This window comes from Inquilinus limosus, assembly GCF_002195995.1.
GTDB classification, from domain to species: Bacteria; Pseudomonadota; Alphaproteobacteria; order DSM-16000; family Inquilinaceae; genus Inquilinus; species Inquilinus limosus_C.
Window position 1 is genome coordinate 1 of sequence record NZ_NHON01000001.1, and the last position, 227,251, is coordinate 227,251.

A 227,251-nucleotide genomic window follows, 5' to 3' on the forward strand; every position below is an offset into this window, starting at 1 on the left:
CCCCCTCCCCGCCTCCCGGGAAGACGATCGACGCGTGGATCCGATGCGCCGCCGCGCCGCTCAGCGTCCGCGACGTGCGGTCCGGCTTCTGAAAAGCCGGGGCCACGAAGGACTGGAGGAACAATCATGACCATGATCACCCGCCGCACAGCCCTCGGCACCATGGCCGCGGGCGGCCTTGCCGTCGCCGCCACCGGCGCCAACGCGCAGACCACGGATACCCTGCAGCCGAAGACCCCCGGCCGCGGCGGCACCGATCCCGGCCCGCGCGACCTGCTGCGCGACCAGGAGAATCCGAGCTTCCTGAACCCGCCGCGGACCGACAGCGGCACATTCCAGAACCTGCGCTATTCCTTCTCCGACGCGCATGTGCGCCAGGAGGAGGGCGGCTGGACCCGCCAGGTCACGATCCGCGAGCTCAGCGTCTCCAAGAACATCGCGGGCGTGAACATGCGCCTGAACGCCGGCGGCACGCGTGAACTGCACTGGCACAAGCAGGCCGAGTGGGCCTACATGCTGTACGGCGAGGCCCGGATCACCGCGGTCGATGCCATGGGCAACAACTTCGTCGACGATGTCGGCGTCGGCGACCTCTGGTACTTCCCCTCCGGCATCCCGCATTCGATCCAGGGCCTGGGCAAGGACGGCTGCGAATTCCTGCTGGTCTTCGACGACGGCGAATTCGACGAGGACGGCACCTTCCTGCTGAGTGACTGGTTCAAGCATGTGCCGACGGACGTGCTGGGCAAGAATTTCGGTGTCGACCCGAAATATTTCGGCCACACGCCGGACCCGCGCGAGCGCTACATCTTCAACCTGCCGGTTCCGGGCCCGCTGGCCGGCGACAAGATCGCCGGTGCGAAGCAGGTGCCGCAGGTCTTCAGCCACCGGATGCTGAAGCAGGATCCGATCAGGACCAAGGGCGGCACCGTCCGCATCACCGATTCCTCGGTGTTTCCGGTCTCCACCACGATCGCGGCGGCGCTGGTCGAGATCGAGCCCGGCGGGATGCGGGAGCTGCATTGGCACCCGAACACCGATGAGTGGCAGTACTACATCGAGGGCCAGGCCCGGATGGGTGTGTTCGGCGCGGTCGGTGCCGCCCGCACCATTGACTTCAAGGCCGGCGATGTCGGCTACGTGCCCTTCGCCATGGGCCACTATATCGAGAACACCGGCACCACCACGCTGCGCTTCCTCGAGATGTTCAAGAGCAGCTACTACGCCGACGTCTCGCTGAACCAGTGGCTGGCCCTGACCCCGCCGGAGCTGGTGCAGGGCCATCTGAACCTCGACAAGGCGGTGATGGACGCGCTGCGCAAGGACAAGTGGCCGGTCGTCGCCGGCTGACCGGCGGGCCCGACCGCCAGGCCCCTGTGCCTCCGGTACAGGGGCCTGGCGGAGGACGGGCAGAGGCTGCCGTCCGGGCGTCCGGATCCCCCCGGCGCCGCAGAGGAGATGATCGGCAATGTATCGCGACACGATTGCCAGATATGCCGAGGCCGGGGCGCACAAGGCCGGCATGGTCAGGGCCCATCTGATGGCCTTCCTGATCGGTTCGGCCCTGGCCGGGGCCTATATCGGCTTCGGCGACATCTTCATGTTCACCGTGGGCGCCCATGCCGACCCCTCATGGTCGCATCTGGCGATGGGCGCCGTCTTCGCCTCGGCCCTGACCATCGTGGTCTTCGCCGGGTCGGAGCTGTTCACCGGCACCGCCATGTACATGCCCTTCGCCGTGCTGCGCGGCGACAGCGGCGTGGGCGACATGCTGCGGGTCTGGATCGCCTGCTGGGTCGGCAACCTGGTCGGCGCGGTGGTGCTGGCGGCGCTGCTGCACATGGCCGGCGGCGGCGTGCTGCTGACCGATGGCAGCAGCGAGTTCTTCGCCGTCGTCGCCGCCAAGATCGCGGCGCCCGGCTATGAGTTGTTCGCCCGCGGCCTGTTGTGCAATTGGCTGGTCTGCCTGGCGATCTGGATGTGCGGCCGCACCGAGAACGACGCCGCCAAGATCGCGCTGATCTTCTGGCCGATCGCGATCTTCGTCGCCTGCGGCTTCGAGCATTCGGTCGCCAACATGTTCGTCTTCGCCCTGGCCCTGCTGGGCGAGCACCCGGAGACGATCACCCTCGAAGGCGCCGCGCACAACCTGGCGTGGGTGACGCTGGGCAACCTCGCCGGCGGCGGGCTGATGGTCGGGCTGGGCTACTGGCTGCAGGAGCGTGGCGTCGATCGGCAGGCCGAGGCCGCGATTCCCGCCCCGGCTGCCCGGCCGTCCAACGCCCTGCCGCGTATATGATACCGGTCCGCTTCCAAGGAGCTCCCCGATGCCGAAAGATACCGTTCCCGGCGTGAAGCCCTATGGCGGCCCGGCCGGCGGCTGGGGTGCCCTCGGCGCCGTGGCGCGGGCGATCAAGGACCAGATGGCGATCGCCGAGGACACCCGCGCCCTGAGGCGGATGAACCAGCCCTCGGGCTTCGACTGCCCCGGCTGCGCCTGGCCCGACCCGAAGCACACCTCGTCCTTCGAGTTCTGCGAGAACGGCGCCAAGGCGGTGTCGTGGGAGACCACGAGCCGTCGCGTTACGCCGGACTTCTTCGCCGCGCACCCGGTGTCGGAGCTGTGGACCTGGTCCGACCACGCGCTGGAGGATGAGGGCCGGCTGACCCATCCGATGGCCTATGACCGCGCCACCGACCGCTATGTGGAGATCGGCTGGGACGAGGCGTTCCGCCGCATCGGCGAGCGATTGCGCGGCTATGCCGACCCCGACATGGTCGAGTTCTACACCTCGGGCCGGGCCTCGAACGAGGCCGCCTTCCTGTACCAGCTGTTCGTCCGGGAATACGGCACCAACAACTTCCCCGACTGCTCGAACATGTGCCACGAGGCCACGAGCGTCGGGCTGCCGCAATCGATCGGCGTCGGCAAGGGCACGGTGACGCTGGAGGATTTCGACCTCTGCGACGCCATCTTCTGCATCGGCCACAACCCCGGCACCAACCATCCGCGCATGCTGACGACGTTGCGCGAGGCGGCGAAGCGCGGCGTGCCGATCGTGGTGTTCAACCCGCTGCGCGAGCGCGGGCTGGAGCGCTTCGCCGCGCCGCAGAGCCCGCTGGAGATGCTGACCCTCGGCTCGACCCCGATCGCCTCGGCCTACCACCAGGTCAAGGTCGGCGGCGACGTCGCCGTGCTGAAGGGCATGATGAAGGCGCTGCTGGCGGCCGACGCCGCGGACCTCGCCGCCGGCGGCCCGGGGCTGCTGGACCGGGCCTTCATCGCCGCGCACACTGCCGGCTTCGAGGCGCTGGCCGCGGATCTGGAGACGGTGTCCTGGGATCTGATCGAGGCCCAGTCCGGCCTGCCGCGCGCCACCATCGAATCCGCCGCGTCGGTCTATGCCAAGGCGCAGAACGTCATCGTCTGCTACGGCATGGGCCTGACCCAGCACCGGCACGGCACCTCGAATGTGCAGCAGCTGGCCAACCTGATGCTGCTGCGCGGCAATATCGGCCGGCCGGGCGCCGGCATCTGTCCGCTGCGCGGCCATTCCAACGTCCAGGGCGACCGCACCGTCGGCATCACCGAGATCCCGTCCAAGCCGTTCCTCGACGCCATCGAGCGCGTCTTCGGCTTCGAGCCGCCGCGCGAGAAGGGCCACAGCGCGGTGGAATCGGTGCAGGCGATCATCGACGGCCGGTCCAAGGCGATCATCTGCCTCGGCGGCAACCTGGCCGTCGCCATGTCCGACCCCGAGGCGGTGTTCGCCGGCATGCGCAAGCTGGACCTGGCGGTGCACATCGCCACCAAGCTGAACCGGTCGCACCTGCTGCTGGCGCAGGACTCGATCATCCTGCCCTGCCTCGGCCGGACCGAGCGCGACCTGCAGGAGACCGGCGTGCAGTCGGTCACGGTCGAGGATTCGATGTCGATGGTGCACGCCTCGCGCGGCACCCTGCCCCCGGCCTCGGACCAGCTGCGGTCGGAGCCGGCGATCATCGCCGGGCTGGCGCTGGCGACGCTGCCGGACACCAGGGTCGACTGGGCCTGGCTGGTCGCCGACTACGCCCGCATCCGCGACAAGATCGAGGCGGTGTTCCCCGACTTCTTCGACTTCAACGCCCGCGTCGCCGAGCCGGGCGGCTTCCGGCTGAACGTGCCGGCGTCGCAGCGCGAATGGCGGACGCCGTCGGGCAAGGCCCATTTCCTGGTCTGCGACGGGGTCGAGGAGGATCCGCGCGTGGCCCGGGCCGACGCGCTGCGCCTGACCACCATCCGCAGCCACGACCAGTACAACACCACCATCTACGGGCTGAACGACCGCTATCGCGGCATCACCGGCCGGCGCGACGTGGTGTTCCTGAACGGCGACGACCTGGCGGCGCTGGGCCTCGGCCATGGCGACGTGGTCGATGTCGAGGCGGTGGCCAACGACCCCGGCCAGCCGCCGCGGGTGCTGCGCGGCGTCACCGCCGTGGCCTATGACATCGCCCGCGGCTCCGCCGCCGCCTACTACCCGGAGGCCAACAACCTGGTCGCGCTCGATAGCTTCGACGAGCGCAGCGGCACGCCGACCTACAAATCGATCCCGGTGGTGATCCGCCGCGCGGGGTAGGATCCGGCCTGGCCGCGGGCTGAGGCCAGGGCGGCGAATCCAAGTTTCAGGGACCGGAGCGTTCTCCCCCTTTCTGTCATTGCCGGGCTTGACCCGGCAATCCAGGGGCCACCTGGAGCGGCTTCGCCATCGCTCCCGACACCGTCATTGCGAGCGCAGCGAAGCAATCCAGGGCCAGTGCGAACCGGCCTCTGGATTGCTTCGTCGGCTTCGCCTCCTCGCAATGACGAGGACGCAAGGTCTTGACTATTTGTTCCTGTTATGTTCCAATTCAAGAATGGTCGATGCCGACATCAGGACCGAGACTGCGCCCGCCGCCCCGCCGGATCAGACCGACGAGGCGATCCTGTCCGGTCTGATCCAGCTCAGCGCGGCTATGGCCCGGGCGTTCCAGGCCGAGGCCATCGCCGCCCTGCAGGCCGATGACCTCGACCGGGCCGGCAAGGCCGAAGCCCGTTTCAGCCGCCTCTTCCTCGGCATCCGCCGCGCCATCGCGCTGCAGGCCAAGCTGCGCCAGCAGCGGGAGGCCGCCCGGATCGCCGCCGACCAGGACCGGGACGACCAGGTGGCGCAGGCGGCCGACCGCCGCCGCCGCGTCGCCCAGGGCGTCACCGGCGCCATCGCGGCCGCGACCCCCACGCCCGCCGATACCGAAACGCGGGAGCGGCTGACAGTCGATCTCTGGGACCGGCTGGCCGGCGACCATGCCGGCCGTCTCGACACCGCCGACAGGGCCCTGCCGATCGAGGCCCTGATCCGCAGCCTGTGCCGTGCCCTCGGCATCCCGCCCGACCGCACCGCGATCGCCGCGGCCGTCGCCGGGACAGCGGAGGCTCCCGGCACGGACACGGGTCCTGCGAGGCGACCCGAGGCCGAGGACCGCTGGCGCGACGCCGACGAGGCCGTCGCGACGCCGCCGCCCTGGCCCGCGCCGTCCGATCCCGGCGGTACCAGCCCGCCCGATCCGCGGCGTCCTCCGATGGCCGCCCGGTCGCCGCCGAAATCCCCCGGCCAGGACTGAACCGGCAAGCGCGCCCGGACGTCGACGCCTGTCCTGCCAATCTACGCCGGATCGGCGCGCCCGACGTCCAGCGCATCCGCGAGGCGGACGAGGTCGGTGATCGACCGGACCTCCAGCTTCCGCATCACCTGGCCGCGGTGGATCTTGATGGTGATTTCGCTGAGGCCGAGCCGGCCGGCGATCTCCTTGTTCATCAGCCCGTCCGCGACCAGGGCCATGATCTGCCGCTCGCGCGGGGTCAGGGTCGCGTAGCGCCCCGCGATCCCGGCCACGCGCTGCTCGGCCGCCCGCCGCTCACGGTCGCGCTCGATCGCCGCCGCGACGGCGTCGAGCATGTCCTGGTCGCGGAACGGCTTGGACAGGAAGTCGACCGCGCCGGCCTTCATCGCCCGCACGCTCATCGGGATGTCGCCATGGCCGGTCATGAACACGACCGGGATGCGGATCCCGGCCTCGGCCAGCTGCGCCTGGACATCCAGGCCGCTGGCGACCTGCAACCGGATGTCGAGCACCAGGCAGCCGGCCGCTTGCGCCAGGCCGCTGTCCAGGAAGTCCTGCGGCGCGCCGAAGCAGGCGACGCGGAAGCCGACCGAGCGCAGCAGGCTATCCAAAGCGGTGCGGACCGGCGCCTCGTCATCCAGCACCAGGACCAGCGGCGCCTCGGCCATGGCTGCGGTCATGCCTCCCCCCGATCTGCCGCCTGCAGGGCCGCCGCCTGCTGGGCCGCCGGCAGGGCGACCTGCAGGGTCAGCCCGGCCCCGGCGTTGCGCACGGCCCGGATCCGCCCGCCATGGGATTCGACGATCGACCGGCAGATCGACAGGCCGAGGCCCATGCCGCCGGGCTTGGTGGTGCGGAACGGGGTGAACAGGCGGGGCAGCTCCTCCGCCGCCAGCCCGACGCCGCTGTCCTCGACCAGCACCAGCACCTCGCCCGCCTCGCCCGCCCGGGTCTCGATCGTCAGCGCGCGCCGGGGCGTCGCCGCCATCGCCTGGACGGCGTTGACCATCAGGTTGATCAGCACCTGCTGCAACTGGATACGGTCGCCCGACACCGGCGGCAGGCCGGGAGCCAGCCGCAGATACAGCGCCACGCCATGATCGGCGATTTCCTGCCGCATCAGCTCCGCCGCCTCGCCGATCACGGCGTCTAGGGCCACCGTCGCCCGCTCCGGCTCGGCCTTGCGGGTCAGGTCGCGCAGCCGCTGCACCACCTGGTCGGCACGGTTGGCCTGGCCGGCGATGCGGCCGGCGCAGGCCCGCGCCTCGTCCAGCGCCGGCACCGGCCGGTCGAGCCAGCGCAGGCAGGCCTGGGCGTCGGTGACGATCGCGGCCAAAGGCTGCTTCACCTCATGCGCGATCGACGCCGTCAGCTCGCCCAGCGTGACCACGCGGGAGACATGCGCCAGCTCGGCCCGCGCCTCGGCCAGGGCCCGCTCGGCCAGGGCCCGCTCGATGATGATGCCGCTCCACCGCCGCTCGGTGTCACGCAGCACCGCCATCGCCGTCTGGCTGCGATGGGCCAGCGCCGTGGCGATGGCGATGGAACACAGGCTGATCACGCCGCGCAGAAGATGCGCCTCGAAGCCGGTGTGACGCAGCCCGACCAGGAACCCGACCACCGTCAGCCCGCCGCAGCCCAGCGCCGCCAGCAGCACGCCGCGGCGGTCGAGGAAGCCGGCCGACATCAGGATGACGACGGCGTAGAGCACCGCCACCGCGATCTTCATCGGACTGAAGGTGTCGAACAGGAAGATGGCGAGGGCCAGCGCCGCGGTCAGCAGCGCCAGCACCCGGCCATGCCCGGGCCAGACCCATGGGGAAAAGCCCGGCCGGAATCCCGGATCCGGGGACGGGACGGCGGTCATCGGCGTCACTCGCCGGCCGGCGCGCCTTCGGCGGCGAGATGCGGCGTCATCGCGCGGCCCTCCCGCCGGCGGCGGCTGGCCAGCCACACCCGCAGCTTGTCGAGATACAGGTACACCACCGGCGTCGTGTACAGGGTCAGGGCCTGGCTGAGGAGCAGGCCGCCGACCATGGCGTAGCCCAGCGGCTGCCGCAGCTCCGACCCCGTGCCGGAGCCGAGCATCAGCGGCAGGCCGCCCAGGAGGGCTGCCATCGTCGTCATCATGATCGGGCGGAAGCGCAGCAGGCAGGCCTCGCGGATCGCCTCGAACGGGCTCAGGCCGCGGTCGCGCTCCGCCTGGATGGCGAAGTCGACCATCATGATGCCGTTCTTCTTGACGATGCCGATCAGCAGGATGACGCCGATCAGCGCGATGACGCTGAAGTCGAAGCCGAACAGCATCAGCATCACCAGCGCGCCGGCGCCGGCCGAAGGCAGGGTCGACAGGATCGTCAGCGGGTGGATGTAGCTTTCGTACAGCACGCCGAGGATGATGTAGATCACGATCAGGGCGGCCGCGACCAGATAGGGCTCGCTGGCCAGCGACGACTGGAAGGCCTGGGCGTTGCCCTGGAAGGCGCCGGTCAGGGACGGCGGCACGCCCAGCTCCCGCTCCGCCTGCTGGATCACGTTCACCGCGTCGCCCAGCGCCACGCCCGGCGCCAGGTTGAAGCTGAGCGTCACCGCCGGGAACTGGCCCTGGTGGTTGATCGACAGGAAGGCCGTCGGTCGCGTGGTCCAGTGCGCCAGGGCGCTGAGCGGCACCTGCTCCCCGGTCAGCGGCGACTTGATGTAGATCCGGTCGATCGCCGAGGGCTTGTCCTGCAGCTGGGGCAGCACCTCCATCACCACATGGTAGCTGTTGACCTGGGTGAAGTACTGCGCCACCTGGCGCTGGCCGAAAGCGTCATACAGCGTGTCGTCGATCAGCTGCGGCTGGATGCCGTAGCGGGCAGCGGCGTCGCGGTCGATGTCGAGTGTCAGCGTGGTGCCGCCGGTCTGCTCGTCGGTGGCGACGTCGCGCAGCTGCGGCAGCGTCTTCAGCTTCTCATAGATCCTGGGCGCCCACTGGTTCAGCTCGTCGATATTCGCGTCCTGCAGCGTGTACTGGTAGAGGGTGCGGGACGCCCGGCCGCCGATATTGATGTCCTGCGCCGGCTGCAGGAACAAGGCCGCGCCCTCGACCTGGGCCAGCTTCGGCCGCAGCCGGTCGATGATCTGGCTGGCCGAAGCCTGGCGCTCGTCGCGCGGCTTCAGGGTGATGAACAGGCGGCCGTTGTTCAGCGTCTGGCCGCCGCTGGAGCCGAGCGCCATGCCGACCGTGTCGACATCCGGGTCGGCAGCGACGATCTTGCCGAGCTCGACCTGCTTGCGGCTCATCTCGGCGAAGGAGATGTCCTGCGCCGCCTCCGACGTGCCGAGGATCAGGCCGGTGTCCTGCTGCGGGAAGAAGCCCTTGGGGATGACGACGAAGAGGTAGCCGGTGGCGGCGATCGTCGCCAGGAACACCATCAGCGTGATGCGGTGGTGCTTCAGCGCCGCGTCGAGCGACCGGCGATAACCGGCCAGCATCAGGTCGAAGCCGCGCTCCGACAGCCGGTACAGCCGGCCATGCCTGCCGGTGTCGTGCTTCATGAATTTCGAGCACATCACCGGGGTCAGGGTCAGCGACACGATGGCCGAGACCAGGATGGTCATGGTCACGGTGACGGCGAATTCGCGGAACACCCGGCCGACGATGCCGCCCATCAGCAAGAGCGGGATGAAGACGGCGACCAGCGACAGGCTGATCGAGAAGATGGTGAAGCCGATCTCGCCGGCGCCCTTCAGCGCCGCCTGCACCGGCGACAGCCCCGCCTCGATATGGCGGTGGATGTTCTCCAGCATGACGATGGCGTCGTCGACGACGAAGCCGACGGCGATGCTGAGGCCCATCAGCGACAGGTTGTCGAGGCTGTAGCCGAAGGCATACATCAGCGCCAGGGTGCCGACCAGCGCCAGCGGCACGGTCACGCTGGGGATCGCCGTGGCCCAGAAGTTGCGCAGGAATACGAAGATCACCATCACCACCAGGCAGATGGTCAGCAGCAGCGTGAACTGCACGTCGGCGACCGAGGCGCGGATGGTGGTGGTGCGGTCGCTGAGGATGTCGACCTTGACCGCCGGCGGGATAGCCGCCTGCAGCTGCGGCAGCAGCGACTTGACGTGGTCGACCACGTCGATGACGTTGGCGCCCGGCTGCTTGAACACGATCAGCAGCACCGCGCGCCCGCCGTCGGACCAGGCCGCCAGCTTGTCGTTCTCCGGCCCTTCCACCGCCTGGCCGATGTCGCGGATGCGTACCGGCGCGCCGTTCTTGTAGGCGATGATGACGTTGTTCCAGGGCTCGGCCTTCAGCTCCTGGTCGTTGTCATAGATGGTGAAGGTGCGCGTCGCGCCGTCGATGCTGCCTTTGGGGCTGTCGGCGGTGGCGTTGGCGATGACGCCGCGCACATCCTCCAGCCCGATGCCCAGCGCCGCCAGCTTCTGCGGGTCGACCTGCACCCGCACCGCCGGCTTCTGCTGGCCGCCGATGGTGACCTGGGCGACGCCCGGCACCTGGCTGATGTTCTGGCTCAGCACGTTCTCGGCATAGTCGTCGACCGTGGTCAACGGCAGCGTGTCGGAATGCACCGCGAACACCAGGATCGGCGAGTCCGCCGGGTTGACCTTGCGGTAGGTCGGCGGCGAGGGGAGGTTCTTCGGCAGCTGCCCGCCGGCGGCGTTGATCGCGGTCTGCACGTCGCCCGCCGCCGCGTCGATGTTGCGGTCGAGGTCGAACTGCAGGGTGATCGCGCTGTTGCCGAGCGTGCTGCTGGAGGTCATCTGCGACACGCCGGGGATCTCGGCGAATTGCCGCTCCAAGGGCGCCGTGACCGATGAGGCCATGGTGGTGGGGTCGGCACCGGGCAGCTGGGCCGAGACCTGGATGGTCGGGAAATCGACCTGCGGCAGCGGCGCCACCGGCAGCAGCGGATAGGCGACCAGACCGACCAGCAGCACCCCGGCCATGATGAGCGAGGTGGCGATCGGCTTGCGGATGAAGGGGGCCGAGATGCTCATGATCAGGCGTTCGGCTGCTTGGCGGCGGGGGTGGCGGCGGCCTCGCGGACCTGCACCCGGGTGCCGGGCTGCAGCCGGTACTGGCCGGCGGTGACGATGCTGTCGCCGGCCTCAAGGCCGGATTCGATCACGGCCGCGCCGTCGGTGATCTGGCCGACGCCGACCGGGCGAACCTCGGCCGTGCCGTCCGGCTTGACCGCATAGACATAGAGGCCGTCGGGCCCGCGCTGGATCGCGGCGGAGGGCACGGTGACCACGTTCTGCTCGGTGCGCAGCAGCAGCCGGACATCGACGAACTGGCCCGGCCACAGCTGGTCGGCCTTGTTCGGGAAGGTCGCCTTCAGCCGGATGGTGCCGGTGGCCTGGTCGATCTGGTTGTCGACCAGCTCCAGCGTGCCCTGGTCCAGCGGCTTGTCGTCGCCGCGGGTGTCGGCGAAGACCGTCATCGGTCCCTTGGCCATCTGCGCCGAAATCTGCGGCAGGTCCTCCTCCGGCAGGGTGAAGATCACCGTGATCGGGTGCAGCTGGGTGATGACCACCAGCCCCCCGGCGTCGGTGGCGTGGACGATGTTGCCCTGGTCCACCAGCCGGATGCCGGTACGGCCGTTCAGCGGCGAGGTGATGGTGGTGTAGCTGAGCTGGGTGGCGGCGTTGTCGATCGCCGCCTGGTCGCCCTCGATCTGCGCCTGGATCTGCGCGATCAGCGCCTTCTGGGTGTCGACGCTCTGCGCCGTCGCGTACTGCTTCAGGTTCTGGAAGCGCGTCAGGTCCAGCTGGGCGTTGGCCAGTTGCGCCTCGTCCTTGGCCTTGGTCGCCTTGGCCTGGTCCAGCGCCGCCTGGAACGGCCGCGGGTCGATCTGCGCCAGGGTCTGGCCGGCGGTGACGTGCTGGCCTTCCTTGTAGGCGACGGTCTGCAGCTGGCCGTCGACCCGGCTCTTCACCGTCACCGTGTTCAGCGCCTGCACGGTGCCGAGGCCGGTCAGGTAGACCGGCACGTCGCCGCGCCGGGCCGCCGCCGCCTCGACCGGCACGGCCGGCGGCGGTGCGGCCTGGGGCGCGGCCGCGGCGGCGCTGCCGCGCAGCTCGCGCCCCACCAGCACGGCGGCGCAGATCGCGACGAGGGCGACGGGGGCACCGATCCGAAGCATCGTCCGGCGGGCGATCACGGGCATCTGCGGCTCTCCAGCGGGACAATCGACAGGACAATCGGGACTGGTGCGGGCGGGACCGGCGCGGGSGCCGGCGGCCCTCCGGCCGKGGCGCCCGCGCGCGACGTCTCCTCCCGATCACCTGGCCGATCCGATGCATGCCCCCGATCGCCGGCCGTGACAGGCCGGGACAGGTCCGCGGATCGATGCCGGGTCAGGTGGGGGGCCGGGACCGGGGCCGCCAATGCAACCTCTTCACGGCGCCATGCAGCGTGCGAATGGGCAAAGCGGGTCATAGCGCCTGCGCCACCCCCGCCACGAGTTGCCGCAGCCAGTGATGGGCAGCCAGCCCGTCGACCCGGCGTTGCCAGTGCATGGCGATCTCGACCCGCGGCGAGGCCAGGGGCAGCGGCCGGACCTCCAGCCCATGGTCCCGCGCCAGGCGCTCGGCCAGGTGGCGGCGCAGCACCGCCACCATCGGCGCCCCGGCCAGCACCGGCCCGGCCGACAGCAGCGGGACGCGCAGCGCGATCCGGCGCTTCAGGCCGAGTCCGGCCAGGGTGCGGTCCAGGAAGTCCAGCTCCTCCGACAGGGACGAGACCTCGACATGCGGCAGCGCCGCGAAATCGCCGGCGGCCAGCGCCCGGCCGGCGCCGGCCAGGCCACGGCCCAGCAGGGCAACGAAATCGTCGCGCAGCAGGCGGTGCCGGGCGAAGCGCTCGCCGTCCGGCTCTGCGGCGCCGATCGCCAGGTCGAGATCGCCGCGGTCGAGCCGCTCCGGCACGTTCAGCATGCCGCTGGCGCGGATGTCGAGCACCATGCCGGGCGCCAGCGCGGCGCAGCGGGCCACGACTGCCGGCGCCAGCACCATCGCGCTGTAGGTGTCGACCGCGATGCGGAAGCTGTTCGTCGCCGCCGCGGGGTCGAAGGCGGGGGCGTGCAGCGACTGCTGCAGGTCGCCCAGCGCGCGGCGGACCGGGGCCGCGATCTCCTCGGCCCGGGCGGTCGGCATCATGCCGTGCGGGCTGCGGATGAACAGCTCGTCCTTCAGCAGATGGCGCAGCCGCGCCAGGGCATGGCTCATCGCCGGCTGGCTCAGGCCGATGCGGGCGCCCGCGCGGGTCACGCTGCGCTCGTTCATCACCGCGTCGAACACGACCAGCAAATTGAGGTCGAAGACGCCCCAGTTCAGCTCCGCCATCGGCAGGGATCCCCACGAGACACGGCACCGGAACGAGCCCGGCGCCGCCCCCTGGAGATTTTGTCGGAAGCGAAAGATTCAATGAGCGAAGCGGCAACAAGGACAGGATGCCGCAGCGTCAGAAAGAAAAGAACTGCTCCTAATATTCTATATCCTGAATTCTTTATTAACTTTCCGTAAGACCAATTCCACTTCCGATCGATCGTGACTAGATGTTGCGATGCGGAATCGCCCGGCGCCACCGCTCCCGGTGCAGAGGGCTCAGCCCCATCGCCGCCCGATCCGCAGCACTCAGACACGCATCACGTCACGCAGCGATCCGGCATGCCCGGAGGGCCGTCCGGATCCCGTCGAGAGGATCGATCATGTCCCTGCTGAAGCATCCCCGCCCCGCGGGGGTCGCGGCCCTGCTCGCCCTGGGCCTCGCCGCCGCCGGGCCGGCCTTCGCCCGCACCGGGCTGCAATCCGAGCACGACCAGTTCCCGCTGCAGACGGCGCAGACGCTCTCCTCCGATTCCGAGAGCGATGCCATGGCGTCCTTCGAACACGGCGAGAACGGCGACAATCACGACAGCGCCCGGGCAGCCGCCGGCCATGACCATGGCGATCACGGTCGTGGCGGGGGTCATGGCGGAGGGCGGGGCCGCTAGGATCGGCTGATCGGGGCCCAGTGGAAGCCGCCGGCGGAGAGCCGGCGGCCTTTCCGCATGGCGGGGAGATGAAAGGACGACCGGCTACCCTCGGGTGTCGAGATCGATCAGCTCGATCTTGTAGCCATCGGGATCCTCGATGAAGGCGATATGGGTGGTGCCGTGCTTCATCGGGCCGGGCTTGCGCGGGATCCTCGCGCCCGCCTCCTCCAGCGCTGCGCAGACGCCGTAGATGTCGCGCACGCCGAGCGCCAGGTGGCCGAAGCCGGTGCCGATCTCGTAGGGCGTCGCCTGGTCCCAGTTGTGGGTCAGCTCCACCACCGTGCTGCTGTCTTCCGGACCATAGCCGACAAAGGCCAGGGTGAAGCGCCCTTCCGGGAAATCCTCGCGGCGCAGCAGTTCCATGCCAAGCAGGCCGGTGTAGAAGGCGATCGACTTCTCCAGGTCGAACACACGGATCATCGTGTGCATCATCTGAAAGCGGCTCATCAGGTCATCTCCAGGCATGGGTTCAGCGTTCGGCGCCAGGCTGTGCCGGCACCTGGCGGCCATCATAAGGCGTAATCACGGCTTGATGGCTGCGTTCACTTGTATGATAACAGGACGACAGTGTTTCTTGTCCAGCCCACAAGATCAGGGACCGCAATTGACCACATCCCTCTCCCAGACGCACGCCGACGCGATCGCTGCGCTGCGGGCCGTCCTGCCCGGCGACGCCCTGCTGACCGGGGAGGAGGAGATGGCGCGCTACGGCCGCGACGTCACCGGCGACCATGTCGGCCGGCCGCTGGCGGTGGCCCGGCCGCGCACGGTCGAGGAGGTCTCGACCATCATGCGCCATTGCTGGCAGGCGGGGCTGCGGGTGGTGCCGCAGGGCGGTCTGACCGGTCTGGTCGGGGCCGCGGTGCCGGCGCCGGAAGGCGAGGTCGTGGTCAGCCTGGAGCGGATGACCGCGGTGCGCCGGATCAGCCCGATCGACTTCGCCATGGTGGTCGAGGCCGGCTGCATCCTGGAGGAGGCGAAGAAAGCGGCCGACGCGGTCGACTGCCTGCTGCCGATCACCTTCGGGGCGCAGGGCAGCTGCCGGGTCGGCGGCAACGTCTCGACCAATGCCGGCGGCTTCAACGTGCTGCGCTACGGCATGACCCGGGACCTGGTGCTGGGGCTGGAGGTGGTGCTGCCCGACGGCCGCGTCTGGAACGGGCTGAAGGTGCTGCGCAAGGACAATCGCGGCTATGACCTGAAGCAGCTGTTCATCGGCGCCGAAGGCACGCTGGGCATCGTCACCGCCATCGCCTTCAAGCTGTTCCCGAAGCCGACCCAGGTCGAGACCGCGCTGGTCGGCCTGGCCTCGGTCGAGGACGCGATGGAGCTGTATGCCCGCGCCCGGCGGGCCTGCAGCGACCTGCTGACCGCCTTCGAGCTGATCCTGCGCGACGGCATCGAGGTGACCTTGCGCGCCCGGCCGGACCTGCCCGATCCGCTGTCGGAGCCCTACCCTGCCTATGTGCTGATCGAGGCCTCGGCCGGCGGCGCAGTCGACCTGCGTGGGCTGATGGAGAGCTTCCTGGGCGGCGCCGACGACATCGTCCGCGACGGCGTCCTCGCCTCCAGCCGCGCCCAGGGCGAGCGGCTGTGGCTGTACCGCGAGACCATGGTCGAATCCCAGGGCCGCGGCGGCCGCTACCTGCGCACCGACGTGTCGGTGCCGATCTCGGACATCGCCGGCTTCATCGCCCGGGCGCTGGCGGCGGTGCGCGCGAAGCATCCGGAGGCCATGCCGCTGGCCTATGGCCATGTCGGCGACGGCAATGTCCATTTCAACGTCATCCCGCCGCGGGGCCAGGACCCGGCGGCGATGGAAACCCTGTTCCACAGCGCCGAGGAGCTGATCTTCGACGTGGTCGACCGGCTGGGCGGCAGCATCAGCGCCGAGCACGGCATCGGCCGGGTGAAGCAGCACGCCTTCCTGGAGCGGATCGACCCCGTGTCGCTGGACCTGGCCACCCGGCTGAAGCTGGCGCTGGACCCCACGCGCATTCTCAGCAACGGGCGTATTCTCCCGGAAGACCCGGTGGTCTAGAACGGATGGCACCATGACGCTGAAGCTCGACAAGGTCAGCCGCGGACCGCACCTGCCGACGCTGGTCGCCAGCTCGATCTCGCGCGAGATCGCCCGCGGCCGGCTGAAGCCGGGCGACCAGCTGCCGACCGTGCAGGCGCTGGCGGAGACCTTCGGGGTCAGCCGCAACGTGGTGCGCGAGGCGATCGCCCGGCTGGGGTCGGAAGGGCTGGTCTGGTCGCAGCAGGGCCGCGGCGCCTTCGTCTCCGAGGCGCCGAAATCGACCGTGCTGAAGATCGACCATGCCGCGCCGCAGGATGGCGACGCCTTTCGCAGCCTGTTCGAGCTGCGCGGCGCGCTGGAGGTGCGCGCGGTATCCCTGGCCGCCGATCGGCGCACGGCCAAGGACTTCGAGACCATGCGCCGGGCGCTGGCGACGATGACCGCCTCCCCCTATGGCAGCGTCGCCTGGCTAGACGCCGACCTGGACTTCCACCGCGCCATCGCCGCGGCGACCCGCAACGACTACCTGGTGCAGTTCATCGGCTTCGTCGCCGAACGGGTGCGCGAGAGCATCCTGGCGGCCGGCGACCAGCACCCGTCGGAGGACATGGCCCAGGCGACCTTGAGCGAGCACGGCCGCATCCTGGCGGCGATCGAGGCGCAGGACGGGGTCGAGGCACAATGGGCGATGCAGGCACATCTGAACGGCGCGGCCGAGCGCGTCGGCCTGCCCCCGGACGACACCGCCCTGCCCGCCCGGGCCCGGGCGACGGCTGCTCCGCGCCGGCCTCGGAAGGCCGCTCTCGCCGAGCGCCGTTGAACCGGCGGCGGGAAACTCAGGCGGGGGCCGCCGCCGGCGCCCCGCCGAGATAGAGGTCCCGCATCAGATCCGCGTTCCTCAGCTCGGCGATCGGCCCCGAGGCGACGACGCGGCCCTGCTGCATCAGATATCCATGCGTGGCCACGCCGAGCGCAAGCCCCGCATTCTGCTCGACCAGCAGGATCGAGGCCCCGAACCGCTCGCCGATCGCCAGGATGATGGCCTTGATCTCCTTCACCATCAATGGCGACAGGCCCAGCGACGGCTCGTCCAGCAGCAGCACGCGCGGCCGCGCCATCAGGCCGCGGGCGATCGCCAGCATCTGCTGCTGCCCGCCGCTGAGCGACCCGCCCTTGTCCCGCCGCTTGGCGGCGAGGATCGGGAAGAATTCCTCCATCAGCCTGACATCGGCGTCGACCGCCGCCTGGTCGCGCCGGGCATAGGCGCCGAGGCGCAGATTCTCCTCCACGCTCATGTCGGCGAAGATGCGTCGCCCCTCCGGCACCAGCACGACGCCTTGCTTGGCCATGGCGTCGGGCGGCTGGCCGGTGACGTCGCGGCCGTCGAAGACGACGCTGCCGCCGCGCGGCTTCACCAGCCCGGCGATCATGCGCAGCAGCGTGGTCTTGCCGGCGCCGTTGGGGCCGAGGATGGTGGCGATCTCGCCCTGGCCCAGCGCCAGCGAGACGTTGCGGTTGACCGTGGTCGGGCCGTAGCCGGTGGTGACGCCGGAAACCTCGAGCAGCGTCACAGCGCGCCTCCCAGATACACTTCGAGCACCTTGGGGTCGGCCAGCACCTCGGCGGTCGGCCCGTCGGCGATCTTGCTGCCGAAATCCAGCACCACCAGGCGGCGGCACAGGCGCTGCATCAGGCTCATATCGTGGTCGATGACGCAGACGCTGATGCCGTGGCCGGGCAGTTGCCGCACCAGATCGACCAGCGCCGTCGTCTCCTTGTCGTTCAGCCCGGCCGCCGGCTCGTCCAGCAGCAGCAGCGCCGGCCGCGACGCCAGCGCCAGGGCGATGCCGAGCAGGCGCAGGCTGCCGAAGGGCAGGATGCCGGCGGTCTCGTGCCGCAGCGCCTGCAGGCCGACGAAGCCGATCAGGTCGTCCGGCGTCGGCCACGGAAACGCCCCTGCCGACCGGCAATGCTCGGCGGCGATCTGCACGTTCTCGAACACGCTGAGGCCGGGGAAGGCCATGGCCTGCTGGAAGGTGTGGGCGATGCCGGCATGCGACACGGCATGGGCCGGCACGCCGGTCATGTCGCGGCCGCGCCAGGTCACGTGGCCCGCGGTCGGCTTGTGCACGCCGGTGATGACGTTGAACAGCGTCGTCTTGCCCGACCCGTTCGGGCCGACGATGCCGAGGATCTCGCCCTCGACGATGGTCAGGTCGACCCCGGCCAAAGCGGTGACGCCGCCGAACTGCTTGCGCAGGCCGCGGATCTCGATCGCGCCCATGCCTCAACCCTCCCGCCCGGCGCGGGCCGGGCTGCTGGAAGCCGGCCGCTCGGCCGGGTCGCGCTGCGGCACCAGCCGGCGCCACAGGTCGAGCAGCCCGCCGATCACGCCGTTGGGCAGCAAGAGGATCACCGCGATCAGGCAGATGCCGTAGAGAATGCGGGACTGCACCGGGTCGAGCGCGAACAGCTCCGGCAGGAAGGCCACCAGGATGCCGCCGGCCAGCGGCCCGAGCAGCAGCCGGGCGCCGCCGATCATCACCATCAGAGCGAGATAGATGCTGGGGAAGGAGGCGAACTGGCTGGGCGAGATGTGGCGCAGGAAATAGGCCAGCAGCACGCCGGAGATGCCGGCGAAGATGCCGCTGACGACGAAGGCGCCGATCTTGTGCCGCCCGACATTGATGCCGAGCGAGGCGGCCAGCTTCTCGTTCTCGCGGATCGCCCGCAGCGTGCGGCCGTAGCGGGAATGGACGATGGCCCAGCTGGCGATGGCGGCCAGCGCCACGAAGCCGAGGGTCAGCAGGTAGAATTGCGGCAGCGGGTCGAGGCCCAGGCCGAACAGCTGCACCGGCTGCCCGAGATCCAGCCCGGTGGCCCGGCCGGTGAAGTCGCCGCCATTGGTCAGGACGATGGTCAGCAGTTGGCCGAAGGCGAAGGTCAGGATCACGAAGTGGTGGCCGCTGACCCGGAGAGACGGGAAACCCACCACCGCCGCCAGCAGCGCCGTGGTCGCCGCGGCGCAGGGCAGCGCCACCCAGAAGTCGAGGCCGAGGTCGCGGGCCAGGATGGCGGCGGTGTAGGCGCCGACGCCGACCAGCGCGGCATGGCCCATCGACAGGATGCCGGTCTGGCCGAACAGCACCGACAGGCCGTACAGCGCCACGATGTTGATGCCGGCGGTGATGGCCAGCGACAGGAGCCGGTTGCTGGGCCCCAGCGCCGGCACCAGCGCCAGCAGCGCGAACAGGACCAGCGCCAGCACCAGTCCCCTGAGGGGCGATCGGGAATTCGTCATGTCACTCGGGGGCCGGAGGTGCCGCCGAACAGGCCGTGCGGCCGGACCAGGAGCACGATGATCATCAGGGCGAAGGAATAGGCGTCGGTCCATTCCGACAGGCCGTAGCCGGCGCTGAAGCCCTCGACCAGGCCGAGGATCAGCCCGGCAACCACGGCGCCGGTGAGGTTGCCCAGGCCGCCGATCAGCGCCACGGCGAAGCCCTTCATCACGATGGTGCCGCCGGTGAAGGGGGTGATCGGGAACAGCGCGATCAGCAGGCCGCCGCCGAGGCCCGCGAGGGCGCTGCCGAAGACGAAGACGCCGGTGATGTAGCGCCGCACCGGGATGCCCATCAGCGCCGCGGTGTCGCGGTCCTCGACGCTGGCGCGCAGCGCCCTTCCGTAGCGGCTGCGGGTGATCATGAAGAAGGTCAGCGCCACCACCGCGGCGGTCACCGCGATCACCATCACCCGCACCGCGGCGATGCGCACGCCTCCGACGTCCCAGATCGTGTTCAAAGGCCGCGGGATGCTCTTCTGGTTGGCGTTCCAGAACAGGATGACGATGTGCTGCAGCACCACGATCAGCCCCAGCGACACGATGAAGCCGTTGGTCGGCCGGTCGAGGGTGAAGCGGAACAGCCCGCGCTCCAGCACCAGGCCGAGCAGCGCGACGGTGGCGACGCCGGCGACCAGCGCCAGCGGGAAGCCCCAGCCGGCGCCGACCGCCAGCCAGGTGACGATGCTGCCGACCATCAGGAACTCGCCATGGGCGAAGTTGATGATGCCGGTCAGGCCGAAGATCAGGGTGACGCCGACCGCGATCAGCGTGATCACGCTGGCGATCGACAGCCCGTTCAGGATCTGCTGCAGGAGGATGTCCAAGGCGGGTCCCGTGGCGAGGAGAGGGCCGGCCTGCCGGAAGGCGTCGGGGAGGGTGGAGGAACCCTCCGGCAGGCCGGGGCCGGCGGCACAGGGGCGCCGCCGGGGTCGGGCGACGTCACATCGGCGCGTCGGCCGGCGGCTGCTGCATGGCGCAGGAGATCTTGCCCTCCGGGTCGGCGACGCAGACCTCGGTGGCGTGCGTCACCTGGTGGTGGGCGTTGAAGGCGAGGTCATCCGACACCACGCCCTTGTGGCGCAGGGTCAGCAGCGCCTCGACCGTCTTGTCCGGGTCGAAGCTGCCGGCCTTGGTCCAGGCCTCCGCCAGCATGTGGACGTAGTCATAGTAGAGCAGCGAGACCGAGGAGGTGACGCCCTTCGGCGCGCCGGCCGCGAAATAGGCGTCGAAATAGGCCTTGGCCTTGGCGTTGGAGGATTCGCCCCAGCACACCGGCACGCAGCTCATCGCCACCGGCACATCGGCCGACAGGCCCCGCTCCTTCCAGATGCCCGGGTCGACGCCGAACAGGAAGTAGCTCGGGGCCACCGCCAGCTCCAGCGCCTGCGGCAGCGCCGTCAGCGTCGAGTCGCCGTTGTACCAGAAGTGCACCACATCCGGATTCAGGCTCTTGGCCCGCGTCAGGATCGGCGAGAAGTCGGTGGTGTCGGGCGGGTAGAAGATGATGTCCGGCACCTCCTGCCCCTCCGCCTTCAGCGCCTTGATGTAGTAGGAAGACAGGAACTGCCCGGTGGCGTCGTTGCCGGCGATGATCACCGACTTCTTGATCGGATGGTCGACCAGCGGCTGCAGCAGGCTGAGCACGCCGCGGGCGGTGCTGCCGCTGCGCTGGAACTCGCGCGGCTCGGACTGGAACAGGTAGTGGTCCTCGCCGCCCGGGGCGACCGAGGCGTCGGTCAGCACGGTGTCGAGCGTGCTGTTGCCGGCGAAGTGCAGGATCTTGGCCGGCTGGGTGATCTTGGCCATGGCCAGGGTGAAGTCGTGCGATTCCGACCCGAAGATCGCCTTCACCCCGACATCGCGCACCAGCTCCTGCGTCGCCGCCACGGCGGTGCCGATATCGGTGCGGTCATCGCGGCGCACCAACTCGATCTTGTAGGTCTTGTCGCCGACCTTCACGCCGCCGGCATCGTTGATCTCCTTCACCGCCAGGCTGACGCCGGCCGGCAGGGTGTGGCCGGCCGAGACGAAGGAGCCGGATTCCGCCGCCACCACGCCGATCTTGACCGTGTCCTCGGCCATGGCCGGCCCGGCCAGCGCACAGGCGGCCAGGGCGAGAAGGAGATGTCCTCTGGAGAATGTCGTCATTGCGCGAAGCCTCCCGGAAAGCCTCTGTTGATTACATGGTTATCATACAACCATACGACCTGATTTGTCCGATCTGTCAAGCGCGGCGATCGGTGGACGGATAGGCAGACCTATGCCGGTCCCGCAGAGAGACTCTGACCACACCCCAAGACCGTCATGGCGAGCCCCGCAGGGGCGTGGCCATCCAGGGCAGCTCGCACGGCCCCTGGATGGCCACGGCGCTATGCGCCTCGCCATGACGGTGACTGTGACGGCTATCGACACGAGCTGGCATCAGCAGGCGCCTTCCGCTGGCTGGTCCCGAGATCGCACTTGCCAGGGCATGGACGGTTGTATGATAACCCTGCGACCTGATCGAATCAAGGCAACGGACCCGGCAGAGAGGAAGGCGAGGATGCGCAGCAGGGACTTCGGACGGACCGGCCGCAAGGTCAGCGAGATCGGCTTCGGCGCCTGGGCCATCGGCGCCAGCTGGGGCCATGTCGACGATGCCGACGCGCTGGCGGCGCTGCACGAGACGCTGGATGCCGGCGTCACCTTCCTCGACACCGCCGATGTCTATGGCGACGGAAGGTCGGAGCAGCTGATCGCCCGGGTGCTGAAGGAGCGCGGCGGCGACCGCCCCTTCGTCGCCACCAAGACCGGCCGCCGCCTGCCGAAGCAGGAGGTCGCGGGCTACAGCCTGGAGACCATGTCCGGCTTCATCGACCGCAGCCTGAAGAACCTGCAGGTCGACACGCTGGACCTGGTGCAGCTGCACTGCCCGCCGACCGACCTGTACTACCACCCCGAGGTGTTCGGGTCGCTGGACCGGCTGGTCGAGCAGGGCAAGATCCGCAACTACGGCGTCAGCGTCGAGCGGGTCGAGGAGGCGCTGAAGGCGATCGAGTATCCGGGCGTGCAGAGCATCCAGATCATCTTCAACATCTTCCGCCAGCGCCCGGCCGAGCGGCTGTTCGCCCTGGCGCAGGAGAAGCAGGTCGCGATCATCGCCCGGGTGCCGCTGGCCAGCGGCCTCCTCTCCGGCAAGTTCCGCGCCGACACCAAGTTCGAATCCACCGATCACCGCCAGTTCAACCGCAACGGCGAGGCCTTCGACGTCGGCGAGACCTTCTCCGGCGTGCCCTACGACAAGGGTCTGGCGGCGGTGGAGCGGGTGCGGCCGCTGGTCGGCGGCGACACCACCATGGCCAAGTTCGCGCTGCGCTGGATCCTGATGTTCGACGCCGTCACGGTCGCCATCCCCGGCGCCCGCAACGGGGCCCAGGCCCGGTCGAACGCCGAGGCCACCGCCCTGCCCGCGCTGCCGCCGGCCGCGATGGCGGAGCTGCGCGCCATCTACGACCAGGACATCAAGCCCTTCGTGCATCAGCGCTGGTGAGCGGAGCCCGGCCATGGCCACGCCGATCATCATCGACGCGCACCAGCATTTCTGGGACCCGGACAAGGGCGACTATGGCTGGCTGAGCGGCCCCTTCGCCCCGATCCGCCGGGTGTTCGCGCCCGACGATTTGCGGCCGGCGCTGCAATGCCACAGCGTCACCGGCACCGTGCTGGTGCAGACCTGGAATGACCTGGGCGAGACCCGGGACTTCCTCCGCGCCGCCGCGGCGACCGACTTCGTCGCCGGGGTGGTCGGCTGGGTCGACCTGACCGATCCGAAGGTCGGCGACACCCTGGCCGAACTGAAGGCGGCGCCGGAGGGGCGCTGGCTGGTCGGCATCCGCCACCTGATCCATGAGGAGGCGGATCCGAACTGGCTGCTGCGCGACGATGTCCGCCGCGGCCTGCGCGCGGTGGCCGATGCCGGGCTGGTCTACGACCTGGTGCCGAAGCTGCCGCATCTGCCGGCGGCGCTGCGCACGGTGGCGGATTTCCCGGATCTGCGCTTCGTCCTCGACCACATCGCCAAGCCGGACATCAAGGGCGGCGGCTTCGAGCCCTGGGCGGCACTGATGCGCGGCTTCGCCCAGCACCGCGACCATGTCTGGTGCAAGCTGTCGGGCATGATCACCGAGGCCGACTGGGAGCGCTGGTCGCCGGAGGACCTGAAACCCTATGTCGCCGAGGCGCTGCGCATCTTCGGTGTCAATCGCTGCATGTTCGGCACCGACTGGCCGGTCTGCCTGATCGCCGGCAGCTACGGCCAAGTGGTCCGGGCGCTACGGTCCTGCCTGGAGCCCCTGACCGAGGCCGAGCAGACCCAGATCTTCGGCCGCTCGGCGATCGAGGCGTACCGGCTGCCCAGCCTGTACGACTGAGGCTTTCCTTCTCCGTCATTGCGAGCGCAGCGAAGCAATCCAGGGCCATTTGACGTGGCCCCTGGATTGCTTCGTCGCTCCGCTCCTCGCCATGACGGTGGGGAAGACCAGCCCCTTGCAAGCTCCTCAGGCGGCTGGGGTTCCTGAAGCGAACTCAACGTCCCACCGCCGATACCTGCATTACCTGCATCGGCTCAGGATCGCGTCGACGACGCGCGCGACCGGTGCCGTGGCGTCGATGACGACGCCCCCCTTCGGCAGGTCTTCCTTCGTGGCGTGGAGGCGCGCGACGAACTCCCGTTCGACCGCGCGTCCGCCGAACTCGTCTTCCGGCCTCGCGGCCAGCCGCCGGTTCAGCGTGCCGAGATCGACCTCGAGCACGAAGACCCCATCGAACAGATGGATGAAGCGGGAAAAATTCCGGGAGCCGCCGCAGAAGAACGACATCGCGTGGGTTCGGTCGGCCGCCAGGGCCCTGACCTTGTCGACGTCCCAGATGTGATGCTCATGGGCGAAGCCGGCCAGCCGTTCGCCGGTATCCGGATCGCCCTGATACGACAGCTCCCGGTCGCCATGGATCGCATGGTGGCCGCGCCGCTGCAGCTCGTCGCAGACCGAGGTCTTGCCCGTGCCGGATACGCCTTCGATCAGATAGTTCCTGACACCCATCTCCGCCCCCGCCGACTACAGCGTCTTCAGCATCCCGCCATCGACGAAATAGGTCGACCCGACGCTGTAGCTGGCCTTGTCCGAGCACAGGAAGACGAAGAAATGCGCGAGCTCCTCGGGCGTGCCGAAGCGCTTGATCGCCGCATGCTCGTCGGCCACGCCCTGCAGGTAGCCTTCCCAATTGCCGCCGCTGTCGGCGGTCAGCTGCTTGGCGGTCTTGATCCAGTCCGGCGTCAGGATCAGGCCGGGGTTGACGCAGTTCACCCGGATATTGTCCTTCACCACCTCGGTGGCGAGGGTCTTGGAGAACATCATCAGCGCCGATTTGGTGACGTTGTAGATCGGCTCGTACCACAAGGGCTGCACCGCGCAGATCGAGGCGTTGTGCAGGATCACGCCGCCGCCGCGCCGCTTCATGCCTGGCACCAGGCCACGCGCCAGCCGCACCGCCGCCATGACATGCAGGTCCCAATAGGCCTGCCACTTCTCGTCCGGCGCCTCCAGGATCGTCTCGTTCGACCCGGTGCCGGCATTGTTGATCAGGATGTCGGCGCCGCCGAATTCCGTTTCCGCCGCCGCGATCAGCGCATCCGTGCCGGCGCTGGTGGCGACGTCGCAGGCCACCGCCAAAGTTCGCACGCCGTGCCGCTCCGCCAGCGCCTTGGCCTCGGCCTCCAGCCTTTCGGCCTGGCGCGCCGCCAGCACGATATGGGCGCCTTCCGCCGCCAGCCCGTCGGCCACCGCGAGGCCGATGCCGACGCTGGCGCCGGTGATCACGGCGACCTTGCCGCCCAGTCCGAGATCCATGGCTGCTCCCCCGCCCCTCCCCGGGGCCTACTTCGCGATCAGGATCTTGCCGCGATCGAGCGTGATCGCCACGGCAAGGATGAGGACGGCGCCGAACACCATCTGCTGGGCGAAGATGTTGACGCCGAGGAAGGTCATGCCGATGCGGACGACCGAGACGGTCAGCGCCCCCACCAGGGTGCGGCCGATGCCGCCGATGCCGCCGGTGATGGCGGTGCCGCCGACCAGCACCGCCGAGATCGCCGGCAGCAGCAGCTGGTTGGCGACGGTGGGCGACCCGCTGGCCAGCCGCGCCGACAGCAGGATGCCGGCCAGGGCGGCGAAGGCGCCGGACAGGACGAAGGCCAGGATCTTGTGCCGGTTGACGCGGATGCCGGCCGCCCAGGCCGCCGGCTCCCCCGCCCCGATCGCCAGGCTGTAGCGGCCGAAGCGGCTGTAGCGCTGCAGGTAGACACCGATCGCCAGAGCGACCATGCCGATGCCGATGATGTTCGGCACCCCGGCGGTGCTGTCGGTGATCCAGTCCAGCAGGTCGCGCGTGTCGGCGGCGATGGCGATGTTGCGGGCGTCGGAGATGTAGAGCGCGACGCCGCCGACCACGCCGCCGGTGGCCAAAGTGGCGATGAAGGACGGCACCCGCAGCCGGACATGGACGAAGCCGCTGACCAGCCCGGCGATGGCGCCCGCCGCCAGGGCCACGGCGAAGGCGCCGATGCCGATCCGCGGCAGCAGCAGCGCCACGATGACGGTGGAGAGCGAGCACACCGACGGGATCGAGAGGTCGATGCTGCCGAGCAGGATGACGAAGGTCACGCCCGCCGCCAGGGTGAACAGGGTGGTGGTGTCGGCCAGGATCACCAGCAGCGTGTCGGGCGACCCGAAGCCCGGCGCGGCGATGGCGATCGCCACCACCAGCAGCAGCAGGAACAGCGCCGGCGCCGCGCTGCGCAGGGACGCGGGATCGAGCAGGCGGGTCATGGCGTGGTCTCCGCCTGACGTGAAGAAAAACGCGTTGCTTCTTCCGCTTCTTTCTTGTCCCCCCTCCCCTTGCGGGAGGGGGTTAGGGGGAGGGGGTTGTCGAGGACAAGCTCCGCGCGTGCATGAGCCAGGGATCCACCGTGCCGGGCGTTCCGATCCGTCAGACTCCGGGCCGGCTCGGGCGGATAAAATCCCCTCCCCCTACCCCCCTCCCGCAAGGGGAGGGGGGACTCGTTTGGCTTGGGCTTGCGGCCGCCCAGCCTCTGTCCCACCACGCTCATACCATGTGTCCGATCAGATCGACCTGGGCCGGCTTGCGGCCGGGTTCGGCGGTCAGCCGGGCGGTGATGGCGCCGTCGCGCATCGCCAGCACGGTGTGGCTGAGGCCGATCGTCTCCTCCAGCGTGTCGGCGATCAGGATCACCGACACGCCCTCGGCGCAGAGCGACCGGATCAGGCGGAACACCTCCTCCTTGGCGCCGACATCGATGCCGCGGGTCGGGTGGTCGAGGATCAGGATCCGCGACTGCGCCGTCAGCCACTTGGCCAGCACCACCTTCTGCTGGGTGCCGCCCGACAGCGACAGGCAGGCCGCATCCGGCCCGGATGCCCGGATCGCCAGCCTCTGCGTCCAGTCCTGCGCCAAGGCGCGCTCGCGGGCGCGGCTCAGCCCCACCGGGCCTTCCGCCACCTCCAGCCGCGCCAAGGTCATGTTGGCGGCCACCGACAGCATCATCACCAGCCCCTCGACCCGGCGCTCGCTGGGGATGAAGCCGATGCCGTGGCCGACCGCGTCAGCCGGGGAGGCGAAGCGCACCGCCTGGCCGCCGACCTCCAGCGTCCCGGAAGTGGGCTGGACGAAGCCGAAGAAGCTGCGCACCAGCTCCTCCCGCCCCGAGCCGATGACGCCGGCGATGCCCAGCACCTCGCCGCGGCGGAGCGTCAGGTCGATGTCGCGGTACTTGCCCTCGCAGCACAGGCCCTTCGCCTGCAGCACGATCTCGTCCTGCGGCGGCCGCTGCTCCGACTCCCGGTAGTATTCGGCATGGACCTCGCGCCCGACCATGATCCGGTGCAGGGTCGGGATGTCGGCCTCGGCCGCCGGCATCTCGGCGACCACGCCGCCATCCTTCATCACATAGATGCGGTCGCTGATCGCCAGCACCTCGTCCAGCCGGTGCGAGACGAAGACGAAGCTGGCCCGGCTCTTCAGCGCCCGGACGCGGGCGAACAGGAGGTCGATCTCGGCCTGCTCCAGCACCGAGGTCGGCTCGTCCAGGAGGATCACCAGGTCGCCCTCGACCCGGTCCTCCAGCGCCAGCGCCTTGGCCAGCTCGACCATCTGCCGGGCGGCGAAGCTGAGATCCTGCGCCCGGGTGGAGGGATCGATGTCGAGCCCGACCTTCTCCAGCTGCCGGCGCGCCGCGGCGTTCAGCCGGCGCCAGTCGATCAGGCCGAGGCGGATGAAGTCCTGCTCCTGACCCAGGAAGATGTTTTCGGCTACGCTCAGGTTCAGCAGCAGCGACTGCTCCTGGAACACCATGGCGATGCCGCGGGCATTGGCCTGGCGCGGATCGGCCAGGTGCAGCGCGTTGCCGTCGCGGCGCAGCTCGCCGCCCGAGGGCTGCTGCACCCCGGCCAGGATGCGCATCAGCGTCGACTTGCCGGCGCCGTTCTCGCCGACCAGCCCGACCACCTCGCGCGGCCGGATCTCGACATCGACGCCCTTCAGCGCCTGGACGCTGCCGAAGGATTTCTGGAGGGCGATGGCCTGCAGCATGGCGTCACTTCACGATGCGGAGCTGCGACCGGTCGAGCGACAGCGCGACCGCGACGATGATCATCAGGCCCTGGGCGGCCTGCTGCAGATAGGGCGGGATGCCCAGCAGCACCATGCCGTTGGCCAGGACGGCGACGATCAGCACGCCGATCAGCGCGTTCAGCACGCCGCCCTGCCCGCCCATCAGCGAGGTGCCGCCGACCACCACGGCGGTGATCGTGGTGAACAGCCGGCCGGTGCCGATCTCGGCATTGGCCAGGCCCAACTGCGCCGCCGCCAGCACGCTGGCCAGGCCGTAGAAGGTGCCGGCCAAAGCGAAGGCGATGACCTTGGTGCGCCGGATCGGCACGCCGGACAGGGCCGCCAGATCCTCGCCGCCGCCGATGGCGTAGACGTGGCGGCCGAAGCGGGTCTGGGTCTGGATCACCCAGGCCACGCCCAGCGCCGCCAGCGCGATCCAGACCGACAGCGGCATCCCGGCCAGCCGTGTCAGCGCCAGCGCCCGGATGTCGGGGTCGAGGATCCGGACCGAGCCGCCGCCGAGCAGGATGGTGGCGGTGCCGAGGCCGATGAACCAGCTGCCGATCGTCGCCATGAAGGACGGGATCCTGAGGCCGACATGCAGCGCGCCGTTGAACAACCCCATGGCCGTGCCGGCGGCGACGGCGACCGGCACGGCGGCCAGGCCGATGTCGAAGCCGCCGCCGCTATCGTTGGCCACCAGCAGGGTCAGCACGATCGCCGCCACCGCCATCATGCCCTCGATCGACAGGTCGATGCTGCCGAGCAGGATGATGAAGGTGGCGCCGAGCGTCAGCACCAGCGGGATCGAGGCGGCGGTGGCCACCCGGACGAAGTTGCCGGTGCTGAGGAAGTTCGGGTTGGCCACGCCGAGCAGCAGGCACAGCGCGACCAGCACGATCAGCGGCGCCGCCAGGCGCAGACGCCGCTCCAGCTTCGCCCGGCCGGCGGCGCTGCGCGGACGCGCCGCCGCCGGTGCGGTGTGGGACTGCACGGACACGCGGCCCCCGTCAGCCCGGGCGGACCTGGCCGGTGACCCGGCCCCACAGGTCGCCATAGTCGATCTTCGGCTCGGATTCGATGTTCGACTTGTAGAAGGCCTCGACGTTGTCCTTCGTCACCACGATGCCCTGGCCGTAGAACTCGCGATGCTCTTTCGGCTCCTTGGCCGGGTCGAACTTGCCGAGCGAGGCGGCATAGGGGATGGCCAGGCCCATGCTGCCCTGCCAGTAAGGGTCGGAGGAGACGGTGGCCGCGAACTCGCCGGACTTCACGCCCTCGACCGCCGCCTTGATGCCGTCGATGCCGGTGACCGGCACCTTGCCGGCCAGCCCTTCGGCCCGCAGCGCCTCGAGCGCGCCGACGGCCATGTCGTCATTGGCGGCCCAGATGCCCTTGATCTCGTCGCCGAACCGGGTCAGCCAGGCGGCGACCACGTCATAGGCCTTGGTCGACTGCCAGTCGGCCACCTGGAAGTCGAGCAGCTTCACGTCGGGATGGGCCGCCACCACCTTGTCCAGCCCGGCCTTGCGGGCGATTGCCACGGTGTTGGAGATGATCCCGCCCAGGGCGACGATGCCGCCCTTGCCGCCGATCGACTTGACCAGCGCCTCCGCCGTCTCGCCGCCATAGCGCTCGCCGTCGAAGGTGACGAAGGCGGTGTAGTACGGGTTGTGGTCCCAGGGGTGCAGGTCGGCCGGCTTGTTCCACTGCGACATGACATAGACCTTGGCGGCGGCGCAGGCCTCGACGATCGGCGTGGCGTCGGCCGAATCGTTCGGGTCCAGGTTCAGCACCATGTTGCCGCCGGTCTTGGCCAGGATGGCGCGGATATCGGCCAGCCCCTTCTCGCTGTCGCCCTCGGTCACCAGCGTGACCAGCTCGAGCCCGACCGACTTGGCGTAGGTCTCGGCGCCCTGCTTCCAGGCGGCGTGATAGGGGTTGGAAAGGGACCGGATCGACGTCACCAGCGTCGGCTTGTCGGCGGCGAAGCCGCGGCGGACGAAGCCGGCAGGCGCGGCCAGGCCGACGCCGAGCGCCGCGGCGCCCTTCAGCGCGCCGCGCCGGGTCAGGGACATGGAAAACGGAATGCGTCCATCCTTCATGATCGTCTCTCCCTGAAATATTTTTGCGTTGACTAGCTATGCACTAGGTGTGACTAGCTATGCATCGACCGCTTCCGCCGTCAATCGGAAAACGTCGTATCTATGGAGCCGGGATGACGCGATCGAAGAAATACGCCTCCTCCACCGACGTGGCGCGGCTGGCGGGGGTGTCGCAATCGGCGGTGTCGCGCACCTACAAGCCCGGCGCCAGCGTGTCGGAGGAGACGCGGGCCAAGGTGCTGGCGGCGGCCGAGCAGCTGGACTACCGGCCCAGCATGATCCCGCGGATCATGCTGACCCAGCGCTCGCACCTGGTCGCGATCGTCATCGGCGGCATGTACAACCCGTTCTACGCGACGGTGCTGGAGCGGTTCACCAGCCGGCTGCAGGCCGGCGGCTGGCAGGTGCTGCTGCTGCATGTCGACAGCGGCCATTCCTTCGACGCGGCGATCCCGCGCCTGGCCGGCTACCGGGTCGACGCCATCGTCAGCGCGCTCGCGGTGCTGGGGCCGGACACGGCCGAGGCGCTGGCCCGGTTCCGGATCCCGGTGATCTCGTTCAACACCCCGGCGCAGAACGACTTCCTGTCCTCGGTGTGCTGCGACAACACCGGCGCGGCGCGGGCGGCGGCGGACCTGTTCGCGGCCCGCGGCGCCCGCCGCTTCGGCTACATCGCCGGCCCGGCCGACAGCCCGGCCAACCAGGACCGGCTGGGCGGCTTCCGCGACCGGCTGCGCGAGCTGGGGCTGCCGGAGCCTGCCGTGCTGGGCGGCCATTTCCGCTACGAGGGCGGCTACGCCTCGGCGCTGCAGATGTGCGCCGGGCCGGACCGGCCGGACGCGATCTTCTGCGCCAACGACCTGGTGGCGATCGGCGCCATCGACGCGCTGCGGCGGGAGCTGCGGCTGAAGGTGCCGGACGACGTCATGATCGCCGGTTTCGACGACATCCCGGCCGCCGGCTATGCCGGCTACGACCTGACCACCTTCGTCCATGACGCCGCGCGCATGGTCGACGAGTCGCTGAAGATCCTGCGCGCCGCCACCGCCGCCCCGCCCGAGCCGCATGAGCACCGGGTGGTGGTGCCGGCGATGCTGATCGAGCGCGGCACCACGGCGCGGCGCGCCTGACCGGACAGGAGACGACCATGATCATCGGCGCCCGCTTTCCCGGCCGCTACCTGCAGGGCCCCGGCATCATCGCCCGGCTGGGGCCGGAGCTGGCCGGCTTCGGTGACCGGGCCGTCATCGTGCTGGACCGCGGCGTGCATGACCTGCTGGCCGGCCCGCTGCGCGAGGCCTGCGCCGGTCATCTCGCCATCGAGCTGATCCGCCATGGCGGCGAATGCTCGAAGGAGGAGATCGCGTCCGTGGCCGCGTCCGCCCGTGCCGCCGGGGCCCGGGTGGTGCTCGGCGTCGGCGGCGGCAAGGCGCTGGACACCGCCAAGGCGGCGGCGCATGAGGCCGGCGCCGCCTGCGTGGTGATGCCGACCATCGCCGCCTCCGACGCGCCCTGCAGCGCCCTGGCCGTGGTCTACAAGCCCGACGGGTCGGTCGACCATGACTACTTCCTGCCGCGCAACCCGGACCTGGTGATCGTCGACACCGAGATCGTCGCCAGGGCCCCGGCCCGTTTCCTGGCCGCCGGCATCGGCGACGCGCTGGCGACGTATTACGAAGCAGAGGCCTGCCGCCGCAGCGGCGCCCTGAACTGCCTCGGCGTGCGCGGCGTCCCACTGGCCTACGAGATCGCCCGGCTGTGCCGCGACACCGTGTTCGAGTTCGGCGTCGCCGCCCTGGCGGAGTGCGACGCCAAGGTGCCAGGCCCGGCCTTCGAGCGGATCATCGAGGCCAACATCCTGCTGAGCGGCCTGGGCTTCGAATCGGGCGGCGTCGCCGGCGCCCACGCCATCCATCACGGCCTGTCGGAGCTGGAGGAGGTGCACCACCATCTGCATGGCGAGAAGGTCGCGATCGGCGTGCTGGCCGAACTCAAGCTGCAAGGGGTGCCGGAGGACGAATACCGCCGGGTGCGCGACTTCTGCACCGCGGTGCGGCTGCCGACCCGGCTGCGCGACATCGGCATCACCGACGCCACCGAGGCGAAGCTGCGGATCGTCGCCGAGCGCGCCTGCCGCCCGGGCGAGATCATGCACAACGAAGAGATGCCGGTGACCGCCGAGATGGTGGTCCGCGTTTTGCGCGAGCTGGTGTGAGAGGAAGGAAGGGAATCCTTCCCCCATCGTCATGGCGAGCCCCGCAGGGGCGTGGCCATCCAGGGGCCGCTCGCACTGGCCCCTGGATGGCCTCAACGCAACCTTCCGGCCCGACCTGTTCGCCGGCCGACGCGTGCTGGTGTCCGGCGCGTCCAGCGGCATCGGCCTGGCCGTGGCCCGCGGCTTCCGCGATGTCGGGGCCGAGGTCGTCGCCACCGGCAGCTCCGAGGGCAAGCTCACCGCGGCGCGGGCCGACACCCGCAACGACGGCATCCGCTTCGCCACACTGGACGTGCGCGACCCGGCGGTGATCATCGGCTTCGTCGGCGCCCTGCCCGGGCTGGACATCCTGGTCAACGCCGCCGGCATCGCCCGGCCGGAGGCGGAGTTCACCGAGGTCACCTATCTCGAGGTGATCGAGGTCAACCTGAACAGCGTCATGCGCCTCTCGATGGCGGCGCGGCCGCATCTGGCGGCCAGTCGTGGCAGCATCATCAACTTCGCCTCGATGCTGAGCTACCTGGCCGATCCCAGCGTCCCGGCCTATGGCGCCAGCAAGACCGGCGTGGTCGGGCTGACCCGGCACCTGGCCCATGCCTTCGGGCCGGAGGGAATCCGAGTCAACGCCATCTCGCCCGGCTATCACCGCACCGACATGACGAAGCCGTTGTGGTCGGAGCCGGACGCGGCGGCGCGGATCGCCGCACGCTCGGCCCTGAAGCGCTGGGGCGAGGCCGAGGACCTGGTGGGCACCGCCCTGTTCCTCGCCGCCCCCGCCGCCGCCTTCCTGACCGGTGCGGATATCATCGTTGATGGCGGTTACGTGACCGGCTGACCCAAGTCTCTTCCGGTACGGGAACTTCTCGGCCGCGCCGGGGCGCGGCGAGACGCCGATCCCCGGCTCGTCACCGATGGTCAGGAATCCTTCGCCGCCATGCCGCGCCCCGCCAGCCGGATCTCCTGGACGAATGGACACGTGATCCGGACTTTGGCGCCATCGTGTCGCGCTAGCCTGTTGGCAGATCCGCGCGACCGACGGCGTCGACCGGCCAATGGACGTGTCGCCGCGGCATGACCAGATAACCGAGGTGAGGCCATGAGGACTGCCAGGGCTGCTTCCGCCCTATTTCTGCTTGCTTTGGCCTGCGGCACCGTCGCAGTCGTGGCAGCCTGGGCCGAAGACCCATGGGCCGGAGGGGCTGTCGACGCGACAGGCAACCTTCGTGTCCCCACCGACTACCGGACTACCTATGAATTCATGGGCAGCTGGGCCGTGGCAGCCGACCAGGACCCGGGCGCGAAGGAGTTCCACACGGTCTACGCCTCTCCCGGCACCACGGCAGCCTTTCGCCGCGACGGGCATTTCCCCGATGGCGCGGTGCTTGTGAAGGAGGTCTACAGCGGTGCGACCGGAGACATGACGACCGGAACGGTAAGCCACGCGGACAAGCTGTCAGGCTGGTTCGTCATGACGAAAGACAGCAAGGGCAGATTTCCGGGCAACAAACTTTGGGGCGACGGCTGGGGCTGGTCCTGGTTCGATGCCGGCAACCCGCTGAAGACGACATCGACCGACTATACGGCGGATTGCCAGTCCTGCCACATCCCGGCCCAGTCGACGGACTGGATCTATATCCAAGGATATCCGCCGCTTGGGAAATGATGATGTCACGCGACCATGCCGCAACGACCGCCGCCATCGCCAGGTTATGGGCGTAGCCGTATCCGCCAATGGCACCGCGGATCGCTCGGTAGACGACCGTGATGGAACAAGCTGGTCGCGCGGAAGGCAGAATGCGGAAAGGAATTCCCTGTTCCTTCTTTGGCTGGCTTGGCGTGCTTTGGTAAAATCGCCTTGCGAAGATTCCCTGAGGGCCTGATTCACCTGGGGACTCACAGTTTGATCGCGTAAGCAGGTTGCTATGCAAAGCACGGCCAAATCACGGGCCGGAATCGGACAGGGGGCGCGGACCGATTCGTTGATCGCCGGCTCTGCCTCGAAGCTCTCCGCCACCGACCTCGACAGCCTCATGCGGGCGCTCGAGATCGATGTCATCGCGCTCACCGAAATGCTGATCCCCCCGGACCATCGCGCCGAGATGGGGACGATCGACGCGCCGGCGATCCATTACACGGTCAGCGGCCGGGGGCGGATCTCGATCGGTGACGGGCCTGCGATGCCGCTCGAGCCCCATATGCTCATCATCAAGCCTCCGAACACACCGTTCGCGATCGAAGTCGACGGCGCCGGCGGCCCGAAACGGCTCATCACCCGCGATTGCTGGAAGCGGCATGACGGGGTGCTGCGCATCGCGATGCCGGCCGAGCCGCCCGAGATCATCCAGATCTGCGGCTTCTTCAACGCATCCTTCGGCCAGTCCGTCGGGTTGTTTCGCGAATTGCGGGAGGCCGTGGTCGAGACATTCGAGCCGACCGACAGGATCGGCCTGAAACTTCGCGAAGCGGTCGAGGAGCTTCGCACGCAGGAACTCGGCATGGGCGCCATGACGGCGTCCCTGCTCAAGCAGGTCATCGTCGCCCTGGTGCGGCGGTCGATGAAGTCCTCCCGCAGCTGGACCGATCGGTTCTCGATCCTCGCGGACCGGCAGATCACGCGCGCCTTCGCCGACATGGTGGCCCGTCCCGGGGCCGCCCATACGGTCCAGAGCCTGGCGCAGAGCGCGGGCCTGAGTCGGTCGGCCTTCATGGCCCGGTTCTCCGAGATCTTCGGCCGTTCGCCGATGGCCGTCCTCCGGGACCTCAGGATGCGGCAGGCGGCGCTCGACCTCACGACGACGTCGGCTCCGGTCGACCTCGTGGCCTACAACGCCGGCTACGAAAGCCGCTCAAGCTTCGTGCGGGCATTCCGCAAAGCCTACAATGTCGATCCCAGCGAGTACCGGCAGAGCGTGAAGAGCGACCAGGCCGACAAGGGCGTTTGAACCGCCTGGCGCACTGATCCTCGGTGCCGGCCGGCTCTGGATTCCGGAATGCGTGTCCGTTCGTCCGGGGAGGCCCGACGCGGGTTTCATCGCGCCGGCACCGGTGGCAGCGTAGCTTCGTCTTCAAAGGAATCCTGAAGTTGACGACCGACCACACACAGGCAGAGGGACGATGAAGGCAATCATCGTGACGGACCAGGCGGCGGGAACGGCCGGCATGACGCTGGCCGAGCGGCCCGAGCCGCAACCGGCGATCAACGACGTCATCGTCGAGATTCATGCGTCGGGATTCGTCCCGACCGAGCTGGAATGGCCCTCGACCTGGACCGATCGCCTCGACCGTGACCGGACACCGTCGATCCCTGGGCACGAGCTGGCCGGGGTGGTCACCGCCCTCGGCTACGGCACGACCGGGCTGTCGGTGGGACAGCGGGTGTTCGGCCTCGCCGACTGGTATCGCGACGGCACCCTGGCGGAGTTCGTGGCCATCGAGGCGCGCAACCTCGCTGCCCTGCCGGGCGATGTCGACTTCACGGTGGGCGCCAGCCTGCCGATCTCGGGCCTGACCGCGTGGCAGGGGCTGTTCGAGCATGGCCGGCTCCGGGCGGGGCAGAGCGTCCTCGTGCACGGCGCGGCCGGTGCCGTCGGGTCGACGGTCGCTCAGCTCGCGCGAGAGGCCGGCGCCTACGTCATCGGCACCGGACGCGCCGCCGACCGCCAGGCGGCGCTCGGTTTCGGCGCGCAGGAGTTTGTCGACCTCGCCAACGACGTCCTGGAAGACGTCGGCGCGGTCGATCTGGTGTTCGACGTCATCGGCGGCGACATCGGAAAGCGGTCCGCCGGCCTGGTTCACGCCGGGGGAACGCTGGTGTCCGTCGTCGGCCCGGTCGAGGCGCGGCCCGCCGACGGCCTGGCGGTGGATTTCGTCGTCGAGGCCGATCGCGCCCAGCTGGGTGAGATCGTCCAGCGGGTGCGGGACGGACGCCTGCGGACGCATATCGGCACCGTCGCGACCCTCGACGATGCTGTCGCCGCCTTCAACCCGGGCGAGCGACGCCCGGGCAAGACGATCATCCGCATCCGTCCCTAAGCGACACGCGCCCATCGAGCACGCGGCCGGCCGGCGCTGCCGGAACGGCCGGCCGCGCCCTCTTGGACGCGCCCGGGCGCCCGGGGCGCGATCCATGGCTCCTGGCATGAGATGCCGAAGGGCCCCATCCCAGCAGCTTTTCCGGAGGAGGGGGCGGAGCCGCCCTCCGGCTTCAGCCCATCCCCTGACCTGCAGAAATCATCAAGACCAACGGAACCGCCATGACCAACGCCGTCATCGAATGCATCCTGAGCCGAACTGCCGCCAAGTATTACGACCCTTCCGCCATCCTGAGCGACGGCCAGATCCGCGAACTGGTGCGGATCGGCACCACCGCGCCGACATCCTTCCACCTGCAGAACTGGCGCTTCATCGCCGTACGCACGCCTGAAGCCAAGGCTCGGCTCCGTCCGATCGCTTGGAACCAGCCCGCGATCACCGAAGCGGCCGTGACCTTCATCGTCTGCGGCCAGCTGGCCGATTCCGGCGTGATACCGGAGCGCCTGGCCCCAGTGGTGGAAGCGGGCATCATGCCGGCGAACTTGGTGCCGGATTGGGAAATCCCCGCACGCGGCCTGTACCAGGATTTCCCGCAGCGCCAGCGCGATGAAGCCGTGCGCACCGCCACCTTCGGCGCGGCGGCGATGATCTATGTGGCCCGCTCATGGGGCCTGGGTTCGACGCCGATGATCGGTTTCGATGCCGAAGCGGTGCACCGCGAGTTCGGACTGGCCGAGGACGAAGTGCCGGTGATGCTGCTGTCCGTGGGCGCGGAGCGTCCGGGCAACTGGCCGCAGAAGCCGCGCCGTCCGGTGGGCGAAGTGCTGGATCTCGTATAGTTCCCCGTTCAATCAGAGACTTGCGGAGAATATGATGGCAAGAGCCACGGCTCTAAAGCCGGACCATGTGCCGGCCGATTCAAAGCCGACTCTCGATGCGTTCACCAGGAACATCGGGTTCACCCCGAACATGATGGCGACCTTCGCGCAGAGCCCGATCGCGTTCAACGCCTGGGCCGCCCTGCTCGGCTCCCTGAGCAAGGCGCTCGACGTGAAGACGCGGGACAGCATCGGCCTCGCCGTCTCCGAGGTGAATGGCTGCAACTACTGCCTGACGGTCCACAGCTTTACGGCCGAGCATATGGCCAAGCTGCCGGCCGATGACATCATTCTCGCCCGAAAAGGCCATGCCAGCGACCCGAAGCGGGATGCCGCCGTCCGGTTCGCGCGCAAGGTCATCGAGACCCGGGGCCATGTCAGCGACGCCGATCTGAAAGCCGTCCGCGATGCCGGCCACACGGATGCGAATATCATGGAGATCGTCGCGCTGGTGGCCATGTACTCCCTGACGAACTTCTTCAACAACGTGTTCGATCCCGAGAAGGACTTTCCCGCCGTGGCACCAGCCGGTTCGATCTGAACTCCCTTTAGTCGCATCGACCATCGGCAAGAGTGCTTGATGGTCGATGCGACGTGACTGTAATGCAAAAGCCCGGACGCAACTGCGAAAGGTCGTTGGGCACGCGTCTGGGCTTTTCATATATGCCGATACTGCGCGAACGCCCCGTCCCTCGGCTTCATCCTTCGCCAAGATACCTGCAATGTCTGCCTCCGGCTCAGAGCTCCTGCGCCGTCGGCCGGAACAGGATCTCGTTGATGTCGACCTCCTCCGGCTGGCCGATGGCGAACGCCACGACGCGGGCGAAGGAATCGGCGGGGATCGCGACCTTCTCGTAAAAGGCGCGGATCCGCTCCGCCGCCTGCGGGTCGGTGACGCTGCCCGGCAACTCCGTCGCCACCGCGCCCGGCGAGATCACCGTGGTGCGGATGTTGTACGGCTTCACCTCCTGGCGCAGCCCCTCTGACAGCGCGCGCACCGCATGCTTGGTGGCGGCATAGACCGTGAAGCCGGGCCCAACCTTGTGGCCGGCGACCGAGGACACGTTGATGACGTGCCCGGCCTTCTGCCGCTGCATGACCGGCAGCACCGCGGCGATGCCGTACAGCACGCCCTTGAGGTTGACGTCGATCATCCGGTCCCAGTCGTCGACCGCCAGCCGCTCCAGCGGCGCCTGCGGCATCAGCCCGGCATTGTTGATCATCACGTCGACCCGGCCATAGGCCTGGACCGCCGCGTCGACCAGAGCCTGGACCTGCGCCCGGTCGGTGACGTCTGTGACGACGGCGAGCGTCTTGCCGCCGCGCCAGGCCAGCTCATCGGCCAGGGCTTTCAGCCGGTCGGCGCGCCGGGCGCCCAGCACGACGCTGGCGCCCTGCTCGGAAAGCAGCCTGGCCGTGGCCTCGCCCAGCCCGCTGCTGGCGCCGGTGATGACGACGACCTTGCCTTCGATGTTGGTGCTCATGGGATGCGTCCTGTGTGAACGGCGTCAGGATCCGGTCTCGCGCGGCGCGATCCGGACGGTGGCGGACCGGGCGCGGGCGCCGGTCATCGCGGCGAGATAGGGGCTGCCGGCGTATTTCGCCCGGTAGGCCTCATCGATCCGGTCCTGGACCGGGCCGTCGACCGGCTCGAAGGCGACCTCCCGGGTCAGGCCGGCGGCGATGACCCGCCCGGCCTTCTGCCGCAGCGCCGCCCGGTGCCAGCGCGACGCCGGGCCGTGATAGGCGCGGACATAGAGGTCGCCCCCGACCGCGACCGACCAGATCCAGGTCGGGGTGCCATAAGTCCGGCCATCCTCGCGGAACGGCGCAATGTGCAGGTCATCAGCCGCCGCGATCCGGCGCAGCTCGTCCGCGGGCCATGCCGTGGCGCTCATCGGCGATACTCCGCGTCGCTGATCTGCTCCAGCCGGTCGACATTCCTCTCGCCCAGCGGCTCCTGGATGGCGATGTGAGTCAGCGCCGTGGTCGGCGTCGTATCGTGCCGATGCATCGTGTCGTCCCGCGCGGTCGTCGGTTTCGGGACCTGGAATCTGGGGCGTGGCTCTCTTCCGATTAAGCGCTAGGATCCGCATGGACTTATAAGCAGGGCCGATCAATGCAGCGTGGAAGCCTGGATGACCTGGCGGCCCTGGTCGCGGTGGCGCGGGAGCGGAGCTTCACCCGGGCGGCGGCGAAGCTCGGCGTGTCGCAATCGGCGCTGAGCCAGACCATCCGCCAGCTCGAAACCCGGCTCGGCATCCGGCTCCTGACCCGGACGACGCGCAGCGTCGGGCTGACCGAGGCGGGCGAACGCCTGCTGGGCACCGTGGCGCCGCGGCTGGAGGAGATCCAGGCCGAGCTGGCAGCGGTGAGCGAGCTCGGGGAGCGGCCGTCTGGCACCATCCGGATCACGGCCGGCGACCATGCCATCCGCTCGATCCTGTGGCCGAAGCTGGAGACCTTCCTGCCCCGCTATCCCGATATCCGGGTCGAGCTGGCCATCGACTACGAGCTGACGGACATCGTCGCCGGGCGCTACGACGCGGGCGTGCGCCTGGGTGAGCAGGTGGCGAAGGACATGATCGCGGTGCGGATCGGGCCCGACATCCGCTTCGCCGTGGTCGGGGCGCCCTCCTACCTCTCCGGTCGGCCGCGGCCGCAGGCGCCGCAGGACCTGGTCGCCCATCGCTGCATCAATCTGCGCCTGCCGACCTATGGCGGGCTCTATGCCTGGGAATTCGAGAGGGACGGGCGCGAGGTGAAGGTGCGGGTCGAGGGCCAGCTGGTCTTCAACGGCATCTTCCAGGTGCTGGACGCCGCCCTGGCCGGCTTCGGCCTGGCCTATGTGCCGGAAGACCTGGCGCGGCCCCATCTCGCGCAAGGACGCCTGGAGCAGGTGCTCGAGGGCTGGTCCCCGCCCTGGTCGGGCTATCGCCTGTACTATCCCAGCCGCCACCAGACCTCCGCCGCCTTCGCCCTGCTGGTGGATGCGCTGCGCCACCGCGGCTGAGGCTTAGGGCATGGCGGAGGGTGACATGACCCGACCGGCATGCGCCTGACCGGGCATGGTGCCCACATGTCCGAACCGGACATCAGTCGAAGCGCCGCGACCGGTCTCGATCGCCAGGCGTCTCAGGCCCTCGGGATGGCAGCGATGAGCCTGCGCGTGTAGGGATGCCGGGGCCCATCCATTATCTCCGCCGTGTCCCCCTGCTCCACGATGTCGCCGCGATAGAGGACATAGACCCAGCTCGGCCCGCGAACACGGTCAGCGCCGCGCAATGGGCGAACAGGGCCATCTGGTTGTCGTGATCGAGGGCGACGATGAAGCCCCACAAACCGGCCACATCCAAAGCCGCCGGCAGGCCCGCCGAGGGAGGCGGCCCGCATCCGGTCGGGGCGGTCGCGAAGGCCGTGCCATTCGCCTCCTCGCGGAAAGCGCGCCCGAACGAGCCACTCCGGGCTCATCGATCGCCCGCAGGCGCAAATCCCGGACCTGCAACCAACCACGCTCATGCCCAACGATGCACGATCATCGGACCGCCAGTCCGGCCACAGCGACGGAGAGCTCGTCGATACAAGCTGACCAGCGGGGATTGATGGTGTCAGCGTCGGCCCCAGGGCGGAGTCTCCGATCAGGGGGTGAGGAGGGGTTGGACGGCGCGCACGGCGGCGCGGATGATCCGGATCGCCTCGGCCACCCGGTCGGCATGGGCGCGGTGCACGACGATGCAGAGTCGCAGCGTCACCCGGCCGCCGACGGTGGTGCCGGACAGGCGCACCCGGCCGCCGGCGTTGATGCGGTCGAGCAGCGCCTGGCTCGCCTGGTCGGCCCGCCGCGCGGCCTCCGGGCCCGGCCCGTCCGGCCGCATGCGGAAGGCGACGATGCTGAGCGGCGGCTGCCAGGGCAGCTCCAGCGCCGGCTCGTCGAGCAGCTGGCGATACGCGAACTGGGCCAGGTCCAGCTTCTCGTCCAGCGCGTCGCGGAAGGCGCCGACGCCGTGCAGATGCAGCGGCAGCCACATCCGCAGCCCGCGCATGCCGCGGGTCAGCTCCGGCCCCAGGTCGGAGAAATCGGGCAGGCCCCGGCCGCCATCCATGCCGGCCAGATAGGCGGCGTCGGCCTGATAGGCGGCGGCCAGCCGATGCGGCTCGCGCACCACCAGGGTGCTGGCGCCGAAGGGCAGGAACATCGTCTTGTGCTGGTCGAGGGTGATGGAATCCGCCTGCTCCATGCCGCGCAGCCGGGTCTGGCCGCGCCGGGTGAGGCGGAACATGCCGCCATAGGCGCCGTCGATGTGGAACCACAGCCCCTCGCGCCGGGCGATCGCCGCCATCTCCGGCAGCGGGTCGATCGCGCCGGTGTTGGTGGTGCCGGCGGTGCCGACCACCAGGAAGGGTCGCTTCCCGGCCGCGCGGTCATCGGCGATCATGCCGGCCAGCGCGTCCGGGTCGAGGCCCAGCGCCGCGTCACAGGGAACGATGCGCACCGCCTCGGCCGCCAGGCCGGCCAGCCGCGCCGCCTTGGCCACCGAATGATGCGTCTCGGCACTCGCATAGAGCGTGCCGCCGGCCAGGTCGTCGCCCAGCCCGGCATGGCGGGCGGCGATCACGGCGCACAGCGTGGCCATCGATCCGCCGGTCAGCAGCAGGCCGCCGCTGCCCTCCGGCAGGCCGCAGATCCCGGCCAGCCAGCGCACCATCCCCTGCTCCAGCGCCACCATCGCCGGGGCGGCGAAGGCATGGCCGACATAGCGGTTGGTGGCGCCGCTGTAGAGATCCGCCACCGCCGAGGTGAACAGGCCGCCGCCCGGGATGTAGGCGTAGAAGCCGGGGCTGCCCGCCTCATAGGCATAGGATGAGGCCTGGTCGAGCCGGTCGAGCAGCGGCTCCAGCTCGCCCGGCCCTTCGGGCGGCGGCGCCAGCATCGCCCGGATCAGCTCCGGCGGCGCGTCGCCGGCGGAGGCGGCCGGCCGGTCCGGCAGGCTCTCGACGAAGGCAATGGCGCGGCGCAGCACCGCCTGCCCCATCGCGGCCATGGCGTCGCGGCCGAGCTCCAGCGGATGGCTGGCCCGGCGCGGCGGCGCGGCAGCCACAGCGGGATCGGCCGCGGCCAGCAGGCTGGTGTCACAGGGATGGTCCGTGTCGGCCATGATGGCTCCTGGTTGAGAAATGAGGCCGATGCGCGGCTACAGCACGAAATCCGACGCCTGCAGGGCGATCTGGCCGGAAAGCTGGATGTGGAAGTCCGAGACGCCGTCTCCGGTCACGTCGCCGGCGACGGTGGTCACGCCGGGGGCGGTGAAGGCGAAGCGCAGCTGGCCGGCGACGCCGGTGAACAGGCCGTTGCCGATGAAGGTGAAGTCCTGGTCGCCGGACACCTTGAGGTTGGCGTCGATCCCATCCAGGTCGATCCGGTCGCCCTGGGCGCGGCTGAAATCGGCGATCCGGTCGGCATTCGCCCCGACGGCGCTGTCGCCGGCCGCGGCGAAGATGAAGCGGTCGGCGCCGAGGCCGCCAGAGAGCGTATCCTTGCCGCCCGCGCCCGCGAGCAGGTCGTTGCCGCCGAAGCCGTTGAGGACATTGGCGGCGCCGTTGCCGGTGAGGGTATCGCCAGCGTCGCCGCCATTGACGTTCTCGATGCCGATAAGCTTGTCCTGGCCCGCCTCGCCGCCGCTTTCGAGCCTGGTGTCGCCGAGATTGACCTTCACCCCGGCGGTGGAGCCGAAATAGGTGGCGAGGTCGGTGCCGTCGCCGCCATCCAGCGTGTCGCCGCCATTGCCGCCGCGGAGGATGTCGTTGCCGGCGAGCCCCTGCAGGACATTCACCCCGCCGGAGCCGGTCAGCCGGTCGTTGCCGAGGCTGCCGGCGAGATTCTCGATGCCCGTCAGCGTGTCGCCGGCCGCATGGCCACCGCTCGCCGTCCCGACCGCGAGGTCGACCGCCACCCCAACGCTGCCATCCTCGTAGCTGGCGGTGTCGATGCCGAGGCCGCCGATCAGCTGGTCGGCGCCGGCGCCGCCGACCAGCGTGTCGTCGCGCACGCCGCCATCGAGCTTGTCGCTGCCGGCCTCGCCGCGCAGGAGGTTGTTGGTGTCCGTCCCGGTCAGGGTGTCGGCGAAGGCGCTGCCCTGGAGGTTCTCGATCAGGGTCAAGGTGTCGCCGGCCGCGTCGCCGCCGCTGTTGACGGCGCCGGAGAGGAGGCTGACCGTCACCCCGGAGCTGCTGGTGCTGTAGCTGGCGGTGTCGATGCCCTGGCCACCATCGAGATCGTCCGCGCCGGCACCGCCGCGTAGCAGGTCGTCGAAGGAATTTCCGTCCAGCGTGTCGTTGCCGGCCCCTCCGGAGAGGGAGTCGTTGCCGCCCCCGCCATCCAGCAGGTTGCCGGTGCCGGACCCGACCAGCGTGTCGTCACTGCCGGTGCCGAGGACATTCTCGAAGCCGGTGATCGTGTCGCCGGTGCCGTCGCCGCCGGTCACGGCGTTGGTGGTCAGATTGACCGACACCCCGGCGGTGCTGCCGCCATATTGCAGCGTGTCGATGCCGGCCCCGCCGTCCAGGGCATCGGCCCCGGCACCGCCGCGCAGGATGTCATCGCCATCCCCGCCGCCGAGCGCGTCGGCGCCGATGTCACCATCCAGCGTATCATTGCCGGAAAGGCCCGAGAGCGTGTCGTTGCCGCTCAGGCCGAACAGCTGGTTGTCCACGGCCGATCCGGTCAGCGTGTCGCCGCCGGCGCTGCCCTGGATGTCCTCGATGTCGCCGGTCAGGGTATCGCCCTGGGCCTCGCCGCCCGATGCCTGCAGGCTGGTCAGATTGACCGTCACGCCGGCGCTGCCGTCGAACTGGATGATGTCGCGGCCGGCGCCGCCGCTGAGCCTGTCCGCCCCGGCGCCGCCGACCAGCCTGTCGTTGAGATCGCCGCCGTTGAGGATGTCGTCGCCGACCTCGCCGTTCAGGATATCATTGCCGGCGAGGCCATTCAGGGTGTCGCGGCCGCCGCCGGCGAAGACGATATCACCGCCCCCTGCCGCGTTGATGGTATCGTCGCCGTTGGTGGCATCGCCGAACACAGTGAAGATGGCGCTCGGGGGCGTCCTGCCGTCGCCGGCGACATGGACGAAGTCCGGATTATCGGTCGTGGTGAAATTGGCCATGATCGGAATTGCCCTGCTGGTTGCGCGTCGCCCCGGTCTACGGCATCCGCCCACGCCCGGCTGTCACCCGGGGAACAGCGCGGTCAGGACGGTTTCAGCCCCGGCGGACGGCGCAGATGGGCCAGGTCGCCCTGCGCCAGCCACGCCGCCTCCTCCGCCGTCGAGGCGCGGCCGAGGATCGGGTTGCGGTGCGGGAACCGGCCGAAGCGGGAGACGATCTCGAGATGGGCCCGCGCCTGGCCGACATGGAACCGGTACAGCGGCCGCAGCCGTTCCGGCGCCTCGGCCGCCACCAGCGCGGCCATCGCCACCACCTGCTTCAGCCGGGCGCGGTGGTCCGGCCCCTCGGCATGGGCCAGGGGCAGCAGGAAGAAGATCTGCTCCCACGGCCGGGACAGCGCGTCGTAATGGCCGATCGCCAGCCCTTCCCGGGCGATCCGCAGCGCGGCCTCGTCGCCGGCATAGGCCTCGCGCCGGCCGGCGAACAGCCCGCGCGGGAACTGGTCCAGCACCACGATCAGCGACAGCCGCCCGAGCGGCGTGTCGAGCCAGGGGTCGAGGCCGCCGGCATGGGCCGTCGCCAGCAGCGGCGCCAGCGGCATCAGCTCGGCATTGGCGCCGCCGCCGAACCACCAGCCATGCAGCCGCAGATGCGCTTCCAGATCGGCCTCGTCGAGGCCGTCCGGGAACCAGAAGTGATAGACCCTGCGCCAGTCCTGGGTCATGGGCGCCTCCCCGGACGCATGCCGATGGCCGAAGGCCGGCCCCGGCTTCCCGGAGCCGGCCGGAGCTCCGTCAGAGCACGAAATCGGCGGCGACCAGCGCCACCGCGCCGGCCAGCTGGATGTGGAAGTCGGAGACCTTGTCGCCGTTGACGTCGCCGGCGATGGTGGTGACGCCGCCGCTGACGGCGAAGCGGAGCTGCCCGGCGACGCCGGTGTAGAGGCCGGAGCCGATGAAGGCGAAGGCCTGGTTGCCGGCCGCCGGCGTGCTGGCGTCGATCGCCGACAGGTCGATCCTGTCCCCCTGGGCGTGGCTGAAATCGGTGATCCGGTCGGCATTGGCGCCGACCACGCTCTGCGCCGCATTGCCGTAGATGAAGCGGTCGGCGCCGAGGCCGCCGGCGAGCGTGTCCTTGCCGCCGGCCCCGGTGAGCGCGTCGTTGCCGTCGAAGCCTTGCAGCACATTGGCGCCGGTGTTGCCGACCAGGCTGTCGCCGCCCCGGCTGCCGTTGACGTTCTCGATCCCGGCCAGGGTGTCGCCCAGGGCGTCACCGGCGCTGCCCTTGCCGGTGACCAGGCTGACCACGACGCCGGCCGAGCCGGTGAAGTAGCTGGCGGTGTCGATGCCGGCGCCGCCGTCGAGCGTGTCCGCCCCGGTCCCACCACGCAGCACGTCGTTGCCCTCGAAGCCGCGCAGCACATTGGCCCCGGCATCGCCAATGATGATGTCGCCGCCCTTGCCACCATTGACGTTCTCGATGGCGACGTAGCTGTCGCCCTCGGCATCGCCGCGGGTGCCGAGGCCGGCCTGGAGATCGACCGTTACCGCGGCGGTGGCGCCGAAGAAGCTGACGAGGTCAGCGGCACCGGGAGCATCGGCGCCGCGGCCATCCAGGAAATCCGCCCCGGCCCCGCCGCGAAGCACGTCATTGCCGCCCCCACCGAACAGGAAGTCATCGCCGCCCAGGCCGCTGAGCGTGTCGTCGCCCAGGCTTCCGACGAGCTCGTTGTCCAGGGCTGACCCGGTCAGATGGTCGGCGCCGTCGCTGCCGCCGATGTTCTCGATGCCGTGATTGGCGGCCAGAACGTCCCCCTGAGCTTCGCCGTCCCTGGCAATCCGGTCCGTCAGGTCGACCGTGACGCCGACCAGGCCGCCGAACACGATGGTGTCCTTGCCGGAGCCGCCGCTGAGCCGGTCCGCCCCGGCGCCGCCCCCCAGAATATCATCGCCGCTTCCGCCGTTCAGGCTGTCGTCCCCCGCCCCGCCGAAAAGCAAGTCGCCATCGCCGTTGCCGGACAGGACGTTGTTCACGTCGGAGCCAACCAGGACGTCCCTGCCCTCGCTACCGTCGACATCCTCGATGTCGCCCTCGATCACGTCGCTGTCAGCCTCGCCGCCGACGGCGGTGCGGTCGGCCAGGTTGATCGAGACTCCGACGGTGCCGCCGTAGTGGATCTCGTCGATCCCGGCGCCGCCGACCAGATGGTCACCCCCTGCTCCGCCAATCAGGTCGTCATTGCCGTCACCACCGGTGAGGGTGTCGTTGCCGTCCCGGCCGGAGAGATCGTCATTGCCGTCGCCACCGTCGAGCCGGTTGTCGAAGGCCGATCCGACGAGATCGTCGCCCTGCACCGTCCCGATGACGTTCTCGATGTCATCCTTGATCGTGTCGCCCAGGGCCTCGCCGAAGGTGCCGGTGCCGCCGATGGTCATGTTCACGCCTTCGAGATCGCCGTCGCTGTCGACGTCGCTGGCGAAGTAGCGGATGGTGTCGATGCCGAGGCCGCCGCTGAGCTCGTCCGCCCCGGCGCCGCCCTGGAGCTCGTCATCGCCAGCGGCGCCCACCAGGACATCGTCGCCGCCCAACCCCTTCAGGACGTCATTGCCGCCGAGACCCTTGAGCTGATTGGTTCCGCTGTGGCCGACGAGGGTATCGTCGAATGACGAGCCGTCGACATTCTCGATCGACGCGAAGCCATCGCCCTGGGCGTCGCCGAATCGCGCGGTGCCTTCGGCCAGGTTGATATCCACCGCCGCCGCGCTGGTGGAGTAGGACGCGGTGTCGATCCCGGTCCCGCCGTTCAGATTATCTCCCCCGATACCGCCGCGCAGGATATCATCCCCACCTCCGCCGATCAGGCGGTCGTCGCCGCCCATGCCGTTGATGACGTCGGCATCGTCGGTGGCCGCCGCGATCTCGTTGAAGCCGGGAGGAATGCTGGTGTTGTCGAACGCCACGTGGACGACGTCGTTCCCGTCGCTGCCGGTGATGCTGGCCATGAATATTCTCCTGATTGTCTTGAGGATGGACCGGTCGCGACCGGCCCATGCGTCGGGTCAGCGGCCGATGTGACCTTCGACGAAGTCGTTGACGGACAGGCGCATCGGGCGGGTGCGGCCGTCCCGATAGTGGCGCTTGAAATAGACCAGCCGCTTGTCGCGGATCGCCAGTCGTGCTGCGGCCAGGACGGCGCGGTTGACCGTGGGGCCGTCCGCCGACCAGGCGTTGATGACGATGCAGTCGCCGTCGCGGGCGTCGAAATCCGAGACGTCGCCGCGGCCTTGCAGCCAGGCCTCGGCCTTCGCCTCGCCGGTCACGGCCCAGCCGAGGAAACCGACCACCCGGCCGGCCTCGTCGACGACGAAGTGGCAGTGGCCGCGGTTGACCTGCCCGACCAGCACGCGCGACCAGCTGCCGAAGGGCAGCGCCGCGAAGGCCGGCTTGGTCATCAGATGGCTGACCGCCAAGCCCAGCGCCGCTGCCGCGCTGCGCGGTCGCGCCAGGCGCAGCCGGCGCCGCGGTGCCGGGCCATCCCTGCCGGAAGAGGCCTCGGGTTCAGCGGCAGCGAAGGCCATGGTCTCCTCCCGGCTCAGAGCACGAAATCGGCGGCGACCGGAGCGGTCGTGCCGGCGAGCTGGATGTGGAAGTCGGAGACCCTGTCGCCGTCGATATCGCCGGCGATGGTGATGACCCCGGGAGCAGTGACAGCGAAGCGCAGCTGCCCGGCCACGCCGGTGTAGAGTCCACCGCCGATGAAGCTGAAGGCTTGATTGCCGGTGGTGTTCATATCGGCGTCGATCGCCGACAGGTCGATGCGATCGCCCTCGCCGCGGCTGAAATCGGTGATCCGGTCGGCCTTGGCCCCGATCCCGCTGTCGCCAGCCACGGCATAGACGAAGCGGTCGGCCCCAGCGCCGCCGGAGAGCATATCCTGGCCCACGCCGCCGACCAGGGTGTCGGCCCCGCCGCCGCCGCTCAGCGTGTCGCCGCCCTCGAAGCCGTTCAGCAGGTTGGCCTGGCCGTCGCCGGCGAGGCTGTCGCCGCCCCGGCCGCCATGCACGTTCTCGATCGACAGGTAGCGGTCGCCATTGGCGTCGCCGCGGCTGCCCAGCCCGGCCACGAGGTCGACCGTCACCGCGTCGACGGCGCCGAAATAGGTGGCGAGGTCGGTGCCGGCGCCGCCGTCGAGCGTGTCGCCGCCTGCCGCGCCGGCCAGAACATCGTTTCCGCCTAGGCCTTCCAGCCGGTTGGCGCCGGACACGCCGGTCAGCCGGTCGGCGAAGGCACTGCCGGTGATGTTCTCGACCAGGGAGAAGCGGTCGCCCTCGGCAAAGCCGCCGGAGCCCTGGCCGGTGCCCAGGCTGACCACCACCCCGGCATTGCTGTTGGCATAGGACAGGGTGTCGGTGCCGAGATCGCCGTCCATCAGGTCGCCGCCGGCGCCGCCGATCAGGATGTCGTCGCCGACGCTGCCGTTCAGTGTGTCACCGCCGGCCATGCCCCGGAGCGTGTCGTTGCCGATGCCGCCGGACAGCAGATTGGCGATGCCGGACCCGGTCAGGTCGTCGTCGCCGGCACCGCCGGCCAGGTTCTCGATATCGGCGCCGATCACGTCGCCCTGGGCCTGGCCGTCCCGGGCGGTCAGCGCCGTCAGGTCGACCGTCACGCCCTCGGTGCCGTCATAGGCCAGGGTATCGATGCCGGAGCCGCCGATGAATGTGTCGGCCCCGTCGCCGCCGACCAGCAGGTCGTTGCCGTCGCTGCCATCGAGCGTGTCGTCGCCCGCCCGGCCGGCGAGCTCGTCGTCGCCGCCGCCACCAGCCAGGGCGTTGCCGAGGCCGGAGCCGAACAGGACGTCGCGCACGCCGCTGCCGGAGATGTTCTCGATGTCGCCGGCCAGCACGTCGCCTGCAGCGGCGCCGCTGTTGGTGATCAGGCCGGCGAGGTCGACCAACACCCCGGCGGCGCCGTCGTACCGGATCGTGTCGATGCCGGCGCCGCCGCTCAGATGGTCCGCGCCGGCGCCGCCGGACAGGATGTCGCTTCCGCTGCCGCCGAACAGCCGGTCGTCGCCGCCGGCGCCATCGATTGTGTCGTCTTCATCCGTCGCCAGGGCGATGTCGAGGAAGCCGGAGGGGATCTCCACGCCGTCGGACGCGGCGTGGATCACCTCCCGGACGTCGGTGCCTGCAATAACAGCCATGATGGTCGTTCCCGGTTGAAAGGGTTGATGATGGGCGTTGCTATCGTCCTATCAGCTTCCTCGCGGGGCCGATGTCACCGGGGGAACAGACCGAACAGCCTGGCTTGCCCGGGCTGGCGCCGGGCGGAGCAGCTCGACGAGGCGCCAGGCGTTGATCGGCAGCAGGATGACCTCCATCAGCGCCAGCGGGGCGCTGCCGATCAGCCCGGCATAGACCAGGAAGCTGGCGCTGCTGAGGATGGCGACGATGCGCAGCGGGATCAGCCGGCGCATCGAATAGGCCAGGATGGTGAAGCCGGTTCCGGCATAGCCGACAGCCTCGATCCACAGCACCGCGTCCTCCCGCATCAGCCGATGGTTCGGACCCGGTTTAGCAGCAGCCGGCGGCCGCGCCTGTCTCCAGGGGAACAGCCGGTCAGACCTGGATCAGGCCGAGCTGCAGTGCCGTGGCCACCGCCTCGCTGCGGCTGCCGGCCTTCAGCTTGCGCCGGGCCGAGGCGAGATAGGCGTTGACCGTGTGCATCGACAGGCCGAGCTGCCGTGCGATCTGTTTGCTCGACGCGCCGCGGGCCACCCAGGCCAGGCAGTCGAGCTCGCGCGGCGCCACGGGATCGACGACGATGGCCGCCGCCGGCCGGGGCTGCGCCTGGGCGGCGAGACGCCGCGCGATCACCAGCGCCCGGCGCAGATGCGGGCCGAGATGGTGCAGCAGCCGCATCTCCGCCTCGCCCCAGTCCGGCCGGCGCCGCGTCCGCCACACGGAGAGATGGGCGCCCAGGCCCTCCCGGCCGCCCTCGATCCAGTACAGGCCGCTGTGCCGGCCTTGCGGCCGGGCATAGTCGGCGTAGAACTCGCTGCGCTGGAACGTGGCCTCCGGCACCACCATGCGGTCGGCGAAGACCGCCGGCAGCCGCGGCAGCGCCGGCAGCACCGGCCAGGTGGCGTGGTAATGCGCGTTGTAGAGCGGCACGCAGGCCGGGTCGACGCGGATGCGGATCGCCTCGTCCCGCGGCAGCGGCGTGCCGGTCGGATGCAGCGCCACGGCAGAATCGCCGCCGAGCAGATCCGCCAGCCGCGCCAGCAATGCCGGCCAACTCTCGCGGCCGAGCGCAGCGTCATAGGCGTGGGCCACCAAGGCTGCGATCCCCTCCTCGCCCGACGCCGCGATGACGTCAGCCATCGAGCAGCCCCGCGGACAAGGCGATGGCCACCGCCTCGCTACGGCTGGCGGCCTTCAGCTTGCGCCGGGCCGAGGCGAGATAGGCGTCGACCGTGTGCATCGACAGGCCGAGCCGCCGCCCGATCAGCTTGCTGGAAGCGCCGCGGGCGACACCGGCCAGACAATCCCGCTCGCGCGGCGCCAGCAGGCCGGACAGGGACGCCGGGGCATGGCCCGGCGCGGATGCGGCCAGACGGCGCTGGATCTCCAGCGCCCGGCCGAGATGCGGGCCGACCGTGCCCAGCACCCGCAGCGCCGCCGGCTCCCAGGCCGGCTGCCAGCGCTGGCGCCACAGACAAAAGTAGCCGCGCCGGCCGCCGACGGGGGCGTCGAACCAGGACAGGTTGGTGTACTTGCCCTGCGGCCGGATGTGGTCGTTGTAGTATTCCGACCGGACATAGTCCTGCTCCGCCACCACCATGTGGTTGGCGAACACCGATCCGGCCGGCAGGTGCGGCACCACCGGGACCAGCGGCGAGATCCGGCAGTAGTAGTCGTTGTAGGGCGCGATGAAGGCCGGGTCGCAGCCGACATGAATCGCGGTGTCGGACGGCACCCCGTAGCCGGCCGGGAACAGCGCCCCGGATTCGGCGTCCAGCAGATCGCGCATCCCGGTCACCACCGTCACCCACGCCTCGCTGCCGAGCGCGGCGTCGTAGATCTGGCCGACCAGGCGGGAGACGTCGTCCTCACCGGGCGGGGATGAGGACGGGATGCGTGGATCGGCGCGGCGCCCGCGGCCGCCCCAGGCGGCCGTCACGGAGGCGCCGCCATGCTCAGCCATCAAGCAGCCCCGCGGACAAGGCGATGGCCACCGCCTCGCTGCGGCTGGCCGCCTTCAGCTTGCGCCGGGCGGAGGCGAGATAGGCGTCGACCGTGTGCATCGACAGGCCGAGCCGCCGCCCGATCAGCTTGCTCGATGCGCCGCCGGCGACGCCGGCCAGGCAGGCGCGCTCCTGCGGCGCCAGCAGGCAGTGGTCGACCGCAGCGGTCGGCCGTCGCGCGGCTTCGGCGAGGCGGCGCTGGATCTCCAGCGCCCGGCCAAGATGGGCCCCGACCGCGCCGAGCACCCGCAGCTCAGGCTCCGCCCAGTCGGCCCGCCGGCGCGACCGCCAGACCGAGAGGTGCGAACGCAGCCCGCGGCTGTCGGCGTCGATCCAGAACATGAAGCTGCGCTTGCCTTGGGGCCGCACATAGTCGTTGTAGAACTCGCTGCGCAGGAACGCGTCCTCCGCCATCGCCGCGCCGCCCATGAACACGCAGGCGCGGCGCAGCCGGGGCGCCAGCGGCGCCAGCGGAATGATCCGGTGGTAGTAGTCGTTGTAGAGCGGCGTGAAATCGGGGTCGCAGCCGACCCGGACCGACCCGTCCCGGAGGGAGGGCGAAAGCGTCGGGTGCAGCGCCGTTGATTCGCCGCCGAGCAGCCGCAGCATCCGCTGCAGCACGACCGGCCACGCCTCCTCCTCCAGCGCCGCGTCATAGACCCCTCCGACCAGCCGGCCGACCTCGCGCTCGCCCGGCAGGGCGGTCGGCGGGATGCGCGGGTCCGCCCGCAGCCGGCATCCGCCGGGCGCCAGGGCCGGGACGGCAATCGAAGATGTCTGGTCGACCATCAGCTCCGTCGGGTTGCGGCGCCGTCGGACTGCGCCTGGAGTGGTGCCGGCATCGGCATCCCGGTTCGCGCATCATCGCGTGTGGGACCCGACGCCTATGTTACGCTCGTCACATCCGGGGCAAGGCGAAGCCCATAGGGTCGGTCCCGGCCCGCGGCATCCCCCATGCAGACCGGTGCCGCCATAGACCGCTATGACTTGGCACGCGGTGCCGGACAAGCGATCATTTCCACATCAATGCGTGAGGCGGGCTCATCCATGGGGCTGGCGACGCTCGCGATCCGACCGGAATACCGGCTATGAGACGGCTGCCGCCGCTCGAATCCCTGCGCGCCTTCGAGGCCGTGGCCCGGCTCGGCAGCTTCAAGCGCGCGGGCGAGGAGTTGGCGGTCACCGCCAGCGCCGTCAGCCACCGGGTGTCCGATCTCGAGGCCGAGCTCGGCGTGGCCCCGCTGGTGCGGCATGTCCGCCGGGTCGAGCTGACCGCCGAGGGCGAGGGGCTGGCCGCCGGCATGGGTCGGGCGCTGCAGGAGATCCGCCGCACCGTGGCCGGGGTCGACCGGCGGAGCCGGCCGCGGCTGCGGGTCAGCGTGATCCCGTCGCATGCCGTGCGCTGGCTGGCGCCACGGCTGCACCGGTTCCGCGCGCTGCATCCCGAGGTCGACATCGACATCATCGCCGACCTGGCGCTGGCCGACCTGTCGCAGCGGGCGGTCGACATCGCCCTGCGCTTCGGCGGCGGCGCCTATCCGAACCTGCGTGTCGAACGGCTGATGGCCGACGCGATCTTCCCGGTCGCCAGCCCGGGCTATCTGGCGAGCCACGGGCCGGTGGCAGCGCCGGCCGATCTCCTGCGCCTGGCCCGGCTGATCGACACCACCGCCCGCGACGACCAGAGTGGCGCCCATTGGCAGCACTGGTTCGAGACCCACGGCCTGCCGCCCGACGCAGTCAATGACGGCATGAACCTGACCGGCACGCTGCTGGCGCTGGAGGCTGCGGTGAACGGCCTGGGCGTCGCCATCGCCCGCCGGACGCTGGTCGAGGATGACCTGCGCAGCGGTCGCCTGCTGCGCCTGCTGGATGACGAGACCCCGACCAACTGGAACCACTATGCCGTCACCCTGCCCGCCCTGGCCGACTGGGAACCGGTGCGGCAGTTCGTCGGCTGGCTGAAGGCGGAGTGCGGCGGCTGAACGGCAGCTGACCAGGCCCCGTCCGCCGATACCTCAATTCTGGTGTATTGAGCCGGCCCGCCCGGTTGCGGACAATTCCAGCATCACGGAGCGCCGGTGCGGCAAGGCGAACGCCACCGCAGCCGAGCCCTCCGATGGAGGGCCGAGACCCAGTCTCAGCCGGACCCCGAGGACCGCCGGCCGGGAGCGCCGGGGCGCAGGCTGTGCGGAGCCTGCGCCCCGGGCCGCGGCAGCGGCCGCCATCTCTGGAGCTGACCGTGAACTATGTCATGTCATGGGCCTCGGCCCGACCCTCAGGCGGCGCGCGCCCTTCGGCCGGCGGCCTGCCAGCCATCCAGGACGCCCTTCCCATGCGGCTGATCGAGCGGCGCTACGACGACGGCGACACCATCTTCCTGCGCGGCGACCCGGGCGACAGCATCCTGATCATCCAGTCCGGCCGCGTGGCCCTGCGCCTGATCTCGCGCCAGGGGCGGGAGATCCTGCTCGGCATCCTGCACCCCGGCGAGATGTTCGGCGAAGTCTCGGCCCTGGACGGCCGGGGCCGCAGCGCCGACGCGGTGGCACTGAGCGAATGCCGGCTGCAGATCGTCGACGGGCGCGACCTGCGGCGGATGCTGAAGCAGTCGCCCGAGGCCTGCCTGCAGATGATGGAGCTGCTGACCACCCGGCTGCGCCGCACCAGCGACCAGCTGGAGGGTGTGGCGCTGCTGAACCTGCCGGCGCGGCTGGCCCGGCTGCTCCTGACCCTGGCCGAGACCGAGGCCAGCCAGACGCCATCGGGCCAGACGCCATCAGGCCGGACCACGCCGGGCCGCACGATGCGGCTGCCGCGCCGGCTGTCGCAGCGCGACCTGGGTCTGCTGATCGGCGCCAGCCGGTCGAAGGTCAATGTCCAGATCAATCGCTGGATCGGCGAAGGCATCCTGGGCCGCGAGGGGAGCGCCCTGATGGTGCGTGATCGCGAGACGCTGGCCGACATCGCCGAGACCGAGGAGTTTTGATGAGGCGCCAGCTCGGAAGATAACCTGACGTCGCACGGGTCCGGAGAGATCGAGCTGTTCCGGCGGAAGGTGGAGCGGCTGGCGGAGGCGGAGGACCATCCGGAGGACCGCCACGAAGCGGCGGAGGCCCTGCGGACGGTGATCGCCGGGATCACTCTGCGGAAAGCAAACAAGCCCCCGTCGGAGACGAGGGCTTGCATGACATCGTTGGTTGCGGGAACCCGCAACCATCTGCGCTCGTGCATGCCGGCGCGCGATCATCGGAGCAGCATCCGCGACACAAAACTGCCGGGGTCGACGCGATCCGCCGGATGCAGCATCGTCACTCCGGTCGATAGCTCTCGGCCAGCTTCCGATGCACGTCGATCCCTTCGGAGCGGCGATTGGAGACCGCGGCGATGATGCCCTCGGCGATCGCCACCGCCGCCGTGGCCGAATTCGGCAGCAGCGCCCGTTCGGCCTGGGCGTAGAAGACGACATCGGCGTATTTCGTCAACGGGCTGGTCGGCCGGTCGGTGAGGCAGATGATCATGGCCCCGTTCTCGCGGCCGATCCTCGCGATATCCAGCGTCTCGGCCGAGTAGCGCGGAAAGGACGCCAGGATCAACAGGTCCCTCGGCCCGCAATGCACCACCCGCCGCATGGCCGAATTGGCCCCGCCGCCGGCCCCCATCTCCGTCGCATTGCCCCGGCAGAACGGCTCCAGCCCATGGATCAGCAGCCCCGCCACATGCCGGCTCAACCCCATGCCGAAGGCGAAGATCCGCTCCGCGGTTAGGATCAGCTCGATCGCCCGGGCACAGCTCTCCTCGTCGATGCCGGCCAGGGTCCGGTTCAGATTCGCCAGGTCCTGCCGCAGCCCGTCCTGGATCACGTCGAACGGACCCGCGGTCTCGTCGATCTCCTCCCGCAGCTTGGTCGCCGGCGACAGATCGGTGCGCAGCGCGTCGCGTTGGGAGCTCCGGAATTCGGCAAAGCCCGAGAAGCCGATCGCCTTGGGGAAACGGTTGGCGGTCGCGTTGGAGACCTCGCAGCGGGCCGCCAGCTCGACATTGTTCAGCGTCGCGGCTTCGGTCGGATGCCTGAGGATGAAATCGGCGATGCGGCGATGGCCGGGGCTGAGCCGGTCATAGGCCTTCGCGACCAGCTGCGCGACCTCGGAGTAATAAACCCTGCCCATCCCGCGTGCTCGCTCTTGACTCCCAGATTTTTCACGCTTTTCATTGCGACGAAAAAAATTGTTCGTCAATGCAAGACGCACACAGTCAGAGGGGGCTTCCCGTGGAGCATTGGGCAACCTGCGCTGCAGCGCTTCTGCTGCTCGCAACCAGCGCGGCTTCGGCCAAGGACCTGACGATCGGCCAGGCGGCCGAGCCGTCCGCCGCCGACCCGCATTATCACGATGTCTCGTCGAACAATGCCCTGGCGCTGCACATCTTTTCCGCGCTCGGCGTCTCCGATGCGAACAACGCCACCAAGCCGGACCTCGCCAAATCCTGGAAGGCGGAAGACGACCACAGCTGGGTCTTCAAGCTGCGCGACGACGTGAAGTTCTCGGACGGCTCGGACTTCAACGCCGACGACGTGATCTTCACCTTCTGCCGGGTGATGAACAACGAGGGCAGCGTCAACGCGTCGTTCTCGGACGAGGTCCGCAACTTCGCCTCGGTCGAGGCGCCGGATCCCTACACGCTGCGCATCACCACCAAGGCGGTGGAACCGCTGCTGCCCGAGCTGGTGGCCGAGATCGCGATCCTGAGCGAGGGCATCGTCCAGCACGGCAAGATCACCTTCGACCTCGCCAACAAATGCGGCGTCACCGGCCCCTGGCCGACCGTCGACGACTTCAATTCCGGCAAGGACGCGATCGGCACCGGACCGTTCCTGCTGGACAAGTACGAGCATGGCAGCGGCATCACCCTCAGCCGCAACCCGCACTATTTCGGCAAGGCGCCGGAATGGGACCATGTGAAATTCGTGCCGGTGCCGTCCGACGGCCCGCGCCTCGCCGGGCTGCTGTCGGGCGACTACGACTTCATCGACGCGCCGGCCGCGCGTGACATCGCGCAGATCAAGCAGCGCGACGACCTGGCCTATGCCTCGAAGGAATCGAGCCGGGTGATCTTCCTGCAGATGGATATCGGGCGCGACAAGAGCCCGTTCATCGAGACCAAGACCGGCGCCAACCCGTTCCAGGACGAGCGGGTGCGCAAGGCCATGTCGATGGCGATTGACCGCAAGGCCATCGTCAGCCGGATCATGGACGGCTTCGCCGAGCCCGCCTACCAGTTCGTGCCGAGCACGATGTTCGGCGCCCTCCCCGACCCGCAGCCGCTGCCCTACGACCCCGCCCGGGCCAAGGCGCTGCTGGCCGAGGCCGGCTATCCCGACGGCTTCGACATCACGCTGCACGCGACCAACAACCGCTATATCAACGATTCCCAGGTCGCCCAGGCGGTGGCGCAGTTCCTGACCCGCGTCGGCATCCGGACCAAGCTCGACGCCATGACCAGCTCGATCTTCTTCACCCGGCGCGCCAAGCGGGAGTTCAGCTTCGCGATGGGCGGCTGGGGCTCGACCAGCGGCGGCGCCGCGTCGTTCCTGCGGCAATATGTGACGACGGACAATGACTCGCTCGGCATCGGTGCCTCGAATTACGGCGCCTGGTCCGACCCGGATTTCGACAAGGTGCTGATCCAGGCCATCGGGACGGTCGACGAGGCCAAGCGGGCCGAGCTGCTGCGCCAGGCCACGCAGATGGCAATGGACAAGCTCGGCTTCATCCCGCTGCACTTCGAAAGCTCGCTCTGGGCCTTCCGCAAGGGGCTGCACTACGAGGGGCGCATGGACCAGTACACGCTGGCCCAGGACATCACCACGGCCGCGTCGGACTGACCACCATCCCGTTCCGAGGCCGGCGCGCCTGGCGCGCCGGCATCCCCTCCACCGGTCCCGGCAGACATGACGCTCTACGCCTTCCAGCGCCTTCTGCAGAGCATCGCGGTGCTCTTCGCCGTGTCCGTGGCCGTGTTCCTCGCGGTCTATGCCATCGGCAACCCCGCCGACCTGCTGATCAGCCCCGACGCCACCCAGCTGGAGCGGCAGGAGCTGATCGCGCGGCTGGGCCTCGACCAGCCGATCTGGATGCAATACGCCACCTTCCTGTGGAACGGGCTGCATGGCGACATGGGCACATCCTTCGTCCATGGCGAACCGGCGCTGCGCCTGATCCTGACCCGGCTGCCCGCGACCTTCGAGCTGGTGACGCTGTCGCTGCTGGTCGCCAGCCTGGTCGGCATCCCGATCGGGCTGTGGGTCGGGCTGAACGACGGCAGCCGCCTCTCCAGCGCGGTGATGACGGGCTCGATCTTCGGCTATTCGATCCCGAGCTTCTGGAAGGGGCTGGTGCTGATCCTGGTCTTCGCCGTCTGGCTGCGCCTCCTGCCCGCTTCCGGCCGCGGCGACACGGTCGCGGTCCTCGGCATTCCCTTCAGCTTCCTCACTCTCGACGGGTGGCGGCACCTGGCGATGCCCGTGCTGAACCTGTCGATCCCCAACATCGCGCTGATGATCCGGCTGACCGCCGCCGGCGCGGCCGAAGCCCGCAACCAGGACTACGTCAAATTCGCCCGCGCCAAGGGTGTCGGCAGCCGGCGCATCGTCCGCCGCCACATCCTGCGCAATATCCTGAGCCCGATCGTGACCATCCTGGGCATGGAGTTCGGCTCGCTGCTGGCCTTCTCGACCATCACCGAGACGGTCTTCGCCTGGCCCGGCATGGGCAAGCTGCTGATCACCAGCATCTACCAGCTCGATCGCCCGGTCATCGTCTCGTACGTGATGCTGGTGACCTTCATCTTCGTCGTGATCAATCTGCTGGTCGACTTCGCCTATGCGGCGCTCGACCCGCGCGTGAAGCTGGTGGAGCGCCTGTCGTGACCGCCGCCGGCTCCGACGGCGAAGCGTTGCGCCCGCCGCTGACCGACACGCCCGCGCGCCGGGCGATCCTGGCCGGGCTGAAGCGACGCCCGCGGATCCGCGGCGCGCTGACCGCGCTGGGCGCGATCGTCCTCATCGTCCTGCTGCTGCCCCTGCTGGCATCGCAGGATCCCTACGACCTCGCCTCCTTCAGCGTCATGGACAGCCGCCTGCCGCCGGGGTCCGAGGGCATGGACGGCATGACCTTCTGGCTCGGCACCGACAGCCAAGGCCGCGACATGCTGTCGGCGATCCTCTACGGCATGCGCATCAGCCTGCTGGTCGGCCTGGCCTCGACCGCGCTGTCGCTGGCGATCGGCGTCACGGTCGGGCTGGTCGCGGCCGTGCTGGGCGGGCGGGTCGAGGCCCTGCTGATGCGGCTGGTCGACTTCATCCTGGGCTTCCCCACCATCCTGGTGGCGCTGGTCATGCTGGCGGTGATCGGGCGGGGGGTCGACAAGGTCATCATCGCCATCGTCGTGGTGCAATGGGCCAACTATGCCCGCATCATGCGCTCCGCCGCGCTGGGCGAGCGCGCCAAGGAGTATGTCGAGGCCGCGTACAACCTGGCCTATCCCCAGCTTCGGGTGATGTTCCGCCACATCATGCCGAACAGCCTGAACGCGGTGCTGGTGATCGCGACCGTGCATGTCGCCTCCGCCATCACCCTGGAGGCGACGCTGTCCTTCCTCGGCGTCGGCGTGCCGGTGACCGAGCCGTCGCTCGGCCTGCTCGTCGCCAGCGGCTTCGACTATCTGATGAGCGGCGACTACTGGATCAGCTTCTATCCCGGCATCGCGCTGCTGGCGCTGATCTTCTCCCTCAACCTCGTGGGCGACCGGCTGCGGACGGCGCTCGACCCGAAACGCGCATGACCCGGGACCGTGCCCCCGTGCTGGAGGTGAGGAACCTGCAGACGGTCTTCCACGACCTCCGCGGCGCGTGGCCTGCCCTGAACGGCCTCAGCCTCACGCTCCATGCCGGCGAGGTCCTCGGCCTGGTGGGCGAATCCGGCTCCGGCAAATCCGTGGCCGGCTTCTCGATCCTCGGCCTGGTCGACCGGCCGGGAGAGATCACCCGGGGCGAGGTGATCTTCAAGGGCCGGGACCTGCTGGCCCTGCCGCCCGAGGCGCAGCGCCGGCTCCGCGGCTCGGCGCTGGCGATGATCTTCCAGGATCCGCTGACGACGCTGAACCCCGTGCTGACAATCGGCGAGCAGATGGCCGAGGCGATCCTGGAGCATGCCCGCGTCGCCCCGGCGGAGGTCCGCCGCCGCTGCATCGACAGCCTGCGCAGGGTCGGCATCACCTCGCCCGAGACCCGGCTCTCGCAGTATCCGCATGAATTCTCGGGCGGCATGCGCCAGCGGGTGGCGATCGCCATCGCCCTGCTCAACAGCCCCGACCTGATCATCGCCGACGAGCCGACCACCGCCCTCGACGTGACGATCCAGGGCCAGATCATCGCCGAGATGCAGGCGCTGCAGCGCGAGACCGGCACGGCGATGATCTGGATCACCCATGATCTCGGCGTGGTGGCGGAGCTCGCGGACCGGATCGCGGTCATGTATGCCGGCGACATCGTCGAGATCGGCGCGACCGACGACGTGCTCGACCGGCCGCGCCACCCCTACACGCGCGGCCTGCTGAACTCCGTGCCCGGCGACACGGCGCGGGGCGAGAGGCTGCGCCAGATCGAGGGCACCGCGCCGCCCTTGTCCGCGCGCCCGGTGGGCTGCGCCTTCCACCCGCGCTGCGACCGAGCGACCGACATCTGCCACCGGGCCGAGCCGCCGGACACCGCCGGCCCGGCCGGCCGGCGCTGGCGCTGCCACCACCCGCTGCCGGAGGCCGCGGCATGACCGACGACGCGATCCTCGATATCGAGGGCCTGGGCCGCAGCTTCACCCGGCAGCCGCTTCTGGCCGAGCGCCTGCTGGGCCTGGCGGGACGCCGGCCGGAGATTCCGGTGGCGCGCGCCGTGCGGTCGGTCGACCTCAGCATCCGGCGCGGCGAGGTGCTGGGCCTGGTCGGCGAATCCGGCTGCGGCAAGTCCACGTTGGGGCGGATGATCACCGGCATCACCCGGCCGACCGCCGGCCGCATCCGCTACAAGGGCGCCGGGATCGACGAGATGCCGCCCGCGGACCGGCGCGGCTTCACGCTCGGCGTCCAGATGATCTTCCAGGATCCCTATGCCTCGCTGAACCCGCGGCAGCGCATCGGCGACATCCTGGCCGAGCCGCTGCGGGTGCACCGCCTGGCGCGAGGCGAGCCGGCGATCCGGGCGCGGGTCGACGCGGCGCTGGCGGAGGTGGGGCTGGACCCGTCCTACCGCCAGCGCTATCCGCACCAGTTCTCCGGCGGGCAACGGCAGCGCATCGGCATCGCGCGGGCGCTGATCGTCGAGCCGGAGCTGCTGGTCTGCGACGAGCCGATCGCGGCGCTCGACGTCTCGATCCAGGCGCAGGTCATCAACCTGTTCCTCGACCTCCGGGCGCGGCGCGCGCTGACCTACCTGTTCATCAGCCACGACCTGTCGGTGGTGCATCACGTGGCCGACCGCGTCGCCATCATGTATCTGGGCCAGATCGTCGAGCTCGCGCCCGCCGCCGCGCTGTTCGCCGATCCGGCCCACCCCTACACCCGCATGCTGCTGGCCGAGATCCCGTCGGTCCGCAACCGCAAGCGCCGCTTCCATGCCGTGAAGGGCGAGCTGCCCTCGCCGCTGCGCCCGCCGCCGGGCTGCGCCTTCCATCCGCGCTGCCCCTCCGCCATGGCCCGCTGCCGCACCGAGGCGCCGACGCTGCGCGCGATCGGCCCCGGCCGCACGGTGTCCTGCCATCTCTTCGCCGATGAACGAGGCCCCCGATGACGCTTCAGTCCCTTCTCGAGAGCAGCGGGACCAGCGCGATCCCCTTCCCGTTCGCGGGGCAGCCCGGCCGCGGGATCGTGCTTCACACCTACCGCGCCGCCGGCTACCGGCCGGGCAAGGACGTGGTCTTCGTCCAGCACGGCATGCTGCGCAACGGCGACGAGTATCGCGACTTCTGGATCCCGGCGGCGGACCGGCACGGCCTGCTGATCGTGGCGCCGACCTTCCCCAATGAGGGCTTCAAGGGCGCCGAGAACTACAATGACGGCATGGTCCGCGACGAGGCCGGGCAGGTCACGCCGGCCGAGACCTGGATCTACCGCGTGCCGGCGCTGGTCGCCGCCGCCCTGGTCGATGCCGGGGTGATGGCGCCGGGCCGCGCCCGGATCTTCGGCCATTCCGCGGGCGCGCAGTTCCTGCACCGGATGGTGTCCCTGCTCGGCTTCGGCCCGTTCGCGGCCGTGGCCACCGGCAATGCCGGCTGGTATTCCCTGCCGACGTTGGACGCCCCCTTTCCCGCCGGCCTGGCCGGCACCGGCGTCGACGAGGCCGGACTGAGGCGGCTGCTGGAAAGCCCGCTCCATGTCATGGCCGGGCTCTTGGATTGCGAGGCCGGCGCCGACAACCTGCCGTCGCAGCCGGAGGCCCTGGCCCAGGGGCCGGGCCGGCTGCACCGCGCGCGCCACTACTACGCCGCGGGCAAGGCGATGGCCGGGACCCTGGGCTGCGGCTTCGATTGGCGGTTCACCGAGGTGCCCGGCGTGGCCCATGATGGCCGCGCCATGTCGGTCGCGGCCGCCGGGCTCTGGTTCGACGGCCGGCTGCCCGACGCCGCGGCGCTCGGCGCCGGCCCCGAGACCGTCAACGCCTGAGTTCCCCGCCAAGCCCGCAAGAGTCCCATGACCACCGAGATCCCGCAGATCATCGCCTCGCCGCAGTTCCAGGCGGCCGTCGCCACGCTCCGCCGCCAGCATGACCGGCTGGTCGAGGAGATCATCACCCTGACCGAGATCCCCTCCCCTCCGTTCAAGGAGGAGCGCCGCGCGCTGGCCTATGAGGCGATGTTCCGCGAGCACGGGCTCGAGGCGGTGGGCCGCGACGCCATCGGCAACGTCACCGGGCTGCGCCGCGGCCGGGCCAACGGCCAGATGGTCGTCGTCGCCGCCCATCTCGACACCGTCTTCCCCGAGGGGACGGACTGCACCGTCCGGCGCGAGGGCACGAAGCTGTTCGCCCCCGGCGTGGGCGATGACACCCGCGGCCTGGCCGTGCTGCTGGCCTTCATCCGCGCGCTCGACGCGGCCGGAATCGAGACCGAGCAGGACCTGCTGTTCGTCGGCGATGTCGGGGAAGAGGGCAAGGGCGACCTGCGCGGCGTCCGCCACCTGTTCACCGAAGGGCCGATGCGCGACCGGATCACGGCCTTCTTCACCATCGACGGGCTGGAGCTCGACACGATCACGACCGGCGCCGTCGGATCCTACCGCTACCGCGCGACCTTCCGCGGCCCGGGCGGGCATTCGCTGAACGCCTTCGGCACCGTCAATCCGGCCTATGCGATGGCCGCGGCGGTGCAGGGCCTGTCGCGGATCGAAGTGCCGGCCGAGCCGCGCACGACCCATTGCGCCTCGGTCTTCGGCGGCGGCACGTCGATCAATGCGATCCCGAACGAGGTCTGGGTGGAGATCGACCTCCGCTCCGAAAGCCAGGCGGAGCTCGACCGGCTCGACGCCCGGCTGCATGCCCTGGTCGAGGAGGCCGTGGCCGCCGAGAATGCCCGCGGCGACACCGCCGCCGGCCGGATCACGGCGGAGATGAAGCGCATCGGCAACCGCCCCGCGGGCCGCACCGACCACGGCACGCGGATCGTCCAGGCCGCGCTGGCGGCGCTGCCGGCCTTCGGTTTCGCCCCGACGACCAGGGCCAGCTCCACCGACGCCAACATCCCGATGAGCCTCGGCGTGCCGGCGATCTGCCTCGGCTCCGGCGGCACCGGCGGCCGGGCGCATTCGCTGGAAGAGTGGATCGACGTCGAGCCGGAGCTTTCGCTGCGCGGCCTGTCCGCCGGGTTGGCGGCAATCCTGGGAACCGTCGGCTTGCGGCTGGACTGATTGGCCGCTGCCTTCGCCGATCAGCCGAATTCCGCTGAAGGGCGCCAAAAGCGGCCGTCACGTCGGCTCCTCGACACCGGACGTTGCCCGATCAGCGTCGCGAGCTCTCAGAATTCGATCAGCACGCTCTTGTGGCGCAGATTGGCCTCAACCGCCTGGCGCCCGAGATCCTTGCCGATGCCGGAGCGCTTGTAGCCGCCGGTCGGCAGGATGAAATCGGCCGTGCGGCCGTAGCGGTTGACCCAGACCGTGCCGGCCTGCAGCCGGCGCACCGCCCGCATGGCCCGGCCGAGATCCGCGGTGTGGACCCCGGCGGCGAGGCCAAAATCGGGATGGTCGGCCAGGGCCAGCCCCTCCTCCTCCTCGTCGAAGGCCTGGACCGTCAGCACCGGGCCGAAGATCTCCTCGCGCACCGCCGGCATGTCGTCGGTGACGTCGGTCAGGATCGTCGGCTCGTAGAAGGCGCCGTCCTGGATCGCCGCCATCCGCCGGCCGCCGATCACCGCCTTGGCGCCGGCGGCGAGGGAGCGGCGGACGATGCCGTCGATCCGGTCGGCCTGCGGCGTCGAGATGATCGGCGGGAAGCTGGTGTCCCCGTGCCAGGTCGGGCCCGGCCGGACCTCGGCGAACAGGGCCGCCAGCCGCTCCACCATCTCGTCGCGCAGCCGGCGCTGCACGATCAGGCGCGAGCCGGCGACGCAGACTTGGCCGGCATTGCCAAGGATCGAGGCGGCAACCTGGCGGGCCGTCTTGTCCGCGCTCGGCGTGTCGGCGAAGACCAGCTGCGGGCTCTTGCCGCCGAGCTCCAGCGTCACCGGCTTGGCCCCGCTGGCGGCGCTGGCCGCCATGATCGCCGCACCGGTGCGGGTCGAGCCGGTGAAGGAGATCTTGCCGACCAGCGGATGGCGGCAGAGGGCATCGCCGGTGACGGCGCCGGTGCCCTGGACCACGTTGAAGATGCCGGGCGGCACCCCGGCCTCGACCGCCAGCTGCGCCAGCCGCACGGTGGAGAACGGCGTCAGCTCCGACGGCTTCAGCACCACGGCATTGCCGGCGGCCAGCGCCGGTCCGGCTTTCCACGACGCCATGCTGAGCGGGAAGTTCCAGGGCGTGATCGCGGCGACCACGCCATAGGGCTCCGAGATGACGAGGCCGAGGCTGTCGCTGCGCGTCGCCGCGACCTCGCCGCCGAGCTTGTCGGCATATTCGGCGAAGAAGCGGAAGCCCTCGGCGGTCGAGGCGACGTCGACGGCCAAAGCCTGGGCGATCGGCCGGGTGGAGCCGAGCGCCTCGAGCCGCCCCAGCTCCTCCGCCCTTGCGTCGATCAGGTCGGCGAAGCGGCGCAGCACCCGGGCGCGCTCGCGCGGCGCGCGGCTGGCCCAGTCGGTCCGGCGCTGCGCCTCGGCCGCGTTGCTCACCGCCCGGTCGACCAGATCGGCGGAGGCGATGGGGAGATCGGCATAGAGCGCGCTGTCGGAGGGACGGCGGACGCCGATCGCCTCGCCCTCGCCCGGCACGAGGCGCCCGCCGATGAAGTGGCCGGCGGGGATGGCGACGGCGGCGGGATCGAAATCCAGCATGGTCAGTACCCCGCGGCCCAGCGGGCAAGATCGGCCGCGCTTTCGGCGCCGTCGAACATGGCGACGATGCGTTCGCCCAGCAGCGGGCCGAACTTGAACATCTGCCCGTCGCAATGGGTGACCACGAGGCCGCGCCCGGCCGTGTCGAGCCGGAAGCGGCGCGACGGGTCGAGGACGTAGTAGCCGACCTGGATCCGGGTCGGGCGGTAGTCGCCGGCGTCGCGCAGATAGGGCCGGAACGGCGCCAGGATCGCCTCGCCCTCGGTGGCGAGGTCGGAGCCGAAGCCGTCGATCTCCGGCCGGGCGCGGCGGCGATGCGGGCCATGGCCGAGCTTGAGGCCGGCGCCGCGGCGGTCCGGCAGGGTGTAGCCGGCATGGTCGCCGAGGGTGACGATGGCCGGTGCATCCCGCCAGGACTGGGCGAAGCGCGCCGGCGGCTCGACATAGCACAGGCCCTGGCGCCAGGTGGTGGCGTCGCCGTAGCGCTCCGGCATCAGCGCCGGCAGCCAGGCGCCGGCGGCGACCACCAGCAGGTCGCCCTCGACCGTGCTGCCGTCGGCCCGGACGGCGACGCCCCGCTCCTGGTCCACCCGGGCGATGCGGCAGCCGCCTTCGACCACCGCCCCGTGCGCCGCCACCCAGCGCGCCAGCTCGGTGACGATGCGGCCGGCGAAGAGCGGCCCGCCGGGCAAGGCGACGACACCCCAGGCGCCCTCGGGCAGCTGGAGATGCGGGCACAGCCGCTCCACCCCTGCTCGGTCCAGCACCTCATGCGGCACGCCGACCTCGCGGAAGGCCTGCAGCGTCTGGGCGGCGTAGTCGCCGGCCTCCAGCGAGATCGCGATCGCGCCGGTGTCCTCGAACTGCTCGCTGCCGATGTCGTCCCACACCCGCGACCACGCCTCGAAGGCGGGCGCCACCATGCGGGTGTAGCCGATGGCCGAGCCGTAGTGATAGCGGATCATCCGGTGCTGGTCGTAGGAGGCGCCGTGCGGGTTCGGCACCTCGCTTTGCTCCAGCAGATGCACCTCGTGCCCGCGCTGCAGCGCCGCCCGCGCCACGGACAGACCGACGATACCGGCACCGATGATGACGACACGAGCCATGGGATGCGCCCTGTTTTCGCTGAGACTGGTTGAGGGGCGATCAGGTGACGAAGCCCACCCCACCTTGTCATGCCCGGGCTTGACCCGGGCATCCAGAAGGTCTCGACACCTCCTGGATTGCCGGGTCGAGCCCGGCAATGACAGAAAGGGGGTGACCCGGTCCTCACCCGACCGCTCCTGCTGCCTCAGGCTAGACCGGCCGGCGCGGCAGATGCTGCCATGGATGCGTGCCGCTTTGGCGCATCCGCATGGCGGGCCGCCGGGTTTTCGGCCGATCGTGCCAGGCCGGGCGACGCAAGCTGAGGCACCGGCCCGACCAGAGAGTGTGGCGATGACCCAGGACCCCCCTCCCCCGACCTTGCGCCCGATGACGGAGCAGGACCTGCCGGCGCTGCATGCCCTGACCGTGGAGGTCGGCTGGGCGCACCGGCCGGAGGATTGGCGCTTCGTCTTCGAGGTCGGCGACGGCGTGGTGGCCTGCGACGGCGCCGGCCGGGTGATCGGTTCGGCCCTGTGGTGGCCGTTCGGTCCGGATTTCGGCACGGTCGGCATGATCATCGTCTCGCCGCGGCTGCAGGCGAAGGGCACCGGGCGGCGGCTGATGCGCTGGCTGTTCGATCGGGCCGGCGACCGCGTGCTGCAGCTGAACGCCACCCCGGCGGGGCTGCGGCTCTACCGCTCCGAAGGGTTCCAGGAGATCGGCCGGATCCACCAGCATCAGGGGCCGGTGCAGCCGGTACCGGCCGTCGCCGCGGCCGGGCGGGTGCGGCCGATCGCGGCCGGGGACTGGCCGCGGATCCATGCCCTCGACACGGGGGCCTATGGCGCGGAGCGGTCAGCGGCGCTGGATGCCCTCGCTGCCCGTTCGGTCGGATATGGCTACGAGGTGGATGCCGAGTTGCAGGGCTTCAGCCTGTGCCGGCCGTTCGGCCGCGGCCATGTCGTCGGCCCGATCGTGGCGCCGGACGAGGCCGCCGCCATCGCCCTGCTGCAGCCGCATCTGCAGGAGCATGCCGGCCGCTTCCTGCGAGTCGACACGCCGGATGACGGCGCCTTCGCCGGCCGCCTTGCGGCCGCGGGCCTGGCGCGGGTCGACACGGTCGCGACCATGCGGCGCGGCGACCGGCCGGAGCGGCCGGGTTCCGCGAGGATCTTCGGGCTGATCAACCAGGCCTTGGGCTGACCATGACCCGGGCGACGCTGCTGTACAAATCCGACCCGGTCCGCGGCGCGGTCTGGGACCGGGTGTTCCGGGAGGAGGCGCCGGACATCGCGCTGGAGGTCTGGTCGGCCGACGCACCGCCGTCCGACGCCGCCTATCTGGTGGCCTGGATTCCGCCCGAGGATCTGGCGCGGTCGGCGCCGAAGCTGGAGGTCCTGTTCGGCCTCGGCGCCGGGGTCGACCATCTGAACCTCAGCAGCCTGCCGCCGGGTGTCCAGTTGGTCCGCATGGTCGATCCGGACCTCACCCGGTCCATGGTCGAATACGTGCTCTACGCCGTGCTGGCGCTGCACCGGGACATCCCGGCCTATCTCGCCGATCAGCGCGAGGGCCGCTGGGCCCCGCGCGCGGTCCGTCGCAGTGCCGATCGCACGGTCGGGGTGATGGGTCTCGGCGTGCTCGGCCGGGCCGCGGCCGAGGCGCTGCGCGACCTCGGCTTCGCCGTGCGCGGCTGGAGCGCGTCGGAAAAGGCGATCCCGGGTGTCGCCTGCTTCGCCGGGCCGCAGGCGCTGCCGGACTTCCTCGGGGCCTGCGAAACCCTGGTCTGCCTGCTGCCGCTGACCGGCACGACCCGCGGTCTCCTGAACGCTGAGCTCTTTGCGGCCCTGCCGGAAGGCGCCGGGCTGGTCAATGTCGGCCGCGGCGGGCATGTGGTCGAGGCCGACCTGCTGGCGGCGCTGGGGAGCGGCCAGGTTTCGGCGGCGATACTCGACGTGCTGGCGACCGAGCCGCCCGCCCCCGACCATCCGCTGCTGCGGCACCCGCGCGTGATGCTGACGCCGCACGTCGCCAGCGCCACCCATCCGGACTCCGCCGCCCGTCAGGTGATCCGCGCCATCCGCCGACACCGGGAGGGGTTGCCGCTGGAGAACACCGTCGACCGCCGGCAGGCGTATTGACGGCCCACTGGCTCCTGCCCCTCCGCCATGACGGTTCAATGTTCGACGGACTGATCCGTCACCCAAACAGGCTCATCAGCGGCTGCTCGGTCTTCCGGATCGGGGTCTTGATCACGATGTAGCTGAAGTATTTCGAGATCCCGACCGGGCGCTCCAGCAACCCCTCCATCACCTCCTGGTAATGCGACAGGCTGCGGGTGACGAACTTCACCAGATAGTCGTACCCGCCGCTGACCAGGTGGCATTCCATCACCTCGTCCAGGCCGCGCATCGCCGCCTCGAAGCGGGTGAAATAGGGCAGAGTCTGGTCTGCCAGCGTGATCTCGGTGAAGACCGTGACGGTCTCGCCCAGCCTGGCCAGGTTGAGATGGGCGCCGTAGCCGGTGATGTAGCCCGCCTGCTCCAGCCGCTTGACCCGCAGCAGGCAGGGGCTGGTGGACAACCCGACCGCATCCGCCAGGTGGACATTGGTCATCCGGCCCTGACGCTGCAGCTGCACCAGGATCCGCATGTCGATCTGATCGAGCCTGTTGCCTGATGGATGCACGACCTGCTCCTACTCGGCGGCGACGTCGGTCTTGCCCTGCCGCAGGGCGTTGGCCTTGTGCAGCGTCCGCACCGGGTCGCCGAAATGACGGTCCAGCTCCCTCAGCGCCGCCTCGACATCGTCGCCGCCGACCAGATCGGCCAGCAGCTGATGCTCCTCGATCAGCGCCTTGTTGGTGCGATAGCCGCCCATCAGCTTGTGCAGGCACAGCATGGTCTCGGCCTGCAGCGTGGCGAAGCCGCGGGACAGGCGGTGGCTGCCGGCCGCGTCGACCATCTCGCGGTGGAACTCCAGGTCCAGCTCGGCGGTGCGCGGCCAGTCCTCACGCCGGACCGCGGCCTCCATCTGCCGGGCGATCGCCTTCAGCTTCTTCGCCAGGACGGCGCGGCCGGGCAGGCCCATCACCCGCCGCATCGCGATCAACTCGAGCGACTTGCGGACGAAGTAGATGTCCTGCAGATCCTCGTCGCTCAACTCCGGCACGAACACGCCGTAATGCGGTTCGCTGCGCAGCAGCCCTTCCTGGATCAGCCGCTGCAACGCTTCGCGCACCGGCCCGCGGCTGACGCCGAAGCTGGCCGCCAGCTCCATCTCATTGAGCTGGGAGCCGAGCGGGAAGGTGCCGTCGAGGATCGAGGCGCGGATCTGCTCGCTGATCTGGCCGGAGAGGGTGGTGCGTTTCAACTGCTTCACCTTCCCCCCGCCGTCATTCGCCCGTGCCATGCGCTCGCCCCTTCCGCGTTCGTCGCTCCCGCCGCTCAATTCAGGACATCCCTCAGCCGATAGTAGGCGCCTACCAGGGGCAGGAACCAGGGGGGGCCGAAATGGCCAGGGACAGCCGGCCAGTCGAGGTCGCGGAAGACGTTCACCTCCGGCCGGCCGCTCATCACCTCGGCCATCACCGCGCCCATATGCGTGGACATCTGGGTGCCATGGCCGCTGTAGCCCATCGAGTAGTAGAGGCCGTCATGCACGCCGGCCCGGGGCAGCCGGTCGGCGGTCATGTCGACGATCCCGCCCCAGCAATAGTCGATGCGCACGTCGCCGAGCTGCGGGAAGACCGCGCGCAGCGTCCGCTGCAGCACGCGGCCGCTCTTGGCGTCGGACAGCGGGCTGGACACGGCGAAGCGCGCCCGGCCGCCGAACAGCAGCCGGTTGTCGCCGAGGATGCGGAAATAGGTGCCGACATTCTTCGAATCCGTCGCCATCCGGCGGGTCGGCATCAGCTCGTCCACCACCGCCTGCGGCAGCTTCTCGGTGACGATGACGAAGCTGCCGATCGGGATGACGCGGCGCCGGAACCAGGCGAAGGGGCCGGCGCGCGACGGGCCGGTCGCCAGCAGCACCTGCGACGCCGTCAGCCGGCCGCGGGCGGTCACCACCTCATGGGCGTGGCCATTGCGCCGCTCCAGCGCCGACACCGGCGCGTCCTCGAAGATCGTCGCACCCCGCGCCACCGCCGCCTCGGCCAGGCCCTTGGAGAACCGGCCCATATGCATGCCCGCGCTCTTCCGGTAGACGAGCCCGCCATGGAACCGGTCGGAGCCGATCTCGGCCCGCAGGTCGCCCGCGGCGACCAGCGCGGTGTCGGCGTCGACCTCGCGCGCCAACACCTCCTGCGCCCGCTTGAGCTTGTCGAAATGCTCCGGCTTGGCGGCCAGCTTGATCTTGCCGGTGCGGCGGAAATCGCAGTCGATCCCCTCCTCCCGCACCAGCCGCTCGACCGTGTCCACCGCGGCGTCATAGGCGCGGTACAGCAGCCGGGCGCGGTCCAAGCCGTGCCGGGCCGCGACGCCCTGGAAATCGACCGCGAGGCCGTTGTTGCACTGGCCGCCGTTGCGGCCGGAGGCGCCGGCGCCGACCCGCCCGGCCTCCAGCACCGCCACCCGGGCGCCGCGCTTCGCCAACGCCAGCGCCGCCGACAGGCCGGTGAAGCCGGCGCCGATCACGGCGACATCCACCTTGCCCTCGACCGGGCCGGCGGCGGCGCCCTGGAACGGCGTCACGGAATCCATCCAATAGGAAGCCAGCTTCATGATCGATCCTGGATCGCGCGCCCCGCCTGATCGAACGCCCGGTCAGCGCCCGTCGCGGCGGCGACCCACTAGCTTGATCACGTCATTCGTAGGATTGTCAACAATCATAACGAGAGATGGGACAGCAGTCGTCCCAGCATGGCGACGCCCGAGGCCAGCTCGGCCCGGGTGATGAACTCGTCCGGCTTGTGCGCCCGGTCGATGTCGCCCGGGCCGCAGACGATCGTCGGCACGCCGGCCTGCTGATACAGGCCGGCCTCGGTGCCGAAGCTGACCGCGGCCTGGCGCTTCTGCTGCGCGATCGCCTCGGCCAGCGCCGCGAGCGGCTGGTCGTCGGCGAGATCGAGCGCCGGGTAGAGGCTGAGGGTCTCGCTGTCGACCGCGACCGACCGCCCTTCGGCCTGCAGCGCCGCCACCCGGTCCTCGGCGAATCGCGCGATCGGCCGCCACAGCCCGGCCGGGTCGGTGCCCGGGATGGCGCGGGCCTCGAGGTCGAACACGCATTCGGCCGGCACGATGTTGACGCCGGTGCCGCCGGACACCACGCCGACCTGCAGGGTCGAGACCGGCGGCGCGAAGCGGTCGTCGAACGGGCCTTCGGCTTCGATCCGCCGGGCCTCGTCCCGCACCTTCAGCATCAGTTCCGCCGCGAGGTGGATGGCGTTGTCCGCCAGGTCGGGGCGGGAGGAATGGCCGGCGCGGCCGCGCACGCGGACCCGCTGGGCGACCTTGCCCTTGTGCCGCAGCACGGGCCGAAGCCCGGTCGGCTCGCCGACGATGCAGCCGGAGGGCGGGGCGCAGAGCTGCGGCAGCCGCTCGATCAGGTGGCGCACGCCGACGCAGCCGACCTCCTCGTCATAGGACAGCGCGATGTGCACTGGCCGCGCCAGCCGGGCCGCGACCAGGGCCGGCACCGAAGCCAGGATGCAGGCGACGAAGCCCTTCATGTCGACCGCGCCGCGCCCGAACAGCCGATCGCCGTCGCGACGCAGGGCGAAGGGATCGCCGGTCCAGCCCTCCGGCGCCGCCGGCACCACGTCGAGATGGGCCGAGAGGACGATGCCGGGCACATCCGCCGGGCCGATGGTGGCAAACAGGTTGGCGCGGTCGCCCTCCGGCCCCGGCAGCACCACGGCGGGCACGCCGTGTTCGGCGAGATACGAACGGACATAGTCGATGATGGCCCCGTTCGGGGTGCGGCAGACGGATGGGATCCCCACCAGATCCGCCAAAAGCTCCTCGACCGACTTCATTCCGTGCCTCCTGTGCTTGTACCGGCATCCTGCCCCGCCGCGCCCTGGCGGTCGCGCCGAAGGAGCACGGCGGTTCGGCATGTCATGCCATCGGGCCGGCCGCAAACGGCACGATCGCCCGGCGATGCGGCGCGGGAGGGGGCTGGCCGTGCGGTCCGCCGCTTCTAGGATGGCCCGATCGCAGATCCGATGAGAGCGACCGACATGGCCCTGAGACCGAAATACGTCACCTTCGACTGCTACGGCACCCTGATCTATTTCGAGATGGCGCCGGCCGCCCGCCGGATCTATGCCGACCGGGTCGACGCGGCGCGGCTGGACGCCTTCTGCGCCGATTTCTCGGCCTACCGCCTGGACGAGGTGCTCGGCGCCTGGAAGCCGTATTTCGAGGTCGTGCGCAACGCGCTGGAACGGACCTGCCGGCTGTGGCGGGTGCCGTTCCGGGAGGAGGATGCGCAGGCGATCTACGACGCCATCCCGAGCTGGGGCCCGCATCCGGACGTGCCGGAGGCGCTGGCCAGGGTCGCCACCCGCATCCCGCTGGTGATCCTGTCCAATTCGATGACCGACCTGATCCCGCACAGCGTGGCCAAGCTGGGCGCCCCGTTCCACGCCGCCTACACGGCGCAGGAGGCGCAGGCCTACAAGCCGCGGATGCGCGCCTTCGAATACATGTTCGACCAGCTCGGCTGCGGGCCGGAGGATGTGCTGCACTGCTCCTCCAGCTTCCGCTACGACCTGATGACCGCGCATGACCTGCGGATCACCAACAAGGTGTTCGTCAACCGCGGGCACGAACCGCCCAACCCCTATTACGGCTATCACGAGATCCAGGACATCCGCGGCCTGCCCGGGCTGCTCGGGCTGTAGCTGCGGCCGAAGGCAGCGTCGTCTTCATTAAGATTGTTGACAATCCTACGACGACCGCCATCATATCCCGAACAGCGACAAGGCGGCGGCCCGAGCGGCCGCCCCCGGCGACGCGGAACACCGTGCGCCGCAACGGCCAGCCAAAAATCAGGGAGCTCGGGATCCTCGATCCCGCACAACAGAGGGACGGCGGCATGACGAAGATCAGCGATTTCGAAGCGATGCGCCCCGCCGAGCGCCGGCGGATCCTCGACGCGCTGCGCGGCGGCGCCACGCGGCGCGAGGTGCTGGGCATGCTGGGGATGGCCGGCATGGGCCTGGCCGCCGGCGGGTCGGTGTTCGCCCAGGCATCACGGGCGCTGGCCGACACGCCGAAGCGCGGCGGCAGCATCCGCGTCGCCGGCTACACCAGCTCGACCGCCGACACGCTCGACCCGGCCAAGCAGACGGCATCGACCGACTATGTCCGCTGCAACCTGTTCTACAACAAGCTGACCCGGATCGACGAAGCCGGCGAGCCGCAGCCGGAGCTGGCCGAGGCGATCGACAACGACAAGGCCACCGTCTGGACCATCAGGCTGCGCAAGGGCGTCACCTTCCACGACGGCAAGGCCCTCACGGCCGAGGACGTGGTCTATTCGCTGAAGCGCCATCTCGACCCGGAGGTCGGCAGCAAGGCCAAGGCCCTGGCCTCGGCGATGGAGGAGATCAGCGCGACCGGCCCGGACGAGGTCCGCATCAGGCTGTCGGGCCCGAATGCCGACTTCCCGGTGATCCTGGGCACGGCCCATTTCCACATCGTCAAGGACGGCACCAGGGATTTCGCCACCGCGGTCGGCACCGGCCCGTTCAAGTGCCAGGAGTTCACGCCGGGCGTCCGCTCGGTCGCCATCCGCAACGACGGCTACTGGCGCGACGGCCCGTATCTCGACCAGATCGAGTTCTTCGGCCTGGCCGATGAGAGCGCCCGGGTCAACGCCCTCTTGTCCGGCGACGTGCAGCTGGCCTCGACCATCAATCCGCGATCGGTCAAGCAGTTGCAGGACACCGGCGCCTTCGGCGTGCTGGACACCCGTGCCGGCAACTACACCAACCTGATCATGCGGCTGGACGCGGTGCCGGGCAGCAGCCCAGATTTCGTCCTGGGCATGAAGAGCCTGATCAACCGGGAGCAGATCAAGTCGGCGATCTATCGCGGCTATGCCGAGGTCGCCAACGACCATCCGATCCCGTCCTCGAATCGGTTCTACGCCAAGGACATCCCGCAGCGCCCCTTCGACCCGGACCAGGCCAAGTTCCACTTCCAGAAGGCCGGCGTGCTGGGCTCGACCATCCCGGTCGTCGCCTCGCCCGCCGCCGACAACTCGGTGGAGATGGCGGTGCTGCTGCAGCAGGAGGCGCAGAAGATCGGGCTGACGCTGGACGTGCAGCGGGTGCCGTCGGACGGCTTCTGGTCGAACTACTGGATGAAGTCGCCGGTCGGCTTCGGCAACATCAACCCGCGGCCGACCGCCGACCTGCTGCTGACGCTGTTCTACAAGTCGGACGCGGCCTGGAACGAATCCGGCTGGAAGGACGCGAAGTTCGACCAGCTGCTGGTCGCCGCCCGCGCCGAGACCGACGAGGACAAGCGCCGGCAGATGTATCACGACCTGCAGGTGATGGTGCGCGACGGGTCCGGCGTGGCGATCCCGACCTTCATCAGCAACCTCGACGCCTACACCAGCAGCCTGAAGGGGCTGAAGCCGATGCCGACCGGCGCCCTGATGGGCTACGGCTTCGGCGAGTATGTCTGGCTGGACAGCTAGCGCCGGACGATGAAGGACGGATCCCTGGGGCACAGGTGGAAGCTCAACGAGTCCCCCCTCCCCTCGCGGGAGGGGGGCAGGGGGAGGGGGTTTTCTCCGCTCAATCCGGCCCGGATCCTGGCAGATCGGTCCGACCGTCGGGGTATGCCCTGCGCCCATTCGCGCGCGGACGCGCGCAGACCCCTCCCCCTACCCCCCTCCCGCAAGGGGAGGGGGGACAAAGAGGATCAGTCGCTCCCGAGTCCGGGGGCCTGGCGATGAACGGCCAGATCGCGAAGCTGATCGGGGGGCGGCTGGTCGTCGCGGCGCTGACCCTGGTCTTCGTCGCCGTGGTGGTGTTCGTCGCCACCCAGCTGCTGCCGGGCGACGTGGCGCAGGCGATCCTGGGCCAGAGCGCGACGCCGGAGGCGGTGGCCGGGCTGCGCACCGCGCTGGGCCTCGACCAGCCGGCGGCGCAGCGCTTCCTGGCCTGGCTCGGCGGGATGCTGACCGGCGACCCGGGCGTGTCGCTGGTCAGCCGCCAGCCGATCGGCCCGCTGATCGGCACCCGCCTGGCCAGCTCGCTGCTGCTGGCCGCCATCGTCGCGGCCGTGGCGGTGCCGCTGGCGCTCGCCATCGGCATCACCTCCGCCGTCTGGCGCGGCTCGCTCTACGACCGGGCGGTGGCCACCGCCACCATCTCCGTCGTGGCGGTGCCGGAGTTCCTGGTCGCCACCCTGGCGGTGCTGGTCTTCGCGGTGCATCTACACTGGCTGCCGGCGCTGTCCTTCATCCCGGCCAACGCCTCGCCGCTGCAGGTCCTGCGCGCCGTGGCCATGCCGGTGCTGAGCCTGACCTTCGTGGTGGTGGCGCAGATGGCGCGCATGACCCGGGCGGCGGTGATCGAGACGCTGCGGTCGCCCTATGTCGAGATGGCGGCGCTGAAGGGCGCCAGCCCGGCGCGCATCGTGCTGCGCCACGCCTTGCCGAATGCTGTCGGCGCCATCGCCAACGCCGTGGCGCTGAGCCTGTCCTACCTGCTGGGCGGCGTGATCATCGTCGAGACCATCTTCAACTATCCGGGCATCGCCAAGCTGATGGTCGACAGCGTCGCCATGCGCGACATGCCGGTGGTGCAATCCTGCGCCATGGTGTTCTGCGCGGTCTATCTGCTGCTGGTCACCGCGGCCGACATCGCGGCGATCCTGTCCAACCCGAAGCTGCGCCACCGATGACCCAGCCCGCTTTCGAGGATATCGAGCTGCCCCGGCGCAAGCCGCGACGGCTGCGCCCGTCCGCAGCCGGCGTGATCGGCGCCGCGATCGTGCTGACGGCGATCGCCGTCGCGGCCTTCGGCTGGGCCTTCGCCCCCTATGACGCCGGGGCGGTGATCGACTACGAGGTGTTTAGGCCGGTCAGCGCCGCCTTCCCGCTGGGCACCGACTATCTCGGCCGCGACATGCTGAGCCGGGTCCTGCTCGGCGCCCGCTACACGGTCGGCATCGCCGGCCTCGCCACCCTGCTGGCCTGCGGCGCCGGCGTCTGCCTGGGCCTGTTCGCCGCCGCGGTCGGCGGCTGGCCCGATGCCATCCTCAGCCGGACGCTCGACGCCCTGACCTCGATCCCGAGCAAGATGCTGGCGCTGGTGCTGGTGGCCGGCCTCGGCTCCTCCACCCCGATCCTGGTGCTGACGCTGGCCTTCATCTATCTGCCGGGCTGCTTCCGCATCACCCGGGCGCTCGGGGTCAACATCGCGGCGGAGGATTTCGTCCTGGCCGCCCGCGCCCGCGGCGAGCGCACGGGATACGTGATGCTGCAGGAGGTGCTGCCGAACATGGTCGGGCCGATCCTGGCGGATTTCGGCCTGCGCTTCGTCTTCGTCGTGCTGCTGCTGAGCAGCCTGAGCTTCCTCGGCCTCGGCGTGCAGCCGCCGAATGCCGATTGGGGGTCGCTGGTGCGCGAGAACATCTCCGGGCTGAGCGAAGGGGCGCCGGCCGTGATCATGCCGGCGATCGCCATCGCCGTGCTGACCATCGGCGTCAACCTGCTGATCGACAGCCTGCCCGGCCGCCGCCGCGAGGGGCATTGAGATGAGCGCGACCGTCCAGGTCTCCGGCCTCCGCGTCACCGCCCGCACCGAGGAGGGCGGCAAGGCCGTGATCGTCGACGATGTCGGCTTCACCATCCGCCAGGGCGAGGTGCTGGCGCTGATCGGCGAATCCGGCTCGGGCAAGACCACGATCGCGCTGGCGACGATGGGCTATTGCCGCGGCGGGTGCCGCATCGCCGGCGGCTCGGTCAATGTCTTCGGCCGCGAGATCCTGGCGCTCGACCGCAAGACCCTGCGCGGCCTGCGCGGCCGGCAGATCGCCTATATCGCCCAGAGCGCCGCGGCCGCCTTCAACCCGTCGCGCAGCATCATGGCGCAGGTGATCGAGAGCGCGCTGATCCACGGCACCATGACCGCCGATGCCGCGCGCACCAAGGCGCGCCAGCTGTTCCGTGAGCTGGCCCTGCCCGACCCCGACCGGATCGGCGACCGCTACCCGCACCAGGTCTCCGGCGGCCAGTTGCAGCGGCTGATGGCGGCGATGGCGCTGATCAACGACCCCGAGCTGGTGATCTTCGACGAGCCGACCACGGCGCTGGACGTCACCACCCAGATCGAGGTGCTGCGCGCCTTCAAGGCGGTGGTGCGGACCCGCGGGACGACCGGCATCTACGTCTCGCACGACCTCGCCGTGGTGGCCCAGATCGCCGACCGGATCGCGGTGCTGCGCCACGGCCGGCTGCAGGAGACGGGCCCGACCGAGCGCCTGGTGACCGCGCCGGAGGACGGCTACACCCGCCAGCTGATCGCCGCCGCCACCCCGGCGCTGCGGACCATCGTCGAGACGACGGCGGCGGCCGGGGCCGCGCCCCTGCTGCGGGTCGAGGAGCTGCTGGCCGGCTTCGGCGCGCTGCGGCCCGGCACTGTGCCGCCGGTGATCGCGCTGCAGGACATCGACCTGTCGATCCGGCGCGGCCGCACGCTCGGCGTGATCGGCGAATCCGGCAGCGGCAAGAGCACGCTGGCGCGGGTGATCGCCGGGCTGCTGCCGGCGGCGCGCGGCCGCATCCTGCTGGACGGCAAGGCCCTGCCGGCCACGATCCAGGGCCGCAGCCGCGGCCAGCTGCGCCGCATCCAGATCGTGTTCCAGAACGCCGACACCGCGCTGAACCCGGCCCGCAGCGTCGAGCAGATCATCGCCCGCCCACTGGCCTTCTACCATGGCCAGGGCGACCGCCAGCGCCGGCAGCGGCTGCACCGCCTGCTCGACCTGGTGCGGCTGCCCACGGCGGTGGCCGACAGGCTGCCGGGCGAGCTGTCGGGCGGGCAGAAGCAGCGCGTCAACCTGGCCCGGGCGCTGGCCGCCGACCCAGAGCTGATCCTGTGCGACGAGGTCACCTCCGCCCTCGACACCGTGGTCGGGGAAGCGGTGCTGGACCTGCTGACCGAGCTGCAGCGCGAGCTCGGCGTGGCACTCATGTTCATCAGCCACGACCTCGGCGTGGTCCGGTCGATCAGCCACGAGGTGCTGGTGCTGCGCCACGGCCGGACCGTCGAGGCAGGGCCGACCGAGCAGGTGTTGCGCGCGCCGCAGGCGGGCTATACGAGGCTTCTGCTCGCCTCCGTGCCGGAACTGCGTGCCGGCTGGCTGGAGGACATGACGCAAGGGGCTCGAACCGCCGAGCAGGCCGCCGCGGTCTGAGTTCGAACAGGCGATCGTCCCAAATTCTGTTCCAGAACTTCGATCTGTGCTGCCACGATCTGGCCCACCGCTCTGCCCGCTTCTCGGCAAAGGGCATGGCCGCCGCCCCCGAGGGCTCCCCGCACCTGATCGGATGCGGGTTGCGCCAGCCGACGCCATGGAGTCTCGGGCTCGTGTCCATCGGGATCGCGGAATTCGGGCAAGGTCCCTTCGGTCTCATTCCGGCGCCGGAGCACGATGCCGGGACTCGCCATGCGCCCGGAACAAGCCGGGTCAGGCCCGCACCCATCCGGAGGCGTCGCCCGGCATGCGACGCGATCGTGTCGGGCCGAGGAATGCCGCGGCCCGGGGGTCAGGTCGCCGTGCCGACCGGCGCTTGATGCATGACGCCCCCGTCCGGGATGTCGTCGAACGACGCGTAGTTCATGGTGTAGAGCCGGGCGTAGAGACCCTTGGCCGCCATCAGCTGGTCATGCGTGCCCGACTCGATCTTCTCGCCGTTCTGCAGCACGATGATGCGGTCGGCGTGGCGGATCGTCGCCAGGCGATGGGCAATGACCAGGCCCGTGCGTCCTTCCAGCAGGGTGACCAGGGCCTTCTGGATCAGCATCTCGGTGTAGCTGTCGATATTCGCCGTCGCCTCGTCCAGCACCAGGATCCGGGCGTCCGCCACCAGCGCCCGGGCGAAGCTGATGAGCTGGCGCTGGCCGATCGAGAGATTGCCGCCGCGCTGGTCCAGCACCGTCTCGTAGCCGTCGGGCAAGCGCGCGATGAAGTCGTGGGCCCCCACCGCCTTCGCGGCGCGGATCACCGTGTCGAGGGTTGCATCGGTCTTGTGATAGCGGATGTTCTCGAAGACCGAGCCCGAGAACAGGAACGGCTCCTGCAGCACCATGGCCACCTGCTGCCCGAGCGAATCCTGGGTCAGGTCCCGCACGTCGTGGCCGCCCACCGTCACCTGGCCGTCCCAGACATCGTAGAAGCGATGCACCAGCGCCATGGCGCTGGATTTCCCCGAGCCCGTGGGACCGACCAGGGCAACGGTCTCGCCCGGATTGACGCGGAAGCTCACATTCTTCAGCACCGGCTGCCCGGACCTGTAGCCGAAGGTCACGTTCCTGAATTCAACGGACCCGTCCGTCGCCGGCGACAGGTCGACCGCGCCCGGCCGGTCCCGGATGTCCACCGGGATGTCGAGCACCTCCGCGATGCGGTGGCCGGAGGCCATGGCCCGCTGCATGACGCTGTATTGCAGGGTCAGCGACCGGATCGGGTCGAAGAAGCGCTGAATGTAGAACAGGAAGGCGACCATGATGCCGATGTCCAGGGTGTTGCCCAGGACCATCGAGCCGCCGATGACGATGACCACCGCCATGGCGGCACCGGTCAGCGTGTCCACGATCGGCACCATCACCTGCGCATATTTCGCGGCGCGGAGATGGGTGCGCAGATTGCCGTGGGCCTTGTCGTCATAGAGACGCAGGTTGAGCTGCTGCCGGCCCATGCTCTGGACCGTGCGCACGCCGTGGATCCCCTCGGCCAGCGCGCCATTCGCGACCGAGTTCGTCTCATGGGCGGCCATGAAGGCATCGCGGGCCCGCGGCAGCCACCACAGGCGCACGATGAACAGCACCGGCATCACCGACAGGGTGAGAAGGGCCAGCCGGACGTCCAGCAGCAGCATCACCGTGATGATGCCGACCAGCAGCGCGATGTCGCCGACCGACAGCACCGACGTCTCCATGAATTCCTGCATGGAGTTGACGTCGCCCTGCAGCCGCGACATCAGCCGGCCGACCTCCGTCTTGTCCATGAAGGACAGGGACACGCGCTGCAGATGCGCGAACATGGCCCGCCGCATGTCGAACAGGACGTCCTCCGCCGCCTTGCCGACCACCGTCTCCTGTACCCGGCTGGCGCCGTAGTTGATCAGGATCGCCACGGCGAAGGCGATCGCGGCCCCCGCCAGGGCGGCGCGGCTGCCGGTCGCCATGCCGTGGTCGATGGCGAAGCGGATGATGAGCGGGATGGCGACCTGGCTCAGGGTGAACAGCAGCACCGCCGCGACCGCGATCACCATCTTCCGGCGGTACGGGTACACGAACTGCCAGATGCGGCGGACGATGCGCCCGTCGAAGGCCGCGCCGAACACCTCCTCCTCCGGGCGATGGGATCCGACGACGGCCCGCGGACGGCCGCGCCGGTCCTCGACCTCGTCCCGGTCATCAGGCTTTTCGGACATCAGGGCACCACCGGCTGCGCGGCGTCGTCGCCGGGCCGCATCTGAAGGTCGTAAAGCGCGCGGTATCGGCCGCCCTTGGCCAGCAGCTCCTCATGGGTGCCGCTTTCGACGATGCGGCCCTCCTCGAGGAACAGGATCCGGTCGGCATGCATCAGGGAGCTCAGCCGGTGGGCGATGACCAGGGTCACGCGGCCCTTGGCGAAGCGCCGCATGGCGCTGCGGATCCGCTGCTCGGTGCCGGCGTCGATCGCGGCGGTGGAATCGTCGAACACCATGATGGCGGGCTTCAGCATCAGGCTGCGCGCGATCGACAGCCGCTGGCGCTGCCCGCCGGAGAGGGAGACGCCGCGCTCGCCGACCACGGTGCCGTAGCCCGCCGGCAGCCCGAGGATGTAGTTGTGCAGCTGGGCCGATTCGCTGGCGCGCGCGATCTGGTCGTCCTTCGCCCAGGGACTGCCATAGACGATGTTGTTCTCGATCGAGGTGGTGAACAGGAAGGAATCCTGCTGCACGATGCCGACCGCCTGCCGCAGGGAGTTGAGGGTGACCTTGCTGATGTCCTGCCCGTCGATCGTGATCCGGCCGCCGGCGACGTCGTAGAAGCGCGGGATGAGATGTACCAGGCTCGACTTGCCGGCCCCGGGGGATCCGACGATGCCGATGGTCTCGCCACGCCGCGCCTCGAAGCTGACGCCGGACAGGACGTTGCGCTCCCCGGCTCCCGGATAGCGGAAATCCACGTTCTCGAAGCGCAGGACGCCGTCGCTGACGACCAGGTCCTGGGCGCCGGGCTCGTCCTTGATGCCGAGATCGAGATCGAGCAGGTCGAACAGGCGCGTGCCGCAGGTCGAGGCGCGGGCGAAGGAGTTGACCAGCAGGCCCAGCTGGCGCACCGGCATCTGCAGGATGGTCATGAAGGTCAGGAACGTCGCCAGCGTGCCGACGCTGATCTGGCCGTCGATCACCCGGTTGCCGCCGACCCAGAGCACCAGCCCCATCGCGACAAAGAAGGACAGGTTCATCGCGGCGGTGTTGACCACGCGGATATCGACACGGTCGTGGCCGATCTCGATGGCGCTCTGCGAGGCCCGGTCGAACTTCTCGAGCTCATGCGCCTGGGCCGCGAAGGCGCGCACGACGCGGATGCCGCCGAGATTCTCCTCCATGACCCGGCTGAGGACGGACATCCGCTCCTGCAGGCTGAGCCAGGTCGAGCGCATGCGCAGCTGGGTCACCGAGGAGCGCCAGGCGACGAACGGCACGAAGCTGAGACTCAGGAGGCCGAGCACCAGATCCGTGCTGAGCAGCAGGGTGGCGCCGACGCCGATCAGCACGGTCAGCAGCACCAGCCGCACGATCCCGGTGCTGAAGAACATGCGCACGCCTTCGAGATCGAGGATGCCGAGCGTGATCAGGTCGCCGGTATGCGCGCGGTCGTGGAAGCTGAAGCCCAGGCGCTGCAGCTTGTCGTAGCAGGCGAGGCGCAGCTCGTAGCCGATATGGTGCCCGACCGCTTCCCCGAAATAGTTCTGCAGCATGGTGAAGAGGCCGCGGAAGACGCTGACCGCGAACAGCACCAGTGCGGTCGTCAGCAGCGCCGCCTGGGCTTCCGTCGCCGAGTCGGCTGCAGCCGTCAGCACGCCGCGCGCCTGGTCGACGGCCTGGCCGAGGAGACGGGGGATGAACAATTGCAGCGTCGCGGCGATGAAGGTCGACCCGATGGCGATGCCGACCTGCCAGGGATGGCGCAATGTCATGCGGCTGATGCGAAGGAGTGTCCCGACTCCGCGGCCCCAATGGGCTGCCGCAATATGGAGACGTGAATCGTCGCGCCTTCGCGCGTTCGCGATCGTATCGGTCGACACGGGGTGATCCAGTACTTCCGGCGCACTGCCTGTGGCGAGCCAGGGCTCGGTCGGCAGTCATTCTTCGAGCCATAACGCGCCTTTTTGACGGCGAGTTCAAGCCTGCTGGCAGGCCGCCCGCACGGGAGTCGTCACGCTCGGCTAGTCATCGACAAGCATGTAGCCAATACCCCGGATCGTCCGGATCTCGGGCGCCCCCTCCGGCCCGAGCTTTTGCCGGAGATAGCGGATGTAGACCTCGACGATCTTCGTCCCCGGATCGAAGCCATAATTCCAGACATTGCTGAGCAGCCGCTGCCGGCTGACCACCTTGCCCGCGTTCAGCATCAGATATCGGAGCAGCTCGAACTCCCGGGCGGTCAGCTCGACCTCGGTCCCGGATTTCGTGACCCGCCGTGTTGCCGGGTCGAGACTCAGAGGGCCGACCTGCAGCAGCTCGATCGGATCGAGGCCCGGCCGGCGCCGCAGCAGCGCCTCGATCCGGGCCACCAGCTCATCGAAGGCGAAGGGCTTGGTCAGATAGTCGTCGGCGCCGCTCTGCAGCCCGTCCACCCGGTCGCGGATGCTCTCCTTGGCCGTCAGCATCAGCACCAGCACCGGCCGCCGCTCCTGCCGGATGATGCGGCAGACCTCCAGGCCGTCGACATAGGGCATCAGCCGGTCGAGGATCACGAGGTCGACAGCCTCCTGCCGAAGCTGATCGAGACCCTCGCGCCCGTCTTCGGCGAGCAGGACGCGGTAGCCCTCGGCCTCCAGGCCGCGCTGCAGGAAGTTCGAGATCCGCCGGTCGTCCTCAATGATCAGGATGCGCATCGGTGCTTTCCTTCGCGATCGGCAGCCGGATGCGCAGCACGGCGCCCCGCGGCTCCGCCGCCTCCAGCGCGATGCTGCCGCCGTGCCGCTCGACGATGGCCTTGGCGATCGACAGGCCGACGCCGAGCCCCTTGGCGGCACGGCTGACATTGTTCCGCCCGCGATAGTAGCGGTCGAACACGAAGGGCAGTTCCTCGGGGTCGACGCCGCAGCCCTGGTCGCTGATCGAGATCGCGACGCTCCCCGTCTCGTCGTGAATTCCGATCTCGATGGCGCCGCCGGGATCCGCGTATTTGATGGCATTGTCGATCCCGATCAGCAGCGCCTGTTTCAGGCGCTGTGGGTCAGCCCGGACCGGGCGGTCCGGCACCGTGTCGACCAGCCGGATCGCCATCTGCTTCGGACCGGCCAGGATCGTGCTTTCCTGGATCGCGGCGGCGACCACCACCGCCGGCTCGACCGTCTCGAAGGTGAAGCTGACATCCTCGGCCTGGGCGCGGGTGACGGCCTGCAGATCTTCCAGCAGCCGGGCCATGTCGGCGGCATAGGTGCCGATCCGGGTCAGGGCCTCGCGATATGTGGCCAGTTTCGGCCGGCCGCGCAGCGCGACCTCGGCCTCGCCGCGCAGGATCGTCAGCGGCGTCCGCAGCTCATGGCCGGCATCGGCCAGGAACTGGCTGCGCCTGCTGTCGAGGGCACGGAGCTGATCGTTGGCCTCGCGCAGCTCATGCGTCCGTTGCTCGACCTCGCTTTCCAGCCGGGCCTGGGCGGACATCAGCCGTCCCTGCTGCTCCTCGATCGCCTCGGCCATCTTGTTGAAGCTGTCCGACAGCAGCCGGAACTCGTCGCGGCGCGACGTGACGATGCGATGGTCGAGCCGGCCCTGGGCGATCGCCTCTGCCCCAGCCGTCAGCTGGCGGACGGGCTGGACGATCGAGCGGTGCAGCGCCAGCCCGGACCCGACGCCCGCCACCACGACCAGCGCCGAGAAGATGCCGGCGACGATCAGCAGCGTGTGCTGCGCGCCCTGGACCCGCGCCAGCTCCTGGGCGACCTCGTCCCGCTCCTCCTGACGGGCCCGTTCCAGCATCGTCTCGAAATCGTTGGACAGCCGGTACTCGATGCTGCGCCGGAAGATGTCCACGGCACGGTCCTGCCGGCCCTCCGCCTGGGCCTGGAAGACCCGCGCCGCCGCCCGGTCGATGGCGCGGTAGAATTCGTGCAGCCTGGCCGCGAGCTCCAGTTCGGGCAGCTCCTGCTGCACCTCGCCGAGGCCGCCCAGCGTCGTGAACTCCCGGCGCGTCACCTCGGTGAGCCGCCTGAACCCCGCCTCGATCTCCTGCTGCGCCAGCCGGAAATCGGGCATCTGCTCCGGCCCGAGCAGCAGCACCTCGGCCAGTTGCTCGGCATAGTTGTTGCCGAGGCTGTCGAGGTCACTGATCGCCTCGAAGCGGGAATGGACGCCGTCGACACGGCGGACGAAGTCGCCGGTCAGGCGGAGCGTGACCAGCATCGTGCCGACCACCACGGCGACGAAGCCCATGGCGACGAGCTGGAACAGCAGGATGCGGCGTCGGACGGTCATTCAGCCTCGCGCATGGGAGAGCGCCGGAGCCGAGACCATCACCCGCGTCGCGGCGGGACAAGTCCGCAGCAACGCCTCGGGGCGCGACTCTCCGAATTCTAACCTTGCGCTCTCCATGCCCTAACCGACGGCGCTCTAGATTGTGCCCGGACCGGCGAACGAGCGGTGCCGAAGCCGCCGGCCGACCCGGCAGGGCAACCCGAGAGGGGTGAATGACGAACGCGACCGAGTGGACCGGCCCGCCGCCCGGGCCACGCACCGGCAGCCTGCGGCTGCCGGGCCGCGACGCCCGGTTGCGTCCGATCGGGATCGCGCTGATGGCCGCGGCATGCGGCATTGCGATCGAGCTGGCGTTGCCGGGAGTGCCTCCCCCGGCGCGTCACGCGCTGATCATCCTGCTGCTGGCCATGATCGGCTGGACCCTGACGCCGCTGGACGACACCTTCGTCGCGGTGGCGGCGGCGGTTGCCATGGCGGTCGTCGTCATCCGCCGGCCGGAGACGCTGTTCGCCACCCTCGGCAACCAGCTGATCTGGCTTCTCCTCGCCTCGTTCCTGCTCGCCGCCGCCTTCCGGGCGAGCGGCGCCGCCGACCGGCTGGTCGCCCTGGCCACCGCCCGGCTGCGCTCGGTCCGGGCCCTCGCCTATGCCCTGACCGCCATCATGCTCGCCACCGCCTTCCTCATCCCCTCCACCTCGGGGCGTGCCGCCATGATGGTCCCGGCCTATGCCGCGATCGCGCAGCACTGCCCCGGCCGACGGCTGCGCACGGCATTCGCGCTGCTGTTCCCGACGGCCATCCTGCTGTCCGCCTTCGCCTCGCCGCTCGGCGCCGGGGCGCATCTCCTTGCCGTCGAGATGACGGCGCGCCTGTCGGGCACGGGCATCGGATATCTGGGATGGGTGGCGTTCGGCCTGCCCTTCGCGGTGCTGAGCGCCTTCCTGTCGACCGAGGCCATCCTGCGGCTGTTCCTGACGCCGGAGGAACGCGGCGACCGGCTGCCGCCGCTCCCGGGCGGGACCGGCGGTACGCCGCTACGGCGGCAGCCCGTTCTCTGGATCGCCGCCGCGGTGGTGCTGGGCTGGCTCACCGAACCGGTGCACGGGCTCGATCCGACGATCCTGGCCGTCCTCGGCGCCCTGGCCGTCTTCTGCCCGGGCGTCGCGCCGCTTCCCTTCCGCGACGCGCTTCGGCAGGCCGATCTCGGGCTGCTGCTGTTCCTGGCCGCGACGATCTGCCTGGCCGACGGGATGATGGCCTCGGGCCTGCATGAATGGCTGGTGGCGACCGTCTTCCGGCCGCTGCAGCGGGGTGAGCTGTCGCCGCCGGCGATCCTGGCACTGGTCACGGCGCTCGCGCTGCTGTCCCATCTCGTCATCCACAGCCGCACGGCCCGGGTGTCGATCCTGCTGCCGCCCGTCTTGATCCTGGCCCGCTCCGCCGGCATCGACCCGGTCATCGCGATGCTGGCGACCGTGTCGGCAACGGGCTTCTGCCAGACCCTGATGATCAGCGCCAAGCCGGTGGCCCTGTTCGGCGGCATGGCGGAGAGCGGCTACGGTGCCGGCGACCTCGCCCGGCTCAGCGCCGTGCTGCTACCGCTGCACTTCCTGCTGATCCTGCTGTTCGCGACGGTCGGCTGGCCCGTCATCGGGGCAGTGCTGGCGCTGCCGTAGTGGAGGCGACGATGCCGAAGAAGACCGGACGCCGACGGCTGCGTGTCCTCATCGCCCCGTCCGGCTTCAAGGAAGGCCTCGGGGTCCGCGAGGTCGCCGATGCGATCGCCCGCGGCGTCCGCCAGGCCGTGCCGCGGGCCAAGATCATGCGCGTGCCGATGATCGACGGCGGCGAAGGCTTCACCAGGACGATGATCGAGCTCACCGGCGGGGAACTGCATCCCGTCACCGTGTCCGGGCCGGTCGGCCAGGCCGTCGAGGCCGAGATCGGCTTCCTGGGCGGACGCCGGAAACGCGTCGCGGTCATGGAGATGGCGGCCGCCGCCGGCCTGCGCCTGGTCCCGAAGGACATGCGGGATCCCACCCGGACGACCAGCCGCGGCGTCGGCGAGCTGATCCGCGCCGCGCTTGATCTCGGGGCGGATCGCATCCTCCTCGGCTGCGGCGATTCCGGCATCAACGACGCCGGCGCCGGCATGGCCCAGGCGCTCGGCGTGCGGCTGCTGGACGCCTCGGGCCAGCCGATCGCCGGGACGGGCGCGTCGCTGTCCGGGCTCGACCGTATCGACCTGTCCGGCCGCGACCCCCGCCTGGAGCGGATGCGGATCGACGTCGCCGTCAACCCGTACAACATGCTGCTGGGCACGGCCGGTGTCGCCCGGGTCTTCGGGCCGCAGAAGGGCGCCACACCGGACCAGGTGGCGCTGCTGGAACGCGGCCTCGAGACCTTCGCCCGCGTGGTTCGGCGCGACCTCGGGGTCGAGGTCGCCACGCTGATCGGCGGCGGGGCGTCGGGCGGGCTCGGCGCCGGCCTGCATGCCTTCGCCGGCGCGAGGCTGCATCCGCGCTTCGACCTGATCCTGCGCCATATCGATCTCGACCGGCGGCTGGCCAAGGCCGATCTGGTGATGACCGCGGAAGGCGGCATCGACGGCCAGACCCGCTACGGCAAGGTACCGGCCGAGATCGCGCTGCGGGCCAAGCGCTACCGGCTGCCGGTCCTGGCGCTCGCCGGCACGGTCGGCAGCGGGGCGGAGTCCACCCGCGAGGTCGGGATCGATGCCGTGTTCGGCATCCTCAAGCGGCCATGCTCGCTCGAGGACGCCATCCGGGACACCGACACGCTGCTGGCCGACGCGGCGGAACAGGCCGTGCGCCTGATGCTGGCGGGACGCCGCTGGCGATCTCCCGTCAGGGCGTGAGCTCGGGCCGGCCTGGCCGGCGGTGCCGGCGTGACGCCGGCCGGCCGGTCCGCGGATGGTCGAAGAGCCCCCAGATCCGCTGCCGCGCGAAGCGTCGCCGCCAGCGGCCGATGCAATGCTCCTCAAGCTGGAGCCGCCCGGCGATCGACCGGTTGCTCAGCCCGTCCGCGGCGAGCAGCACGATCGCGGCTCGCTTCGCCACCGGCCGCGCGCCCGCCGCCAGGGCAATCCTGTCGAGCAGGCTGCGCTCCTCATCCGTCAGCACGACTGGATCGGCCTTTCCATGCGGCATCTGCTGTGGTCCCGGCATGATGGGCAGCGCCCGGTCCGACGGCGGCCGGACCGGGCCGGACCGGTCAATGGTAGGTCTGCGGCGCTACCGCGGTCCGATCCAGGGCGGCGGAGACGATCTTCGCGAAGGTCTCGATCGGGCAGGCGCCGTCCGGCCGCTGGCCGTCGCAGCCGGGCAGGCTGACCTGGACGAACTCCGGCGGGTTGGCGTCGTCGAGCACGACGGCGGCGCGGATCTGGTCCAGCCGCGGGGTCAGGAACTCGACCCGGACGAAGCGCTGGCCGGTCGCCTTGTCCAGAAGACGCTCGAACACCAGCCCGCCGCTCGGCGGCGTCTCGTCCTTCAGGTAGCTGTCGAGCGTCCAGTGGGCGTCGAGCATGCCGCCGATCTCGGCGATCTGGGTGTCGCTGCCGACGAACAGCGTCAGCCTGGCGTCGGGGGGACCGCCGGCCGTGTCGACGCCGGGCACCGAGGCGCCTTCCGCCAGGCCGATCAGCAGCTGGTTCAGGATGTTCGAGGCGCCGCGCCGGGCAATATAGGGCACGCGCTCGAAATACTCGTATTTGACCTGCCGCATGGCCGAGAGGCGGATCACGTCGTCGGCCGACGTGATATGGCCCCAGGCCAGCTGGTCCGGCGGCAGGCCGTTGGCGTATTCCAGCAGGAACACCTGGGCGATGGTCGAGGCCTCGCCGATCGGCCCTTCGAGCGACAGGTTGCGACCGTCGCTCTTGGCAACGATGTCCCATGGCCGGTCGGCGAAGTCGCAGCCCTTGGCACCGCAGCCGAGGACGCCGCTCAGCTCCTTGTACAGCGGCGCCAGGCGCTGCTTCGGCCCGTCGAAGCTGCCGTCCATCGCCGCCAGGATCGCCGCCCTGCCCTTCTCCGGGTCCAGGCGGCCGAGATCGGTGTCGGATGCGGTGAACAGCGGGTCGGCGCCCTTGGCGTCGCCATGGCCGACGGCCAGGCCGCAACCCGGGAACATCGCCGCCAGGAGGGCATTGCCGGTGTCGACCGTCCGCTGCAGCTGGCTGCTGGCCCAGGCGAAGACCTCTCCCGGCTTCGGGCATTCCGGCGCGTTCAGCAGGCCGCGGGATGCGAGCATTCGCCCCTCCCAGGCGCCGAGCCGGCCGACAGCCTCGGCACCGTGCGGCGTCAGCATGCCGTCCGCGACCTCCCATGTCGGCCAGGGCTTGGCGGCGAAGGGGGCTATCGCCTTGCTGCTGGTCGGCGGCCGCACGCCGTGCCGCATCAGCACCACCGCCTTGTCGAGCACCAGGTCTCCGGCCGCCATGGCCGGAGCCGCCAGGAATGTCGCCAGCAGGATGCCGGCGACGGCGGAAAGCCGCCTCGATGCCATGATCGCTCCTCCCCTTTGTGGTGATGCCGCCATTGGGCCGGCGGCCGGCCTAGCCCGCCAGAGCCGCGGGTTGTTCGATCGGCGCCTCCAGGCCCCGGGTCATCGCCGCCAGCCGGTCGCGCAGCGCCGGCGTGCAGGCGAGCAGCAGGTTGCCTTGGCGGAGCCCGTCATCCGCCAGGAAGTCGTTGGTCCAGCCGCCGGCCTCGCGCACCAGGAGGAGGCCGGCCAGCGCGTCCCAGGCGTTGATGTGCAGCTCGGCATAGCCGTCGTTCAGGCCGCAGGCGACCTCGGCCAGGCCGAGCGCGCCGGAGCCGTGGCGGCGGAACTCGATGCCGGCCTCGGTCAAGCGCTGCAGCAGGATGCAGTAGGCGGCGAGCGGCCGGCGCTCGGACCAGCCGACCTCGACCAGCGGCGCCGCGCCATGCGCCAGGCCGCTGACCCGGATCGGCCGGCCGTTCAGCGTGGCGCCGCGGCCACGGCGGGCGACGAACAGGCGGTCGTCGGCGGGGGCGTAGAGGATGCCGATCTCGATCTCGCCGTCCTGGACATAGGCCAGCGACACGCACCAGCGGCCGGAGCCGTGGATGTAGCCGGCGGTGCCGTCGATCGGGTCGACCACCCAGACGCGGTCGGCGGCCTCGCCGCCATACTCCTCGCCGATCACCGCGTCGCCGAAGCGCTGCGCGATCTCGGCGCGGACCAGCTGTTCCACCGCCCGGTCGGCCTCGGTGCAGAAATCGATCGCGCTCTTGGCCTCGATCGGCGCCAGGGTGCGGCGCATGCCCAGCGCCAGCGCACCGGCGCGCAGGGCCAGGTCCAGGCCGAAGGCCTGGCGCTCGTCCAAATCCTGGGTCACACCACTTCTCCCGCCGGCACCAGGGCGGCGCCGTCCGCCGGGATCGCGACGCTGACCGCCGCGCCGGGGGCCAAGGGCTCGCCGACATTGCCGTCGATGACGAAGGCCTCGGCCCCGATCTCCGATAACTCCACCTGATACTCCATATGGCTGCCGAGATAGGCGGCCTTGCGGATCGTCCCGGCCAGCTCGCCAGGCTGGTTTCCGCCGGCGCGCAGCCGGATCGACTGGGGCCGCACCGCGACCTCGACCGGCCCCGCCGGCAGCTCGCGATGCGGCAGCGACAGGCTGATGCCGCCGATCTCGACCTGCGCCATCGCCCCGTCGCGCCGCTGCAGCGTCGCCGGCAGCAGGTTGGCGTTGCCGATGAAATCGGCGATGAAGCGGTTCGCCGGCCGCTCGTAGAGGTCGCGCGGCGTGCCGTCCTGCACGATCCGGGCCGAATGCATCACCACGATGCGGTCCGAGACGGCCAGCGCCTCCTCCTGGTCGTGGGTGACGTAGACGACGGTCAGGCCGAGCGACTGCTGCAGGCCGCGGATGTCCTCGCGCACCCGGCGGCGCAGCTTGGCGTCGAGATTCGACAGCGGCTCGTCGAACAGCAGCACCTTCGGCTCCAGCACGATGGCGCGGGCCACCGCGACCCGCTGCTGCTGGCCGCCCGACAGCTCGCTGGGCAGCCGCCGCTCGAAGCCGGACAGGCCGACCGCCGCCAGCTTCTCCGCCGCCATCGCCTCCGCCCTCGCCTGCGGCAGGCCGGAGGCACGCAGGCCGTAGCAGACGTTCTGCATCACCGTCATATGCGGGAACAGCGCGTAGGACTGGAACACCATGCTGACGTCGCGCTCGGCGGCGGAGCGGTGGGTGACGTCCTCGCCATCGATCAGGATCCGGCCCTCGGTCGCCAGCTCCAGCCCGGCGACCAGGCGCAGCGTCGTGGTCTTGCCGCAGCCGGACGGGCCTAGCAGCGTCACCAGCGTGCCGCGCTCGATCGCGAAGCCGACGCTGTCGACCGCGGTCACCGGGCCGTAGCGCTTGCTGACGGCGCGGAACTCGACGGCCGGGAGGCCGGCGGCCTCGGCCGTGGCGGGGTCGATCAGTTTGGTTTCGCTGGTCACGCCTGCACCACGGATTGACGGTTGCGGGTTGCCGGGACCGCCGCGGCGCGGCGGCCGATCCGCCGTTCGCCGACCAGGGCCTGGATCGCCATCAGCGCCAGGACCATGATCGTGATCAGCACGGCGGAATAGACGATCGCCAGCCCGTATTCGCCGAACTCGGCCCGGCCGACGATGTAGACGGTGGCGAGGTTGAACTCGCCGCTGACCAGGAAGATCACCGCGCTGACGCTGGTGATCGCCCGGACGAAGGCATAGACCAGCGAGGTCGCGACCGCCGGCCGCAGGATCGGCAGGATCACCCGCCGCAGCGTGGTGGCCGAGCGCGCGCCCAGAGTCAGCGACGCCTCGTCCAGGCTGCGGTCGATCTGGCTGAGATTGGCCAGCCCGGCGCGGATGCCGACCGGCATGTTCCGGAACACGAAGGCGATGATCATGATCATCGCCGTCCCCGTCAGCTCGATCGGGCCGCTGTTGAAGGCCAGGATGTAGCTGATGCCGATCACGGTGCCCGGGATGGCGAAGCTCATCATGGTCAGGAACTCGAAGGCGCCGCGGCCGATGAAGCTCTGCCGGTTCAGCAGATAGGCGGTCAGGATGCCCAGCGCCGCGGTCGGCACCATGGCCAGGAGCGCCACCTCCAGCGTGGTGATCAGCGAGTTCCAGGCCGACCCCGCCAGATACCAGCCATGGTCGCTGTCGCCGATGGCGAAGGCGGTCAGGAAGTGCTTCAGCGTCAGGGTGTTGTCGCTGCCGATGGCGCTGACGAAGCCGCCGATCATGATGATGCCGTAGACCGCGACGGTGAGCGCGATCCAGGGCAGCACCACCGTGTAGCACAGGAGGCGCAGCGGCCTGGGCAGCGGGCCGGGCAGCCCGGAATCACCCTTGCCGGCGACGGTGACGTAGCTTCTCCGCCCGATCCACAGCCGCTGCAGCAGGAAGGCGGACAGGCTGAAGCTCAGCAGCACGATCGCCAGCACCGCGGCCTGGCCCTGGTCCTGCGCCGCGCCGACCACGGCGAAGTAGACGCTGGTCGACAGCACGCGGAAATTGCCGCCGATCATCATCGGGTTGCCGAAATCGGCCAGGCTCTCGATGAAGGCGATCAGGAAGGCGTTGGCCAGGCCCGGCCGGATCAGCGGCCAGGTGACATGGCGGAAGGTGCGCCACGGCCCGCTGCGCAGGGTCTGCGACGCCTCCTCCATGCTCGGGCTGACGCCCTGCAGCACGCCCAGCAGCACCAGGTAGGAGATCGGGGTGAAGGCCAGCAGCTGGGCGATGGTCAGGCCCGGCATGCCGTACAGCCAGCGGCTGCGCGGCAGGTGGAACCAGTCGTTCAGCAGCGTCGTCACCATGCCGGCGCGGCCGAACAGCAGGATCAGCGCCAAGCCGATGACGAAGGGCGGCGTGATCACCGGCAGCACCGCCAGCACCTTGAACAGGCGCGGGAACGGGAAGCGGGTGCGCTGGGCCACCAGCGCGAAGGCGAGGCCCAGCAGCGTGCTGAGCACGCCGACCAGCGTGGCCTGGGCCAGCGAGTTCCAGGCCACGCCGCAGCTGCGCCCGCCGGAGAGGCAGGCCAGGCCCCAGATCGAGGAATCGGTCAGCTTGTCGGCGAACAGCGGCAGGTCGACCTGCCCCTGATTGTCCTTGAAGGCCGACAGCAGGACGCACAGCACCGGATAGCCGACGAAGATCAGGATCGAGCCGCAGACGGTGACCAGCGCGCCGACGGTGAAGGCGTCGCCTTTGCACCAGCCCTGCCGGGCCAGGCCGTGCGCGGCCAGGAGCGCCATCGCCACGAGGTAGCCGAGGGCGCCCCAGCCGAGCGCCGGCTGCGCCGCGGCCCAGCCGGCGAGGCTGCCGAGATCGACCATCGCCCAGCCCTGCCGGTCGATGGCGAAGCCTTGCAGCAGGGCCCAGGCGATGCCCGCCGCCCCGGCCCAGGCCAGCAGGCGCGGCTGCCGCCGCCACTCGGCCAGGCTGGCCAGCAGCAGCGGCAGCAGCAGGCCGAAAAGCCAGGGGCTGCCGCGGGCGGCCTCGACCACCGCCGGTGCCCCGCCCTCGGCCAGGGCCCGGACCAGCCCGCCCTCGATGCCGTACCAGGGCAGCAGCAGAACCGACGCCCAGCTGAGCAGCAGGCACAGCCGCGCCCCGGACAGCCGCGCCGCGGCCGCCCCTTTCCTCAATCCCGTCGCCGCCACGTCAGCCGCCGTTCTTCACGTCCTTGGTCCAGCGCGACAGCAGCCGCGTCCGCTCGGCCGAGGAGCCGTACTTCTCGAAATCGTAGTGGATCAGCTTGATGTTGCTGGTGTCCGGCGATTCCGGCGGCACCGCGGAGGCGGTGTTCGACGGCACCTGGAAGCTGCCGTTCTTGGCGGCGATGGCCTGCGCCTCGGGCGTCAGCGCCCAGTCGTAGAATTTCTTGGCCTCGTCCATGTGGCGGGCGCCCTTGATCAGGCTCATCGACCCGATCTCGTAGCCAGTGCCTTCGCAGGGCGACACCACCTTCACCGCCGGCGACTGCTTGGCGGCGTTGATCAAATCGTGCTGGAAGGCGATGCCGACGATGGTCTCGCCGCGGCCGACCGCCTGGGCCGGCGCCGCGCCGGCGCTGGTGTACTGGTCGATGTTCTTGTTCAGGCCGACGAGGTACTCGAACGCCTTGTCCTCGCCCATCAGCTGCACGATGGTCGCCAGCATGGTCCAGGCGGTGCCGGAGGAGTTCGGGTCGGCCATCTGGACCTCGCCCTCGAATTCCGGCTTCAGCAGGTCGGACCAGCAGGCCGGGGCCGCCAGGCTGCGGTCCTTCAGCTCCTGCTCGTTGTAGCCGAAGCCGAGCACGCCGAGATACAGCCCGACCGTGCGGTCGCCGGAGCGCTTGGCCTGGTCCTGCGCCCAGTCGCGCAGCTGGCCCAGCGCGGGCGACTTATAGGGTTCGGTCAGCCCGTCGGCCGCCGCCTGCAGGTGCGGGTCGCCGGTGCCGCCATACCAGATGTCGCCGCGCGGGTTGTCCTTCTCGGCGCGCAGCCGGGCGAAGATCTCGCCGGCGCTCTGCCGCGTCATGTCGACATGGATGCCGGTCTTCTCCTGGAAGGCGCTGGCCGCGGCCCGGCACCATTCCTCGTTCACGCCGCAATAGACCACGACCGAGCCTTCGGCCCGGGCGGGCGCGGAGCGCAGCGCCATGCCGGCGACCAGCGCGACCGCCGCGCAGGACAGGGCAGCCGTCTTCGATGTCATGGGCATCGTCATTCCTCCCCAGCATTCTTATTGCAACCGAGTGCAAATGCTGTTCGACCAATCCTGTTTCGTCAATGACAAATTTGTGACATGACTCGATGCTCATAGTCATCGGACCGGGGATAGCCATATCCACGATCAGGCATCAGCCGAACAGATCCGTTTGCACATGGTTGCAAACAGCTTATGATCACAGCATCGATTGAAGGAGCAGACCGGCATGCCCGGCCGCGACAGCACGCCACCGGACACTCCGCCACAGGAGGAAGATCTCGCCTCCCGCCGCTTCGTCGGCGCCCGCGCCGTGGCCGAGCTGGCTGGGGTCTCGCGCTCGGCGGTGTCCCGCACCTTCACCCCCGGCGCCAGCGTGTCGGAGGAGACGCGGCAGCGCGTCCTGGCTGCGGCCGAGACGCTGGGCTATCACGTCAACCACCTGGCCCGCGGGGTGTCGCGGCAGGAGACGGGGATCGTCTGCCTGGTCGTGGCGGATATCGACGCGGCCCAGCCGTCGCGCCTGACCCGGGCCATCACCGAAAAGCTGCAGGACGCCGGCAAGGTGGCCGTGCTGCTCTGCGTCGGCGGTCCGTCGGACGATGTCGCGACGACGTTGCGCCGCGCCCTCAACTACCGCGCCGACGCCACCATCGTGATGTCGGGAACGCCGGCCCAGTCGATCGTGCGCGAATGCCTGGACAATGGGCAGCGCCTGATCCTGATCAGCCGCGACGACCGGATCGTCGGCCCGGACAACATCCTGCTCGACAATGCGGGCGCGGCGCGCCAGGCGCTGGGCCTGTTCCTGCGCGCCGGCTGCCGCCGCCCGGCCGTGGTCACGACCGAGCTCGGCACCCCCAGCCTGTCGGCCCGCGCGGACGCGTTCGTCGAAGCGGCCCGTGCGGTGGGCCTCGAGCCGGCGGTGGTCCGCCTCGGCCAGATGACCAGCTACGACAACGGCGTCGGCGCCACCCGCCGGCTGTTCACGGCGGCGGAGCGGCCCGACGCGGTGTTCTGCGTCAACGACGCGACGGCCTTCGGCGTGATCGACGCGGCCCGGCACGAATTCGGCCTGCGCGTGCCGGAAGACGTCTCGGTGATCGGCTTCGACAATGTCATGCAGGCGGGCTGGATGCCGTACCAGCTGACCACCTTCGACCATCCGGTGGACGCCATCGCCCGCCACGCCGTCGATCTGGCATCAGGAAGCCGCGCCGCCCGGGCGGCCCCGGCCCGGATCGAGCTCACCCCCCCGCTGGTCTGGCGGCGCACGGTCAGGATCGGATGATGATGGATTTGCCTTCGACGGCGGCTGCGAGCCTGGCCGATGGGTGAGAGGACCAAGCCGAAGGCGCCGCGCCGCCAGTATGGCGCACTGCCCTATCGCTTCCGGGCAGACGGATCTCTTGAGATCCTTCTGGTCACAACGCGGCGGACGGGACGCTGGATCGTCCCCAAAGGGTGGAAGATCAAGGGCAAGAAGCCCGCCAGGTCGGCCGCACAGGAGGCCTTCGAGGAGGCTGGCGTGCGCGGCGTCATATCGGAGAAGCCGATCGGCAGCTTCGTCTATGACAAATGGCTGGACGGCGATGGCGTCGCCACCGCATGCGAGGTCCGGGTGTTCGCCCTTCTGGTCGAGCGCCAGGAGGATACCTGGCGGGAGCGCCAGGAGCGGGAGGCCCGGTGGGTGACGCCGGAGACCGCGCTGCAGTTGGTCGAGAACGAAGGTCTGAAGGACCTGATCCGCACGTCGGTCGAGGGCTTGGCGACCGCGCCAGCGCGTCTGCCACCGCCCGGACTTCCGGCCGCGGAAATACCGATGACTTAACGGGGCTTCTTACACCCGCCCGGCACCATACTTCTACCCGGCCGAAGCGACCGGCCCGTCTGCGCCGAAAGCGGAAATCTCAACGGCAGCTCCGAACCGGACATCGACGGCACGAGCTTCGACGGCGGGATGTCGCGATAGGGCTGGATCACACTCACGGCGCAAGTAAGCGTCGATGTTCGGCCTGCGGGCGGATCGCACGCATGGCTCCGGACCGGGTTGATGGAGGCGAAATGGCGAGTCGAGCTCGAAAGCAACCACCATAACGGCTGCGTCAGGGTGCGCCGCAACATGCGTCCGGCTGCTTCCCCGCTTGGACAAGCGAGGTCGGAGAAGCGGAAAACGCCCTTTGGGCGCCCGCTAAGTCACTGATTGTCCTGAGAGAAACTGGAGCGGGCGAAGGGATTCGAACCCTCGACCCCAACCTTGGCAACGGGTCCGGGCCGTTCTCGCTGCTTCCTGTCTTTATACGCCAGAACGCGAAAAACCACAACAGGTCAGTCACTTACGTTGACAGGCCGGCCGCCGGAGGTACGCTAGAGAAACCGCTGATTTCCGTTCAACTGCTTCCCCCCTGCTTCCCCGCTCATGCTGCACCTGCGTGGGGAAGCAAATCGGCCTCAGCACGGCCTCCACCGCTCACCCAAACCGCTGATCTTAAAGGCGAATTCTGGGTGAAAGGCGAGGTGAGATGCCGAGATTGACCAAGCGAATCGTTGATGCACTGCAACATGACCCGCGGCGCGACGTGTTCCTCTGGGACACCGAACTGAGAGGCTTCGGTGTCCGGGTGAAGCCGTCCGGCACCAGGACGTTTCTGATCCAGTACCGCAACGCCGAGCGCCGCACGCGCCGCTTCGTCATCGGCCAGTACGGTGTGCTTACCGTCGAACTCGCTCGCGATCTGGCAAAAAAGCAGCTCGCCAGCGTGGTCGACGGCGGCGATCCGTCCGCCAAGCGCCGGGCTGCCCGCGAGGGAATGACCGTGGCGGAGGTGTGTGACTGGTATCTGGCGGAGGCCGAGGCCGGTCGGCTCCTCGGCCGGAACAGGCGCCCGATCAAGGCGTCCTCCGTTGCCGGGGACCGGAGTCGCATCGAGCAGCACATCAAGCCGCTCATCGGGACGCGGGTTGTGAGCCATCTCCGACTCGCCGAGATCGAACGGCTGCAAGGCGATATCGCCGCCGGCAAGACCGCCCGCTCCCGACGCGCCGGGCGCGGGGGCCGGACATCGGGCGGCGCCGGCGCCGCGGCACGCGCGATCAGCACCCTCAGAAGCCTGCTCAATCACGCGCGCCGACTCGGGCTGATCGAGCAGAGCCCGGCCAACGGCGTGCGGGTGATCGCTTCCACGAAGCTCAAACGGCGACTCGGCGCCGGAGAGGTCCGCCATCTCGGAAAGGTGATGATGCAGATGGAACGCGAGGGCGAGCACCCGACGGGTTTGGCTGCGATTCGGGCCCTGTTGTTGACCGGCTTCCGGCGGATGGAGGTGCTCGGCATGCGCAAGGCGTGGCTTGAGCAGGACGGCAACTGCGTCGCCTTCCCCGACACGAAGTCGGGGCCGCAGTTGCGGGCCGCCGGAGACGCCGCAATGGCCTGCCTCATCGAACAGGCCGGCCGCAGCAGCTCGGCGTTCGTGTTTCCGGCCGACTGGGGCGACGGCCACTTCGTCGGCCTCGTGCGGGTGCTCGATCGCGTGTGCGCGAGGGCTGGGCTGACCGACGTCACGCCTCACACGCTGCGGCATACCTTCGCGAGCATCGCGGCCTCACTGGGATTCAGCGAGTTGACGATCTCGGGCCTCCTGGGACATGCGCCGCGCGGCGTCACCCAACGGTATGTCCATCTCGATACGGCGCTCGTGATCGCCGCGGATCAGGTTTCCGCGGAGATCGCGCGGCTCCTCGACGGTGGACAGGTGCTGTCGGTGCAGGAAGCCAAGATCCTTCGCGCGAAGATGATGCTTTCGGTTCCTTTGTAGAAGGGTGTGAGGCGAGGAGGATTGCGACTGCCGTCGTGCCCTCCTTGTCGCGCTCTCGTCTGCCCATTCAAGCGGAACATCGCTAATGGCATCCGACGCTGTGTCAGGGAAATTGTAAGCTTCGTGCTACATATTCAGCCAATCGGGAGTGCGAAGGTGACAATTGCCTACTCCCCACAGTCCTCCTGCTGCCGTGCGGCGCGCGTTGCGCAACCTCGGGGCGGACATCCACTCCGCGGGAGGGCCGCGACCTCATCGCCGGACCTCTCGCTGAGGAGCGGGAACGTGCCTAGCGAAGCCCACTAGGAACGGCTCCTTGACTAGCGACCGCGGCTAGTAAAGACTTCGTTACTAGTCGGATTGGCAGGGAACGCCGCCGTGCCTTGCCCATAGCCATCGGAACGATGTCGTTCCTGAGTTGAGCCGCCGAGAAATGCCGAAACGCGCCACAGGCCGATACGAAAGGGTTACTGCCGGCGGGGAGGCGGTCGACGCCTTCCTTCCCTTCGACCTGCCGCCCGCCCGGCCGACGCTCGCCATCAGCGGCACGCTGGAGCGTCGACTCCGGGAAGCCGAGCAGGCACTGCTTCGGCTCGACCTGGCCGGCGAGATGGTGCCTTCGCTCGACTGGTTCATCTACGCCTTCGTGCGCAAGGAGGCCGTGATCTCGTCGCAGATCGAGGGCACGCAGGCTTCGCTGGTCGACCTTCTCGCCTTCGAGGCCGAAGAGCAGCCCGCCCCCAATGCGGACATCGAGGAGGTCACGAACTATCTCGACGCGCTCGCATACGCGCGCGACCAGCTTTCGTCCGAGCGCGGCCTGCCGCTGTCTATGCGGCTGCTGAACGAAGCGCACCAGAGGCTGATGCGCGGCGTGCGCGGCTCCAACAAGCAACCCGGAGAGGTGCGCCGCAGCCAGAACTGGATTGGCGGCAGCCGACCAGGGAACGCGGTCTATGTCCCGCCGCCGCCGGACAAGCTCCCCCGGCTCCTCAGCGAACTCGAGAAATACATCCATGCGGATGATCCGCTGCCGAAGCTCGTGCGGGCAGGCCTCCTGCATGTGCAGTTCGAAACCATTCACCCCTATCTCGACGGCAACGGGCGGATCGGGCGGCTCCTGATTGCCCTGCTGCTGGAGCAGTGGGGGCTCCTGAAGGCTCCGCTGCTCTATCTCAGCCTGTTCCTCAAGCGCCACCGCGAAGAGTACTATCGGCGGCTCAACCTCGTCCGGTTGGAAGGCGATTGGGAGGGCTGGATCGACTTCTTCCTCGACGGGGTCGCCACGATCTCCGATGAGGCCGTCGTCTCAGCGCGCGAGTTGTTCACCCTCGTCAGCGCGGACCGGGCGCGGCTGCTTGGCACCGAGTCCGCTTCCGTCTCGGCCCTGCGGCTGTTCGAGCAGCTTCCCCGTCATCCGATCGTGACGGTCGCCTCCGCCATGAAGCTGATTGAGGCGAGCAAGCCGACCGCGACCCGCGCGATCGAAGCTCTGGCCGAGATCGGCGTCCTTATGGAAACGACGGGAAAGAAGCGCGACCGCAGCTTCGCCTATCGCGCCTATATGGAGCGTCTGCGGACCGGAACGGACTTGGATAGCCGCGGCTGAAGAGGACAGGACCGATGGCGATGGAAGCGGGAGCAGGCCCTGCAGTCGTCTTCGCAGGTTCAAATCCCGGACAGGATACCACCGATGCCCATACAAACTCGCGATTGGAGTTTAGGCTGTCCCGCAACTCAACATTTCCGAATCTGGACAGGCACCACTACGGAATGGCGTCTTGATCACCGATTTTGAAGCCAGATCATATTGTAAATTTGTGCCGCACCGCCGCCCTCTACACCATCATCGAGACGGCGAAGATCAGCGGCCTCGATGTCGAGGCCTACCTCGCCGACGTCGTCGCCCGCATCGCCGACCATACGATCAATCGCATCGACGAGCTCCTGCCGTGGCACTGGCGGCCCCTTCGTCAGACCACCCCTGCCTCCTGAGCCGCGGCCTTCGGCTCCCGCATACTGGTGACGCGAATGACGGGACCTTATGCCGGCGGCTCCGTTGTTCCCGGAGCGCATGAGCATCATGTCCGGGCCTCCTCCCGCGCCAGCAGCGCCCGGGTGGCGGCGGCGACGTCGTCGTGGCGCATCAGGCTTTCGCCGATCAGGAAGGTGGTGGCGCCCACGCGGGCCATCCGCGCTAGGTCGGTCGGGGTGAACAGCCCGCTTTCGGAGACCAGCAGCCGGTCGCCCGGCACCTGCGCCGCCAGTGCCTCGGTGGTGGCGAGGTCGACCAGCGCCGCCATGATCAAGAGGATGCAGTCGGCGCCCAGCGCCCGGGCCTCCGTGATCTGATAGGGATCGACCATGAAGTCCTTGCGCAGCACCGGCAGCTCGACCGCGTTGCGGGCGGCGGTCAGGTACTCGTCGGCGCCCTGGAAATACGGCACGTCGGTCAGCACCGACAGGCAGGTGGCACCGCCGTCGCGATAGGCGCGGGCGAGGGAAGGCGGGTCGAAATCCGGGCGGATCAGCCCTTTCGACGGCGAGGCCTTCTTGATCTCGGCGATCAGGCCGTAGCGGCCGTCCGCCTGCGCCCGGCGCAGCGCCGCGACGAAGCCGCGCGGCGGCGCGGCCCGGTCGGCGAGATCGGCCAGCCGGCCGATCTCCGCCAGCGGCACCGCCGCCTTGCGGGCCTCGATATGCCGGCGCTTGTCGGCGACGATGCGGGCGAGAGTGTCGCTCATGATGTTTCCTAATTTCAAAGGGAGGAGCCGATTTAAGGCAGATTGCCAATGCCGGCGCAGGCCGACCATGGCGACTGAGATGTTTCGAAATCGCGACTTGCGGAAGTCATCGGGCTACAAATGAAGCAGGATCCACGTGCCAGTTCCGCAATTCTGGACCTGTTCTTCGACAGAGATTGGCAACGATTGCGGGGCTATCGGCCTGGCCCCGCCACGGGCCAAGATTTGCGAAAGACCGCTTAGGATCGCCTGACGGGAATGATGTTGTGGTTCATGCGGAACAGGTTACATGGATCGTACCGCCCCTTGATTGCGGCGAGCCGGTCGTAGCGTTCGGACCCGTAGATGGCGCGCAGCTCCTCCGGGGTGGTTCCCTGCCGGGCACTGAGGAGATTGGGCATCATCTCGTCCTGCGACCATGGCGCCATCGCGTCGACGAGGGCCGTCAGCTTCTCCCGCAAGGCTGGGATCCCATCGGCTGGGCCGCCGCCGGCGCCGAAGAGCGACCAACGTGCGTTCCGACCGGCCACCGCGTTCGGAACCGTGGACGAACGCTCCAGCGCTCCGCCGAGAAGCCGCAACTCGACCAGACGCAGCGGGGTGTCCGCGTCAGGGCCGAGCACGGCGAGCAAGACCTCGGCGGCCTCGAGGGGGAAGTCCTGCAGCGACGCCGAACGCTCGACCCATGGGACGGGAACGGGCGGATCCGTGAACAGCGAACCGGTCGCGCGATAAGGCAGGTCGATCACCGTGTCCAATACCGTTGGTGCGATCCGGCGCATCGGTCTCAGCACGCGCTCAGCCGATTCCTTCGGCAGAAGCGAGGAGAACCGTACATGCATCACGAACTTTCCCCGCAAAGGCTCCGGCACCATCGGCAGCGAGGGTTGGCGAAGGAAGGCGATTGAGGAGCTCATCTCCATCGGCAAGCCGATGACCCATTCACGCCATGTGTGCAGCACCCTTGCGGCGTTCTCACCGGCGAAGAAAAGCCCCCCGCCGTAGAAACGCTCGATCGGGAACAAGCTGAACTCGAGGGCGGTGACCGCGCCGAAATTGCTCTTGCCGCCGAGCAGCGCCCAGAACAGATCCGGCTCCGAGCCGGAGGTGACCAGGCGCAGCGTCCCATCCGCGGTGACCACCTCAATCGCCCGAACGTGATCGGCGGCATAGCCGTGCATGCGCCCAAGAACCGGGCTTGCCCCGCCGCCGAGGTGATAGCCGACCACACCCACGGTCGGCGAGGTGCCGCTGGCAGGGGCGAGCCCATGTCGGTCGGCTTCGTCGAGCACCTGCCGCCAACGGGCGCCGCCTTCGACGCGGGCGAGGCTTCGGGCGGGATCGATCCGGACCGCGTCCAATCGGGACATGTTGATCAGGACCGCTCCCTCGGCGGACCGGACCATCTGATGCCCCGTCGCGAGGACGGCGATCGGCAGGCCCCGTTCCGCAGCGAACTGCACGGCGGCTTGCACATCGGCCACGCAGGCCGCACCGACGGCCACGGCCGGCCGGACCGGGCTCAACAGGTTGAAGGTGGAGCATTCGGACTGGTAGCCCCCATCATCGGGCAGCCGAACGGGCCCGACGATCCGGTTCGCCAACTCGGCCGTTTCGGCCCGGCTCAGCGCTGCCGGGCCGCTCGCTGGTTCAGACATGCTCATCGGTCTCGACTTCATCTGTTCGGCCTCACCTGTGAGCGCGCAGCGGCCCTGCGGGGGCGACGGTCTGAGATCCGAGGCATTCCTGCCGGAGCTGGTCACACCGCCCCTGGCCTTCCGTGAACCGGGAGAGCGCCCCTTCGAGCAGGACCAGCGCTTCTCGCCGTCGGTTCCACGCGATCCGGAAGCGGGCCAGCGACGTCGCCGCCCAACACTCCCAGCTCGGTGCCTCGTGTTGCTGCCCACAGGCGATCGCCTTCTGATAGCAGGCTGCCACGAGGCCGTCCTCGCGCCCGATCGCGAGCATGATATCGGCCTGGGTGCGGATCAGCTCCGGCAGGAGGTAGGTCGGTGAAACGAGCGCGGCGTGATCAACGCGCGCGGAGATCGTCCCGAGCGCCTCCTCGATCCGGCCGATGCGCGCCAGACCTTCCGCATAGGCGCGCAGAGTTGCCGTCAGCACGACGTCCTGCTGCTCTTCCCGCAGCGGGCCGAACGGTTCCCGCAACAGAGCAAGGTCCGTCCCCGTCTCCCCGCGAGCGAGCAGCAACTCGCCCCGCAGCGCCTGCGCCCCCATGAGATACGGTTTCAGCCGATGCCTCGTCGCGAGGTCAGTGAGCGCATCGATCGCCTCCTCTGCCCTGACCAGGGCCCGCAGCCAGAGGATGACAGGGGTGGTGTAGAGATAAGTGATGCAGAGCGAGACCGGGGCATCGGCTCGATCGACGCGTCGAGAGCCTCGTTCGCGTAGTGGATCGCCCTGTCCGGCCTTCCCCGGGGCCAGGCGGCCCAGGTTCGCGTGATGATCGCCCGCCGCCCGTTGTCGAAGCCGAAATAGTGGATCTTGCGGTTGCCGAGTTCGTTTGCGTGCGAGAAGCCTTGATCGAGGATCTCCAGCCCCAACCGCTGACGGCCGATCAGATGCTGGGGCGCTCTTAGCATCCATTCGGTGGCGACGGTCTCGACGGCATCCCTGGATTCGCCAGCCACGGCATTGAAACATTCCGCGGCCTCCAACGCCGCCGCGAAATCGTCCCGCCGGGTGAGATAGATGTTCAGTCCTGCCAGCAGGCGCGGCTGTGATTGCCGCGCCCCGAGTGCGACGCCCATCTCCAGGGCCTGGTGGATCACGTCGTCCAGGCAATAGTCGTTCTCCGAGGTGTGCATCAAGGACAGCGCGAGAGCTTTCTGAAACCTGAGGCCGCGCAGCGATATCCGGTCCCTCTCATCGATATGAGCCAGGGCTGTGCTGCACCATGTCAGGCATTCATCCGGCATCGAAAGATCCAGCAGCATCCTGGATGAATGTGCGGCCAGGGTGATGCCGAGATCAGCCTCCCCGGTTGCGGAGAAGCGCCATTCCGGCGCGGCCCGAATATCCTCGGTGAACGATTCATGGGTCAGACGGCTCCGGTTGCTCTCGGTGTCCACGCATCCTGCAGATCATTGGTCGGACATTCGGTGATAGGAATTGGCATTTTTGCGAAATCAAGATGGACGAACTGCATGATGGTTGAGACCCGAGGATTGGGTTGGACACTGAGCCAATCTTTCCGCCGAAGCGCTCATCGGGCGATCAACCTTTCCAGCGCGATTGACGGATCACGCCGCAGAAGTTGCCACGATAGAAATGCGGATACTTGTCGGCGAGCACATCGGCGTTGACGTTGCCGAAGATCGTGTCCGGCTTGTGCCTGTTCCCGTCGTAGAAGGCCTGGATGATGTCCTCCTAGAAATTCGGAGTCCGTGGGTATGCGCGCACGACCACCTTGCGCTGGAGATCCGGAAACTGCTCATGGGCAATCCCCAAGGGCATTCATCTCGACGCCGGCCGTGACCAAGGGGATGCGGGGCGGGGCGTGGTGTGCAGGGCAATGGCGTTCAGACCAATCGATATCGCCCGGGGCGATCGCTCGCGCCTTCAGGAAGTCGCGGGCGGCATTGACGCCGTCGATCTCGAAGCGCTCGGCCTGGCTGTCATGCTGGGGCGTAAGCCTCATTGCGTGGAACATCGCGCCGGCATAGAGAATCAGCGCATGGGCTAGGAGGCGTTCGAGGCCCTGACGGCCCACTTCCCTCTGCCCACACCTCGGATCACGCGCCCCTGGGCGCCACGTGCAGCCTGACGCAGGTCATCCTCGGGAAGAGCCAGGTGCGGGAAAGCCGCACGCCCGGATCTGTGAGCGCAAGGCCGAATGGCCGAGCTACTCGACCACGACCACGTGCAACGACGTTCTGAGCCAAGGTCGCCCGTTTACCTGGTCAATCTATTCCGGTTCATCCGCCGGCACCTGCACAGAAATGATGCACGGGGCGGGCATCCAATGCCGACCACGTTCGTTTAACTCAATCTCCTGAGAGTCAGCCTCTGCGTGAGCTGGCATCAGATGCCAGCTCAATTTCATATGTAACTGTTTACTCCATCGATCCAGAAATGGAATCTATGCAATAAAGGAAAACTTACCCTGTCGAATGGAGTCTAGGATGATCTCGCATTTTCAGACAGAAAACTACATACACCACATTGCTCTGCGCGTCCCAAACGCTGAAGCAAGCAGAGATTGGCTGATGTCTTTGATAGGCCTCAGAGTAGATCGAGAGTTCGAGCACAATGGCCTGTCTTTCATTTTCATGTCATTCGACAATACAAAAGGTATTGCAATTGAATTGATCGGCGGCCCAACAGGCAGCAAACCAAACGCTTTGATCAGTGCCATGGAAGCCGCTCACAAACCGGGGTGGAGCCACATCTGCTTTTCCGTTCAGAATGTCGACGCTGTCATTCAGAGAATGAGAGACAATGATCAGAATATTCTTATTGATCTAATGGATGGGCCGCCAGGCAGCAATGTGAAAAAGGCCGCCTTCGTGACGGACCCTTGGGGAAATATATTCGAGTTTGCGGAAATTTCAGAGCCATCGTGATCTATTTTGTTTTGATGTAATAGCAATCCCGTGTGGAGAGACGACTCACGGAGCTTTACACCGTGCCAGGCTTGCGGCGCGGTGGCGCCACTGAGCCTCAGCGGGACAAAAGGCATAACCGTCATCGGGTTGAAGCGTTGTTGCTGCGGGTGATACGGCGGAGCAGCTGTTGTCGGCCAATATAGGTATGCGGGAGCCAAAGGCCGCGGCTCAGGAGGCAGGAGTGGCCTGACGAAGGGGCCGCCAATGCCACAGCAGGAGTTCGTCGATGCCTCCGCCATCATCGCTGGCGAGGACGATGCATTGTCACTCGCGGCCCGGCTCAGCCAGGCGCCGCGCGTCTACGTCTCGCCGATAAGCATCTATGAGGCGGTCACCGGCCTCGCTCGGAAGTGCGCCTGCCCCATCGAGGATGCAGAGGCGCTGGTGCAGGAGTTCGTGACTGAGACGAAGGCCTAGGTGATCCAGATCTCGGCCTCGATCGGTCAGGAGGCTGCCGCCGCATTCAACTGCTACGGTCGAGGGCGTCGCAAGGCGGACCTGAACATGGGCGACTGTTTCTCTTACGCTTGCGCGAAGGCCTACAGGCTGCCGCTGCTGTTCAAGGGAAGCGAATTCCCTCACACGGACATCGCAGTCGCCTGATCGAGGAGTGGAGGATCGACTACAATGCCCACTGGCCGCAGACCAGCCTTGGCGGCCTAACCCCAACGAGTTCGCAACCCGGTCCCGAGCGGGCCAGATCAAAAACAGAGTCCAGTTATGAGCGAGGGCATATCGGGGGCAACGTCAGGAGCTGCCGCCGCGACCTTCGGCACCTCCTGAGGCCCCCACCGGGTCGACATCCGCAGCCATTTGAACAACAGGTTGGCGTTCACACCGTGCCGCCGCGCCAATCCCGTCGACACCGCTCACTCCTCAATTAAGTGTCCACCTAAAGTAGGTGGACACTTAATTCTAAAGCCTCAGCTCCACCGACAACAGACGGCCATCGGTACCCGCGTACGGCGAGGGCGTGCGTCGCGGGTCGCGAGGGAAGGCTGAATTGGGAGAACAAGAACAAAACAGGCCGGCCTGGTCCTATTTCGTGGCGACGTAGGTCGGGGGCGTCGGGCTCCACGGATAGCCGATCGGGCTGCGACAGAACATACAGTGGAATTCCCGGATGGCTGGCCTCTGATGCCACGACCTGTTGAAGCACCGATTTCAGCGACATGTCCCGCGCCCAGAACCGGTTGCGGATCGTGACGATGTGGCAGAACCTCATTTTGTCGAGGACCGTCCGCAATCTGGGATCCTGCGCGATGATCGCGGGATTGGACAAGTCCGCCCAGATCGTTTCTTCCTGTCGGATGTGGCTCCTGATCTAATCATAGGTCTCCACTGGCGGCTTGAAGAGCGACAGCTTCGAATGACGCCCCTGATACTTGGTCGGAATGTAGTCCGGAACTCCCCTATGGTCTCCAGAATATTCGTCCACCACCTTCAGATGCCTGTTGTAGGCCTGCAGCCCGGGATCGGACAGCACCGTCCCGTGCGGGTTGTAGAAGCAGACCTTCAGATCCGAGGCGATCGAGGACAACTGGAACAGCGAATTGTCCTTCTGGTAACCGCCATGTGCGCTGATGATGCAGACATTCCCGCCATGTGGGTGCTCGAAGATTCGGATGCTCTCCCCGATCTCGTGCTCTCTGTATGTGGTGGTCATCATGTCTCCGATATGTGATGTCCGACCAGGCTACCTCCGCGATTGTGTCGTTCCGGCTACAGAAAGAACTCCAGCCGTCCAAAGATGCGTTGCATGTGCAATCGAGGGCGGACGGGAGCCTTGGAGGTGCGGGCGGGCCATCCTCTACTTCTGCGCTCAGGCAGTGAGCTGCGCCAGAAGGGTGCCGGTCTTGTCGTCCTCGACCTGCACCACTTGCTGGTTCGGGCCTTGGCTGGGTCGTTCCGGCTGGTACCAACACCGGCACCCGCAACCACGAGCGGCAAGCGCCAGCGATGCTCTGCCAACCGTCACCGGGCGGTTTCGCGCTCGAACCACATCCGGCGCAGCAAGCCATCGCGCAGGGCATAGTGGTGCACTAGCGCCGCCGCGGCGTGACCGCCGGAGAGGATGATGAGGACCCAGGCGTTCCATTCGTGCAGCAGGCCGATCACCGTGCGGGCCTCCAGCGGCAGGCCGAATGGGTCGGGAATGACGAACAGCCCGAAATAGGGCAGCGGCTGGTGCTGGGCCCAGCGCAGCAGGAAGCCCAGCACCAGCTGGCCCGGCAGCAGGATGTAGAAGGCCCAGTGCACGAGACGGGAGGCGTGCTGCGCCAGCTTCGGCCCGGCATGCGGCAGCCGGCGGCCGCGGGCCAGACGCCAGAGGATCCGCGCCAGGACGATCCCGGCCAGCGTGATGCCTAGGGAGAAGTGCAGATCGATCAGGAACAGGCGCGGCGGTGTGCGGCGCTCGAGCTGCTGCCAGATATGCGGCAACGCGAACATCACGATGACGAGCAGCGCCGTCAGCCAGTGCAGGATGATCGTCGCGGTGTCGTAGCGGCTGCGGTCGTCGGGCGGTGCGGAGGCGGTCATGATCGGCTCGCGGTCCTGGGTGGTGGATGGCATTCGGGGATGCGGGCCGGCGCTAGAACAGCACTTCGACGCCGGTGAAGAGGTCCGTGCTCTCCCAGGTCTCCCCGGAGCGGTAATCCTGCTTCTGGTAGAAGATCTCGACATAGGTGCCGAGGCCCGGCACCGGCCGGTACAGGAAGGCGGCCCCCGCGACGTCGTTCCGCTTGAGGTCGACGCCATCGGTCTCGGGAGAGTTCAGGCCATTGCCGGGCGGGACCCAGGTGGCGGAGTAGTAGCCGCTGATCGCCGCGTCCCCGAACGTGTAGGACAGGTCGACGGACACCGTGTCCATCGCGGTGTTCGACAGGGCGATGCTCTCGTTGTGCACCCAGTTGACGCTGGCGCCGACATGATGGGCCAGCACCTGGCCGCCCAGGCTGAACACGGCCAGGTCGTTGCCGTGCCGGTTGGCCTTGGAGACGATGCCGTCACCGGTGCCGGCCGTGCCGCCGACCGCGTAGGAGCCCTGGTCGAACTTGCCGCGATATTGCAGGCCGACCGTGACCACGTTCTGGTAGACGGTGGCGTCGTCGTCGATCAGGTCGTCGCGGCCGCCATTGCCGTCATGCGGCCGCCCGGGCCCGGCCTTCGCGCCGTCGACCGGGGTGAAATCGACCGCGAACTGGAAGCCGCCGAGCGATGGCGAATTGTACTTGATCTTGGTCTGGCGCGAGACGGCGGACTGGCCGCTGGGGTCCAGCGCGAAATAGTCGCTGCCGCCAAACTGGAACAGCCCGTCGAGGCCGTCGCCGAAGCCGCCGTTCAGCCCCAGCTCGGAATGCACCGCGTCATGGGCGTAGAAATAGCCGATCTCGCCCAGCACCGTCGGCGCGTCACCGAAGGTGACGGTGCCGAACGAGCCCTTCAACCACAGATAGGTCCGATTGGCCTGCGCGCCGGTGCGGCGGTCGACGCTGTCGAGGCGGATGCGGCCGCCATACTCCAATCCTGAATCGGTGGTGTTGACCGCATCGAACTGCAGGCGAGCGCTGGACATGAAATCATAGTCGCGACCGGCCTTCCGAGGGCTGGTGTCGGACAGCACGAGTCCGGCCTGGAAGCCGACGAAGCCGTTCACCCTTATCTTAAAATCGGCGAGGGCGGGGACCGAGACCACCGACATCAAGGCGATGACGGCACTCCCCGACGCGATCCTCTTCATCTGGTCTGCTCCGGATACGCTGCGCCGGCACGGCGCTCGGCAGGACATCGGCTTGTCAAATTGCACTTTGACATACAAAAAGCAATCCTAGATCAGCAAGCCTAGTTTGTGGCCTTGGCCCATCGGCCAACCAGAACTCCGTTTTCACAGTCGAGGCAGCCCGACCGCTATTTCGCGCTGCGAGGGGGTAAGAGGGCCGAGAATCGGAACAGCCAGATGTGTCGCCTAAAATTTTCCAGTCAGGAGCCGCCACGGCGGACATCGCTGCATGATGACGGTGAGGCCTCACGGTCGGAGCGCGCCGTCGCCTCCCACCAGCGCTTCCACGGCTCGGGCGAAGCTCAGCATGCCCCCATCAGCCCCAGGCCGCGCCACGACCTGCAATGCACAAGGCAGATCGTCGGTGGGGCCGTGCAGGGGGATCGTGATGGCTGGAAATCCCGCGAGGTTGAACGGCGCCGTGTAAGTCATCAGCGCCTCACGGACACTGCCCGACCAAGCGCTGATCGTCACGGTGGCCTCGCCACGTCTCGGCGCGACGCAGGGACAGGCCGGCAGGACGAGGTAGTCCACACTTGTCATGGCGTGCGTCAGCCTCTCCACGAAGCGACGCTGTACTTGACGGCTGAGCGCGTAGTCGCCGATCGTCACCGTCCTGGCGCGTTCCAGCCGCTCCCGAGTTTCCGGCGTATAGCGAGTCCGCAGCGTCTCGTCGTCGCTCAGGCCGAAATGCAGCATCCCGCCTTCGGCGAGGACGATGCCGGCAAAGGCGGCGAAGACGCCGTCGAACAGGTCTGCGGCCGGAGACGAGTCGATCGGGAACGCCGAGGCCATCCGTTCGACGGCCCTGTCGAAAGCCGCAGCGACGTCGGGAGCTAAGGGCACCGGCGGGATCTCGCGGATGATGCCCAGTCGCGGCGCCACCGACGCATCGAGATCTGCCGCCTTGATCCCGAGCGCACCGGCGAGGAGGACAACATCGTCGATGCAGCCTCCGATCAGGCCCGGATGATCGAGCGTTCGCGCCAGCGGGAAGATGCCGGTAGCTGGCAGCATGCCGCGCGACGGCTTGTAGCCGACGACGCCGCACAGGGCGGCTGGAATGCGGACCGAACCGCCTGTGTCGGTCCCGAGGCTCGCGGTGACGACCCCATAGGCGATCGCCGCGGCGCTGCCGCCACTGGACCCGCCGGGGATGTGCCCGACGTGACGGGGGTTCAACGTGTCGCCGAAGTCCGGACTTGCAGTTGTCACGCCCCAAGCGAATTCATGCGTCGTGGTCTTGCCGATGATGACGGCACCGGCTTCGACCAGAGCCGTGACGATCCCGGCGTCGGTCTCGGGGACATGACCCAGATAGGCGGACGAGCCGTAGCGCGTCTCGATCCCCCGGGTATCGATCATGTCCTTGACTGCGACCGGCAGGCCTTCGAGCGGGCGCTGATGCCCGTTGCGGTAGCGCCGGCCGCTTTCGGCCGCCGCCGCCAGGGCAGGCTCGACGGCGATCACGGAGAAGGCGTTCACGGCCGAGCGGCAGGACTCAGCGGCGGCGAGCGCGCGCCGCGTCAGTTCCACAGCCGTGACCTGCCCGCCGGCGAGCGCCGACAGCGCCGCCCGGACCGGCAATGCATGGTCCGGCGGCGCCAGGATGAGACGGGATCCGTCCGTCACGGCGTCACCATAGCTCTTCCAGAAGCCGGTCCAGCCTGCTCTCCGCATTCGTGCCAAGATCCCCGACCTCGTTGGGGTAGCTCTGCTTCAGCAGGGTAGCGACCTCTGGAAGCCTGGCCCTGTCGAGATTGAACAGGCCGATGCGGTCGGGCAGGCCCAGCGTCGCGACCAGGCGGGCGATCCGGTCGGCCAGAAGCGCCGGAGCCTCGCCGGTGGAGGCCCCCGGCGCGAACAGGCCGAGCCGATCGCCATAGAGCCTGGCGCAGGCCCGGATGACCGGCGCCAGGGTGATGCAGGAGGTCAGGCTGTGCGGCAGCCCGAAGGTGCCGCCCAGGACATGCCCGATGCGATGGCTGAGGCCGTAGATGACCGATGCCGGGAAGAAATAGCAGTGCCAGGCCGAGAGCTGGAGCCCGAGGAGGTCGCCCATGGTCACGGCCCCGGATTCGAGGGCCTCGCGGACCTCGAGGGTCTCCGGCCATCGCTCCAGGATGGCGAAGAACCGCTGGACACCCCGGGCCGCCATGATGGCGTGCGGATGGTCGGCGGCGACGCGGCGCATCCCCTCGACGGCGTGATCGATGCCCTTGATGGTGGAGGAGAGCAGCAGGGACCGGGGCGTGCCGGTCAGCAGGACCGGGTCGAGCACGACAACCCTGGGCACGGTTTCGCGCACGGCGTAGCTGCGCTTGAAGCGCTGCGGGCCGGAGGTCTCGGTGATCCCGAAGTAATGCGAGAACTCCGACCCCGACAGGGTCGTCGGCAGTGCGGCGATCGGCAGGAATCGCCCCGTCCTCTGGTGGTGTAGGTGGGACACCGCCTTCGCCGCATCGAGCACCGACCCGCCACCATAGGCGACGATGGATCCGGCGCCCGCATCGATGCATGCCTGCAGGCCGCGTCGGATGCTGGTGTCGGGAGCATGGGCCTCGAATGCGGAAAGGCTTCCGACCGAGCCCTGGAGATGGGGCCGGACGAGCCGACGCTCCATCTCCTCCAGGGCCCCGACCGTGAAGACGATCGGCCGCTCGAAGCCGTGCTCACCGAGGCGGGCGAGCGTGCCGGCGAGGACATCCCCGCCCCACACGACCGCCTCCTGCGGCAGGCATGTCAACCGGTTCATGGTCATTGTTCCTTGCCGCACGGGCGCCGTGGCGGTCGTGCCCGGCGCCGGAGGGGCGGTGTCAGGGGAGGATCGGGGTCGGGGCCGGCCGGAAGGCGATGTCGCGCTCGATTTGGACGCGGCGCGCCTCCAGCCCGTCCGGGAGGCAGAGCTTGCAGCCGAGGATGGCCTCGTCCTCGTCGACCGTGAAGTCGCTCGGCGTCGACATGGCGCAGATGTGTCCGTCTGGATCGCGGAAATGGAAGACCGTCGCGTAGACGGCGTCCTGGATGGATGACACCTCGACGCCGGCCTTTTGCAGACGCACGCGCTGCTCCTCGAGCGCGGCGTCATTCTCGATCTCCAGAGTGAAATGATGGGTCAGGCCAGTGCCGAGGCGCCCGGCGGGGTACCCCGGAAGCCCGAAGAAGGTGAGCACCGAGCCTGGCGACAGATCATCGTCGCAGGCGTAGTAGAAATGCGTGCCGCCCTTCTCGTCCAGATAGTCCGTCTTCTTGATCAGGAGCAGCCCCACTGTCTCGACGAAGAACTTCTCCGTGCGCTCGGCGTTGCTGGAAATCGAGGTGATATGGTGGAAGCCGCGCAGAGCGAAGTCGTCGGTGATCACGGGGACCGGGGCGGGCCAGGTCTCGAAGGCGACCGACAGCTCGTCGCGAGCGCCAGTCAGGTTCTCCTTCGGCTGCGGGCGGAAGCCTGAGCCGAGGACCGCCTCGTCATGGCCGAAGCCCGGCTCGGTTGTGGCGATCTCGATGATGGCGCCGTCGGGATCGCGGAAATAGACCGCGTGGAAGTAGTGACGGTTGTACGGCCCGGTCACATGAACGCCGAGGTCGGTTAGCCGGCGCTTCCATTTGAGCAGGCCGTTGCGGTTGGGGACGTGCAGCGCCAAGTGATGGTTCGTGCCCGCGCCCCAGCGGCCCTTGGGATCCCCTGCACGGGGCGCGGTGATGCTGCGGGCGGCCGATACGGGGTCAGTGAAGCCCTTCTCGGGGACCATGTAGAAGATCGGGTTCCATTCGATATAGGTGATGCTGTGGCCGCGCCGTGGCTCGCCCGTGAAATTTCGGAAACCGAAGGTCACGACCGGCAAGCGCTCATCCAGATGGTGGACCGTGCGCTTGACCACTGGCAGGCCAAGAAATTCGCTGTAGAAACTCTCGACCCGCGCAAGATTTGCCGCGACGAAGGTCTGGCTATTCACTCCACTGACGATCATCTTGTCCATATCCCTACCCTTGATTGTGTGTTGAGAAGACGAAGACCGATTCTCCCGTCTCTGTGATTGCCAGGCATACGGAATGGGTCGCGGCCGACGGTGCTCGTACGCTAGTCATCTGGCGATCGGCCAAAAAGTCTGATTTTTCGAGACTTTATGTCCGATTGATTGGACGATTAAACTCGCCGCCTACGTCAGGCCCGGGGCCTCGGTCCTTGTCGAAACGTGAATCAGGCGCCGGATGGGCATCCGGGCTATGGCACGATGGAATGTAGTGAATGCTGGACCTGAACGACTTCTTCTACTTCGTCCATATCGTGGACTGCGGCGGCTTCACCTCGGCGGGCCGCAAGCTGCGCATCTCGAAATCGACCCTGAGCCACAGGATCCAACAGCTGGAGGCGGCCTTGGGCGTCCGCCTGCTGAACCGAACATCGCGCCAGTTCGGCATGACCAACGCCGGTGAGGAGTTCTACCGCCACGCTGTTGGCATGCTGCAGCAGGCGGAGCAGGCCGAGACCGTCATCAAGCAGCGATTGTCCGAGCCGTCCGGAACCGTACGCTTCACGACTAGTGTCGCGAATGCGCAATTCGTGATGCGACGGCTGATCGTCGATTTCCTGGTCAGGTTCCCGAAAGTGAACCTGGTCGAGCACGCGACGGACCGACACGTGGATATTCTCAGCGAGAATTTCGACGTGGCCATCCGCGCGCATTCCGTCCCCTTGCCCGATTCCGCGCTGGTCCAGAGAACCCTGGCGCCAGCGCCATGGTTTCTGTTCGCCGGGGCAAGCTATCTAGAGCGGAACACACCCCCCTTCACTCCGCAGGATCTGGCCAGGCATCCCTCTCTGTTCATGATGCGAAGCGGCGTCGTCCCGAGTTGGCATCTGCGCAATCAGAGCAACGGCAACCAGCAAGAAGTCGTCCTGCCACTCACGCCACGGCTGCTGGGAGACGACATGGTCTCGCTCAAGGAGGCGGCTCGGGCCGGGCTCGGAATCGTCGCGCTTCCCGGATATGTCTGCCGCGACGACGTGCACTCCGGCCAGTTGCTGAGGGTGCTGCCCGACTGGACTGCTGGCGATTCGACGATCACCGCCCTGATCCCCTATCGCCACGGGCTGCTGCCATCGGTGCGGGCCTTCGTCGAGCATCTGGCCGCCGAGCTTCCAAAATTCTTGCTTCTGTGACGTTCGCACGATCGAAGCATCACGATGGTTGCGTTGCAGCGAGCCAAGTCAGCCCCAGAACCGGCCTGGCCTCGGTGCCCCAAGTGCTTCGGACCGAAAATGTGGCGGCGCAGCCAGTAGCCGATCGACGCGGCCGGGCCGTCCTAGCCGAACCAGGCGGCGCTGAACTTCGCGTGGCTGCCGTCATGCAGGCGCAGGTTCAGCCACTGGTCGACGAAGGCCTTGAACACCACGTCGCCGCGCGGCAGCAGATAGGCCTTCTCGGCGAAGGTGAAGGGCTGGTCCGGATGCACCGCGCACAGGCCGGGGCGCAGCTTCTGCTGTAGCCGGGTCTCGCTGGCGTCGGTGATCATCACATCCGCCCGGCCGGCCAGGATCTCATCGAAGATCGTGGTGTTGTCCGGGAAGATGGTGATCAGTGCCGCCTTGATGTGGTCGCGCGCGAAGGCCTCGTGGGTGCCTCCCCGGCGGCTCGATCACCCGGACGCCGGGCTGGTCGATCTGCTCCACCGTCGCGAACTTGTCGACATTCTCGCATTTCGTGATCGGAGTCTTGCCGTTGACATCGATCGGGATGCTGAAGAAGGCCTGCTTCTGGCGCTGCAGGGTGACGCTGATGCCGCCCATCGCCATGTCGCAGGCACCGCTGGTGAAGTCCGCCATCATCGTCTTCCAGTTGGTCTTCACGAACTCCGCCTTGGCGACGGCGTCGAGCGTGTCAGTGCTGCGCCGGGACGGCAAGCCGATCTCCGAGGCGCGCGAGACCTACAAGATGCCGCGGATCGCCTTCCACTTCCGGTGAATCGCAGAAGTCCGGCCAGGAAGTTGGGCTTCTGCGACTGATGATGCCACGTCATCAGCGGCGCTGGGCGACCGCAATTTAAGACGTCATGATTGCCATCTCGCACGGTGCAACCGTCCGGATACCGTCTCGGGACATCGTGGCGAGAGGCGGCGAGGCCGACTTCTGCAAAACGAGCGCTTCGCGATGCCAGTGCCTGCGCGCTTGCGCGGGGGAACCATAGGAACAATCCCCTTTGAGTGGCTAGAAAAATAATGCCTTGCCACAATCACAACGCTTTTGAACCCTGAACCATGCCTCAAACCCTTCAACCCAGATGCAAATGATACCAAGGTATATTTAATTTATCAGAACGGAGAATCAAAATAATCAACTCGCCAATTGATTTATATCTTCCGAACGTTACATTCTTATCTAGAGGCTCATGATGCATTGACCTCGGGGCGACGGCTGCAACGAAGAAATGAAGGCTGACTGCATGCGTGAGAGTGTCGCTCAACCAAGCATCTGGCGCAATGCTGAGCGATCACGCCTCTGACGCACTTCTGCAAGCGAGGGAAGGACATGTTACCTGAGCGTGTGATGCATATCACTGATGACGGAGAGTTTTTCTTTGGTCCCTATCGCTTGATACCATCGAAACGGCTTCTGCTTCGGGACGGCCAGATGGTTGTTCTGGGAAGCAGGGCCTTCGCGCTACTGGATCTGCTCGTGCGCAAGAATGGCCAAATCGTCTCCGGACGAGAGATTCTGGAGCAAGTCTGGGCAAATATCGTCGTCGAAGACGCGAACCTTCGAACACAAATGTCACATCTTCGGACCACTCTCGGCTGCCATCCCATGTATCCGACCTATATCTCGACAATCCGCGGACAGGGCTACTCGTTCGTCGCACCGGTCGAATTCCGAGCAGCATCGCAACCGAGCCATTCGAAGCAATCGAGATTGCCAGGACGCGAGCAAAAGCTAGCCGGTCGTCGGAGAGGCTTTCACGCGCTGCGCCGTCCTCGGAGACCGAAACGCCTCATCGGAATTGTGCGCTCTATCGGTACCGACCCGAAGACGCTCGATGTCGATGCCTTCACGAACATGCTTGTGTGGCACCAGATGTTGTCAGCCCTGAAGACAGAGTCATGACCCCGGTGCGGGCTGCTCAAGCGGCCCGGGCTCGGCTATGCGCAGGCCGAGCCCGCTATGCCCGCCCCTTCACCGGAGCAGCCTGCTCGGACGTCAGGTTCAACCTGTCAGCCATCCGGGTCAGGTCTGGCAGCGACGCAGCGTTCATTTTGCGCATGACTTGGCCGCGATGGACCTTGACGGTGATCTCAGCGATTCCGAGGCCCCCGGCAATCTCCTTGTTGAGGCGCCCGGCCACAACCCATGTCATGACCTCCCGTTCGCGGATGCTCAGCGTATCGAAGCGCGTGCGTAGAGAAGCCAGCTCTCTTTCGTTCTGAAGGCTAGCACGGTCACGCGCAAGTCCGAGCTGGATCGCATCAAGCAGCTCCTGCTCACGGAATGGCTTCGTCAAAAATTCAACGGCCCCTTCCTTCATCGCCTGGACACTCATCGGGATGTCGCCATGCCCGGTGATGAAAACAATAGGCAGATGACTATTTCCATCCTTCAGATTTCTTTGAAAATCCAGCCCGCTCTGACCAGGCAATCGAACATCGAGCACGATGCACGTCGGCCGTTCCAGCTGCCTCGACTGGACGAACTCATCAACCGAGGCAAACTGCCTCGTCTGAAAACCGACGGAGCGAAGGAGTCTGCCAAGGGCCTCCCGCATCGAGGGATCGTCGTCAATGACAATGACAGTCGATGGTGTATCTGACATGTCGGCGCTCGTCGTAGATAGCAATTCAGTCCGGTCAATCCGGGGGCCGGGCTCCCGCATCGACCGTTGCTGGAAGGTATGATCATACATTACGGTTGGTGACGGGCCAGTGGCCCGCGATCCCCGGGCTGGCACCGAATTCTCGAGGCCCTCGGCCAGCTGATCGCTCCCACTACACCGTCCAGCTCACAACGCCTCTCCGTCACGAGCGCAGTTCTCTTCCCCTTGAGGCAGGGTGAACTGAAACACGGTGCCCCGAGGCTGGCTCGCTCCCACTCCCAGCCGCCCGCCATGCGCTTCGACAATCGACCGGCAGATCGAGAGCCCCATGCCCAGCCCGGCCGGCTTGGTAGTATAGAATGCCTCGAAGATTCGTGCATCGGTCCCAGGCTGGATACCGGGCCCGGAATCGCAAACGATCACGAGAATCTCCCCCGACCCGGTTCGCTTCGTGCTGATCTGCAGCTCCCTGGCGCCATCGCTGTCTCCGCTCATGACTTCGATGGCATTGATGATCAAATTGAGCATTACCTGCTGGAGCTGCACTCGATCTCCACGAATGAGCGGCAGCCCTTCGGCAAGATCGGCCTTGATTGTCACGGAGTTCTTCATCGCCTCGCTTCGGGTCAGCCCGATCACCTCCTGGATCGGATCATTGATCTCGAGCAAGTCCTGCCGCGGCGGTGCCTTCTTGATTAGGTCTCGAATTCGGCCGACGACCTCCCCGGCCCGCGTGCTGTCGCTAAGAATCTGATCGAGCGACTGCCGCAGTTCGCCGAGCTCCGGCGGTTCTCGCTCGAGCCAGTGCAGAGCCGCCTGCGCGCCGATAATCGTGGCTCCGATGGGTTGACTGACCTCATGCGCCATGGAACCGATCAGTTGCCCCATGGTGGCGACCCGGTTGGCGTGAGCCAGCTCATTCTGCACCTCGCGATAGCGCTGCTCGTTCTCGCGCGCCTGCGCTTCCGCTCGCTTGAGGTCGGTCAGGTCCAGGATGTAGGCGACGCCCTGCTGGAGATCTCCCTCAAACGCCGCCGCACCAATCAACACCGGCACCCGGGTGCCGTCCTTCCGGAAGAACTCCTTTTCGCGAGCCTGCATCCGTCCCGTCGTTCTGAGTTCTTCAGCCTCTTCGAGGACATGTGCTTCCTGCCATTCCGGGGGTGTCATGTCGAACCACCGCATTCCTGCGCTCAGATCGTCGCGCCCGTGCTGGACCATGCGGAGAAACGCATCGTTGGCGTCGATCAGCCGCCCGTCCAGATCCCAGATAACGATTCCGATGACATTGGAATCAACCAGCCGCCGGATCTTTGCCTCGCGCTCCTCGAGGTCGCGGTAAAGACGGGTGTTCTCGAGAGAGATCGCCGCCTGCGAGGCGAGCAGCTTCAGCACCGCGATCCGGGACGGAACGAAGACGCCAGGCGCCAGGTCGTTCTCGAGGAAGAGTACACCGATCAGCTTCGCCTGATTGAGCAACGGCAGGCAGAGAACCGAGCGCGTCTGTCGTTCGCGAATATAGGGATCCGAAGAGAATGGCGCCTGAGCGGAGGCATCGCTGAGAATAACGCTTTCCCCGGTACGCAGGGCGTAGTGAAGCACGGATTCGGGCAGCATACCGGCGTCCATGCTCTGGTCTCGCAGACGCACCACCACCAGAGCGTTGCTGGTGGTGGCTTCCGCGGCGATCCGCTGCTCGGCTCCGTGTGAAAGGATCAGCAGGCCTCGCTCCGCACCCGCCTGTTCAATGGCGGTGCGCATGAGCGTCTCGAGAAGCTTCTCCAGCACGATCTCGCCCGAAACGGCTTGCGAGACCTTGATCACCGTCGCGAGATCAAGGCGCTCGACGGGCGCCGCGATCGTGCTCATCGAAGCGGTTTCGGCCTCCACCGTTTGCAGGTGCGGGTGCATCGCATCGAGTTGTTGCACCTTGCCGCCAGCCCCCCAGCGGAGATAGCAGTGCCGAGCGTTTCGCAGATATGCGTCCGCCGTCATCTCAAAGCCACGCACAGTGTAGAAACGCGCGGCGAGTTCGCTGGCAATAGCCTCGTTATGAACAAAGTCGTTTTCGCGGGAAGACCGAATGGCCCTTTCATACAGATTCATGGCATCGAGGGCACGGTCCTCAATCCTGGCGATCTCCGCGCCGACCACAGCGGAGCGGTTCTCGAAATTCTCCGGACAGCTCTCCCCCCATTCCTGAAGCTGACCATGGTGGGCGATCAAAGCTTCCAGATGCCGGGCACGTTCGTCGTCGCCAGCCGTATCGCAGAGCGCTGCCCTCACCAAAGCAGCGTAATAATGATACTCCGCCGCCTCGAATGACGACGTCGAGGTCCAGAGAAGCGGCTGTGCATTTGATGCCGCCTCGAGGGCAAGAACATAGGAGCCGGCGAAATAGTGCCCCTGCAGTTTGCGGATCCAATACCAGCAACTGGCGATCGGATCGGGCTTCAGATGCAGCTCGAAACGTTCGTCGTCAAAATCGACATCTTTAAAGCGGCCGAAGTCAAGAGTCAGACCACGCAGCATGCGGATCAGCTGAAGCTGCGACGCCATGAGGTCAACAACGAAGCTATATTGAAACTCCCGCGCATAATTGAGGCCGATTTCCGCCTCTCGCTGTACACCGTCGAGAGGATCGCCGGCCGCGAGGAGATTCGTCACCAGATTGCAGCAGCTGTAGCCTGCGAACGTGACGTCCCCCGCCTCGTTTGCGACGTCGAAAGCTCGCCGCAGCATCGGCCGACCCGTCTGAACGTGCCGGGTCCAGGCATTCACATGGGCCCCGAAAAGCAGATAGGCCCGTGCCCTGAAGCGTTCGAGCCCTCGCGTATCAACGAGAGCCAATCCCAGCTTGGCGAAGCGGAAACCAGAGCGATAGTCCCCAAAATACGGTCCGAGAACCGTGCCGAGCCAAACATAGGCGGAACACGATCCATCGCTGTTGCCGTGCTCAAGACTGAGGTTCGCCATACGGCAAGCGACAAGGGAGAGCAGATTTTCGTCTTTCGGCAGGGCCGCTGGCGCGACCTGGAGCAGGACATCCATCGTTCCGCAGGCATCCGGATCGGTCATCCGTGGCAAGTCATGCAGCGTCTCGATCGGGCGATCGCCGAGCCGCTGACGGAGCCGCTCATACTCCTGCTGCACTTCTTCCCTGGCCGGGTGCGCCGACCAGTCGATGCCGACGTGCCGTAGATAATCGAGGCCGACCTCGACGGCACTGTCAATCCGGCCAAGGGTCACAAAGATTTCGCCCCGCAGCCGGGCGATGACAGCCAAATTTGACAGAGTAATGGCGTGCCGGCGCAATGCAGCAAGACTTTCGTCGGCTTTCGTCGGCGCGCCAGTCAGGAATTCGCATTCTGCGGAATGAAGCGCGAGCGCAAATGCTAGCTCTCCTCGCCTCTCCCACACGCCCTCCGGCAACAGCGCCACCCCGGCCATGAAATATTTGAGCGCCGAAAAGTAGGCCGCGGACGCCTTGGCACGCTTGCCCGCGATAAGATTGAACTCCGCCAACTGCTCCCGCTCTTCCGACGAGGCCATCAAGGCCTCGCCTCGGTTGAGCTGGTTGACGATGTCAAAGATCATCTCCTGCCGTTTCCTGGGAGGCGTGTTCGCCGCAAGCAGCCTGCCGATCCGGAGATGCTCCTCAACTTGTCGGGCCTCTGGGATCAAGGAATAGGCCGCCTCTTGAATGCGATCATGAGCAAACCGATAGCTCGCTGCCGTGCGTTCGATCAGTTGGAGACGAAGTGCTGGCCACAGCGTGGCATCAAGCCGTTCTGTTGCGAGCCCGAGCACCATTGAGAGCGTCGCAAGCTCCGCGACGTTTCCCAGGCAGGCCAGTTGCTGCAAAGCATTTCGTGCTTCGTCCGGCAGACGGGCGAGCCTCCCGACCATGAGATCGACAACATTGTCGGTATATCGCTGGGCTCGGATGAGTTCAGCGTCCCAGAACCAGCGCGCCTGCTCATGATCAAAAGTGAGCAAGGCTTCCTCGGCGAGCAGGGATAGGAATTGTATGACAAAAAACGGATTCCCGCCGGTTTTCTCATACACCAGCTCCGCGAGCTGTGAGACATCCTCCGTGTCATCTCGAAGGGCATCCGTGATCATCTGCTTGAGATGCTCACGGAGGAGAGGCGCCAACGCGATCTCCGCGATCTTTCCGCCGGCTGCCTTGATGGCCTCGAGCTTCCACATGAGCGGATGACTTGCAGCAACCTCGTTGCTGCGATAGGCCCCGACCAGCATGAGGTGCCTCACGTCGGACCGCGTCAGCATCTCCTCCAGCAGATCGAGCGTCGCAGCGTCGAGCCACTGCAGATCGTCGAGAAAGAGCACCAGTGGATGCTCGGGCCGCGCGAACACGCTGATGAAGCGCTGAAACACCAGATGGAAGCGGATCTGGGCCTGTTGAGGCGGAAGCTCAGGGGCGGGAGCCTGCTCCCCTATGATGAGCTTGAGCTCAGGGATGAGGTCAATCATCAGCCGGCCGTTCGGCCCCAGTGCCTCCAGCAACGCTTGGCGCCATCCCGCCAGTTCGGCGTCGTTCTTGCTGAGCAGCGGCCGGACCAGGCTCTGAAAGGCCTGAACCAGCGTCGCGTACGGAATATCGCGCTGATACTGGTCGAATTTTCCGGAGGCGAACAAGGCCCGCGGCGGTACCAAAGCCTTGTGCAACTCGTGAACCACCGACGATTTGCCGATGCCGGAGTACCCCGAGACCAGCAGCAGTTCCGACACACCGGACCGGACGACACGATTGAAGCAGTCGAGCAGGGTTCCGATCTCGTGCTCTCGCCCGTATAGCCTCTCGGGGATCAGCAGCCGATCCGGCGTGTCCTGCAGGCCCAATTGGAAATCATCGATACAGTGCCGCGCCTGCCATTCGGCCTGGCAGCGTCGCAGATCGCGCTCGACGCCGGCGGCGGTCTGATAACGCTCCTCCGGCATCTTGGCGAGCAGCCTCATGACAATCCCGGAGACGGGAGCGGGGACGCTCTGCGACCGTTCGCTCGGCGGCACCGGCTTCCTGGCAAGATGGCAATGCACCCATTCCATGGCATCCGACGCCGAAAAAGGCAGAACCCCCGTAAGCATCTGGTACAGAGTGACCCCCAGCGCATACAGATCGCTGCGCACGTCGACCGAGCGATTAGTCCAACCGGTCTGTTCAGGCGCGATGTAGGCGAGGGTACCGGCGATGGTCTCCGGCGGCTGCGGCGTTTGGCGTTCGCGGGACAATCGCGACGCAATGCCGAATCCTGTGAGACGGACAGACCCGTCGGCGCATCCTGCGATGATGTTGGCAGGCTTCAGATCCTTGTGGACAAGGCCTCTTTGGTGGACTTTGCCGACGGCCGCGGCAAGGCCGATCGCAAGACGCAGGAAGTTCTCTACCTCCAGAGGAGAGCCGAGCAGCCGGGCGAGCGGCTCACCGCCGGGATCCTCGAGCACCAATATGCTTCGATGCTGGCTGCGCTCCAGCGCGAACGGTCGTACCGCCCATGCCGAATCCAATTCGGCTCTCAGATCAAACTCGCGGGCAAGACGATCCAGGTCGTTGGACGATTGGGGGACCATGACCGGAAGCGCGACCAACACCGTACGCTGACTTCCGGCTGCACAGCTTCGCCCGCGGCAGAGCGCCCGGTCGCCATCCTCCCACAAGACCCGAAGCTCGCTGAGTGCGTGACCAGGCATTCGAAGAGGTCCATCTATCTCGGGCTCGGCCGACATGCTGGGTACTGCGGCATGCGTTGTTTCAAAAATTCAACCGAAGCTTAAACCATTACTCTCATCACCGCCACAGCGACACTCGCCACCATATCGGCAATAACCACAAGATTTACCGATTAAACCTTAGTATATTCGGCACGATACTCTGATATCATCAGCAAGCGCTTCTATTGGCCTTCAATTCAAAGGATTTTAGTCTGCTTGATATGCCACCCCTACTGGAGGCAGCTTGCGATCCGGAGACTTTGGCTATGGCTGAAATGCTATCCCTGATCGCCGTCGTGGACGATGACAGCTCGATGCGCGAGGCAATGAAGGGATTGATGAGAGCGGTTGGATTTTCTGTCGAAACGTTTACATCCGCAGAGAGCTTTCTTGAGTCTGCGGATCTCTTCCAGATCGCTTGCCTGGTTGCCGATGCAAATTTGCCAGGAATAAGCGGACTTGAGCTTCACCATCACCTCATGGCAAACGCCATCAACATCCCGACGATTATCATAACGGCATATCCGAGAGAAGATCTCAGGTCATCGTCTCAAGATTCTGGTGTTCTCGCCTATCTCGTGAAACCCTTGATACAAGACGATCTTTTATCATACGTGCGATCTGCACTGGACACTAAGACATCGTAATCTAAAAATCAGATCGGCGCCGATCGGGCAAGGTGTTATTTTATGGATAGATATATCTTCTCTGGCTGAGGATTTTTATAATTCGTTCATCATCCGACGTGGATTGAATGCTCTTTTCTTTCCACCACGACGATTCCCAGGGATCGCAAGCACCAACAACCGAGGCCGGGCGGCCAGCTTCCTGCATCTGCGCGGCCCGAAAGGGGCGGCAAGCGGGAGACCGTGCTGCTGCCTGTCTTGCGTTTGCCAGGCGACGACATGGCTCGCTCAAGGAAGCGACAAAGGCTGACCGCCGGATCCTCCCGCCGCCCGGACATGTCCGTCACGCTGATTTCTACCCGGTGTGACGCTCATCGCCGCATCTGGCTGCAGAACGGCAGAAATCCGCGTTCCTTATAACGGACACCGAAAGAGCGTCCCCGCAAGCCTCAGATCCGGCAGGCGACCCGGCGGACGGCAGGGTGGCTGGGAGCGGAGCAGGCCCGGCGGAGCTGATCCGCCTCCAGCAAATCCCCCATATCTCGCTTCCCGGTGAACCGGCAGAGAATACGCGCGAGCGCCTCCTCCGCTTCCGTCGTCCGGTCGTGCGCAATCCAGAAGCGGGCGAGTGATAGAGTCGCGCGCAACTCCCACCCCAACGCCTCATCCCGCTGTGCGCAGGCCACAGCCTTCCGGTAGCAGGCCTCGGCGTGGTGGTCTTGGTCACGCCCGGCCGCGAGCATGATGTCGGCCTGGGTGCGGAGCAGTTCCGGCAACATGTAGGTAGGCGCCTTGCCCTCGGCGCGGGAGACAAGCGCCGCGATCGTTTCGGCCGCCTCTTCGATCCCGCCGACGCGGGCGAGACCTTCGGCATAGGCTCGCAGCGTCGTCGTCAGAACGATGGTCTGCTGCTCCTCCCGCAAAGGTTCGAGGGTCTCTCTCAGCAAAGCAAGGCCTGGCTCGGTTTGCCCGCGGGCCAGAAGCAGCTCTCCCCTCAGCGCCCGTGCGCCGGTCAGATACGGGTTCAGCCTATGTCTGGTTGCAAGATCGGTGAGAGCGTCGACCAGGGTTTCCGCCCAGTCCAGATCCCGCAACCACAGGATGACCCGCGTGACGTAAAGGTAGGTCATGCAGAGCGTGACCGGGTGCTTCGGCTCGGTCGACATGTTGAGAGCTTCGTTGGCATAGCGGATCGCCTTGTCCGGCATTCCACGGAGCCATGCTGTCCACGTTCTCGTCACGACGGCCCGACGCCCGTGGTCGAAGCCGAAATAATGGATCTTACGGACGCCGAGGGCCCTGGCATGCCGGAAGCCCTGCTCGAGGATCTCCTGCCCCAGCCGCTGGTGGCCGATCAGGTGCTGGGTCGCTCCCAGCATCCATTCGGCGGCAACGATTTCGACGTTGTCATGCGATCCGTCGGCCGTGGCACTGAAGCGTTCCGCAGCCTCCAACGCTCCAACGAAATCCTCCCGGCGGGTGAGATAGAGATTCAGCCCGGCCAACAGGTGAAGCTGGGACTGTCTTTCGCCGAGTGCGACAGCGGTATCCAAGGCGCCGCGGATCACATCGCCCACGCTCTCATCGTTCCCGGACGTGTACATCATCGACAGCGCAAGGGCTTCCCGCAGCTTGAGGCCGAGGGCCGAGACCCGGTCCGATTCGGTGAGATGAGCCAGCGCTGCCCCGCACCATCTCAGACATTCATCGAGCATCGAGAGGTCCAGGAACATCGTGGACGCCTGTGCGGCAAGGATGACGCCAAGCCCAGACTCCCCCACCGGGGAGAAACACCACTCCAACGCCGCACGGACGTCTCCTGTCAGCGGTCCATAGGCGCTGCGGCCTCGGGCCGGCTCGGTTCCTCGCGGCGGCTCCCGCCGCTGCAGGTCTTCGGCGCAGAACACTGCGTGACGCCTCGCGACTGTCGGCCCTTCGTCGCCTTCCGCCAGCTTCAGCTCCGCATAGAATCGCGTGACATCCAGCAGCCGGAAGGAATGCGCCCCGCCGCCGACGCGGATCGCGACGAGCGACTTGTCGACCAAGCTCTCGACCGCCCGGGCGACCATCCACGAATCGTTGGCATTGTCCTGCGCGACGGCCTGGGCGGCCCGCATCGTGAACGACCCGGCGAAAATCGAAAGACGTGACAGCACCCGTCGCTCGATCGCCGTCAACAGTTGGAAACTCCAGTCGAGAGTGGCCTCCAACGTTCGATGCCGCAGTTCGGCCCGGCGACCCGGCCAGCCGAGAATGGCCCGACCGCCGAGCGCCGCCAGCAAGCCGGTGAAGCCATAGGTGATCAATCGGCTTCCGGCGAGCTCGAGGGCCAGGGGATTGCCGTCCACTTGCCGGCAGATCTGCGCGACCTTGGGCGCATCGCAGTCCTGGAGCTCCGCGATATACCCGCTGGAGGCGGCGCGCTGCATGAACAGTTGCACCGACGGGACGGAGAGCGCCTCACAGGCGGTGAGATCCGGCGCATCGGAAGCGAGCTGCAGCGGATCCAGAAGGTGGACAGTCTCACCCTCGGCCCTTAGAGGCTCCCGGCTGGTGGCCATGATGTGGAGCCGCGGCGTCCGCTGGAACAGCTCGGCGGCGAGCGCCGAGGCAGTCTCGATCACATGCTCGCAGCAATCCAAGATCAACAGCACATAGCGGTCGGCAACGAAGGACGCGAGCCCGACTACGGGATCACCGGACCGCACCGAATAGCCCAACGCCGCTGCTACCTCGGATATCACCAGATCCGCGGTCTTGATCGCCCCCAGATCGACGTAGCAGACATCGCATGCGAACTCGTCGGCGACGATGTGCCCGAGTTCGATCGCCAGCGTGGTCTTCCCGATGCCACCGGGCCCGACGATCGTGACAAAGCGCTTCGCCCTCAGCAGGCCGGGCAGCGAGGCCAGGCAGGTCCGTCGGCCGACTAGCCTCTGCAGGCGCCCCGGCAGGCTCCAGGACCTGGGGAGCGCGGCGTTCGGGCGCGCCGGTGGCGGGGCGACCGAATGCTCGACCGGCACCACGAAGGAATAGCCTCGACCCCGGATGTTGGTAATGTAGGTCGGCTGCCCCGCTTCCTGCCCCAGGGCGGCGCGAAGATGCGACATCTGCGTTCGGAGGTTTGCTTCCTCAACGACGACATCCGGCCAGACATGCTCCAGGATCTCCCGTCCGGACACGACTTGGCCGCGCCTGCGAACAAGAAGCTCCAGCATCTCGAAGGCACGGCTTCCCAGACCGACGCTCCGGTCACCCTCAAGGAGTTTCCGCTTCGACGGGATCAGCCGATATGGACCAAAGAGAAACGCCTCTCCCTCATCGTCGTTTTCCAGAATGCTCATCCCACTGCGTCCCGATACTGAGGTTCTCGACTTCCTCACGCACTGTTCATTGTCGCCTCTCCACTGATGTGGTTCGCGATCGGCATCCAGACGATCTCGACCCGATCAGCGCCTGGGTGTTGCAGCATGGCTGCAGATGGGTGGTTCCGGAGAGGAACGATTGCGTTTGGTGGCTCGTGACCGCCGTGGCAAGGAGCCCATCCTGCCCGTGGCCAGTTCCTGGCGACATCCGGACCGCAATCGCGACAGCAATCGCGGAAAATGATCGGTCAGACGACCGAACATTGGAAACGGCATTTTTGCAAAATTAGATTGAACGCGCTGCACGATCGAACGGCGGCTGGGCAGCGGCCTCGACCGTGCCCAGCCCACCTTCACCGGAGATGACGGCGCGGGCCGTGCGCCTAGTGGTGATGCGCCTCGCCGTGTGGCCAGCCCTTCCATCGGGATTGACGGATCACGCTGCAGAAGTTGCCGCGGTGGAAATGCACGTCCTTGTCGGCGAGTACGTCGGCATTGACGTTGCCGAAGGTCGTGTCCGGCTTGTGCTTGTTCCCCTCGTAGAAGGCCTGGATGATGTCCTCCCTGAAGTCCGGTGTCCGTGGATGCGCGTGTACCACCGCCTCGCGCTGGGTGTCCGGGAACTGTTCGTAGGCGATGCCCAGGACATCCATCTCGACCCCAGCGGTGACCAGGGCGACGACCGGATGCATGTGCACGGGGATGCCGGGCGTCGTGTGCAGCGCGATGGCAGTCCAGACAAGGTCGACATCGCTCGGAGCGATGCCCCGCCCCTTCAGGAAGTCACGGGCTGCGTTGGCGCCATCGACCTCGAAGCGCTCGTCCCGGCTGCTGTGCTGTGCCGTAAGCCCCATGTCGTGGAACATCGCGCCGGCATAGAGAAGCTCACGATCGAAGTTGAGACCGCGCCGAAGTCCCGTGAGCGCGCCGAAATAGTAGACCCGGCTGGAGTGGTGGAACAGAAGCTCCGGCTCGATGTCGCGCACGAGCTGGGTGATATCGCGGCACAGCCTGCTGTCCGGGATGCCGATTCCGTCAATCGTGGTCATGGGATGCCTCCGTGGGTCTGAAATGAACCGTCCCGTTGCCGCTCATTCGCCGGCGCGACGGAACGGCAGGCCGAGCGCGGCGGCGATGCCCGCGCCGTAGGCCGGGTCGGCCTTGCCGCAATTGGCGATGTGGCGTTCCTTCACCTCGACGCGGGCATTGCCCATCGCCCGCGCCGTGTTCTCGAACAGCAGCTGCTGCTGGGTCGGGGTCATCTTCCGGAACAGATTGCCGGGCTGCTCGTAGTGGTCGTCGTCGACGCGATGGTCCCAGTATGTCGCGTCGCCCTCCAGCGGCAGCGGCGGTTCGATCAGCGCCTCGTTGCGATCGATCCACGCTCCCTTGCTGTTGGGCCAGTAGTTCGGGGTGGCGCCGAGATTGCCATCGGTCCGCATCTGGCCGTCCCGGTGATAGCTGTGGAACGGGCACTTCGGGGCGTTCACCGGGATATGGTTGAAATTGACGCCGAGCCTGTAGCGCTGCGTGTCGCCGTAGGAGAACAGCCGGCCCTGCAGCATCTTGTCCGGCGAGAAGCCGATGCCAGGCACCACATTGGCCGGCGAGAAAGCGGCCTGCTCGACCTCGGCGAAATAGTTGTCCGGATAGCGGTTCAGCTCCACCACCCCGGCCTCGATCAGCGGATACTCCGCCTTGGGCCAGACCTTGGTCAGGTCGAACGGGTTGAAGCGGAAGCTTTTCGCCTGCGCCTCGGTCATGACCTGGATGAACAGCGTCCAGCGCGGAAAATCGCCGCGCTCGATGCTGTCGAGGAGATCCCGGCCGTGGCTCTCTCGGTCGCCGGCGACGACCGCTTCCGCCTCCCCGTCCGTCAGGTTCCGGATCCCCTGCTGGGTGCGGAAATGGAACTTCACCCAAACCCGCTCATTGTCGGCGTTGATCATCGAGAAGGTGTGGCTGCCGAACCCGTGCATGTGCCGGAAGCTGCTCGGGATGCCACGGTCCGACATGACGATGGTGACCTGGTGCAGCGCCTCGGGCAGCAGGGACCAGAAGTCCCAGTTGTTGTCGGCGGAGCGCAGCCCGGTGCGCGGGTCACGCTTGATGGCATGATTCAGGTCCGAGAAGCGGAGCGGGTCGCGGAAAAAGAACACCGGGGTGTTGTTGCCGACGACATCCCAGTTGCCGTCCTCCGTGTAGAATTTCAGCGCGAAGCCGCGGATATCGCGCTCGGCATCGGCAGCACCGCGTTCTCCGGCAACGGTCGAGAAGCGGGCGAACATCGGTGTCTGCTTGCCGACTTCAGAGAAGATCTTCGCCTTGGTGTAGCGGGTGATGTCATGCGTCACGGTGAAGGTGCCGTGCGCCCCCCAACCCTTGGCGTGCATGCGCCGCTCCGGGATCACCTCCCGGTCGAAATGGGCCAGCTTCTCGATCAACCAGATGTCCTGCAGTAGGGCGGGGCCGCGCGGACCGGCCGTCTGGATGTTGGTGTTGTCGACCACCGGCGTGCCGGTGGCATGTGTCATGGGCGGAATGCGGTCAGCCATAACTACCTCGTGTGGTGGGGCCGCGGCGGAGACCGGACCTAGCGCCGGGCTCCGCCGCGCATAGGCGGGCACTGCCGGGCCGGCCGGCGGGGTGTGGCGGGATCGCCGTCACGACCGTGCCCGATACGGTCGCTCCCAACATGTCAATTCCGGCAAAAATTGTTAACTGGCGGCCCCGCGGCGGTTGGGCTCGCTTTTTGGCCCTGGCCTCCGCGCGTCGCAGGCCTCGGTGGCCGGGAGGGGCGTCTGCGCTCTTTAACACATCGCTGCACTATGCAACGCGAGCGGGCGCCACTCTCGGGCTAGCCTCCTGTCTCGGCGATGACGCCACGCCGATGCGCCCCTCTTCTCCTCCCGGCCGGCAAAGGCCCAGGCGGATCGAGACACCGAGCTGATCAACGCGAGGCAGAGATGACAGGCCCTTTGTCGCCCTTCGACGACAGGCACCGCGATATCCATGGACTTCGAAACGGGGACGTTCTCGATCCCGTATGGATGCACGAGCCGGGTTCGTCCTTCATCGAGAGAATGCTGACCGCCGGCGGCGATCGGTTGGCCGTCAAGCTGTCCTGCGAATTGCGCGACGAAAGCGGTACCTGGTTCACGGCATCCTGGTTCCGGCCTCCCGCCAGCGGGGCGCTGGCATGCCACCGGCAGCTCTTGGGTCGCCTCGGGGTCGAGGCCGTCGGCGAGCCTGCCGGCCCGATCGGTGAGCCACTCGGGATCACCGCTGCCGCGCCGAGCCAGGACAACTATCCGGCCCCACTCCACGGCACGTCGCGGAAGGCCATCCTGCCGGCCAAAGCGAATGCCGGTGCAGCGGATCCCGCGCCGCGGAGATCGGCGATCGTCACCGGCGGCTCGCGCGGCATTGGAGCCGCAATTGTAAAACGGCTTGTGCAGGATGGTTTCGCCGTCGCCATCAACTATGTCCGCTACGCCGAAGGCGCCCGTGACCTGGCGGCCGCGATCACCGACGCCGGAGGCCGGGTCATCGCGGTGCAGGCGGATGTCAGCGACCCGATGGCGGTCACCGAGCTGTTCGATGCCGCGAGATCCGCTTTCGGAGGGGTGGATGTCCTGGTCAACAACGCCGGCATCATGAAGACGGCCTCCGTCGCGACCAGCGACGACGCGCTGATCGACAGCCAGATCGCGGTCAACCTGAAGGGGACCTTCAACACGCTGCGTGAGGCGACCCGGATGCTGCGTGACAACGGCCGGATCATCAACGTCTCGTCGAGCGCCGTCGGCCTGTTCCAGCCCAACCATGCGGTCTATGCCGCCACCAAGGCGGGGGTCGAAGCGATCACCCGCGTCCTGAGCAAGGAGCTTCGAGGCCGCAGCATCACCGTGAACGCTGTGGCCCCCGGCCCCACCGCGACGCCTCTGTTCCTGGACGGGAAGCCGCAGGAGGTGGTCGACCGGCTGGCGAGTATCCCACCGCTGGAGCGGCTGGGCACGCCCTTCGACATCGCGGCGGCCGTCGCCTTCCTGGCGGGGCCGGATGGCGGCTGGATCAACGGGCAGGTCCTGCGTGCCAACGGGGGCGTGATCTGACGCCCAGAAGACGGAGCGGAGCAAATCCGTTCTTCCCCAGCCCAGCGGACGGGATCGCCAGCCGCGATCATCAAGAAAGCAAGGAACGCTCATGGTACAGTTCACGCGTCGCAGCATCCTAGCCGCAACGGGCGCCGCACCTCTGGCCCCGCGCCTCTTCCTCGGTGGCACAGCAGCCGCCGCATTGTTGGGAAGGCCGCAGCCATCCTCGGCCCAGCCCGTGGGCGACGCCGCGCTGCCGCCGCCGGCCGCCGGCTATCTCAGCCTCGGACCCGACGAGGCCGGATTCGTCGAGGCCCTTGTCGATGTGATGTGTCCGGCCGACGGGCTGACGCCGTCCGGCGTCGACTGCGGCCTTGCCGTCTTCATCGACCGGCAGCTCGCTGGCGGCTTCGGCAAAGGCGACCGCCTGTACATGCGCGGTCCGTGGCAGCAGGGGAAGCCGCAGCTCGGCTACCAGCTGCCGCTGACGCCCGAGCAGTTCTTCAAGGTCGGGATCGCCGCGGCTGACGCCGCCTGCCGGCAGCGGTTCGGCAAGGGGTTCGGCGAGCTTGCCGAGGCCGAGGCCGAGGCCGACGGCTTTCTCCACGACGTGGCCGGCGGCAAGGTGACGGATGAGCGCGTGCCGCTCGCCTCCTGGTTCAACGAGTTGGTCTACCCGTTGTTCATCCAGGCCTGCTTCGCCGACCCCATCTATGGAGGCAACGCCGGCAAGGTGTTCTGGAAGATGATCGGCTATCCCGGCCTGCCGGCCACCCACGCCCAGGACATGATCGACTTCCGCGGCAAGCCCTATCCCGGCGCCGCCGAGCCCATGTCCATCGCCGATTTCAGCTGAGGGAGAGTGCCATGGCTACGCGCTTGAAACGCCGTACTGTCGTCTTCGTCGGCGGCGGGCTCACCGCCGCCCTGGCCGCCCGGCAGTTGACCGCCAGGGGCATCGATGCCCTGGTACTGGAGCGGGGCGCCGACCGCAGCCAGGCCGCAGAGGCGAAGCTGCCGACCCAGCGCGACGAGCTGCGCTGGGGCGTGCATGGCGGTCTGTTCCAGGACTGGGCCATCCAGACCTACTCGCTGCGCCATGCGACCGACGAGACCGCGCTGCCGATCCGGCGCCCGGAAGCCTTCCTCCCCGGTGAGGGCATGGGCGGCGCGGCCAATCATTGGAACGGCCAGACTTGGCGCTGGGCGGAATATGATCCGGTCCTGCGGACTCGCCTTGAGGATCGCTACGGCAAGAAGGCGATCCCCGCCGAGATGGCGATCCAGGATTGGGGCGTCACCTATGCCGAGCTGGAGCCCTATCATGACCTCTTCGAGAAGCTGTTTGGGATTTCCGGCAAGGCCGGCAACCTGCGCGGCAAGATTCAAGACGGCGGGAACCCCTTCGAAGCGCCGCGCCAGAACGAGTACCCGCAAAGGCCGTTGCCCATCACCGAAGCGGGGCTGATCTTCAGCGAGGCGGCGGAGAAGCTTGGCCACCGGCCTTTTCCAATGGCCGCCGCAAACTCGCCGGAGGCCTACACCAATCCCGATGGCATGCAGCTCGGCCAATGCCAGTTCTGCGGGCACTGCGAGCGATTCATCTGCGAGGCCAACGCCAAGGGCAGCCCTGAAGTGCTGCTCTACCCGATGCTGCTGCAGCGGCCGAACTTCGAGCTACGCCTGCGCACCCATGTCCTGGGCGTCGACTACGACCACCAGGCCAGGCGGGTCACCGGCGTGCGCTATCTCGACCTCGTCACTGGCCAGGAATTTGAGCAGCCGGCCGACATCGTGGTGCTGTCGTCCTTCACCATGTCGAACACCAAGTTCCTGCTGATGGCTGGGATCGGCACGCCCTACGACCCCAAGACCGGCCACGGTGTCGTCGGCAGGAACTTCTGCCACCAGACGATGTTCGGCACGAACGTCTACTTCAAGAATCGGTGGACCAATCCGTTCCTGGCCTCCGGCGCCTCGCAGACAGTGATCGACGAATTCAATGGCGACAATTTCGATCACAGCGGGCTCGGATTTCTCGGCGGCGGCTACATCTATGCCAACGTGACCAATGGGCGCCCCATCGCCACCCACCCGGTGCCGCCCGGCACACCGCCCTGGGGCTCGAAGTGGAAGCAGGCGACCGCCGACTGGTATGCGCACAGCTTCAACATCTACGTCCATGGCAGTTGGTATCCGCACCGGGACAACTATCTCGACCTCGACCCGACCTATGTCGACGCCTATGGTCAGCCGTTGCTGCGCCTGACCTTCGACGTCCGGGACAATGAGCGTCGGATGTCCGAGCATCTGGCAGGCAAGGTCAACGAGATCGCACGGGCGACGGGCGCCGACATCGCGCCGCCCAGCGCGCCGCGCCAAGCCCCCTACGATTCCCGTGTCTATCAGACCACGCACGTGACCGGCGGCACAATCATGGGGAGCGATCCTCGGACGAGCGTCGTGTCACCCCACCTGCAGCATTGGGATGCAGAGAACCTCTTCGTGGTCGGGGCGTCCACCTACCCGTTCAACGCCGGATACAACCCGACCGGGCCGCTGGGCGCGATGGCGCTCAAGCTCGGCGACGACCTCGGCGACTACATCAAGCGTCCTCGGCAGCTTTGATCGCAACGGTTTCGGACAGGAGTGTCAGATGAACCAGACTTTTCGGACCGCATTGCTGGCCGCCGCCCTGATCGGCGCCGCCAGCCCCGGCCACGCGCAGGACACCGCGCACGGGGAGACCGTGTTCAAGGCCTGCGCCGCCTGCCATGCGAAGGACCAGACCAATCGAACAGGCCCGGGGCTTCAGGGCGTTGTCGGCAGGACGGCCGGCACGGCTCCCGGCTTCCGATTCAGCCATGCGATGAAGCAATCCGGGATCGTCTGGGACGAGAAGACCCTGAACGCCTATCTCGCGGCCCCGCAGAAAGCCGTCCCAGGCAACACCATGCCGTATGCCGGCCTCAAGAATAACCAGGACCGGGCCGATCTCATAGCCTACCTGGCGACGCTGAAATAGGCACCGGTTCGGAGGCGGCTATCCCACCCCGCCCTACTCTTGGAAGCACCCTGCCCCACTCCCGAATGGAATCCCCGATGCGTCATATCCTTGGTCTCGTACTCGCCGTCGCGCTCGGCGGACTGGTCCTGTCGCAGCGGGACGCGCATGCGCAGGTGACGGAGAAGAAAGTGCTGACCCTCGCAGCCGCACGCAAGATGGTCGCGGCCGCCGAGGGCGAGGCGCAGCGAAACGGCTGGCCCGGTGTCATCGCGATCGTCGATGACGGCGGATGGCCGATCGTGATCGAACGCATGGACAATGCGGCCCTCGTCGCCGGCGTGGTGCTGGCGCCGGGCAAGGCACGAACGGCCGCCCTGTTCAAGAGGCCTAGCCAAGCCCTGGAGGATGCCATCAACAATGGCCGGACCGCAGCGGTCACGGCGTCCGACTTCATCGAGATGAAGGGCGCGTTGCCGATCGTCCTCGACGGAAGGGTGATTGGCGCCATCGGCGTCAGCGCGGATACGCCCGATCACGACGTCCAGATCGCCCAGGCGGGCCTGGCCGCGTTCACACCCTGAGCTCCCGAGGCAGCGACGCCCATATGGGCTCCGGCAGCAGACATCGTCCCGTCCAGGTACGGGACACCGGCCTTAAGGGGCCGGGACTATCGCGCCGGCCCCTCTCAATGAGTCCTCTGTCATGCTGAGGATCAGTATCCAGGCCACCGCGACCGGGCCGATCTGGCCAGACCCGCAAGGGGAGCGCGAGCTGCGGTTTGTTTCCAGCTCGATGCGGGCCCCCAACCAGGGCTACAGGGCTATCAGCGCTGCAGGTTCGGCGGCTGTGTTCTCGAGCACCGGCTACGGATCTTGATGGCCGAGGCCGGGCCGAAGATCCGTCTCTCGAAAAGCGACCACGCGCTGCCGGCCGCGTTCCTCGATGCTCCGCAAAGACCGCTTTCCAGGCCGCATCTCGCCGAGGCGACCAGATTGCACGGCAAGGTTTCCGACCGGACCATCGATGTGCGGGTGCTTAGGCTACGACGGAAGCTGGAGCGCGCTCCCTGCACACGCGAGGTGGTACAGATCGCGCGGGGTCTCTGCTATGTGTTCACCTTGCCGGTCGAACGCCTCAGCTGACCCGCGTTGTGTCGGCTTCCAGGCTCCGGCGGGATGCCAGCCAAGCCCGACGCAGATCCGACGGCCCGGTCTTCGCGGACGGGGACGTGAGAGACCTCTCGCTTCGCGGCGCCGGAAGCGCAGAGATCCGGACCAAGCGGCCCCTGGAGGATCGTCCGGAAGCGCCCAGATCACGTCGCGCGCTTTGGGCAAGTCCTCGAACCGTGGCTTCTGGCACGCCCCCTTTCACCAGTGGAAGATGCGTTTGCCAAAACGATCCGTTCCGATACCCAATCGATCAATCCACGGCACAGCTCCGGCCTCGATACAGCGTCGATGACAGCCAAAAACCAACAAGATGCATTATTTACGAAACTATACCTCAATTGACGACTCAAACCGCCCCATCGACTGTATCTCTGCAACAGCCCCCTACAAGAGGATAGTCAAAGGCCGTATCACACGGAGGCAACCGATGTGGCGCGTACGAAAGATCAACGTTCCGTTCTCGCATCCCACAACCCGACTTCGATCCCTCCGTGATGCCTATGCTCCGGAATCGTCTGCGGGGTCGATGCAGCTCACCACCGTCATATGCGGATCCGCGATGCTCGCCGTCGCCGCAGTGTTGGGATCCTCGCTCGCCGTCGACACCCCGGCCACCGACAAGGACGGACCTGTCTATCTCGTCAATCCGTCGCGGGATCCGCCCCTCGGTCCTGCTCTCGTAGTGAGTGCAAGGCCCTTTTTCGGCGGCGACTGCAGCTCAGTGGTGACGGTGCGGTGATGCCGTAGGCGAGGAGTCGGCACCCGGCTGCGCGGGAGATCGGCTACGCGGGTCGCGGGCTATCGATCGGGGACGACAACATGGCTGATCCGAGCCTCCCGACCCTCTATGAAGTCGCACTGCTTGACGATGGCCCGAGCACAATAATCCATAAAAGCATAGACTCGCCCCGACTTGCGGATGTCTGGATGAGTCAGGATCCACAGTTCGTCAAAGACCTCCGGCTGCACTGGGCTAACGCGCACTAAGCTCGGCACCAGATCACCATGCATGCATGGCAGAAACCCAATGCCGATGCCGGCAGCAATCGCCGAGGCTGCGGCCACGACGGAATCACATCGAAACACGATCTTCTCCCGAGGCACGCGGTCTTCAACGAACTCATACGCTTTCAGGCGGGAGAGATCGTTGCCGTACGACGTCCACGTGGACCGGTAAAGTTCATCCGAAGTTGGTGAGGCCCCGATATAGTCGATCCTGCGCCCATAGACGGCCCACGCGACAGTTGCGATCTTGCGGCCGAACAGATTGTCCGGAGGACTGGCAGTCGCACGAAAGGCGATATCCGAGTCGCCGCGAGCGAGGTTCAAATGGTTGTTCTTAACGATCAGCTCTATCCGGATCTCCGGATTGGCTGCCTGGAAACCGGCAATGATCGGCATCAGGAAATCCAGCAGAAGGGCATCGCTGGTGGTCACCCGCAGATCGCCGACGTGACTCTGGGCATGTCCAGACACGCGGCGTGCCACACTGACGATATCCGCCCCGACACGATCGCCGAGGGCGAGCATCTCGCGGCCTGCGCTCGTCGGCACGTACCCGCTGCGACGCCTGTCGAAGAGGGACGTACCCAATATCTCCTCGATGGCCGAGAGCCGCCGGGACACCGTTGAATGGTTCACGCCGAGCGCAACCGCCGCAGCCATGAGGCTGCCATGTTCGCCAATTGCCCGGACGATGCGCAAGTCATCCCACGAGAACATTTGAAGGGGATCGGCCATGGCAGTCCTTCCCGAACGCGGTGACGACACCGGAGCCGAATCCGCATGGTCGTTGATTGAGACCTTCTCTGCGTCCGGCCTGCTGCCGGCGTCGCTCTCAAGACATTCTCTATATCGAAGAATTCTAGTCTGTCACACGCTGGTCAGAACGAGCGACGCGGCCATTTGCGTGCGTTAACGCTTCACTGCACTACGCAACGCAGGCAGGAGTTGCGTTCACGCTAGTCTCCGTCGCCAGCGATGACGTCGCGTCAATGCGGCCCTCTCTCCGGGCCGGGCGCGCCCCGCAGATCGAACATCGAGCCGATCACGGTCGCAGCAGATCCGGCTTCTCGCAACGCGATCTCGGCCCCAAACGGTCAACGAGCAAACGAGGACGTATTATGAATCAGATCACACGCCGCGGAATGCTGGCGGCGACAGCCGCCGGCGGCTTGGCAATTGCGGCCACCGCCGGGGATGCGAACGCCGGACAGGCCACGCCATTGCCCCAGCGTCCAGGTGTTGGCGGAACAGATCCTGGCCCCGGGAATCTCTCGAGGGCTCTCGAAAATCCCGATCTCTACGCTCCACCCGCCACCGACCACGGCACGCTGCCGAACCTGCGGTTCTCGTTCTCGGATGCACATATGCGGCTCGAATCCGGCGGCTGGACGAGGCAGGTCACGCAGCGAGAGCTCGGCGTCTCCAAGGCCATGGCCGGCGTGAATATGCGTCTCAATGCCGGAGGCGTACGCGAGTTGCATTGGCACAAGGCAGCCGAGTGGGCCTACATGCTCTACGGCAGCGCGCGCATCACGGCGATCGATGCGCGGGGGCAGTATTTCGTTGACGACGTAGGGGTCGGCGACCTCTGGTACTTCCCGTCCGGCACACCGCATTCCATCCAGGGCCTGGGTCCGGATGGCTGTGAATTCCTCCTTGTGTTCGACGATGGGGATTTCGACGAGGACAACACCTTCCTGATCACGGACTGGTTCAAGCGGACGCCGACCGAGGTGCTCGGCAAGAATTTCGGCGTCCCGGCCACGATGTTCGGGCATACCCCCGACCCGAGCCAGCGCTACATTTTCCCGGCGCCGCTGCCCGGCCCTCTGACCTCCGACAAGCCGACTGGTGTAGCGGCGGTGCCGCAGACCTTCAGCTACCGTCTGCTTGCACAGGAACCGATCCGGACGAAGGGCGGCACCGTGCGTATCGTCGACTCCAACACCTTTCCCGTCTCCACCACGATCGCGGCGGCGCTGATCGAGATCGAGCCAGGCGGCCTGCGCGAGCTGCACTGGCATCCCAACGGGGACGAGTGGCTGTACTACATCGAGGGCAAGGCCCGGATGGGCGTCTTCGCCGGCTCCGGCCAGGCGCGCACCTTCGACTTCCAGGCGGGCGATGTCGGCTATGTGCCCTTCGGTATGGGCCACTACATCGAGAACGTCGGCGACACACCGGTGCGCTTCGTCGAGAGCTTCAAGAGCAGCTACTACGCCGATCTCTCGCTGAACCAATGGATGGCGCTCACCCCGCGGGAGTTGGTGGACGCCCATCTGAACCTCGACCCGAAAGTGATGGACGCCCTGCTCAAGCAGAAGGCGCCCGTCGTTCCGGCCTGACGAAGCCCCCAACGTCGCGCATCCGGGCCGGATCGCCCCGACCGCAGCGCCATTCCTTCCGCCGCGCGGTGAAGGCCTGAGGATCATGACAGCAGCGGCAACTCTGCCCCGGCCCGGCAGCGACGCAGCATGGAGCCTGATGCAATGGACTGCGAAACCGACGTGAACTCGACTGGCTTTGCCTGGACCGCGGCGTGGGACGGCGCCCACCTCCCGCGGGTGTTGGTCATCAACAGAGATTCAACACGCCCTGGCAGGTTCGATGACCTGGACCGTCATGGGTTTCGCGTTGCGTCGCTGTCGAACCTGGATGACGGTCTCCGCGACGTCGCCAGGAAAAAGCCGAGCCTTGTGCTCCTCGATCTCTCCTCCAGCCGGACAGGCTGAGTGGAGATCCTTCGGGCAGCCCGATCCTCTGGCGTACCGGTCATTATCGTGAGCAAACACCCGACCGACGGATTCGACTGCGTTCAGGGCCTGGAGCTCGGCGCGGATGATTGCATCACCGGATCCACCGGCCTGCGTGAGCTCGTGGCCCGGATAAGGGCCGTTTTACGGAGACGGCTGCTTGCCAGATCGCTGCCGAGGCCTGACGAGGCCCGCGGCCGCTACCGCTTCGGCGGTTGGGTGCTCAACCGCCGACTCCACAGCCTGACCGACCCGGCCGGCACCGTGGTCGCATTGTCCAAGGGCGAATACGCACTCCTGGTCGCGTTCGTCGATGCCCCCCAGAGACCTCTCTCTCGTGAGCAACTGCTTCATGCCACGCGGCTGCATGAAGATGTTTTCGACCGATCTGTCGACGTTGCCGTGTTGAGGCTTCGGCGAAAGATGGAGGCGGACCCAAGCGCGCCACGGTTGATCCAGACCGAGCGCGGCGTCGGCTACATCTTCACGCTGCCCGTCGAATACCTAGGGTGACGCGATGCCGTCGCTTCGAATGCAGGTAGCGCCGCTTGCGCCCGAGACTGGAGGTGAAACGCCGGGTGCCCATTTCACGCGTGAAGCTCTGTTTGTCATCGGTTGCATCAGGTGAAGGACAAAGTGATGCCGACGGCGGCGTTGTCCTCGACACCCCCGAGCCAATGGCCGCGGGCCAGCGATTCCCGGGCGAAACGCTGCAACGTCTCTGCCGATGGAGGCCCCGGCGGTACCGCCGCCAGCGGCCGACCGACCTCCTGAAAAAACCGACCGAGCGCCATGGTGGTGACGACGAGCAGTAAGACCTCGGCGGCCGACACGTTGCGGAAGGCATGCTTCGCACCGCTCGGCACGTCGAACACGTCGCCTCTGCCGAAGCGGCGCCACTCGGCTCCCAGCAGCCCGTCGATCTCGCCGGACAGGATGTAGAAAGTCTCTCGATCGTCATGCGCGTGGATCGGCACAAAAACCCCCGGCGGGACGCGCCCCTCAAACACGCAGTACCCGTTTCCTTCCTCCGGTAGTGGCGTGATGAGCCGAATGTGCGGCCCGAGAAGATCGAGCGGTTCGGTTTTCGAGGTAGAGATGCGTTCGGGCATTGGTCCCTTCCCTTGGCCAAGTCTGGACGGTGTCATCTGCCCTCCAGGATGCCGCCTCTGTGCGACCGCGCCGTTGCGACGGCCGGGAATCGGGTTACTGCCGCAATGGACAGCGTGCCGGCCCCTGACTGACCTTCATCAAGGGCGTCTTTCGGTGAAGATCACCCGATGTTGATGATGGAGACAGGTGCCCGATGACATCTGACCCAGAGTTGGCCTCCGAGATGCGCGGCCTGGTTGCCGCGTTTGCTACGCTCCGGCTCGACAGTTCGACCCTGGAGCAGGCCCGCCGGGACGCCCGCGCGCATGAGCCGCCACCGCTTGAACTCGTCGATGGCATCGGCACCAATACTGCGAACGTCCGCGTTGCCCGGCCCGGAGACCGCGATCTTCAAATCCTCGCGGTGTGCGTGGAAGGCCCCGCCCCCCGTGACAGCATCCTGCACCTTCATGGTGGCGGCTCTGTCCTCGGCCGTCTGGAGTTGGCTTTGCCGTTCCTGCAGCGACTCGCCGTGCGGACAGGCTGCCTCGTCGCGTCGCCGGACTACCGCCTCGCGCCCGAACATCCCTTTCCCGCCGCATTCGAAGACGGGATGCTGGCGTTGAGCTGGCTGCAGCGGCAGCAGGCATCCGCGCCGGTCGGCGTTGTCGGCGACAGCTTCGGCGGCGGCTCTCGCGATCGCCACGCGCGACCAGGGCGCTCTCGCCTTCCAGGTCCTGCTGCATCCGATGCTCGACGACCGCCCGGCCGTCGAGGCCGAGTCCAATCCCGTCACCGGTGCCCATGTGTGGACACACGAAAGCAACCGGTTTGGCTGGGCATCCCTGCTGGGATCCGTGCCAGACAGGACGACCGTCCCATCGTTGGCCGCACTTCCTCTAACCGCTCCGCAGAACGGAGAAAGCCCCGCCTTTTTGAGGCGGGGCTCTGGATTAGATCTCGATGTGTATCGAGTTATAACAAAGGTGGTTGCGGGGACACGCAACCATCTACGCTGATGCACGATCATTGGACTGCCAGCCCGACCACAGCGGCGGTGAGATCCTCAATATAAGACGTCCCGCGCAAGCTGATCGCTTCAGCGCCGACGTTGCCCTCGATCCCCATGTCGAGGAGTCGGCAGCGATCGGCATCAGGTCAGCGAAATGGCCCATCATCAGCCCCCTCTCCACGGCCGCTACGGCGAAGGGTTTCGGACGTCGGCCCTCAGCGCAGGCGGACAGGTCTCCACGGGCCGCCATCCGAAACCCTTCACCCTTTCCCCCGATCTGAGCGGACGGATCGCGCTCAAAGCCCCCACGGAGGGCTCTGCTGACGCAATGTAACAGCGGTTCGAACATTGCCTTCGCTGTAAGCGTCCGGGCGAATGGCTTGTCACATTGTCGAGCGTGGCCGCGAAGAGGCTGGCATCCGCCAGGCTCAGGCTGCAACGCCGGCTGCATCCCGCCATGCCGCGATCGCCGCCACGCGAAAGCGGCGGTGCGTGCGGGCGATGGTGAGGTGACGGCATACGTTGAAGGTGTTGCAGGTCGCAGCATGCATCGGCAGGCGCCGCTGCGCCGACGCGGCGGATTTGAACCGTTGCGGCTTGCACTCGCGTCGCCGAATCGGGACATGCGAGCTTTCGGCCTGGTTGTTTTGCCGCTTGGCTCTGATGTGAACTGCGGCGCCCAGGCCCAGATCGCGAAGCGCAGCGGTGTAGGCCGGACACTTGTCGGTGACCCACTCGTTCGGGGAGATCCCCTGCTTCTTGAGGAGCTTGCGCATCAGCTTGCAGGCGGCAGCCGCATCCCGCCTAGCCTGAACCAGCACCTCGAGCACCTCACCCTCAACATCGACGGCACGCCACAGGTACATCTGCTTGCCGCCGATCCAGACAAACACCTCGTCGAGGTGCCATCGCCGATGCGGAGCCGGTCGCCATGCACAAAGACGCCGAACGATTGCGGGACCGAAGCTGATCACCCATCGACGGATCGTCTCGTACGACACCTCGATGCCGCGCTCAACGAGCAGGTCCTCGACGTCGCGGTCGCTCAGGGTAAAGCGGAGATATATCCAGACGGCACGCTGGGATCACATCCGGTGGAGAGCGGTAGCCGTGGTAGCAGGGTTGGGCTATGGCAAACCGCTATGCTGATCGCCAGAGTCCAAGGCCGCGAACGTGACAAGCCCCTCGGCATCACCGGACTCTATGGCCTCAACGATGCCGGCGATCGTCCCTCCGTTGAACGAACTGCCCACAATGGAAACGGTGGAGGCCGCCTTGTGGAGTCCTCCTAGACTAGACTAAGTTGGTAAGCAGCCCATTGTCGCCCTCGAAATGATTGCCGTCCGACGTCAATATCGTCGGCGGCCACGTCAGTCGGCCCGGGTCGATCTGCTGCGGTGACGATCAACCGGGTGCTTCCGGTTCCCCGCCCATTGCGTCGGCGAACTTACGCATCAGGCGCACGAGTTCGTCAATTTCATATGGATCCCAGCTTGCAAAGACGGCGCTGGCGATGCGCTCGCGGGCGGCGTCGATCTTGTCGGTCATCGCCTTGCCCTTCGGCGTCACCACGGCTTCGTTGACGCGACGATCGGCGGCGCTTTGCCTGCGCTCGGCTAAGCCCAGGCTTTCCAGCTTCGCCACCTGGCGGCTGACGGTGGTGTAGTCGCGGCCGGCCCGGTCGGCCAGTTCCATGACTCCGATGGGCCCCAGCCGCTCGATCCCGACGAGAAGCGGGAAGAGCGCACGGTCGAGGGCAATGCCGGCTTCACGCACCATCTGCTCGTCGCGCTGTGGCCGGTTCATGAGGCTCGCGATTTCGATTAGCGCCCCATGCAGTTCGCGGACCTGACGGCGAATATGTGTAATTTGCACTTTTCCTGTTGACGGCATACCGCATCTCCTATTACGTGCATAATACACGCATGGAGACCAATATGGCAGATGATTTTGCGGCAGACGTACTCGTCTGCGGTGCGGGAGCGGCTGGCCTGACGCTGGCGATCGAACTGGCGCGGCGCGGCGTGTCCTTCCGGCTCATCGACAAGACGGTGGAGCCGTTCTACGGCTCACGCGGCAAGGGCATCCAGCCGCGAACGCAGGAAGTGTTCGAAGATCTCGGCATTCTCGACAAGGTCTTCGCCGCCGGCAGCATCTATCCCATGATGCGTGACTATCGGCCGGATGGAAGCTTCGTCGAAAAGGATCTCGGCGAAAGGCCCGAACCGTCGCCAGCGGAGCCGTATCACATCCCGCTGATGATCTCGCAGTTTATGACGGAGCGGATCATGCGGGAACGGCTCACCGAACTGGGCAGGCAGGTCGAGTTCGGCTGCGCCTTGGTCGGCTTCGAGCAGGACGGCAACGGCGTCACGGCGCGGCTCTCCGGGCCGGATCGCGAGGAGACGTTTCGCGTTCGCTATCTCGTCGGTGCGGATGGCGGGCGCAGCTTCGTGCGGGGCGCGCTCGGTGTGGACTTTCCTGGCAAGACGCTGGGCGTGCGCGCCATGGTGGCCGATGTCGCGCTGACCGGGCTCGACCGGGGCTGGTGGCACCAGTTCAACGACGGCGACATGCAATGGATGATCTCGATCTGTCCGCTGGGAGGAACCGACCTGTTCCAGCTTCAGGGCCCTGTGCCGCAGGAAGGCGAGGTCGATCTGTCCGCCGAAGGGCTGCAGCAGATGATCGCCGAGCGGACGGAACGCAGCGACGTTCGGGTACAGTCGGTGAGTTGGGCCTCGGCCTATGCGATGAACGCTCGGCTGGCAGAGCGTTACCGTGTCGGCCGAGTGTTCCTGACTGGCGACGCCGCCCATATCCATCCGCCGACTGGCGGCCAGGGCCTGAACACCAGCGTGCAGGACGCCTACAATCTTGGTTGGAAGTTGGCAGCCGTGCTGCGCGGCGCGAGCGACGACCTGCTCGACAGCTACGAGAGCGAACGCCGCCCGGTGGCCGAGGCGATGCTCGGCCTCTCGACCCGGCTGCTCGACGCCGGCAAGCGCGGCGAGATCAAGCGCGGGCGGGAGGTATGGCAGCTCGACATCGGCTATCCGAATTCGCCGGTCAGCGTGGAATCCCCCTCGCACAGGGATGGCGTTCGGGCCGGCGACCGCGCTCCGGACGCACCGGTCGCAGGTGCGGCCGGCCAGCCGTCGCGGCTGTTCCAGCTGTTCAGGGGGCCGCACTGGACGCTGCTCGTTAACGGACAAGGCGCTGTCGCGCCCCGGACGGGGCTGCATATCCATCGTCTCGGCGAAAAGGGCGATATCGTCGACGCCTGGGATCATGTCGACGCGACTTACGAGCTGGCGCCGGGCGAATGCGTGCTGGTCCGGCCCGACGGCTATGTTGCAGCGGTCCTGCCCCTCGGCCCGGCGGGGTCTGCAGAGCTCGAAACCTGCCTCGACCGCATGGGATTGCCTGCGCATTGGGAGGCACAGCAATGAGGGCCGCGATCGTTTCGGCTGCCGGGCAGGCTCCCCCCCTGGCGGAACGCCCCGTCCCGATCCCCGCACCGGGCGAAAGTCCGGTCCGGGTCAGCGCCGCCGCGATCAGCCATCTGGTCAAGGCGCGGGCCTCGGGCGCGCATTATACGGTGGACGCCCAGCTTCCCCTCGGGGTCGGCATGGACGGCGCGGGGCTGCTGGATGGCGGCAGCCGGGTCTATTTCGCGACGCCGCGCGCACCTTATGGCAGCATGGCTGAATACGCCGTGGTGGATGTGCGGCTTTGCGTGCCGGTGCCTGACGGGCCCAATGACCTCACCGCCGTCGCCATTGCCAATCCCGGCATGTCCTCCTGGGCCGCACTGACCGAGCGCGCGAGGATGAAGCCCGGAGAGACGGTGCTGATCAACGGCGCCACCGGCACCGCCGGTCGCCTTGCCGTCCAGATCGCCAGGCTGCTGGGTACGGGCCGCATCGTGTCGATCGGCAGGAACGTCTGCGCCCTTGAAGAGGTGCGATCGCTCGGCGCCGATGTGACGATCCGGCTCGTCGAGGACATGCTTGAGAACAGGGGCGATCTTCAGCATCGCTTCATGGAGGAGTTCGCCCAAGGCGTCGATGTCGTGCCGGACTATCTCTGGGCGGCTAGCGCGAAAAACCTGCTGATCGCCACCGCCAGCGCGGGTCGCGACGCAATTCCCATGCGTTCTGTCCAGATCGGGTCGATCTCGGCGGCGGACATTACCTTGCCGGGAGGCATCATGCGCGCCTCGGCCATCGAACTGATGGGCAGCGGTGGCGGCAGCATCGCGCTGCCGCGCCTGATCGCAGTCATTGGCGAGGTGCTGCACGCGGCCGCGTCGGACGGGCTGAAGATTGCGTTCACGCCTGTGCCGTTTTCCGCCTTCGACACGACCTGGCATCAGGATAACAGCGCGTGCCGCACCGTCTTTGCGATGGAAGGGGCATGAGATGATACCCCAATCCTTGCCCGAGGGCGCAGCCGGGGCGAAGATGCTGGACTGGCGGCGCATCCTGCCGGTCTTCGTGATAGTTTGCAGCTATGCGGCGGGCACCGCCGCGGTCCTGCCGGTGCTGCCCTTCCATATCCAGGCGATGGGGGGCACACCACTCGTTCTCGGCATCGTCATCGCCGCGGAAGCCGTGGGCCAATTTGCCTCCGCCCCCGCGCTTGGCCAGCTTTCGGATCGCTTCGGTCGCAAACGCATTCTCATGGTCTGCCAGATCATTGCAGCGGCAAGCCTGCTGCTGCTGGCGCTTGCGCCCAATGTCGCCGTCATCCTGATCGCCCGCGCCATTTTCGGCCTCACGGCCAGCAATATCTCGGTCACTGCCGCTTATATCTCAGACCATACCGACGCCGGAAACCGGCGGCAAGCCATGGGCATCGTGATGGGAGGTGCCGGCGTGGGCGGGATCATCGGCGCTGGGCTTTCGGGCCTCTTGTCCGACACGTCGCTCATCGCGCCGATCCTGGCCTCGCTTGGGCTGGTGCTTGTCTCGAGCCTGGTGACCATCTTGCGACTGGAGAACAGGGTTGTCGGTCAGGCCGGCGACAGTCCCCTGGCCGAGAGAGCCTCGATCCGGGCGATTCTGGCGTCTCCCGCGATCCGGATTCTCGTCCTGGTGATGCTCTGCCACTTCTTTGCCTATGGCATGTATATCTCGCAGATGCCGGTTTTCCTCGGCGACACCTTCATCTGGAACGGTCATGCCTTCGGCGCGAAGGAACTGAGTTATCTCATCATGGCCGATGGCGGGATCAATGTCTTTGCCCAGCTTTTCCTGCTGGGCTGGTTGGGCAAGTATCTCACCGAGCGCAATCTAATCCTGCTGATCTTTGCGCTCATCGCGACGGGCTTCCTGATGGCCGGCCTTGCCACCACCATTCCCGCGTTGCTCCTTGCGGTGTTCTGCATCAGTACAGGCGACGCCCTGGCCAAACCGACCTATATGGCGGCACTCTCAACCCACGCCCCCGCTGGACGGCAAGGCATCGTCATGGGCGCGGCGCAATCGCTGGTCGCACTGGCCGATATTGCCTCGCCCGTGCTGGGAGGGTTCATCCTTGGCTTTGCTCTCTACGGTCTCTGGATTGGGATTGCCGTCGCCATGGCCGTCATTGGAGCGGTCATCGCGGCGGCCCGGCTTCCCAGACCGCGTAGCGCCGAGGCGTAACGACGCCTTGACGCGATCCAGCCAGATCAGGCAGTTCGACCTTAGACCGGCACGCTCCCTCCATCACCTAAGGAATCACTTCAATGACAGGCCCGATCCGGGAGCGGATTCGCGGCAAGCAAACAACGGCTTCCGTGCCAAACATTGCGAGCCTCTGCGTCGCGGCACTTCTCATCTTGTGTCAATCGGCGCGCAAGATTGGCTCTGACGCAGTTTTGGTGGAGTTCGGCTATGTGGCGCCGATGAGCAGGCCCGCAGCATCGCAGCCAGTGTCATCCACCAGGAAGCCGCGCGACACCATGGTGTAACCGAGGAAGCTCCGGTTCCACGGTCGGTCGACGGCGCTCTTGGCGACGTCAACCGACCGCCTCAGCCGATCCCTCAGGAACCGGATGAGCGATGCCATCACCCGTTCGCCGGCCTGCCGCGTCCGCACGTAGACATTGCAGTCGTCAGCATACCGGCAGAAGGGTATCCGTCCGGCGAGGGCCGCGGACAACGGCATTGGTGTCGTCAAGAGCGTCCCCAGCTGCAGGCGGCGCCATATTTGTCGGACACGATCTGATTCGGCCGACGCGGATGAGCCGGCTATAATTCAGCAACAAAGCACGGTCGGCGGTGGTGGCAGATGACGACCACCTATCAGTATGAAATTGCGTGCGCGATCTGCGGAAAGAGAGTGCATTTCACTCAAACCTGGACTCGTCGCCGGAAGACATGCGGGCGGAAATCCTGCCTACACGAGCTCAAGCGCCGCTCTCGTCTTGCCACGCCAAATGATCGATATCGTCTCGAGGCGATTAGCTGCTCTCCCCTGACCGGACCGTTCGAGACGCACTCTGCCGCTCGCGAATGGTCTCTCCTGAGTCCGGATGGCACCGTCTATCGCTTCAAGAATCTCTCCCTGTTCATCCGCGAGCACGCTGATCTTTTTGATCCGGCCGACACGGTGTTCAACAGAGATGGCGGCTGCAACGTGAACGTCTATCTCGGCAAGCTCCGCCCTCGGTCAGATGCACCATATTGGCAGCAGTGGCGAGGGTGGCGCTGGTATCATGGACAGTAGCCGACGAAATCAGCAGGTCAGGCAGCTACAGCATGGGAAGGCGACTTCCAGCGCCACGGCAGGAGCTCGTGCAGCCGTGAGGCTGGGTGATCGGCGATCCGGCGGAGGACGTCGGCGAGCCACGCCTGTGGATCCACGCCGCTGAGCTTCGCCGTCTCGATCAGGGTGAGCATGGCGGCGGCGCGCTCGCCGCCGCGGTCGGAGCCGGCGAAGAGCCACGCCTTGCGGCCGAGGACGATGCCGCGCAGCGCTCGTTCGGCCGCGTTGTTGGTCAGGCAGATCCGGCCATCGTCGAGGAAGCGGGTGAAGGCCGGCCAGCGTTTGAGCATGTAGTCCATCGCCTTGGCGACGTCGACATGGCGAGAGAGCCGGCCCCGTTCGGCGCGCATCCAGGTCTCGAGCTCGGTCACCAGGGCCGCCGTCCGGTCCCGGCGCACGGCGCCTCTCTCGGCAGCCGGCAGACCGTTGATCTCGCGTTCGATGGCGAAGATCGCATCGATCCGGCGCACGGCCTCGATCGCCAGCGGCGCCTTGGCGACGTCGGCCAAGACAAAGAACTTGCGCCGCCCGTGGCTCTTATGCCGAGCTCGGCATAAGGCCCATGCCCGGCGATATCTGTATGAGGTGTTCGACCACACCGGTTCGACCACGGCCAAGGCAGCGCTGGAGACGATCGGCGACCTCTTCGCCATCGAGCGCGAGAGCAAGGGCCGCAGCCCAGCCGAGCGCCTGGCCGCCCGGCAGGAGCGCTCGGTTCCGATCCTGACCGATCTGCGACAGTTGTTCGACGACGCCCTGGCCCGCACCAGCACCAAGGGCAAGCTCGCGGTCGCGATCCGCTACTCCACCACCCGCTGGGCGGCACTGACCCGCTACACCACCGACGGCAGGCTGGAGATGACGAACAATGCCGCCGAACGCGCCATCAGGCCCCTGGCCCTCGGGCGCCGCAATTGGACTTTCGCCGGCAGCGACGCCGGCGGCAGGCGCGCCGCTGCCCTCTACACCATCACCGAGACCGCCAAGATGAACGGCCTGGATGTCGAAGCCTATCTCGCCGACGTCATCGCCCGCATCGCCGACCATCCGATCAAGCGCATCGACGAGCTGTTGCCATGGAACTGGCGGCCACGGTAGAGCTTCGACCAAGGCACCTGAATGACGCAGCGCTTCCTCTCCCTGTCCTGGCTGGCTGTGGCCACACTGATCCTGCCCGGCGTAGCCCAGGCGGATGGGGAACGCCTGGAGAAGACCTTCCTGTCGATCTGTGTCGACACCTTCCCTGACTTCGCAGCACTCGGCGCCAAGGTGACAGCCCTCGGCGGCTGGCTGGACCCGAAGTCGGAAACGATCTCGCGCGTGCCTTTCGTATTGCCCGACGTGGCCTGGGGCGGAAGCACGGGTGCGCGGGATCGCAGGGAGATTGGCGACATGGGAATTGACCGAGCCGAGGGTACGGTTTCGGGTCTGCCTGCTGCAGGGTGCGCGATCACGGGGAGAGGCAGTATCGACAACACTGCGATGGCACAGTTAGTCGGCCACTTTGAACCTGTGCTTTATATCGGAGAACATGAATCGCCCTTGATGGGCGATCGGACCCGATCATGGTGGGTGCAGGTCAATGGTCAGGGCGCCGTTCTGGCGATTACTCAGCCCCGATGGGGCGGCGAGATCATCGCCACATCCATCGCACTGGTGCGGCTCGACAAGGTGCTGATCGACGAGTTGAAACCGACTGACACCGCTCCGTAGGACCGCCGCCTCGTTGCGGTTCCCGCCATCACCACGGCAGGCTGATCCTGCACTCAGCCGACCTGGTCGCGAGTGATGACGAGCCGCGGCCCCATCGTACTCCGGTACCGATAGCCGCGGTCATCGGTACCCGCGTACCTGGAAAGCGCCGCCTTGCACGGCGCACGGGACCCGCAACCAACGATTCTTGCGGCTGGTCGAGAGCGCCGTCCCGCGATTGGCAGCTTGATCCACCCCGGCGACCCACCTCCAGTCCGCAGATCTTCGCGCGGGGCCGGCTTTGGGGGTCCGGCGACGTCGGCCGGTCCCCGGCCAAGATATGAGAAAGAAGGCCGCGACAAACCGGGCGGTTTCTCCATGCCCCCCGGTCTGGTCAGCCTGCCAGACCGGGCGTGCCTACACGACCGGATAGGCGACATAAGCGAGGCGCCGGCTGTCGGGAGCCCAGCTGTTGACGTTGATCGTGCCCTGGCCACCGAAAAAGGCGACGAGGTCGCGTTGGCCGCTGCCGTCCGGCCACATGAGGCGAAGGACCACGTCCTTGTTCGGCGGATGCCCGGTGGTGCCGGCCGGATAGCTGATGAAGACGACGGACCGGCCATCCGGCGAGACATGCGGGAACCAGTTGACGCAGTCGTCGAAGGTGAGCTGCTCGATGCCGCTGCCGTCCGGCCGCATGCGGAAGCACTGGGCGTGGCCCGGAATCGTCGCCGCGCGCTCGGCGTTGAAGTAGATCCACCGCCCGTCCGGCGAGTATTCTGGGCCGTCATTCGGGTAGCCCACATCCGTGAGCCGGGTGTCGGGCCCGCCCGACGCGGGAATGGTGAAGATGTTGATCCGCCTGGCGCCGGCCGGCCCTTCGACCGCGACATAGGACAGCGTGAGCCCGTCCGGCGAGATGCCGTGCAGATAGTAGTGATGCGGCGTTCCATGCTGGTTCGAGACCCGGCGCGGCTCGCCGCCGGAAAGCGCGACGGCATAGATATGGCCGTCATTGCTGCTCATGTAGACGGTCTTCCCGTCCGGCGAGAGGACGTGGTCGTTGTTGAGATCGCGGATCGTTCCGGTCTCGATTTTCTCAGGCGCGGCCGTGCCGTCCGCATCGATCCGCCACATCTCGCCGCCGGCGTTGAAGACGAGCCATCTTCCGTCGGACGTCCAATTGGGCGCCTCCATGATCTCGTCCGCCTCGAGCACGACATGGGGCTGCCCCGTCTCGACGTTGATCGTGACCAGTTGCGCGACCTGGCCGGGGAGCAGGCTGCGGCCGCGTCGCGTGAATATGGGTCCGGCTTTCAGGGTCATGACTGTCTGTCTCCATGCTCGAAGAGGCGTCGGAGCGCTGGTCGGCCGGCTACCGCGGCCGCACCAGGGCATGTGACGCCTGTCCGGCGTTGACGTCCCGTATCGCCTCGTACTGGATGCAGTCCGGCGCCATTTCCATGATCTCGATCCGGTTGCCGTCCGGGTCGGTGATCCACATGCCGCGGTTGCGGTCTGCGCCGCGCCTCGTCGGATCGAGCGGCGCAACGAGCGGGATGCCCACCGAGGCGAGATGCGCGGCGGTTGCCTCGATGTCCTCCGTCGTCAGGCAGAGGTGATGGACGCCGGCATGGTCCGTGCCGGGGGCCTTGCCGCCGTCGCCGCCGGGAAAGAGTTCGAGATAAAGCTCGTCCGAAATCTTCAGATAGGCGATCCACGGCTCGCCATTGTTCTCCGTGAGGCGCAGGAACTCCGGGAAGCCGAGCTTCCTGTAGAAGTCGAGCGATGTCTGAAGGTCGTTCACCTTGAGGGCCAGATGGCCGAAGCCGCTGAATGCAGGCACGTGCGGTTCTCCCATGTACGGGTCGCGTCCGGGTCAGGAGCGATCAGCCTCGTGCGCCGAGCTTGACGAGAGTGTCGTAGGAGCGCTGCGCGAGCGCCCGCCAGTCGGCCGGCTCGTCATGCTCGACGACGAGGTGATCGGCCGGCGTCTCGGAAAAGAACGGCCACAGCGCCGTCCAGTCGACGACGCCGTCGCCCATCGCCGTCCAGCCGCCCTCGGCCGTCGTGCCGGCCGGCGCGGTGTCCTTGACCTGGATGGCGTAGAGGCGGTCCTTCCAGCGCTTCAGCTCCGTCAGCGGATCGCCGCCGCCGCGCACCACCCAGGCGAAGTCGATCTCGTAGCCGACCTCGCCGCCGGCGCTCTCGAAGAGGAGGTCGATCGGCCGCGATCCGTCGGGAAGCGGCCGGTATTCGAAATCGTGATTGTGCCAGGCAAGCTTCAGGCCTTCGGCGGCGACGATCTCGCGCACGCGGCCGAGCTCGCGCCCGATGGCGCGCCAGCCATCGGGCGTGGTCGGTCGGTCCTGCGGCTCCAGATAGGGCGGGATCAGCAGCCAGGCGCCGATGGTCTTCGCGATGTCGACGAAGCGTTGAGGATCGGCCACGAGCCCCTTGAACGGCAGGTGAAAGCCGTAGCAGGTGAGCCCGGCGGCGTCGATCTTGCGGCGGAACTCCGCCGGGCTCGCCTCATAGGCGGGCAGCCAGGGCTCGACGGCGTCGTAGCCGATCGCGGCGAGGCCTTCGAGCTGGCGCTCGAGCGGCGGGAAGTTGCGTGCGGAGTAGAGCTGGAACGAGATCTTGTAGGGCATGTCCGATCCCATCGGATGATGAAAGATGAAACTCGAAGCTTTTCAGGCCGAGCGTCCGAGCAGCTCGCGAAGGGCGGCTGTGACCAGCCGATGATCCTCGACGTCGGGCAGCCCGCTGACGCCGGCCGTTCCGATCAGCGTCCCGGACGCCAGCATCAGCGGAACGCCGCCGCCGCTCGCCACGAAGAGATGATCGGGAAGGCGGAAGCGACGGTTGAAGTCGTAGCCCTGCTCCTCCGCCTCGATCCGCATCGCCAGCGACGAGCGGTGGAAGCGCTGCGCGACCGCGCGCTTGCGCGCCGCCCAGTCGGAATTGTCTGGCGTCGCTCCTGGTAGCAAGGTCGAGAAGACGAGGTCGCCGCCATGGGCGATCTCGATCGCGACCGGAGCGCGGGCGGCGGAAGCCTTGGCGCGCATCAGCGAGCCCAAGGCCCAGGAGAAGTCGTAGTCGAAGCTGTCGAGCCGCAGCGCGTCCTGTTCCGCCGCCAGCCCGCCGAGCGAATAGCTCATCGTCGATTCCCTCACAGCGGTTGGACGCGGATGTTGCGCCAGCGGCAGGCGGCGTTCGGCGCCCAGCGCTCCGCGCCCATACGCGGGTCGTTGTCATGCACCTCGAAGGCGATGTGACCGGCATTGCCGAGCTTCTTCAGCACGGCCGCGCCGTCGAAATCGCGATACGCCATAATCGCGGTGTCGATCTCGGACATCAGCAGGCCGTTGATCCAAACCGTGATCTTCGGCAGCGCGCCGACCATGCGGATGCGAAAGGCGTTCCAGCCGTCCCATCTCCAAGCCTTCAGGAAATCCTCGCCGGTCGCCTTCCGCGACAGCAGAGCCGGCTTCCATTCGGCGATCGGCTCGATCGTGGTGGCAGGGTCCTCGAGTTTCAGCCCCACCGGCTTCCCCGCCGCATCGCGCTTGACGTCGACATTGAAGTTGATGGCGTGGAAGCGGCCGATGCCGTTGCCGTAAAAGCCGCCGATATTGCCGGATTTGCGATGATCGACGAGCACCTGGTAGCCGGTCGAGCCGTCCGCCGTCGCACGCAGCATAATGCCGGTATCGGCCGGCCAGTCCGGCCGCGCCTCGAGCGTGAGCTCGAAATCGCCGAACGAGGCTTCGCTGACCAGATAGGCGCCGAGCCCGCTGCCCGGCGGGTCCTGGCGGCCGCAGATGGCGCCGTCCTCGACGGTCCAGCGTCCGAGATGGGCCAAGGCCTTCCGATAGGTGGGCGTGTCGGTCGCGAGGACCGGATCGTCGGCCCTGACCGGCGTCGGCAGGCGCGGAGCGGCACGCCAGCCGGCGAGCGTCCGTCCGTCGAAGAGCGTGATGGGGTCCGGCATGGCGATCGTCCCTTCCCTGTTCGAGGTCTCAGGGGACCCGGCGCGGGCGCGCCACGGCCCGCTCGACGCCGGCGCGCTCGTAGATGCGGTCGAGCGCCGCCATGTTGCCGATCGCATCGTCGCCGCCGGTCGGTAGGGCGTCGCCGCCGTCGACGGCCCTCACGAACGCGTCGAGCTGGTGATCGTAGGTCGCCGCTCCGGCGACGGTGTAGACGCGGTGCACGCCATTCAGCCACTCGCGGAAGGAGTGGCCGTTGTGCGGAAGGCAGGGATTGTCCAGCTCGACGATGCCGTTCTCGGCCTCGATCCTGAGCAGGCCACGGAACGGCCCGTCCTGGATGTCGGCCAGGAGCCGCGCGGGCACGCCGTCCGGAAAGCGAAGGCCGGCCTCGATGCGCGTGTCCGAGCCGAGCTCGCAGAGCCGGGCGGATGCAGAGACGATCTCCGGCTCGGTTCCCATGAGGCTGCGCAGCCAGTGCAGCGGGTAGCAGCCGAGATCCATCATGGCGCCGCCGCCCTGCACTGGATCGTAGCGGATGTTCGCCGGGTCATAGGGGATGTCGACCCGGAACTCGGCCGCGAGCGAGCGGATCCCGCCGAGCTTCGGCTTCAGGGCCAGCAGATGGGCGAAGGCGGGATGGTAGCGGTCGTGGAACGCCTCGGCGAGCACGCGGCCGCTCGCCCCCGCCGCGGCCACCATCTCGCGCGCCTCCGCCGCCGTGACGGCGATCGGCTTCTCGCACAGTACATGCTTGCCGGCCTGCAGTGCCTTGATCGACCATTCGGCATGGCCCGTCGGCGGCAGCGCGTTGTAGACGATGTCGATCGAAGGATCGGCCAGCAGGGCGTCATAGCCGGCGAACGCGCGCGGAATGCCGTTGGCGGCCGCGTAGGCGGAGGCCTTGTCGCCGTCGCGGGACGCCACGGCGCCGATCACGACGTCGCGCCGGCGCCGCGCCGGATCGATGATGGCGCGGGGCGCGATCCCGGCCGCGCCGAGAATACCGATGGTGTGCATTCATCCGATCTCCCGGCGGTGAGTCAGCTTTTCTTGCCGAACGTCTCGAGCAGCTCGATCATCACGCCGAGTTGCGGCGCCGTATCGAGATAGCTGTACATGCCGCTGCCATCGACGAAGAGGCCCTGCTGAAGGGCGGCGATCCCCTCCTGGGCGAGACGGGCTTCGGTCGCCTTCGTATCGGCGACGCGGAAGGCGATGTGGTGCACGCCCTCCCCGTTCCGGTCGAGGAAATCGCGCCAGACGCTGGGCGTCTCGTCCGGCTCGATCAATTCCACCACGAGCTGGCCGGTCTGGAAGAAGGCGAGCCTGGCGGTCGCCTCCGACGGCACGCCGCCCACCGTGGTCCGCGCCTTGTCGAAGCCGGGCGTCTGGATGATCTCGGGCATGGGAAAGCCGAAGGCCTCGGCATATTTCCGCGCCGTGGCGACGACGTCATGCACGACGAAGCCGACCTGGCAGAGCATCTCCGGTTGAAGCACGGGCGCGCCCATCAGCGGACCTCCCCATCGGGATCGAAGGATTCGAGCAGCTCGAAGGTCGTTCCGAGCGCCTTGGCGGTGTCGAGATAGGTGTACATGCCGGTGTGACCGCCATTCGGCAGGCGGCCGGTATAGAAGCCCTGCTGCGAGACGGGGTAGCCATGGCGGGCGAATTCGTGCGCGACGCCGTGGCTGTCGGTCACGCGGAAGGCGATGTGATGGACGCTCGGCCCGTGCTCGTCGAGCCAGTCCTGCCAGACGCTCTTCGGCCCCAGCGGCTGCAGCAGCTCGAAGCCGACATTGCCGAAATGCCAGTGATAGATGCGCGCGCGGGCCTCGGTCGGCTCGCCGTGATAGGTCGCCTCGGTCTCCGAATAGCCGTCGGTGATGTGGACCTCCGGGATCGGAACGCCGAGCAGCTCGGAATAGCGCTTCGCATATCTGTCGGCATCGTCGACGACGAGGCAGACCTGTACGAGCACGCGCCCGCCCAGTCCTTGGATCGGCTCCATGGGTTGCTTCCTTGTCCGCTGCCTTCGTTCAGGGGTGATGGTTGAAGAGGTTGCCTTCATCGGGTACGTGCCGGACGATCTCGTCGCTGATCGCCGTCATCCGCTCGAGGACGGATGGCGGAATCGCGCCTGAGAGCGCCGCCGCATTGGCCTCGGACTGCGCGCGGTTGCGCGCGCCGGCCACGACGAAGGTGATGCCCGGCCGCGAAAGGTTCCAGCGGATCGCGAGATGCATCAGCGGCCGGTCGAGCTCGGCCGCGATCGCCTTCAGCCTCTCGACGCCGGCATGGACATGCGGCCAGATATCGGCGCGGAAGGGCAGGATCCGGTGGCGCTGGTCGCCGGGCGCGAGGTCGGGCTTGCGGCCGAACTTGCCGGTCAGGATGCCGTGCGCGAGCGTGCTGTAGGTGACGACCGCGATGCCGTGCGCGACGCAGAAGGGGATCAACTCGTCCTCGGCGTAGCGCCACAGCAGGTTGTAGCCGAGTTGGTGGGCGTCGATGCGCCCGACCTCCTGCACCTGCCGCATCTGCGCGACCGAGAAATTGCTGACGCCGGCGGCTCGGATCTTGCCGGCCCGGCGCGCCGCCTCCAGCGCCTCCATGCGCGGCCGCATGTCGACCCCGCTCTTCGGCCAGTGGATGTAGTAGAGGTCGACATAATCGGTCTTCAGCCGGCGGAGGCTGGCGTCGATCTCCGCCGACATGGCCGCCGCCGTCGCCTCGGCCGGGTTGGCCTTGGACGCCAGGAAGATCTCGTTGCGCCTGCCCGCGAGGAAGGCGCCGTAGATCTCCTCCGAATGGCCATTGCCGTAGCCGCCGGCGGTGTCGAAGTGGCGCACGCCGCCCTCATAGGCCGCTTCGATGGCGCCGGTGAGTTCCGCGTCCTGCGCACCCGGCGCCGAATAGGGAATGAACCAGGAGCCGCCGAAGGCGAGCGGGAGCTGCGGCGGGAAGGTTCCGATCGTGACCGGGCGGATCGACGGGTCGGTGCTGAGGCTTGCTGATTCGGACATGGCAATTCTTTCCTCTGCGGAAGACGGCGTTGGTCTGCGCGTACGATCTTCGCTGCGGGGGGCCGTTCAGCCGCGGCGTGGAGCAATCGGTCACGTCGGCATGCGGTGTGCGTTCGCGGTGTCGACCATCTCCTCGATCTCGGTGATGAGGCCCTCGTGGTCGAAGGTGAAGATGCACCAGAGGTCGGTCGCTCGGACGCCTTCCCCGAAGGTGAGGCGCAGACGTGCGAGCACCCGGCTTGGGTCGGCGAAAGGCTCCGTTACCACCCCGATGCCGTAAGGGGGCCGCACCTCGAACTTGCGTCGTGTGGCGCGCACCAGCGCCTCGCGACCCACCACGGGCGGCACGTCGGTCGACAGATGGAAGCTCTGCCGTCCGTGGAGATGCCAGAGCCGTGCCCAATCCTCGATATTCCGCCGGCGTTCCGCGTCGTACAGCGCCTCGACCGCGGCGACTTCTTGGCATCGGCGATGAACTCGTTCCACGTGGTCGGCAACTTGGTGATGCCGGCATCGGCCAGGATCTTCTTGTTGTAGACGAGCTGCCAGGTGCCGCCCCCGGTCGGGATCGATATCGGATCCTTGCCTGGATAGCCCATGACCTGGGTGAATGCCGGCACGAACTGCGACATGCCGCCGATCTCCTCCATCATCTCCGGAGTCCAGCTCACGACGCCGCCGGTGTCGCTGTAGATGCCGTTCCAGGTATTGCCGCCTGCCGCAATATCCGGGCCGGTGTTGCTCGCGATCGCCGCCGCCAACTTCGAGAGCAGGCTGCTCCAGTCGATGATCTGCAGGTTGACCGTGATGCCGGTCTCCTTCTTGAAACCGTCCACGATCGGCTGCAGCAGCGCCTTGGTCCCGGATTCATTGAGGCCGTTCTGCGGCGGCGACCAGTATTCGATCGAGGTGACATCGTCGTCCGCGCGCGCAGATCCCGCGCGAGCGAGCACGGAGCTCGCTGCGATCGCGGCCACGGGGGTTGCGACAAGAAGCCGGCGGCTGATGCCGCCTCGCGACGTCTTGAAGTGCATGTTTCCCTCCTTCGATGTGGCGCTTTCGCTGTGTGCGGGTTCCCCGCCGGGGACGTCTTGCCTTTGCGGACGGGACGGCGGGCCCCGTCACCCCTTGAGGGCGCCGGCGGTCAGTCCCTGGACGAACTGCTTCTGCAAAATGAGATAGACGGTGACGATCGGAACCAGCGCCAGCATCAGCCCGGAGGAGAGCGCGGTGTAGTCGGTCGAGTAGCGGCCGACCGCCTGGAACAGCGCCGCCTGGATGGTCTTGGAATCGGGGCTGGAGATGAAGGTGTTCGAGAACATGAACTCGTTCCAGGTGCCCATCGACTGGATGATGACCACGGTGGCGATGCCCGGTTTGGCGAGCGGCAGATAGACGTAGCGGAACACGCCGAACTCCGTGCAGCCGTCGATCCGGCCGGCGTCGCCGAGCTCCTGCGGCAAGCTCAGGAAGAAGGAGCGCATCAGGAAGATCGCGAAGGCGACCGAGCCGCCGAGATAGGAGAGCGACAGGCCCGTCAGCGTGTTGAGCAGGCCGATGCTCTTCAGGAACTGGAACATCGGGATGAGGATCGCCTGACCGGGGATCATCATGGCGCCGATGAACATGTAGAAGAGAACATCGCGGCCGCGGAAACGGAATCGGGCGAAGACATAGCCGGCCAGCGTCGCGACAACGATCACGACGACCACCGTAAGCGTCGTCACGTAGAGCGAGTTGACGAGATGCTTCGGCAGGTCGATGGCGTTCCAGACGCGTACGAAATTGCTGAAGTCGAGCCGCGACGGCAGGAACGAGCCGAACACCTCGCGCTGGCTCTTGACCGAGGTCAGGATCATCCAGACCAGCGGGAAGGCCTGGACGACGGCGATGGCGACCAGCGTCAGGTAGATCAGCGTCCGGCCGAACACCATCCGCAGCTGGGCCCCGGGGAGGTCGAAGACCCTGGCGGGCGCGTGAGATTGAGACATCGCGTTCACGGGGCTGCCTCCGGCGGTCAGTAGTCGATTTCCTGACGCTTCCCGAGACGGATCTGCAGGATGCTCAGGAGGAAGCTCAGCACGAGGATGACGATGGCGATGGCGGTGGCGTAGCCGAGTTGCGGGTTGGAGCTGCCCATGGCGCCGAAGGAGGTGCTGTAGAGATAGGTGCCGAGCGTGTCGCTGGCGTGGTTTGGGCCGCCGGCCGTCATGACCCAGATCTGGTCGAACACCTTGATGCCGTGGATGGTGTTCAGGACGATCACCAGCACGATGACCGGGCGCAGCATCGGCACGGTCACATGCCAGAGCCGCTGCAGCGCATTGGCGTTGTCGATCCTGGCCGCTTCGTAGAGCTCCCTCGGGATGTTCTGCATGGCCGCGTAGTAGATGACCAGGTAGAAGCCGAGCGATTGCCAGACCGAGACGGCGATGATGCTCGGCATGACGGTGCGGCGATCGGCCAGCCAGAGCTGGGTGAAGCTGCCGAGGCCGATGGAGCGCAGAAATTCGTTGAGGATGCCGAAATTCGGCTCGTAGATCATCGCCCAGAGCAGGCCGCTGATCGCCAGCGAGATGATCACTGGCATGAAATAGAGCGTACGGAAGACCGTGCCGCCGAGAATGCGCGAGTTGAGCAGGTTCGCCACCAGCAGCGGGAGGGTGCTCTGCAGGATCACGGTCGCGACCGTGAAATAGACCGTATTGCCGAGCGCGATCAGGAAGAGGCGGTCGCCGAACAGCGCGCGATAGTTCTTGAGGCCGGCCCAGACCGGCGGTGACATGCCGTTCCAGGACTGGAAGCTGATGACGATGGAGTTGACCATCGGCACGGCCATGAACACCAGCAGGACGAGTGCTGCGGGTGTCAGGAAGGCAATGGTCGGCCAGTTCCGGCGGAAGCCACCCATCGTCCCGGGCGTGGATGTCAGCGTCTGCGTCATGGTTCAGGCTCCCTGTGCGCCGGCAGGCTTGGCATGCCGAGGGGGTCCGGAAGGGCCGGGCGGATGAGCCCGACCCCGATGCGCGCTTACTGGGCCTTCGCCCGCGTGGCCAGCACGTCGGCCTGGATCTGCTTGGCGCCGGCGACCGGCTCGATCGAGCCGTCGAGGATGCCCTGGCAGACATTCGAGACCGCATCCCAGCTTCCGGCCCCGAACAGGATGTGGTCGGCGCCGTCCGTGTCCATCCAGGTCACCATTTCCTGGACCTTGGGATTCTTGACCTGGTCGAGCGCGCTCGGCATCGACGGGAAGCCGCCGAGGCCGGCGATGTGGTCGTCATAGACCTCGGGCGAGAACATGTATTTGACGAAGTCGAGGGTCAGGTCCTTGTTCGGGCCCTTGGCATTGACGACCCAGCCCTCGCCGCTGCCGTCGCCGGTATAGTGCACGCCGTCGGCGGTCACCGCCGGAACCTTGTGAACCGAATAGTTGTCGAGCCAGTCCTGCGTCGCCTCGGCCTCGAAGACGGCCGGTGCCCAGGAGCCGGTATAGAGCATCGCCGCCCTGCCCTGATAGGCGATCTGCCAAGCGGGACGCTCGTCGATGCCGTTGACGCCGTCGAGGAAGACGCCGACCTTGGCAAGCTTCTGCAGCAGCGTCAGCGCGTCGACGACCGGTTTCGAATCCCAGGACAGGTCGGGCTTGGTGAGATCGTCCAGCGCATAGACATCGCCGCCATATTGGGCGATCAGCGGCAGGAGGAAGTCCGGGCAGACATTGTGTGCCAGATTGCCGAAGGCGACCGGGGTCAGGCCGGCTTCGCGGATCTTCGGCGCCATGGCGATCAGTTCGTCCCAGGTGTTCGGCGGCGTCAGCCCGAGCTCCTTCATGATCCGGTCATTGACGAACAGGCCGAAGATCTGCGCCGTCCAGGGGAGCGCATAAATCGCTCCGTCATCGAAGGTGAACTGTCGCAGCGGGCCTGGGTAGAACTGCTTCAGAAAGGTGTCGTCGACCACATCCCTGTAGTTGACGGCGAGGCCGGCCCGCCCGAGCTCCGCGGCCTTGACGTGCCCGTAGAAGAGCTCCGGCAGCGAATTGCCGGCCGTCATCGCGGCGAGCGTCGTCAGATACTGGTTGAACGGGACGAAGTTCGTCTCGATCTTCACGCCGGGATGCTTCGCCTCGAAGCCTTGGGTGATCTTGTCCCACCAGGGCGTGCCGGCCACCTGCGTCGCCTCCCACGACATCACATGGATGACGGTATCCTCGGCATGGGTCGTGCCGCCCAGCGTCGCGACCGTCATGAAGGCCGCCGCTGCAATCATATGGTTTAGCTTCACGTTTGCGGTCCTCCCCTCGTTGACCTGCGCGCCCCGGGTCGATGACCCTGCAGCGCCGCCGTCGATCCGACGGCAAGGCAAAGCAACACCGTTTCCGATCGATGCGGATCGGTCATCTTGAATTCAGAGGGTCGTCAAATCTGCCGCCAAAGGGCGGCTTCCATGATCCACCACGCGAGCGAATCAATGCTCGTCCAGGATTAGGCCCCCGGATACTTCATTGGTGTTTTCCTCCCCAGGTTCGGAACCGCAATCGCGCGAGCCGACAGCGGCGGATGCGGAGGGTCGAAAACTGCCGATCCAAGTATTCTGGTCCGACAACATGAAGCAACTTCAAGAGGAGCCGCCTGCGATGGGCGAAGCCCCAGATCTCTTCTCTATCGACGTGAAAAGCACCGGGTCGCCATTCTCCGCCCGAAGCGGTAGGCGACCATCAGGGATGCGGGCCTGGCGGGCACGCCTCGACGCCTCCTCCTTGGAACATCGGCCTCACACGAGAGACCTTCTCATTGCTGCGGCGCGCACCGCAGTGGTGTAGTAACGTTAATATGTTGTACCGTTACTACGTAGGCTTGGCAAGGGGTTTGGCGAGGATTCTGGAAGATCGCGCGGGGTTGGCTTTGAGTCCCGTTCCGTGCTCTTCCTATGAGCCTGCCTTCGCGCGAGGCGCCGGGAGTTCCGTATGGCCAGAGTGAAAGCGAGACTGAAGGACATCGCCGCGAAGACCGGCTACGGGGTCAATACTGTATCCCTCGCGCTGCGGGGCAGCACCCGGATTTCAGCCGCGGCCCGCGAGATCATCAGCAAGGCGGCGGAGGAGCTCGACTACGTCCCCAATCACTTCGCCAAGTCGCTGGTATCCCTGAGGAGCAACACGGTCGGGCTCATCCTTCATGATGTGACGAATCCGATCCTGACCAGCGCCGCGCAGATGATCCAGCTCGCGCTCGCCGAGCGCGGCTACAGCGTCCTCTTCGCGACCTCGAACGGCAGTTTCGAGGAGGAGATCCGGGCCATCGAGATGTTCCAGACGCGAATGGTCGACGGCATCCTGATCTATCCGCTTCTGCATTCACGCCTCGACCATCTCCAGAAGCTGCGGCAGCGCAATTCCCCCATCGTGCTGCTGGTCGGCCTGTGCGAGACGGGCATCGATGCGGTCGGGATCGACGAATTTACCGGCGCCTACGACGCAACGCGGCATCTGATCGATCGCGGACATCGCAGGATCGGGGCGCTCATTCCCGAAGTCGGCACGCCGCAGAAAAAGAGCGAGGGCTATCTCGCGGCTCTCCGCGCGGCCGGGATGGAGATCGACCCGGCCCTGATCGGATACGCCCCGAGCCACACGATCGAAAGCGGCATCGAGGCGATGGATGCTGTGATGAGCCTTGCCGACCGACCCACGGCCGTGTTCGCCAGCAGCGATGTCCTCGCGCTCGGCGCGCTGCGCTGGACGCGGATCAACGACCTCGCCGTGCCGGAACAGGTCGCGATCGCCGGCTTCGACAACATCGATGCCGCGCGATTCGCCGCGACGCCGATCTCGACGATCGACAACAACGTCGGCGAGCTCGCCCGGCTGGCGGTGGCGCGGTTGCTGGAGCTCATCGGTTCGGAAGGGCCGCTGCCCCCCCCCAGCACCACGCTGCTGCACGGCCAACTCATCGTTCGCGAGAGCACGATGCGCAGAGACGAGGAGCCCCCCGTCACGCGTCCAGCGTCTGAGCAAGGCGCGTCCTGATGTTCATTCCTCGAGCAGGCCTCAAGCGGCGGAAGAATGGGACGTCGGCGGGATCAGTGCGCAATATCACCGCCGATGGCTTTACACTGCAGCGGATCGCGATCTGGACCGCGCGATCCCATTTCGCACGGCGCAATTCGGTGCAGCCCCATCATGACATTAAGGATGAGATCAATCTTTTATTCGACGGTACCGCCGTGGCCCGGACGGCGATCTAAGTCATTTGCGATGGAGGGATGGTGTGACCGGCACGAGGACCTGCGCGTTCGTCGAATGGCTCGATGGTCTGGAACCCTATGGCGCCCAATGGAATGCCTTGCGCCGGCAGATCGAGGCGCTTCGGCCGCACATCCTGGTCACCAACGAGATGCCGTTCGGCCCCTGGCTGGCGGCGGTCGATCGCTTCGACACGGAGGCGGCACGCCGCAGCGTCTCGCTGCACGAACGCGCGATCGACGCCCTCGCCGCGATCGGGGTTCCGATCGTTATCTCGTCCCGGCCGGTCTGGACGGGTGACCGGCTGGCCAATGAGGCCTTCGCGCTCGCGGATGGCCGGATCACGCCGCTGCATCGCAAGCAGTATTTTCCCGAGGAGACGGGCTGGTACGAGGCGACATGGTTCCGGGGCGATAGCGACGGCTTCGCCGTCCACGATGTGGCCGGCCTCAAGGTCGGCGTCCTGCTCTGCACCGAGTTGATGTTCAACGAGCGCGCCCGCCGCTATGGCCGTGCCGGGGCGGAGCTGATCGTGGTGCCGCGGGCCACCGGGCTGGCGAACGCCAACTGGCTCACCGCCGGCGCCATGGCCGCGATCGTATCGGGCAGCTATGTCGTCAGCTCGAACCGGGTCGGCGGCGGGGCGGACGGCCCGACCTTCGGCGGCCGCGGCTTCGCCTTCGCGCCGGACGGCAACCTGCTTGCCGAAACATCGGCCGCGGAGCCCGTGAAGATCGTCGTCCTGGACGTCGCGGCCGCACGGCGGCAGAAGGCGGAATACCCGTGCTACGTCGCCGACGCCGATTGAGCGGCTGTCGAGGTCAGGGCACGACCAGCAGCGGCAGGTCCTCCCGCCCGGCCGCCGGCGGCTCGTCGAAGCCGAAATGCTCCATCACCAGCAAGGTACCGTCGTCGATCGCCTGCTCCAGCGCCGCACGGGCTTTGCGGACATCTCCCGTCCGCAGCGCCTCGATCAGGACGTCGTGGTTGTGGCGGCCGCCGGCCGCGAGCCGCGGCTGCGGGTAGAGGTAGTTGAAGCACGGCCCGATCTGCATCCACAGCTGCTCGATCAGGCCCAGCAGCGCCGGCATCCCGGCGAGGCCGTAGAGGGCGAAGCGGAATGCGCGGTTGGCCTTGAGCGCGTCGCCGGCCCGCCCCTCCGCCTTGGCCGCGCGGAAGGCTTCGTTCAACCGGTCCAGCGTCGCGAAGCCGTCCGCGTCAATCCGGCCGCACGCCGCCTCGACCGCCAGCCCTTCCAGTGACTTCCGGATCGTGGCGATCTCGCGATAGCGCTCGCGGGTCACCACCGGCACCTGGAATGCCTGCGCCGGCGCCGCGTCGAGGGCACCCGCCGCCACCAGCTTCAGCAGCGCCTCCCGCACCGGGGTGAGGCTGGTCGCGAGCTGGCGCGCCAGCTCGCGGGTATTCAGCCGCTGTCCTGGCCGGAGCGCGCCGGACATCAGCGCCTCGCGCAGCTGGCTTTCGACGAAGGCCGTCAGGCTGGCGCGCGGCGCCTCGCTCAACACGAAGCTCACCACCGTCTCTCCATCGCCGACACCTCGAACGCCCCGTTCCTTTGGCCGGCAATATAGCCGTTGTCGGGTTCTGATACATGATATATCGTGTTTTCACAGGCGATAATCCATCGCCGAAAATAATCCCATAAGAAATTTGTCTTTCTTGATCGCGGCCGGTCGGCCCGTTCGGAGGAACAGGATGAGGACTTCGAGGCAACTGGCCGCTGCGGCCCTTCTCGCCTGGGCGGTCGGCACGGGCGCCGCCTTCGGCAATGAGCTGGTGATTGCCCGGCCGGTCTCGCCGGCGGCGATGGACCCGGGCTTCCTGCGCGAGGCGGCGACGATCGTCGACAACATCTTCGACACGCTGGTGCTGCGCGACCAGGACATGAAGCTGGTGCCGGGCCTGGCCGAATCCTGGTCGGCGGTCGACGACACGACCTGGGAGTTCAAGCTGCGGCCCGGCGTGCGCTTCACCGATGGCGAGCCCTTCGACGCCGCGGCGGTGAAGTTCACCCTCGATCGCATCCTCGACCCCGCGGCCAAGGCGCCGACCATCTCCTACATCCGCACCATCGCCGGCGTGGACGTGGTCGACGAGCACACGGTGCGGATCCGCACCACGGCGCCGGACCCGCTGCTGCCGACCCGGATGAGCCGCTACCCCGCCTATATCGTGCCGCCGAAATACCTGCAGGAGGTCGGGCCGGAAGCCTTCGCCCGCAAGCCGGTCGGCACCGGCCCCTACAAGCTGACCGAGTTCGTGCCCGACGACAGGGTCGTGCTCGAGGCCAATCCGGATTACTGGCGCGGCAAGCCGGCGATCGACCGGGTGGTGTGGCGGCCGATCCCGGAGGCGACCGCCCGCGTCGCCGCCCTGCTGACCGGCGAGGTCCAGTTGATCGAAGGCGTGCCGGCCGAGATGGTCGACGCCGTCGGCCAGAGCGGCGATGCCGACCTGATTCAGGTCAAGAATGGCGGGCTGACCATCTATCTCGGCCTCAAATCCGCGGCCAAGCCGCTCGACGACGTCCGCGTCCGCCAGGCGCTGTCGCTGGCCATCGACCGCAAGGCGATCGTCGACAACCTGCTGCGCGGCCTGGCGACCGCCAGCGGCACCCCGGTCGGGGCGCATGATTTCGGCTACCTGCCGGTCGAGGCGCCGGCCGCCGACCCGGCCAAGGCGAAGGCCCTGCTGGCCGAGGCGGGATACCCCGACGGCTTCGAGATCCAGATGCAGGCGCCGCGGCGCTACATCAACAGCGCCGAGGTCGCCCAGGCGATCGTCCAGCAATTCGCCGCGATCGGGGTCAAGGCCGCGCTCGATATCCCGGAGTGGTCGGTCTATTCGCAGAAAGTGCCCGCCGGCCAGCAGGCGCCGGTCTACATGCTCGGCTGGGGGTCGACCCAGACGCTGGATGCCGATGCCGCGACCTATGCGATCCTGCGCTCGGGCGAGCCTTACTCGACCGTCTCGCTGCCGGATCTCGACACCCTGCTGGACCAGAGCCGCCGCACCATCGACCCGGCGGCCCGGGCGGAGGTGCTGCACAAGATCCAGACCCTGACCGCCGAGCAGGTGCCGGTGATCCCGCTGTACCAGGAAGATTCGCTCTACGCCAAGAGCAAGTCGGTCGATTTCGTCGGACGGCCGGATGCGCGCATCCCGGTCTACGACATCCGCCTGCATTGATCCGCGCGACGCCGACACGGCGAAGGCGCCGCGGCTTCACGGGCGACGTCCTGGTCGGCGCCCCGCTGCTGCTCGCCGTGCTCGCTTTGGCGGCGATCGGCCCGGTCCTCTGGCCGCCGGATCCGATCACCGCCGACATTGCCGCCACCTTCAAGCCGCCGATGGCGGTGGTGGCCGGGGCGCTGCACCCGCTCGGCACCGACCAGCTCGGCCGCGACCTGCTGGCCCGGATCATCGCCGGCACGCGGCTGTCGCTGGTGATCGTGCTGCTGGCCGGGACCATCGCGGTGATCCTGGGCACGCTGCTGGGGCTGGTCTCCGGCTTCTTCGGCGGCTGGACCGACCGGATCGTCATGCGGCTGGTCGACATCCAGCTGTCGATTCCCTTCATCCTCTTGATCCTGCTGGTGGTCGCGGTGGTCGGCCCCAGCATCCTGAATCTGGTGCTGATCCTCGGCGTCACCGGCTGGGCGATCTTCGCCCGCATGGCACGCGCCAAGACGCTGGAGGTGAAGGCGCTCGACTTCGTCCGGGCGGCCCGGGCGCTGGGCGTGCCGACCGCGGGCATCCTGTTCCGCCACGTCCTGCCCAACATCCTGACGCCGCAGATCGTGCTGATGACGCTCGACCTGCCGCGGCTGGTGGTGCTGGAGGCGTCGGTGGGCTTCCTCGGCCTCGGCGTCCAGCCGCCGACCGCGACGCTGGGCAACCTGATCGGCGAGGGCCGCTCCTACATCCTGATGGCGGACTGGATCGTGCTGTATCCCGGGCTGGTGATCGCGGCGCTGGTGGTCGGCTGCAACCTGGTCGGCGACTGGCTGATCCGCCGCACCAACGTCCGGGTCGACTGAGGCGTCGATGGCCCGCTACCTGCTCGACCGCGCCCTGCAATCCCTCGTCGTCCTGCTCGGCGTCTCGGCGATCGTCTTCTTCGCCCTGCACCTGACCGGCGATCCGGCGGCGCTGATGCTGCCGCCCGACGCCAGCCGGGAGGAGATTGAGCGCTTCCGGGTCGCCATGGGCTTCGACGCCCCTCTCCTGCTGCAGTATCTGCGCTATCTCGGCGCCGTGCTGCAGGGCGACCTCGGCACCTCGCTGCGCTTCCAGCAGCCGGTGCTCGGGCTGGTGCTGGAGCGGCTGCCGGCCACGGCGCTGCTCGCTGTCGCGGCGCTGGCCTGGAGCACCCTGGCCGGCTTCCTCCTCGGCATCGTCGGTGCCATTCGCCGCGACGGCTGGGCCGACCTGCTGGTGCGGCTGGTGGCGCTGGCCGGCCAGGCGGTGCCGGTGTTCTGGCTCGGCCTGCTGCTGATCATCCTGTTCTCGCTGCGGCTGCGCTGGCTGCCGACCAGCGGCTATGGCGAGCTGCGCCACCTGGTGCTGCCGGCGGTCTCGCTCGGCGCCTACTACATGAGCGCCGTCACCCGGCTGGTGCGCGCCAGCCTGATCGAGACGCTGGACCAGGACTACATCCGCACCGCCCGTGCCAAGGGCCTGTCGGCCTGGGGCGTGGTCACCCGGCACGCGCTGCGCAACGCCATGATCCCGGTGCTGACGGTGCAGGGCATGTATTTCGCGGCGCTGCTGGGCGGCGCGCTGGTCACCGAGATCATCTTCGCCTGGCCCGGCATCGGCCGGCTGGCGGTGCAGGCGATCCAGAACCGCGACTTCCCGCTGGTCCAGGCGGTGGTGCTGTTCGCGGCCTTCACCTTCGTCGCCATGAACATCCTGGTCGACCTCGCCTATGCCGCCCTGAACCCGAGGATCCGGCTGTGACCGCGGTGGCCGAGGCCCTCGACCTGCTGCGCGCCTGGACGCCGATCCGGTCGGTCGCCGGCGACCGCGACGGGCTGGCGAGGATGGCCGCGGCGCTGTCGGACTGGCTGGTCCGCGAGTTCGGCGCCACGCTCGTCCCCGGCGCCGCCGCGGCCGATCCGCCGATCGTCCATGCCCGGCTGGACATCGGCGCGCCGCGCACGGTCGTGCTCTACAACATGTACGACGTGATGCCGGCCGACCCGGCGGGCTGGAGCGTCGACCCCTTCCTCGGCGGCGAGGCGGAGCTGCCGGGGCTCGGCCCCGCCTTCCTCGGCCGCGGCGCCGAGAACAACAAGGGCCCGCTGGCCGGCATGCTGGTCGCGGCCCGGCGCCTGCTCGCGGCGGGCCGGCTCGGCGTCAATCTCGAGATCCTGGTCGAAGGGCAGGAGGAGAGCGGCAGCGGCGCCCTGCGGCGCTACCTGGCCGCCGATCCCTGCCCGGCCGGCCCGGCCGATGTGGTGCTGTTCCCGTCGCTCTGCGAATACGGCGGCGGGCCGCCGCGGATCTACCTCGGCTTCAAGGGCATCGCCGCCGGCGAGATCCGGGTGGAGGGCGGCGCCTGGGGCGGGCCGGCGGCGGCGATCCACAGCAGCAACGCGCCCTGGATCGCCAACCCCGCCTGGCGGCTGGTCTCGGCCCTGGCCGCGATTGCCGGCGGCGACACCGGGACGGTCGGCACCATCGAACTCGATGCCGAGGCGCGGGCTCTCACCGCGCGCCTGGCGGAGCGGTTCGACCCGGACGCCGAGCTGTGCTTCCGCCGCGCCCGGCGCTACGCCATCGACGGCACGGCGGAGGAGAGGCTGGCCGCGGTGCTGGCGACCGCCGCACTGAACCTCTCCACCCTGCGCACCGATCCGCCGGACGGCCGGGCGGTGACGCCGCACACCGCCGCGGCCAGCTTCGAGCTGCGGCTGCCGCCGGGCCTCGACCCCGCTGCGGTGCTGGACGAGGTCCGCGGCCGCCTGCGTGGGCTGTCGGACGGCGTCGCGATCGATCTGCTCGACGCCTATCCCGGCTGCCGCTTCCCGGAGGCCGCAACCGGCGTCGCGGAGCTAGTGGACGCCTATCGCGACCTCGGCGCCGAGCCGCAGGTCTGGCCCTGGGCGATCGGCAGCGCGCCCGGTTCCGCCTTCTCCCGCGTCGCCCCGGCCTTCTTGATCGGCGGGCTGGGCCATGGCGGCAACGCCCATGGCATCGACGAATTCGTGACGCTGGACGGCCTGGCGCGCTTCCTGCGCTCGATCGAGGGCTGGCTGCTCCGCCTCGCTTCCCTTCCCGACATTCCAGGACGAGAGACATGACACCGGACGATTTCCCGCGGGTTCCGCTCGGCTTCTTCCCGACGCCGATCGAGGCGCTGCCCCGGCTGGGGGCGGAGCTGGGGATCGAGCTGTCGATCAAGCGCGACGACTATTCCGGCTTCGGCGGTGGCGGCAACAAGGTCCGCAAGCTGGAGTTCCTGATGGCCGAGGCGCTGGCCGACGGCGTCGAGGTGATCATCACCACCGGCGGGCACCAGTCGAACCACGCCCGCATGGTCGCGGCGGCCGCCTGCAAGTTCGGCATGAAGGCGGTGCTGGTGCTGCGCGGCAACCCGCCGGCCGAATACCAGGGCAACCTGCTGCTCGACCGGCTGTTCGGGGCCGAGCTCGAGTTCCTCGAGCCCACCGCCTACTTCACCCAGGTCGACCCGAGGATGGAGGCGCATGCCGCCGCCGCCCGCGAGCGCGGGCAGAAGGCGCAGATCATCCCGCTGGGCGGCGCCAACGCCACCGGCGCGCTGGGCTATGTCCGGGCGGTGGCGGAGATGGACGCGCAGCTCCGCGTCGCCGGCCAGGCCGCGCCCGACGTCATCGTCGTCCCCGCCGGGTCGGGCGGCACGCTGGCCGGGCTGCATGTCGGGGCACGGCAGTACTGGCCGGGCACCCGCGTGATCGGCATCAGCGTCAGCCGCGACGCCGCCTGGTTCCAGCAGCGGATCTCCAGCATGGCCGCCGACTGCGCCAGGCTGCTGGGCTGGGACCAGGCCTGGTCGCCGGCCGACATCCTGATCGAGGACGGCTTCGTCGGCCCCGGCTACGGCATGCCGTCGGAGGGCGGTGTCGCCGCGATCCACCGTATGGCGCGGACCGAAGGAGTGCTGCTGGACCCGGTCTATACCGGCAAGGCGGTGGACGGGCTGGCCGTGCTGTGCCGCAACGGCGCGATCCCGCCCGGATCGCGGGTCGTCTTCGTCCATTGCGGCGGGTCGCCGGCGCTGTACCCCTTCGCCAAGACACTGGTCGAGGCCTGAGGCGGCCATGGCCGAGGTCGAGCTGCGCCACCTCTCGCGCCGGGACGTGATCGCGCTGGGCGGCGGCGACATCGCCCGGGCGGTCGAGGACGTGACCGAGGTGCTGCGCCTGATGCGGGCCGGCGAGGCGGCGATGCCGGCCGAGACCGCGGTGGCGCTGGCGGGGTCGGAGCAGGCCAAGGCCTACGCCCTGGCGGCCCGGGTCGGCGGCCGGTTCGGCGCCGCCGGCGTGAAGTGGACCGCGCACCGGCCGCCGGCCCGGGACGGGGCGCCGCAGATCCTGTCGCTGACCCTGGTCAACGACCTCGCCACCGGCCGACCGCGCGGCCTGGTCGAGAGCGCGCTGCTGACCGCGACCCGGACGGCGGCGGTCTCGGCGTTGGCCCTGCGCACGATGGCACCACGACCGCCGCGGCGCGTCGCCGTGCTCGGCGCCGGGGTGCAGGCGCGGGCCCATCTCGCCATGCTGGCAGCGCTGTTCCCGGCGGTGGAGGAGGTCACGGTCTGGAACCGCAGTCCCGACCGGCGCAAGGCCCTGGTCGCGGCGATCAGCCCGGCCGCGCCCTGGCCGATCCGCCTCGCCGACGACCCCGCGCAGATCGCCGCGGGCGATGCCGACGCGATCCTCGCCTGCACCGCCGCGCCGCAGCCGATCCTCGGCCGGGGCGCGGTCCGGCCGGGGCGAATCCTGCTGCAGATCGGCTATCACGAGGTCGGGTTCGATGCGATCGACGAGGCCGATGCGGTCGTGGTCGATCTCTGGGACGACTTCGCGCGGAGCAGCGCCAAGAGTCTGTTCCAGATGCACCGCGCCGGGCGGTTCCCGGCCGAGCGGGTGGCGGCCGACCTGGCGACGGCGGTGCTGGACGGCTGGCGCCCGGCGCCGGACGCCGCCGTCTACATGTCGAGCTTCGGCCTGAACGTGTTCGACATCGCTTTGGCCGCCCGGGTCCTGGCACGGGCCGAGGCGGAGGACATCGGCCGGACGCTGCCGATGTCGGGAGACGAGAGAGGAGGTTGGCCATGGCCGTGACCATCGGCGCCGCCGAACTGCGCGACCGGCTCGCCTCGGGCGAGCGCCTGATCCTGGCCGATGAGCGGCCGGAAGCGGAATGGCGGCGGGCCACCATCCCGGGAGCGATCGGACTGAACGTCTACGACTATTTCATCCCGAGGAGCGACCGGGCCGGCGTCGGCGCCATGGCGGGCGCCGCGGCCGGCGCCTTCGCGGCGACGGGGATCGACGGCAGCGTGCCGGTCGTGCATTTCGAGCAAGCCACCGGCATGATCTCGCCGCGCGGCCTGTGGTTCCAGGACTTCCTCGGCCTGCCGGGCGGGCTGATCCTCGACGGCGGCATCGACGCCTGGATCGCCTCCGGCGGCCCGACGCAGCCCGGCACCGGCCCGGCCCTGGCCGTCACCGCCGCCACGGCCTTACCGGAGCCGCCGGCGCCGCGGCTCGACCTGGTCGCCACCATCGACGAGGTCGCCGGGCTCGATCCCGGCCGAACCACGCTGCTCGACGTCCGTCGCCGCAGCGAGCACGACGGCAGCTTCGCCCATCCCTGCTGTGCCCGACCCGGACGCATACCGCACTCCGCCTTCCTGTTCTGGGAGGACCTGCTGGAGGGCGGCCGCTACCGGCCGGCGGCCGAGATCGCTGCCCTGGCCGCGGCGGCCGGGCTGTCGCCAGACCGGAAGGTGATCACCTATTGCCACCGCGGTGCCCGCGCGGCGACCGCGCTCTATGCGCTGCGGCTGGCGGGGTACCGGGATGTCGCGGTGTTCGTCGGCTCCTGGCATGAGTGGGCGGCCCGAGCGGATCTCGACATCGAGAAGGGTTAGCGAGCGGCCCCATCTGCCAATGACGGGGAACCAGCAGGGCTTGCGATAAATATACATTTGTAATATGTTATTAATAAAATTAACAACACATTCTTCTGTTGCGAATCGACTCCCTTTGATATGTCAGATGTAGAATTCAGAACTTCGCAAGCCGCGCAGCAAGGATGAGCGCGGCGATGCGTGCGGCAGGAGCCTTGCCTGCCAGCAGCGGCAGCGGCAGCGGTTCCAGCACCAATGAAAGATTGGGAAAGCGATTATGACGACTGCGCGAACGGCAAGACGCCTGCTTCTGATCGGTGGCGCGATCCTTGTGTCGTCTGCCAGCCTCGCGGCCGCGGCCGAAACTCCGGTGGAGGGCGGCACGCTGAAGGTCGCCGTTCACGAAGCCCCGGTCTGCATCGACCCGATCCAGATCACGAACTTCACGCCGCTCAACATCGCGCGGAACTTCGCGATCTCGCTGACAGATCAGGATCCGGTGACGGGCGAGGTCAAGCCCTGGGCCGCGACCCGTTGGGAGGTCAATTCGGACGCCACCGAATACACCTATCACCTGCGCAACGACATCACCTATGCGGACGGGCAGAAGCTGGATGCCAGATCAGTCCAGGCCAATCTCGAGAACATCCGCAACACGATCGGCCCCAAGGCGAACCGGGCCTACAACTATCTCAGCTATTACGCCGGCAGCGACATCATCGACGACTATACGATCAGGATCAGGTTCTCGCATCCATCCGGCCATTTTCTGACGGCGGCGTCGTCGGCCTGGCTGGCGCTCTATTCGGATGCGACGCTGGCGAAATCGGCCGAGGAGCGCTGTGCAGGCGCGCTGATCAGCGCCGGGCCGTTCAACCTGACGAAATGGTCCCAGCTCGAAGGTGCGACGATCGAGCGGCGCGAGGACTACGCCTGGGCTTCGCCGAGCTCCGCCAACCCCGGCAAACCCTATCTCCAGAAGGTCGAATTCGTCATCGCGCCGGAGCAGAGCGTCCGCACCGGGCTGCTGGAATCCGGAGAGGTCCAGCTGATCACCGGCGTCGGCGTCGCCGACGAGGCCGCGCTCGAGGCGGCAGGCTATGTGCTTCAGGTGGGGCGCAACCCCGGCACGCCGTTCGGGGTCCAGTTCAATGTGCAGACCCCGATCCTGAGCGACCCGAAGGTTCGGCAGGCGCTGCTGCACGCCGTGGACCGCGTGGAGATGGTCGGCGCGCTGGAAAGCGCCAAGGCCGTTCCGGCCACCGGCGTCCTGGTGAATTCGGTGCCCGGCGCCATCGACCAGAGCGCGGACATCGCCTTCGATCCCGATCTGGCCAACCGGCTGCTCGACGAGGCCGGCTGGACCGGGCGCGACGCCGGCGGCATCCGCCAGAAGGACGGTAAGCCCCTGCGCATCACCCTGAGCGGCTATGGCGCTTATCGCGGCCAGGCCGAATATGTCCAGCAGGCGGCGAAGGCGATCGGCGTCGATCTTCCGCTCGAGATGATCCCGGACGGCAGCGACATCGTCTTCAACATCCTCAAGCCGCACAAGTTCGAGGCGATCTTCGGCAATGCGACCGAGGCCGACCCGGACGTGCTGCGCTCCTATTACGGGCCGGATCAGCGCAACGTGCCGAATTCGGACGACGAGTGGCTCAGGAAGGCGGTGGTCGAGCAGCTGGCGCTCGGCAAGCCGGAAGACCGCTTCGCCAAGGTTGCCGAGATCCAGCGCCATCTTGTCGACAAGGCCTATGCCAACCCGCTGTATCCGGTCACCCAGGTCCTGGCGCAGGACGCGAAGCTGAAGGGTGCGCTTCCGGATGTCCTGGTCCGCCTGCGTCTCGAAGCGGCGTGGCTGGAGCCATGAGCGCTGAAGACACGTCCCCCGCGTCGCCCGGCCGGCTCTCGGGCCGGTCGGACCGGGGCCTGCGCCCGATCCTGCTGCGCCGCCTCGCCCAGGCGGTTTTCGTCGCCTGGGCGAGCTTCACGCTGACCTTCGCCATCCTCTACTGGCTGCCCGGCGATCCGGTGTCGATCATGCTCGGGCCGGATGCGCAGCTCGATCCCGCCGCGCTGGCGAAGCTGCGGGTGCAATACGGCTACGACCGGCCGCTGGTGGTGCAGTATCTGGATGCGCTCTGGCGGGCGATGCATCTCGACTTTGGCACGTCGCTGGTGACGGGCAAGGATGTGGCGGCCAGCATCGCCGCGGCCGCGCCGGCGACGGCCGGGCTGGCGTTTGTCAGCCTCGTCATCGCCATCGCGCTGGGCACGCTGCTGGCGGTGTTCTCGCTCGATCTCCCCGGCTTTCCGCGGGTGGGATTCGTCGTCTCGAAGATCCCCGCCCTGTTCGTGGCGGTGCCGACCTTCGTGGTCGGGCTGCTGCTGCTGCAGGTCTTCGCCTTCACCCTGCACTGGGCGCCAGCCACCGGCAGCGGCTCCGTCTCGACGCTCATCCTCCCGGCGCTGACGCTCGCCATCCCAGGGGCCGGGCTGCTGGGCCAGGTGCTGGGCAAGAGCCTGCGCCAGACCTATGCCGAGACCTTCGTGCGGATCCTGCGCGCCCGCGGCTGCTCGGAGTTGCGGATCCTGCGCCACGCGCTGCAGAACGCCGCGCTGCCGGCCTTCACCATGGCGGCGCTGATCGTCGGCGGCACCATCGCCAGCTCGGTCGTCACCGAGACGGTGTTTTCGCGCGAGGGCATCGGCCGGCTGATGCAGATGGGCGTGACCAACAAGGACATCAACCTGGTCTGCGGCCTGATCGTCTTCTCGGCGCTGACCTATGTGGTGCTCAACCTGATCGTCGACCTGCTCTATCCGCTGCTCGACCCCCGCGTGGGGCGCCGCGCCTGATCCCATGAGACCCGCCATGACCGACGCGGTCGGCCTCCCCCCTGCCTCTCCGCGGCGCCGCTTCGCTCTGGCGGTTCCGGCCCTGCGGCCGGGCCTGTGGCTCGGCCTCGCCTTCGTGCTCTTCCTCGCAACCTGCGCGCTGGCGCCGCAGGTCTTCGCCACCCACGACCCGCTGGCGATCCTGGTGCGCGAGAAGCTGCAGCCGCCCGGGCCCGGGCACTGGTTCGGCACCGATCATCTGGGCCGCGATGTGTATTCGCGGCTGGTCTACGGCACCGGCAACTCGCTTCTTGCCACCTTCATCGCGGTGGCGATCGGGCTGGCGGCGGGGTCGCTGCTTGGGCTGGTGTCGGGCACCGCCCCACGGGCCGTCGATGCCGCCTTCATGCGGGTGGTCGATGTCATGCTGGCCATCCCGAACCTGCTGCTCAGCCTGGCGATCGTCACCGCGCTCGGCTTCGGCCTCGTGCCGGTCGCCATTGCGGTCGGCATCGGCTCGATCGGCAGCTTCGCGCGCCTGATGCGGGCCGAGGTGCTGCGCGTGAAGGGGCTGACCTTCGTGGAATCGACCGAGCTTCTCGGCGCGTCGAAGCCCTATGTGATCCTGCGCCATGTCCTGCCCCATGCGGTGGGACCCGTCCTCGCGCTGGCGACCATCGAGTTCGGCACCGCGGTCCTGTCGGTCTCGTCGCTCAGCTTCCTCGGCTTCGGCGCGCCGCCGCCGGCCATGGAATGGGGCCTGCTGATCGCCGAAGGACGCAAATTCATCAATGTCGGCTGGTGGCTGATCCTGTTCCCGAGCCTGGTGATCGTGGCCACCGTGCTGGCCACCAACCATCTCGGCCATGCCCTGGAGGAGCACCATGGCCGCGCCCCTTGAAACGCTCCTCGAGGTCGAGGGGCTGAATTTCTGGTACGGGCCGGCGCCGGCCGCGCCCGAGGCGCGGGTGCTGAAGGATGTCGGCTTCCGGGTCGGGCGCAGCGCCATCACCGCCCTCGTAGGCGAATCCGGCTCGGGGAAATCGACGCTGATCAACGCGATCCTCGGCTTGCATGGCGCCAGCGCCTACCGGCTCGAGGCGAAGAGCCTGCGCTTCGCCGGCACCGATCTGACCAGGCTGTCGGTCCGTGAGTGGCACGGACTGCGCGGCCGCCGCATCGGCTATGTCGCCCAGGATGCCACCGGATCGCTGAACCCGCTGCGGCGGGTCGGCGCGCAGCTGATCGAGGCGCTGCGGATCCATCACCCCGGGCTGGCACGGCGGACGGCGCAGGACGAGGCGCTGGAGCGGCTGGCGCAGGTCGGCTTCGACGAGCCGCGGCGGGTGTTCGACAGCTACCCCCATCAGCTGTCGGGCGGCATGAACCAGCGCGTGGCCATCGCGGCCACGCTGGCAGGCGACCTCGAACTTCTGCTGGCGGACGAGCCGACGAGCTCGCTGGACGTCTCGGTGCAGCGGCAGGTGCTCGACCACCTGACCTCGGTGATCGCCCGCAGCGGCGTCTCGCTGCTGCTCATCACCCATGATCTGGCTCTGGCGGCGGACCGCGCCGACCGCCTGCTGGTCATGAAGGACGGCGAGATCGTCGAGGACGGCCCGACACGCCGGGTGCTGGAGAGGCCCCGCCACCTCTACACCCGGGCGCTCATCGCCGCCGCTCCGACGCTGGCGGGGTCCGGCGCCGACGCGGTCTCCAGCCCGGTGGCCGCATCCGACACCCTCCTCCGGGTCAGAGGCCTCACGAAATCCTACCGGATCTCGCAGGGCCGCGAGGTCCGTGCCTTCGAGGAGATCTCGTTCGACCTGCGCCCGCGCGAGACGCTTTGCATCGTCGGGGAATCCGGATCCGGCAAGACCAGCCTGGTGCGGACGGTGCTGCAGCTGACCGTGGCCGATCAGGGAGAGGTGAGCTTCGACGGCTACCGCGTCGGCGATCTGCGCGGCGCCGGATTGAAGCGATACCGCCGCGACGCGCAGATGGTCTATCAGAACCCCTATACCGCCCTGAATCCGCACCACCCGGTGGCGGCCATCCTGCGCGAGCCGTTGCAGATTCACGGGGTCGGCAGCCGGCGCGAGCAGCAGGCCGCCGCGTCCGAGCTGCTGGCGCGCGTGGGCCTGCCGGAGGCTTTCATGTCCAAGCGGCCGGGCGAGCTGTCCGGTGGGCAGCGCCAGCGCGTCGCGATCGCCCGCGCCCTGATCACCAGACCGAAGATGCTGGTGCTGGATGAATCGGTCTCGGCGCTCGACGTCTCGGCCCAGCAGGCGATCCTCAGGCTGCTGCGCACGCTGCAGGACAGCTTCGGCCTCGCCTATCTGTTCATCACCCATGACCTCGCGGTCGCCCGGCAGTTCTCCGACCGGATCCTGGTCATGCGCAAGGGCCGGACCGTCGAGCAGGGCGAGACCGAGTCCGTCTTCGCCGACCCGCAGCACGCCTATACGCGCTGGCTTCTGGACGCGGCGCCGGGCGCGCGGACACAGCCCGCCCTCCCTCCCGTCGCATTGACTGAAAGCTGAACGACGCCCTCGATGTCTCTCCCCTCATCCGAACCGCCCCGCACGCTGGGACTCAGCCTCGGTGCCGGCCAGGCGTGGCGCATCCTCTCGGCGCTGCCCGCCGGCGTGGAGGTCCCTGGGCTCGCCGGCGTCGACTATCTCGTCTTCCGCGACGCCATCGGCGAGGCCGGCGACGAAGATCACTATGCGCTGCTAGTGGCGGCCTTCGCGGCGCCCCGGCTGGCCGGGATCGGCCTCGTGCCCGAAGTCGATCTCTACCGCGCCGACCCCTATCTGATCGCGCGCGCCCTCACCTCTCTCGACATCCTCTCCGGCGGGCGCGCCGGGCTGCTGGCGCTCGACGGGCCGCGGGGAGAGGCGCGGATCGGCTATGCCTCGACCGCCAGCGACGCGGGCTTCGTCGCCGAGTTCGTCGAGGTGCTCGGCAAGCTGTGGAACTCCTGGGGCGAAGGCGCGCTGGCTCGGCGCTGGGACGAGAACCTGTACCTCGACCGCGACCGCCTGCACGAGGCCGACCATCGCGGCGCGCATTTCGCCGTGCGCGGCCCGCTGCCCACGCCGCGCGCGGTGCAGGCGCGGCCGGTGGTCTTCGCCACCGATCACCCGTCGCATGCCGGCATCGCCGCGACCGCGGCCGGGGTCGTCAGCGCGCGCCGGCCGCCCCATGGGCGCTGGATCCGGCCGGTCGATGCGGAGGGGCTGGCCACGGCCTGGGCCGATGCCGATGGCTGCCTGGTCGAGGTTCCCGCCGTGATCGCCACAGCCGAAGCGTTTGCAGCCTTTGTCGCGGGGCTGCCGGGATCCGGAGCAAACCATGTCTGAGCGCCGCCGCGTCCGCATCGCCGCGCAGTACAACGCCGAGGATCCCTACGAGATCTGGCACCCAGATCTCGCCGATGAGCTGAACACCGAGGACTCCTTCCGCAAGGTGGCCGCCATCTATCGCGAGGGGTTGTTCGACTTCTACTTCCAGGCCGAGACCGCCGCCCTGCCGATGGGCGAGAAGGGTGTTCCCGAGTTCCGGGTCATGGGGCGTCTTGACAATCTGGTGACGCAATCCTGGCTGGCGTCGCTCCATCCCGATCTCGGCTTCGTCGCGACCATCAACACGGGCAACAATCTGCCCTACGATCTGGCGCGCCGCCTGCACAGCTTCGACCTGCTGACCCATGGCCGCTCGGGCTGGAACGTGGTCCTGGGCGGCAATCCCCACGCCCATGTCAACCATCGCGCCAAGGCCGTGGCCGAGCGGGACGTCGACCGCTATTCGCTGGGGCTGGAGATCGTCCACTACGTCCTGGAGGCGCTGGGCGGCGGCCGGTCGGCGCAAGCGCCGGCGCCTCACCACTTCCCCGCGGCGGCCCGGCTGCTGCCGGCCGCCCGCCAGGGCGCGCCCTTCACTATCCAGGCCGGGGATTCGGCGCGCAGCCGCGATCTTGCGACCTCCTATGCCGACGGCCTCTACACCCATTACTCGGACGAGGTGAACGGCACGGCCTTCTATCGCGACATCCATGACAGGCTGCGCCGGCACGGGCGCGACCCGCGGACCGTCAAGATCTACTCCCGCCTCGCCATCCTGGTGGCCGAGAACGCCGACGCCGCGCGGGAGAAGCACAAGGCCCTCCTGCCCTACCAGCTGCACGACAACCAGGTGCGGCGCTATGCCGAGGAGATCTGGGGCAAGACCTTCGCCGAGCTCGACCCGGAAGGCCCGCTGCCCAACGAGGCGCCGGCCGCGGGCCATGTGGTGAAGCTCGGCCTCTCCTATGGGCTTTACCTCGACGGTCCTTCCGAAAAGGCCGTCGCCCGGCTGCACGACATCTCGGCCCGGCACGGCGGCTCACTGTCGCTACGCGAGACGCTGATCCTCGCCTCCGGCACCCATTACATCATGGGCGGCCCGGTCGAGGTGGCGACCGAGTTGCGCCGGCTGGTCGATCTGCGCGCGACCGACGGCTTCGTCATCGCCCCGCACAGCGCGCCGCACTGGCTGGAGCCTTTCGTGCGTCACGTCGTGCCGGTGCTGCAGGACTGGGGCGTCTATGCCACGCGCTATCAGGACGAAACCCTGCGCGAACGGGTGCTGAGGGAGGTCGAAGTGTGACCTTCGATCCAATGAGCCCGACCTGCACGCCCCCGGATCCTGCACGCCCCATCAACGGAGAAGACATCCATGAGTCGCGACCGGATCTTCCTGATCGAACCAGGCTTCGAGGATCCCAAGAGGCCCGGCGAGCGCTTCGTCTGCCCGCATTGCAATGCGATCGAGGGCCTGCTCGCCGCCTTCCCGGATCTCGCCGCGCGGCTGGACGTCCAGCGGGTGCCGTTCCCCCGCCCGCGCCTGCCTGTGATCGCGGCGGTCGGCGAGGCCAACCAGGCACTGCCGGTGCTGGTCCTCGGCGACGAGGCGCCGCCGCCCGCTGATGCGGCGGTGTATGAGGGCGCCCGCTTCGTCGTCGGATCCGGCCGCATCATCGAGCTGTTGGCGGAGCGCCACGGTTTTCCGCGCCTGCACAGCTGAGCGGCCTGAAGAAGAGCGGTGACGCGTCCCGAACCTCTCGAACCGGGCCGAGAGCAGTGCGATCAGAGGTTCGGGATGCCCTCCCGAGTCCGAGAGGCGTCCTCGAACCCGGCGTTCGTCACCCCGTTTGCCGCAGCCCGGCTGGGCTGACCGGCGGCCCTGAACGATCCCGGACGACCGGCCTGGGCAATCCGAGATTGGAGCGGAAATCGCCACCGAGATAGTCGGTGTCCAGAAGCGAGCGCTTGCGGAGCTCCGGAAGAAGGCCGTTCAACAGCAGGTCTTCCTGATCCGGGTTGCCGAGGCCGTGCAGCGAGATGACGTCGAGCACGCCGGCCCGGAAGCGCTCCTCGACAGCGTCGGCGAGCTGCTCCGGCGTGCCGGCGACCGACCAGTGGCCGGTTTCCTGCGCCTGGATGATAAGCTCGCGAAGGGTCAGCCCCCGCTGCGCGTAGCGCCGAAAGACCTCCACACGTCCGCGCCGACGATTGGTGCCGTCGACCTCGGGCAGCAGGCGTTCCGGCAGCGGCTGATCCAGGGGCAGGTCCGACAGATCGATGCGGCCGCCGAGCATGTCGGCGAGCTTGAGGCGGCCCTGCTGATAGTCGATCTTCTCGTGCTTCTCACGGAGCCGTCGGGCGACGTCGGCCTCGGAGTCGCCGATGACGGAATGAAAGGAATTCATCATCAGCGGCAGATCGGCGGCCCGCCCGAATCCCCGCGCCTGCCGGCGGAGCTCTGCCACGAAGGCGATGGCCTCCTCGAGGGTGGGTTGCGAGGTGTAGACCACCTCGGCGTGGCGCGCCCCCAACGTGATGCCCTCGGCGGATTGGCCGGCCTGGAACTGCACCGGTCGGCCCTGCGGCGGAAACGGGACGTTCAGCGGGCCCTGAACCTGGAAGTGCTCGCCGTGATAGTCGATGCGGCCCAGCTTGCCCGGATCCACACTGATCGCCCCGCCCCTGCCGCGGCGCACGGCATCCGGCTGGTTGGCGTCGAACAGCGCGTTGACGATCTCGATGAACTCGCCGGCCCGCGCATACCGCTTCGCGGGGTTCGGCAGCTCGCCACCCCCGAAATTCTCCTCGCCAACCGAGGATGTCACGGCGTTCCAGGCGGCACGCCCGCCGCTGACGTGATCGAGCGTGCCGATCAGGCGCGCCAGATTGTAGGGGTGGTGATAGGTGGTCGAGACGGTCGCGACCAGACCGATCTGCGCGGTGACCTGGCTCAACGCCGCCAGGGCGACGATCGGTTCCTGCGTGCCGGTCGTGCCGGACAGGCCGGCGGGATCCGCCTGTAGAAGATCGGCCGTGAACAGGCCGGTGATCTTTTCCGCCTCCGCCTTGCGCGCGAGCTCCGCGGCCCGGCGCGCGCCGGTCACCGGGCTGGGGTCGTTGACGGCGAAGACGACATTGCCGGCCCCGACCAGCGTCTTGAGGCGGCGAGAGCGAACGCCAGGCATGGGTGAACTCCTGATGTGGCTGTCTAGGGTCGCAGCAGCTGATCGCCGTGCCGGTTGATCTCGGACAGGCACGGCGTGTTCGAGCCCCTGTACTTGCGGAGCAAACGGGCGACGTCGTTAGAGCTGGACCAGCGGAACTCGGACGTGCCGCTCATGAGAGCCTCTATTTGCTCAGAACCGGCTGCCTTTCTTCCAGCGGCCGTCGAGGTTCACCGGAGCCCCTGGCCTGCAGGCCGAGATGTCCGCGCAAGGTCGTGTGTTCATAGTCCCTACGGAACACGCCCCAGTCCTGGAGATAGGGGACGACCTTCGCGACGAATTCGTCGAAGCCCGTCGGCGTCAGGTGCGGGGCGAAGACGAAGCCGTCGGCGGCGTCCGACTGGACATGGCGGTTGATCTCGCGGGCCACGGTCTCGGGCGTGCCGACGAAATGCTGGCGCGCCGTCACCCGGATGATCAGCTGGCGGATGCTGAGCTTGTCGCGTTCGGCGATCTCGCGCCAGGCGCGGGCGGTGTCCAGCCGGTTGTCGTAACGGGCGGCGCGGCCCTGCGCGAGGGCCTGCGAGGACACGTCGGGATCGACCTCCGGCAAGGGACCGTCCGGGTCGTAGGCGGAGAGATCGCGGTTCCAGACCTGCTCCAGGAACACGATCGCATTCTTCGGGCCGACCTGCTGCAGCCGGATGGCGGTCAGCCGCTCCTGCGCATCCACCTCGCTGTCGCCGAGGACGAAGGCGGCGCCGGGCAGGATCTTCAGATCGTCCGGATGGCGGCCGTATTTCGCCAGCCGGCCCTTGACGTCGCGATAGAAGGCCTGGCCGTCCTCGAGCGTGCCGTGGCGGGAATAGATCAGGTCGGCATGGCTGGCGGCGAGCTCGCGCCCCGTGTCGGAATCGCCGGCCTGGGCGATCACCGGCGTCCCCTGCGGCAGCGGCGACAGGGCGGTGCGCCCGCGAATGTCGACATGCTTCGACCGGATGGAGAAGTCTCCGTCGATCCAGATCGCGCGCGCGGCCTCGAGGAATTCGCGCGCCCGCTCGTAGCGCTCGGCGAAGGGCAGATGGTCGCCGCGCCGGAAATTGGCGCCGGTGAAGGCCCCGGGCGACGTCACCACGTTCCAGCCCGACCGTCCGCCGGACAGCCTGTCGAGCGTGGCCAGCTGGCGCGCCAGGGGATAGGGCTCGTTGAAGGTGGTCGTCAGCGTGCCGATCAGCCCGACATGCTGCGTGACGGCGGCCAGCGCGGTCAGGATCGCCAGCGTGTTCGGGCGGCCCGCCACGTCGAGCTCGTGGAAGCGGCCCTTCTGCTCGCGCACCCGCAGGCCTTCGGCCAGGAAGATGAAGTCGAGCTTGCCGCGCTCGACCGTCTCGGCGAAGTGCCGGAACGAGGCGAAGGCGATCTGGCTGCCCGCCGCCGGGTCGCCCCAGACGGTGAAGTTGTTCACGCCGGGGAACTGCGCCCCGAGGATGACCTGCTTCTTCGACATGATCGGTTTCCGGTGTGCGGTCAGGCGGCAGTGGCGTAGCGGTTCGCGGCCGCCGGCAGGCCGAGCCGCTCGCGCAGGGTGGCGCCCCGGGCCCCGAATCCGGACCGGCGCAGGGCGGGAAGCAGTGTCTCGACCAGCTCCGGGAGGTCGCGGGGCAGGAAACGGACGCCGTCGAGGCCCGCCGCCGCCCATTCCGCGACCTGCGCGGCCAGGCCCGCCCCGTCCGTGCCGGCGGCGACGGACACGTCGGCGAAGCGCAGCGGCCCGCCGTCCCCCGTCCCATCGCCCAGCTCCGCCACGAGCGGTGCCAGCCCTTCGGTGCCGGGGCGCAGGAAGACGAGATCCGCCGCGGCGGCGAGCGCCGGGTCGTCGCCCGGCACGAAGGTGGCGGCCACGACCGGCTGCCCCTGCGGCGGGCGCGGCGTGATCGAGGGGCCGAGCACGCTGAACCCGGCGCCCTTGAAGTCGATGGTGTGCAGCTTGGCGCCGTCGAGGAAGCGCTGGCTCACCGGATCCCGGATCACCGCGTCGTCCTCCCAGCTGTCCCACAGCCGGCGGACGACCTCGACCGCGTCCAGCGCGTCGCGGCCGAGCGCCGCCGGATCGCCGGCCGGGAAGCCGCCGAGGCGGCCGATGGCGCGGCCGGCTTCGGCGGCCCGTTCACCCTGAAGCCGCTGGACCAGCAGGCCCGCCCGCCCCCCGGTCACGTAATCGAGCGTCGCGATCGCGGTCGACACGTGGAAGGGCTCCACGAAGCTGACCGGGGCACCGGCGACGATGCCGATGTCACGGGTCCGGGCGCCCAGCCAGTTGGCGAGCAGCACCGCATCCGGCCCGTCGCCTTCGGGCCGGGCGAACCCGTCCTCCAGCGTCACGAAATCCGCCGCCCCGTCGAGGCGCTCCGCAACCGCGCCCCAGAGCCCCTGCCATCCGGTGTGCGGGCCCTTCAGCGCCGCCAGGTCGAGGCCGATGCCGATGCGGAATCCAGCCATGTCCGTCATGCTCTGTCCCGTGCGTTGGAGGGAGTCGTGCCCGCGCCGCGGATCATGCCGCCACCTCTGTCCGCGCGAGCCGGGCGGTGATCCTCGCCTCCTGCTGCGCCTTCAGCGCGGTCACGCGGGCGGTGGCCTCCGCGAAGGAGGCGGCTGGGCCTGGAACCGGCGACGTGCCGGCCTGGCCGGCCTTCGCGCCGACATGCTTCTCGAAGGGCAGAGACCGGTACAGCTCCGGATCGGCCCGCGGGTCGAACAGGGGCCGGTAGCCGAGCGAGAGGTAGAGCGTGGTGGCCTCCGGCTGGCGGAAGCCGGTGGTCAGGTACACGCGGGTGTAGCCCAGCGCGGCCGCGCTCTCCTCCAGGGCGAGCATGATGCGGCGCGCTAGGCCCTGGCGCCGCAGGTCGCCGCGGGTCCAGACGCGCTTCACCTCCGCCGTCTCGTCGTCATGGCTCATGAAGGCGCCGCCGGCGATCGTCTCGCCGTCGCGCCGCAGCAGCAGGAAGTCGCCGATCGGCGGAGCGAAGGCCCGCGGCGGGTAGCGGAACAGCTCCGCGCGGGCGCCGCCGGGACGGCCCAGGTCGCCGTAACGGCCGTCATATTCGCCGATCAGGCCTTCCACCAGCGGCTGCGCGTCCGGGGCGAGCGGGGAGGTGTGGATGATGATGTCGCTCATGCGTATGCGTCCTGGACGATCAGGCTGCGGCCGCGCGGGCCAGGGTCGGCACCGCTTCGAGCAGCGCCTGGGTGTAGCTGTGGCGCGGGGCGGCGAAGACCGCGGCGACGTCGCCGGACTCGACCACCCGGCCGCCCTTCATCACCACGACGCGGTCGGCGAGGTGATGGACGACGCCGAGGTCGTGCGAGATGAACAGCAGCGCGGTGCCGGACTCGGCCTGGAGCTCGGCGAGCAGGTCCAGCACCTGGGCCTGGATCGAGACGTCGAGCGCGCTGACCGGTTCGTCCGCGACCAGCAGCTGCGGCCGCGGCGCGAAAGCCCGCGCGATGGCGACGCGCTGGCGCTGCCCGCCCGAAAGCTCGCGCGGATGGCGGTCGAGGAAGGCCGGGCCGAGCCGGACCGCGTCCAGCACCTCCCGCACCCGCCGCCGGCGTTCGGCGCCGAACATCTGCACCGCATCGAGGCTCTCGCCGACGATCCGGTCGACGCTGTAGCGCGGGTCGAAGGAGCTCAGCGGGTCCTGGGCGATCAGCTGAATGCGGGCGCGGCGGGCCCGGCGGTGCCGCTCGTCCAGCTCGCTCCAGGGCCGCCCGTCGACCAGCACCCGGCCGGCATCGGCCTCGACCAGCCCCAGCACGATCCGAGCCACCGTGCTCTTGCCCGATCCGGACTCGCCGACGATGCCCAGGGTCTCGCCGGCCGCCAGCTCGAAGGACACGTCGTTAACCACCAGCGCCGCCGCGGCGCCGCTGCCGTAGCTCTTCTGCAGGCCCTCCGCCACCAGCACCCGGCGCTGGGGCTCGATCCGCTTGGCCGGGAGCGGGGCGCGCGGCCGGCCCGTCGCCCAGCCCTCCCCGGCCGCGGGCGCCAGGCGATGACCGCGCGAGGCGGCGGAGGGGACGGCGTCGAGCAGCTGGCGCGTGTAGGGATGGGCGGGTGCCGAAAGCAGCTCGGCGGTGGGCCCCTGCTCCACCACCTCGCCGTCGCGCATCACCAGCACGCGGTCGGCCAGCCGGGACACCACGGCTAGGTCGTGGCTGATCAGCAGCAGCGTGTGCCCGGCCCGCTGCCGCTGCTCGAGCAGATCGAGGATCTGCCGCTGCACGGTGACGTCGAGCGCGGTGGTCGGTTCGTCCGCGATCACCAGGTCCGGCTGCCCGGCGATCGCGGTGGCGATCAGCGCGCGCTGCCGCAGCCCGCCCGAGAGCTGGTGCGGATACTGCCGCAGCCGGTGCTCCGGATCCGGGATCCCGACCGATTGCAGGAGCGCCGCGGCGCGCTGCTGGACCTCGCTCCTTCGCCGCAGACGGCGGGCGCCGAGGGCGTCGGAGAGCTGCTGGCCGATCCGCCGCAGCGGGTCGAGCGAGACCAGCGCGTCCTGCAGCACGAAGCCGATCCGGCGGCCGCGCAGCCGGCGCCAGTGCCGTTCCCGGTATCGCAGCGCGCTCTCGCCGTCGATCTCGAAGGCGTCGGCGGTGACCTCGGCCCCGGGCCCGGCTAGCCCGACCAGGGAGCGGGCGGTGACCGATTTGCCGGAGCCGGATTCGCCGACCAGGGCGACGGTCTCGCCGCGATGGATCGTCAGGTCGAGCCCGCGGACCACCGCCGCCTTCCCCGCCGCGCCCGGGAACCGGATCGTCAGGTTGCGAACCCTGACCAGGGGATCGGATGCGGTCACGGCAGCCTCCTGCCTTCGAAGGCGGCCTGCCAGCGGCGCCCCAGCGCGCTGACCGAGACCACCGTCAGCGTGATGGCGATGCCGGGCCAGACCGCGACCCACCAGGCGTTGCGCAGATAGCTGCGGCCCTCGGACAGCATCGCGCCCCATTCCGGCACCGGCGGCTGCGGCCCCATGCCGAGGAAGCTGAGCCCGGCGGCGCTGATGATCGCGGTGCCGAGGCCGATCGTGGCTAGGATCGGCACCTGGGCGACGGCGTGCGGCAGCACATGGCGCCAGACCAGGGTCGCCCGGGTCAGGCCGAAGGTGTTGGCCTGCTCGACATAGCCGGATTCGGCGACGACGAAGGTCTGGGCCCGCACCACCCGGGCGAAGCGCGGCACCGATGCCACGCCGAGGGCGACGATCAGGTTGGTGGTGCCGGGGCCGGTGAAGGAGATCAGCACCAGCGCCAGCAGCAGGTCCGGGAAGGCCGAGACGACGTCGAGGAAGCGCGTGATCGCCTCGTCGACCAGCCCGCGCGCCAGGCCGGCGAACAGGCCGAGCAGCGACCCGGCGACCACCGCGATCAGCATGGCGCTGACGCCGATCAGCAGCGAATAGCGGGCGCCGTGGACGACGCGGGCGAACACGTCGCGGCCGAGCTGGTCGGTGCCGAACCAGTGCCCGCCGCCCGGCGGAAGCTGCGCCTGCAGCGGATCGGCGGCGATCGGATCGACGCCGGTCAGCAGGCCGGGCGAGACCGTCGCCACCGTGGCGACCAGCAGGAAGGCCGCCGCGGCCACCAGGCCGGGATGGCGCAGGCCGGCGGCGAGCAGGCCAGGGCGGAGCACCAGGGATGCGGCGGTCATGTCGCCGCCCTCACCGGCTGCGCGTCCGCAGGCGCGGATCGAGGACCAGGTAGAGGAGGTCGACCAGGGTGCTGAGCACCACGTAGATCAGGGCCGAGAAGATCGCGACCGCCAGCACCACCGGCAGGTCCTTGCCGAGCACCGCGTCGACCGTGACCTTGCCGAGGCCGGGCCGACCGAACACCAGCTCGGTGATCACCGCGCCGCTGAGCAGCCCGCCGACCAGCCAGCCGGTCAGGGTGATCGCCGGCAGCGCCGCGTGGCGCAGGCCGTGCCGCAGCCGCAGGGTCAGGCCGCCGGTGCCCCAGCTGCGGACCGTCAGGGCGAAGGGCTCCTCCAGCGCGCGCTCCAGCCCCTGCCGCAGGACTTGGCCGACCACGGCGCCGAGCGACAGCCCGAGCGACAGCGCCGGCAGCACCAGCGCGGAAAAGCTGCGGTCCCCGGCCACCGGGAACAGCTTTAGGGTGAAGCTGAAGACGAACAGCAGCACGATGCCGAGCCAGAAGGAGGGCGTCGACACCAGCACCAGCTCGACCCCGCCGGCGATGCGCCGGGCCCAGGGCCGGCCGGCGGTCAGCACCGCCGTCGCCACGGCGAAGACGACCGCCACGACCAGGGCCGCGGCGGTCAGCTTCAGCGTCGGCCACAGCTGCGACAGGATCAGCGGCCCGACATCGGTCTGCAGCATGTAGGAGCGGCCGAAATCGCCGTGCAGCACGCGCCAGAGATAGCGCAGATACTGTACGATCAGCGGGTCATCGAGGCCCCATTCGGCGCGGACCGCCGCCTCTACCTCCGGCGTGCGCAGCTGCTCGCCGATCAGCAGGTTGACGATGTCGCCCGGCGCGACCTGCAGGCTGGCGAAGCTCAGCGTCACCGCGGCCCAGAGCACCAGCACGGCCGAGCCGATGCGGCCCAGGACCTGCGTCGGCAGCGACCCGCGCCCGCCGCGGGACCGGCGGCCAGAGGCCAGCGCTGCCGGCCTGATGGTGGTGGAGTTCTCGATCGTCACGTTGTCCTGCTCCTGCCCGGCCGCGGACGGCCGGCTACCGGCTGACCCAGATGTCGTAGGCGCTCTCCGGCAGCTGCTTGAACGGCCGGAAGCCGACACCGTGGACATGCGCGGCCGCGGCGACCTGGTCCTCCGGCTCGTACAGCGGCAGGGCATAGGCCTGCTCGACGATGGCGAAGCGCTGCAGCCGCCCGTAGAGGTCAAAGCGCGTCTTGTGGTCCAGCGTGGCCGAGGCCTGCCGCAGCCAGGCCAGCAGTTCCGGCGCCGCGGCGCGGCTGTAGTTGATCGAGCCGCCCTGGTCGATCGGCAGGTAGTGCAGCTCGATGTCGATCGCGTCGGTCGGGGTGTTGGAGTTGGCGATCGAGCCGAACCTGCCGGTGGCGCGCCGGTCGGTGTAGGTGCCGGCGTCGACATAGGCGATCGTCAGGTCGATGCCGGCCTGCTGCCGGGCCTGGGCCTGCAGCGCCTGCAACAGCACGTCGCGCTGGTCGCGCACCGTGGCCTGGGCCTGCACCACCTCGATGCTCAGGCGCTGGCCATCCTTCGTGCGGAAGCCCTCGGCGTCCCGGCCGGTCCAGCCCGCCTCGTCCAGCAGCGCATTGGCCTGCTTCGGGTCGTGGCCGTAGCTGCGCTCGATGCCGGCGTCGTAGAACTGCGCGTCGATCGGCGAGGTGATGCCCCAGGCGCGGGTGCGCTCGCCCCGGTAGACCGATCGCAGCACCGCGTCGACATCGATGGCCGCGACCAGCGCCTTGCGCACGCGGATGTCCTGGGTCGGGCCGTAGGTGGTGTTGAGGAACAGCGAATAGGGCGTGCCGGTGTTCAGTGCCTTCTGGTAGCTGAACTCCGGATCGTCCCGGAACACCGCCGCGTCATTGCCCGGAATGCCTTCGATCAGGTCGACCTGCCCGGAGCTCAGCGCCCCGATGCGCACCGAGGATTCCGGCAGGAAGCGGTAGGTCACCTCGTCGAGATAGGCCGGCCCCCGATGCGCCGCGGTCGGCGGCGCCCAATTGTACTTGGGGTTGCGGACGAAACGGATCTCCTGGCCCTTGGTGTAGCGGTCGAGGATGAAGGGGCCGGTGCCGGCCACCTCCGGCCCGCCGGCCTTCAGCTTCGGCGACGCGAAGGCGGAAGACGCGAAGGCGGAAGGGGAGAGGATCTCCAGCCCCGCCGCGAAGTCGAGGAAGGGCGCGTAGGTGTCCTTCAGCGTCAGCTCCACCGTCCTGGCGTCGACGGCCCTGGCCTCGACCAGATGCGACACCGGGCCGGCGCTGGCGCTGCCGGAATAGGCCGGGTCCTTCAGCTCGGTGAAGGTCGTCACCACCGCGGCGGCGTCGAGCGTCTGGCCATCGCTGAAGGTGACGTCGTCGCGCAGCGTGAAGGTGTAGGTCCTGCCGTCGTCCGACACCTTGTATCCCGTCGCCAGCCAAGGCACGTAGCCGCCGTCGGCGGTGCGGGCCAGCAGGGATTCGAAGACGTTGCGCAGCAGCAGCTTGGTCTTGTCCTGCCCGTTCAGATGGGGGTTGAGCGTCGCCGGCTCGGTCTCCACGCCCCAGGTCAGCGACCCGCCGGTGACCGGCGTGTCCGCGGCGGCCACGGGCAGGCTGCGGACGCCGAAGGCAAGGATCGAGACGCCGAATGCGGCGGCGACGGCGAGCCTCCGCAGATGCTTGCTCACGACCAAGATGACGTCTCCTTGCTGGCCGATCAGGCAATGACGGATGCGGGCTAGCGTTCGAGCCAGATGCCGTAGGCGTTCTCCGGCATCTGGAAGAACGGGCGGAACCCCTCGCCATGGACATGCGAGGCGGCGGCGATCTGGTCCTCCGGCACGTAGAGCGGCAGCCCCAGCCCCTGCTCGACGATGGCGTAGCGCTGCAGCCGGGCGTAGAGGTCGAAGCGGGTCTTGCGGTCCAGCGTCGCCGCGGCCGCCTGCAGCCAGCCCAGCACCTTCGGCGCCGCGGTGCGGCTGTAGTTGATGCGGCCGCCCCGATCCACCGGCAGGTAGTGGTACTCGATGTTGAAGCCGTCGCCGGCCGGGGTGGTCGAGTTGAGGATGGCGTCGAACCTGCCGCTGGCGGTCCGGTCGGCATAGGTGCCGGGATCGACGGTGGCGATCGCCAGGTCGATCCCGGCCTTCTGCCGCAGCTGGGCCTGCAGCGCCTGCAGCAGCACGTCGCGCTGGTCGCGCAGCGTCGCCTGGGCCTGGGTCGCCTCGATCCGCAGCCGCTGGCCGTCCCTGGTGCGAAACCCCTCGGCGTCGCGCCCGGTCCAGCCGGCCTCGTCCAGCAGCTGGTTGGCCAGCGCGGGATCGTTGCCGTAGCTGCGCTCGATGCTGGCGTCGTAGAGCTGGATGTCGATCGGCGCGGTGATGCCCCAGGACCGGGTGCGCTCGCCGCGATAGACCGACTGCAGCACCGCGTCGACGTCGACCGCCGCGACCACCGCCCGGCGCACGCGGACGTCCTGGGTCGGGCCGAAGGTGGTGTTGAGATACAGCGTGCAGGGCGTGCCCGAATTCAGCGCGTGCTGGTAGCGGAATTCGGGGTCGTCCCGGAACAGCTCCGCATCGTTGCCGGAGATGCCCTCGATCAGGTCGACCTGGCCGGAACTCAGCGCCCCGGTGCGCACCGAGGATTCGGACAGGAAGCGGTAGGTCACCTCGTCGAGATAGGCCGGCCCCTGATGCGACGCGGTCGACGGTGCCCAGTTGTAGGCCGGGTTGCGGACGAAATGGGCGTCCTGGCCCTTGGTGTAGCGGTCGAGGATGAAGGGGCCGGTGCCGGCCACCTCGGACCCGCCGGCCTTCAGCTTCGGCGAGGCGAAGGCGGCCGGGGAGATGATCTCCAGCGCCGCGATGTAGTCGAGGAACGGGGCATAGGGGTCCTTCAGCGTCAGCTCGACCGTCCGGTCATCCACGGCCCTGGCTTCGGCGATATGGGAGATCGGCCCGGTGCTGATCGCCGCGGAATAGGCGGGGTCCTTGACCCTGGTGAAATTCGTGACGACCGCTGCAGCGTTGAATTTCTGTCCATCGCTGAAGGTGACGTCGTCGCGCAGGGTGAAGCTGTAGGTCCTGCCGTCGTCCGACACCTTGTATCCCGTCGCCAGCCAGGGGACGTAGCCGCCATCGGCCGTCCGGGCCAAAAGCGACTCGAACACATTGCGCAGCAGCAGCTTGGCCTTGGCCTGGCCATTGAGATGCGGGTTCAGCGTGGTCGGCTCAGTCTCGACGCCCCAGGTCAGCGAGCCGCCCTGCACCGGCGGGCCGCCGTCCTCCGCCCGCGCGCCGCCGAGCACTGCCATCGAAATCGCGATGCCGAGGACAGCCCCGATCAGCCCCGTTCTTGCCACCACGGTCATCCCCTTCCAGCGCACCGTCCGGACCATGCCAGAGTCATTTCACGATCTATATGCGTGAGTAAAAATGTTATTCACTTCTGTTTGTAGAATTTTCCTAACCATCAACATTTGTAGATTGCATATATCGAAAAAATAACGATCATCTTCAGTGACTCTGACGGCCTGGCTCCTTCACCGGATCGGCAGCGATCGGGACGGCGCGATGCGAGGGCGATCCCGTCCGGGTCATTCCATGAGCAGTGCGAACCATGCGGGCCGTCGCCGATGACCATGTTCTCCGCGTCTCGAAAGCCGGTGCTTCTCGCCGCGGCGGACCGCCCCGCCCCTGAGGCCCCGGCCGCCATCGGAACTCCTGGAACGGATCTGGTCGATCCGCGCCGGGAGGGTGTCGTCCCGTCCCGGACCTCGCGGGTGCCGCGCTGGCTGCAACGCCTTGCCGGCCCCGTTCTCCTGCTGGTCGTGTGGCAGGGTCTGGCCTCGGCCGGAGTCCTCGACCTTCGCACGACGCCCAGCCCGCTCACGGTGCTGGACACGGCGATCGCCCTGATCGCCTCGGGCGAGTTGCAGGGGCATCTGCTCGCCTCGCTGGACCGGGTGCTGCGCGGGCTCGCCGTCGGCGTGTCGCTCGGCGTGATCGGAGCGCTGGCCTCGGGGCTCTCGCGCCTTGGCGAGAATCTGGTCGACGCCAATATGGAGGTCCTGCACGCCGTCCCGAATTTCGCCTTCCTGCCGCTGCTCATCGCCTGGCTCGGCATCGGCGAGGAGCCGAAGGTCGCGCTGGTGGCGCTGACCGTGTGGATCGCCGTCTACATCAACACCTACAGCGCCATCCGCAATGTCGATGCCGGGCTGATCGAGGCCGCGCGGTCGTTCGGCGTGCGCGGCAGGGAGCTGGTGACGGCCGTCGTCCTGCCGGGCGCCCTGCCCGGCTTCCTGGTCGGGCTGCGGCTGGCGCTCACCTCCGCCTGGCTGGCGCTGATCTTCGCCGAGACCATCAACGCCAAGACCGGGCTCGGCCGGATGATGAGCGACGCGCGCGAGTATTTCAGGGTCGACGTGATCTTCGTGCTGATCGCGGTCTATGCCGCCCTGGGCCTCGGCTCGCTGTCGCTCGCCCGCGCCCTGGAAGCCCGGCTGCTGCGCTGGCGGAGGACGTTCGATGGCGCTTGAGACAGCGGCCGTCGTCGCCCGGGACGTCGTCCGGTCGTTCCAGGACCAGGCGGTGCTGCAGGGCGTCGACCTCGACATCCGGCCGGGCGAGTTCGTCGTCCTGCTCGGGCGCAGCGGCTCCGGCAAGAGCACCTTCCTGCGCGGACTCGGGGCGCTCGACGCCGAGGTCGAAGGCTTCATCCGCGTGCCGCGCCGGCGGGCGATCGTGTTCCAGGACCCGCGCCTGATGCCGTGGCTGCCGGTGCTGCGCAACGTCACGATCGGCCTGCCGCAGACGCGAGAGACGCGGGAGCGCGGCCTCGCCGCCCTCGAGGAGGTCGGCCTCGCGGCCAAGGCGAAGGCCTGGCCGCGGACGCTGTCGGGCGGCGAGGCTCAGCGCGTGGCGCTGGCCCGGGCGATGGTGCGCGAGCCCCAGCTGCTGCTGCTCGACGAGCCGTTCGGCGCGCTGGACGCGCTGACCCGGATCCGCATGCACGCGCTGCTCCAGGACCTGTACCAGCGTCACCGGCCCGCGGTGCTGCTCGTCACCCACGACGTGGACGAGGCGATCCTGCTCGCCGACCGCGTCCTGGTCCTGACGAAGGGACAGTTGTCGCTCGACCTTCCTGTCGATATCGACGCGCCGCGCAGCCGGTCCGATCCGCGGTTCGCCGCCCTGCGCCGCCGGCTGCTCGCCGAGCTGGGCGTGACGGCGGACTGAACCGGAGCCATCGATCTCATCCTCAAGGGGGACAAGAGCGTGACCGACCCGCACATCCCAGCCCGCAGTTGCTCCAGCCTCTGCCGCCGCGCGGCGCTGATCACCGGCCTCGCGCTCTCCCTTGGCATCGGCGTTGCTGGGACGGCCCGGGCCGAGGATCTCGCCGCCCGCCTCGCCGCCGCGGTCCCGCCTGGCGTCCGCCTCGTGGTCGCCGAGCAGAACGACCAGGCCTCGATCCCGTGGACGCTGTCCAAGGTCTCGGAGGGCGTCCCTTACGAGGCGGAGTTCGCCAACTTCAACGGCGGTCCGGCGGTGCTGGAGGCCCTGATCTCCGGCGGCGCCGATATCGGCTATATCGGCGAGGCGCCGCTGCCGATCGCGATCGCGGCCGGCGTCGAAGATCTCGTCGCGGTGGCGCTGAGCGCCAATCCCGGAACCGCCGGCAACTACTATGTCGTGGCGCAGCCAGATTCCGGGATCCGTTCGGTCGCCGATCTGCGCGGCCGGACGGTGGCCTACCCGCCCGGCACGGGCCGGCACATGGCGCTGGCCAGCATCCTGCATAAGGCGGGGCTGTCGCTGGAGACCGACGTCAAGGGCGTCGAGCTCGCCGGCGCCGAGGTCGCCCCCACCTTCTCCTCCCGCGCGGTCGATGCGGCCGTCGTCCTCGGCCAGCAGTATTTCCGCATCGGCGAACCGCCGATCCTGGCCGACGGCCGCGGCCACAACTGGGGCTGGAACATCATCGTCGTGCACAAGACGTTGCTCGACGACCCTGCCAAGACGGCTGCGGTCGCCGACTTCGTCCGCCGCGCGGTCCAGTTCTACAACTGGCAGCGGGCGAACCCCGACGCCTGGATCCAGGCCAGCTATGTCGGGCAGCAGGGGCTGACCTTCGAGCAGGGCAAGCGCCTGTTCGAGAATGACGGGCTCGGCTCCTACTACCGCATCGACGACCGCGCGGCCGAGGTCTTCCAGGAGATCGCCGACGGCCTGAAGGCCACCGGCGCGCTCAAGCGCGACATCAGCATCGCTCCGTATCTGGACCCGCGCTTCAACGACATCGTCGCCTGGCAGAACCAGGCCGACGGCGTCGTCCCGCGCGATCTCGTCCAGCCCACCCACTGATCCCCCTGCAGCCGCGCGACCTGTCGCGCCAACCGATGGAGACCGCCATGAGCACCCTTGCCGTCGCAACACCCGCGCCGAATGCCGAGCCCCGCCACATCGGCGTGCATCCCCTGACCGGGCTGATCGGAGCAGAAATCTCGGGCGTCGACCTGACGCAGCCGCTGGACGCTGCCGTCGTCGACGAGATCAAGGCCGCGCTGCTGAAGTGGAAGGTGGTGTTCTTCCGCGACCAGCCGCTGACCCATGACCAGCATGTCGCCTTCGCCAGCGCCTTCGGCGCCCCCACCGTCGGCCATCCGGTGTTCGGCTTCGTCGAGGGGCATCCGCAGGTCTATTCGGTGGCCCGCGACCGCTTCGCCGAGCGCCATGTCGGCGAGCCGCTGATCCGCCCCTGGACCGGCTGGCACACGGATGTCACCGCGGCGGTCAACCCGCCCGCCGCCTCGATCCTGCGCGGCGTCGACATCCCGCCCTATGGCGGCGACACGCTGTGGACCAATCTCGCCGTTGCCTATCAGGGCCTGTCGGAGACTCTTCGCGCCTTCGTCGACACGCTCCGCGGCGTCCACTACTTCTCGCCGCCGGAAGGCCAGGAGGCGACCGAATCCTTCATCAAGAAGAACCAGGCCCGCCCGCTGGTCAGCGAGCACCCGCTGGTCAGCGTCATCCCCGAGAGCGGCGAGCGCGTGCTGTTCGTGAGCCCGTCCTTCCTCAAGCGCGTGACCGGCCTGCACCCGCGCGAGAGCCAGCAGCTGCTGGAGCTGCTGTTCGAGCACATCGCGCGGCCGGAATACACCGTCCGCTTCCGCTGGCAGCCCGGGAGCATCGCCTTCTGGGACAATCGCGCCACCGCGCATCTGGCGCCGCGGGACATCTTCAGCCTGGATTTCAACCGGCAGCTCTACCGCATCACGCTGCGCGGCGAGGTCCCGGTCGGGGTGGACGGCCGCCCGTCGACCGCGATCAAGGGCGATCCGTTCGAGGCCTACACGCCGAGCAACGCGCACTGACCACCCTTGTGCAGCTCGCGGTTGCGGAGCCTCGCGGCCGACGATCCGGAGACAGGTGAGACATCCACCATGCCGAGAGTCTTCAACAGCATCACCGAGCTGATCGGGAACACGCCGCTGCTCGAGCTGCACAACTATCCCCGCAGGCGCGATCTCGCCGCCCGGATCCTGGTCAAGATCGAGTCCTTCAATCCGGCGGGCAGCGTGAAGGACCGGATCGCCTGGGCGATCCTGAAGGACGCCGAGGAGGCCGGGAAACTCCGCCCGGGGGACCTGATCGTCGACGTCACCAGCGGCAACACCGGCATCGGCCTGGCCGCCGTCGCCGCATCGCGTGGCTACCGGGCGAAATTCTACGCCAGCGACAACATCAGCCCGGACAAGGTCAAGATCCTGCGCCTGTTCGGGGCCGAGGTGGTGCCGGTCAAGAACGAGTTCTTCCTCGACCCCGAGGCGCTCGAGAAGATCACCCAAAGGGTCCAGGAGGAGAATCCAGGCGCGTTCTTCACCGACCAGCTCGCCAACCCGGCCAATCCGCGGGTGCATTTCGAGACCACGGGGCCGGAGATCTGGCGCGACACCGACGGGGCCGTGGACATCCTGGTCGGCGGCGTGGGGACCGGCGGCACCCTCTCGGGCGCAGGCCGGTTTCTCAAGTCGCAAAAGCCGGGCCTGAAGGTGGTGATCGCCGAGCCGGCCGAGGACTCGCTGCCGACGGAGGAGAACCCGTATCCCGCCCAGATCGACGGCGTGCACAAGGTCACCGAGGTGCCGCCCGAGCAACTGCCGAGGAACTTCGACACCACCATTGCCGACGAGGTCATCGCCCTGAACACCAGCGATGCCAAGGAAGCGGCGCTGGCCTTGGTGGCGGAGGAAGGCGTCTTCGCCGGTGTCTCATCCGGGGCCGCGCTCTGGGCCGCAACTCAACTAGCGGCGCGGCAGGAAAATGCCGGCAAGGTCATTGTGGTCATCCTGCCGGATCTCGGTGAACGCTACCTGACATCGTTCTGACATTCCTTTGACCCGACCTTCGGTGCGCCGGCCCCCGCGTTCTTCCTGATGCGCTTCGCCACCCGCTGCAGGGACGGAATCAGGCGCGGATTGCGCCACCGACTGCGACTAGTCGCGGGTGATTTGGACCTGCAGACCCAAGGCGTTGATTTTATTGTCCAACGCGCGGGTCCAGACTTTCGCGCGGGGCCGGTTTTGCTCCGTCGGCTAGTCCGATGCCGGTCCCAGCAGGTCATGCAGCCTGATCGGGAAGCGGCGAACGCGCGCTCCTGTCGCGTGCCAGACCGCGTTCGCCACGGCACCGCCGGTGCCGGTGATGCCGATCTCCCCGACCCCCTTGATGCCCAGGGCGTTCACATGGGGATCGAACTCGTCGATCATCACGACATCGATGGACGGCACGTCGGCGTTCACCGGAACGTGATACTCGGCAAGATCGGCATTCAGGATGCGGCCGGAGCGCCGATCCATCACCGCCTCCTCATGCAATGCGAAGGATGCGCCCCAGATCATGCCGCCATAGTACTGGCTGCGCACCAGCCGCGGATTGATGACCCGCCCCGCCGCAAAGGCCCCGACGAGGCGGGTGACGCGGACCTGGCCGAGATCGGGGTCGACCTTGACCTCGGCGAAGACCGCCCCGTGCGCGTGCATCGCATAGGCCGACTGGGCCGCAGGATCCGCGGCACTTCTGCCGCGGCCTTCGATCTCGGCCAGCCCGGCACGGGCGAGAATGTCGGTGTAGCTCTCGCTCCGGCTCCCGTCGTCGCGGCGGACCAGACGGCCGTTCCGCGCGAGCACCCCGGCGTTCCCCGCCCCGAACAAGGGCGAACGCTCATCGCCGGTCGCGAGATCGGTCAGCCTGGCGATGACATCGGCGCCGGCCCCATGGATCGCCATCCCGGCCGTCGCGGTGTGGGCCGAGCCGCCGGCGATGCCGGCATCCGGGAGATCGGACGAGCCGGCCCTGAACTCAACCCGATCGAGATCGAGCCCGAGGCCGTCGGCCGCGATCTGGGCCAATGCGGTCCAGGCGCCCTGCCCCATGTCGTGCGCGCCCGTCTCCACGACGGCAGTGCCGTCGCGCCGCAGCACCGCACGGGCCTCGGCCTGGAACATCAGCGCCGGGAAGGTCGCGGTGCCCATCCCCCAGCCGACGAGGAAGCCGGCCTCGTCTCGCATCTGCCGCGGTGCGACCGGACGCCCCGACCAGCCGAAGCGGGCCGCGCCCTCCGCGTAGCACTCGCGCAGGGCCTTGGAGGAGAACGGCTTGCCGGAGATCGGCTCGACCTCGGCGTAGTTCTTCAGCCGGAAGGCCAGCGGGTCCATCCCGGAGGCCCAGGCCGCCTCGTCGATCGCGCTCTCCAGCGCGATCGAGCCCGTGGCCTCCCCGGGCGCCCGCATGAACAGCGGCGTGCCGGTGTCGACGCGGACCACGTCGTGGGAGGTGGCGATGGCCGGGCTGGCGTAGAGCGTGTGCGAGGCGTCGGCCGCCGGCTCGAAGAAGTCGTCGAAGCTGCTCGACGTCGTCTTCGCGTGATGGGCCAGCGCGGTCATCCGGCCCTCGCCATCGACGCCGATCCGCAGCGTCTGGCGGGTGGGTGCGCGATGGCCGACCGGCCCGTACATCTGTTCGCGGCGCAGCACCAGCTTGACTGGCCGGCCGACCAGCCGGGCCGCCAGGATGCCGAGGACTTGTGGACCGGAGATCAGGCCCTTGGAGCCGAAGCCGCCGCCGAGGAACGGGCTGCGAATATGGATCTTCTCGGGCGGGATGCCGAACAGCCCCGCGATGCGGCCCTGGGCCATAGCCATGCCCTGGCTCGGCGTGTCGATCGACAAGGCATCGCCGTCCCAGGCGGCCACGATGGCGTGAGGCTCCATCGCATTGTGGTACTGGCTGGGGGTCTCATAGGTCGCCTCGACACGGCTCGGCGAGCCGGCAAGGGCGGCCCCGACCTCGCCCCGCTGCACCTGGGCCGGATTGCCGACGCCGACGGCCGGAGGCACGAAGCTCTCGCCGGCGTCGAGCCCGACCCGTGCCGGCAGGGTCTCGTATGTCGGCGACAGCAGTGCCACGCCCTCCGTCGCCGCCTCCAGCGTCTCGGCAATCACCACCGCGATCGGCTGGTTGGCGTAGCGCACCCTGTCGTTCTGCAGGACATCGATCCGGAACATGAACGGGTTCGACTTCTCGTCCGGGTCCATCGCCAGCGGCGGTCGGTTGCCAGGGGTCATGACCTCGATCACGCCGGGATGCGCCTTGGCCGCATCGACATCGAGAGCCGTCACCCGGCCACGGGCGATGCTGCTGACCGCGAGCACCGCGTGCAGCATTCCCGCCGGGTGGTTGTCGGCAGCGTAACGGGCAGCCCCGGTCACCTTCAGGACGCCGTCGCGGCGCGTCAGCGGCTGGCCGATGCTGGAGCCGTGGCGCGCATGGGCGGGAGCGGCTGTGGGGCGGATCTCAGTCATCGAGGAGCGCTCCGGGAGCGGATGAGAACGGAGAGGCCGGAAGGGCCGGAAGGCGCTCGGGCGTGCCGGCCGCGGCGAGCGTCAGGGCGCGGACGACAACCCGGCGCGTGAGCTCGATCTTGTACGCGTTGTCGCCCGAGGGCCTGGCGTCGGCCAGAGCCGCCTGCGCGGCCTGCCGGAAGGCCGCTGCGCCCGGTCTGGCATCGGCAAGAATTGTCTCCGCCGCCCGCGCGCGCCAGGGCTTGGCCGCCACCCCGCCGAGCGCCAGCCGCGCCTCCCGGATCATGCCGTCCTCGAGGCGGATCACCGCCGCGGCCGAAACCACCGCGAAGGCGTAGGAGGTGCGCTCGCGCACCTTGAGGTAGCGGGCATGACCGGAGAATGCGCCGGCCGCGGCCGGTAGGCGGATGGCGACGATCAGATCGCCCGGCTCGAGCGCGCTCTCGCGGTCGGGCGTCGCACCCGGCAGCCGGTGGAGATCCTCGATGGCGATCTCGCGGCGGCCATCCCTGCCTTCCACCTCCACCACGGCATCCAGCGCGACGAGCGGCACGCAGAAGTCGGAGGGATGGGTGGCGATGCAGCCGTCGCTCCAGCCGAGCACCGCATGCAGCCGGTTCTCGCCGTCGCGGGCGTCGCAGCCGGCGCCTGGCTCGCGCCTGTTGCAGGCGCTGGCGGTATCGTAGAAGTACGCGCAGCGTGTCCGCTGCAGCAGGTTGCCGCCGACCGTCGCGGCATTGCGGAGCTGCGCGGAGGCACCGGACAGCAGCGCCTCCGCCACCGCCGGATAGCTTCGGGCGAAATCGGGATCGTGGGCGAGGTCGGCATTGCGAACCAGGGCGCCGATTCGAACACCCCCATCCGGCAGGGCTTCGACGCTGTCGAGCCCCGGCAGGCGGGTGATGTCGACCAGGCGGTCGGGGCGGGAGACGCCGCCCTTCATCAGGTCGAGCAGGTTCGTGCCCGCCGCAAAGTAGGCGGACCCGGGCGCGGCTGCAGCCGCGACGGCATCGGAGATCGTGGCCGGCCTGACGTAATCGAAGCTCTTCACGCTGCGTCCCTCCGGTCCGCCTCGGCCAGCTTTCTCTGCGCCTCCAGCACCGCCTCCGTGATCCCGGCATAGGCCGCACATCGGCAGAGATTGCCGCTCATGCCCTCGCGGATGCGCTCCGGGTCATCGCCGGCCTGGCCCTCCCGGATCAGGCCGATGGCGCTCATGATCTGGCCCGGCGTGCAGTACCCGCACTGGAAGCCGTCATGGGCGATGAAGGCGGCCTGGACCTGATGAAGCTCGTCGCCACGGGCGACGCCCTCGATCGTGAGGATGTCGGCACCGTCATGGCTGACGGCGAGCGCCAGGCAGGAATTGATGCGGCGACCGTCGACCAGCACCGTGCAGGCGCCGCACTGGCCGCGGTCGCACCCTTTCTTCGTGCCGGTCAGTTCGAGGCGTTCGCGCAGAAGATCGAGGAGGGTGACCCGCGGATCATCCAACTCGATGTCATGCCGTACACCGTTTACGGCGAGGCTGATCGAGAAACTCATGCAGGACTCCGATCGGTGATATCGTCGAAGGCATGGCAGCCGCAGGAGAGGCGCGGCGGGGGCCGGACGGCCCGATTTGCGTGCTATGAGGACACCAGGCGCCCGCGTTGATCGACAGGGCGTCTCGAAAGCGCGTCCGTTCGGACAATATACGGAGGCACCCTCCGTTTTACAAGCAGGATGGGCGCCCAAACGAGGAATATGGAAAAGAGCCCCGCAAAGACCACCCGCAAGCCACGCACCGATGCGATCCGCAATCGCGAGCGCGTCCTGGAGGCTGCGAAGGCCGTGTTCAGCGCCGGGGGACCGGACGCCAGCCTCGAAGCCGTGGCAAGGCGGGCCGGGGTCGGCATCGGCACCCTCTACCGGCACTTCCCGACCCGTGACGCTTTGTTCGAGGCGGTCTATCGGCGCGAAGTGGAGCAGCTTGGGGCATTGGCCGAGCAGTTGAAGGGCGAGGCCGCGCCGGTCGATGCCTTGCGCTCCTGGCTCAGGTCCAACGTCGAGCTGGTCGCCACGAAGAAGGGCATGCTGGCGGCGTTGGCGCTTGCTGCGCACGGCCGGCAAGATCTCTATGCCTACACGTTCGACCGCTTGACGAAAGCTGCCGGCACGCTGCTGGACCAAGCCGTTTCGGCGGGCGAGATCCGCCCTGACATCGGCGCCGAGGATCTCCTCCGGGCGCTCGTGGGCATGTGCTACATGCACGACCAACCCGGCTGGCAGAACACGGTGCTGAAACTGCTGGACGTCTTTGTCGACGGTCTTCGTTCGCAAACCAAGGCGACGCGATGATCGCCCCGCAGCAGTTGCGGTGCAGATCGGCGCCGAGCCCCGTATCGGCTTAGGCGAATGCTCATGGTGCGAGGTAGAGCTTGCCCTGCGTTCGACGGTTCTCAATGTCGCGATGGGCGTCGGATACACAATCGAGCGGGTACGCTGTCGCGCTATCCAGTCGTAGCCAGCCCGCCTGAACGGCGGCCATGACCTGCGACGCGCGTTGCTGCAGCTCTGCCGGATCTGCGACATAGGTGAACACCGAACCGCCCGCCAGACGCAGCGCTTTCTGGGTGAGCTGAGTCGGCTGGATCGCCGGAACGGGTCCCGAAGCGGCGCCAATCGAGACCACGGTGCCGCCGCGGGTGAGCGCCGCGATGGTGTTCACCAAGGTCTTCTCGCCCAAGCCATCGAAGGCGAGATCGACACCCTTGCCATCGGTGAGCGCCATGATCTCGTCGACGAATTCATAATCGGCTCCGTACACGATGATGGCATCGACGCCGAGGCTGCGAACGGCCGACGCCTTCTGCTCGCTGGACACGGTGCCGACGACCCAGGCGCCCAGATACTTGAACCATTGGACGAGAAGTTGTCCGACTCCGCCGGCCGCCGCATGAACCAGCACGCGGTCGCCCGGCCTGACCTTCCGGTATTCGTGGACGAGATATTGCGCGGTGAGAGGCTGGAAAAGCAGACCCTGGCTCACCGAGAAGGTTTCCGGAAGGACGACGGCGCGGTTGACAGGAAGGACCACTTCGCTTGCATACGAGCCTCGGATATCCATCCAGGCGACGCGCGAGCCAACCTTCAGGCCCCCGGAAGTCTCCCGGAGGCCTTCTCCCAAGGCCTTTACGCGCCCTACGCCTTCAAGGCCAAGCACAAGTGGGAGCTGGACAGTGTGCACCTTGGATGCCCCGCCCCGCTGGGTAATATCGAGAAAATTGATCCCGGCGGCGTCGACATCGACCAGCACCTCTCCATGACCGGGGATCAGGCCGTCTGCCGTCTCGACGATGAGCTGCTCAGGGCCGCCGAATTCTCTGAGTACGACACGTTGCATCACCTCTTCCCCATGTCTGACAGCGCTGCCGGCGGTTCGAGCGGAGCCGCAGCCGTACAGGCCGCGCGAATCCCTTTCGAATCTGACCGTTCCCTGGCCGTGCCTTCGATGCCGCTGGTCATGCCGATGGTTCCTTGGCCTCGCGCCGCGCGATCCTGACAGTGGCGGCTTGGGCGCGGGCGCCGGTCATCGCGGCGAGATAGGGGCTTCCGCCGTACTTCGCTCGGTACGCCTCGTCGATCCGGTCCTGGATCGGCTCCTCGACAGGCTCGAAAGCAACGTCCCGGGTCAGGCCGGCGGCAATGATCCGTCCAGCCTTCTGCCGCATTGCCGCTTTGTGCCAGCGGGAGCCTTGGCCGTTGTAGGCGCGGACATAGAGGTCGCCCTCCACCGCGACGGACCATATCCAGGTCGGGGTGCCATAGGTTCGGCCATCCTCGCGGAACGGCGCGATGTGCAGATCGTCGGCCGCTGCGATCCGGCGCAGCTCGTCCGCCGGCCATGCCATGGCGGCGCTCATCGGCGGTACTGCTCGTCGGCGACCTGCTCCAGCCAGTCGACGTTGCGACCGTCCAAGCTCTCGTTGATGGCGATGTGGGTCAGCGCCGTGGTCGGCGTCGCGCCGTGCCAATGCTTCAGCCCGGGCGGGAACCAGACCACGTCGCCGGGCCGGACCTCCTCGATTGGCCCGCCCTCGCGCTGCACCCAGCCGAGGCCCGCGGTGATGATCAGGGTCTGGCCGAGCGGATGCGTGTGCCAGGCGGTGCGGGCGCCCGGCTCGAAGGTGACGCTGGCGCCGCCGGCCCGTGCCGGCTCGGGTGCCTGGAACAGCGGGTCGATGCGGACCGCACCGGCGAAGTATTCCGCCGGTCCCCTGCGGGACGGCTGCGAACCGCCTCGTGTGATCTGCATGGATCCGATCCTTCCTGGCATGGCCGGTGCTTGCGCCGCGGCCGTTCCTGCCGCGATCAGGGCGAGACCACCAGTGGCGGCGAGAATGCGTCTGCGCGTGATCATCGCGTCGTCCCGGCGGCTGGTGTCGAGATCCGGAATGTAAGGCGTCGTTTCTCCAGCGTTAGTCGCTGTAATCTGCATGCACCTATAAGGAGCGGCGATAAATGCAGCGCACCAGCCTGGACGATCTCGTGGCCCTCGTCGCCGTCGCACGGGAGCGCAGCTTCACCAAGGCGGCGGCAAAGCTGGCCGTCTCGCAGTCGGCGCTCAGCCAGACCATCCGCCAGCTCGAGACCCGGCTCGGCATCCGACTCCTGACCCGCACGACGCGCAGCGTTGGGCTGACTGAGGCCGGCGAGCGCCTGCTCGGTACCGTCGCCCCGCGGCTGGAGGAGATCGAGGCCGAGCTGGCCGCGGTCAGCGAGCTGCGTAGGACGCCAGCCGGCACCATCCGGATCACCGCCGGTGACCATGCGATCCGGTCGATCCTCTGGCCAAAGCTGGAGAAGCTGCTCCCCCGCTATCCCGACATCAGGGTCGAGCTCGCCATCGACTACGGGCTGACCGACATCGTGGCGGAACGCTACGACGCCGGCGTCCGCCTGGGCGAGCAGGTGGCCCGCGACATGATCGCGGTGCGCATCGGGCCGGACATCCGCTTCGCTGTGATCGGGTCGAAATCCTACCTGTCGGAGCGGCCGTCGCCGCGGACGCCGCAGGACTTGGTCGCGCATCGCTGCATCAACCTGCGGCTGCCGACCTATGGCGGGCTCTATGCCTGGGAGTTCGAGAAGGACGGGCGGGAGATGAAGGTGCGGGTGGAGGGCCAGCTGGTCTTCAACGGCATCTTTGAGGTGCTCGACGCTGCCCTGGCCGGTTTCGGCCTGGCCTATGTGCCGGAGGACCTGGCGCGGCCCCATCTCGCGAAGGGCCGCCTGCAGCAGGTGCTGGAGGACTGGTGTGTGCCCTGGTCGGGCTATCACCTGTACTATCCGAGCCGGCGCCAATCCTCCGCCGCCTTCGCCCTGATGGTCGACGCGCTGCGCCACCGGGGCTGAGGCCGCGGACGGCTGTCAGCCTGCCTTCGCGCCGAGCACGATGGGCACGGCGTCGAGCAGCCGGCGGGACCGGACCATGGCCTCGGTGGCGGCCCGGAATTTCCGGAAATGCGGGGTGTCCAGATGGGTTCGATAGGCACTCTCGTCGGCATAGATCTCGAACACCCGGACGCGGGCCGGGTTGTCCTTCTCGAACACGGCATGGAGCGCCAGCACGCCCGGCTCGACGCGGATGGCGATCTCGATCTCGTCCCGGATCGCGGCGCTGAACTCCTCACGCCGGGCGGGGTCAATCTCAAGCTCCGCCAGGCGGATATACGGATCCGGCATCCGCTATCTCGGCCGTTTCTCAAACACGTCCTTCGCCACTGGCAGCGCCGAGAAGACGTTCGGCCAGCCGGCATAGAAGGCCAGCTGCGTCAGCACCTCCGCAGCCTGCGGCTGGGTCAGGCCGTTATCCATGGCGCGGTTCAGGTGATAGGGCATTTGCGCGACTTGGCCGGCGGCGACCAGGGCGCTGACCGTGACCAGGCTGCGGTCGCGCGGCGCCAGATCGGGGCGCAGCCACAGGTCCCGGAACAGCACATCGGTCGTGTACTGCACGACCCCCGGCGCGACCGTTCCGAACTGCTCCTCGACCCGCGTCGCGCGCTGCGCCTCCGCCGCCTCGTCCAGCGGCAGCAACGGCGGCGAGGCCGCGGGCAGCTGGTCGCCGCCGATGCTGCGCGCGGCGAAGACGTCCCTGGCGACGGCGGTCGCCGCCGCGGCGTTGCCCCAGCCGGAATAGAAGGCGAGATGGGTGATGATCTCGGAGATCTCGCGGGGCGTCACGCCGCTGTCGAGCGCGAGGCCGAGATAGAACGGCAGCTCGACGGTCTGGCTGCGCGCGATCAGGGCGGCGACGGTGACGATGCTGCGATCCCGCGCCGACAGGTCCGGGCGCTTCCAGACATCGCCCAGCAGAACGTCTTGCCGGTACCTTTCCAGGGCTGAGGCGGCCATGTGCAGATCCTCCTGTGGCGGCCCCGCCTGCGCCGCCGGGGCGGCCGTCAGGCACAAGGCCGCAATGGCGACGGCGAGAAACTTCATTCGGGGCCCCCGTCAGTGGTCGCATGCGGCGTCCTGCGGGCCAGCCGCAGGGCGATGGCCGCGGCGCCGAGCGCGACCAGCGCGCTCACGAGGAATGCCGATCCCAACCCGGTCCAGCCTGCGGCGAGCCCCAGCGCCGGGCTGCCGAAGCCGAGCGCCACGTCGAGGCAGACAGTGTAAGTGCCCATCGCCACGCCGCGGCTCTGCGGCGGGGCGCGGCGGACCGCCTCGACGCCCAGCCCGGGATAGACCAGCGAATACCCGAAGCCGGCGAGCGCGGCCCCGGCCGCCGCCCAGACGTGGTCGGCCGCCAGCCCGATCAGCGCCAGGCCGGCCGCCTCGATCAGCACGCATACCAGGGCCACCCGTGCGCCGCCCAGCCGGTCGGGCAGATGGCCGAAGACCAGGCGGGCGGCGACCAAAGCGGTGGCAAAGGAGCTGAACACCAGCCAGATCGGGCTCCAGCCGCGATCCGCCGACAGCAGCGAACCGAAGGCGATGATCGCACCGAAGCCGACGCTGCTGAGCGCCGAGCCGAGCCCAGGCATCCAGACGGCGCGGGCAACCGTGAGAAGCGAGGGACGCGAGCCGCCCGGCGGCGGCACGGACGGCAGCAGGCCAGCCAGCAGGATCGCCGCCGCCGGCACCAGCACCGTCACAGCGGCAACCGCCGTAAAACCGCCGGCAGCGTAGAGGGCGGTGCCGAGCGGCGCCCCGAACGCGAGGGCGGCGAACATCGCCATCCCGATCCAGGCGATGACCCGTCCTGCGCGCTCCGGCCCGGCAAGCACCAGGCCCCAACTGACGGCCCCGGTGATGATGAAGCTCTCAGCACCACCCAGCAGCCCGCGGCCGAGCAGGAGGATGGCGGCCGAGATCGACGGGGTGTCGAGAAAGCGTAGCGACAAGAGGTACAGCCCTCCCGCCGCGGCCGCAGCCACCAGGCCGGTGAGAACCGCGCGTTTGGCGCCCCGCTGATCGGCATACCTTCCCGACCATACGCGGGAGAGCACAGCAGCCGCGAATTGGCTGCCCGTCACGAGCCCGACCACGAAAGTTCCGAGTCCGAGCTCTTGATGGATGTGTAGGGGCAGCACGGGCAACGCCAGCCCGATGATCAGAAAGACGATCAGGACGAGCATCATGATCGGCAGCAAGGCCGCGATCGTGCGGCCATCGCCTGCATCGGCGGTCGACGGAAGCAGCGAGTCCGTCGCGCCTGTGGCTGAATTAGAGGGCATGCCGCGACTATAGAAGCCGGCGGGGCATACGATTAGGCAGTGGAACCAGCATGATCTTATGAGCTGGGTTTATGAATTAGCAGGCCGTCGAATCGTTCACAGCCGCGGCACGCCATGCGTCGTCCGGGGCCTTGTCGTTCTCGCGCTCGGCCGGGCGGATGGTCGCCTTGACGTTGAGGGTCAGGGTGCGGACCGCGCCGGACAAGCCGTCCGCGGACTTGAAGGTGCCGATGGTCGCCATAGTAGGTCTCCTCTTCCGTTCTCGGGCCGCGCCCATGCGGCCTCGATGGCGATCACAAGGCCGAGGGGCGATCGCGCCGCAGCCGCAGGCCCGCAGCGCAGCGCAGGACGGCGGGCGCCGGCTTTTTTGCCTGGCGATGCAAAGCCGGGCCCGCCCGGCGGCGGAAAAAAGCCGGCGCCCGCCGTTGCGGACCCGCGATCGAGGCGAGAGCCGCTCCCTCGGCCAGATCGAGCCATCCGAGGCGGCATGGGTGTGCCTGCGGACGGGCCGGGAGGTGACATGGCGGCCCGCGGTTCCACTCCAAGGGGATCGGCGGCACGGAGAGAGCAGCGACCGGTTCCGACAGGTGCCAGGGCGGCAAAGACCAGTCGTGGGGCGGAACGGCGTGGCCCCGACGGCCTTGCGCCGCAGCGGATCATCGTCGCGTCGCCCGGATGAAGTCTCGGAGCCGGCAGCCGCCCCTCCGTGGCTCAGTCCGACCGCGGTCTATGCCGCTCGAACAGACTGTCGTTCAGGCATCGAGAAATAGGGTGCCTCAACACCTCGGGAACGGCGGATATCGCCAAAGAGGTCGATGCATCCTTCGGAGCGATACGGCCATCTGTGCGCAGCGGTCGGGCTATCGAGGCAAGTTGGGAGCGCAGCTCCCCTCGGCCCGGCCGACAACGGCGGCCGGGCTCACACAGGATCCCGGCGCGGTCGAGCATAGCGACGGCGCAGCCGGCGACCGCGACGAGCGCCACGCGAGACCGGGCGGAACCAGGCCACCCTGGGCGGTTGAGCATGGCGACGGCGCAGCCGGCAACCGACCAGTGTGGTCCCGACCGGGCCGCACCGCATGGACACGAGGGATCGTCACCCGAAAGGGCCGAGACGCCGCCGGCGGCTCGGCGGAGCTCGGCGCCACCGGCGCGTGGCGCAATAGAGCCCAGCCTCGGCATCGCCGGGGCTCGACCTGGTCAGCCCGATCCGTCTGCCTTCGCCGACTCCCTCGGACCCTTGAGTGCAGTTCAGATCATGATCCTGGAAATCCCGACGGTGATCCGTTCGCGGCCGAGGCTGCCGGACGGCGCGCAATTCTGTACAGCCGGCATGCTAGTAATGGCAAATTCGATGAAGGTCCTTCCTTTAGTGCAATGGCATCCTGATCCTCAATCCAATTGAGGTCCCCGAGCATAGACAGTCGCAAAAAATTCAGGGACGAATAAAACTCTATTGCAAAGCCAAATTCTACACCATACTAGACTGTGACACCCGCCAATCTGCGGACGATACAATCCTGCGATCATATCGGAGTCATTGATGAACGAAGTCGGCATAGCAACATCAGATATAACCGCAGACGAAACGCGCCGCCTCACCGCGCGGATCGTCTCGGCTCATGTCGCCAACAACAGCGTGGCGCAGACGGATCTGCCGACGTTGATCGCTCAGGTCTTTACTGCCCTGAGCGGCCTCGGCAAGGCGCCTGAGCCGGCGGCAGCCCGTCCGGAGCCGGCGGTGCCGATCCGGAAATCCGTAACCCCGGATTATCTGGTCTGTCTCGAGGGTGGCAAGAAGCTGAAGATGCTGAAGCGGCATCTGTCGTCCGCCTACAACATGACGCCGGATCAATACCGCGAGCGCTGGGGACTGCCGGCGGACTACCCGATGGTGGCGCCGAACTACGCCCAGCAGCACAGCTCCCTCGCGAAGTCGATCGGCTTGGGCCGGCGACTGCAAGAGGCGAAGCCGGTCGAGACAAAGCCGGCTGCCGCGGTGGAACCGGCACGGAAGCGGCGTCCACGAACCAAGGCTTAAAAAGCGGTCGCGAGCGCGTTTCGGAGCCAATCCGGTCCATCATTGGCTGGAGCCGGTCGGCAGGCCCCGCTGAGGTCGCCGTCTCTCAGTCACGGCTATCTCGGATGCTCCCGCCGGAATCGGGCGGGAGCCTCGCAATGCCCCCGTCCCGCCCAGATGCTTCAGCTTCGCAACAGTGGCAGCAACTGGTCGCCCTGCCGCCTGATCTCGGACAGATACGGCGTGTCCGAGAGCACGAAATGCGTGATGCCGAGATCCCGGTATCTGCGCAGCGACCGAGCGACGTCCGCCGCCGAGCCGACCAGCCAGGTGGTGCCGGCGCCGCCGCCGCCGAACCGGCCCGGTGCGGTGTAGAGGTTGTCGTCCAGCACCTCGCCGCGCGCATGGGCATCGAACAGGCGCTGCTGGCCCACCGCGACCGACTGCCGATGGTCATGCCAGCCGGCGCCCTTGATCCTGGCCATCTCCTCGACCTTGGCCCTGGCATCCGTCCAGGCCTGCTCCGTGGTGTCGCGGACCAGCGTGGTGATCCGCAGCCCGAACTCCAGCGGCGGCAGGTCGCGATCGAGCTGCCGGCTCAGCGTCCTGAGGCGGTCGATCCGTTCCCGGACGCCGTCGAGCGGCTCGCCCCAGAACAGCTGGACATCGGCCTCCGTCGCGGACACCCGCTCCGCCGCCTCTGAGGCGCCGCCGAAATACAGCTTGGGATGCCGGCGGTCGCCGCGGATCGGGAGGCGCGGCACCACGGTCGACTCGGTCACGCGGAAGTGCTCGCCCTCATGGGTGACGGCCTCCTCGGTCCACAGCCTGCGGACCAGCCGCATGAACTCCCGGGTCCGGGAATAGCGCTGGGCCTGGTCGCCCTCGCTGTCGCCATAGGCGGCGAGGTTGTCTTGGCCCGACACGATGTTCACCCGGACGCGGCCCCCGGTCAGGTGGTCCAGCGTGGCCGCGGCGGAGGCGAAATGGGCGGGGCGCCAGTAGCCCGGCCGGATCGCGATCAGCGGCTCGAATGTCGTCGTCCGCGCGGCCAGGGCGGCGGCGACGGTGAAGGTGTCGGGCCGGCCCCAGCCGGTGCCGATCAGCGCGCCCTTCCAGCCATGATCCTCCAGCGCCTTGGCGTGGTTGGTCAGCGCCTCGAGGCTGTTGTGGTTCTCGACGGCGGTGTCGCCGCGGTGCCCGGCCTTGACGTCGTTCGGGATGTACCAGAGGAATTCGGACGTGCCGCTCATGGGATCGCTTCGCAGTCTGTGAGGTGAGGTCCGGCTGGTCCCGTCAGCGCAGCGGGAAGCCGAGCCGGTTCAGGGAGTCGCGGATGCGGTCGCGGCCATGCAGCGCTTCGCTGTCGCGCAGCCGGTTGACCACTTGGCGGGTCCAGGGCGGACGGCCGAGCCCCTGGCCGCGCCAGAAAGCCTTGAGCGTCGCGTCGTAGTCCGACGCCGCATCCGCCTGCGGACCCGGATCATAGGTTTCCCGATGCAGCACGGCCCGTTGCGGCAGGCGCGGCTTGACCGAGGCAGGGCTCGCCGGATCCGGCCACCCGACGGCGAGGCCGAAGACGGGGAAGACATGGCCCGGCACCGCGAGGGCCCGGGCGATCTCGTCCGGATGGTTGCGCACTGCGCCGACATAGACCGTGCCCAGGCCGAGGGATTCGAGCGCGACCACGGCGTTCTGCGCCGCCAACGCCGCATCGACGACGCCGAGGATGAACGCCTCCGTGTAGGCCGCGCCGTCGACCGCCGCCGCCTGGGCGTCCGCCAGCCGGTGCAGCCGCGCGAAATCCGCCAGCCAGACGAGGAACAGCGGCGCCTGGCGGATGAAATCCTGATTGCCGGCCAGCGATGCAAGGTGACCCTTATGCGCGGCATCCTCGACCGCGACGACGCTCCAGGCCTGGAGGTTCGAGGAGGTCGAGGCCGACTGGGCGGCCGCCACCAGGGTCTCGATCGTGCCGTCCGGCAGGGCATCGGGCAGGAAGGCCCGGACCGACCGGTGCCCCAGCAGCAGCGCGGTGACGTCGTTCACGATCGCAGCCGCGGGGGCATCGTCGCCGTAGCGGGCGGCCAGCAGCCGCTCCGCCGTTTCGCCGGCAGATGTGGTCGCGAGGAAGTCGGTCATCAGGTCGCTCCCGTCATATGGAGACATTGGCTGCGATACCGACAACGATATCGCGGAACAGCTCGGGCTGGCACGAATCGGGCCGGCGCGGCCGCTGGGATCACGCCGTCGCCTGGATCGGGTGGCTGTACTGGCTGGCCGGCCGCGGCAGACCGTAATGCTCGCGCAGGGTCGTGCCCGTATATTCCTCACGGAACAGGCCACGCCGTCGCAGGATCGGGACCACGTGATCGGCGAAGGCGTCGAAGCCGCCGGTCAGATAGGGCGGCATCACGTTGAAGCCGTCCGCGGCCCCGCTGGTGAACCATTCCTCGATCCGGTCCGCGATCTGCTCCGGCGTTCCCGCGGTGACCCAGTGGCCGCGGGCGCCGGCCAGGCGGTGCAGCAGTTGGCGGATCGTCGGCCGCTCGCGGTCGACGATGTCGAGCACGACCTGGAACCGGCTGCCGACCGCGCGCTCGCCCTCCGCCGCGACCAGTGCGCGTGGGAACGAACCGTCGAGGTCGTGGCCCGTGAGGTCGACCCCGATCATCCGGCGCAGCTGGGCCAGCGAGTATTCCGGCTGGGTCAGGGCGTTGAACTCCTCCTGCAGCCGCAGCGCCTCGGCCTCGGTCCCGCCGATGAAAGGGCTGATGCCGGGCAGGATCTTCAGATGCTCCGGCCGGCGTCCCAGCGCCGCCGCCCGCGCCTTGATGTCGGCATAGAAGGCCTGGGCATTGGCCAGGGTCTGGTGCGCCGTGAAGATCGCCTCGGCATAGCGCGCAGCGAAGGAGCGGCCGTCCTCGGACGACCCGGCCTGGATATAGACCGGCCGGCCCTGCGGCGTGCGCGGGACGTTCAGCGGGCCGCGCACGCGCAGGTGGCGCCCGATATGGTCGATGGCGTGGATCTTGGCGGGATCGGCATAGAGGCCCGAGGCCGCGTCGGCGACCACAGCATCGTCCTCCCAGCTGTCCCACAGCTTGGTGACGACATCGACGAATTCCTGGGCGCGGTCGTAGCGCTCGGCATGCACCGGATGCTCGGACAGGCCGAAATTCTGCGCCGCCTGGGCGCCCGCGGTGGTGACGATGTTCCACCCCGCCCGGCCCCGGCTGATATGGTCGAGCGAGGCGAACAGCCGCGCCAGGTTGTAGGGCTCGGTGTAGGTGGTCGAGGCGGTGGCGATCAGGCCGATCCGCTCCGTCGCCGCAGCGATCGCCGACAGCCAGGTCAGCGGCTCCACCTGGAAGCGGCTGGCGTATTGGATGGTGTCGGCCAGGGACGGTCCGTCGGCGAAGAAGATGCCGTCGAACGTCACCGCCTCGGCCCGGCGGGCCAGCTCCTGGTAGTAGGTGATGTCGAGCAGGCGGTCGAGCGACGTGCCCTCGTAGCGCCAGGCGGCCTCGTGGTGTCCGCCCGGATAGATGAAGAGGTTGAGGTTGAGCTGCCTGCCGGTTCCGGGCATCGCGGCCTCCTGGGATTTCGATGGAAGGGGACGGCGGCGTCAGGCGGTCAGGCGGTCCTCGACCTGGACGCCCAGCTCCCGCAGCAGCTCGGTGCGGATCTCGGCGACCCGCCGCTCGCGCTCCGGATGCCGGTCCGGCAGGTCGATCGGGACGTCGACGGAGATGCGGCCGCGGTCGAGCACCAGCACGCGGTCGGCCAGGTGGATCGCCTCGTCGACATCATGCGTCACCAGCAGCACCGCGGGCCGGTGGCGCGCGCAAAGCTGGCGCAGCAGCCCGTGCATGCGGATCCGGGTCAGCGCGTCGAGCGCGCCGAAGGGCTCGTCCGCCAGCAGCAGCTCGGGGTCCCGCACCAGCGACCGGGCCAGCGCGACGCGCTGCTGCTCGCCGCCCGAGAGCTGGTTCGGCCAGGCGCGCTCGCGCCCCGCCAGCCCGACCTCGGCCAGCGCCGCCTCGGCCCGGCCGCGCGGATCCGGACCGCCGAGACCGAACAGCACGTTGTCGAGCACCCGCTTCCAGGGCAGCAGCCGCGCATCCTGGAACACCACCGACAGCCGTTGCGGCACGCTCAGCCGCCCCTCGCCGGTGACCTCGTGGTCGAGGCCCGCCAGGGCCCGCAGCAGGGTGCTCTTGCCCGAGCCGCTGCGGCCGAGCAGCGCGACGAACTCGCCTTGCCGGATGTCGAGGTCGATGCCGTCGAGGATAGTGCGCGCCCCGAAGCCGCGCACCAGCCCCCGGACCTGGACCGCCGCCCCGCTCAACCTGCCAGCGTGCGTCGCCACGACAGCACCCTCCTCTGCAGCAGCCGGACCAGCGCATCGGAGGTGAGCCCGAGCAGGGCGTAGACCACGAGGCCGAGGATGATGATCTCGGTCTGGCCGTAGGTCCGCGCCAGCTCGATCATGTAGCCGATGCCGCTGGTGGAATTGACCTGCTCGACCACGACCAGGGCGAGCCAGGAGTAGTTGACGGCGAAGCGCAGCCCCAGGAAGAAGCCGGGCAGCGCCGCCGGCAGCGCGATGTGGCGCAGGAAGTCCTGCCGGCCGACGCCCAGCGTCTCGGCCAGCTCGACATAGCGGCTGTCGATGCTGCGCAGCCCGTCATGAGTCTGGATGTAGACCGGGGCGAAGACGATCAGGGCGATGGTCGCGATCTTCATGCCCTCGCCGATGCCGAGCCACAGCATCAGGAGCGGGATCAACGCCAGGGCCGGGATCGCCCGCTTGATCTGCACCGGCCCGTCGATCAGGTACTCCCCGATCCGGGTCAGGCCGGCGAGGAGGCCGAGCACGAGCCCGGCCAGCACGCCCCAGAACAGCCCCTGGGCCGACCGGCCGAGCGAGGTCAGCAGGTTGTCCTGCAGCCGGCCCTCGGCGATCAGGTCGGCGGCCGTGGTCACCACCGTCCAGGGCGCCGCCAGGGTGCGGGTGTCGATCAGCCCGGTCGCCGAACCGGCCGACCAGACCGCCAGCAGCAGCAGCGGGCCGAAGGTCCAGCCATAGGCGATCGGCCGGCCCGGGCCGAGCCGGCGGGCGCGTGGTCGGGCCGATCGTCGCGGGTCCGGGGCGGCCTCGCTGCGGAACCGCCGGCTGTCCGGCGCCGGCACGAGCGCCAGGGCGGAGTCGCTGGGGGGTGGGGTCATGGTCCTGCCCTCCCCCGCCTACAGCCCCGCCAGCGCGGCGGCGGCGGTGCTTTCGTACCGGCGGTCGAACAGGTCGGCCGCGTTCAGCCTGGGCTTGCCGGTCTCGGCCGCCAGCAGGTCGATCGTCGCCTGCTGCCGCTCGATCACGGCGGTCCAGTCCGCCGGGATGTCCGGCAGCCCGGCGGAGTCGACCAGGTAGCGGCCGCTCTCGGCGTCCAGCCCCTGATCCTTGACGTAGTAGCCGGCGATCCACTCCTCCGGATGCGCCGCGACCCACTGCGTCGCCCGGCCCCAGGCCTTCACATATTCGCGGATCGCCGCGGCCTTGCCCGGATCCTGCAGCGACGTGCCCAGCACGTAGAGATAGGCCGGGTCGTCGCGCAGCCCGTGCGGGATCAGCTTGGCGCCGTCCCCGCCGTAATTGGCGACGTAGCGGCGCTGGTTGGCCTCGGCGATCGGGGCGGCGTCGACCAGACCGCTGGACAGCGCGTTGACGTAGACGTCGCCAGTGCTGGGCAGCTCGACCAGCGTCACGTCCGTCTTCGACAGGCCGGCCTTCTGCAGGATGCGCAGGACCAGCGCGCCCTGGGCCTGACCCGGGCTGTAGGCGATCTTCTTGCCGCGCAGGTCGGCCAGGGTCCCGACGGCGGCGCCCGGCGCGATGCCCAGCTGGTAGATCGGGTGGTTGATCGGGTCCTGCCGGAACTTGGCGGCGACGATCTTCACCGGCAGGCCGGTCCAGGTCGCGTGGATCGGCGGGATGTCGGCGACCGAGCCAACATCGAGAGCATTGGCCCGGAACGCCTCGATCGTGCGCGGGCCGCCGCTGATGTTCGCCCACTCGACCTTGAACGGCAGCTTGTCGATCTCGCCGGAGAGCTGCAGCGCCTTCTGGGTGGTCGGATCGCCGATCACGAGCGTTGTGCCTGCCGGGACCTCGGCTGGCAGGGGAGCGTCGGCCGGCAGCGCGTCCGCGGCCAGCGCAGGGCCGACCGCACAGACGAGGGCGGCCCAGGCGATCGCGGTGACGATGCGCCGTCGGGCGGCGGAAGGCAGCGATGCGGGAACAGGCACGGCAAGGTTCCTCGGTGCGAGAGCTGAGGGAAGCCGTGCGATCCACACGGCGGGCTGACGATGGTGTGATCGGCCAAGCACTGGGGCGTGGGTTTAAGCCGACGCGGAGATGTTTTATCTGGATAAATACAAATTCAGGAGTCAATAAATTTATTTAAACATATAATGTCAGTAATTTATTTTGAAGCCTAGGACATGACTCCTGCCGGGCACGACGGCAGGCGCCAAGGGGAGGAAGGCTGCATATCATATATAGCTTAATTATCATGTTAATAAATTTGCTATATACACATCAATCGTTGATTCTTTTATCTATATCCGGAATCATCGAGTGAAATCGGAGCGAAGGGCGGCGTCTTCACCTCGCCAAAGCTGGCGGCGCCCATCGATGAACAGGATAACGACGATGAGACGAACAAAGGTGGCCTCGGCGCTGCTCGGCGTGGTGCTGTTGGCCGGCGGCTTGCAAGGCCAGGCACGGGCCGGCGGCAGCCTGCCGACCGAGGTCCCCGCCGGCACAGCGCTGGTGGTCGCCGATCAGAACGAAGCGCTGCAGACCCTGATGATCGCCTCCGGCGAGCAGCAGAAACTCGCCGCCGCGGTGACATACGCCAACTTCCTCGGTGGCCCTGCCATCCTCGAGGCGTTCCGGGCCAGAGCCTTGGACCTGGCGACGGTTGGCAATACGCCGCCGATCCAGGCACAGGCGGCCGGTGAGACCATTCCCATCGTGGCGGCTCTCGCCACCTCCGAGCCGGACTATCAGTTCGCCGTCCGGCCGGGCCTGACGGTGTCCCGGCTCGAAGAGCTTCGCGGCAAGCGGATCGCCTATGCCGAGGGCACCGGCCGGCAGCCCTTCGTGCTGAACGCCCTCAAGGCCGCCGGGCTGGCCAAGGCGGACGTGACGCTCGTGCCGCTCCGCGCCGCCGACTTCCCGGACGCGATCCGCAGCGGCCAGGTGGACGTCGCGGCGCTGAACGAGCCGCATTTCTCGCGATATCTCGCCGACTTCGCCGACCAGCAGGCGAGCGCGCTGCCGAGATCCGAGCACGACCGGCTGCCGCGATCGCTGACCTATCTCTATGCCAGCGGGGAGGCTCTGGCCGATCCCGCCAAGGCCGCCGCCATCCGCGATTTCGTGAGGCACTGGATCGCGGCGAAGAGATGGTCGAAGGCCAATCCCGACGCCTGGGTCAAGGCCTACTACGTCGACCGGCAGAACCTGAAGGAGACGGACGGCAAGGCGATCGTCCAGTCGGAGGGACAGATCTCCTTCCCGCTGCTGCGGGATCTGGTCTCGCGGCAGCAAGGGCTCATCGACCTGATCTTCGAGGCCGGCGACATCCCGGAACGGCTGGATGCCGCGAGGGAGTTCGACCTCCGCTTCGACGAGGTGATCGAGACCGCCGCGAAGTGACGAATCCGCAGCATCGCGGGAACGCGCCATGACTTTCCAGATCCGATCTGATTTCGGCCCACGGACGAAGTCGTCCGGCACTATGAGAGCCAGCGTCGCCCATGCGGCACCCGCAGCCGGCGCAAAGCCTCTGGCGCCGCGGCGGCTGCGGGCCGGCGGCATCCTGCTCGGCCCTGCGGTGGTGCTCGTCCTCTGGGAGATCGCTTCGCTCGCGGGCTGGATCTCGCCGCGGTTTCTGGCTGCGCCCTCGACGGCCCTCGTCACGGGCTACGAGATGGTGGCGAAGGGCGTGCTGATCGACCACTTCCTGGCCTCCGCCCGGCGCGCCTATCTTGGGCTCGGCTTCGGCGTCGCGATAGGGCTGATCCTGGCCCTGGCCGCCGGCCTCAGCCGGGCCGGCGAAGCCTCGATCGACGGGCTGGTCCAGATCAAGCGCGCCATCCCGACGCTCGCGCTCATCCCCCTTGCCATCCTGTGGCTCGGCATCGGCGAGGTGATGAAGGTCACCCTGATCGCGACCAGCGTCCTCGTGCCCGTCTACATCAACACCCACGCGGCGCTGCGCGGCATCGACATCCGCTATGTCGAGCTCGCTCGCACGGTCCGGCTGACGCGAAGCGAGTTCATCCGCCGCGTCGCGCTGCCGGGTGCGCTGCCCGGCTTCTTCACCGGGCTGCGCCTGGCCGTGACCACCTGCTGGACATCACTGGTGGTGCTCGAGCAGATCAACACCAGCGAGGGCATCGGCTATCTGATGAACCGGGCGCGGGACTACGGCCAGACCGACGTGATCGTCGTGGGCCTCGTCATCTATGCCGCGCTCGGCCTGCTGTCGGACGCGGCGGTGCGGCTGTGGGAGCGCCGGGCCCTGGCCTATCGAAAGGTCATCGGCTCGTGACGGCGCTGGCCCTGGCCCTTAACGAGGTTCGTGGCGCGGCGGTCCGCGTCCGCAATCTCACCCGCAGCTTCTCCGGGCGCACCGTGCTCGACGGCATCTCGCTGGATCTCGCCGCCGGCGAGTTCGTGGCGTTGATCGGCAAGAGCGGATCGGGCAAGAGCACGCTGCTGCGTGCTCTTGCCAGGCTCGACGCCGACGCCGAGGGGCGGGGCACGATCGAGGTTCCCGACAGCAGCTCGGTGCTGTTCCAGGATTCGCGGCTGCTGCCGTGGGAGACCGTCCTGCAGAACGTCACCATCGGCCTGCGCCGGCCGGATGCCGAGGCGCGCGGGCGCGCCGCTCTCGCCGATGTCGGCCTCGCCGGCCGCGAGACCGCCTGGCCCAACGTCCTGTCGGGTGGCGAGCAGCAGCGGGTGGCCCTGGCGCGGTCGCTGGTGCGGGATCCGCAGCTTCTCCTGGCAGACGAGCCGTTCGGGGCGCTCGACGCCCTGACCCGCCTCCGCATGCACGACCTCCTCTTCGACCTCGTCGAGATCCATCGGCCGACTGTGCTGCTGGTCACCCACGACGTCGATGAGGCGTTGGTCCTGGCCGACCGCGTCCTGGTCATGGAGGCCGGAAGGATCGTGGTGGACCGACCGATCGACCTGCCGCATCCGCGCAAGAAGACGGATTCGCGGTTCGCGGCGCTGCGGGACGAGCTGCTCGGCGCGCTCGGCGTCGGCGGGCACGGATGACCAGAGACGATCCGATAGGTGGAACCATGAGCCGGACCTTGCACCTCAACCTGTTCATCCACGGCCGCGGCCACCACGAAGCCGCCTGGCGGCACCAGGGCGCGACCACCGCCGCGTTGACCGATATCCGCTACTACCAGCAGTTGGCCCAGCGGGCCGAGGCCGCCCTGTTCGATTCCGTCTTCCTGGCCGACGCGCTGGCGATCGGCGACGGCGTCGAGCATGTCGCCCAGGGGGGGCTGGAGCCGATCACCACCCTCGCCGCACTCGCCGGCGCCACCGAGCGGATCGGCCTGATCGCCACCGCCTCGACCACCTATACCGAGCCGTTCAACCTGGCGCGGCAGTTCGCATCGCTGGACCATATCAGCGGCGGCCGCATCGGCTGGAACATCGTCACCTCCTGGGTGTCGGGGGCCGGGCCGAACTTCGGCCATGATCGACAGATCGAGCATGCCGAACGCTACGATCGCGCCTTCGAATTCGTCGAGGTGGTGACCAAGCTGTGGGACAGCTGGGCTGACGACGCGGTGCTCGACGACCGGCAGTCCGGCCGTTATGCCGATCCGTCCCGGATCAGGCGGATCAATCATGCCGGCCGGTATCGCAAGGTGGCCGGGCCGCTGAACCTGCCGCGCTCGCCCCAGGGACGGCCAGTCTTCGTGCAGGCCGGGTCCTCGACCTCCGGCCGCCGCTTCGCCGCGACCCATGCCGAAGCCGTGTTCACCGCTCATCTGGAGAAGTCGGCCGCGATCGAGTTCTACGCCGACATCAAGTCCCAGGCCACGGTGCTGGGGCGCCCGGCGGACCAGGTCCTGATCCTGCCGGGCCTCAGCGCCGTCATCGGCTCGACCGAGGCGGAAGCGCAGCGGATCTGGCGCGAACTCAACGAGCTGACCCACCCGAAGGTCGGCTTGGCGCGGCTGTCCAACCGCTTCGGCGGCCACGACTTCTCGCATCTCGACCTCGACGCCAGACTGTCGGTCGACGACTTCCCCGACCCCAGCACCGTGCAGGCCGCCCAAAGCCGGGCTCAGGTGATCACGGCCCTGGTCGCGCGCGAGCGTCCGACCCTGCGCCAGCTGCTGCACAGCCTGGCGGGCGCACGCGGCCACTTCACCACCGCCGGCACGCCCGAGCAGATCGCCGACATCATCACGGACTGGTTCTCGTCCGGCGCCGCGGACGGCTTCAACGTCATGCCGCCGATCCTGCCCACGCAGTTCGACGTCTTCGTCGAGCAGGTCGTGCCCATCCTGCAGGAGCGGGGGCTGTTCCGTCGCGAATACGCCGGCACGACCCTGCGCGAGCACTACAGCCTGCGCCGGCCGGAGAGCCAGTTCTTTCAGCCCCCCGTCGCCATCCGCGCCTAGGCGGGACGGCATCTCCGCCCGCCATATCGAACCGAGAGAATCTGCGATGAACCAACTCGTCAAGGGACCGGCCCTCGACCCGCTGTCCCCGGAGCGCTCGGAGGGCGGCGGCCGGATCGCCTTCGTCCAGTCGCTCTGGCATGAGGACATCGTCGACCAGAGCCGCGAGGCATTTCTGGCGGCTCTGGCCGACACCCCACATGCCGGAACCCCGGTCGACCTGTTCGAGGTGCCCGGCGTGTTCGAGATCCCGCTGCACGCCCAGCTCCTGGCGAGGACCGGCCGCTACGCGATCATCGTCGCGGCCGGCCTGGTGGTCGATGGCGGTATCTATCGCCATGAATTCGTGTCGACGGCGGTGATCGATGCGCTGATGCGGGTCCAGCTCGACACCGAGGTGCCGGTGCTGTCCGTCGTGCTGACGCCGCAGCGCTTCCATGAGCACGACGAGCACCGCCGCTTCTTCCACGACCATTTCCGGGTGAAGGGCCGCGAGGCCGCCGAGGCCTGTACCCGCACGCTGGAGACCATCAGCCGGCTGAAGGCCTTGGCCCACTGACGCGCAGCCGTGTCGCTGCGGACGGTCTCGGTCGAGGCAGCTGCAAGCTTCTCAGAGACAAGCAAGAGCGCATCCGCATGTGGTCGTGCCGAGGCGAGCCAGAGCCTCGTCCAGCCGTGTGGCGGCGCCCGGAAGGACGACCTCATGCGAGACCGCAAACGACCACCTGCCCCCGATGCGGCCGGCACCCCGGAGTTCCCGACCCGGCGCGCCATCCTGGGCAGCGCGCTGAGCCTGGCCGGCGGGGTCGTCGCGATCGGAGCCGGCCGGGGCGCGGCCGGCCAGGACGCTCCTGCCGTCGTCCCGCCCTGGACCCGTGAGCAGGGCGCCGCCATCACCAGCCCGCCCTATGGCCTGCCCTCACCCTTCGAGAAGGGCGTCGTGCGCAAGCCGCGCACCCCGCCGCCGGTGCCAACCGCCGCCTCCAGCGGCACACCGCTGCAGCACCTGCACGGCATCATCACCCCCAACGGCCTGCATTATGAGCGGCACCACGCGGGCGTGCCGGCGATCGACCCGGACCAGCATCGCCTGATCGTCCATGGCCTGGTCGACCGGCCGCTGCTGTTCACCATGGACGACATCCTGCGCTTCCCCTCGGTGAGCCGGATCCATTTCCTGGAGTGCTCCGGCAACACCCCGGGCTGGAGCGGCGCCAAGGAGAGCTGGACGGCGCAGGAGACCCATGGGCTGCTGAGCTGCTGCGAATGGACCGGGGTCGCCCTCTCCACCCTGCTGGACCAGGTCGGGGGCCGGCCGGAGGCGCGCTGGATCCTGGCTGAAGGCGCCGATGCCGCCGCGATGAGCCGCAGCGTGCCGATCGAGAAGGCCCTGGACGACGCCATCCTGGCCTATGCCCAGAACGGCGAGCGCCTGCGGCCGGAGCAGGGCTATCCGCTGCGGCTGGTGCTGCCCGGCTACGAGGGCAACATGAGCATCAAATGGCTCCGCCGCTTGAAGCTCGGCGACCAGCCGTTCCAGACCCGCGAGGAGACCTCGAAATACACCGACCTGATGCCCGACGGGCGGGCGCGCCAGTTCACCTTCGTGATGGAGGCGAAATCCGTCATCACCTTCCCGTCGGGCGGCCAGGCCCTGAGGGAGCCCGGCTTCTACGAGATCTCCGGCCTGGCTTGGTCCGGCCACGGCAGCATCCGCCGGGTCGAGATCTCGACCGATGGCGGCCGGAGCTGGCGTGAAGCGCAGTTGCAGGATCCGATCCTGCCGAAATGCCTGACTCGCTTCCGCCTGCCCTGGACCTGGGACGGCGGGCCGGCGGTGCTGCAAAGCCGCGCCACCGACGACACCGGCTATGTCCAGCCGCAGCGGGCGGCGCTGATCGAGGCCCGCGGCCTGAATTCCGGCTATCACTTCAACGGCATCCAGTCCTGGCGCGTCCAGCCGGGGGGAGCGGTGTCCAATGTCGTCTAACCGCCGGGGCATCATCATCGCCTGCGGGATGATCGTTATGGCTTTCGCGATACCGGCCTTGCTCGGGCGTCCTCTTCCTCCGCCGGCACGCGCGGCTGCAGCACATCTCCTGGGCCTCGGCCGGACTCCGACCGCCGCCGAGATCGCCGCCTGGGACATCGATGTCCGCGCCGACGGGACGGGCCTGCCGCCCGGTCGCGGCAGCGTGCGCGAGGGAGCCGCAATCTTCGCGGAGAGCTGCGCCGCCTGCCATGGCGATCGCGGCCAGGGCAAGCCGATGGACCCCCTGGTCGGCGGATTGGGCACGCTAACCGCGGTGAAGCCGGTGCGCACGGTCGGCAGCTACTGGCCCTACGCCACCACGCTGTTCGACTTCGTCCGGCGCGCGATGCCCTTCGACGCGCCGCAATCGCTGACCAACGATCAGGTCTACGCCGTGTCGGCCTACGTCCTCTACCTCAACCAGATCGTCGCCGAGGACACGGTGCTCGACGCCGTCACCCTGCCCAAGGTGCAAATGCCGAACCGCGACGGCTTCATCAGCCCCGACCCACGCCCAGACGTGGCGTCGAGCCAGTGACAACATGGATACCGGCACGCTGCGAAACATCGCCGTGATGGAGAAGCATTTGTTGCACCGGAAATTCTCAACATGTACTGAGAGCTGATGACCCGAGTCGCGCCACCTTCGAGCTTCTACTACCCGCTGCTCCCATAGGGCGGCGCGCAAGGTCATTTTCCTGACACCCACGACGCCGCAAGGTCGGCGGCGTGTGCATCAGCAAGAGGTCTCCGGCCTTCGGCCCATGACGGAGACCCGAGATGTCGATACGCCTCGATCAGCCCATCACACTGCGATCCGATTTCCTGCGCGCGCTCTCGGAGCGCGGCTTCATCCACCAGTGCACTGACCTGGCCGGGCTCGACGCACGGGCCTGCGCCGGCCCCGTGATCGCCTACAACGGCTTCGATCTCATGGCCGACAGCCTGCATGCCGGCCATCTCATCCCGATCATGATGCTGCGCTGGCTGCGGAAGACTGGCCACAAGCCCATTGTCCTGATGGGCGGGGGGCACCACGAGGATCGGTGATCCGAGCTTTCGCGACACCTCGCGTCCGCTTCTGGATGGCGAGCAGATCAGGACCAATCTCGTCGGCATCCGGCGAGTGTTCGACCGCCTCCTGGTGTTCGGCGAAGGGCCGACCGATGCGGTGATGGTCGACAACGCCGAGTGGCTGGGCCGCCTCGGCTACATCGACTTCCTCAGCGAGGTCGGGTGGTACTTCTCCATCAACCGGATGCTCACCTTCGACAGCGTGCGCCAGCGACTGGAGGGCGAGCAGTCGCTGTCCCTCCTGGAGTTCAACTACATGGTGATCCAGGCCTACGACTTCCTGGAGCTCGCCCGCACCCGCGGCTGTACGCTTCAGCTCGGCGCGTCCGATCAGTGGGGAAATATCGTGAACGGCGTCGAGCTGGGGCGCCGGGCGGACGGCCGCGAGCTCTTCGGCCTGACCGCGCCGCTCCTCACCACCTCATCGGGCGTCAAGATGGGCAAGAGCGCTTCAGGGGCCGTGTGGCTCAACGCCGAACGGCTCACCCCATACGACTTCTGGCAGTTCTGGCGGAACACCGAAGACCGCGACGTCGGCCGCCTCCTGCGCCTGTTCACCGAGCTCCCGCTGGACGAGATCGCGCGGTTGGAGGTGCTTCAAGGCAGCGAAGCCAACCAGGGGAAGAAGGTGCTCGCCGATGCAGTGACGACCTTGTGTCACGGACGCGACGCGGCGGAAGCCGCACGCGAGACCGCCCTACAGGCTTTCGAAGGGGGCCGGGCAGCGGGCGGGCTGCCCGCAATCGTCGTCGAAGCTGATCGGCTGCGGGAGGGCGTGCCGCTGGTAGACCTGCTGGTGGGCGGCGGCGCTCGGGTGAACGGCGCGGTCATTACAGATGACGCGGCACGCCTAACCGAGGGACATGTGCAGGGCGGCGTGATCAAACTCTCGGCCGGACGAAAACGACACGCCCTCATCCGGAATGGTCTGAGATGGTGAGCGGGGCTTCCCGCTCAGCAAATCATATCGGCCACCGTGTGTCGTGACCCAGGAGCGACCTGGCTCCTCACGGCAGCCGGCGGCGGCATCACTGTGCCGCCGCCGGAGTCCGTCAGGCGAGCTCGGCCATCCGCCACTACGGCCTGCTGGCGAAAGGCCCCAATGCGATCGATCTCGACCGGCTCCGGACGCTGATCGCCGAACAGGCCAGCGACCAGCCCGCCGTGCCGGACGATGAGCCCGAACCGGATGAGCTGGAGACCACGGCCCTGCCGGCCTGCCCCTGCTGCGGCGGGCGCATGCGCATCATCGAACGCTTCGGCTGCGGCCGCTCCCCGTGCACCGCCGCCAGCCTCCCCCTCTGCTTCGACACCTCATGAATGCCGCTGTGCCGACACGCCCGAGCCCGCCATGCTGTCGCCCTTCGGCCACGGCTCCGGCCCGGCTGCGCCTCTCCCCGCCGAACGCCGTCAAACCCGTCCTTCTCTTGCCTCCGGCTCAGCCTCAGCCCGCACTGCGATTGCTCCGGATACCTCCGGACGGCGTTGGCGGCCGCCATCATCGCCCGCACCCCAACCGCTCGGCACCTGGCGCGAAACGCAATCCCCATAACCTCGTCTCAACTGGCCGACACCTCTCGGGCTGACCGCGGCTTCCTCCTCTGAAGGGCTTCGGACGCCGGCCCCGCTCCCGGCACTACTTTCTGCGCCAGGGCCGGCATCCGAAGCCCTAAACACAAGCGGTGATTGAGCCGGTATCCCGATTGCGGACACACGAGCTGTCGCCCGGAAGCCGTCTCGCCCGCCATCACTGATTGCTATCGGGGTCTTCGTTGGTGGCCTTGCTCCTGATCCCGTGGATCGTCTCGGCCGCCCGATCCTCAACCGCAGCCCCAAGCATCGGCATCCGGGCGCTCAAGCTTTCCTTCCACAACTCGGCAACGATGCGCTGCAGCTCGTCGGTCACAGCCTCATTGAGCTCGCCGGTGCGGCGAACCCGCTCCAACTCGGCCTTGAGGATCCGATGTGCATGCTCTCGAGCGGAGAGCAGTGCCTGATTGAAGCCGCGATGGTCCGCCTCGTCCGACATGGCTCAGTCCCGATACCGTCGCCTCGCCGGCATCCTAAGCGCCGGCTTGCGGATTTGCGATATGATGCTCAGACGGATGAAGGCAACCGTACGCCAGAAGCTCAGCTTTGATGACGCAGTGGCACTCGCTCTCGCGAGACCTGCGTTACGTCTTATTGCGATCGACGGACTGCCGGTGTCGGGCAAATCGACCCTCGCCGACGGGTTGGCCGGCGCCCTGGGCGCGGAATGTCTCTATCTCGACGATTTCGTGAAACCGGAAGCCCTCTGGCCCTCGCGGACCTCGCCATCGTTTCCCTTCGGCTATATCCGCTACGACGAGTTCCTCGATGCAGTGAAGTCCCTTGCCCAGCACGGGAGGTGCGCCTATCGCCCCTATGACTGGGATGGACGCCAGGTGCAAGACGAGCCGCGGACCATCACGCTCGAAAAGCCCGTCATCATCGAGGGTGTTTCGGCGCTGCATCCAGAGCTGGCGCCACTGTATGACCTGCGGATCTGGGTCGACAGCGATGCTACAACGACATTCTCCGCGGCGCTCCAGCGGGGCGTGGGCGCCTGGGAGCGCGAATGGCGAGAGATGTTCCTGCCGAGTGTCGATCTATATCTGGAAAGCAAGCCCTGGGAGCGCGCCGATCTTCGTGTTGCAGGTCGGGGCGCCTGCTGAGCGATCTGGCCCGGCCGAAGGGCGCCATTTCCGGCCGTTTCGCGCGCGTTCCGAGAGCGGACATCTGCAACACCGGTTGCTCTCGCGTCTATTCAGTTCGCCCGGCGTTATCGACAGTCGCCAAAGCGGTCATGCTCCAGTTCGCTCAGAACCGGCCATTCACTGAGGACCGACGACATTCCGTCAGAGACTCATCACTTCGCCGGATCGGCCACTAGCCTGAGATCTCCGAAGGTGACACCGCGCTCGGCCGTCACCTGGTCGGCCACCGCCCGGATCTCACCGACCGGGCCGCGCAGCACCGCCACCTCCAGGCAGTTGTGGTGGTCGAGATGCAGATGCAGCGTCGACAGGTTCATCACGTGATGGTCGTGATGGGTGTGGGTCAGCCGGCGCGCCAGGTCGCGGCGCTCATGGTCGAAGATGTAGCTCAGCACGCCGATGCCGGTCTGCGCCGCATCCCCGGTCGCCGCCACCTCGCGCGCCACCATCTCGCGGATCAGGTCGCGCACCGCCTCCGACCGGTTGGCGTAGCCCTTCCCGGCGACATGCGCGTCCAGCGCCTCGGCCAGCTCGTCTTCCAGGCTGATCGTGATCCGTTGCATCACCGCTCCCGCGGCGATCGCCGCTAGACAGGACAGGAGGAGCTTCGTATGAAGTTCTGAAGAAGACTTCATACAAATCGCCTCGGGTCACCGGATTCTATCCGTTCCAGCCGTCCTGTCGACCGGCTGGCGGCCCATGGCTGCGACAGCAAGGAGTGCGCCATGGCATCGTTTCCGCCGGTCGGCTCGGGCAACCCCGTGCTCACCCGCCGCGCGGCGCTGGCTTGGGGGGCGGCCGGGATCGCGGCGGCAGGTGCATTCCGGCTGCCCGGCTCGGCCTGGGCGGCGGAGAGCGACGGCGATAGCCTGACCTATTCCTGGCCGTCCAATGTCGGGCCGCTGAACCCGCACCTGTACAACCCCAACCAGATGTTCGCGCAGTCGATGCTGTACGAGCCGCTGGTGCGCTACGGCGAGGGCGGGCGGATCGAGCCATGCCTGGCGGAGAACTGGACCTTGTCCGACGACGGCCGGGTCTACACTTTCCATTTGCGCCAGGGAGTCCGCTTCACCGACGGTGCCGCCTTCGACGCCGCGGCGGTGAAGGCCAACTTCGACGCCGTGCTGAAGAACCGCGACCGGCACAGCTGGCTCGAGATCGTCGCCCAGATCGAGGCGGCGGAGGCCGCCGACCCGGCAACATTCCGGCTGCATTTGCGCCGGCCCTACTACCCGGCGCTGTACGAGCTGTCGTTGATCAGGCCGCTGCGCTTCCTGTCGCCCAAGGCAATCCCGGCCGACGGCGACACCAGCAAGGGCATCGCGGCTCCGGTCGGCACCGGTCCGTGGAAGCTGGTCGAGACCGCGCTGGGCGAGCGCGATGTGTTCGCGCGCAACGACGACTATTGGGGGCCGAAGCCGGCGCTGTCCCGCATCACCGTGCTGGTTATCCCCGACCCGACCACGCGCGGCCTGGCGCTGGAGACCGGCGACATCGACCTGGCCTACGGCACCGACCAGCTGAGCCCGCAGGACATCCGCCGGCTGCAAGCCGATCCGCGCTTCACCGTCGCGATCTCGCCGCCGATGTCCTCCCGCCTGCTGGCGATGAACACGACCCAGGGGCCGACCGCCGACCTCGCCGTGCGCCGGGCCGTGCTGCACGGCGTCAACCGCGGCTCGATCGTCCGCAACGTGCTGCTGGGCCTGGAGGCGCCGGCAGAGACGCTGTTCGCCACCAACCTGCCCTACACCGATCTCGGCCTGCCCCCCTATGCCTTCGACCGCGACGCCGCGGCCCGGCTGCTGGACCAGGCGGGCTGGGCGGCCGGGCCGGACGGCACCCGGCAGCGCGACGGCCAGGAGCTGGCGATCGACTATTACT

206 protein-coding genes and 6 pseudogenes (1 of these 212 cut by a window edge) are annotated in these 227,251 nt (G+C 68.2%); 99 read left to right on the plus strand and 113 right to left on the minus strand.

The window, feature by feature from the left end; translation table 11 throughout:
- Nucleotides 1-126: 126 nt before the first annotated feature.
- The 4 genes from BWR60_RS00005 to BWR60_RS00020 all read left to right on the plus strand — a co-directional run bounded on the left by BWR60_RS00005 (nt 127) and on the right by BWR60_RS00020 (nt 5,640).
- The gene (locus BWR60_RS00005; protein ID WP_088148949.1) at nt 127-1,350 is read left to right on the plus strand and encodes an oxalate decarboxylase family bicupin; all 1,224 of its coding nucleotides are present in this window, start codon (nt 127-129) and stop codon (nt 1,348-1,350) included.
- 118 nt (nt 1,351-1,468) lie between these two features.
- Complete coding sequence (locus BWR60_RS00010; protein ID WP_088148950.1) at nt 1,469-2,299, plus strand: formate/nitrite transporter family protein; 831 nt, start codon at nt 1,469-1,471, stop codon at nt 2,297-2,299.
- Between the two features lie 28 nt (nt 2,300-2,327).
- Nucleotides 2,328-4,619, plus strand: coding sequence for an FdhF/YdeP family oxidoreductase (locus BWR60_RS00015; protein ID WP_088148951.1), 2,292 nt, complete (start codon nt 2,328-2,330; stop codon nt 4,617-4,619).
- A 277-nt stretch (nt 4,620-4,896) separates the two neighbouring features.
- Nucleotides 4,897-5,640 (plus strand): hypothetical protein, encoded by a 744-nt coding sequence (locus BWR60_RS00020; RefSeq protein ID WP_088148952.1) that lies wholly within the window; start codon nt 4,897-4,899, stop codon nt 5,638-5,640.
- 41 nt (nt 5,641-5,681) lie between these two features.
- On the opposite strand, the gene BWR60_RS00025 is transcribed toward BWR60_RS00020, so the two are convergent.
- From BWR60_RS00025 to BWR60_RS00045, 5 genes are all read right to left on the minus strand, one after another.
- Entirely contained in the window at nt 5,682-6,320 is a 639-nt protein-coding gene (locus BWR60_RS00025; RefSeq protein WP_230982900.1) for a response regulator transcription factor, read from the minus strand.
- On the minus strand, nt 6,317-7,507 hold the full coding sequence (locus tag BWR60_RS00030; RefSeq protein WP_088148954.1) for a sensor histidine kinase: 1,191 nt from the start codon (nt 7,505-7,507) through the stop codon (nt 6,317-6,319). Before BWR60_RS00030 ends, BWR60_RS00025 begins: the two co-directional genes overlap by 4 nt.
- A gap of 5 nt (nt 7,508-7,512) precedes the next feature.
- Nucleotides 7,513-10,647 carry a multidrug efflux RND transporter permease subunit gene (locus BWR60_RS00035; protein ID WP_088148955.1) on the minus strand — a complete coding sequence of 1,045 codons (3,135 nt, stop codon included), beginning with the start codon at nt 10,645-10,647 and terminating at the stop codon, nt 7,513-7,515.
- A gap of 2 nt (nt 10,648-10,649) precedes the next feature.
- Nucleotides 10,650-11,819, minus strand: coding sequence for an efflux RND transporter periplasmic adaptor subunit (locus BWR60_RS00040; protein WP_088148956.1), 1,170 nt, complete (start codon nt 11,817-11,819; stop codon nt 10,650-10,652).
- Nucleotides 11,820-12,087: 268 nt separating this feature from the next.
- Entirely contained in the window at nt 12,088-12,996 is a 909-nt protein-coding gene (locus tag BWR60_RS00045) for a LysR family transcriptional regulator (protein WP_088148957.1), read from the minus strand.
- 365 nt (nt 12,997-13,361) lie between these two features.
- On the opposite strand from BWR60_RS00045, the gene BWR60_RS00050 reads away from it, so the two are divergent.
- The gene (locus tag BWR60_RS00050) at nt 13,362-13,646 is read left to right on the plus strand and encodes a hypothetical protein (RefSeq protein ID WP_088148958.1); all 285 of its coding nucleotides are present in this window, start codon (nt 13,362-13,364) and stop codon (nt 13,644-13,646) included.
- A gap of 84 nt (nt 13,647-13,730) precedes the next feature.
- Here BWR60_RS00050 and gloA read toward each other — a convergent pair whose 3' ends face one another.
- Nucleotides 13,731-14,135: a lactoylglutathione lyase gene (gene gloA / locus BWR60_RS00055; protein ID WP_088148959.1), complete on the minus strand. Its 405-nt coding sequence runs from the start codon at nt 14,133-14,135 to the stop codon at nt 13,731-13,733.
- A gap of 157 nt (nt 14,136-14,292) precedes the next feature.
- Between gloA and BWR60_RS00060 the strand changes: the two genes are divergently transcribed.
- Both BWR60_RS00060 and BWR60_RS00065 read left to right on the plus strand, forming a co-directional pair.
- Nucleotides 14,293-15,729: an FAD-binding oxidoreductase gene (locus tag BWR60_RS00060; protein ID WP_218823234.1), complete on the plus strand. Its 1,437-nt coding sequence runs from the start codon at nt 14,293-14,295 to the stop codon at nt 15,727-15,729.
- A gap of 13 nt (nt 15,730-15,742) precedes the next feature.
- On the plus strand, nt 15,743-16,531 hold the full coding sequence (locus BWR60_RS00065) for a FadR/GntR family transcriptional regulator (protein WP_088148961.1): 789 nt from the start codon (nt 15,743-15,745) through the stop codon (nt 16,529-16,531).
- 16 nt (nt 16,532-16,547) lie between these two features.
- Here BWR60_RS00065 and BWR60_RS00070 read toward each other — a convergent pair whose 3' ends face one another.
- From BWR60_RS00070 to BWR60_RS00090, 5 genes are all read right to left on the minus strand, one after another.
- Nucleotides 16,548-17,282, minus strand: coding sequence for an ABC transporter ATP-binding protein (locus tag BWR60_RS00070; RefSeq protein WP_088148962.1), 735 nt, complete (start codon nt 17,280-17,282; stop codon nt 16,548-16,550).
- Nucleotides 17,279-17,995 carry an ABC transporter ATP-binding protein gene (locus tag BWR60_RS00075; protein WP_088148963.1) on the minus strand — a complete coding sequence of 239 codons (717 nt, stop codon included), beginning with the start codon at nt 17,993-17,995 and terminating at the stop codon, nt 17,279-17,281. The genes BWR60_RS00070 and BWR60_RS00075 overlap by 4 nt, the downstream gene beginning before the upstream one ends.
- A 3-nt stretch (nt 17,996-17,998) precedes the next feature.
- A complete protein-coding gene (locus tag BWR60_RS00080) occupies nt 17,999-19,012 on the minus strand; it encodes a branched-chain amino acid ABC transporter permease (RefSeq protein WP_088148964.1) in 1,014 nt (337 codons plus the stop codon).
- Nucleotides 19,009-19,878: a branched-chain amino acid ABC transporter permease gene (locus BWR60_RS00085; protein WP_088148965.1), complete on the minus strand. Its 870-nt coding sequence runs from the start codon at nt 19,876-19,878 to the stop codon at nt 19,009-19,011. Before BWR60_RS00085 ends, BWR60_RS00080 begins: the two co-directional genes overlap by 4 nt.
- A gap of 115 nt (nt 19,879-19,993) precedes the next feature.
- On the minus strand, nt 19,994-21,202 hold the full coding sequence (locus tag BWR60_RS00090; protein ID WP_088148966.1) for an ABC transporter substrate-binding protein: 1,209 nt from the start codon (nt 21,200-21,202) through the stop codon (nt 19,994-19,996).
- Between the two features lie 394 nt (nt 21,203-21,596).
- On the opposite strand from BWR60_RS00090, the gene BWR60_RS00095 reads away from it, so the two are divergent.
- A complete protein-coding gene (locus tag BWR60_RS00095; protein WP_088148967.1) occupies nt 21,597-22,583 on the plus strand; it encodes an aldo/keto reductase in 987 nt (328 codons plus the stop codon).
- A 13-nt stretch (nt 22,584-22,596) separates the two neighbouring features.
- A complete protein-coding gene (locus BWR60_RS00100; protein ID WP_218823235.1) occupies nt 22,597-23,463 on the plus strand; it encodes an amidohydrolase family protein in 867 nt (288 codons plus the stop codon).
- Between the two features lie 180 nt (nt 23,464-23,643).
- Here BWR60_RS00100 and BWR60_RS00105 read toward each other — a convergent pair whose 3' ends face one another.
- The 6 genes from BWR60_RS00105 to BWR60_RS00130 all read right to left on the minus strand — a co-directional run bounded on the left by BWR60_RS00105 (nt 23,644) and on the right by BWR60_RS00130 (nt 29,823).
- Complete coding sequence (locus BWR60_RS00105) at nt 23,644-24,132, minus strand: AAA family ATPase (RefSeq protein WP_088148968.1); 489 nt, start codon at nt 24,130-24,132, stop codon at nt 23,644-23,646.
- Nucleotides 24,133-24,147: 15 nt separating this feature from the next.
- Nucleotides 24,148-24,939 (minus strand): SDR family NAD(P)-dependent oxidoreductase, encoded by a 792-nt coding sequence (locus BWR60_RS00110; protein ID WP_088148969.1) that lies wholly within the window; start codon nt 24,937-24,939, stop codon nt 24,148-24,150.
- A 27-nt stretch (nt 24,940-24,966) separates the two neighbouring features.
- On the minus strand, nt 24,967-25,917 hold the full coding sequence (locus tag BWR60_RS00115; protein ID WP_088148970.1) for an ABC transporter permease: 951 nt from the start codon (nt 25,915-25,917) through the stop codon (nt 24,967-24,969).
- Nucleotides 25,918-26,194: 277 nt separating this feature from the next.
- Nucleotides 26,195-27,697, minus strand: a complete 1,503-nt coding sequence (locus BWR60_RS00120) for a sugar ABC transporter ATP-binding protein (RefSeq protein WP_088148971.1) — start codon at nt 27,695-27,697, stop codon at nt 26,195-26,197.
- Nucleotides 27,698-27,701: 4 nt separating this feature from the next.
- Nucleotides 27,702-28,718 (minus strand): ABC transporter permease, encoded by a 1,017-nt coding sequence (locus BWR60_RS00125; protein WP_218823236.1) that lies wholly within the window; start codon nt 28,716-28,718, stop codon nt 27,702-27,704.
- A gap of 10 nt (nt 28,719-28,728) precedes the next feature.
- Nucleotides 28,729-29,823: a sugar ABC transporter substrate-binding protein gene (locus BWR60_RS00130; RefSeq protein WP_088148973.1), complete on the minus strand. Its 1,095-nt coding sequence runs from the start codon at nt 29,821-29,823 to the stop codon at nt 28,729-28,731.
- A gap of 113 nt (nt 29,824-29,936) precedes the next feature.
- Between BWR60_RS00130 and BWR60_RS00135 the strand changes: the two genes are divergently transcribed.
- The 8 genes from BWR60_RS00135 to BWR60_RS00170 all read left to right on the plus strand — a co-directional run bounded on the left by BWR60_RS00135 (nt 29,937) and on the right by BWR60_RS00170 (nt 37,489).
- Nucleotides 29,937-30,953, plus strand: a complete 1,017-nt coding sequence (locus tag BWR60_RS00135; RefSeq protein ID WP_088148974.1) for a LacI family DNA-binding transcriptional regulator — start codon at nt 29,937-29,939, stop codon at nt 30,951-30,953.
- Nucleotides 30,954-30,970: 17 nt separating this feature from the next.
- Nucleotides 30,971-32,038 carry a glycerol dehydrogenase gene (locus BWR60_RS00140; RefSeq protein WP_088148975.1) on the plus strand — a complete coding sequence of 356 codons (1,068 nt, stop codon included), beginning with the start codon at nt 30,971-30,973 and terminating at the stop codon, nt 32,036-32,038.
- Between the two features lie 139 nt (nt 32,039-32,177).
- Nucleotides 32,178-32,873, plus strand: a complete 696-nt coding sequence (locus tag BWR60_RS00145; RefSeq protein WP_218823237.1) for an SDR family NAD(P)-dependent oxidoreductase — start codon at nt 32,178-32,180, stop codon at nt 32,871-32,873.
- 261 nt (nt 32,874-33,134) lie between these two features.
- Nucleotides 33,135-33,701 (plus strand): cytochrome P460 family protein, encoded by a 567-nt coding sequence (locus BWR60_RS00150; RefSeq protein ID WP_088148977.1) that lies wholly within the window; start codon nt 33,135-33,137, stop codon nt 33,699-33,701.
- Between the two features lie 259 nt (nt 33,702-33,960).
- Nucleotides 33,961-34,980 (plus strand): helix-turn-helix transcriptional regulator, encoded by a 1,020-nt coding sequence (locus tag BWR60_RS00155; protein ID WP_218823238.1) that lies wholly within the window; start codon nt 33,961-33,963, stop codon nt 34,978-34,980.
- 172 nt (nt 34,981-35,152) lie between these two features.
- Nucleotides 35,153-36,070, plus strand: coding sequence for an NADP-dependent oxidoreductase (locus tag BWR60_RS00160; protein ID WP_088148979.1), 918 nt, complete (start codon nt 35,153-35,155; stop codon nt 36,068-36,070).
- A 221-nt stretch (nt 36,071-36,291) separates the two neighbouring features.
- On the plus strand, nt 36,292-36,909 hold the full coding sequence (locus tag BWR60_RS00165; RefSeq protein ID WP_088148980.1) for a nitroreductase family protein: 618 nt from the start codon (nt 36,292-36,294) through the stop codon (nt 36,907-36,909).
- Between the two features lie 34 nt (nt 36,910-36,943).
- The gene (locus tag BWR60_RS00170; protein WP_088148982.1) at nt 36,944-37,489 is read left to right on the plus strand and encodes a carboxymuconolactone decarboxylase family protein; all 546 of its coding nucleotides are present in this window, start codon (nt 36,944-36,946) and stop codon (nt 37,487-37,489) included.
- A gap of 196 nt (nt 37,490-37,685) precedes the next feature.
- Here BWR60_RS00170 and BWR60_RS00175 read toward each other — a convergent pair whose 3' ends face one another.
- The gene (locus BWR60_RS00175; RefSeq protein ID WP_088148983.1) at nt 37,686-38,432 is read right to left on the minus strand and encodes an SDR family oxidoreductase; all 747 of its coding nucleotides are present in this window, start codon (nt 38,430-38,432) and stop codon (nt 37,686-37,688) included.
- Nucleotides 38,433-38,456: 24 nt separating this feature from the next.
- A complete protein-coding gene (locus BWR60_RS00180) occupies nt 38,457-38,846 on the minus strand; it encodes a DUF2255 family protein (RefSeq protein WP_088148984.1) in 390 nt (129 codons plus the stop codon).
- 221 nt (nt 38,847-39,067) lie between these two features.
- Here BWR60_RS00180 and BWR60_RS00185 point away from each other — a divergent pair, with 221 nt between their 5' ends.
- Nucleotides 39,068-39,961, plus strand: coding sequence for a LysR family transcriptional regulator (locus BWR60_RS00185; protein WP_088148985.1), 894 nt, complete (start codon nt 39,068-39,070; stop codon nt 39,959-39,961).
- 122 nt (nt 39,962-40,083) lie between these two features.
- Here the strand turns inward: BWR60_RS00185 and BWR60_RS38870 are convergent, their stop codons facing one another.
- The 11 genes from BWR60_RS38870 to BWR60_RS00240 all read right to left on the minus strand — a co-directional run bounded on the left by BWR60_RS38870 (nt 40,084) and on the right by BWR60_RS00240 (nt 52,147).
- The gene (locus BWR60_RS38870; protein WP_218823239.1) at nt 40,084-40,467 is read right to left on the minus strand and encodes a hypothetical protein; all 384 of its coding nucleotides are present in this window, start codon (nt 40,465-40,467) and stop codon (nt 40,084-40,086) included.
- A gap of 119 nt (nt 40,468-40,586) precedes the next feature.
- Nucleotides 40,587-42,104 (minus strand): pyridoxal phosphate-dependent decarboxylase family protein, encoded by a 1,518-nt coding sequence (locus BWR60_RS00195; RefSeq protein WP_088148988.1) that lies wholly within the window; start codon nt 42,102-42,104, stop codon nt 40,587-40,589.
- A gap of 36 nt (nt 42,105-42,140) precedes the next feature.
- Nucleotides 42,141-44,108: a calcium-binding protein gene (locus BWR60_RS00200; protein WP_088148989.1), complete on the minus strand. Its 1,968-nt coding sequence runs from the start codon at nt 44,106-44,108 to the stop codon at nt 42,141-42,143.
- Between the two features lie 83 nt (nt 44,109-44,191).
- A complete protein-coding gene (locus BWR60_RS00205; protein WP_088148990.1) occupies nt 44,192-44,833 on the minus strand; it encodes a DUF924 family protein in 642 nt (213 codons plus the stop codon).
- A 70-nt stretch (nt 44,834-44,903) separates the two neighbouring features.
- Nucleotides 44,904-47,111, minus strand: a complete 2,208-nt coding sequence (locus BWR60_RS00210; RefSeq protein ID WP_088148991.1) for a calcium-binding protein — start codon at nt 47,109-47,111, stop codon at nt 44,904-44,906.
- 57 nt (nt 47,112-47,168) lie between these two features.
- Complete coding sequence (locus BWR60_RS00215; protein ID WP_218823240.1) at nt 47,169-47,687, minus strand: hypothetical protein; 519 nt, start codon at nt 47,685-47,687, stop codon at nt 47,169-47,171.
- A gap of 14 nt (nt 47,688-47,701) precedes the next feature.
- Nucleotides 47,702-49,315 carry a calcium-binding protein gene (locus tag BWR60_RS00220; protein ID WP_088148993.1) on the minus strand — a complete coding sequence of 538 codons (1,614 nt, stop codon included), beginning with the start codon at nt 49,313-49,315 and terminating at the stop codon, nt 47,702-47,704.
- A 51-nt stretch (nt 49,316-49,366) separates the two neighbouring features.
- Complete coding sequence (locus BWR60_RS00225) at nt 49,367-49,663, minus strand: YgjV family protein (RefSeq protein ID WP_088148995.1); 297 nt, start codon at nt 49,661-49,663, stop codon at nt 49,367-49,369.
- A 67-nt stretch (nt 49,664-49,730) separates the two neighbouring features.
- On the minus strand, nt 49,731-50,495 hold the full coding sequence (locus BWR60_RS00230; protein WP_088148997.1) for a helix-turn-helix transcriptional regulator: 765 nt from the start codon (nt 50,493-50,495) through the stop codon (nt 49,731-49,733).
- Nucleotides 50,488-51,318 carry a response regulator transcription factor gene (locus BWR60_RS00235; RefSeq protein ID WP_218823241.1) on the minus strand — a complete coding sequence of 277 codons (831 nt, stop codon included), beginning with the start codon at nt 51,316-51,318 and terminating at the stop codon, nt 50,488-50,490. The genes BWR60_RS00230 and BWR60_RS00235 overlap by 8 nt, the downstream gene beginning before the upstream one ends.
- Complete coding sequence (locus BWR60_RS00240; protein WP_088148998.1) at nt 51,311-52,147, minus strand: helix-turn-helix transcriptional regulator; 837 nt, start codon at nt 52,145-52,147, stop codon at nt 51,311-51,313. Before BWR60_RS00240 ends, BWR60_RS00235 begins: the two co-directional genes overlap by 8 nt.
- A 299-nt stretch (nt 52,148-52,446) precedes the next feature.
- Between BWR60_RS00240 and BWR60_RS00245 the strand changes: the two genes are divergently transcribed.
- Nucleotides 52,447-53,343: a LysR substrate-binding domain-containing protein gene (locus BWR60_RS00245; RefSeq protein ID WP_088149000.1), complete on the plus strand. Its 897-nt coding sequence runs from the start codon at nt 52,447-52,449 to the stop codon at nt 53,341-53,343.
- A 350-nt stretch (nt 53,344-53,693) separates the two neighbouring features.
- Nucleotides 53,694-54,347 carry a Crp/Fnr family transcriptional regulator gene (locus tag BWR60_RS00250; RefSeq protein ID WP_179221560.1) on the plus strand — a complete coding sequence of 218 codons (654 nt, stop codon included), beginning with the start codon at nt 53,694-53,696 and terminating at the stop codon, nt 54,345-54,347.
- Nucleotides 54,348-54,669: 322 nt separating this feature from the next.
- Here the strand turns inward: BWR60_RS00250 and BWR60_RS00255 are convergent, their stop codons facing one another.
- The gene (locus tag BWR60_RS00255) at nt 54,670-55,527 is read right to left on the minus strand and encodes a MurR/RpiR family transcriptional regulator (protein WP_088149003.1); all 858 of its coding nucleotides are present in this window, start codon (nt 55,525-55,527) and stop codon (nt 54,670-54,672) included.
- Nucleotides 55,528-55,628: 101 nt separating this feature from the next.
- On the opposite strand from BWR60_RS00255, the gene BWR60_RS00260 reads away from it, so the two are divergent.
- The 7 genes from BWR60_RS00260 to BWR60_RS00290 all read left to right on the plus strand — a co-directional run bounded on the left by BWR60_RS00260 (nt 55,629) and on the right by BWR60_RS00290 (nt 63,310).
- On the plus strand, nt 55,629-57,242 hold the full coding sequence (locus BWR60_RS00260; RefSeq protein WP_230982901.1) for an ABC transporter substrate-binding protein: 1,614 nt from the start codon (nt 55,629-55,631) through the stop codon (nt 57,240-57,242).
- Nucleotides 57,243-57,308: 66 nt separating this feature from the next.
- Nucleotides 57,309-58,286 carry an ABC transporter permease gene (locus tag BWR60_RS00265; RefSeq protein ID WP_088149006.1) on the plus strand — a complete coding sequence of 326 codons (978 nt, stop codon included), beginning with the start codon at nt 57,309-57,311 and terminating at the stop codon, nt 58,284-58,286.
- Nucleotides 58,283-59,200, plus strand: coding sequence for an ABC transporter permease (locus tag BWR60_RS00270; protein WP_088149007.1), 918 nt, complete (start codon nt 58,283-58,285; stop codon nt 59,198-59,200). The genes BWR60_RS00265 and BWR60_RS00270 overlap by 4 nt, the downstream gene beginning before the upstream one ends.
- Nucleotides 59,197-60,186: an ABC transporter ATP-binding protein gene (locus tag BWR60_RS00275; protein ID WP_088149009.1), complete on the plus strand. Its 990-nt coding sequence runs from the start codon at nt 59,197-59,199 to the stop codon at nt 60,184-60,186. The genes BWR60_RS00270 and BWR60_RS00275 overlap by 4 nt, the downstream gene beginning before the upstream one ends.
- Nucleotides 60,183-61,199, plus strand: coding sequence for an ABC transporter ATP-binding protein (locus BWR60_RS00280; RefSeq protein ID WP_088149010.1), 1,017 nt, complete (start codon nt 60,183-60,185; stop codon nt 61,197-61,199). The genes BWR60_RS00275 and BWR60_RS00280 overlap by 4 nt, the downstream gene beginning before the upstream one ends.
- Entirely contained in the window at nt 61,196-62,071 is an 876-nt protein-coding gene (locus BWR60_RS00285) for an alpha/beta hydrolase (RefSeq protein ID WP_088149012.1), read from the plus strand. Before BWR60_RS00280 ends, BWR60_RS00285 begins: the two co-directional genes overlap by 4 nt.
- 27 nt (nt 62,072-62,098) lie before the next feature.
- Nucleotides 62,099-63,310, plus strand: coding sequence for a M20/M25/M40 family metallo-hydrolase (locus tag BWR60_RS00290; protein WP_088149013.1), 1,212 nt, complete (start codon nt 62,099-62,101; stop codon nt 63,308-63,310).
- A 107-nt stretch (nt 63,311-63,417) separates the two neighbouring features.
- On the opposite strand, the gene BWR60_RS00295 is transcribed toward BWR60_RS00290, so the two are convergent.
- Both BWR60_RS00295 and BWR60_RS36775 read right to left on the minus strand, forming a co-directional pair.
- Nucleotides 63,418-64,890 (minus strand): aldehyde dehydrogenase family protein, encoded by a 1,473-nt coding sequence (locus tag BWR60_RS00295; RefSeq protein ID WP_088149015.1) that lies wholly within the window; start codon nt 64,888-64,890, stop codon nt 63,418-63,420.
- Between the two features lie 2 nt (nt 64,891-64,892).
- Entirely contained in the window at nt 64,893-65,996 is a 1,104-nt protein-coding gene (locus BWR60_RS36775) for an NAD(P)/FAD-dependent oxidoreductase (protein WP_179221561.1), read from the minus strand.
- Nucleotides 65,997-66,327: 331 nt separating this feature from the next.
- On the opposite strand from BWR60_RS36775, the gene BWR60_RS36780 reads away from it, so the two are divergent.
- Together BWR60_RS36780 and BWR60_RS00310 are read left to right on the plus strand one after the other, a co-directional pair.
- Nucleotides 66,328-67,179 carry a GNAT family N-acetyltransferase gene (locus BWR60_RS36780; protein WP_179221562.1) on the plus strand — a complete coding sequence of 284 codons (852 nt, stop codon included), beginning with the start codon at nt 66,328-66,330 and terminating at the stop codon, nt 67,177-67,179.
- A gap of 2 nt (nt 67,180-67,181) precedes the next feature.
- Nucleotides 67,182-68,117, plus strand: a complete 936-nt coding sequence (locus tag BWR60_RS00310; RefSeq protein WP_088149018.1) for a 2-hydroxyacid dehydrogenase — start codon at nt 67,182-67,184, stop codon at nt 68,115-68,117.
- Nucleotides 68,118-68,175: 58 nt separating this feature from the next.
- On the opposite strand, the gene BWR60_RS00315 is transcribed toward BWR60_RS00310, so the two are convergent.
- The 4 genes from BWR60_RS00315 to argE form a co-directional block, all read right to left on the minus strand.
- A complete protein-coding gene (locus BWR60_RS00315; RefSeq protein WP_275542357.1) occupies nt 68,176-68,664 on the minus strand; it encodes an Lrp/AsnC family transcriptional regulator in 489 nt (162 codons plus the stop codon).
- A 9-nt stretch (nt 68,665-68,673) separates the two neighbouring features.
- Nucleotides 68,674-69,348 (minus strand): GntR family transcriptional regulator, encoded by a 675-nt coding sequence (locus tag BWR60_RS00320; protein ID WP_218823242.1) that lies wholly within the window; start codon nt 69,346-69,348, stop codon nt 68,674-68,676.
- A gap of 74 nt (nt 69,349-69,422) precedes the next feature.
- Entirely contained in the window at nt 69,423-70,700 is a 1,278-nt protein-coding gene (locus BWR60_RS00325; RefSeq protein WP_088149021.1) for an NAD(P)/FAD-dependent oxidoreductase, read from the minus strand.
- A 104-nt stretch (nt 70,701-70,804) separates the two neighbouring features.
- Nucleotides 70,805-71,953 (minus strand): acetylornithine deacetylase, encoded by a 1,149-nt coding sequence (gene argE / locus BWR60_RS00330; protein WP_088149022.1) that lies wholly within the window; start codon nt 71,951-71,953, stop codon nt 70,805-70,807.
- A gap of 204 nt (nt 71,954-72,157) precedes the next feature.
- Between argE and BWR60_RS00335 the strand changes: the two genes are divergently transcribed.
- The 5 genes from BWR60_RS00335 to BWR60_RS00355 all read left to right on the plus strand — a co-directional run bounded on the left by BWR60_RS00335 (nt 72,158) and on the right by BWR60_RS00355 (nt 78,362).
- Entirely contained in the window at nt 72,158-72,823 is a 666-nt protein-coding gene (locus tag BWR60_RS00335) for a haloacid dehalogenase type II (RefSeq protein ID WP_088149023.1), read from the plus strand.
- 194 nt (nt 72,824-73,017) lie between these two features.
- Nucleotides 73,018-74,631 carry an ABC transporter substrate-binding protein gene (locus tag BWR60_RS00340; protein ID WP_088149024.1) on the plus strand — a complete coding sequence of 538 codons (1,614 nt, stop codon included), beginning with the start codon at nt 73,018-73,020 and terminating at the stop codon, nt 74,629-74,631.
- 257 nt (nt 74,632-74,888) lie between these two features.
- On the plus strand, nt 74,889-75,845 hold the full coding sequence (locus BWR60_RS00345; RefSeq protein WP_088149025.1) for an ABC transporter permease: 957 nt from the start codon (nt 74,889-74,891) through the stop codon (nt 75,843-75,845).
- Nucleotides 75,842-76,699: an ABC transporter permease gene (locus BWR60_RS00350; RefSeq protein WP_088149026.1), complete on the plus strand. Its 858-nt coding sequence runs from the start codon at nt 75,842-75,844 to the stop codon at nt 76,697-76,699. Before BWR60_RS00345 ends, BWR60_RS00350 begins: the two co-directional genes overlap by 4 nt.
- Nucleotide 76,700: 1 nt before the next feature.
- Nucleotides 76,701-78,362, plus strand: a complete 1,662-nt coding sequence (locus BWR60_RS00355) for an ABC transporter ATP-binding protein (RefSeq protein WP_088149027.1) — start codon at nt 76,701-76,703, stop codon at nt 78,360-78,362.
- 352 nt (nt 78,363-78,714) lie between these two features.
- Here BWR60_RS00355 and BWR60_RS00360 read toward each other — a convergent pair whose 3' ends face one another.
- The 4 genes from BWR60_RS00360 to BWR60_RS00375 all read right to left on the minus strand — a co-directional run bounded on the left by BWR60_RS00360 (nt 78,715) and on the right by BWR60_RS00375 (nt 84,867).
- Entirely contained in the window at nt 78,715-80,604 is a 1,890-nt protein-coding gene (locus BWR60_RS00360; RefSeq protein ID WP_088149028.1) for an ABC transporter ATP-binding protein, read from the minus strand.
- The gene (locus tag BWR60_RS00365; RefSeq protein WP_088149029.1) at nt 80,604-82,361 is read right to left on the minus strand and encodes an ABC transporter ATP-binding protein; all 1,758 of its coding nucleotides are present in this window, start codon (nt 82,359-82,361) and stop codon (nt 80,604-80,606) included. The genes BWR60_RS00360 and BWR60_RS00365 overlap by 1 nt, the downstream gene beginning before the upstream one ends.
- A 249-nt stretch (nt 82,362-82,610) precedes the next feature.
- The gene (locus BWR60_RS00370) at nt 82,611-83,282 is read right to left on the minus strand and encodes a response regulator transcription factor (RefSeq protein ID WP_088149030.1); all 672 of its coding nucleotides are present in this window, start codon (nt 83,280-83,282) and stop codon (nt 82,611-82,613) included.
- Entirely contained in the window at nt 83,263-84,867 is a 1,605-nt protein-coding gene (locus tag BWR60_RS00375) for a sensor histidine kinase (RefSeq protein ID WP_088149031.1), read from the minus strand. Before BWR60_RS00375 ends, BWR60_RS00370 begins: the two co-directional genes overlap by 20 nt.
- A 212-nt stretch (nt 84,868-85,079) precedes the next feature.
- Here BWR60_RS00375 and BWR60_RS00380 point away from each other — a divergent pair, with 212 nt between their 5' ends.
- Both BWR60_RS00380 and BWR60_RS00385 read left to right on the plus strand, forming a co-directional pair.
- Nucleotides 85,080-86,543 carry an SLC13 family permease gene (locus tag BWR60_RS00380; RefSeq protein WP_088149032.1) on the plus strand — a complete coding sequence of 488 codons (1,464 nt, stop codon included), beginning with the start codon at nt 85,080-85,082 and terminating at the stop codon, nt 86,541-86,543.
- Nucleotides 86,544-86,554: 11 nt separating this feature from the next.
- Nucleotides 86,555-87,745, plus strand: a complete 1,191-nt coding sequence (locus BWR60_RS00385) for a glycerate kinase family protein (protein ID WP_088149033.1) — start codon at nt 86,555-86,557, stop codon at nt 87,743-87,745.
- Here the strand turns inward: BWR60_RS00385 and BWR60_RS00390 are convergent.
- The 6 genes from BWR60_RS00390 to BWR60_RS00415 form a co-directional block, all read right to left on the minus strand.
- Complete coding sequence (locus BWR60_RS00390) at nt 87,735-88,037, minus strand: helix-turn-helix domain-containing protein (protein ID WP_179221563.1); 303 nt, start codon at nt 88,035-88,037, stop codon at nt 87,735-87,737. The genes BWR60_RS00385 and BWR60_RS00390 overlap by 11 nt on opposite strands.
- Before the next feature lie 64 nt (nt 88,038-88,101).
- Nucleotides 88,102-89,397 (minus strand): histidine-type phosphatase, encoded by a 1,296-nt coding sequence (locus tag BWR60_RS00395; RefSeq protein WP_179221564.1) that lies wholly within the window; start codon nt 89,395-89,397, stop codon nt 88,102-88,104.
- A 49-nt stretch (nt 89,398-89,446) separates the two neighbouring features.
- The gene (locus BWR60_RS00400) at nt 89,447-90,253 is read right to left on the minus strand and encodes an inositol monophosphatase family protein (protein ID WP_088149036.1); all 807 of its coding nucleotides are present in this window, start codon (nt 90,251-90,253) and stop codon (nt 89,447-89,449) included.
- Nucleotides 90,250-91,371, minus strand: a complete 1,122-nt coding sequence (locus tag BWR60_RS00405; RefSeq protein ID WP_230982902.1) for an ABC transporter ATP-binding protein — start codon at nt 91,369-91,371, stop codon at nt 90,250-90,252. Before BWR60_RS00405 ends, BWR60_RS00400 begins: the two co-directional genes overlap by 4 nt.
- Nucleotides 91,368-93,563, minus strand: coding sequence for an ABC transporter permease (locus BWR60_RS00410; RefSeq protein WP_230982903.1), 2,196 nt, complete (start codon nt 93,561-93,563; stop codon nt 91,368-91,370). The genes BWR60_RS00405 and BWR60_RS00410 overlap by 4 nt, the downstream gene beginning before the upstream one ends.
- Before the next feature lie 16 nt (nt 93,564-93,579).
- Complete coding sequence (locus tag BWR60_RS00415) at nt 93,580-94,623, minus strand: ABC transporter substrate-binding protein (RefSeq protein WP_230982904.1); 1,044 nt, start codon at nt 94,621-94,623, stop codon at nt 93,580-93,582.
- 214 nt (nt 94,624-94,837) lie between these two features.
- On the opposite strand from BWR60_RS00415, the gene BWR60_RS00420 reads away from it, so the two are divergent.
- The 5 genes and pseudogenes from BWR60_RS00420 to BWR60_RS00440 all read left to right on the plus strand — a co-directional run.
- The gene (locus tag BWR60_RS00420; RefSeq protein WP_088149237.1) at nt 94,838-95,899 is read left to right on the plus strand and encodes a LacI family DNA-binding transcriptional regulator; all 1,062 of its coding nucleotides are present in this window, start codon (nt 94,838-94,840) and stop codon (nt 95,897-95,899) included.
- A 39-nt stretch (nt 95,900-95,938) separates the two neighbouring features.
- A complete protein-coding gene (locus BWR60_RS00425) occupies nt 95,939-96,439 on the plus strand; it encodes an NUDIX hydrolase (RefSeq protein WP_088149037.1) in 501 nt (166 codons plus the stop codon).
- A gap of 700 nt (nt 96,440-97,139) precedes the next feature.
- A complete protein-coding gene (locus BWR60_RS00430; protein WP_429912993.1) occupies nt 97,140-98,423 on the plus strand; it encodes a tyrosine-type recombinase/integrase in 1,284 nt (427 codons plus the stop codon).
- A gap of 433 nt (nt 98,424-98,856) precedes the next feature.
- Entirely contained in the window at nt 98,857-100,032 is a 1,176-nt protein-coding gene (locus BWR60_RS00435; RefSeq protein ID WP_088149039.1) for a Fic family protein, read from the plus strand.
- 215 nt (nt 100,033-100,247) lie between these two features.
- A pseudogene (locus BWR60_RS00440) lies at nt 100,248-100,418 on the plus strand (transposase domain-containing protein); the annotation flags it as partial.
- 86 nt (nt 100,419-100,504) lie between these two features.
- Here BWR60_RS00440 and BWR60_RS00445 read toward each other — a convergent pair.
- The 5 genes from BWR60_RS00445 to BWR60_RS36785 form a co-directional block, all read right to left on the minus strand.
- The gene (locus BWR60_RS00445; RefSeq protein WP_088149040.1) at nt 100,505-101,167 is read right to left on the minus strand and encodes an indole-3-glycerol phosphate synthase TrpC; all 663 of its coding nucleotides are present in this window, start codon (nt 101,165-101,167) and stop codon (nt 100,505-100,507) included.
- 239 nt (nt 101,168-101,406) lie between these two features.
- Nucleotides 101,407-102,846, minus strand: a complete 1,440-nt coding sequence (locus tag BWR60_RS00450) for an FAD-binding oxidoreductase (RefSeq protein WP_218823243.1) — start codon at nt 102,844-102,846, stop codon at nt 101,407-101,409.
- Between the two features lie 10 nt (nt 102,847-102,856).
- Nucleotides 102,857-103,405, minus strand: coding sequence for a hypothetical protein (locus BWR60_RS00455; protein ID WP_088149041.1), 549 nt, complete (start codon nt 103,403-103,405; stop codon nt 102,857-102,859).
- An 11-nt stretch (nt 103,406-103,416) separates the two neighbouring features.
- The gene (locus tag BWR60_RS00460; RefSeq protein ID WP_088149042.1) at nt 103,417-104,259 is read right to left on the minus strand and encodes a hypothetical protein; all 843 of its coding nucleotides are present in this window, start codon (nt 104,257-104,259) and stop codon (nt 103,417-103,419) included.
- A gap of 362 nt (nt 104,260-104,621) precedes the next feature.
- Nucleotides 104,622-104,900 (minus strand): hypothetical protein, encoded by a 279-nt coding sequence (locus BWR60_RS36785; protein WP_088149043.1) that lies wholly within the window; start codon nt 104,898-104,900, stop codon nt 104,622-104,624.
- 412 nt (nt 104,901-105,312) lie between these two features.
- On the opposite strand from BWR60_RS36785, the gene BWR60_RS00470 reads away from it, so the two are divergent.
- The 3 genes from BWR60_RS00470 to BWR60_RS00480 all read left to right on the plus strand — a co-directional run bounded on the left by BWR60_RS00470 (nt 105,313) and on the right by BWR60_RS00480 (nt 106,398).
- The gene (locus BWR60_RS00470; RefSeq protein WP_179221565.1) at nt 105,313-105,753 is read left to right on the plus strand and encodes a VOC family protein; all 441 of its coding nucleotides are present in this window, start codon (nt 105,313-105,315) and stop codon (nt 105,751-105,753) included.
- A gap of 246 nt (nt 105,754-105,999) precedes the next feature.
- Nucleotides 106,000-106,212 (plus strand): type II toxin-antitoxin system VapC family toxin, encoded by a 213-nt coding sequence (locus BWR60_RS00475; protein ID WP_088149045.1) that lies wholly within the window; start codon nt 106,000-106,002, stop codon nt 106,210-106,212.
- On the plus strand, nt 106,213-106,398 hold the full coding sequence (locus BWR60_RS00480; protein WP_088149046.1) for a type II toxin-antitoxin system VapC family toxin: 186 nt from the start codon (nt 106,213-106,215) through the stop codon (nt 106,396-106,398).
- Nucleotides 106,399-107,119: 721 nt separating this feature from the next.
- Here BWR60_RS00480 and BWR60_RS00485 read toward each other — a convergent pair.
- The 6 genes from BWR60_RS00485 to BWR60_RS00510 form a co-directional block, all read right to left on the minus strand.
- Nucleotides 107,120-107,461, minus strand: a complete 342-nt coding sequence (locus BWR60_RS00485) for a putative adhesin (RefSeq protein ID WP_088149047.1) — start codon at nt 107,459-107,461, stop codon at nt 107,120-107,122.
- Nucleotides 107,462-107,769: 308 nt separating this feature from the next.
- Nucleotides 107,770-108,369 carry a cytochrome b gene (locus BWR60_RS00490; protein WP_218823244.1) on the minus strand — a complete coding sequence of 200 codons (600 nt, stop codon included), beginning with the start codon at nt 108,367-108,369 and terminating at the stop codon, nt 107,770-107,772.
- A 19-nt stretch (nt 108,370-108,388) separates the two neighbouring features.
- Nucleotides 108,389-109,537, minus strand: coding sequence for a porin (locus BWR60_RS00495; protein ID WP_179221566.1), 1,149 nt, complete (start codon nt 109,535-109,537; stop codon nt 108,389-108,391).
- A 285-nt stretch (nt 109,538-109,822) separates the two neighbouring features.
- Complete coding sequence (locus tag BWR60_RS00500) at nt 109,823-111,256, minus strand: amidase (RefSeq protein WP_088149049.1); 1,434 nt, start codon at nt 111,254-111,256, stop codon at nt 109,823-109,825.
- Complete coding sequence (locus BWR60_RS00505) at nt 111,213-112,331, minus strand: iron-containing alcohol dehydrogenase (RefSeq protein WP_088149050.1); 1,119 nt, start codon at nt 112,329-112,331, stop codon at nt 111,213-111,215. Before BWR60_RS00505 ends, BWR60_RS00500 begins: the two co-directional genes overlap by 44 nt.
- Before the next feature lie 61 nt (nt 112,332-112,392).
- Complete coding sequence (locus tag BWR60_RS00510; RefSeq protein ID WP_088149051.1) at nt 112,393-113,556, minus strand: VOC family protein; 1,164 nt, start codon at nt 113,554-113,556, stop codon at nt 112,393-112,395.
- Between the two features lie 269 nt (nt 113,557-113,825).
- Here BWR60_RS00510 and BWR60_RS00515 point away from each other — a divergent pair, with 269 nt between their 5' ends.
- Nucleotides 113,826-114,740, plus strand: coding sequence for a LysR substrate-binding domain-containing protein (locus tag BWR60_RS00515; protein ID WP_088149052.1), 915 nt, complete (start codon nt 113,826-113,828; stop codon nt 114,738-114,740).
- Nucleotides 114,741-114,883: 143 nt separating this feature from the next.
- Here BWR60_RS00515 and BWR60_RS38580 read toward each other — a convergent pair whose 3' ends face one another.
- A complete protein-coding gene (locus tag BWR60_RS38580; protein WP_429912994.1) occupies nt 114,884-115,093 on the minus strand; it encodes a hypothetical protein in 210 nt (69 codons plus the stop codon).
- A gap of 25 nt (nt 115,094-115,118) precedes the next feature.
- A complete protein-coding gene (locus BWR60_RS38585; RefSeq protein WP_218823245.1) occupies nt 115,119-115,403 on the minus strand; it encodes a transporter substrate-binding domain-containing protein in 285 nt (94 codons plus the stop codon).
- On the opposite strand from BWR60_RS38585, the gene BWR60_RS36790 reads away from it, so the two are divergent.
- Entirely contained in the window at nt 115,390-115,542 is a 153-nt protein-coding gene (locus BWR60_RS36790; RefSeq protein WP_179221559.1) for a hypothetical protein, read from the plus strand. The two genes, BWR60_RS38585 and BWR60_RS36790, sit on opposite strands and share 14 nt — an antisense overlap.
- 582 nt (nt 115,543-116,124) lie before the next feature.
- Nucleotides 116,125-116,679 (plus strand): winged helix-turn-helix domain-containing protein, encoded by a 555-nt coding sequence (locus BWR60_RS00525; RefSeq protein ID WP_179221567.1) that lies wholly within the window; start codon nt 116,125-116,127, stop codon nt 116,677-116,679.
- A gap of 55 nt (nt 116,680-116,734) precedes the next feature.
- Here the strand turns inward: BWR60_RS00525 and BWR60_RS00530 are convergent, their stop codons facing one another.
- Both BWR60_RS00530 and BWR60_RS00535 read right to left on the minus strand, forming a co-directional pair.
- Nucleotides 116,735-117,382 carry a response regulator transcription factor gene (locus BWR60_RS00530; protein WP_088149240.1) on the minus strand — a complete coding sequence of 216 codons (648 nt, stop codon included), beginning with the start codon at nt 117,380-117,382 and terminating at the stop codon, nt 116,735-116,737.
- Nucleotides 117,383-117,568: 186 nt separating this feature from the next.
- Nucleotides 117,569-123,133: an AAA family ATPase gene (locus BWR60_RS00535; protein WP_343216332.1), complete on the minus strand. Its 5,565-nt coding sequence runs from the start codon at nt 123,131-123,133 to the stop codon at nt 117,569-117,571.
- 251 nt (nt 123,134-123,384) lie between these two features.
- Between BWR60_RS00535 and BWR60_RS00540 the strand changes: the two genes are divergently transcribed.
- A complete protein-coding gene (locus tag BWR60_RS00540) occupies nt 123,385-123,765 on the plus strand; it encodes a response regulator transcription factor (RefSeq protein ID WP_088149055.1) in 381 nt (126 codons plus the stop codon).
- A 428-nt stretch (nt 123,766-124,193) separates the two neighbouring features.
- On the opposite strand, the gene BWR60_RS00545 is transcribed toward BWR60_RS00540, so the two are convergent.
- The 3 genes from BWR60_RS00545 to BWR60_RS00555 form a co-directional block, all read right to left on the minus strand.
- Entirely contained in the window at nt 124,194-127,088 is a 2,895-nt protein-coding gene (locus tag BWR60_RS00545; RefSeq protein ID WP_088149056.1) for an ATP-binding protein, read from the minus strand.
- Nucleotides 127,089-127,492: 404 nt separating this feature from the next.
- Nucleotides 127,493-128,158, minus strand: a complete 666-nt coding sequence (locus BWR60_RS00550) for an HD domain-containing protein (protein WP_088149057.1) — start codon at nt 128,156-128,158, stop codon at nt 127,493-127,495.
- Nucleotides 128,159-128,200: 42 nt separating this feature from the next.
- On the minus strand, nt 128,201-129,643 hold the full coding sequence (locus BWR60_RS00555) for a catalase (protein WP_275542358.1): 1,443 nt from the start codon (nt 129,641-129,643) through the stop codon (nt 128,201-128,203).
- Nucleotides 129,644-130,087: 444 nt separating this feature from the next.
- Here BWR60_RS00555 and BWR60_RS00560 point away from each other — a divergent pair, with 444 nt between their 5' ends.
- The 7 genes from BWR60_RS00560 to BWR60_RS36135 all read left to right on the plus strand — a co-directional run bounded on the left by BWR60_RS00560 (nt 130,088) and on the right by BWR60_RS36135 (nt 136,121).
- Complete coding sequence (locus tag BWR60_RS00560) at nt 130,088-131,224, plus strand: SDR family oxidoreductase (protein WP_343216333.1); 1,137 nt, start codon at nt 130,088-130,090, stop codon at nt 131,222-131,224.
- Nucleotides 131,225-131,315: 91 nt separating this feature from the next.
- Entirely contained in the window at nt 131,316-132,062 is a 747-nt protein-coding gene (locus tag BWR60_RS00565) for a gluconate 2-dehydrogenase subunit 3 family protein (RefSeq protein WP_088149060.1), read from the plus strand.
- 11 nt (nt 132,063-132,073) lie between these two features.
- The gene (locus tag BWR60_RS00570) at nt 132,074-133,834 is read left to right on the plus strand and encodes a GMC family oxidoreductase (RefSeq protein ID WP_088149061.1); all 1,761 of its coding nucleotides are present in this window, start codon (nt 132,074-132,076) and stop codon (nt 133,832-133,834) included.
- 28 nt (nt 133,835-133,862) lie between these two features.
- Nucleotides 133,863-134,231: a c-type cytochrome gene (locus tag BWR60_RS00575; protein ID WP_088149062.1), complete on the plus strand. Its 369-nt coding sequence runs from the start codon at nt 133,863-133,865 to the stop codon at nt 134,229-134,231.
- 77 nt (nt 134,232-134,308) lie between these two features.
- On the plus strand, nt 134,309-134,794 hold the full coding sequence (locus BWR60_RS00580) for a GlcG/HbpS family heme-binding protein (protein WP_088149241.1): 486 nt from the start codon (nt 134,309-134,311) through the stop codon (nt 134,792-134,794).
- Between the two features lie 294 nt (nt 134,795-135,088).
- On the plus strand, nt 135,089-135,355 hold the full coding sequence (locus tag BWR60_RS00585) for a winged helix-turn-helix domain-containing protein (RefSeq protein ID WP_088149063.1): 267 nt from the start codon (nt 135,089-135,091) through the stop codon (nt 135,353-135,355).
- A gap of 553 nt (nt 135,356-135,908) precedes the next feature.
- Nucleotides 135,909-136,121, plus strand: a complete 213-nt coding sequence (locus BWR60_RS36135) for a hypothetical protein (protein WP_144445486.1) — start codon at nt 135,909-135,911, stop codon at nt 136,119-136,121.
- Between the two features lie 59 nt (nt 136,122-136,180).
- Here the strand turns inward: BWR60_RS36135 and BWR60_RS00590 are convergent, their stop codons facing one another.
- Complete coding sequence (locus BWR60_RS00590; RefSeq protein WP_088149064.1) at nt 136,181-137,122, minus strand: LysR family transcriptional regulator; 942 nt, start codon at nt 137,120-137,122, stop codon at nt 136,181-136,183.
- 383 nt (nt 137,123-137,505) lie between these two features.
- Here BWR60_RS00590 and BWR60_RS00595 point away from each other — a divergent pair, with 383 nt between their 5' ends.
- Nucleotides 137,506-138,732, plus strand: a complete 1,227-nt coding sequence (locus BWR60_RS00595; RefSeq protein ID WP_088149065.1) for an oxalate decarboxylase family bicupin — start codon at nt 137,506-137,508, stop codon at nt 138,730-138,732.
- Nucleotides 138,733-139,119: 387 nt separating this feature from the next.
- Entirely contained in the window at nt 139,120-139,653 is a 534-nt protein-coding gene (locus BWR60_RS00600) for a winged helix-turn-helix domain-containing protein (protein ID WP_218823247.1), read from the plus strand.
- A 107-nt stretch (nt 139,654-139,760) separates the two neighbouring features.
- On the opposite strand, the gene BWR60_RS00605 is transcribed toward BWR60_RS00600, so the two are convergent.
- Nucleotides 139,761-140,252, minus strand: coding sequence for a cupin domain-containing protein (locus BWR60_RS00605; RefSeq protein WP_179221568.1), 492 nt, complete (start codon nt 140,250-140,252; stop codon nt 139,761-139,763).
- A gap of 224 nt (nt 140,253-140,476) precedes the next feature.
- Between BWR60_RS00605 and BWR60_RS38875 the strand changes: the two genes are divergently transcribed.
- Nucleotides 140,477-141,307 carry an alpha/beta hydrolase fold domain-containing protein gene (locus BWR60_RS38875; RefSeq protein ID WP_230982913.1) on the plus strand — a complete coding sequence of 277 codons (831 nt, stop codon included), beginning with the start codon at nt 140,477-140,479 and terminating at the stop codon, nt 141,305-141,307.
- 365 nt (nt 141,308-141,672) lie between these two features.
- Here the strand turns inward: BWR60_RS38875 and BWR60_RS00615 are convergent.
- Both BWR60_RS00615 and BWR60_RS00620 read right to left on the minus strand, forming a co-directional pair.
- Nucleotides 141,673-142,375 (minus strand): annotated as a pseudogene (locus tag BWR60_RS00615) (IS6 family transposase).
- 273 nt (nt 142,376-142,648) lie between these two features.
- Nucleotides 142,649-143,137, minus strand: coding sequence for a MarR family winged helix-turn-helix transcriptional regulator (locus BWR60_RS00620; RefSeq protein WP_088149068.1), 489 nt, complete (start codon nt 143,135-143,137; stop codon nt 142,649-142,651).
- Nucleotides 143,138-143,181: 44 nt separating this feature from the next.
- Between BWR60_RS00620 and BWR60_RS00625 the strand changes: the two genes are divergently transcribed.
- Genes BWR60_RS00625 through BWR60_RS00635 form a run of 3 tightly spaced genes read left to right on the plus strand, consistent with a single transcriptional unit; the run spans nt 143,182 to nt 146,895 of the window.
- Nucleotides 143,182-144,696 carry an FAD-dependent oxidoreductase gene (locus tag BWR60_RS00625; protein ID WP_088149069.1) on the plus strand — a complete coding sequence of 505 codons (1,515 nt, stop codon included), beginning with the start codon at nt 143,182-143,184 and terminating at the stop codon, nt 144,694-144,696.
- Complete coding sequence (locus BWR60_RS00630) at nt 144,693-145,667, plus strand: quinone oxidoreductase family protein (protein ID WP_088149070.1); 975 nt, start codon at nt 144,693-144,695, stop codon at nt 145,665-145,667. The genes BWR60_RS00625 and BWR60_RS00630 overlap by 4 nt, the downstream gene beginning before the upstream one ends.
- A 43-nt stretch (nt 145,668-145,710) precedes the next feature.
- Nucleotides 145,711-146,895 (plus strand): MFS transporter, encoded by a 1,185-nt coding sequence (locus tag BWR60_RS00635; RefSeq protein ID WP_218823248.1) that lies wholly within the window; start codon nt 145,711-145,713, stop codon nt 146,893-146,895.
- A 229-nt stretch (nt 146,896-147,124) separates the two neighbouring features.
- On the opposite strand, the gene BWR60_RS36795 is transcribed toward BWR60_RS00635, so the two are convergent.
- On the minus strand, nt 147,125-147,301 hold the full coding sequence (locus tag BWR60_RS36795; protein ID WP_179221569.1) for a hypothetical protein: 177 nt from the start codon (nt 147,299-147,301) through the stop codon (nt 147,125-147,127).
- Between the two features lie 222 nt (nt 147,302-147,523).
- Between BWR60_RS36795 and BWR60_RS36140 the strand changes: the two genes are divergently transcribed.
- Nucleotides 147,524-147,961, plus strand: coding sequence for a hypothetical protein (locus tag BWR60_RS36140; protein ID WP_144445487.1), 438 nt, complete (start codon nt 147,524-147,526; stop codon nt 147,959-147,961).
- Nucleotides 147,962-147,978: 17 nt separating this feature from the next.
- Here BWR60_RS36140 and tnpC read toward each other — a convergent pair.
- A pseudogene (tnpC, locus tag BWR60_RS00645) lies at nt 147,979-148,536 on the minus strand (IS66 family transposase); the annotation flags it as partial.
- A 22-nt stretch (nt 148,537-148,558) separates the two neighbouring features.
- On the opposite strand from tnpC, the pseudogene BWR60_RS00650 reads away from it, so the two are divergent.
- Together BWR60_RS00650 and BWR60_RS00655 are read left to right on the plus strand one after the other, a co-directional pair.
- Nucleotides 148,559-149,098: pseudogene (locus BWR60_RS00650) on the plus strand (IS66 family transposase); the annotation flags it as partial.
- Nucleotides 149,099-149,119: 21 nt separating this feature from the next.
- Nucleotides 149,120-149,713, plus strand: a complete 594-nt coding sequence (locus BWR60_RS00655) for a hypothetical protein (protein WP_088149073.1) — start codon at nt 149,120-149,122, stop codon at nt 149,711-149,713.
- A 396-nt stretch (nt 149,714-150,109) separates the two neighbouring features.
- Here the strand turns inward: BWR60_RS00655 and BWR60_RS00660 are convergent, their stop codons facing one another.
- From BWR60_RS00660 to BWR60_RS00720, 14 genes and pseudogenes are all read right to left on the minus strand, one after another.
- Nucleotides 150,110-151,018 carry a TolB family protein gene (locus tag BWR60_RS00660; RefSeq protein WP_088149074.1) on the minus strand — a complete coding sequence of 303 codons (909 nt, stop codon included), beginning with the start codon at nt 151,016-151,018 and terminating at the stop codon, nt 150,110-150,112.
- Between the two features lie 49 nt (nt 151,019-151,067).
- Nucleotides 151,068-151,538 carry a VOC family protein gene (locus BWR60_RS00665; protein WP_088149075.1) on the minus strand — a complete coding sequence of 157 codons (471 nt, stop codon included), beginning with the start codon at nt 151,536-151,538 and terminating at the stop codon, nt 151,068-151,070.
- Nucleotides 151,539-151,581: 43 nt separating this feature from the next.
- Nucleotides 151,582-152,346, minus strand: a complete 765-nt coding sequence (locus BWR60_RS00670; protein ID WP_088149076.1) for a sugar phosphate isomerase/epimerase family protein — start codon at nt 152,344-152,346, stop codon at nt 151,582-151,584.
- Between the two features lie 42 nt (nt 152,347-152,388).
- Nucleotides 152,389-152,856, minus strand: coding sequence for a heme-degrading domain-containing protein (locus BWR60_RS00675; RefSeq protein ID WP_088149077.1), 468 nt, complete (start codon nt 152,854-152,856; stop codon nt 152,389-152,391).
- Between the two features lie 11 nt (nt 152,857-152,867).
- Nucleotides 152,868-153,689 (minus strand): 3-keto-disaccharide hydrolase, encoded by an 822-nt coding sequence (locus BWR60_RS00680; protein ID WP_088149078.1) that lies wholly within the window; start codon nt 153,687-153,689, stop codon nt 152,868-152,870.
- A 28-nt stretch (nt 153,690-153,717) separates the two neighbouring features.
- Nucleotides 153,718-154,707: a Gfo/Idh/MocA family protein gene (locus BWR60_RS00685; protein WP_088149079.1), complete on the minus strand. Its 990-nt coding sequence runs from the start codon at nt 154,705-154,707 to the stop codon at nt 153,718-153,720.
- A 23-nt stretch (nt 154,708-154,730) separates the two neighbouring features.
- Nucleotides 154,731-155,201 (minus strand): VOC family protein, encoded by a 471-nt coding sequence (locus BWR60_RS00690; protein ID WP_088149080.1) that lies wholly within the window; start codon nt 155,199-155,201, stop codon nt 154,731-154,733.
- Nucleotides 155,201-155,701, minus strand: coding sequence for a VOC family protein (locus BWR60_RS00695; RefSeq protein WP_179221572.1), 501 nt, complete (start codon nt 155,699-155,701; stop codon nt 155,201-155,203). The genes BWR60_RS00690 and BWR60_RS00695 overlap by 1 nt, the downstream gene beginning before the upstream one ends.
- A gap of 28 nt (nt 155,702-155,729) precedes the next feature.
- On the minus strand, nt 155,730-156,716 hold the full coding sequence (locus BWR60_RS00700; RefSeq protein WP_088149082.1) for an aldo/keto reductase: 987 nt from the start codon (nt 156,714-156,716) through the stop codon (nt 155,730-155,732).
- Nucleotides 156,717-156,806: 90 nt separating this feature from the next.
- Nucleotides 156,807-157,202, minus strand: a complete 396-nt coding sequence (locus tag BWR60_RS38845; protein WP_343216337.1) for a nuclear transport factor 2 family protein — start codon at nt 157,200-157,202, stop codon at nt 156,807-156,809.
- A pseudogene (locus BWR60_RS00705) lies at nt 157,169-157,750 on the minus strand (ABC transporter substrate-binding protein); the annotation flags it as partial. The gene BWR60_RS38845 and the pseudogene BWR60_RS00705, both read right to left, overlap by 34 nt.
- 87 nt (nt 157,751-157,837) lie before the next feature.
- Nucleotides 157,838-158,707: a carbohydrate ABC transporter permease gene (locus tag BWR60_RS00710; protein WP_230982914.1), complete on the minus strand. Its 870-nt coding sequence runs from the start codon at nt 158,705-158,707 to the stop codon at nt 157,838-157,840.
- 26 nt (nt 158,708-158,733) lie between these two features.
- The gene (locus tag BWR60_RS00715) at nt 158,734-159,660 is read right to left on the minus strand and encodes a carbohydrate ABC transporter permease (protein ID WP_088149085.1); all 927 of its coding nucleotides are present in this window, start codon (nt 159,658-159,660) and stop codon (nt 158,734-158,736) included.
- A gap of 86 nt (nt 159,661-159,746) precedes the next feature.
- Nucleotides 159,747-160,967, minus strand: coding sequence for an ABC transporter substrate-binding protein (locus BWR60_RS00720; protein ID WP_179221574.1), 1,221 nt, complete (start codon nt 160,965-160,967; stop codon nt 159,747-159,749).
- 718 nt (nt 160,968-161,685) lie between these two features.
- Between BWR60_RS00720 and BWR60_RS00725 the strand changes: the two genes are divergently transcribed.
- Genes BWR60_RS00725 through BWR60_RS00730 form a run of 3 tightly spaced genes read left to right on the plus strand, consistent with a single transcriptional unit; the run spans nt 161,686 to nt 163,771 of the window.
- Nucleotides 161,686-162,747, plus strand: coding sequence for a LacI family DNA-binding transcriptional regulator (locus tag BWR60_RS00725; RefSeq protein WP_088149087.1), 1,062 nt, complete (start codon nt 161,686-161,688; stop codon nt 162,745-162,747).
- 56 nt (nt 162,748-162,803) lie between these two features.
- Nucleotides 162,804-162,965, plus strand: a complete 162-nt coding sequence (locus tag BWR60_RS36805; RefSeq protein ID WP_179221575.1) for a hypothetical protein — start codon at nt 162,804-162,806, stop codon at nt 162,963-162,965.
- 23 nt (nt 162,966-162,988) lie between these two features.
- The gene (locus tag BWR60_RS00730) at nt 162,989-163,771 is read left to right on the plus strand and encodes a carbon-nitrogen hydrolase family protein (RefSeq protein WP_218823249.1); all 783 of its coding nucleotides are present in this window, start codon (nt 162,989-162,991) and stop codon (nt 163,769-163,771) included.
- A gap of 13 nt (nt 163,772-163,784) precedes the next feature.
- Here BWR60_RS00730 and BWR60_RS00735 read toward each other — a convergent pair whose 3' ends face one another.
- The gene (locus BWR60_RS00735) at nt 163,785-164,498 is read right to left on the minus strand and encodes an FCD domain-containing protein (RefSeq protein WP_218823250.1); all 714 of its coding nucleotides are present in this window, start codon (nt 164,496-164,498) and stop codon (nt 163,785-163,787) included.
- A gap of 181 nt (nt 164,499-164,679) precedes the next feature.
- On the opposite strand from BWR60_RS00735, the gene BWR60_RS00740 reads away from it, so the two are divergent.
- The 14 genes from BWR60_RS00740 (at nt 164,680) to BWR60_RS00805 (ending at nt 180,013) form a co-directional block, all read left to right on the plus strand.
- The gene (locus tag BWR60_RS00740; protein ID WP_088149088.1) at nt 164,680-166,173 is read left to right on the plus strand and encodes an ABC transporter substrate-binding protein; all 1,494 of its coding nucleotides are present in this window, start codon (nt 164,680-164,682) and stop codon (nt 166,171-166,173) included.
- On the plus strand, nt 166,170-167,024 hold the full coding sequence (locus BWR60_RS00745) for an ABC transporter permease (protein WP_088149089.1): 855 nt from the start codon (nt 166,170-166,172) through the stop codon (nt 167,022-167,024). Before BWR60_RS00740 ends, BWR60_RS00745 begins: the two co-directional genes overlap by 4 nt.
- Nucleotides 167,025-167,031: 7 nt before the next feature.
- Complete coding sequence (locus BWR60_RS00750) at nt 167,032-167,946, plus strand: ABC transporter permease (RefSeq protein WP_088149090.1); 915 nt, start codon at nt 167,032-167,034, stop codon at nt 167,944-167,946.
- Entirely contained in the window at nt 167,943-169,292 is a 1,350-nt protein-coding gene (locus BWR60_RS00755) for a M20/M25/M40 family metallo-hydrolase (protein WP_218823251.1), read from the plus strand. Before BWR60_RS00750 ends, BWR60_RS00755 begins: the two co-directional genes overlap by 4 nt.
- Nucleotides 169,289-170,284, plus strand: coding sequence for a 1-aminocyclopropane-1-carboxylate deaminase/D-cysteine desulfhydrase (locus BWR60_RS00760; protein WP_088149091.1), 996 nt, complete (start codon nt 169,289-169,291; stop codon nt 170,282-170,284). Before BWR60_RS00755 ends, BWR60_RS00760 begins: the two co-directional genes overlap by 4 nt.
- Before the next feature lie 7 nt (nt 170,285-170,291).
- Nucleotides 170,292-171,317 carry an ornithine cyclodeaminase gene (locus BWR60_RS00765; RefSeq protein ID WP_088149092.1) on the plus strand — a complete coding sequence of 342 codons (1,026 nt, stop codon included), beginning with the start codon at nt 170,292-170,294 and terminating at the stop codon, nt 171,315-171,317.
- On the plus strand, nt 171,308-172,129 hold the full coding sequence (locus tag BWR60_RS00770) for a rhodanese-like domain-containing protein (RefSeq protein WP_088149093.1): 822 nt from the start codon (nt 171,308-171,310) through the stop codon (nt 172,127-172,129). The genes BWR60_RS00765 and BWR60_RS00770 overlap by 10 nt, the downstream gene beginning before the upstream one ends.
- Nucleotides 172,130-172,439: 310 nt before the next feature.
- Nucleotides 172,440-173,978, plus strand: coding sequence for an ABC transporter substrate-binding protein (locus BWR60_RS00775; RefSeq protein ID WP_179221576.1), 1,539 nt, complete (start codon nt 172,440-172,442; stop codon nt 173,976-173,978).
- Nucleotides 173,975-174,967 carry an ABC transporter permease gene (locus tag BWR60_RS00780; protein ID WP_218823252.1) on the plus strand — a complete coding sequence of 331 codons (993 nt, stop codon included), beginning with the start codon at nt 173,975-173,977 and terminating at the stop codon, nt 174,965-174,967. The genes BWR60_RS00775 and BWR60_RS00780 overlap by 4 nt, the downstream gene beginning before the upstream one ends.
- Nucleotides 174,968-174,983: 16 nt before the next feature.
- The gene (locus tag BWR60_RS00785) at nt 174,984-175,847 is read left to right on the plus strand and encodes an ABC transporter permease (protein ID WP_218823253.1); all 864 of its coding nucleotides are present in this window, start codon (nt 174,984-174,986) and stop codon (nt 175,845-175,847) included.
- Nucleotides 175,831-177,489: a dipeptide ABC transporter ATP-binding protein gene (locus BWR60_RS00790; RefSeq protein ID WP_088149096.1), complete on the plus strand. Its 1,659-nt coding sequence runs from the start codon at nt 175,831-175,833 to the stop codon at nt 177,487-177,489. The genes BWR60_RS00785 and BWR60_RS00790 overlap by 17 nt, the downstream gene beginning before the upstream one ends.
- Before the next feature lie 12 nt (nt 177,490-177,501).
- Nucleotides 177,502-178,311 carry an LLM class flavin-dependent oxidoreductase gene (locus BWR60_RS00795; RefSeq protein ID WP_088149097.1) on the plus strand — a complete coding sequence of 270 codons (810 nt, stop codon included), beginning with the start codon at nt 177,502-177,504 and terminating at the stop codon, nt 178,309-178,311.
- Nucleotides 178,304-179,596, plus strand: coding sequence for an LLM class flavin-dependent oxidoreductase (locus BWR60_RS00800; protein ID WP_088149098.1), 1,293 nt, complete (start codon nt 178,304-178,306; stop codon nt 179,594-179,596). Before BWR60_RS00795 ends, BWR60_RS00800 begins: the two co-directional genes overlap by 8 nt.
- Nucleotides 179,597-179,665: 69 nt before the next feature.
- Nucleotides 179,666-180,013: a DUF3088 domain-containing protein gene (locus tag BWR60_RS00805; protein WP_088149099.1), complete on the plus strand. Its 348-nt coding sequence runs from the start codon at nt 179,666-179,668 to the stop codon at nt 180,011-180,013.
- Between the two features lie 118 nt (nt 180,014-180,131).
- Here BWR60_RS00805 and BWR60_RS00810 read toward each other — a convergent pair whose 3' ends face one another.
- The 9 genes from BWR60_RS00810 to BWR60_RS00850 form a co-directional block, all read right to left on the minus strand.
- Nucleotides 180,132-181,478, minus strand: a complete 1,347-nt coding sequence (locus tag BWR60_RS00810) for an NtaA/DmoA family FMN-dependent monooxygenase (protein ID WP_088149100.1) — start codon at nt 181,476-181,478, stop codon at nt 180,132-180,134.
- A 163-nt stretch (nt 181,479-181,641) separates the two neighbouring features.
- Nucleotides 181,642-182,964: an LLM class flavin-dependent oxidoreductase gene (locus BWR60_RS00815; protein WP_088149101.1), complete on the minus strand. Its 1,323-nt coding sequence runs from the start codon at nt 182,962-182,964 to the stop codon at nt 181,642-181,644.
- Nucleotides 182,965-182,984: 20 nt separating this feature from the next.
- Nucleotides 182,985-183,956, minus strand: a complete 972-nt coding sequence (locus tag BWR60_RS00820) for an LLM class flavin-dependent oxidoreductase (protein WP_218823254.1) — start codon at nt 183,954-183,956, stop codon at nt 182,985-182,987.
- Nucleotides 183,957-184,008: 52 nt separating this feature from the next.
- Complete coding sequence (locus tag BWR60_RS00825) at nt 184,009-184,632, minus strand: GNAT family N-acetyltransferase (protein ID WP_088149103.1); 624 nt, start codon at nt 184,630-184,632, stop codon at nt 184,009-184,011.
- Between the two features lie 19 nt (nt 184,633-184,651).
- Entirely contained in the window at nt 184,652-186,313 is a 1,662-nt protein-coding gene (locus BWR60_RS00830) for a dipeptide ABC transporter ATP-binding protein (protein ID WP_088149104.1), read from the minus strand.
- Nucleotides 186,310-187,164: an ABC transporter permease gene (locus BWR60_RS00835; protein WP_088149105.1), complete on the minus strand. Its 855-nt coding sequence runs from the start codon at nt 187,162-187,164 to the stop codon at nt 186,310-186,312. The genes BWR60_RS00830 and BWR60_RS00835 overlap by 4 nt, the downstream gene beginning before the upstream one ends.
- Before the next feature lie 10 nt (nt 187,165-187,174).
- A complete protein-coding gene (locus BWR60_RS00840) occupies nt 187,175-188,176 on the minus strand; it encodes an ABC transporter permease (RefSeq protein ID WP_088149106.1) in 1,002 nt (333 codons plus the stop codon).
- Between the two features lie 34 nt (nt 188,177-188,210).
- Nucleotides 188,211-189,857 carry an ABC transporter substrate-binding protein gene (locus BWR60_RS00845; RefSeq protein WP_230982916.1) on the minus strand — a complete coding sequence of 549 codons (1,647 nt, stop codon included), beginning with the start codon at nt 189,855-189,857 and terminating at the stop codon, nt 188,211-188,213.
- A 50-nt stretch (nt 189,858-189,907) separates the two neighbouring features.
- A complete protein-coding gene (locus tag BWR60_RS00850; protein WP_218823256.1) occupies nt 189,908-191,569 on the minus strand; it encodes an ABC transporter substrate-binding protein in 1,662 nt (553 codons plus the stop codon).
- A 237-nt stretch (nt 191,570-191,806) separates the two neighbouring features.
- On the opposite strand from BWR60_RS00850, the gene BWR60_RS00855 reads away from it, so the two are divergent.
- The 5 genes from BWR60_RS00855 (at nt 191,807) to BWR60_RS00875 (ending at nt 196,567) form a co-directional block, all read left to right on the plus strand.
- Entirely contained in the window at nt 191,807-192,712 is a 906-nt protein-coding gene (locus BWR60_RS00855) for an ABC transporter permease (RefSeq protein WP_218823257.1), read from the plus strand.
- Nucleotides 192,702-193,412 (plus strand): ABC transporter ATP-binding protein, encoded by a 711-nt coding sequence (locus BWR60_RS00860; protein ID WP_088149107.1) that lies wholly within the window; start codon nt 192,702-192,704, stop codon nt 193,410-193,412. Before BWR60_RS00855 ends, BWR60_RS00860 begins: the two co-directional genes overlap by 11 nt.
- Nucleotides 193,413-193,451: 39 nt before the next feature.
- On the plus strand, nt 193,452-194,540 hold the full coding sequence (locus tag BWR60_RS00865) for a PhnD/SsuA/transferrin family substrate-binding protein (RefSeq protein ID WP_218823258.1): 1,089 nt from the start codon (nt 193,452-193,454) through the stop codon (nt 194,538-194,540).
- 47 nt (nt 194,541-194,587) lie between these two features.
- A complete protein-coding gene (locus BWR60_RS00870; protein ID WP_218823259.1) occupies nt 194,588-195,553 on the plus strand; it encodes a TauD/TfdA dioxygenase family protein in 966 nt (321 codons plus the stop codon).
- 69 nt (nt 195,554-195,622) lie between these two features.
- Nucleotides 195,623-196,567: a PLP-dependent cysteine synthase family protein gene (locus tag BWR60_RS00875; RefSeq protein WP_088149109.1), complete on the plus strand. Its 945-nt coding sequence runs from the start codon at nt 195,623-195,625 to the stop codon at nt 196,565-196,567.
- 207 nt (nt 196,568-196,774) lie between these two features.
- Here the strand turns inward: BWR60_RS00875 and BWR60_RS00880 are convergent, their stop codons facing one another.
- From BWR60_RS00880 to BWR60_RS00890, 3 genes are read right to left on the minus strand one after another with little or no spacing between them, the layout of a single operon-like run.
- Entirely contained in the window at nt 196,775-199,042 is a 2,268-nt protein-coding gene (locus BWR60_RS00880; RefSeq protein ID WP_088149110.1) for a xanthine dehydrogenase family protein molybdopterin-binding subunit, read from the minus strand.
- Complete coding sequence (locus BWR60_RS00885; RefSeq protein WP_088149111.1) at nt 199,035-200,093, minus strand: FAD binding domain-containing protein; 1,059 nt, start codon at nt 200,091-200,093, stop codon at nt 199,035-199,037. Before BWR60_RS00885 ends, BWR60_RS00880 begins: the two co-directional genes overlap by 8 nt.
- Entirely contained in the window at nt 200,090-200,587 is a 498-nt protein-coding gene (locus BWR60_RS00890; protein ID WP_088149112.1) for a (2Fe-2S)-binding protein, read from the minus strand. The genes BWR60_RS00885 and BWR60_RS00890 overlap by 4 nt, the downstream gene beginning before the upstream one ends.
- 201 nt (nt 200,588-200,788) lie before the next feature.
- Here BWR60_RS00890 and BWR60_RS00895 point away from each other — a divergent pair, with 201 nt between their 5' ends.
- Nucleotides 200,789-201,382 (plus strand): TetR/AcrR family transcriptional regulator, encoded by a 594-nt coding sequence (locus BWR60_RS00895; RefSeq protein ID WP_088149113.1) that lies wholly within the window; start codon nt 200,789-200,791, stop codon nt 201,380-201,382.
- A 61-nt stretch (nt 201,383-201,443) separates the two neighbouring features.
- Here the strand turns inward: BWR60_RS00895 and BWR60_RS00900 are convergent, their stop codons facing one another.
- The 3 genes from BWR60_RS00900 to BWR60_RS00910 form a co-directional block, all read right to left on the minus strand.
- The gene (locus tag BWR60_RS00900) at nt 201,444-202,427 is read right to left on the minus strand and encodes a quinone oxidoreductase family protein (RefSeq protein ID WP_088149114.1); all 984 of its coding nucleotides are present in this window, start codon (nt 202,425-202,427) and stop codon (nt 201,444-201,446) included.
- Between the two features lie 118 nt (nt 202,428-202,545).
- Nucleotides 202,546-202,947: a DUF2255 family protein gene (locus tag BWR60_RS00905; RefSeq protein ID WP_218823260.1), complete on the minus strand. Its 402-nt coding sequence runs from the start codon at nt 202,945-202,947 to the stop codon at nt 202,546-202,548.
- Complete coding sequence (locus BWR60_RS00910; RefSeq protein WP_088149116.1) at nt 202,944-203,339, minus strand: (R)-mandelonitrile lyase; 396 nt, start codon at nt 203,337-203,339, stop codon at nt 202,944-202,946. The genes BWR60_RS00905 and BWR60_RS00910 overlap by 4 nt, the downstream gene beginning before the upstream one ends.
- Before the next feature lie 206 nt (nt 203,340-203,545).
- On the opposite strand from BWR60_RS00910, the gene BWR60_RS00915 reads away from it, so the two are divergent.
- Nucleotides 203,546-204,439: a LysR family transcriptional regulator gene (locus BWR60_RS00915; protein ID WP_088149117.1), complete on the plus strand. Its 894-nt coding sequence runs from the start codon at nt 203,546-203,548 to the stop codon at nt 204,437-204,439.
- Between the two features lie 15 nt (nt 204,440-204,454).
- Here BWR60_RS00915 and BWR60_RS00920 read toward each other — a convergent pair whose 3' ends face one another.
- From BWR60_RS00920 to BWR60_RS00935, 4 genes are all read right to left on the minus strand, one after another.
- Nucleotides 204,455-204,769, minus strand: a complete 315-nt coding sequence (locus BWR60_RS00920; RefSeq protein WP_088149118.1) for a putative quinol monooxygenase — start codon at nt 204,767-204,769, stop codon at nt 204,455-204,457.
- 3 nt (nt 204,770-204,772) lie between these two features.
- Nucleotides 204,773-205,528, minus strand: a complete 756-nt coding sequence (locus BWR60_RS00925; protein WP_088149119.1) for a carboxymuconolactone decarboxylase family protein — start codon at nt 205,526-205,528, stop codon at nt 204,773-204,775.
- Nucleotides 205,525-206,769, minus strand: a complete 1,245-nt coding sequence (locus tag BWR60_RS00930) for an arabinose transporter (RefSeq protein ID WP_088149120.1) — start codon at nt 206,767-206,769, stop codon at nt 205,525-205,527. The genes BWR60_RS00925 and BWR60_RS00930 overlap by 4 nt, the downstream gene beginning before the upstream one ends.
- A 76-nt stretch (nt 206,770-206,845) precedes the next feature.
- Nucleotides 206,846-207,010 (minus strand): DUF736 family protein, encoded by a 165-nt coding sequence (locus tag BWR60_RS00935; protein WP_088149121.1) that lies wholly within the window; start codon nt 207,008-207,010, stop codon nt 206,846-206,848.
- Nucleotides 207,011-208,312: 1,302 nt separating this feature from the next.
- Between BWR60_RS00935 and BWR60_RS00940 the strand changes: the two genes are divergently transcribed.
- Nucleotides 208,313-208,810: a MucR family transcriptional regulator gene (locus BWR60_RS00940; RefSeq protein ID WP_088149122.1), complete on the plus strand. Its 498-nt coding sequence runs from the start codon at nt 208,313-208,315 to the stop codon at nt 208,808-208,810.
- A 161-nt stretch (nt 208,811-208,971) separates the two neighbouring features.
- On the opposite strand, the gene BWR60_RS00945 is transcribed toward BWR60_RS00940, so the two are convergent.
- From BWR60_RS00945 to BWR60_RS00970, 6 genes are all read right to left on the minus strand, one after another.
- Complete coding sequence (locus tag BWR60_RS00945; protein WP_088149123.1) at nt 208,972-210,042, minus strand: LLM class flavin-dependent oxidoreductase; 1,071 nt, start codon at nt 210,040-210,042, stop codon at nt 208,972-208,974.
- 43 nt (nt 210,043-210,085) lie between these two features.
- Nucleotides 210,086-210,931, minus strand: a complete 846-nt coding sequence (locus BWR60_RS00950; protein WP_088149124.1) for an NADPH-dependent oxidoreductase — start codon at nt 210,929-210,931, stop codon at nt 210,086-210,088.
- A 100-nt stretch (nt 210,932-211,031) separates the two neighbouring features.
- Nucleotides 211,032-212,378, minus strand: coding sequence for an LLM class flavin-dependent oxidoreductase (locus BWR60_RS00955; RefSeq protein ID WP_088149125.1), 1,347 nt, complete (start codon nt 212,376-212,378; stop codon nt 211,032-211,034).
- Nucleotides 212,379-212,417: 39 nt separating this feature from the next.
- Complete coding sequence (locus BWR60_RS00960) at nt 212,418-213,161, minus strand: ABC transporter ATP-binding protein (RefSeq protein ID WP_088149126.1); 744 nt, start codon at nt 213,159-213,161, stop codon at nt 212,418-212,420.
- Nucleotides 213,137-214,021: an ABC transporter permease gene (locus tag BWR60_RS00965; protein WP_088149127.1), complete on the minus strand. Its 885-nt coding sequence runs from the start codon at nt 214,019-214,021 to the stop codon at nt 213,137-213,139. Before BWR60_RS00965 ends, BWR60_RS00960 begins: the two co-directional genes overlap by 25 nt.
- Before the next feature lie 18 nt (nt 214,022-214,039).
- Nucleotides 214,040-215,095, minus strand: coding sequence for an ABC transporter substrate-binding protein (locus BWR60_RS00970; protein ID WP_218823262.1), 1,056 nt, complete (start codon nt 215,093-215,095; stop codon nt 214,040-214,042).
- A 406-nt stretch (nt 215,096-215,501) separates the two neighbouring features.
- Here BWR60_RS00970 and BWR60_RS00975 point away from each other — a divergent pair, with 406 nt between their 5' ends.
- The 8 genes and pseudogenes from BWR60_RS00975 to tyrS all read left to right on the plus strand — a co-directional run bounded on the left by BWR60_RS00975 (nt 215,502) and on the right by tyrS (nt 223,566).
- Nucleotides 215,502-216,512 carry an ABC transporter substrate-binding protein gene (locus tag BWR60_RS00975; RefSeq protein WP_088149128.1) on the plus strand — a complete coding sequence of 337 codons (1,011 nt, stop codon included), beginning with the start codon at nt 215,502-215,504 and terminating at the stop codon, nt 216,510-216,512.
- Nucleotides 216,513-216,594: 82 nt separating this feature from the next.
- Complete coding sequence (locus BWR60_RS00980) at nt 216,595-217,410, plus strand: ABC transporter permease (RefSeq protein ID WP_218823263.1); 816 nt, start codon at nt 216,595-216,597, stop codon at nt 217,408-217,410.
- A complete protein-coding gene (locus BWR60_RS00985) occupies nt 217,407-218,147 on the plus strand; it encodes an ABC transporter ATP-binding protein (RefSeq protein ID WP_230982905.1) in 741 nt (246 codons plus the stop codon). The genes BWR60_RS00980 and BWR60_RS00985 overlap by 4 nt, the downstream gene beginning before the upstream one ends.
- A gap of 26 nt (nt 218,148-218,173) precedes the next feature.
- Nucleotides 218,174-219,520: an LLM class flavin-dependent oxidoreductase gene (locus BWR60_RS00990; protein ID WP_088149130.1), complete on the plus strand. Its 1,347-nt coding sequence runs from the start codon at nt 218,174-218,176 to the stop codon at nt 219,518-219,520.
- 46 nt (nt 219,521-219,566) lie between these two features.
- Nucleotides 219,567-220,079, plus strand: a complete 513-nt coding sequence (locus BWR60_RS00995; protein WP_088149131.1) for a 6,7-dimethyl-8-ribityllumazine synthase — start codon at nt 219,567-219,569, stop codon at nt 220,077-220,079.
- Nucleotides 220,080-220,223: 144 nt separating this feature from the next.
- Nucleotides 220,224-221,510, plus strand: a complete 1,287-nt coding sequence (gene soxC, locus BWR60_RS01000) for a sulfite dehydrogenase (RefSeq protein WP_088149132.1) — start codon at nt 220,224-220,226, stop codon at nt 221,508-221,510.
- Nucleotides 221,500-222,090, plus strand: coding sequence for a c-type cytochrome (locus BWR60_RS01005; RefSeq protein WP_088149133.1), 591 nt, complete (start codon nt 221,500-221,502; stop codon nt 222,088-222,090). Before soxC ends, BWR60_RS01005 begins: the two co-directional genes overlap by 11 nt.
- Nucleotides 222,091-222,332: 242 nt before the next feature.
- Nucleotides 222,333-223,566 (plus strand): annotated as a pseudogene (gene tyrS, locus BWR60_RS01010) (tyrosine--tRNA ligase).
- A gap of 807 nt (nt 223,567-224,373) precedes the next feature.
- Here the strand turns inward: tyrS and BWR60_RS01015 are convergent.
- On the minus strand, nt 224,374-224,655 hold the full coding sequence (locus BWR60_RS01015) for a hypothetical protein (RefSeq protein ID WP_088149134.1): 282 nt from the start codon (nt 224,653-224,655) through the stop codon (nt 224,374-224,376).
- Between the two features lie 61 nt (nt 224,656-224,716).
- On the opposite strand from BWR60_RS01015, the gene BWR60_RS01020 reads away from it, so the two are divergent.
- A complete protein-coding gene (locus BWR60_RS01020) occupies nt 224,717-225,322 on the plus strand; it encodes a uridine kinase family protein (RefSeq protein ID WP_088149135.1) in 606 nt (201 codons plus the stop codon).
- A 194-nt stretch (nt 225,323-225,516) separates the two neighbouring features.
- Here BWR60_RS01020 and nikR read toward each other — a convergent pair whose 3' ends face one another.
- Nucleotides 225,517-225,927 (minus strand): nickel-responsive transcriptional regulator NikR, encoded by a 411-nt coding sequence (nikR, locus tag BWR60_RS01025; protein ID WP_088149136.1) that lies wholly within the window; start codon nt 225,925-225,927, stop codon nt 225,517-225,519.
- Nucleotides 225,928-226,089: 162 nt separating this feature from the next.
- Between nikR and nikA the strand changes: the two genes are divergently transcribed.
- On the plus strand, nt 226,090-227,251 hold the 5' portion of the coding sequence (nikA, locus tag BWR60_RS01030; protein WP_088149137.1) for a nickel ABC transporter substrate-binding protein. The gene runs 473 nt beyond the window's last position; 1,162 of the gene's 1,635 nt are visible here — the first part of the coding sequence; the start codon lies at nt 226,090-226,092; its stop codon lies beyond the right edge, outside the window.

Bases quoted from the DNA above. Each gene is read 5' to 3' on its own strand.
- BWR60_RS00005 (WP_088148949.1), top strand. From the start codon at position 127: ATGACCATGATCACCCGCCGCACAGCCCTCGGCACCATGGCCGCGGGC.
- BWR60_RS00010 (WP_088148950.1), top strand. From the start codon at position 1,469: ATGTATCGCGACACGATTGCCAGATATGCCGAGGCCGGGGCGCACAAG.
- BWR60_RS00015 (WP_088148951.1), top strand. From the start codon at position 2,328: ATGCCGAAAGATACCGTTCCCGGCGTGAAGCCCTATGGCGGCCCGGCC.
- BWR60_RS00020 (WP_088148952.1), top strand. From the start codon at position 4,897: ATGGTCGATGCCGACATCAGGACCGAGACTGCGCCCGCCGCCCCGCCG.
- BWR60_RS00025 (WP_230982900.1), bottom strand. From the start codon at position 6,320: ATGACCGCAGCCATGGCCGAGGCGCCGCTGGTCCTGGTGCTGGATGAC.
- BWR60_RS00030 (WP_088148954.1), bottom strand. From the start codon at position 7,507: ATGACCGCCGTCCCGTCCCCGGATCCGGGATTCCGGCCGGGCTTTTCC.
- BWR60_RS00035 (WP_088148955.1), bottom strand. From the start codon at position 10,647: ATGAGCATCTCGGCCCCCTTCATCCGCAAGCCGATCGCCACCTCGCTC.
- BWR60_RS00040 (WP_088148956.1), bottom strand. From the start codon at position 11,819: ATGCCCGTGATCGCCCGCCGGACGATGCTTCGGATCGGTGCCCCCGTC.
- BWR60_RS00045 (WP_088148957.1), bottom strand. From the start codon at position 12,996: ATGGCGGAGCTGAACTGGGGCGTCTTCGACCTCAATTTGCTGGTCGTG.
- BWR60_RS00050 (WP_088148958.1), top strand. From the start codon at position 13,362: ATGTCCCTGCTGAAGCATCCCCGCCCCGCGGGGGTCGCGGCCCTGCTC.
- gloA (WP_088148959.1), bottom strand. From the start codon at position 14,135: ATGAGCCGCTTTCAGATGATGCACACGATGATCCGTGTGTTCGACCTG.
- BWR60_RS00065 (WP_088148961.1), top strand. From the start codon at position 15,743: ATGACGCTGAAGCTCGACAAGGTCAGCCGCGGACCGCACCTGCCGACG.
- BWR60_RS00075 (WP_088148963.1), bottom strand. From the start codon at position 17,995: ATGGGCGCGATCGAGATCCGCGGCCTGCGCAAGCAGTTCGGCGGCGTC.
- BWR60_RS00080 (WP_088148964.1), bottom strand. From the start codon at position 19,012: ATGACGAATTCCCGATCGCCCCTCAGGGGACTGGTGCTGGCGCTGGTC.
- BWR60_RS00090 (WP_088148966.1), bottom strand. From the start codon at position 21,202: ATGACGACATTCTCCAGAGGACATCTCCTTCTCGCCCTGGCCGCCTGT.
- BWR60_RS00095 (WP_088148967.1), top strand. From the start codon at position 21,597: ATGCGCAGCAGGGACTTCGGACGGACCGGCCGCAAGGTCAGCGAGATC.
- BWR60_RS00100 (WP_218823235.1), top strand. From the start codon at position 22,597: ATGGCCACGCCGATCATCATCGACGCGCACCAGCATTTCTGGGACCCG.
- BWR60_RS00105 (WP_088148968.1), bottom strand. From the start codon at position 24,132: ATGGGTGTCAGGAACTATCTGATCGAAGGCGTATCCGGCACGGGCAAG.
- BWR60_RS00110 (WP_088148969.1), bottom strand. From the start codon at position 24,939: ATGGATCTCGGACTGGGCGGCAAGGTCGCCGTGATCACCGGCGCCAGC.
- BWR60_RS00115 (WP_088148970.1), bottom strand. From the start codon at position 25,917: ATGACCCGCCTGCTCGATCCCGCGTCCCTGCGCAGCGCGGCGCCGGCG.
- BWR60_RS00120 (WP_088148971.1), bottom strand. From the start codon at position 27,697: ATGCTGCAGGCCATCGCCCTCCAGAAATCCTTCGGCAGCGTCCAGGCG.
- BWR60_RS00130 (WP_088148973.1), bottom strand. From the start codon at position 29,823: ATGAAGGATGGACGCATTCCGTTTTCCATGTCCCTGACCCGGCGCGGC.
- BWR60_RS00135 (WP_088148974.1), top strand. From the start codon at position 29,937: ATGACGCGATCGAAGAAATACGCCTCCTCCACCGACGTGGCGCGGCTG.
- BWR60_RS00140 (WP_088148975.1), top strand. From the start codon at position 30,971: ATGATCATCGGCGCCCGCTTTCCCGGCCGCTACCTGCAGGGCCCCGGC.
- BWR60_RS00150 (WP_088148977.1), top strand. From the start codon at position 33,135: ATGAGGACTGCCAGGGCTGCTTCCGCCCTATTTCTGCTTGCTTTGGCC.
- BWR60_RS00155 (WP_218823238.1), top strand. From the start codon at position 33,961: ATGCAAAGCACGGCCAAATCACGGGCCGGAATCGGACAGGGGGCGCGG.
- BWR60_RS00160 (WP_088148979.1), top strand. From the start codon at position 35,153: ATGAAGGCAATCATCGTGACGGACCAGGCGGCGGGAACGGCCGGCATG.
- BWR60_RS00165 (WP_088148980.1), top strand. From the start codon at position 36,292: ATGACCAACGCCGTCATCGAATGCATCCTGAGCCGAACTGCCGCCAAG.
- BWR60_RS00170 (WP_088148982.1), top strand. From the start codon at position 36,944: ATGGCAAGAGCCACGGCTCTAAAGCCGGACCATGTGCCGGCCGATTCA.
- BWR60_RS00175 (WP_088148983.1), bottom strand. From the start codon at position 38,432: ATGAGCACCAACATCGAAGGCAAGGTCGTCGTCATCACCGGCGCCAGC.
- BWR60_RS00180 (WP_088148984.1), bottom strand. From the start codon at position 38,846: ATGAGCGCCACGGCATGGCCCGCGGACGAGCTGCGCCGGATCGCGGCG.
- BWR60_RS00185 (WP_088148985.1), top strand. From the start codon at position 39,068: ATGCAGCGTGGAAGCCTGGATGACCTGGCGGCCCTGGTCGCGGTGGCG.
- BWR60_RS38870 (WP_218823239.1), bottom strand. From the start codon at position 40,467: ATGAGCGTGGTTGGTTGCAGGTCCGGGATTTGCGCCTGCGGGCGATCG.
- BWR60_RS00195 (WP_088148988.1), bottom strand. From the start codon at position 42,104: ATGGCCGACACGGACCATCCCTGTGACACCAGCCTGCTGGCCGCGGCC.
- BWR60_RS00200 (WP_088148989.1), bottom strand. From the start codon at position 44,108: ATGGCCAATTTCACCACGACCGATAATCCGGACTTCGTCCATGTCGCC.
- BWR60_RS00205 (WP_088148990.1), bottom strand. From the start codon at position 44,833: ATGACCCAGGACTGGCGCAGGGTCTATCACTTCTGGTTCCCGGACGGC.
- BWR60_RS00210 (WP_088148991.1), bottom strand. From the start codon at position 47,111: ATGGCCAGCATCACCGGCAGCGACGGGAACGACGTCGTCCACGTGGCG.
- BWR60_RS00215 (WP_218823240.1), bottom strand. From the start codon at position 47,687: ATGGCCTTCGCTGCCGCTGAACCCGAGGCCTCTTCCGGCAGGGATGGC.
- BWR60_RS00220 (WP_088148993.1), bottom strand. From the start codon at position 49,315: ATGGCTGTTATTGCAGGCACCGACGTCCGGGAGGTGATCCACGCCGCG.
- BWR60_RS00225 (WP_088148995.1), bottom strand. From the start codon at position 49,663: ATGCGGGAGGACGCGGTGCTGTGGATCGAGGCTGTCGGCTATGCCGGA.
- BWR60_RS00230 (WP_088148997.1), bottom strand. From the start codon at position 50,495: ATGGCTGACGTCATCGCGGCGTCGGGCGAGGAGGGGATCGCAGCCTTG.
- BWR60_RS00235 (WP_218823241.1), bottom strand. From the start codon at position 51,318: ATGGCTGAGCATGGCGGCGCCTCCGTGACGGCCGCCTGGGGCGGCCGC.
- BWR60_RS00240 (WP_088148998.1), bottom strand. From the start codon at position 52,147: ATGGTCGACCAGACATCTTCGATTGCCGTCCCGGCCCTGGCGCCCGGC.
- BWR60_RS00245 (WP_088149000.1), top strand. From the start codon at position 52,447: ATGAGACGGCTGCCGCCGCTCGAATCCCTGCGCGCCTTCGAGGCCGTG.
- BWR60_RS00250 (WP_179221560.1), top strand. From the start codon at position 53,694: ATGCGGCTGATCGAGCGGCGCTACGACGACGGCGACACCATCTTCCTG.
- BWR60_RS00255 (WP_088149003.1), bottom strand. From the start codon at position 55,527: ATGGGCAGGGTTTATTACTCCGAGGTCGCGCAGCTGGTCGCGAAGGCC.
- BWR60_RS00265 (WP_088149006.1), top strand. From the start codon at position 57,309: ATGACGCTCTACGCCTTCCAGCGCCTTCTGCAGAGCATCGCGGTGCTC.
- BWR60_RS00275 (WP_088149009.1), top strand. From the start codon at position 59,197: ATGACCCGGGACCGTGCCCCCGTGCTGGAGGTGAGGAACCTGCAGACG.
- BWR60_RS00280 (WP_088149010.1), top strand. From the start codon at position 60,183: ATGACCGACGACGCGATCCTCGATATCGAGGGCCTGGGCCGCAGCTTC.
- BWR60_RS00285 (WP_088149012.1), top strand. From the start codon at position 61,196: ATGACGCTTCAGTCCCTTCTCGAGAGCAGCGGGACCAGCGCGATCCCC.
- BWR60_RS00290 (WP_088149013.1), top strand. From the start codon at position 62,099: ATGACCACCGAGATCCCGCAGATCATCGCCTCGCCGCAGTTCCAGGCG.
- BWR60_RS00295 (WP_088149015.1), bottom strand. From the start codon at position 64,890: ATGCTGGATTTCGATCCCGCCGCCGTCGCCATCCCCGCCGGCCACTTC.
- BWR60_RS36775 (WP_179221561.1), bottom strand. From the start codon at position 65,996: ATGGCTCGTGTCGTCATCATCGGTGCCGGTATCGTCGGTCTGTCCGTG.
- BWR60_RS36780 (WP_179221562.1), top strand. From the start codon at position 66,328: ATGACCCAGGACCCCCCTCCCCCGACCTTGCGCCCGATGACGGAGCAG.
- BWR60_RS00310 (WP_088149018.1), top strand. From the start codon at position 67,182: ATGACCCGGGCGACGCTGCTGTACAAATCCGACCCGGTCCGCGGCGCG.
- BWR60_RS00325 (WP_088149021.1), bottom strand. From the start codon at position 70,700: ATGAAGCTGGCTTCCTATTGGATGGATTCCGTGACGCCGTTCCAGGGC.
- argE (WP_088149022.1), bottom strand. From the start codon at position 71,953: ATGAAGTCGGTCGAGGAGCTTTTGGCGGATCTGGTGGGGATCCCATCC.
- BWR60_RS00335 (WP_088149023.1), top strand. From the start codon at position 72,158: ATGGCCCTGAGACCGAAATACGTCACCTTCGACTGCTACGGCACCCTG.
- BWR60_RS00340 (WP_088149024.1), top strand. From the start codon at position 73,018: ATGACGAAGATCAGCGATTTCGAAGCGATGCGCCCCGCCGAGCGCCGG.
- BWR60_RS00345 (WP_088149025.1), top strand. From the start codon at position 74,889: ATGAACGGCCAGATCGCGAAGCTGATCGGGGGGCGGCTGGTCGTCGCG.
- BWR60_RS00350 (WP_088149026.1), top strand. From the start codon at position 75,842: ATGACCCAGCCCGCTTTCGAGGATATCGAGCTGCCCCGGCGCAAGCCG.
- BWR60_RS00355 (WP_088149027.1), top strand. From the start codon at position 76,701: ATGAGCGCGACCGTCCAGGTCTCCGGCCTCCGCGTCACCGCCCGCACC.
- BWR60_RS00360 (WP_088149028.1), bottom strand. From the start codon at position 80,604: ATGTCCGAAAAGCCTGATGACCGGGACGAGGTCGAGGACCGGCGCGGC.
- BWR60_RS00365 (WP_088149029.1), bottom strand. From the start codon at position 82,361: ATGACATTGCGCCATCCCTGGCAGGTCGGCATCGCCATCGGGTCGACC.
- BWR60_RS00370 (WP_088149030.1), bottom strand. From the start codon at position 83,282: ATGCGCATCCTGATCATTGAGGACGACCGGCGGATCTCGAACTTCCTG.
- BWR60_RS00375 (WP_088149031.1), bottom strand. From the start codon at position 84,867: ATGACCGTCCGACGCCGCATCCTGCTGTTCCAGCTCGTCGCCATGGGC.
- BWR60_RS00380 (WP_088149032.1), top strand. From the start codon at position 85,080: ATGACGAACGCGACCGAGTGGACCGGCCCGCCGCCCGGGCCACGCACC.
- BWR60_RS00385 (WP_088149033.1), top strand. From the start codon at position 86,555: ATGCCGAAGAAGACCGGACGCCGACGGCTGCGTGTCCTCATCGCCCCG.
- BWR60_RS00390 (WP_179221563.1), bottom strand. From the start codon at position 88,037: ATGCCGCATGGAAAGGCCGATCCAGTCGTGCTGACGGATGAGGAGCGC.
- BWR60_RS00395 (WP_179221564.1), bottom strand. From the start codon at position 89,397: ATGGCATCGAGGCGGCTTTCCGCCGTCGCCGGCATCCTGCTGGCGACA.
- BWR60_RS00415 (WP_230982904.1), bottom strand. From the start codon at position 94,623: ATGCCCATGACATCGAAGACGGCTGCCCTGTCCTGCGCGGCGGTCGCG.
- BWR60_RS00420 (WP_088149237.1), top strand. From the start codon at position 94,838: ATGCCCGGCCGCGACAGCACGCCACCGGACACTCCGCCACAGGAGGAA.
- BWR60_RS00425 (WP_088149037.1), top strand. From the start codon at position 95,939: ATGGGTGAGAGGACCAAGCCGAAGGCGCCGCGCCGCCAGTATGGCGCA.
- BWR60_RS00435 (WP_088149039.1), top strand. From the start codon at position 98,857: ATGCCGAAACGCGCCACAGGCCGATACGAAAGGGTTACTGCCGGCGGG.
- BWR60_RS00445 (WP_088149040.1), bottom strand. From the start codon at position 101,167: ATGAGCGACACTCTCGCCCGCATCGTCGCCGACAAGCGCCGGCATATC.
- BWR60_RS00450 (WP_218823243.1), bottom strand. From the start codon at position 102,846: ATGAAGTCGAGACCGATGAGCATGTCTGAACCAGCGAGCGGCCCGGCA.
- BWR60_RS00455 (WP_088149041.1), bottom strand. From the start codon at position 103,405: ATGGGGGCGCAGGCGCTGCGGGGCGAGTTGCTGCTCGCTCGCGGGGAG.
- BWR60_RS00470 (WP_179221565.1), top strand. From the start codon at position 105,313: ATGATCTCGCATTTTCAGACAGAAAACTACATACACCACATTGCTCTG.
- BWR60_RS00475 (WP_088149045.1), top strand. From the start codon at position 106,000: ATGCCACAGCAGGAGTTCGTCGATGCCTCCGCCATCATCGCTGGCGAG.
- BWR60_RS00485 (WP_088149047.1), bottom strand. From the start codon at position 107,461: ATGACCACCACATACAGAGAGCACGAGATCGGGGAGAGCATCCGAATC.
- BWR60_RS00490 (WP_218823244.1), bottom strand. From the start codon at position 108,369: ATGCCATCCACCACCCAGGACCGCGAGCCGATCATGACCGCCTCCGCA.
- BWR60_RS00495 (WP_179221566.1), bottom strand. From the start codon at position 109,537: ATGAAGAGGATCGCGTCGGGGAGTGCCGTCATCGCCTTGATGTCGGTG.
- BWR60_RS00500 (WP_088149049.1), bottom strand. From the start codon at position 111,256: ATGCGGAGAGCAGGCTGGACCGGCTTCTGGAAGAGCTATGGTGACGCC.
- BWR60_RS00505 (WP_088149050.1), bottom strand. From the start codon at position 112,331: ATGAACCGGTTGACATGCCTGCCGCAGGAGGCGGTCGTGTGGGGCGGG.
- BWR60_RS00510 (WP_088149051.1), bottom strand. From the start codon at position 113,556: ATGGACAAGATGATCGTCAGTGGAGTGAATAGCCAGACCTTCGTCGCG.
- BWR60_RS00515 (WP_088149052.1), top strand. From the start codon at position 113,826: ATGCTGGACCTGAACGACTTCTTCTACTTCGTCCATATCGTGGACTGC.
- BWR60_RS38580 (WP_429912994.1), bottom strand. From the start codon at position 115,093: ATGATCACCGACGCCAGCGAGACCCGGCTACAGCAGAAGCTGCGCCCC.
- BWR60_RS38585 (WP_218823245.1), bottom strand. From the start codon at position 115,403: ATGGCGGACTTCACCAGCGGTGCCTGCGACATGGCGATGGGCGGCATC.
- BWR60_RS00525 (WP_179221567.1), top strand. From the start codon at position 116,125: ATGCATATCACTGATGACGGAGAGTTTTTCTTTGGTCCCTATCGCTTG.
- BWR60_RS00530 (WP_088149240.1), bottom strand. From the start codon at position 117,382: ATGTCAGATACACCATCGACTGTCATTGTCATTGACGACGATCCCTCG.
- BWR60_RS00535 (WP_343216332.1), bottom strand. From the start codon at position 123,133: ATGTCGGCCGAGCCCGAGATAGATGGACCTCTTCGAATGCCTGGTCAC.
- BWR60_RS00540 (WP_088149055.1), top strand. From the start codon at position 123,385: ATGGCTGAAATGCTATCCCTGATCGCCGTCGTGGACGATGACAGCTCG.
- BWR60_RS00545 (WP_088149056.1), bottom strand. From the start codon at position 127,088: ATGAGCATTCTGGAAAACGACGATGAGGGAGAGGCGTTTCTCTTTGGT.
- BWR60_RS00550 (WP_088149057.1), bottom strand. From the start codon at position 128,158: ATGACCACGATTGACGGAATCGGCATCCCGGACAGCAGGCTGTGCCGC.
- BWR60_RS00555 (WP_275542358.1), bottom strand. From the start codon at position 129,643: ATGACACATGCCACCGGCACGCCGGTGGTCGACAACACCAACATCCAG.
- BWR60_RS00565 (WP_088149060.1), top strand. From the start codon at position 131,316: ATGGTACAGTTCACGCGTCGCAGCATCCTAGCCGCAACGGGCGCCGCA.
- BWR60_RS00570 (WP_088149061.1), top strand. From the start codon at position 132,074: ATGGCTACGCGCTTGAAACGCCGTACTGTCGTCTTCGTCGGCGGCGGG.
- BWR60_RS00575 (WP_088149062.1), top strand. From the start codon at position 133,863: ATGAACCAGACTTTTCGGACCGCATTGCTGGCCGCCGCCCTGATCGGC.
- BWR60_RS00580 (WP_088149241.1), top strand. From the start codon at position 134,309: ATGCGTCATATCCTTGGTCTCGTACTCGCCGTCGCGCTCGGCGGACTG.
- BWR60_RS00585 (WP_088149063.1), top strand. From the start codon at position 135,089: ATGGCCGAGGCCGGGCCGAAGATCCGTCTCTCGAAAAGCGACCACGCG.
- BWR60_RS36135 (WP_144445486.1), top strand. From the start codon at position 135,909: ATGCAGCTCACCACCGTCATATGCGGATCCGCGATGCTCGCCGTCGCC.
- BWR60_RS00590 (WP_088149064.1), bottom strand. From the start codon at position 137,122: ATGGCCGATCCCCTTCAAATGTTCTCGTGGGATGACTTGCGCATCGTC.
- BWR60_RS00595 (WP_088149065.1), top strand. From the start codon at position 137,506: ATGAATCAGATCACACGCCGCGGAATGCTGGCGGCGACAGCCGCCGGC.
- BWR60_RS00605 (WP_179221568.1), bottom strand. From the start codon at position 140,252: ATGCCCGAACGCATCTCTACCTCGAAAACCGAACCGCTCGATCTTCTC.
- BWR60_RS38875 (WP_230982913.1), top strand. From the start codon at position 140,477: ATGCGCGGCCTGGTTGCCGCGTTTGCTACGCTCCGGCTCGACAGTTCG.
- BWR60_RS00620 (WP_088149068.1), bottom strand. From the start codon at position 143,137: ATGCCGTCAACAGGAAAAGTGCAAATTACACATATTCGCCGTCAGGTC.
- BWR60_RS00625 (WP_088149069.1), top strand. From the start codon at position 143,182: ATGGCAGATGATTTTGCGGCAGACGTACTCGTCTGCGGTGCGGGAGCG.
- BWR60_RS00630 (WP_088149070.1), top strand. From the start codon at position 144,693: ATGAGGGCCGCGATCGTTTCGGCTGCCGGGCAGGCTCCCCCCCTGGCG.
- BWR60_RS00635 (WP_218823248.1), top strand. From the start codon at position 145,711: ATGCTGGACTGGCGGCGCATCCTGCCGGTCTTCGTGATAGTTTGCAGC.
- BWR60_RS36795 (WP_179221569.1), bottom strand. From the start codon at position 147,301: ATGGCATCGCTCATCCGGTTCCTGAGGGATCGGCTGAGGCGGTCGGTT.
- BWR60_RS36140 (WP_144445487.1), top strand. From the start codon at position 147,524: ATGACGACCACCTATCAGTATGAAATTGCGTGCGCGATCTGCGGAAAG.
- BWR60_RS00655 (WP_088149073.1), top strand. From the start codon at position 149,120: ATGACGCAGCGCTTCCTCTCCCTGTCCTGGCTGGCTGTGGCCACACTG.
- BWR60_RS00660 (WP_088149074.1), bottom strand. From the start codon at position 151,018: ATGACCCTGAAAGCCGGACCCATATTCACGCGACGCGGCCGCAGCCTG.
- BWR60_RS00670 (WP_088149076.1), bottom strand. From the start codon at position 152,346: ATGCCCTACAAGATCTCGTTCCAGCTCTACTCCGCACGCAACTTCCCG.
- BWR60_RS00675 (WP_088149077.1), bottom strand. From the start codon at position 152,856: ATGAGCTATTCGCTCGGCGGGCTGGCGGCGGAACAGGACGCGCTGCGG.
- BWR60_RS00680 (WP_088149078.1), bottom strand. From the start codon at position 153,689: ATGCCGGACCCCATCACGCTCTTCGACGGACGGACGCTCGCCGGCTGG.
- BWR60_RS00685 (WP_088149079.1), bottom strand. From the start codon at position 154,707: ATGCACACCATCGGTATTCTCGGCGCGGCCGGGATCGCGCCCCGCGCC.
- BWR60_RS00690 (WP_088149080.1), bottom strand. From the start codon at position 155,201: ATGGGCGCGCCCGTGCTTCAACCGGAGATGCTCTGCCAGGTCGGCTTC.
- BWR60_RS00695 (WP_179221572.1), bottom strand. From the start codon at position 155,701: ATGGAGCCGATCCAAGGACTGGGCGGGCGCGTGCTCGTACAGGTCTGC.
- BWR60_RS00700 (WP_088149082.1), bottom strand. From the start codon at position 156,716: ATGTCCGAATCAGCAAGCCTCAGCACCGACCCGTCGATCCGCCCGGTC.
- BWR60_RS00710 (WP_230982914.1), bottom strand. From the start codon at position 158,707: ATGTCTCAATCTCACGCGCCCGCCAGGGTCTTCGACCTCCCCGGGGCC.
- BWR60_RS00715 (WP_088149085.1), bottom strand. From the start codon at position 159,660: ATGACGCAGACGCTGACATCCACGCCCGGGACGATGGGTGGCTTCCGC.
- BWR60_RS00720 (WP_179221574.1), bottom strand. From the start codon at position 160,967: ATGACGGTCGCGACGCTGGGCGGCACGACCCATGCCGAGGATACCGTC.
- BWR60_RS00725 (WP_088149087.1), top strand. From the start codon at position 161,686: ATGGCCAGAGTGAAAGCGAGACTGAAGGACATCGCCGCGAAGACCGGC.
- BWR60_RS00740 (WP_088149088.1), top strand. From the start codon at position 164,680: ATGAGGACTTCGAGGCAACTGGCCGCTGCGGCCCTTCTCGCCTGGGCG.
- BWR60_RS00750 (WP_088149090.1), top strand. From the start codon at position 167,032: ATGGCCCGCTACCTGCTCGACCGCGCCCTGCAATCCCTCGTCGTCCTG.
- BWR60_RS00760 (WP_088149091.1), top strand. From the start codon at position 169,289: ATGACACCGGACGATTTCCCGCGGGTTCCGCTCGGCTTCTTCCCGACG.
- BWR60_RS00765 (WP_088149092.1), top strand. From the start codon at position 170,292: ATGGCCGAGGTCGAGCTGCGCCACCTCTCGCGCCGGGACGTGATCGCG.
- BWR60_RS00770 (WP_088149093.1), top strand. From the start codon at position 171,308: ATGGCCGTGACCATCGGCGCCGCCGAACTGCGCGACCGGCTCGCCTCG.
- BWR60_RS00780 (WP_218823252.1), top strand. From the start codon at position 173,975: ATGAGCGCTGAAGACACGTCCCCCGCGTCGCCCGGCCGGCTCTCGGGC.
- BWR60_RS00785 (WP_218823253.1), top strand. From the start codon at position 174,984: ATGACCGACGCGGTCGGCCTCCCCCCTGCCTCTCCGCGGCGCCGCTTC.
- BWR60_RS00790 (WP_088149096.1), top strand. From the start codon at position 175,831: ATGGCCGCGCCCCTTGAAACGCTCCTCGAGGTCGAGGGGCTGAATTTC.
- BWR60_RS00795 (WP_088149097.1), top strand. From the start codon at position 177,502: ATGTCTCTCCCCTCATCCGAACCGCCCCGCACGCTGGGACTCAGCCTC.
- BWR60_RS00800 (WP_088149098.1), top strand. From the start codon at position 178,304: ATGTCTGAGCGCCGCCGCGTCCGCATCGCCGCGCAGTACAACGCCGAG.
- BWR60_RS00805 (WP_088149099.1), top strand. From the start codon at position 179,666: ATGAGTCGCGACCGGATCTTCCTGATCGAACCAGGCTTCGAGGATCCC.
- BWR60_RS00810 (WP_088149100.1), bottom strand. From the start codon at position 181,478: ATGCCTGGCGTTCGCTCTCGCCGCCTCAAGACGCTGGTCGGGGCCGGC.
- BWR60_RS00815 (WP_088149101.1), bottom strand. From the start codon at position 182,964: ATGTCGAAGAAGCAGGTCATCCTCGGGGCGCAGTTCCCCGGCGTGAAC.
- BWR60_RS00820 (WP_218823254.1), bottom strand. From the start codon at position 183,956: ATGGCTGGATTCCGCATCGGCATCGGCCTCGACCTGGCGGCGCTGAAG.
- BWR60_RS00825 (WP_088149103.1), bottom strand. From the start codon at position 184,632: ATGAGCGACATCATCATCCACACCTCCCCGCTCGCCCCGGACGCGCAG.
- BWR60_RS00835 (WP_088149105.1), bottom strand. From the start codon at position 187,164: ATGACCGCCGCATCCCTGGTGCTCCGCCCTGGCCTGCTCGCCGCCGGC.
- BWR60_RS00850 (WP_218823256.1), bottom strand. From the start codon at position 191,569: ATGGTCCGGACGGTGCGCTGGAAGGGGATGACCGTGGTGGCAAGAACG.
- BWR60_RS00855 (WP_218823257.1), top strand. From the start codon at position 191,807: ATGACCATGTTCTCCGCGTCTCGAAAGCCGGTGCTTCTCGCCGCGGCG.
- BWR60_RS00860 (WP_088149107.1), top strand. From the start codon at position 192,702: ATGGCGCTTGAGACAGCGGCCGTCGTCGCCCGGGACGTCGTCCGGTCG.
- BWR60_RS00870 (WP_218823259.1), top strand. From the start codon at position 194,588: ATGAGCACCCTTGCCGTCGCAACACCCGCGCCGAATGCCGAGCCCCGC.
- BWR60_RS00875 (WP_088149109.1), top strand. From the start codon at position 195,623: ATGCCGAGAGTCTTCAACAGCATCACCGAGCTGATCGGGAACACGCCG.
- BWR60_RS00880 (WP_088149110.1), bottom strand. From the start codon at position 199,042: ATGACTGAGATCCGCCCCACAGCCGCTCCCGCCCATGCGCGCCACGGC.
- BWR60_RS00890 (WP_088149112.1), bottom strand. From the start codon at position 200,587: ATGAGTTTCTCGATCAGCCTCGCCGTAAACGGTGTACGGCATGACATC.
- BWR60_RS00895 (WP_088149113.1), top strand. From the start codon at position 200,789: ATGGAAAAGAGCCCCGCAAAGACCACCCGCAAGCCACGCACCGATGCG.
- BWR60_RS00900 (WP_088149114.1), bottom strand. From the start codon at position 202,427: ATGCAACGTGTCGTACTCAGAGAATTCGGCGGCCCTGAGCAGCTCATC.
- BWR60_RS00905 (WP_218823260.1), bottom strand. From the start codon at position 202,947: ATGAGCGCCGCCATGGCATGGCCGGCGGACGAGCTGCGCCGGATCGCA.
- BWR60_RS00910 (WP_088149116.1), bottom strand. From the start codon at position 203,339: ATGCAGATCACACGAGGCGGTTCGCAGCCGTCCCGCAGGGGACCGGCG.
- BWR60_RS00915 (WP_088149117.1), top strand. From the start codon at position 203,546: ATGCAGCGCACCAGCCTGGACGATCTCGTGGCCCTCGTCGCCGTCGCA.
- BWR60_RS00920 (WP_088149118.1), bottom strand. From the start codon at position 204,769: ATGCCGGATCCGTATATCCGCCTGGCGGAGCTTGAGATTGACCCCGCC.
- BWR60_RS00925 (WP_088149119.1), bottom strand. From the start codon at position 205,528: ATGAAGTTTCTCGCCGTCGCCATTGCGGCCTTGTGCCTGACGGCCGCC.
- BWR60_RS00930 (WP_088149120.1), bottom strand. From the start codon at position 206,769: ATGCCCTCTAATTCAGCCACAGGCGCGACGGACTCGCTGCTTCCGTCG.
- BWR60_RS00935 (WP_088149121.1), bottom strand. From the start codon at position 207,010: ATGGCGACCATCGGCACCTTCAAGTCCGCGGACGGCTTGTCCGGCGCG.
- BWR60_RS00940 (WP_088149122.1), top strand. From the start codon at position 208,313: ATGAACGAAGTCGGCATAGCAACATCAGATATAACCGCAGACGAAACG.
- BWR60_RS00945 (WP_088149123.1), bottom strand. From the start codon at position 210,042: ATGAGCGGCACGTCCGAATTCCTCTGGTACATCCCGAACGACGTCAAG.
- BWR60_RS00950 (WP_088149124.1), bottom strand. From the start codon at position 210,931: ATGACCGACTTCCTCGCGACCACATCTGCCGGCGAAACGGCGGAGCGG.
- BWR60_RS00955 (WP_088149125.1), bottom strand. From the start codon at position 212,378: ATGCCCGGAACCGGCAGGCAGCTCAACCTCAACCTCTTCATCTATCCG.
- BWR60_RS00965 (WP_088149127.1), bottom strand. From the start codon at position 214,021: ATGACCCCACCCCCCAGCGACTCCGCCCTGGCGCTCGTGCCGGCGCCG.
- BWR60_RS00975 (WP_088149128.1), top strand. From the start codon at position 215,502: ATGAGACGAACAAAGGTGGCCTCGGCGCTGCTCGGCGTGGTGCTGTTG.
- BWR60_RS00980 (WP_218823263.1), top strand. From the start codon at position 216,595: ATGAGAGCCAGCGTCGCCCATGCGGCACCCGCAGCCGGCGCAAAGCCT.
- BWR60_RS00990 (WP_088149130.1), top strand. From the start codon at position 218,174: ATGAGCCGGACCTTGCACCTCAACCTGTTCATCCACGGCCGCGGCCAC.
- BWR60_RS00995 (WP_088149131.1), top strand. From the start codon at position 219,567: ATGAACCAACTCGTCAAGGGACCGGCCCTCGACCCGCTGTCCCCGGAG.
- soxC (WP_088149132.1), top strand. From the start codon at position 220,224: ATGCGAGACCGCAAACGACCACCTGCCCCCGATGCGGCCGGCACCCCG.
- BWR60_RS01005 (WP_088149133.1), top strand. From the start codon at position 221,500: ATGTCGTCTAACCGCCGGGGCATCATCATCGCCTGCGGGATGATCGTT.
- BWR60_RS01015 (WP_088149134.1), bottom strand. From the start codon at position 224,655: ATGTCGGACGAGGCGGACCATCGCGGCTTCAATCAGGCACTGCTCTCC.
- BWR60_RS01020 (WP_088149135.1), top strand. From the start codon at position 224,717: ATGATGCTCAGACGGATGAAGGCAACCGTACGCCAGAAGCTCAGCTTT.
- nikR (WP_088149136.1), bottom strand. From the start codon at position 225,927: ATGCAACGGATCACGATCAGCCTGGAAGACGAGCTGGCCGAGGCGCTG.